Origin of the sequence: Rhizobium sp. CIAT894, from assembly GCF_000172795.2 — a bacterium.
Classification (GTDB): domain Bacteria; phylum Pseudomonadota; class Alphaproteobacteria; order Rhizobiales; family Rhizobiaceae; genus Rhizobium.
In genome coordinates this window covers 1-225,675 of record NZ_CP020951.1, presented here as the reverse complement: position 1 = coordinate 225,675, position 225,675 = coordinate 1, and the positions used below count along the sequence as shown (strand labels likewise).

At 61.9% G+C, this 225,675-nt stretch carries 208 protein-coding genes and 7 pseudogenes; 124 read left to right on the top strand and 91 right to left on the bottom strand.

The window, feature by feature from the left end; translation table 11 throughout:
- The first annotated feature begins 52 nt into the window (after positions 1-52).
- The 6 genes from RHEC894_RS27395 (at position 53) to RHEC894_RS27370 (ending at position 3,177) form a co-directional block, all read left to right on the top strand.
- Entirely contained in the window at positions 53-694 is a 642-nt protein-coding gene (locus tag RHEC894_RS27395; RefSeq protein WP_085740136.1) for a UdgX family uracil-DNA binding protein, read from the top strand.
- A gap of 144 nt (positions 695-838) precedes the next feature.
- Positions 839-1,090, top strand: coding sequence for a DUF2934 domain-containing protein (locus RHEC894_RS27390; RefSeq protein WP_085739862.1), 252 nt, complete (start codon positions 839-841; stop codon positions 1,088-1,090).
- Between the two features lie 138 nt (positions 1,091-1,228).
- Positions 1,229-1,411, top strand: a complete 183-nt coding sequence (locus RHEC894_RS33660; RefSeq protein ID WP_085739861.1) for a hypothetical protein — start codon at positions 1,229-1,231, stop codon at positions 1,409-1,411.
- A gap of 350 nt (positions 1,412-1,761) precedes the next feature.
- Complete coding sequence (locus RHEC894_RS27380) at positions 1,762-2,076, top strand: plasmid stabilization protein (RefSeq protein WP_085740135.1); 315 nt, start codon at positions 1,762-1,764, stop codon at positions 2,074-2,076.
- 78 nt (positions 2,077-2,154) lie between these two features.
- Positions 2,155-2,445, top strand: coding sequence for a DUF3175 domain-containing protein (locus RHEC894_RS27375; RefSeq protein WP_085739860.1), 291 nt, complete (start codon positions 2,155-2,157; stop codon positions 2,443-2,445).
- Positions 2,446-2,451: 6 nt separating this feature from the next.
- Positions 2,452-3,177: a glutathione S-transferase gene (locus RHEC894_RS27370; RefSeq protein WP_085739859.1), complete on the top strand. Its 726-nt coding sequence runs from the start codon at positions 2,452-2,454 to the stop codon at positions 3,175-3,177.
- A gap of 7 nt (positions 3,178-3,184) precedes the next feature.
- Here the strand turns inward: RHEC894_RS27370 and ligD are convergent, their stop codons facing one another.
- From ligD to RHEC894_RS27300, 14 genes and pseudogenes are all read right to left on the bottom strand, one after another.
- Positions 3,185-4,063: a non-homologous end-joining DNA ligase gene (ligD, locus tag RHEC894_RS27365; protein WP_085739858.1), complete on the bottom strand. Its 879-nt coding sequence runs from the start codon at positions 4,061-4,063 to the stop codon at positions 3,185-3,187.
- Entirely contained in the window at positions 4,060-5,067 is a 1,008-nt protein-coding gene (locus RHEC894_RS27360; protein WP_085739857.1) for a DNA topoisomerase IB, read from the bottom strand. The genes ligD and RHEC894_RS27360 overlap by 4 nt, the downstream gene beginning before the upstream one ends.
- 15 nt (positions 5,068-5,082) lie before the next feature.
- Positions 5,083-7,239 (bottom strand): glycogen debranching protein GlgX, encoded by a 2,157-nt coding sequence (gene glgX / locus RHEC894_RS27355; protein WP_085739856.1) that lies wholly within the window; start codon positions 7,237-7,239, stop codon positions 5,083-5,085.
- A gap of 102 nt (positions 7,240-7,341) precedes the next feature.
- Entirely contained in the window at positions 7,342-8,136 is a 795-nt protein-coding gene (locus RHEC894_RS27350) for an SDR family NAD(P)-dependent oxidoreductase (protein WP_085739855.1), read from the bottom strand.
- A 357-nt stretch (positions 8,137-8,493) separates the two neighbouring features.
- Positions 8,494-9,708: an MFS transporter gene (locus tag RHEC894_RS27345; protein WP_085739854.1), complete on the bottom strand. Its 1,215-nt coding sequence runs from the start codon at positions 9,706-9,708 to the stop codon at positions 8,494-8,496.
- Positions 9,709-9,970: 262 nt separating this feature from the next.
- Positions 9,971-10,453 (bottom strand): GNAT family N-acetyltransferase, encoded by a 483-nt coding sequence (locus RHEC894_RS27340; RefSeq protein ID WP_085739853.1) that lies wholly within the window; start codon positions 10,451-10,453, stop codon positions 9,971-9,973.
- A gap of 40 nt (positions 10,454-10,493) precedes the next feature.
- Positions 10,494-11,699, bottom strand: a complete 1,206-nt coding sequence (gene pcaF / locus RHEC894_RS27335; protein WP_085739852.1) for a 3-oxoadipyl-CoA thiolase — start codon at positions 11,697-11,699, stop codon at positions 10,494-10,496.
- A gap of 10 nt (positions 11,700-11,709) precedes the next feature.
- Positions 11,710-12,399, bottom strand: coding sequence for a CoA transferase subunit B (locus RHEC894_RS27330; protein WP_010068650.1), 690 nt, complete (start codon positions 12,397-12,399; stop codon positions 11,710-11,712).
- Complete coding sequence (locus RHEC894_RS27325; RefSeq protein WP_010068651.1) at positions 12,396-13,103, bottom strand: 3-oxoacid CoA-transferase subunit A; 708 nt, start codon at positions 13,101-13,103, stop codon at positions 12,396-12,398. The genes RHEC894_RS27330 and RHEC894_RS27325 overlap by 4 nt, the downstream gene beginning before the upstream one ends.
- Positions 13,104-13,239: 136 nt before the next feature.
- Positions 13,240-13,545, bottom strand: a pseudogene (locus RHEC894_RS33975) (hypothetical protein); the annotation flags it as partial.
- Positions 13,546-13,775: 230 nt separating this feature from the next.
- The gene (locus tag RHEC894_RS27315) at positions 13,776-14,960 is read right to left on the bottom strand and encodes a hypothetical protein (RefSeq protein ID WP_085739851.1); all 1,185 of its coding nucleotides are present in this window, start codon (positions 14,958-14,960) and stop codon (positions 13,776-13,778) included.
- Positions 14,961-15,004: 44 nt separating this feature from the next.
- Positions 15,005-15,748, bottom strand: coding sequence for a TfuA-like protein (locus tag RHEC894_RS27310; RefSeq protein ID WP_085739850.1), 744 nt, complete (start codon positions 15,746-15,748; stop codon positions 15,005-15,007).
- 9 nt (positions 15,749-15,757) lie between these two features.
- A complete protein-coding gene (locus RHEC894_RS27305) occupies positions 15,758-16,933 on the bottom strand; it encodes a YcaO-like family protein (protein WP_010069365.1) in 1,176 nt (391 codons plus the stop codon).
- Positions 16,934-16,958: 25 nt separating this feature from the next.
- Positions 16,959-20,030, bottom strand: a complete 3,072-nt coding sequence (locus RHEC894_RS27300) for an AAA family ATPase (protein WP_085739849.1) — start codon at positions 20,028-20,030, stop codon at positions 16,959-16,961.
- Between the two features lie 312 nt (positions 20,031-20,342).
- On the opposite strand from RHEC894_RS27300, the gene RHEC894_RS27295 reads away from it, so the two are divergent.
- Complete coding sequence (locus RHEC894_RS27295; RefSeq protein ID WP_085739848.1) at positions 20,343-21,101, top strand: IclR family transcriptional regulator C-terminal domain-containing protein; 759 nt, start codon at positions 20,343-20,345, stop codon at positions 21,099-21,101.
- A 53-nt stretch (positions 21,102-21,154) separates the two neighbouring features.
- Here the strand turns inward: RHEC894_RS27295 and RHEC894_RS27290 are convergent, their stop codons facing one another.
- The gene (locus RHEC894_RS27290; RefSeq protein ID WP_085739847.1) at positions 21,155-22,699 is read right to left on the bottom strand and encodes an acid phosphatase; all 1,545 of its coding nucleotides are present in this window, start codon (positions 22,697-22,699) and stop codon (positions 21,155-21,157) included.
- 194 nt (positions 22,700-22,893) lie between these two features.
- On the opposite strand from RHEC894_RS27290, the gene RHEC894_RS27285 reads away from it, so the two are divergent.
- Positions 22,894-24,186 (top strand): cytochrome-c peroxidase, encoded by a 1,293-nt coding sequence (locus RHEC894_RS27285; protein ID WP_010068326.1) that lies wholly within the window; start codon positions 22,894-22,896, stop codon positions 24,184-24,186.
- A gap of 127 nt (positions 24,187-24,313) precedes the next feature.
- Here the strand turns inward: RHEC894_RS27285 and RHEC894_RS27280 are convergent, their stop codons facing one another.
- The gene (locus RHEC894_RS27280; protein WP_085739846.1) at positions 24,314-24,781 is read right to left on the bottom strand and encodes an Imm26 family immunity protein; all 468 of its coding nucleotides are present in this window, start codon (positions 24,779-24,781) and stop codon (positions 24,314-24,316) included.
- 282 nt (positions 24,782-25,063) lie between these two features.
- Here RHEC894_RS27280 and RHEC894_RS27275 point away from each other — a divergent pair, with 282 nt between their 5' ends.
- From RHEC894_RS27275 to RHEC894_RS27245, 7 genes are all read left to right on the top strand, one after another.
- Positions 25,064-25,990, top strand: coding sequence for an ArsR family transcriptional regulator (locus tag RHEC894_RS27275; RefSeq protein WP_206427948.1), 927 nt, complete (start codon positions 25,064-25,066; stop codon positions 25,988-25,990).
- Between the two features lie 209 nt (positions 25,991-26,199).
- On the top strand, positions 26,200-27,708 hold the full coding sequence (locus RHEC894_RS27270; protein WP_085739845.1) for an alpha-N-arabinofuranosidase: 1,509 nt from the start codon (positions 26,200-26,202) through the stop codon (positions 27,706-27,708).
- 185 nt (positions 27,709-27,893) lie between these two features.
- Positions 27,894-29,798 (top strand): ABC transporter substrate-binding protein, encoded by a 1,905-nt coding sequence (locus tag RHEC894_RS27265; RefSeq protein WP_085739844.1) that lies wholly within the window; start codon positions 27,894-27,896, stop codon positions 29,796-29,798.
- 116 nt (positions 29,799-29,914) lie between these two features.
- Entirely contained in the window at positions 29,915-30,919 is a 1,005-nt protein-coding gene (locus tag RHEC894_RS27260) for an ABC transporter permease (protein WP_085739843.1), read from the top strand.
- Between the two features lie 3 nt (positions 30,920-30,922).
- A complete protein-coding gene (locus RHEC894_RS27255) occupies positions 30,923-31,780 on the top strand; it encodes an ABC transporter permease (RefSeq protein ID WP_085739842.1) in 858 nt (285 codons plus the stop codon).
- A gap of 1 nt (position 31,781) precedes the next feature.
- Positions 31,782-32,771, top strand: a complete 990-nt coding sequence (locus tag RHEC894_RS27250; RefSeq protein ID WP_085739841.1) for an ABC transporter ATP-binding protein — start codon at positions 31,782-31,784, stop codon at positions 32,769-32,771.
- 47 nt (positions 32,772-32,818) lie between these two features.
- Positions 32,819-33,577, top strand: a complete 759-nt coding sequence (locus tag RHEC894_RS27245; RefSeq protein ID WP_245339584.1) for an ATP-binding cassette domain-containing protein — start codon at positions 32,819-32,821, stop codon at positions 33,575-33,577.
- Positions 33,578-33,617: 40 nt separating this feature from the next.
- Here the strand turns inward: RHEC894_RS27245 and RHEC894_RS27240 are convergent, their stop codons facing one another.
- Both RHEC894_RS27240 and RHEC894_RS27235 read right to left on the bottom strand, forming a co-directional pair.
- Positions 33,618-34,115 carry a GNAT family N-acetyltransferase gene (locus RHEC894_RS27240; RefSeq protein WP_085739839.1) on the bottom strand — a complete coding sequence of 166 codons (498 nt, stop codon included), beginning with the start codon at positions 34,113-34,115 and terminating at the stop codon, positions 33,618-33,620.
- Positions 34,112-34,408 carry a DUF1778 domain-containing protein gene (locus RHEC894_RS27235; RefSeq protein ID WP_085739838.1) on the bottom strand — a complete coding sequence of 99 codons (297 nt, stop codon included), beginning with the start codon at positions 34,406-34,408 and terminating at the stop codon, positions 34,112-34,114. The genes RHEC894_RS27240 and RHEC894_RS27235 overlap by 4 nt, the downstream gene beginning before the upstream one ends.
- A gap of 186 nt (positions 34,409-34,594) precedes the next feature.
- Between RHEC894_RS27235 and RHEC894_RS27230 the strand changes: the two genes are divergently transcribed.
- From RHEC894_RS27230 to RHEC894_RS27180, 11 genes are all read left to right on the top strand, one after another.
- On the top strand, positions 34,595-35,251 hold the full coding sequence (locus RHEC894_RS27230) for a response regulator transcription factor (RefSeq protein ID WP_085739837.1): 657 nt from the start codon (positions 34,595-34,597) through the stop codon (positions 35,249-35,251).
- A complete protein-coding gene (locus tag RHEC894_RS27225; protein WP_085739836.1) occupies positions 35,248-36,624 on the top strand; it encodes an ATP-binding protein in 1,377 nt (458 codons plus the stop codon). The genes RHEC894_RS27230 and RHEC894_RS27225 overlap by 4 nt, the downstream gene beginning before the upstream one ends.
- Before the next feature lie 134 nt (positions 36,625-36,758).
- The gene (locus RHEC894_RS27220) at positions 36,759-37,442 is read left to right on the top strand and encodes an MtnX-like HAD-IB family phosphatase (protein WP_085739835.1); all 684 of its coding nucleotides are present in this window, start codon (positions 36,759-36,761) and stop codon (positions 37,440-37,442) included.
- A gap of 23 nt (positions 37,443-37,465) precedes the next feature.
- Positions 37,466-38,887, top strand: a complete 1,422-nt coding sequence (locus RHEC894_RS27215) for an aminotransferase class III-fold pyridoxal phosphate-dependent enzyme (RefSeq protein ID WP_085739834.1) — start codon at positions 37,466-37,468, stop codon at positions 38,885-38,887.
- A gap of 4 nt (positions 38,888-38,891) precedes the next feature.
- A complete protein-coding gene (locus RHEC894_RS27210) occupies positions 38,892-39,845 on the top strand; it encodes an arginase (RefSeq protein WP_085739833.1) in 954 nt (317 codons plus the stop codon).
- Positions 39,842-40,195, top strand: a complete 354-nt coding sequence (locus RHEC894_RS27205; protein WP_085739832.1) for a permease — start codon at positions 39,842-39,844, stop codon at positions 40,193-40,195. Before RHEC894_RS27210 ends, RHEC894_RS27205 begins: the two co-directional genes overlap by 4 nt.
- Positions 40,192-41,064: a fatty acid desaturase gene (locus RHEC894_RS27200; protein ID WP_085739831.1), complete on the top strand. Its 873-nt coding sequence runs from the start codon at positions 40,192-40,194 to the stop codon at positions 41,062-41,064. Before RHEC894_RS27205 ends, RHEC894_RS27200 begins: the two co-directional genes overlap by 4 nt.
- Positions 41,054-41,869: an alpha/beta fold hydrolase gene (locus RHEC894_RS27195; RefSeq protein WP_085739830.1), complete on the top strand. Its 816-nt coding sequence runs from the start codon at positions 41,054-41,056 to the stop codon at positions 41,867-41,869. The genes RHEC894_RS27200 and RHEC894_RS27195 overlap by 11 nt, the downstream gene beginning before the upstream one ends.
- Positions 41,850-42,992: a peptidogalycan biosysnthesis protein gene (locus tag RHEC894_RS27190; protein WP_085739829.1), complete on the top strand. Its 1,143-nt coding sequence runs from the start codon at positions 41,850-41,852 to the stop codon at positions 42,990-42,992. Before RHEC894_RS27195 ends, RHEC894_RS27190 begins: the two co-directional genes overlap by 20 nt.
- Positions 42,992-43,420 (top strand): EamA family transporter, encoded by a 429-nt coding sequence (locus RHEC894_RS27185; protein WP_085739828.1) that lies wholly within the window; start codon positions 42,992-42,994, stop codon positions 43,418-43,420. Before RHEC894_RS27190 ends, RHEC894_RS27185 begins: the two co-directional genes overlap by 1 nt.
- Entirely contained in the window at positions 43,420-44,757 is a 1,338-nt protein-coding gene (locus tag RHEC894_RS27180) for a cyclopropane-fatty-acyl-phospholipid synthase family protein (protein ID WP_085739827.1), read from the top strand. Before RHEC894_RS27185 ends, RHEC894_RS27180 begins: the two co-directional genes overlap by 1 nt.
- A 124-nt stretch (positions 44,758-44,881) precedes the next feature.
- Here RHEC894_RS27180 and RHEC894_RS27175 read toward each other — a convergent pair whose 3' ends face one another.
- Together RHEC894_RS27175 and RHEC894_RS27170 are read right to left on the bottom strand one after the other, a co-directional pair.
- Positions 44,882-46,147 (bottom strand): ATP-binding protein, encoded by a 1,266-nt coding sequence (locus RHEC894_RS27175; RefSeq protein WP_085739826.1) that lies wholly within the window; start codon positions 46,145-46,147, stop codon positions 44,882-44,884.
- Between the two features lie 50 nt (positions 46,148-46,197).
- Positions 46,198-46,854 carry a response regulator transcription factor gene (locus RHEC894_RS27170; RefSeq protein ID WP_085739825.1) on the bottom strand — a complete coding sequence of 219 codons (657 nt, stop codon included), beginning with the start codon at positions 46,852-46,854 and terminating at the stop codon, positions 46,198-46,200.
- A 135-nt stretch (positions 46,855-46,989) separates the two neighbouring features.
- Here RHEC894_RS27170 and RHEC894_RS27165 point away from each other — a divergent pair, with 135 nt between their 5' ends.
- From RHEC894_RS27165 to RHEC894_RS27130, 8 genes are all read left to right on the top strand, one after another.
- Positions 46,990-47,562, top strand: a complete 573-nt coding sequence (locus RHEC894_RS27165) for a hypothetical protein (protein WP_085739824.1) — start codon at positions 46,990-46,992, stop codon at positions 47,560-47,562.
- Positions 47,563-47,566: 4 nt separating this feature from the next.
- Positions 47,567-48,229, top strand: coding sequence for an ABC transporter ATP-binding protein (locus RHEC894_RS27160; protein ID WP_085739823.1), 663 nt, complete (start codon positions 47,567-47,569; stop codon positions 48,227-48,229).
- Complete coding sequence (locus tag RHEC894_RS27155; RefSeq protein WP_085739822.1) at positions 48,222-48,905, top strand: ABC transporter ATP-binding protein; 684 nt, start codon at positions 48,222-48,224, stop codon at positions 48,903-48,905. Before RHEC894_RS27160 ends, RHEC894_RS27155 begins: the two co-directional genes overlap by 8 nt.
- Positions 48,887-51,541, top strand: a complete 2,655-nt coding sequence (locus tag RHEC894_RS27150) for an ABC transporter permease (RefSeq protein WP_085739821.1) — start codon at positions 48,887-48,889, stop codon at positions 51,539-51,541. The genes RHEC894_RS27155 and RHEC894_RS27150 overlap by 19 nt, the downstream gene beginning before the upstream one ends.
- A gap of 82 nt (positions 51,542-51,623) precedes the next feature.
- Positions 51,624-51,875: a DUF1344 domain-containing protein gene (locus RHEC894_RS27145; protein WP_085739820.1), complete on the top strand. Its 252-nt coding sequence runs from the start codon at positions 51,624-51,626 to the stop codon at positions 51,873-51,875.
- A 216-nt stretch (positions 51,876-52,091) separates the two neighbouring features.
- The gene (locus RHEC894_RS27140) at positions 52,092-52,523 is read left to right on the top strand and encodes a hypothetical protein (protein ID WP_245339579.1); all 432 of its coding nucleotides are present in this window, start codon (positions 52,092-52,094) and stop codon (positions 52,521-52,523) included.
- 75 nt (positions 52,524-52,598) lie between these two features.
- Positions 52,599-53,408: a hypothetical protein gene (locus RHEC894_RS27135; protein ID WP_085739818.1), complete on the top strand. Its 810-nt coding sequence runs from the start codon at positions 52,599-52,601 to the stop codon at positions 53,406-53,408.
- A 293-nt stretch (positions 53,409-53,701) separates the two neighbouring features.
- Complete coding sequence (locus tag RHEC894_RS27130; RefSeq protein WP_085739817.1) at positions 53,702-54,715, top strand: ABC transporter substrate-binding protein; 1,014 nt, start codon at positions 53,702-53,704, stop codon at positions 54,713-54,715.
- A gap of 148 nt (positions 54,716-54,863) precedes the next feature.
- Here the strand turns inward: RHEC894_RS27130 and RHEC894_RS27125 are convergent, their stop codons facing one another.
- Both RHEC894_RS27125 and RHEC894_RS27120 read right to left on the bottom strand, forming a co-directional pair.
- Positions 54,864-55,688 (bottom strand): MipA/OmpV family protein, encoded by an 825-nt coding sequence (locus RHEC894_RS27125; protein ID WP_085740132.1) that lies wholly within the window; start codon positions 55,686-55,688, stop codon positions 54,864-54,866.
- A 79-nt stretch (positions 55,689-55,767) separates the two neighbouring features.
- On the bottom strand, positions 55,768-58,056 hold the full coding sequence (locus RHEC894_RS27120) for a caspase family protein (protein WP_281069175.1): 2,289 nt from the start codon (positions 58,054-58,056) through the stop codon (positions 55,768-55,770).
- Between the two features lie 489 nt (positions 58,057-58,545).
- On the opposite strand from RHEC894_RS27120, the pseudogene RHEC894_RS27115 reads away from it, so the two are divergent.
- Together RHEC894_RS27115 and RHEC894_RS27110 are read left to right on the top strand one after the other, a co-directional pair.
- Positions 58,546-58,995: pseudogene (locus RHEC894_RS27115) on the top strand (prepilin peptidase); the annotation flags it as partial.
- 118 nt (positions 58,996-59,113) lie between these two features.
- Complete coding sequence (locus RHEC894_RS27110) at positions 59,114-59,413, top strand: hypothetical protein (RefSeq protein ID WP_010068825.1); 300 nt, start codon at positions 59,114-59,116, stop codon at positions 59,411-59,413.
- 160 nt (positions 59,414-59,573) lie between these two features.
- On the opposite strand, the gene RHEC894_RS27105 is transcribed toward RHEC894_RS27110, so the two are convergent.
- Positions 59,574-60,902 (bottom strand): FAD-dependent oxidoreductase, encoded by a 1,329-nt coding sequence (locus tag RHEC894_RS27105; RefSeq protein ID WP_085739815.1) that lies wholly within the window; start codon positions 60,900-60,902, stop codon positions 59,574-59,576.
- Positions 60,903-61,038: 136 nt separating this feature from the next.
- Here RHEC894_RS27105 and RHEC894_RS27100 point away from each other — a divergent pair, with 136 nt between their 5' ends.
- The 5 genes from RHEC894_RS27100 to RHEC894_RS27080 are packed head-to-tail and all read left to right on the top strand — an operon-like array spanning position 61,039 to position 64,776.
- Positions 61,039-61,677: a sigma-70 family RNA polymerase sigma factor gene (locus RHEC894_RS27100; RefSeq protein ID WP_085739814.1), complete on the top strand. Its 639-nt coding sequence runs from the start codon at positions 61,039-61,041 to the stop codon at positions 61,675-61,677.
- Positions 61,674-62,327, top strand: coding sequence for a ChrR family anti-sigma-E factor (locus tag RHEC894_RS27095; protein ID WP_085739813.1), 654 nt, complete (start codon positions 61,674-61,676; stop codon positions 62,325-62,327). The genes RHEC894_RS27100 and RHEC894_RS27095 overlap by 4 nt, the downstream gene beginning before the upstream one ends.
- Before the next feature lie 24 nt (positions 62,328-62,351).
- On the top strand, positions 62,352-63,146 hold the full coding sequence (locus tag RHEC894_RS27090; protein WP_245339577.1) for a DUF1295 domain-containing protein: 795 nt from the start codon (positions 62,352-62,354) through the stop codon (positions 63,144-63,146).
- A complete protein-coding gene (locus RHEC894_RS27085; RefSeq protein WP_085739811.1) occupies positions 63,143-64,180 on the top strand; it encodes a cyclopropane-fatty-acyl-phospholipid synthase family protein in 1,038 nt (345 codons plus the stop codon). Before RHEC894_RS27090 ends, RHEC894_RS27085 begins: the two co-directional genes overlap by 4 nt.
- A gap of 5 nt (positions 64,181-64,185) precedes the next feature.
- A complete protein-coding gene (locus tag RHEC894_RS27080) occupies positions 64,186-64,776 on the top strand; it encodes a hypothetical protein (RefSeq protein ID WP_245339576.1) in 591 nt (196 codons plus the stop codon).
- Here the strand turns inward: RHEC894_RS27080 and RHEC894_RS27075 are convergent.
- Entirely contained in the window at positions 64,744-65,142 is a 399-nt protein-coding gene (locus RHEC894_RS27075) for a DUF2177 family protein (RefSeq protein ID WP_085740131.1), read from the bottom strand. The genes RHEC894_RS27080 and RHEC894_RS27075 overlap by 33 nt on opposite strands.
- Positions 65,143-65,158: 16 nt before the next feature.
- Between RHEC894_RS27075 and RHEC894_RS27070 the strand changes: the two genes are divergently transcribed.
- The 7 genes from RHEC894_RS27070 to RHEC894_RS27035 all read left to right on the top strand — a co-directional run bounded on the left by RHEC894_RS27070 (position 65,159) and on the right by RHEC894_RS27035 (position 72,128).
- Positions 65,159-65,641, top strand: coding sequence for a DUF2147 domain-containing protein (locus RHEC894_RS27070; RefSeq protein WP_245339575.1), 483 nt, complete (start codon positions 65,159-65,161; stop codon positions 65,639-65,641).
- Between the two features lie 22 nt (positions 65,642-65,663).
- A complete protein-coding gene (locus RHEC894_RS27065) occupies positions 65,664-66,488 on the top strand; it encodes a DUF1365 domain-containing protein (RefSeq protein WP_085739808.1) in 825 nt (274 codons plus the stop codon).
- A 184-nt stretch (positions 66,489-66,672) separates the two neighbouring features.
- The gene (locus tag RHEC894_RS27060) at positions 66,673-66,828 is read left to right on the top strand and encodes a class I SAM-dependent methyltransferase (protein WP_245339582.1); all 156 of its coding nucleotides are present in this window, start codon (positions 66,673-66,675) and stop codon (positions 66,826-66,828) included.
- 567 nt (positions 66,829-67,395) lie between these two features.
- Positions 67,396-68,565 (top strand): ABC-three component system protein, encoded by a 1,170-nt coding sequence (locus RHEC894_RS27050; RefSeq protein ID WP_125460999.1) that lies wholly within the window; start codon positions 67,396-67,398, stop codon positions 68,563-68,565.
- Positions 68,565-68,897: a three component ABC system middle component gene (locus tag RHEC894_RS27045; RefSeq protein WP_010069418.1), complete on the top strand. Its 333-nt coding sequence runs from the start codon at positions 68,565-68,567 to the stop codon at positions 68,895-68,897. Before RHEC894_RS27050 ends, RHEC894_RS27045 begins: the two co-directional genes overlap by 1 nt.
- A gap of 160 nt (positions 68,898-69,057) precedes the next feature.
- Complete coding sequence (locus RHEC894_RS27040; RefSeq protein ID WP_010069419.1) at positions 69,058-71,058, top strand: DUF3732 domain-containing protein; 2,001 nt, start codon at positions 69,058-69,060, stop codon at positions 71,056-71,058.
- A gap of 245 nt (positions 71,059-71,303) precedes the next feature.
- On the top strand, positions 71,304-72,128 hold the full coding sequence (locus RHEC894_RS27035; RefSeq protein ID WP_085739806.1) for a DUF4274 domain-containing protein: 825 nt from the start codon (positions 71,304-71,306) through the stop codon (positions 72,126-72,128).
- A gap of 86 nt (positions 72,129-72,214) precedes the next feature.
- Here RHEC894_RS27035 and RHEC894_RS27030 read toward each other — a convergent pair whose 3' ends face one another.
- The 6 genes from RHEC894_RS27030 to RHEC894_RS27005 all read right to left on the bottom strand — a co-directional run bounded on the left by RHEC894_RS27030 (position 72,215) and on the right by RHEC894_RS27005 (position 81,314).
- A complete protein-coding gene (locus tag RHEC894_RS27030; RefSeq protein WP_085739805.1) occupies positions 72,215-73,585 on the bottom strand; it encodes an alpha-glucosidase/alpha-galactosidase in 1,371 nt (456 codons plus the stop codon).
- Between the two features lie 22 nt (positions 73,586-73,607).
- Complete coding sequence (locus RHEC894_RS27025; protein ID WP_085740129.1) at positions 73,608-75,275, bottom strand: ABC transporter ATP-binding protein; 1,668 nt, start codon at positions 75,273-75,275, stop codon at positions 73,608-73,610.
- A gap of 10 nt (positions 75,276-75,285) precedes the next feature.
- Positions 75,286-76,422 (bottom strand): ABC transporter permease, encoded by a 1,137-nt coding sequence (locus tag RHEC894_RS27020; protein ID WP_085739804.1) that lies wholly within the window; start codon positions 76,420-76,422, stop codon positions 75,286-75,288.
- Position 76,423: 1 nt separating this feature from the next.
- Complete coding sequence (locus RHEC894_RS27015) at positions 76,424-77,431, bottom strand: ABC transporter permease (RefSeq protein WP_085740130.1); 1,008 nt, start codon at positions 77,429-77,431, stop codon at positions 76,424-76,426.
- A 201-nt stretch (positions 77,432-77,632) separates the two neighbouring features.
- Positions 77,633-79,720 (bottom strand): ABC transporter substrate-binding protein, encoded by a 2,088-nt coding sequence (locus tag RHEC894_RS27010; protein ID WP_085739803.1) that lies wholly within the window; start codon positions 79,718-79,720, stop codon positions 77,633-77,635.
- Positions 79,721-79,847: 127 nt separating this feature from the next.
- On the bottom strand, positions 79,848-81,314 hold the full coding sequence (locus RHEC894_RS27005; RefSeq protein WP_085740128.1) for an alpha-glucosidase/alpha-galactosidase: 1,467 nt from the start codon (positions 81,312-81,314) through the stop codon (positions 79,848-79,850).
- A gap of 245 nt (positions 81,315-81,559) precedes the next feature.
- Between RHEC894_RS27005 and RHEC894_RS27000 the strand changes: the two genes are divergently transcribed.
- Positions 81,560-82,402 (top strand): AraC family transcriptional regulator, encoded by an 843-nt coding sequence (locus tag RHEC894_RS27000; RefSeq protein ID WP_085739802.1) that lies wholly within the window; start codon positions 81,560-81,562, stop codon positions 82,400-82,402.
- Positions 82,403-82,416: 14 nt separating this feature from the next.
- Here RHEC894_RS27000 and RHEC894_RS26995 read toward each other — a convergent pair whose 3' ends face one another.
- Positions 82,417-83,478 carry a class I SAM-dependent methyltransferase gene (locus RHEC894_RS26995; protein ID WP_085739801.1) on the bottom strand — a complete coding sequence of 354 codons (1,062 nt, stop codon included), beginning with the start codon at positions 83,476-83,478 and terminating at the stop codon, positions 82,417-82,419.
- A 233-nt stretch (positions 83,479-83,711) separates the two neighbouring features.
- Here RHEC894_RS26995 and RHEC894_RS26990 point away from each other — a divergent pair, with 233 nt between their 5' ends.
- The 6 genes from RHEC894_RS26990 to RHEC894_RS26965 all read left to right on the top strand — a co-directional run bounded on the left by RHEC894_RS26990 (position 83,712) and on the right by RHEC894_RS26965 (position 88,323).
- Positions 83,712-84,032: a helix-turn-helix transcriptional regulator gene (locus tag RHEC894_RS26990; protein WP_085740127.1), complete on the top strand. Its 321-nt coding sequence runs from the start codon at positions 83,712-83,714 to the stop codon at positions 84,030-84,032.
- Positions 84,033-84,293 carry a hypothetical protein gene (locus RHEC894_RS26985; protein ID WP_010066184.1) on the top strand — a complete coding sequence of 87 codons (261 nt, stop codon included), beginning with the start codon at positions 84,033-84,035 and terminating at the stop codon, positions 84,291-84,293.
- Positions 84,294-84,302: 9 nt separating this feature from the next.
- Positions 84,303-84,542 (top strand): hypothetical protein, encoded by a 240-nt coding sequence (locus tag RHEC894_RS26980; RefSeq protein ID WP_085739800.1) that lies wholly within the window; start codon positions 84,303-84,305, stop codon positions 84,540-84,542.
- Positions 84,543-84,849: 307 nt separating this feature from the next.
- Positions 84,850-87,411, top strand: coding sequence for an FAD-dependent oxidoreductase (locus tag RHEC894_RS26975; RefSeq protein WP_085739799.1), 2,562 nt, complete (start codon positions 84,850-84,852; stop codon positions 87,409-87,411).
- A 193-nt stretch (positions 87,412-87,604) separates the two neighbouring features.
- Positions 87,605-87,988, top strand: a complete 384-nt coding sequence (locus RHEC894_RS26970; protein ID WP_085739798.1) for a type II toxin-antitoxin system RelE/ParE family toxin — start codon at positions 87,605-87,607, stop codon at positions 87,986-87,988.
- Positions 87,985-88,323 carry a helix-turn-helix transcriptional regulator gene (locus tag RHEC894_RS26965; protein ID WP_085739797.1) on the top strand — a complete coding sequence of 113 codons (339 nt, stop codon included), beginning with the start codon at positions 87,985-87,987 and terminating at the stop codon, positions 88,321-88,323. The genes RHEC894_RS26970 and RHEC894_RS26965 overlap by 4 nt, the downstream gene beginning before the upstream one ends.
- Positions 88,324-88,359: 36 nt before the next feature.
- Here the strand turns inward: RHEC894_RS26965 and RHEC894_RS26960 are convergent, their stop codons facing one another.
- Positions 88,360-89,097, bottom strand: a complete 738-nt coding sequence (locus tag RHEC894_RS26960) for a phosphatase PAP2 family protein (RefSeq protein ID WP_085739796.1) — start codon at positions 89,095-89,097, stop codon at positions 88,360-88,362.
- Between the two features lie 191 nt (positions 89,098-89,288).
- Here RHEC894_RS26960 and RHEC894_RS26955 point away from each other — a divergent pair, with 191 nt between their 5' ends.
- Positions 89,289-89,831: a hypothetical protein gene (locus tag RHEC894_RS26955; protein WP_085740126.1), complete on the top strand. Its 543-nt coding sequence runs from the start codon at positions 89,289-89,291 to the stop codon at positions 89,829-89,831.
- Between the two features lie 13 nt (positions 89,832-89,844).
- On the opposite strand, the gene hutH (RHEC894_RS26950) is transcribed toward RHEC894_RS26955, so the two are convergent.
- The 5 genes from hutH (RHEC894_RS26950) to RHEC894_RS26930 all read right to left on the bottom strand — a co-directional run bounded on the left by hutH (RHEC894_RS26950) (position 89,845) and on the right by RHEC894_RS26930 (position 94,519).
- Positions 89,845-91,338, bottom strand: coding sequence for a histidine ammonia-lyase (gene hutH, locus RHEC894_RS26950; protein ID WP_085739795.1), 1,494 nt, complete (start codon positions 91,336-91,338; stop codon positions 89,845-89,847).
- Positions 91,335-92,111, bottom strand: coding sequence for an ATP-binding cassette domain-containing protein (locus tag RHEC894_RS26945; protein WP_085739794.1), 777 nt, complete (start codon positions 92,109-92,111; stop codon positions 91,335-91,337). The genes hutH (RHEC894_RS26950) and RHEC894_RS26945 overlap by 4 nt, the downstream gene beginning before the upstream one ends.
- A gap of 27 nt (positions 92,112-92,138) precedes the next feature.
- The gene (locus RHEC894_RS26940) at positions 92,139-92,843 is read right to left on the bottom strand and encodes an ABC transporter permease subunit (RefSeq protein WP_085739793.1); all 705 of its coding nucleotides are present in this window, start codon (positions 92,841-92,843) and stop codon (positions 92,139-92,141) included.
- Between the two features lie 10 nt (positions 92,844-92,853).
- Entirely contained in the window at positions 92,854-93,579 is a 726-nt protein-coding gene (locus RHEC894_RS26935; protein WP_085739792.1) for an ABC transporter permease subunit, read from the bottom strand.
- 97 nt (positions 93,580-93,676) lie between these two features.
- The gene (locus RHEC894_RS26930; protein ID WP_085739791.1) at positions 93,677-94,519 is read right to left on the bottom strand and encodes a transporter substrate-binding domain-containing protein; all 843 of its coding nucleotides are present in this window, start codon (positions 94,517-94,519) and stop codon (positions 93,677-93,679) included.
- 194 nt (positions 94,520-94,713) lie between these two features.
- Here RHEC894_RS26930 and hutC (RHEC894_RS26925) point away from each other — a divergent pair, with 194 nt between their 5' ends.
- Positions 94,714-95,469, top strand: a complete 756-nt coding sequence (gene hutC, locus RHEC894_RS26925; protein ID WP_085739790.1) for a histidine utilization repressor — start codon at positions 94,714-94,716, stop codon at positions 95,467-95,469.
- 34 nt (positions 95,470-95,503) lie between these two features.
- Here the strand turns inward: hutC (RHEC894_RS26925) and hutC (RHEC894_RS26920) are convergent, their stop codons facing one another.
- Both hutC (RHEC894_RS26920) and RHEC894_RS26915 read right to left on the bottom strand, forming a co-directional pair.
- Positions 95,504-96,226, bottom strand: coding sequence for a histidine utilization repressor (gene hutC, locus RHEC894_RS26920; protein ID WP_085739789.1), 723 nt, complete (start codon positions 96,224-96,226; stop codon positions 95,504-95,506).
- Positions 96,227-96,287: 61 nt separating this feature from the next.
- Entirely contained in the window at positions 96,288-97,634 is a 1,347-nt protein-coding gene (locus RHEC894_RS26915; protein WP_085739788.1) for a formimidoylglutamate deiminase, read from the bottom strand.
- A gap of 122 nt (positions 97,635-97,756) precedes the next feature.
- Here RHEC894_RS26915 and hutI point away from each other — a divergent pair, with 122 nt between their 5' ends.
- The 6 genes from hutI (at position 97,757) to RHEC894_RS26880 (ending at position 104,680) form a co-directional block, all read left to right on the top strand.
- Entirely contained in the window at positions 97,757-99,019 is a 1,263-nt protein-coding gene (hutI, locus tag RHEC894_RS26910) for an imidazolonepropionase (RefSeq protein WP_085739787.1), read from the top strand.
- On the top strand, positions 99,016-100,551 hold the full coding sequence (hutH, locus tag RHEC894_RS26905; protein ID WP_085739786.1) for a histidine ammonia-lyase: 1,536 nt from the start codon (positions 99,016-99,018) through the stop codon (positions 100,549-100,551). Before hutI ends, hutH (RHEC894_RS26905) begins: the two co-directional genes overlap by 4 nt.
- Positions 100,552-100,786: 235 nt before the next feature.
- A complete protein-coding gene (hutG, locus tag RHEC894_RS26895; RefSeq protein WP_085739785.1) occupies positions 100,787-101,593 on the top strand; it encodes an N-formylglutamate deformylase in 807 nt (268 codons plus the stop codon).
- A 30-nt stretch (positions 101,594-101,623) separates the two neighbouring features.
- Positions 101,624-103,297: a urocanate hydratase gene (gene hutU, locus RHEC894_RS26890; RefSeq protein WP_085739784.1), complete on the top strand. Its 1,674-nt coding sequence runs from the start codon at positions 101,624-101,626 to the stop codon at positions 103,295-103,297.
- Between the two features lie 5 nt (positions 103,298-103,302).
- On the top strand, positions 103,303-103,878 hold the full coding sequence (locus RHEC894_RS26885; RefSeq protein WP_010069435.1) for a HutD family protein: 576 nt from the start codon (positions 103,303-103,305) through the stop codon (positions 103,876-103,878).
- A 172-nt stretch (positions 103,879-104,050) separates the two neighbouring features.
- Entirely contained in the window at positions 104,051-104,680 is a 630-nt protein-coding gene (locus RHEC894_RS26880; RefSeq protein ID WP_085739783.1) for a J domain-containing protein, read from the top strand.
- Between the two features lie 30 nt (positions 104,681-104,710).
- Here RHEC894_RS26880 and RHEC894_RS26875 read toward each other — a convergent pair whose 3' ends face one another.
- A complete protein-coding gene (locus tag RHEC894_RS26875) occupies positions 104,711-105,481 on the bottom strand; it encodes a helix-turn-helix transcriptional regulator (RefSeq protein ID WP_245339574.1) in 771 nt (256 codons plus the stop codon).
- 120 nt (positions 105,482-105,601) lie between these two features.
- Between RHEC894_RS26875 and RHEC894_RS26870 the strand changes: the two genes are divergently transcribed.
- Together RHEC894_RS26870 and RHEC894_RS26865 are read left to right on the top strand one after the other, a co-directional pair.
- Positions 105,602-106,804 (top strand): MFS transporter, encoded by a 1,203-nt coding sequence (locus RHEC894_RS26870; RefSeq protein ID WP_085740125.1) that lies wholly within the window; start codon positions 105,602-105,604, stop codon positions 106,802-106,804.
- Positions 106,801-107,361 (top strand): methylated-DNA--[protein]-cysteine S-methyltransferase, encoded by a 561-nt coding sequence (locus RHEC894_RS26865; RefSeq protein WP_010068405.1) that lies wholly within the window; start codon positions 106,801-106,803, stop codon positions 107,359-107,361. Before RHEC894_RS26870 ends, RHEC894_RS26865 begins: the two co-directional genes overlap by 4 nt.
- Positions 107,362-107,538: 177 nt before the next feature.
- Here the strand turns inward: RHEC894_RS26865 and RHEC894_RS26860 are convergent, their stop codons facing one another.
- The 5 genes from RHEC894_RS26860 to RHEC894_RS26840 all read right to left on the bottom strand — a co-directional run bounded on the left by RHEC894_RS26860 (position 107,539) and on the right by RHEC894_RS26840 (position 111,132).
- Positions 107,539-108,240: a DUF899 family protein gene (locus RHEC894_RS26860; protein ID WP_010068406.1), complete on the bottom strand. Its 702-nt coding sequence runs from the start codon at positions 108,238-108,240 to the stop codon at positions 107,539-107,541.
- A 247-nt stretch (positions 108,241-108,487) separates the two neighbouring features.
- A complete protein-coding gene (locus tag RHEC894_RS26855) occupies positions 108,488-109,390 on the bottom strand; it encodes an NADP-dependent oxidoreductase (protein WP_085739781.1) in 903 nt (300 codons plus the stop codon).
- Between the two features lie 88 nt (positions 109,391-109,478).
- Positions 109,479-109,877, bottom strand: coding sequence for a DoxX family protein (locus RHEC894_RS26850; protein WP_049733018.1), 399 nt, complete (start codon positions 109,875-109,877; stop codon positions 109,479-109,481).
- A 29-nt stretch (positions 109,878-109,906) separates the two neighbouring features.
- Positions 109,907-110,287, bottom strand: a complete 381-nt coding sequence (locus RHEC894_RS26845) for a glutathione S-transferase N-terminal domain-containing protein (protein ID WP_085739780.1) — start codon at positions 110,285-110,287, stop codon at positions 109,907-109,909.
- Positions 110,284-111,132: a class III extradiol ring-cleavage dioxygenase gene (locus tag RHEC894_RS26840; protein ID WP_089152755.1), complete on the bottom strand. Its 849-nt coding sequence runs from the start codon at positions 111,130-111,132 to the stop codon at positions 110,284-110,286. Before RHEC894_RS26840 ends, RHEC894_RS26845 begins: the two co-directional genes overlap by 4 nt.
- 129 nt (positions 111,133-111,261) lie before the next feature.
- On the opposite strand from RHEC894_RS26840, the gene RHEC894_RS26835 reads away from it, so the two are divergent.
- Entirely contained in the window at positions 111,262-112,161 is a 900-nt protein-coding gene (locus RHEC894_RS26835; protein WP_010067355.1) for a LysR family transcriptional regulator, read from the top strand.
- A 388-nt stretch (positions 112,162-112,549) separates the two neighbouring features.
- Positions 112,550-113,191 carry an alpha/beta family hydrolase gene (locus RHEC894_RS26830; RefSeq protein ID WP_010068170.1) on the top strand — a complete coding sequence of 214 codons (642 nt, stop codon included), beginning with the start codon at positions 112,550-112,552 and terminating at the stop codon, positions 113,189-113,191.
- Here RHEC894_RS26830 and RHEC894_RS26825 read toward each other — a convergent pair.
- The 3 genes from RHEC894_RS26825 to pcaQ form a co-directional block, all read right to left on the bottom strand.
- Positions 113,188-113,886 (bottom strand): RES family NAD+ phosphorylase, encoded by a 699-nt coding sequence (locus tag RHEC894_RS26825; RefSeq protein ID WP_085739778.1) that lies wholly within the window; start codon positions 113,884-113,886, stop codon positions 113,188-113,190. The two genes, RHEC894_RS26830 and RHEC894_RS26825, sit on opposite strands and share 4 nt — an antisense overlap.
- Entirely contained in the window at positions 113,883-114,404 is a 522-nt protein-coding gene (locus RHEC894_RS26820; RefSeq protein ID WP_085739777.1) for an MbcA/ParS/Xre antitoxin family protein, read from the bottom strand. The genes RHEC894_RS26825 and RHEC894_RS26820 overlap by 4 nt, the downstream gene beginning before the upstream one ends.
- Positions 114,405-114,477: 73 nt before the next feature.
- Positions 114,478-115,395 carry a pca operon transcription factor PcaQ gene (pcaQ, locus tag RHEC894_RS26815; protein ID WP_085739776.1) on the bottom strand — a complete coding sequence of 306 codons (918 nt, stop codon included), beginning with the start codon at positions 115,393-115,395 and terminating at the stop codon, positions 114,478-114,480.
- A 543-nt stretch (positions 115,396-115,938) separates the two neighbouring features.
- Between pcaQ and pcaD the strand changes: the two genes are divergently transcribed.
- From pcaD to RHEC894_RS26785, 5 genes are all read left to right on the top strand, one after another.
- A complete protein-coding gene (gene pcaD, locus RHEC894_RS26805; RefSeq protein WP_085739774.1) occupies positions 115,939-116,748 on the top strand; it encodes a 3-oxoadipate enol-lactonase in 810 nt (269 codons plus the stop codon).
- Positions 116,745-117,146 carry a 4-carboxymuconolactone decarboxylase gene (gene pcaC, locus RHEC894_RS26800; RefSeq protein ID WP_085739773.1) on the top strand — a complete coding sequence of 134 codons (402 nt, stop codon included), beginning with the start codon at positions 116,745-116,747 and terminating at the stop codon, positions 117,144-117,146. The genes pcaD and pcaC overlap by 4 nt, the downstream gene beginning before the upstream one ends.
- A 9-nt stretch (positions 117,147-117,155) precedes the next feature.
- Entirely contained in the window at positions 117,156-117,905 is a 750-nt protein-coding gene (gene pcaH / locus RHEC894_RS26795) for a protocatechuate 3,4-dioxygenase subunit beta (RefSeq protein ID WP_085739772.1), read from the top strand.
- Positions 117,906-117,907: 2 nt separating this feature from the next.
- The gene (gene pcaG, locus RHEC894_RS26790; protein ID WP_085739771.1) at positions 117,908-118,519 is read left to right on the top strand and encodes a protocatechuate 3,4-dioxygenase subunit alpha; all 612 of its coding nucleotides are present in this window, start codon (positions 117,908-117,910) and stop codon (positions 118,517-118,519) included.
- A 197-nt stretch (positions 118,520-118,716) separates the two neighbouring features.
- Positions 118,717-119,763, top strand: coding sequence for a 3-carboxy-cis,cis-muconate cycloisomerase (locus RHEC894_RS26785; RefSeq protein ID WP_085739770.1), 1,047 nt, complete (start codon positions 118,717-118,719; stop codon positions 119,761-119,763).
- Here RHEC894_RS26785 and RHEC894_RS26780 read toward each other — a convergent pair.
- From RHEC894_RS26780 to RHEC894_RS26740, 9 genes and pseudogenes are all read right to left on the bottom strand, one after another.
- Positions 119,760-120,083 carry a DNA-binding transcriptional regulator gene (locus RHEC894_RS26780; protein ID WP_010067514.1) on the bottom strand — a complete coding sequence of 108 codons (324 nt, stop codon included), beginning with the start codon at positions 120,081-120,083 and terminating at the stop codon, positions 119,760-119,762. The genes RHEC894_RS26785 and RHEC894_RS26780 overlap by 4 nt on opposite strands.
- Positions 120,067-120,433 (bottom strand): annotated as a pseudogene (locus RHEC894_RS26775) (type II toxin-antitoxin system RelE/ParE family toxin). The gene RHEC894_RS26780 and the pseudogene RHEC894_RS26775 overlap by 17 nt, the downstream one beginning before the upstream one ends.
- Positions 120,434-120,525: 92 nt before the next feature.
- Positions 120,526-121,356 carry a shikimate dehydrogenase gene (locus RHEC894_RS26770; protein ID WP_010067516.1) on the bottom strand — a complete coding sequence of 277 codons (831 nt, stop codon included), beginning with the start codon at positions 121,354-121,356 and terminating at the stop codon, positions 120,526-120,528.
- Positions 121,357-121,360: 4 nt separating this feature from the next.
- Positions 121,361-122,428 carry a Gfo/Idh/MocA family oxidoreductase gene (locus RHEC894_RS26765; RefSeq protein ID WP_085739769.1) on the bottom strand — a complete coding sequence of 356 codons (1,068 nt, stop codon included), beginning with the start codon at positions 122,426-122,428 and terminating at the stop codon, positions 121,361-121,363.
- A 42-nt stretch (positions 122,429-122,470) separates the two neighbouring features.
- Positions 122,471-123,235, bottom strand: coding sequence for an amino acid ABC transporter ATP-binding protein (locus RHEC894_RS26760; protein WP_085739768.1), 765 nt, complete (start codon positions 123,233-123,235; stop codon positions 122,471-122,473).
- Between the two features lie 55 nt (positions 123,236-123,290).
- Positions 123,291-123,932 carry an amino acid ABC transporter permease gene (locus tag RHEC894_RS26755; protein WP_071087128.1) on the bottom strand — a complete coding sequence of 214 codons (642 nt, stop codon included), beginning with the start codon at positions 123,930-123,932 and terminating at the stop codon, positions 123,291-123,293.
- Between the two features lie 10 nt (positions 123,933-123,942).
- Entirely contained in the window at positions 123,943-124,611 is a 669-nt protein-coding gene (locus RHEC894_RS26750; protein WP_085739767.1) for an amino acid ABC transporter permease, read from the bottom strand.
- Positions 124,608-125,057, bottom strand: a complete 450-nt coding sequence (locus RHEC894_RS26745; RefSeq protein ID WP_085739766.1) for a type II 3-dehydroquinate dehydratase — start codon at positions 125,055-125,057, stop codon at positions 124,608-124,610. Before RHEC894_RS26745 ends, RHEC894_RS26750 begins: the two co-directional genes overlap by 4 nt.
- Positions 125,058-125,358: 301 nt before the next feature.
- A complete protein-coding gene (locus RHEC894_RS26740; protein WP_085739765.1) occupies positions 125,359-126,189 on the bottom strand; it encodes a transporter substrate-binding domain-containing protein in 831 nt (276 codons plus the stop codon).
- Positions 126,190-126,411: 222 nt separating this feature from the next.
- Here RHEC894_RS26740 and RHEC894_RS26735 point away from each other — a divergent pair, with 222 nt between their 5' ends.
- Entirely contained in the window at positions 126,412-128,307 is a 1,896-nt protein-coding gene (locus tag RHEC894_RS26735; RefSeq protein ID WP_085739764.1) for a sugar phosphate isomerase/epimerase and 4-hydroxyphenylpyruvate domain-containing protein, read from the top strand.
- 105 nt (positions 128,308-128,412) lie between these two features.
- Here the strand turns inward: RHEC894_RS26735 and RHEC894_RS26730 are convergent, their stop codons facing one another.
- Together RHEC894_RS26730 and RHEC894_RS26725 are read right to left on the bottom strand one after the other, a co-directional pair.
- Positions 128,413-129,087 carry a GntR family transcriptional regulator gene (locus tag RHEC894_RS26730; RefSeq protein WP_010067919.1) on the bottom strand — a complete coding sequence of 225 codons (675 nt, stop codon included), beginning with the start codon at positions 129,085-129,087 and terminating at the stop codon, positions 128,413-128,415.
- 59 nt (positions 129,088-129,146) lie between these two features.
- Positions 129,147-129,815, bottom strand: coding sequence for a GntR family transcriptional regulator (locus RHEC894_RS26725; protein ID WP_049732592.1), 669 nt, complete (start codon positions 129,813-129,815; stop codon positions 129,147-129,149).
- A gap of 501 nt (positions 129,816-130,316) precedes the next feature.
- Between RHEC894_RS26725 and RHEC894_RS26720 the strand changes: the two genes are divergently transcribed.
- Both RHEC894_RS26720 and RHEC894_RS26715 read left to right on the top strand, forming a co-directional pair.
- Entirely contained in the window at positions 130,317-131,147 is an 831-nt protein-coding gene (locus RHEC894_RS26720; RefSeq protein ID WP_085739763.1) for an MBL fold metallo-hydrolase, read from the top strand.
- A gap of 111 nt (positions 131,148-131,258) precedes the next feature.
- Complete coding sequence (locus RHEC894_RS26715; protein WP_085739762.1) at positions 131,259-131,633, top strand: GFA family protein; 375 nt, start codon at positions 131,259-131,261, stop codon at positions 131,631-131,633.
- Positions 131,634-131,666: 33 nt separating this feature from the next.
- Here the strand turns inward: RHEC894_RS26715 and RHEC894_RS26710 are convergent, their stop codons facing one another.
- Positions 131,667-132,419, bottom strand: coding sequence for a polysaccharide deacetylase family protein (locus RHEC894_RS26710; RefSeq protein ID WP_085739761.1), 753 nt, complete (start codon positions 132,417-132,419; stop codon positions 131,667-131,669).
- On the bottom strand, positions 132,419-133,510 hold the full coding sequence (locus tag RHEC894_RS26705; protein ID WP_085739760.1) for a glycosyltransferase family 4 protein: 1,092 nt from the start codon (positions 133,508-133,510) through the stop codon (positions 132,419-132,421). Before RHEC894_RS26705 ends, RHEC894_RS26710 begins: the two co-directional genes overlap by 1 nt.
- A gap of 180 nt (positions 133,511-133,690) precedes the next feature.
- Here RHEC894_RS26705 and RHEC894_RS26700 point away from each other — a divergent pair, with 180 nt between their 5' ends.
- Both RHEC894_RS26700 and RHEC894_RS26695 read left to right on the top strand, forming a co-directional pair.
- Complete coding sequence (locus RHEC894_RS26700) at positions 133,691-135,409, top strand: adenylate/guanylate cyclase domain-containing protein (protein ID WP_010069481.1); 1,719 nt, start codon at positions 133,691-133,693, stop codon at positions 135,407-135,409.
- Positions 135,409-136,287, top strand: a complete 879-nt coding sequence (locus RHEC894_RS26695; RefSeq protein ID WP_085739759.1) for an FkbM family methyltransferase — start codon at positions 135,409-135,411, stop codon at positions 136,285-136,287. Before RHEC894_RS26700 ends, RHEC894_RS26695 begins: the two co-directional genes overlap by 1 nt.
- Positions 136,288-136,364: 77 nt before the next feature.
- On the opposite strand, the gene RHEC894_RS26690 is transcribed toward RHEC894_RS26695, so the two are convergent.
- A complete protein-coding gene (locus RHEC894_RS26690) occupies positions 136,365-137,276 on the bottom strand; it encodes an ankyrin repeat domain-containing protein (RefSeq protein WP_085739758.1) in 912 nt (303 codons plus the stop codon).
- Between the two features lie 284 nt (positions 137,277-137,560).
- Between RHEC894_RS26690 and RHEC894_RS26685 the strand changes: the two genes are divergently transcribed.
- Complete coding sequence (locus tag RHEC894_RS26685; RefSeq protein WP_085739757.1) at positions 137,561-139,474, top strand: adenylate/guanylate cyclase domain-containing protein; 1,914 nt, start codon at positions 137,561-137,563, stop codon at positions 139,472-139,474.
- Positions 139,475-139,575: 101 nt separating this feature from the next.
- Here RHEC894_RS26685 and RHEC894_RS26680 read toward each other — a convergent pair whose 3' ends face one another.
- The 8 genes from RHEC894_RS26680 to RHEC894_RS26645 all read right to left on the bottom strand — a co-directional run bounded on the left by RHEC894_RS26680 (position 139,576) and on the right by RHEC894_RS26645 (position 146,923).
- Positions 139,576-140,475, bottom strand: coding sequence for an RDD family protein (locus tag RHEC894_RS26680; protein WP_085739756.1), 900 nt, complete (start codon positions 140,473-140,475; stop codon positions 139,576-139,578).
- Positions 140,472-141,548: a stage II sporulation protein M gene (locus RHEC894_RS26675; RefSeq protein ID WP_085739755.1), complete on the bottom strand. Its 1,077-nt coding sequence runs from the start codon at positions 141,546-141,548 to the stop codon at positions 140,472-140,474. The genes RHEC894_RS26680 and RHEC894_RS26675 overlap by 4 nt, the downstream gene beginning before the upstream one ends.
- The gene (locus RHEC894_RS26670; protein WP_085739754.1) at positions 141,548-142,867 is read right to left on the bottom strand and encodes a DUF58 domain-containing protein; all 1,320 of its coding nucleotides are present in this window, start codon (positions 142,865-142,867) and stop codon (positions 141,548-141,550) included. Before RHEC894_RS26670 ends, RHEC894_RS26675 begins: the two co-directional genes overlap by 1 nt.
- The gene (locus tag RHEC894_RS26665) at positions 142,868-143,824 is read right to left on the bottom strand and encodes a MoxR family ATPase (protein ID WP_085739753.1); all 957 of its coding nucleotides are present in this window, start codon (positions 143,822-143,824) and stop codon (positions 142,868-142,870) included.
- Positions 143,811-145,100 carry a hypothetical protein gene (locus RHEC894_RS26660; protein ID WP_085739752.1) on the bottom strand — a complete coding sequence of 430 codons (1,290 nt, stop codon included), beginning with the start codon at positions 145,098-145,100 and terminating at the stop codon, positions 143,811-143,813. Before RHEC894_RS26660 ends, RHEC894_RS26665 begins: the two co-directional genes overlap by 14 nt.
- Positions 145,093-145,848, bottom strand: coding sequence for a hypothetical protein (locus tag RHEC894_RS26655; protein WP_085739751.1), 756 nt, complete (start codon positions 145,846-145,848; stop codon positions 145,093-145,095). The genes RHEC894_RS26660 and RHEC894_RS26655 overlap by 8 nt, the downstream gene beginning before the upstream one ends.
- Before the next feature lie 3 nt (positions 145,849-145,851).
- Positions 145,852-146,295 carry a DUF805 domain-containing protein gene (locus RHEC894_RS26650; RefSeq protein ID WP_085739750.1) on the bottom strand — a complete coding sequence of 148 codons (444 nt, stop codon included), beginning with the start codon at positions 146,293-146,295 and terminating at the stop codon, positions 145,852-145,854.
- Between the two features lie 196 nt (positions 146,296-146,491).
- Entirely contained in the window at positions 146,492-146,923 is a 432-nt protein-coding gene (locus RHEC894_RS26645) for a DUF805 domain-containing protein (RefSeq protein WP_085740124.1), read from the bottom strand.
- 514 nt (positions 146,924-147,437) lie between these two features.
- Here RHEC894_RS26645 and RHEC894_RS26640 point away from each other — a divergent pair.
- A complete protein-coding gene (locus tag RHEC894_RS26640) occupies positions 147,438-149,228 on the top strand; it encodes an ABC transporter ATP-binding protein (RefSeq protein WP_085739749.1) in 1,791 nt (596 codons plus the stop codon).
- A 33-nt stretch (positions 149,229-149,261) separates the two neighbouring features.
- On the opposite strand, the gene RHEC894_RS26635 is transcribed toward RHEC894_RS26640, so the two are convergent.
- The gene (locus RHEC894_RS26635) at positions 149,262-149,741 is read right to left on the bottom strand and encodes a class I SAM-dependent methyltransferase (RefSeq protein WP_085739748.1); all 480 of its coding nucleotides are present in this window, start codon (positions 149,739-149,741) and stop codon (positions 149,262-149,264) included.
- A gap of 123 nt (positions 149,742-149,864) precedes the next feature.
- On the opposite strand from RHEC894_RS26635, the gene RHEC894_RS26630 reads away from it, so the two are divergent.
- The gene (locus tag RHEC894_RS26630; protein ID WP_085739747.1) at positions 149,865-151,040 is read left to right on the top strand and encodes a DUF3095 domain-containing protein; all 1,176 of its coding nucleotides are present in this window, start codon (positions 149,865-149,867) and stop codon (positions 151,038-151,040) included.
- On the opposite strand, the gene RHEC894_RS26625 is transcribed toward RHEC894_RS26630, so the two are convergent.
- Positions 151,030-152,367, bottom strand: a complete 1,338-nt coding sequence (locus tag RHEC894_RS26625; RefSeq protein ID WP_085739746.1) for a nucleotide sugar dehydrogenase — start codon at positions 152,365-152,367, stop codon at positions 151,030-151,032. The genes RHEC894_RS26630 and RHEC894_RS26625 overlap by 11 nt on opposite strands.
- Positions 152,368-152,805: 438 nt before the next feature.
- Here RHEC894_RS26625 and RHEC894_RS26620 point away from each other — a divergent pair, with 438 nt between their 5' ends.
- From RHEC894_RS26620 to RHEC894_RS26580, 9 genes and pseudogenes are all read left to right on the top strand, one after another.
- The gene (locus RHEC894_RS26620) at positions 152,806-154,149 is read left to right on the top strand and encodes an adenylate/guanylate cyclase domain-containing protein (RefSeq protein ID WP_085739745.1); all 1,344 of its coding nucleotides are present in this window, start codon (positions 152,806-152,808) and stop codon (positions 154,147-154,149) included.
- 155 nt (positions 154,150-154,304) lie between these two features.
- Positions 154,305-156,200 carry an ABC transporter ATP-binding protein gene (locus RHEC894_RS26615; protein WP_085739744.1) on the top strand — a complete coding sequence of 632 codons (1,896 nt, stop codon included), beginning with the start codon at positions 154,305-154,307 and terminating at the stop codon, positions 156,198-156,200.
- Positions 156,194-158,101 (top strand): ABC transporter substrate-binding protein, encoded by a 1,908-nt coding sequence (locus RHEC894_RS26610; protein WP_085739743.1) that lies wholly within the window; start codon positions 156,194-156,196, stop codon positions 158,099-158,101. The genes RHEC894_RS26615 and RHEC894_RS26610 overlap by 7 nt, the downstream gene beginning before the upstream one ends.
- A 3-nt stretch (positions 158,102-158,104) precedes the next feature.
- Positions 158,105-159,103, top strand: coding sequence for an ABC transporter permease (locus tag RHEC894_RS26605; protein WP_085739742.1), 999 nt, complete (start codon positions 158,105-158,107; stop codon positions 159,101-159,103).
- Positions 159,103-160,277: pseudogene (locus RHEC894_RS26600) on the top strand (ABC transporter permease). The gene RHEC894_RS26605 and the pseudogene RHEC894_RS26600 overlap by 1 nt, the downstream one beginning before the upstream one ends.
- A gap of 96 nt (positions 160,278-160,373) precedes the next feature.
- Positions 160,374-161,579: a glycosyltransferase family protein gene (locus RHEC894_RS26595; protein WP_085739741.1), complete on the top strand. Its 1,206-nt coding sequence runs from the start codon at positions 160,374-160,376 to the stop codon at positions 161,577-161,579.
- A 9-nt stretch (positions 161,580-161,588) separates the two neighbouring features.
- The gene (locus RHEC894_RS26590; RefSeq protein ID WP_010066869.1) at positions 161,589-162,836 is read left to right on the top strand and encodes a glycosyltransferase; all 1,248 of its coding nucleotides are present in this window, start codon (positions 161,589-161,591) and stop codon (positions 162,834-162,836) included.
- Positions 162,833-163,981, top strand: coding sequence for a glycosyltransferase (locus RHEC894_RS26585; protein WP_085739740.1), 1,149 nt, complete (start codon positions 162,833-162,835; stop codon positions 163,979-163,981). The genes RHEC894_RS26590 and RHEC894_RS26585 overlap by 4 nt, the downstream gene beginning before the upstream one ends.
- A 110-nt stretch (positions 163,982-164,091) precedes the next feature.
- Positions 164,092-164,787 carry a YafY family protein gene (locus tag RHEC894_RS26580; protein WP_085739739.1) on the top strand — a complete coding sequence of 232 codons (696 nt, stop codon included), beginning with the start codon at positions 164,092-164,094 and terminating at the stop codon, positions 164,785-164,787.
- 146 nt (positions 164,788-164,933) lie between these two features.
- Here the strand turns inward: RHEC894_RS26580 and RHEC894_RS26575 are convergent, their stop codons facing one another.
- Positions 164,934-165,551, bottom strand: coding sequence for a TetR/AcrR family transcriptional regulator (locus RHEC894_RS26575; protein ID WP_085740123.1), 618 nt, complete (start codon positions 165,549-165,551; stop codon positions 164,934-164,936).
- A 94-nt stretch (positions 165,552-165,645) separates the two neighbouring features.
- Between RHEC894_RS26575 and RHEC894_RS26570 the strand changes: the two genes are divergently transcribed.
- From RHEC894_RS26570 to RHEC894_RS26540, 9 genes and pseudogenes are all read left to right on the top strand, one after another.
- Positions 165,646-167,064: a coniferyl aldehyde dehydrogenase gene (locus RHEC894_RS26570; protein ID WP_085739738.1), complete on the top strand. Its 1,419-nt coding sequence runs from the start codon at positions 165,646-165,648 to the stop codon at positions 167,062-167,064.
- 80 nt (positions 167,065-167,144) lie between these two features.
- Positions 167,145-167,978 carry an SDR family oxidoreductase gene (locus RHEC894_RS26565; RefSeq protein ID WP_085739737.1) on the top strand — a complete coding sequence of 278 codons (834 nt, stop codon included), beginning with the start codon at positions 167,145-167,147 and terminating at the stop codon, positions 167,976-167,978.
- Between the two features lie 71 nt (positions 167,979-168,049).
- Positions 168,050-168,964, top strand: a complete 915-nt coding sequence (locus RHEC894_RS26560; protein ID WP_085739736.1) for an NAD(P)H-binding protein — start codon at positions 168,050-168,052, stop codon at positions 168,962-168,964.
- A 254-nt stretch (positions 168,965-169,218) separates the two neighbouring features.
- A pseudogene (locus RHEC894_RS33645) lies at positions 169,219-169,422 on the top strand (short-chain dehydrogenase); the annotation flags it as partial.
- A 234-nt stretch (positions 169,423-169,656) separates the two neighbouring features.
- On the top strand, positions 169,657-170,028 hold the full coding sequence (locus RHEC894_RS26555; RefSeq protein ID WP_085739735.1) for a VOC family protein: 372 nt from the start codon (positions 169,657-169,659) through the stop codon (positions 170,026-170,028).
- A gap of 3 nt (positions 170,029-170,031) precedes the next feature.
- Positions 170,032-170,484: pseudogene (locus tag RHEC894_RS26550) on the top strand (EVE domain-containing protein).
- Positions 170,481-170,666 carry a hypothetical protein gene (locus RHEC894_RS32725; RefSeq protein WP_125460998.1) on the top strand — a complete coding sequence of 62 codons (186 nt, stop codon included), beginning with the start codon at positions 170,481-170,483 and terminating at the stop codon, positions 170,664-170,666. Before RHEC894_RS26550 ends, RHEC894_RS32725 begins: the two are co-directional and overlap by 4 nt.
- 153 nt (positions 170,667-170,819) lie before the next feature.
- Positions 170,820-173,534, top strand: a complete 2,715-nt coding sequence (locus RHEC894_RS26545) for an ABC transporter ATP-binding protein (RefSeq protein ID WP_085739734.1) — start codon at positions 170,820-170,822, stop codon at positions 173,532-173,534.
- A 99-nt stretch (positions 173,535-173,633) separates the two neighbouring features.
- Positions 173,634-174,101 (top strand): cyclic nucleotide-binding domain-containing protein, encoded by a 468-nt coding sequence (locus RHEC894_RS26540; protein ID WP_085740122.1) that lies wholly within the window; start codon positions 173,634-173,636, stop codon positions 174,099-174,101.
- 5 nt (positions 174,102-174,106) lie between these two features.
- Here the strand turns inward: RHEC894_RS26540 and RHEC894_RS26535 are convergent, their stop codons facing one another.
- Entirely contained in the window at positions 174,107-175,399 is a 1,293-nt protein-coding gene (locus RHEC894_RS26535) for an MFS transporter (protein ID WP_085739733.1), read from the bottom strand.
- A gap of 120 nt (positions 175,400-175,519) precedes the next feature.
- On the opposite strand from RHEC894_RS26535, the gene RHEC894_RS26530 reads away from it, so the two are divergent.
- Positions 175,520-175,981: an Lrp/AsnC family transcriptional regulator gene (locus RHEC894_RS26530; RefSeq protein WP_010065903.1), complete on the top strand. Its 462-nt coding sequence runs from the start codon at positions 175,520-175,522 to the stop codon at positions 175,979-175,981.
- Positions 175,982-176,050: 69 nt separating this feature from the next.
- Here RHEC894_RS26530 and RHEC894_RS26525 read toward each other — a convergent pair whose 3' ends face one another.
- From RHEC894_RS26525 to RHEC894_RS26505, 5 genes are all read right to left on the bottom strand, one after another.
- The gene (locus RHEC894_RS26525; protein WP_245339573.1) at positions 176,051-176,788 is read right to left on the bottom strand and encodes a metallophosphoesterase; all 738 of its coding nucleotides are present in this window, start codon (positions 176,786-176,788) and stop codon (positions 176,051-176,053) included.
- A 44-nt stretch (positions 176,789-176,832) separates the two neighbouring features.
- Complete coding sequence (locus RHEC894_RS26520) at positions 176,833-177,123, bottom strand: type II toxin-antitoxin system RelE/ParE family toxin (RefSeq protein WP_085739732.1); 291 nt, start codon at positions 177,121-177,123, stop codon at positions 176,833-176,835.
- Positions 177,120-177,578, bottom strand: coding sequence for a hypothetical protein (locus RHEC894_RS26515; protein ID WP_085739731.1), 459 nt, complete (start codon positions 177,576-177,578; stop codon positions 177,120-177,122). Before RHEC894_RS26515 ends, RHEC894_RS26520 begins: the two co-directional genes overlap by 4 nt.
- A 149-nt stretch (positions 177,579-177,727) precedes the next feature.
- The gene (locus tag RHEC894_RS26510) at positions 177,728-178,291 is read right to left on the bottom strand and encodes a hypothetical protein (RefSeq protein ID WP_010068751.1); all 564 of its coding nucleotides are present in this window, start codon (positions 178,289-178,291) and stop codon (positions 177,728-177,730) included.
- A 50-nt stretch (positions 178,292-178,341) separates the two neighbouring features.
- Complete coding sequence (locus RHEC894_RS26505) at positions 178,342-179,673, bottom strand: MFS transporter (protein ID WP_085740120.1); 1,332 nt, start codon at positions 179,671-179,673, stop codon at positions 178,342-178,344.
- A 372-nt stretch (positions 179,674-180,045) separates the two neighbouring features.
- On the opposite strand from RHEC894_RS26505, the gene cyoA reads away from it, so the two are divergent.
- From cyoA to RHEC894_RS26475, 6 genes are all read left to right on the top strand, one after another.
- Complete coding sequence (gene cyoA, locus RHEC894_RS26500; RefSeq protein WP_085739730.1) at positions 180,046-181,251, top strand: ubiquinol oxidase subunit II; 1,206 nt, start codon at positions 180,046-180,048, stop codon at positions 181,249-181,251.
- 42 nt (positions 181,252-181,293) lie between these two features.
- Complete coding sequence (gene cyoB, locus RHEC894_RS26495) at positions 181,294-183,297, top strand: cytochrome o ubiquinol oxidase subunit I (protein ID WP_085739729.1); 2,004 nt, start codon at positions 181,294-181,296, stop codon at positions 183,295-183,297.
- Between the two features lie 5 nt (positions 183,298-183,302).
- Positions 183,303-183,923: a cytochrome o ubiquinol oxidase subunit III gene (gene cyoC / locus RHEC894_RS26490; RefSeq protein ID WP_085740119.1), complete on the top strand. Its 621-nt coding sequence runs from the start codon at positions 183,303-183,305 to the stop codon at positions 183,921-183,923.
- Positions 183,920-184,321: a cytochrome o ubiquinol oxidase subunit IV gene (cyoD, locus tag RHEC894_RS26485; RefSeq protein ID WP_010066514.1), complete on the top strand. Its 402-nt coding sequence runs from the start codon at positions 183,920-183,922 to the stop codon at positions 184,319-184,321. Before cyoC ends, cyoD begins: the two co-directional genes overlap by 4 nt.
- Before the next feature lie 61 nt (positions 184,322-184,382).
- Positions 184,383-185,144 (top strand): SURF1 family protein, encoded by a 762-nt coding sequence (locus RHEC894_RS26480; RefSeq protein WP_085739728.1) that lies wholly within the window; start codon positions 184,383-184,385, stop codon positions 185,142-185,144.
- A 107-nt stretch (positions 185,145-185,251) separates the two neighbouring features.
- On the top strand, positions 185,252-186,427 hold the full coding sequence (locus RHEC894_RS26475; protein ID WP_085739727.1) for an acyltransferase: 1,176 nt from the start codon (positions 185,252-185,254) through the stop codon (positions 186,425-186,427).
- A gap of 65 nt (positions 186,428-186,492) precedes the next feature.
- Here the strand turns inward: RHEC894_RS26475 and RHEC894_RS26470 are convergent, their stop codons facing one another.
- From RHEC894_RS26470 to RHEC894_RS26460, 3 genes are all read right to left on the bottom strand, one after another.
- The gene (locus RHEC894_RS26470; protein ID WP_085739726.1) at positions 186,493-188,421 is read right to left on the bottom strand and encodes a PAS domain-containing sensor histidine kinase; all 1,929 of its coding nucleotides are present in this window, start codon (positions 188,419-188,421) and stop codon (positions 186,493-186,495) included.
- Positions 188,422-188,493: 72 nt separating this feature from the next.
- A complete protein-coding gene (locus tag RHEC894_RS26465) occupies positions 188,494-189,900 on the bottom strand; it encodes an FAD/NAD(P)-binding protein (RefSeq protein ID WP_085739725.1) in 1,407 nt (468 codons plus the stop codon).
- A 364-nt stretch (positions 189,901-190,264) separates the two neighbouring features.
- On the bottom strand, positions 190,265-191,176 hold the full coding sequence (locus RHEC894_RS26460) for a LysR substrate-binding domain-containing protein (protein WP_085739724.1): 912 nt from the start codon (positions 191,174-191,176) through the stop codon (positions 190,265-190,267).
- Between the two features lie 153 nt (positions 191,177-191,329).
- Between RHEC894_RS26460 and RHEC894_RS26455 the strand changes: the two genes are divergently transcribed.
- The 4 genes from RHEC894_RS26455 to RHEC894_RS26445 all read left to right on the top strand — a co-directional run bounded on the left by RHEC894_RS26455 (position 191,330) and on the right by RHEC894_RS26445 (position 196,359).
- Positions 191,330-192,010, top strand: a complete 681-nt coding sequence (locus RHEC894_RS26455) for a type 1 glutamine amidotransferase domain-containing protein (protein ID WP_085739723.1) — start codon at positions 191,330-191,332, stop codon at positions 192,008-192,010.
- Positions 192,011-192,072: 62 nt separating this feature from the next.
- Positions 192,073-192,207: a hypothetical protein gene (locus RHEC894_RS33835; protein ID WP_281069170.1), complete on the top strand. Its 135-nt coding sequence runs from the start codon at positions 192,073-192,075 to the stop codon at positions 192,205-192,207.
- Between the two features lie 283 nt (positions 192,208-192,490).
- A complete protein-coding gene (locus RHEC894_RS26450; RefSeq protein WP_085740118.1) occupies positions 192,491-194,299 on the top strand; it encodes an ABC transporter ATP-binding protein in 1,809 nt (602 codons plus the stop codon).
- 152 nt (positions 194,300-194,451) lie between these two features.
- Positions 194,452-196,359, top strand: a complete 1,908-nt coding sequence (locus tag RHEC894_RS26445) for an ABC transporter ATP-binding protein (protein ID WP_085739722.1) — start codon at positions 194,452-194,454, stop codon at positions 196,357-196,359.
- Between the two features lie 67 nt (positions 196,360-196,426).
- Here the strand turns inward: RHEC894_RS26445 and RHEC894_RS26440 are convergent, their stop codons facing one another.
- Positions 196,427-197,701, bottom strand: a complete 1,275-nt coding sequence (locus RHEC894_RS26440) for an RNA polymerase sigma factor (protein ID WP_010069606.1) — start codon at positions 197,699-197,701, stop codon at positions 196,427-196,429.
- A 31-nt stretch (positions 197,702-197,732) separates the two neighbouring features.
- On the bottom strand, positions 197,733-198,125 hold the full coding sequence (locus tag RHEC894_RS26435) for a YciI family protein (RefSeq protein WP_085739721.1): 393 nt from the start codon (positions 198,123-198,125) through the stop codon (positions 197,733-197,735).
- A gap of 362 nt (positions 198,126-198,487) precedes the next feature.
- On the opposite strand from RHEC894_RS26435, the gene RHEC894_RS26430 reads away from it, so the two are divergent.
- From RHEC894_RS26430 to RHEC894_RS26420, 3 genes are all read left to right on the top strand, one after another.
- A complete protein-coding gene (locus RHEC894_RS26430; RefSeq protein WP_010069609.1) occupies positions 198,488-198,772 on the top strand; it encodes a hypothetical protein in 285 nt (94 codons plus the stop codon).
- A 173-nt stretch (positions 198,773-198,945) separates the two neighbouring features.
- Positions 198,946-199,272, top strand: a complete 327-nt coding sequence (locus RHEC894_RS26425; protein WP_085739720.1) for a hypothetical protein — start codon at positions 198,946-198,948, stop codon at positions 199,270-199,272.
- 501 nt (positions 199,273-199,773) lie between these two features.
- Positions 199,774-200,094, top strand: coding sequence for a hypothetical protein (locus tag RHEC894_RS26420; RefSeq protein WP_085739719.1), 321 nt, complete (start codon positions 199,774-199,776; stop codon positions 200,092-200,094).
- Between the two features lie 47 nt (positions 200,095-200,141).
- Here the strand turns inward: RHEC894_RS26420 and RHEC894_RS33155 are convergent, their stop codons facing one another.
- Positions 200,142-200,354, bottom strand: coding sequence for a hypothetical protein (locus RHEC894_RS33155; RefSeq protein WP_010069612.1), 213 nt, complete (start codon positions 200,352-200,354; stop codon positions 200,142-200,144).
- Here RHEC894_RS33155 and RHEC894_RS26415 point away from each other — a divergent pair.
- Positions 200,305-201,345 carry a LacI family DNA-binding transcriptional regulator gene (locus RHEC894_RS26415; RefSeq protein ID WP_085739718.1) on the top strand — a complete coding sequence of 347 codons (1,041 nt, stop codon included), beginning with the start codon at positions 200,305-200,307 and terminating at the stop codon, positions 201,343-201,345. The genes RHEC894_RS33155 and RHEC894_RS26415 overlap by 50 nt on opposite strands.
- Positions 201,346-201,426: 81 nt before the next feature.
- A complete protein-coding gene (locus tag RHEC894_RS26410; protein WP_085739717.1) occupies positions 201,427-202,464 on the top strand; it encodes a LacI family DNA-binding transcriptional regulator in 1,038 nt (345 codons plus the stop codon).
- Between the two features lie 6 nt (positions 202,465-202,470).
- On the opposite strand, the gene RHEC894_RS26405 is transcribed toward RHEC894_RS26410, so the two are convergent.
- Both RHEC894_RS26405 and RHEC894_RS26400 read right to left on the bottom strand, forming a co-directional pair.
- The gene (locus RHEC894_RS26405; RefSeq protein ID WP_085739716.1) at positions 202,471-203,763 is read right to left on the bottom strand and encodes an MFS transporter; all 1,293 of its coding nucleotides are present in this window, start codon (positions 203,761-203,763) and stop codon (positions 202,471-202,473) included.
- 135 nt (positions 203,764-203,898) lie between these two features.
- Positions 203,899-205,098 carry a multidrug effflux MFS transporter gene (locus RHEC894_RS26400; protein ID WP_085739715.1) on the bottom strand — a complete coding sequence of 400 codons (1,200 nt, stop codon included), beginning with the start codon at positions 205,096-205,098 and terminating at the stop codon, positions 203,899-203,901.
- Between the two features lie 269 nt (positions 205,099-205,367).
- Here RHEC894_RS26400 and RHEC894_RS26395 point away from each other — a divergent pair, with 269 nt between their 5' ends.
- Positions 205,368-206,108, top strand: a complete 741-nt coding sequence (locus RHEC894_RS26395; protein WP_085739714.1) for a TetR/AcrR family transcriptional regulator — start codon at positions 205,368-205,370, stop codon at positions 206,106-206,108.
- Positions 206,109-206,121: 13 nt separating this feature from the next.
- Here the strand turns inward: RHEC894_RS26395 and RHEC894_RS26390 are convergent, their stop codons facing one another.
- A complete protein-coding gene (locus tag RHEC894_RS26390; protein WP_010067322.1) occupies positions 206,122-206,562 on the bottom strand; it encodes a response regulator in 441 nt (146 codons plus the stop codon).
- A gap of 354 nt (positions 206,563-206,916) precedes the next feature.
- Between RHEC894_RS26390 and RHEC894_RS26385 the strand changes: the two are divergent.
- Positions 206,917-207,455 (top strand): annotated as a pseudogene (locus RHEC894_RS26385) (L,D-transpeptidase family protein).
- 16 nt (positions 207,456-207,471) lie between these two features.
- Here RHEC894_RS26385 and msrA read toward each other — a convergent pair.
- On the bottom strand, positions 207,472-208,176 hold the full coding sequence (msrA, locus tag RHEC894_RS26380; RefSeq protein WP_085739713.1) for a peptide-methionine (S)-S-oxide reductase MsrA: 705 nt from the start codon (positions 208,174-208,176) through the stop codon (positions 207,472-207,474).
- A 208-nt stretch (positions 208,177-208,384) separates the two neighbouring features.
- On the opposite strand from msrA, the gene RHEC894_RS26375 reads away from it, so the two are divergent.
- The 5 genes from RHEC894_RS26375 (at position 208,385) to cueR (ending at position 221,665) form a co-directional block, all read left to right on the top strand.
- On the top strand, positions 208,385-213,853 hold the full coding sequence (locus tag RHEC894_RS26375) for an alpha-2-macroglobulin family protein (protein ID WP_085739712.1): 5,469 nt from the start codon (positions 208,385-208,387) through the stop codon (positions 213,851-213,853).
- Positions 213,853-215,934, top strand: a complete 2,082-nt coding sequence (gene pbpC / locus RHEC894_RS26370) for a penicillin-binding protein 1C (protein WP_085739711.1) — start codon at positions 213,853-213,855, stop codon at positions 215,932-215,934. The genes RHEC894_RS26375 and pbpC overlap by 1 nt, the downstream gene beginning before the upstream one ends.
- Positions 215,935-216,019: 85 nt before the next feature.
- Entirely contained in the window at positions 216,020-218,629 is a 2,610-nt protein-coding gene (gene treY / locus RHEC894_RS26365) for a malto-oligosyltrehalose synthase (protein WP_085739710.1), read from the top strand.
- A gap of 111 nt (positions 218,630-218,740) precedes the next feature.
- Complete coding sequence (locus RHEC894_RS26360; RefSeq protein WP_085739709.1) at positions 218,741-221,266, top strand: heavy metal translocating P-type ATPase; 2,526 nt, start codon at positions 218,741-218,743, stop codon at positions 221,264-221,266.
- A gap of 9 nt (positions 221,267-221,275) precedes the next feature.
- Positions 221,276-221,665 carry a Cu(I)-responsive transcriptional regulator gene (gene cueR / locus RHEC894_RS26355; RefSeq protein WP_085739708.1) on the top strand — a complete coding sequence of 130 codons (390 nt, stop codon included), beginning with the start codon at positions 221,276-221,278 and terminating at the stop codon, positions 221,663-221,665.
- 17 nt (positions 221,666-221,682) lie between these two features.
- Here cueR and RHEC894_RS26350 read toward each other — a convergent pair whose 3' ends face one another.
- Positions 221,683-221,976, bottom strand: coding sequence for a hypothetical protein (locus tag RHEC894_RS26350; RefSeq protein WP_010066872.1), 294 nt, complete (start codon positions 221,974-221,976; stop codon positions 221,683-221,685).
- 185 nt (positions 221,977-222,161) lie between these two features.
- Here RHEC894_RS26350 and RHEC894_RS26345 point away from each other — a divergent pair, with 185 nt between their 5' ends.
- Genes RHEC894_RS26345 through RHEC894_RS26335 form a run of 3 tightly spaced genes read left to right on the top strand, consistent with a single transcriptional unit; the run spans position 222,162 to position 224,186 of the window.
- Positions 222,162-222,701, top strand: coding sequence for a sigma-70 family RNA polymerase sigma factor (locus tag RHEC894_RS26345; RefSeq protein ID WP_085739707.1), 540 nt, complete (start codon positions 222,162-222,164; stop codon positions 222,699-222,701).
- Entirely contained in the window at positions 222,688-223,455 is a 768-nt protein-coding gene (locus tag RHEC894_RS26340) for an anti-sigma factor (RefSeq protein WP_085739706.1), read from the top strand. The genes RHEC894_RS26345 and RHEC894_RS26340 overlap by 14 nt, the downstream gene beginning before the upstream one ends.
- Before the next feature lie 20 nt (positions 223,456-223,475).
- A complete protein-coding gene (locus RHEC894_RS26335; protein WP_085739705.1) occupies positions 223,476-224,186 on the top strand; it encodes a Bax inhibitor-1/YccA family protein in 711 nt (236 codons plus the stop codon).
- Between the two features lie 175 nt (positions 224,187-224,361).
- Here RHEC894_RS26335 and RHEC894_RS26330 read toward each other — a convergent pair whose 3' ends face one another.
- Complete coding sequence (locus RHEC894_RS26330) at positions 224,362-225,495, bottom strand: RHE_PE00001 family protein (RefSeq protein WP_085739704.1); 1,134 nt, start codon at positions 225,493-225,495, stop codon at positions 224,362-224,364.
- Positions 225,496-225,675: the final 180 nt, after the last annotated feature.

Genomic DNA, 225,675 nt, shown 5'->3' with positions numbered 1-225,675 from the left:
GGAACAATCCCGGCACGGAACGATTGGTCCCAAGAAGATGAGGACCGCCATCATGAACATCGCCGCAAATATCGGCCCGGCCCTGGCGCTCGACATCGCGGATGCGACAAGCATTGCCGGGCTCCGGCATCAGGCCGAAGGCTGCACCCGCTGCGATCTTTACAGGAATGCCACGCAGATCGTCTTCGGCGAGGGGGCTGGGCAAGCCGAGATCGTTCTTGTCGGCGAGCAGCCGGGCGACCGGGAAGATCTGAGCGGCAAGCCCTTTGTCGGTCCCGCCGGCCGGCTGCTCGATCAGTGCCTTGAGGAGGCCGGTCTCGACCGCGAGCGCTGCTACGTCACCAATGCCGTCAAGCACTTCAAGTTCACGTCGCGCGGCAAACGGCGGCTGCATGCAAAACCCAATGCCGGCGAGATCCGGCGTTGCGCCTGGTGGCTCGGCGCCGAACTCAACATCATCAAGCCGAAACTCGTCGTCACCCTCGGCGCAAGCGCGCTTTACGCACTGCTCGGGCCGAAGGTAAAGCTGACACCGGAGCGCGGTCATATCCTGCATCCGGCAAACCGTCCGCCTGTCCTGGTCACCATCCACCCCTCCTATCTCCTGCGCATTCGCGACGAGGCCGAGCAGCGAAGATTGCGCCGGGATTTCGTGTCAGATCTGCACATGGCGGCGGAGTTTCAGCCCGGATGATTGCCGATTCTAAACCCTGGCATGCTGCAACGCGAAAATATTTACGGTTGCAGGGCGATTTCTCTTGAAACAGTCCCCCTCCTCTGGAACCATCCGGGGCAGTATCGCGTTCGAACGACGGCATCATGTGACTGGAGATCAGCGATGACAGAAACTCGGGACGAGTGGATAAAAAAACGTGCCTACGCCCTCTGGGAAGAAGAGGGCTATCCGACAGGGCGAGAATCCATCCATTGGGAACAGGCACGACACGAGCGCGAGGCGCTCGACGGTTCTGCTGCTTCCCAAGGCAAGGAAATCAAGCCCAGGGCGAAGCGCAGCGTCGCCGCCAGCAAGACGAACGGCGTCGTCACACCCGCGCCGAAACGGACTGCGAGCCGCAAGACGGCGTCCTGAATACCGCAATACCGAGCAGATCGATTGAATAAAGGGCGTCGTCTCGGCGCCCTTTGATGCTGTTTGTCATATGCCTGAATTAGTTGTGCTTTATGGAATTTCAAAGGTGGGCTTCCACGGGGGGTGAACAGAGGCCGGATGACGCAGCAAGCTTTGGAGCTTCCCAAAAAATTTGAGCCCTCGCCCGATAACCGGGAACAACGACATTCAGTGGCTGTTTGTGGCGAAACCGGGAAAGTTGCCATGAACGACGGCCATACCGATATCCTCTTCGCCCCGCTTGCCACAGCCGGCGGCCGTACGTCGACCGCGATCGTGTGAGGGATGGAGATGTCGCTCCTCGTCATCGCCGCATTGCTCTATCTTGGTCTCGCGCTCGGCTTCATCCTTGTCGTCGACAATCTCGTCGGGCTGGTTTTCCGCGATCCCCGTCAACCGGTGCAGCCGCCCTCCTTCGACATCGCCCGCGCTTTTACTGCATCGCAAAAGCTCCATCGAAAATAACAACTCTTCCGGTGGCGCCGCAGACGGCTTCACGTCGATCGCCAGTTTCCATCGGAAGCCGGTGCTGTCGGCATTGTTGCGCATCCCGCCTTTGCCGACCGATGCGTTCGCCGGAACTTTTGCGGTCGATGACGGTTCAATCCCTTTGCAAAACAGAGGAGGCGACGATGCCGAGAGGTGACAAGTCCGACTATACCGACAAGCAGAAACGCAAGGCCGAGCACATCGAAGAGGGCTACGAGGATCGCGGCGTCTCCGAGAAGGAGGCCGAACGGCGCGCCTGGGCGACCGTCAACAAGGAAAGTGGCGGCGGCAACAAATCCGGCTCCGGCCGCGGCAAGAAGGATACGCATGAATCCTCCGAAAAGGGTGGCCGCGCCGGCGGCACAGCATCCGCCGCACGCTCGAAAGCCGAACGCTCCGCCTCGGCGAAGAAGGCCGCGGCGACGCGCAAACGCAACGAACACCACAGCAACCATTAGATCGGTTAGGTTTCACAGAGGCACTGAACCGCTCTAACTTTTAGTTTTTACGCAATTCCCGGCAAAGGGATATCAGTCATGGCCAAATCGAAGAAGAAATGGTCGCAGACCGTCACCGAACACAGCGACGCGATGGACCTGAAGAAAGGTGCGTTCAAGTCGAACGATCCGAAGAAGATTGCCCGCTCCGTAAAGCACTCCGCCGAGGAAAGCGATCGGCGCAAGTCGAGCCCCTTCCGCGCGGCCATGTCGATGCTGACCTTCTACATCAACCGCGCCGGCGACCAACTGACGAAAAAGCGGCGCGGCACCCTTGAAAAAGCCAAGGACGAACTGCGAAAAGACTTCGGTCGTCAACCGAAGGGTTAAGCGGATATGCCATACGAGCTTTATTATTGGGACGGCATCCAGGGTCGGGGCGAGTTCGTCCGGTTGGCGCTGGAGGAAGCCGGCGCCGACTATATCGACATCACCCGTGAACCCGGGCGCGGCACCGGCGCCATGTTTAAGATCATGGAAAGCGAAAGCGAACCGCACATTCCCTTCGCGCCGCCCTTCCTCAGGGATGGCGACCTCATCATCCCACATGTCGCCAACATCCTGTTTTATCTCGGCCCGAAGCTCCGCCTTGCGCCTGATAATGAAGGCCTTCGCCATGTCGCCAACGGCCTGCAGCTGACCATCACCGATTTTGTCGCCGAGGTGCACGACACCCATCACCCGATCGATGTGGCGCTCTATTACGAAGACCAGAAACAGGAAGCCAAAGCCCGCTCGGCCGCCTTCATCCGCGAACGCATTCCGAAATTCCTCGGCTATTTCGAGCGTGTGCTGCGGCAGAACCCGAACGGCCCCAACCACATGGTCGGCAACGCGCTCACCTATGTCGACCTGTCGGTCTTCCAGGTGATCGAGGGCCTGAGCTATGCCTTTCCTAACGCCATGGCCAGCCGCAAGGCGGAATACCCCGCTCTGCTCGCATTGCGCGACAAGGTCGCGGAGCGCCCGAACATTGCCCGCTATCTCGCCTCCCGTCGCCGCCTTGCCTTCAACGAGGAAGGAATTTTCCGGCATTATCCCGAACTCGATAGCGCCGGATGAAGTGATCTCATTCCAGTGGCACGGCCGCATCGAAGAAATCGCCCCATGGGTCCTTCGGCCGGGTTTCCAGTTGCTGCGGCACATTGGCGAGCGTGAAAGCGGCCGGACCGGGCAGCTCGTTCAACTCCTGCCAACCGAGCGGCATCGAAACCGGAGCACCCGGTCGCGCCCGCGTCGAATAGGCCGCGACCGCCGTATTGCCGCGGCCGTTGCGGAGATAGTCGATATAGATATGGCCGCCGCGTTTGGCCTTCGTCGCGGTTGAGAGATATTTGTCCGGCATATCGGCCGACATGCCCTCGGCAAGCGAATGGGCGAAATCCTTCACCTCGGTCCAGCCGGCCTTCGGCGCAAGCGGCGTCACCACATGCAGCCCCTTGCCGCCCGACGTCTTGACGAAGGCGGCAAGGCCGCGGGCTTCCAGCCGCGCCTTCACGTCAAGTGCGGCCGCGATCACCGCATCCCAGGCCACGTCTTCGCCGGGATCGAGATCCATGGTGATCATGTCAGGTCTTTCCCAATGATCGATTGTCGTGCCCCAGGGATGGATCTCGAGCACAGCCGATTGCACCAGCGCCGCGACGCCGTTGAAATCCACGATATCAAGCAGCTTTTCGCCATCGGCATCCTGCGGGTCGGCGACCTCCTCGATGTGGGGATTCATGCCCTTCCAGGCGTGTTTCTGGAAAAACCGCTGATGGCCTTTTATTCCGTCCGGCAGGCGCAGCAGCGCCAAAGGCCGGTTGACGACATAGGGTGCCATGAAGCGCCAGACCGCAGCATAATAATCCGCGAGCGCCTGTTTGGTCACGCCCTCGTCCGGCCAATAGAGCCGGTCGGGATGGGTCAACGATACGTCTGATTTCGGCAGATTACCCGGGCTCATTCCTCGATCTCGCGTGTCAGGAAATCAAGTAGCCTGTTTTCCTCGGCCCGCAAGCCCCGCAGCGGTTCGGTGCCGCTGTCGATCAGCGGATGATCGTTGCCGGCGAGCGCAATGATCGCCGGATGGATATAGCTTGAGCGCGAAATCGCCGGCGTGTTGTGCAAGGTCTCGGCCGCCGCCTCCGACATTTCCTTCACCGTCGGCCGGCCGCCGTTCATGATCGTCTCGCGCGCCGCGCCGAACGCCGCGAGCGATCCCGCCCATGTGCGGAACGTCTTCGCCGAAATGGGAATCTCCGATATCTCGGCCAGATAGGCGTTCAGCCGGCCGGAATCGATCGGTTTCAGTACTCCGCTTTCATCCTTCCAGACGAAGAGCTGGCGGCCGGGCAGGTCGGCAATTTCCTCCAGGATCTTCTGCAGCCTCGGATGCTTGAGGCTGCGCTGGACGCGCTTGCCGCCCTTGGCGCGGAATTTCAGCTCGATCTGTCCGTCGACGATCTTCAGGTGCCGCTTGAGCAGCGTCGTTGCGCCATAGGTGCCGTTCTCCCGCACATAGGCCTGGTTGCCGACGCGCAAATGCGCTTCGTCGAGCAGCGTCGTCAAAGCCGCCAGCACACCGTTGACATCCTCCGCGCCGGTATCGAGATGGCGCAGCACGGTGCGGCGTATCCTCGGCAATGCCCGGCCGAATTCGATCAGCTGGTGGAATTTTCCGGCGCTGCGGAAGGATTGCCATTCCTTGTGGTAGCGGTATTGCTTGCGCCCGCGCGCATCATAGCCCGTCGCCTGCAGGTGACCGTTTTCATAGAGGCAGATCCAGACATTCTCATAGGCCGGCGGCAGGCCGAGCGCGCCGATGCGCGCCCGCTGCAATTCATCGGCCAGCGTCCGGCCGTCCGGCATCACGTAGCTGAAACCCTTGCCCTTCCTTCGCCTGCGGATGCCCGGTTCGGTATCGCTGACATAGACAAGGCCAAGTTCGGTGATGGCTTCGGCATTCATGCTCTGATCGACCTGCTATTTGTTGCGGCGGCCGAACTGGAACCAGCGGCGGCGCTGGGCCTTGGTCGCGCCCTCCGGCGGCTGGGTCTGCCCTGTCGGCGCAAAGACGGCCGCGCTCTGGGTATAGACGATGACGGGATTGTCTTGGTCGTACACCTCGAAGGCGCCGGTCTCCGCCCCTGTGTCGAAAACCCGCGACCATTGCGTCAGCCCGTTCACCTCGGGCAGGTGGACCTCGCAATCGCCACCGGCGTTGAAGACAAGGAAGAGATCGTCCATCGTTTCGGTATCCGGCGCCTGCGCGCTTTTCGAGATATAGACGCCGAGCACCTGTAATCCGTCGTCGTTCCAGGCACCGTCATCCATGAAGCTGCCATCGGGCTTGTACCAGGCGATCTCGATGCGCCCGTCCTCGCTGGTCTCGCCGGTCAGGAACCGCTCCTGCCTGAGGACCGGATGAGCCTTGCGGAAGGCGACGGCCTGCCGGCAGAAATCGAGGAAGGGATCGTCGAGCCCATCCCAACTCGTCCAGCCGATTTCATTGTCCTGGCAATAGGCATTGTTGTTGCCGCCCTGGCTGTTGCCGAGCTCGTCGCCGGCCAGGATCATCGGCACGCCCTGGGACAGCATCAGCGTCGCCATCATGTTGCGCCGCCGCCGGGCGCGGGCCGCATTGATACCGGCATCGTCGGTGGCGCCCTCGGCGCCCATATTGTCGGAATGATTGTCCGAATGGCCGTCCCTGTTGTCCTCGCCGTTCGCCTCGTTGTGCTTGCCGTCGAAAGAAACCGTATCCGTCAGCGTGAAACCGTCATGGGCCGACAGAAGATTGATCGAGGACGTCGCGCCCCGGTCTGAATGGTTGAACTGCGGCGCCGAGCCGGTGACGCGGGCGGCCACCTCCGACACCATGCCGCCATCACCCTTCCAGAAACGGCGCACATCGTCGCGGAACTTGTCGTTCCATTCGCGGAAGGGGTACGGGAAGCCGCCGACCTGATAACCGCCCTCGCCGATATCCCATGGTTCGGCGATCAGCTTGACGCCTGCAAGGATCGGATCCTGGCGGATCGCCCCGAAGAACAGGCCCTGACGGTCGAACTCCAGATCCTGCCGCCCGAGCGTGCTGGCGAGATCGAAGCGGAAGCCGTCGATATGCATGACGCCCACCCAGTAGCGCAGGCTGTCGAGCACCATGCGCATCACCATCGGGTTGGCGACATTCAGCGTATTGCCGGTGCCCGTCGTATCGAAGGTGTGGCGGGGATCGTCGGGCGAGAGGATGTAATAGCTCGCATTGTCGAGCCCGCGGAAGGAGAGCGTCGGCCCCTTCTCGCTGCCCTCGGCCGTGTGGTTATAGACCACGTCCATGAAGACCTCGATGCCGGCGGCATGGAACTTCCGCACCATGGTCTTGATCTCAGTGATCTTGTCGCTCGACATGTAGCGCGATTGCGGCGCGAAGAAACCGAGCGTCTGGTAGCCCCAGTAGTTCGTCAGGTTCTTTTCCAGAAGATAACGATCGTCGAGGAAATACTGGATCGGCAGAAGCTCGATCGCCGAGATGCCGAGCTTGACGAGATGATCGATGATCGGATCGCTGCACATGCCGAGAAAGGTGCCGCGCAGCCGGTCGGGCACCTTCGGATGCGTCATCGTCAGGCCGCGTACATGCGCCTCATAGATGATGGTGTCGGGCCAGGGGCGGCGGATCGCCTCTTCACCCGCCCAGTCGAAGTCCGGATCCTGCACCACGCCCTTGACCGTGAAAGGCGCGCTGTCGCGGTCGTCAAAGGAAAGGTCGTCCTCGCCGATCCGATAACCGAACAGCGCGTCGTCCCACTGCAGCGCCCCCGTCACCTGTTTGGCATAGGGATCGAGCAGAAGCTTGTTTGCGTTGAAGCGATGGCCGGCGTTGGGGTCGTAAGGCCCATGGGCGCGATAACCGTAAACGGTGCCCGGTCCGACGCCGGCGATATAGCCCGACCAGATGTCACCCTCGCGCTTCGGCAGCGGCAGCCTGGCGATTTCGTTTTTTCCGTCGGGTGAGAAGAGGCAGAGCTCTATCTGTTCCGCATGCGCCGAGAACACAGCGAAATGCGTCCCGGAACCCGTATACTCCGCCCCCAGCTCCGGCTTGAGGAAGTCGAGTTCCGAAAATGAAAAGCTCATGATGCCCCGCTTGGTGATGTGGCCAAGCAGGAAACGTTACGGCGGTTCGAAAGTTCCGTCCTTGACGGGAAAAGCGAACGATGCGGCTCGCCGGGGCAGCCGCTACGGCATCAGTTGGCCGCCATTGACCTCGATGATCTGGCCGGTGATGTAACCCGACAAGGTCGGCGAGGCGAGGAAGAGATAGGCGCCGACGCAATCCTCGGAGGTGCCGACGAAGCCCATCGGGATCGACTTGCGCTGCAGTTCCATCTGCTCGTCATTGGTATAACGCTCGTGGAAGGGCGTGGCGATGACCCCGGGCGCCACCGCATTGACGCGGATCCTGTCGCCGACGAATTCCTTGGCATGGCCGCGGGTGATCGTCGAGACGAAGCCCTTGGACGCCGCATAAAGGATCGCGCCGTTGCCGCCGCCGTTGCGGGCGGCAATCGAGGTGGTGTTGATGATGAAACCGCCCTGCTTCTTCAGCCAGGGGTGGGCTGCGCGCGTTGCCGCCAGCACCGAGCGGGCATTGAGGTCCATGACAGCGGCATAATGCGCATCGGTATATTCCGAAGTCGGCTTGCGCCCCAGCATGCCGCCGGCATTGTTGATGAGGCCGTCGAGATGGCCGAAGGTCTTGGCCGTCTCCTCGACGACCCGCTCGGTCTCCCCTTCCCTCGAGACGTCGCCCTGGATCAGATGCACGGTGCCGCCGGCCGCCCGGATCTCCTCGGCGAGCGCCTCCGCCGGCTCGCGGCTGGCATTGTAATGCACGCCGACCTTTGCCCCCTGCGCCGCAAAGGCGCGGGCAAGCGCCGCCCCGATCCCGGTCGAGGCGCCGGTGATCAGCACCGCCTTGCCTGAGAGATCCGGAAGTTTGATGGATGCAAGCAATTGCGCAAGTTCTGCCATGGCTGAGATAGCCTCCAAAATCACGGACATAGGTGATGAAACAGACAGGGGAAGTCTATCAGCCGAAATCGGCGAAGGGCAATGCACGAAAAGGCGAGAATTGAATTGGGGGAAATGCCGTGGCTGGCCGTCGGACAACAAAAGACCCCTCCCCAACCCCTCCCCACAAGGGGGAGGGACTAAGCTGTGGTGTCCGGCGGCGACCAAAAGCAGAGGTCTTGCTGGCTGTTACCGTTCGACGGATTGATACGATAGAGTCTATGTGAAGCGGTGCGGCATCTTAGCCCCTCCCCCTTGTGGGGAGGGGTTGGGGAGGGGTTTTCCTTCGCATGCCTCCTCGATCGAAGGGGAGCCTCATCACGAAGACACGCCGAAAGCAGGCTGCGGCTTCTGGCGAGCCAGCGGCGGAAAGGCCAGCGCGATCGCCGCGGCCCCGAGCCCGACCATCGCCGAGCCGATGAACAGCCAGGAATAATTGGCGAACCTATCGAAGATCCAGCCGCCGATCAGCGGTCCGAAGGCCATGCCGATGCTCGACAGCATCGTCGCCGCGCCGAAGACCGTGCCGATGATGCGCGGCCCGAAATATTCCCGCGCCAGCACCGCATAGAGCGGCATCACGCCGCCATAGGCGCTGCCGAAGACGATGGCGAGCGCATAGAATTCGCCGAGTTGGCTGACGAAGAGATAGGTCGCGAGTGCGCCCGCCTGCACCAGCAGGCCGGCGACCAGCACCGGCTTCACGCCGATCCTGTCGGCAAGGCTGCCATAGAGCAGACGGCCGCCGAGGCCCGCCAGCCCCTCGACGCTGTAGATGCTGACGGCCGCCATCGGGGCGACGCCGCAGATCGTCGCATAGTTCACCATGTGGAAGATCGGCCCGGAATGCGCCGCGCAACAGGCAAAGAAGGTCAGGCCCAGCACGATGAATTGCGGCGATCGAAAGACTTTCGACAGCTGCGGCCGGGCACCGTCGACTGCAAAGCCGGTTCCGGTTTCCGCGGCCGCGGCGGGCGGACGCCTGACCAGCAGAACGGCCGGCACGAGCAGCAGCCAGGTAGCAATGCCGATCATCAGCATGGCCGGCCGCCACTCATAGGCCGAGATCAGCCAGCGTGCGAAGGGCGAGATCGTCATCGGCGCCACACCCATGCCGGCGGAGACGAGCGACACCGCAAGGCCGCGGTTTTCGTCGAACCAGGCGGTCGTTACGGCAATCATCGGCGCGAAGAAGGTGCTGGCGGCCAAGCCGACGAGGATGCCGTAGGTCAGCTGGAACTGCCTGAGCGTCTCGGCCCGGCTTGCGAGCACCAGTGCCAGCCCGAGCAGCACGGAGCCGATCAGCACGACGATGCGCGGGCCGAAGCGGTCGCTGGCCGCACCCCAGAGGAAGCCGCCGAAACCCATGACGATGAAATTCAGCGTCATCGCGCTGGCGATGCCGACATGCGACCAGCCGGTGGCGGTGGCAATCGGCTCCTGAAAAATCGCCAGCGAGAACATCGCGCCGAGCGCAACGCACGTCATCAAGGCGCCCGCAGCGACGATGACCCAACGATAGGAAACACTCATGGCTTCATACCTCCATGCCGACAGAGTGATCGCGACGCCTGCGGCTCCCCGCCGCACTCCACGCCTCGCCACCTAAAGACGTTCGGACCGCTGCGATTTCGACAGCATGCTCACATCATTTTTCGCTGTACAGTCTAAAGCGCGTCGCGATCTTTCAGATTCGCTCGTCGCGCTTTAGGTCTTTGTTTTACGCATGTCGTTGCGGCAAAAGCGCTTCGCGCTTTGCCTGGCAAAACCGCTGCACACTTTTGCGCGACATGCTTTAGAGAGCCCTGAACATCACCAATGCGTCGACATAACCCTCGCTGGGATGGAGGAAGACGCCGGGAAGGCGTCCGACAATTTCGAAGCCGAGGGATTGCCAGAGCGCGACCGCGCGCCGGTTGCTGCTGACGACGAAGTTGAACTGCATCGCCCGAAAGCCTCGCAAGCGGGCATGCTCCAGCGAATGTTCGTGCATTCGGCGGGCAACGCCGCGGCCGGCCGCAGCAGCATCGGTCATGTAGCCGCAATTGCAGACATGCCGCCCGCCGCCGGCCTGATTGGCCTTGATGTAATAGGTGCCGAGGATGACGCCATCGTCTTCGGCGACGAAGGTCTCGCGATCCGGCCCCATCCAGTAGGCAAGCGCATCGGCTTGCGAGAGATCGCGGTCGAGCGCATAGGTCTCACCGGCGCGGATCGTTGGGGCGATGATCCTCCAGATGGCGTTTCGGTCGTCATGGTCTGCGGGTCGGATCAACATGCCCGATTTCTACAGAAGCCGGGCACCGGGTGCAACGCTCTCAGACCCTTTCGAGCGCGATCGCAATCCCCTGCCCGACGCCGATGCACATGGTCGACAGCGAATATTTCCCGCCGGTCCCGGCAAGCTCCAGCGCCGCCGTGCCGGTGATGCGGGCACCCGACATGCCGAGCGGATGGCCGAGCGCGATTGCGCCGCCGTTGCGGTTCACCCGTTGATCGTCATCGGCAATGCCGAGGGCGCGCAGCACCGCCAGCCCCTGGCTGGCGAAGGCCTCGTTGAGCTCGATGACGTCGAACTGGTCCTCAGTCATGCCGAGCCGGGCCATCAGCTTGCGTGAGGCCGGGATCGGACCCACGCCCATTATCCTTGGCGGCACGGCGGCGGCGGCACCGCCGAGGATGCGGGCGATCGGGGTCAGCCCATATTTCCGCGCCGCCGCTTCGGACGCGACGATCAGCGCCGCCGCCCCGTCGTTGACGCCGGAGGCATTGCCTGCCGTCACCGTGCCGCCCTCCTTTTTGAAGGGCGTGGCGAGTTTCGCCAGCGCCTCGATCGTCGTCGCGCGCGGATGCTCGTCCTTATCGACGACGACAGGATCGCCCTTGCGCTGCGAGATGGTCACCGGAGTAATTTCCTTCGCCAGTCGCCCGTTCCCCTGGGCGGCGGCGGCCTTCGCCTGGCTGCGCACCGCAAAGGCATCCTGGTCTTCGCGGCTGACGTGATAATCCTCGGCGACGTTCTCGCCGGTCTCCGGCATGGAATCGACGCCGTACTGCTTTTTCATCAGCGGATTGACGAAACGCCAGCCGATCGTCGTGTCGTGAATTTCGGCGGCCCGTGAAAAGGCCGTCTCGGCCTTCGGCATGACGAAGGGCGCGCGCGACATGCTTTCGACGCCGCCCGCGATCATCAGCTCGGCTTCGCCGGCGCGGATGGCGCGGGCCGCGGTGATGACCGCATCCATGCCGGAACCGCAAAGGCGGTTGATCGTCGTGCCCGGCACCGCGATCGGCAGGCCGGCCAAGAGCGCCGACATGCGCGCGACATTGCGGTTGTCCTCACCCGCCTGGTTGGCGCAGCCGAAGATCACGTCGTCGACGGCTTCCCAATCGACGCCGCCGTTGCGCTCCACCAGCGCCTTCAGCGGGATGGCACCGAGATCGTCGGCGCGCACCTGCGAAAGCGAGCCTGCGAAGCGGCCGATCGGCGTCCTGATATAGTCGCAGATAAAGGCTTCGGTCATGGCTTTTCCTTTAGAGTTTCGGGACGACGAGGTCGGCAACCGGCCCCTCGACATGGAGGGCCGCGCCGGTCATGGCCTGCAATTCCTCCAGCGACATCGCAGCCAGCTTCTCGCGCAGAACGAAGCGCCCGTCGACGATGTCGATGACGGCATGGCTGGTATAGATGCGGGTGATACAGGCGACACCGGTCAGCGGGAAAGTGCATTTCTCCACCAGCTTCGGCTCGCCTGTCTTGGTGACATGCTCGGTGATGACGCAGACCTGCTTGGCGCCGTGCACCAGATCCATGGCGCCGCCGACAGCCGGCACGCCCTTGCTGCCGACCCGCCAGTTGGCGAGATCGCCGCTCTGGGCGACCTGATAGGCGCCGAGGATCGCGACATCGAGATGGCCGCCGCGCACCATGGCGAAGCTGTCGGCATGGTGGAAGAAGGCCGCCCCAGGCTTCAGCGTCACCGCCTTCTTGCCGGCATTGATCAGGTCCCAGTCCTCTTCGCCGGCAGCCGGCGGCTCGCCGAAATTGAGAATGCCGTTTTCCGTGTGGAAGATCGCCTGACGGCCGGGCGGCTGATAGCGGGCGACCATTTCGGGAAAGCCGATGCCGAGGTTCACATAGGCGCCGTCGGCAATGTCCTGCGCGGCGCGCCAGGCGATCTGCGCATTGGTGAGCTTGATGTCTTCACGGGTGTTGACGGTCATATGTAGGCTACTCCGGCTCGGATGAGCTCTTCTTCCTGCTGGGGATTGGGAACGGCGACGACGCGGTCGACGAAGATGCCGGGGGTGACCACATGTTCGGGATCGATGTCGCCGGCCGGCACGATGGATGAGACCTGAGCGATGGTCTTGTCCGCCGCCATGCACATCAGCGGATTGAAGTTGCGGCCGGCCTTGTTGTAGGTGAGGTTGCCCTTGATATCGCCGATCTGCGCTTTGACGATCGCGAAATCGGCCTTTAGCCAACGCTCCTGCACATAATGGCGGCCATCGAATTCGGCGATGACCTTGCCCTCGGCCAGCTCGGTGCCGTAGCCGGTCGGCGTATAAAAGGCCGGAATGCCGGCGCCGCCGGCGCGGATGCGCTCGGCGAGCGTGCCCTGCGGCACCAGTTCCAGTTCGATTTCGCCGGCCAGATATTTATCGGTGAAGGCGCGCGGATCCGAGGACCGCGGAAAAGAGCAGATCATCTTTCGGACCAGGCCGGCATCGATCATCGCGGCGATGCCGATGCGGCCGTTGCCGGCATTGTTGTTGATCACTGTCAGGTTCTTCGAACCCTTGTCGATCAAGGCATGAATCAGCTCGATCGGCGCACCCGAGCCGCCGAAACCACCGATCATGACGGTCGCGCCGTCACCGATCTCGGAGACGGCCTCGGCCGTGCTCCCGACTGTCTTATCCATGCGGGAATTCTCCTTGGCTGTGCGGAAAGACCTGCCGGTCCCATCCTCCAGCGTCAGAGATAAAGCTTAGGCAGGGCAGAGGGCAAGGTAATTTGTGCGATATATGATATTTGTTCATATATCGCACAAAATAAGGTCAATCGCGAAGCCGCTGCGGTGCCAGCAATTGTGTTTGCGCATAGGCCAGCGGCGACCGGTTGCCGGGCAGGTTTTCGTCGAGCACCAGCGTCTTGAGGTCGTCGGCGCGGAGGTCGAGGGCGATTACCCGTTCGAGCTTGTCCAAGGACCAGACCGAATAGCCGAGCTCCCGCGAGTAGCCGCAATCGCACCCGCAGCCGTCTCCGAGTATCTCCGTGGCCTCGACGGGAAGACACATGATCTTCGGCTTCGGCAGCTTGTAACAGTGGCCCTCATAGGCGTAGCCATAGATCACGCCGATACTGATGATCCCGACATTGCCGGGATCGATCGGAATGTAGCAGTTGCCGACCTTGAGCCTGATTTTGTCGGAACCCGCTTCGGGATCGCCATCTCGCAACGGCTTTGCGTCCTTGCCGGGACAAAATTCCTTTCGCCCGTAGAGACGGACCTCGCTGGGATTGAATGGCACTTTACCTGTTCCAATGAACGGATTTTCAGAGCAGCAACTCATTTCCCCTCTCCTTTTCCGGCTCACCGCGAGCCGATGATTTCACGCCATACAAAGTTTTCCTCTAATTGCGCCGCAGTCTGTAGATCCGCGGCAGAGATGATTGCCAGCGCGGCGTCCCCAAGCCGCATCGTGTCCGGGTCCAGCCTGTGAAGCGCTGCGCCGATCGCCGCGCCGACGGAATCCCTTGCCTTGGTCAAGGCCAGCTTGAAGAAGAGCGGCCGGTCCCGGCAGGCCGCCGCCGTCGATTGCCGGAACCAGTCGAACTCGTCCTGCGCCAGATCGCGAAGATTGACGGAGAGAAGACGGCGATCGGCGCAGCCGCTGGCGACCAGCTCCCGGTGGTAGAGCTCGACGATCGTATCGAAGATCGCACCGAGAAAAGGCAGCGAGCGGTCGTGAACCTCGCTTGTGACCTCCGACATGCGCCGGAAATTGGTCGCAAGGCGGATCTGCGTCTCCGGGCTCGTCTCGGCAAAACGGTTGAGCTCGTTATAGAGCAGGAGATTGCCCTTGGTCCGGCGCAGCAGACGGTCGATGGCGGAATCGAAATGCAGGAACGAGATCAGGGATATGCTGTCCGAGATCGCTTCGGAGAAGGGAAAGAAGTCCGCGTCACGGGAAAGCGAGCCGGGAACCCCCGTCTGCGACAGCGTGATGAGGTGACCGATCTCATGCGCGATCGTATCGAAATTCAGCGCATAGGGCCATTGCTGACCACCTGCGTCCGAGTAACCGAGTTCGAGGAAACCGAAGCCCGCCTGCGCGTTGTCCCACCGGACGAAGGGAACGATTTCGAGCCGCGGGTAGAAATCGGAAAAGAACCAATGCATCGGCCGCGCAACATAGTTGCGCCAGGCCTCCAGAACGAAATGAATGCAAGCATAGGCATGGACGCCGAGATAGTCGCGCGATCTTGGGTCGAGACTATCGAAATTGCCGTCCGGTCCGGGCCGCACGGAACGCCGCCGGGGGCCGCGAAACGGCGGCAAGTCCCTGAAACCATAAGGCTCCTTGTCGTACAGCGGATCGGCGACATACATCGATACGTCGCTGGGGCCATCAGCGATCTCGTCAGGCAATATCGGCAGCAAAACGCGATCCGGCTGCTCATATCCAAGGATAAAGGGCGGCTGGGGAAATATCCAGAATCGAGTCCCAAGTCCCGGCTGGGTCATTTTAAGTGATATGTCAGGAGGTAATTCCATAGCTCAACTACTCAATTAGATGAGTTATATGGCAACAACTTAAATTAGTACTTGCTAACTAAACTGATGTCAATAGATCCGGCTTCCAGATCACGCAGAAAGGTATTGGTTACCATAAAAGATTGCCCCGCAGGCTGGTACTTCGACAAGGCGGGAGCCAGCCGAAGCGCAAGACGCGCATCGGCCTTCTTCTGCGCGATCCAATGGCTGCGCAGCAAGGCCGACTTCTCCGCTGGCCATTGCGCTGCGGCGAGCACCTTTCGCAGGGACCGGTCGCGGAAATTAAGCCGCCGGGCGGCGGTGATGCCGGCCTCCATCTCGGCTTTGGCAATCAGGCCACGACGAAAGAGCGCCGTAAAACTGCGCTGCAGATCGACCAGAGCCTCGGTCAAGGCCGTGAAGCCGAGTTCCGCAGGGCCGCATTGGACCGCGACGGCATCTTCCGCCGTCAGCGGCCAACGCCGGTACCATCGATAGATCAAACCGACGCCGATCATTCCGAATGGATGCAGCTCGGCAGCCCGGAGCGCCCCCATGCTTGCGGCCCCGATCACCACGATACCCTGCGACAGCGCCCAGAGAATCTCCTTGTGGCGCACGGCCGGCCTGTCCTCGAACAGACCGTCGATCAAGACCATCGCTTTCGGGCGAAATGCGTGGGCGGCAAGAATGATATCTCCCTGCGAAACCGGCTGCAGATAGACGGCGTCCAGAATGCGCTGCGCCTGCGGCAAGCCAAGCGTCGGACCGAGAAAGACGAGTATGGGGCCGTCCGCTTTCTGATCCATCCCGCACCCTCACCGCTCGACTGCAAAAGGGCGCATGCCCGCCAGCACCGTGCGCACGCAATGAATGCCCGGATCGTTTTCAGACGCGACTGGAACGGCGAGCACCGGCCCCAGGCCAGCTGCAACGATCCTTTCCAGGAGATCGGCAAGCTCGGTAACCGCAGGCAAAATCTCCACCTCGATCGTTAGAGCGCCTTCACCGAGAATGAGATCCCGGGCGTCGGCAAACATGGCCCTGCTTGGCCTCGCATAATGTTTGCGCGTCTGGTCGTCGCGCGCGCCGGATATCGCCCCGGCCCGGGCCGCCAATGCTTCCAGCAAGGCGCCGAACGCCGCGCCGTGAAGATCGAGACCGGCACAATACCCCTCCGTCGGGAGGGCCAGTACCGCTTCGCCTTCGCCGGCTTCGATCGTCTGGCACCAGACGACCGGAATCCCCGTCGGCGAAGGGGCTCGCCAGAAGGCAGCCGATATTCCAAACCCGGCGACATGTGAGAGAACATCCTGAACCGCCGTGCCCAACTCCGGCAACGGCAGTCTCATCCGGTCCATGAAACCATGCGTTTCGAAGGCCCGGGCAATCGCATCCCTTTCGATGCATTCCAGCAGTCCATGCCGCAAGGCGCCGAAGTCTGAGCTGTGGCAAGCAAGGCCTGTCGTGGTGCGCATGAAAACGCCATCATGGGGCGGAGGCGGATCGGTATAGATCGTGTGCACAAGTTCGAACGGGATCGGCGAGCGACTGCCGGTCGCCATATCGACACCCATCATCCAGCCGATCTGGCATTCGCGCCAATTCGTCCGGCAAGCCGGAAGGCAGAAACCGTCGAAAGATCCCGCGCCGATCCCCAGGCTTTCTGCGGTCGACAGGAAGACGCGGGAGGCGGGGATCGCCTCGGCGTAAAATCGCTCGAGCGATTCCATGACCGCTCCGATTGCGGCAGACGTTCTGGACATTCCACGGCCGAGCGAGGTGACCTCAGACAATGCCGCCGGTCGTATGGTCTGGACGACCGGAAGTCCGATCCGATCGAGACCGGTGAGATCGGCGATGCGGGTGATCCGGGCTCGACGGCAGAACGGCAGCAAGGAGCGGAAATAAGCCTCGGCGTTCCCGGGGTCCGGCTCCGCCGCTGCGAGAGGCATGTTTGCATCGATGATGCCGGCATAAAATGCCGAGAGCATTTCTCTCCCGTCGGCGGAGCAAAGGTCAGAGATCGCCGGCAAGGCCGAGCTCCTTCGCCGATCGGTGCGCCCGATGCAGCAAGGCAACCGCGCCCTGCTCTTTGGCGATGACGAGCGCCGTCCTCAGATCCGCAAGCAGAGCCTCCTCCCCTGCCTTGGCGTTCGACAGCAGCAGCGCGCGACGGCGGTGAAGCTCGGCGAGCCAATAACGGTGGCCTGTCGCCTTCGCCTCGCCGATAGCATCGGTGACGACCTCGATCGCCGCCTGATATTTCCGCGCCTGGCCGAGCATGGTCGCATGCATGTAGAGATAGATCGGCAGATCGGCGACGGTTCCGAGCTCCCTTAGGAGCGCCAGGCCTTGATGGAAAATCTCCTGACCGCGGGACAGATTTTCAACATGCGCGGTCGACCATCCGCGAAAGACCATCGCCAGTGCCGACAGGGATTGCAGTTCGTGCCTTTTCGCAAAATCGCCCATCCTGGCCGAAATCTCCATCAGGCGGGCGTGATCGTTGCGATAGAAGGCCGATACCGCCTCGGTATCCAGCGAGTGCGACTTGCTCGGCATATGCGCGATGCGATCGGCAAAAGCGACCATGTCGGCGAGCACCCTGCTGGATTCCTCGGCCTGCCCCGTCAACCAGAGCGACAGCGCCAGCTGTCCGAGACCGCAAACCTTGGCGTCGTGGCCGAAGACATTGCGGCTCGCCTTCGCCGCCTCTTCGTCGTAAAGCGCAAGCCCCGCCTGTATGGCTTTTTGAGCCTCCTGGTGCCTTCCGACGTTGAACTCTATCGCCCAGATCGAATGGTTGACCTGCAACTCGATCTCGCGATCGGCTATCCCGGAAAGCATGGCCTGAACTTCTCGGGCGCGGCTGTGCATTTCCGTGAAATTCTGCCCGGTCAGCCACCAGCCCCAATAGAGCGGAAACCACTTGGGCTGATCTTCCTTCGGCTGGCGGCGTGCGATCTCGACGCCTTTTTCGTAAAGCCTCCGCGCCGGCGCCGAGTTGGGTCCGACCGTCGCCGTCAGCAGCGGTCCAAGCACCATCAACACCGACAGGCGCAATTCATCCGAAACAGCGTCGGGCACGGTCTCGCAAAGCGCCAAAGCATGTTCGAAATGGTGGCGCGCCTCCACCATCGCCGATCGGCCGGCGTGCTCTTTTCCGGCCTGCGTGAACAGCGAAACCGCCTGCGGCAGAAGGCCGGCGGATTCTGCATGTTCGGCAAGCGCACCCTTATCCAGCCAGTTCGCGATCGCCGGATTGCTGTTGGCCGCCATGAACAGGCGGCGGTGGAGAAGCTGGCGCTGCGTTTTCAGGAGGCCGTTGTAGATGGTTTCCTGGATCAGCGCATGGCGAAAGCCGTAGGCGACGCCGCCATGGGCACGCAGCCGGGTCAGGAATCCGGTCTCGCACAGCGTTTCGGCGGCATGCAGGAGAGATTTCCGGCTTGTATCCGGCAGCAATGGGCGAAGCAGCGAGACGGTAAAACGATCGCCGGCGACGGCCCCGGCACGCGCCACATCCCGCGCGGAACCCAAATGTTCGAGCCGCGAATTCAAGATGCCCTCGAAGACCGAAACATGATTGCGGGACGGATTTTCCGGTACGTCCATCGCGTCTTCAGCCGCCGCATCGAACGCCCATTGGCATATTTCCTCGATGAAAAGCGGAACGCCGCCGGAGATGCGTTCGCTCGCCTCGAGCAGCTGCGGCAATGCCTCCCGGCGATGCTTCGGCCAGCGTGCGGCGATCGCCAACCGGGTTTCGTCGCGGTCGAGCGGACCGAGCGAAATATGCTCCGGCTCGTCGCCGTCGAACATACCGGCGGGGAGCCCCCGCCGGCTGGTGACGATCAGCAGGGCGGGCAGTATAGGTACGAGCCGCGCCGCTTCGCGAAGCAGATGCTCGGACGTCGGGTCGATCCAATGAATGTCCTCGACGACAATGACCAGCGGCGCCTGCTCGCATATGACGCTCAATGCTTTCGACAGCGCCTGCCGTGCGCGTTTCTGTATCGTCTTGGGAGAACTGTCGGAGAGAGTTTCATTGCGCCCATCTGCGCCGAGCAGATGCGAGAATATGCCGATAACGTCGGAATCCCGGATGCCGTGGCGCGCGAACTGGGCGGCGACCGCATCGACCGTCAGCGGCCCGCCACCTGCAGCGTGGGAGCGGCGCTGGGGAAAGCTGTTCAGCAGCGGGTGAAGCGTCGAGCGAAACCCTCCCGGCAGGCATTGAAAGAACAGCGATCGTGCCGGTTGCGCATGGATCATGTGGCGGGCTTGCCGAAGCAGGCGCGACTTGCCGATACCGGCCTCACCGGTGATTGCAAGGACCTTGCCCCTGCCTCTGACGGCAGCGTTCCAGGCCTTTTCTATCCGGCCGAGCTCGGCGACGCGGCCAACGAAGGTGCCGTCCAGCCTTCCGAACGCGTGGAACCGATCGAGCTCCCGCTTCCGGCCGATCGCTCTCCAGACATTTTCGGGTTCGGAAAAACCTTTCAACATGCGTGCGCCTTCCGGAACGAAGGCATGCGAGCGGCCGGCGAGATTGCGGGTCTCCTCCGAAACCAGCACGCTGTCGGATCCGGCGGCGGCCTCAAGCCTTGTCGCAAGCGCAAGCGCCGCGCCCGTGACCGGCTCATGTATCCAGTTCTGCAGCTGCGCATCCCGGATCAGGGCAACCGAGGTCGCCACCCCGACACGCACGTGCAGATCGTCCCGAATGAGATCGCCGGCGAGCCGCTGACATGCTTTGACGATTCCGAGGCCCGCGCGGATCGCCGCCGAGGCGGCATCGCGGGGCCCAAGCTCGATCGGGAAAAGTGCCACGCCGCCATCGCCGGCTTCGACGCGGACAACGCCGGAATGCGCCGTGATCGCCTGCCGCGCCGCCTGCTGAAAAGCGGCGATCATATCCTGATAGTCCTCGATATCCATCAGATTGAAGAGATTGGTGGAGCCGATCAGATCATAACACAGCGCGGTCACGACCCGCCGCTCGCCGCCATGTTGGGAAGGACGGCCATCGCCAGTCGAAACGTCGGTAGATTGCCCCTGCTTGTCGATCGGCGTGTCGCGACTCATACAGGCCTCCTGCCTTCCGAGTGTCGATAACCACGCTACTTCGGCGATCATATCACGACTTATCCGGGTTGTCGGCTGGGAATGTGGCGGCCTTCCTCCAATCGAAGTCGTCTATGCTGCAGCGTCCGGATCAAATAAGGATCGGTTCCAAGGGCGCAGAAAAACTGTCCGTAGAGCGCGGACGGTCTTTTCAGACGCGCGACGCCATATCACTTTGAAACTGCGCATAATCCTTTCCGATTCCGATCTCCGGGCTTATGCGCTAGAAAATTGCTCAAGCGTCGAACCACGAGAGCGTCCATAACCCGAACCATGCGCGAAACGGATTTCGTCAGCGGTTTTGCCCGCGGCCTGAAAGTCATCGAAGCCTTCGGCGAAACGCGCCCGCGGCTTTCCATTGCCGAGGCCGCCAAGCTGACGGCGCTGGATCGCGCCACCGTGCGCCGTTCGCTGCTGACGCTCGCCGAGCTCGGTTATGCCGATTACGACGGCAAGTTCTTCACCCTGACGCCGAAAATCCTGCGGCTGGGCCATGCCTATCTCCAGGCCACACCGCTGCCGGCGCTGCTGCAGCCGCATCTCGATCATCTCTCCGAACAGGCCGGCCAGAGCGCCTCGGCCTCGGTGCTCGACGGCACCGACATCGTCTATATCGCCCGCGCCGCCCAGCGCCGGGTCATGTCGATCAACCTCACCCCCGGCAGCCGCCTGCCCGCCTATTGCGCCTCGATGGGCCGGGTGCTGCTCGCAGCCCTTTCCGAGAACGAGGCCCGCGCCATCCTCGCCCGCAGCGAGCTGAAGCAGAACACCGCAAAAACCAGGACCGACCCGGAGGAACTGATCGAAGAATTCCGCCGCGTGCGCGCCGAGGGCTACGCCATCATCGATCAGGAGCTGGAGATCGGCCTCTGCTCGATCGCCGTACCAATCGAAAACGACCGCGGCGAAACGGTCGCGGCGATCAATATCGGCGCGCCGGCCGCCCTCGTTCCGGCCGCCGAGATGAAAGCGCGTTATCTCAAGCTGCTGAAGGAAACGCAGGCCGCCTTGCGGCCGCTGCTGCGCCGGTGAAGAAAAGCCTGAAGGCGGCGCGGCCCCAGTTAAAACCGGGGCCGCGCGCAAGATCAATGCGTCAGGTCGAGCGCGGCTGTGAGGTCGCCCATCGGCGGCTGGCCGTTGGCGCGCAGCGCCGTGTCGCGGGCGACGATGCCAGGTAGAACCGGCAGATCGTAGCGCGCGGTAATCAGGCGGATGATCGAGGTCGTGTCGTACTGGGTGTGATCGACCGTGCCGGCCTTGGCGAAGGGCGAGATGACGAAGGCCGGAATGCGGTTGCCCGGGCCCCAGCGGTCGGCCTTCGGCGGCGCGACGTGATCCCAGAAACCGCCATTCTCGTCATAGGTGACGATGACCAGCATATGGCCCCATTGCGGGCTCTTCTCGAGATGCGAGACGAGATCGGCAAGATGCTGGTCGCCGCTCGAAACATCGGCATAGCCGCCATGTTCGTTGAGGTTGCCCTGCGGCTTGTAGAAGGACACCGCCGGCAGTTTGCCGTCGTCGATATCTTTCAGGAAGGCCTGGCCGGCCAGGCCGCCATCCTTCAGATGTTCTGCACGCGCGGAGGTGCCGGGGGCGAAATTGGCGAAATAGTTGAAGGGTTGGTGGTGGAACTGGAAGTTCGGCACCGGCGTGGCGTTCTTGCCGTCGAGGGCCGCCTGCCAGGCGCCGCCATACCAGGCCCAGCTGACGCCCTTCAGTGACAGGAGGTCGCCGATGGTGGTCTCATGCTGCGGCGGCAGGGTCGTCGCCGCATTGGGATCGGCATAGGCCGGATCGCCGTCCTTGGCCGGCGGATTGGCGCTCGGTTCATAGGGCGGCTGCATGGTGTTGACGGCATAGAAATCCGGCGTCAGCGTGCCGTCGGAGACGAATTTAGGCGCCCCCTCCAGCGCTGATTTCGGGGCGTTGTCCGCCACGACAAGCGAGGTGCCGTCGGCATCGACCTTGGCGATCACAGGCTTGGCCGGGCTCTTGTCGGCATCTGGATAATAGGGCGCACAGGCGCAGACCAGCGCGAAATGGTTGAGGAAGGAGCCACCGAAAGCGCCCTGGAAGAAGTTGTCGGCGAGCACGTATTTCTTGGCGACCTGCCACATCGGCAGGATCGAGCCGTCATAATGGCCCATGACCAGGCTGCCGGAATCGGCCCAGGCGACGAACTTGTCGTTCTTGCCGCCGTCGATCTGCATCTGCTCCTGATAGAAACGATGCCAGAGATCGCGGGTGATCACCGTCGGCGCCTGCGCAAAACCCTTGGGATCGTCGATCGCGAAGCTGGCATTGGCAAGATGGGCCGACTGCGCCTCGGTGATGGCGGGGGTGACGCCCTTGGCGGTCAGGCCGCCCCAGGCCGGCGGCAGTTCGGCGAGCGGCTTGCCGTCGCGGTCGAGCTGGCGGGCCTGATCGGGGCTGACATTGGAAAGACCGTTGGCGCCGGGAAAGCTGCCATAGAGATTATCGAAGCTGCGGTTTTCCGCGTAGATGACGACGATATTGCCGATCTTGTCGTAACCGGCCGGTGCGGCATGGGCTGATGCCGCGAACGCGAGCGGCACGAAGGCCGATCCGGCGAGGCAGATGGAATTCAGAAGCTTCAGTCTTTTCACGGGGTGTGACCTCATGGCTGGGGGCGTTGGCTAGAGGGAGCGGGGAACGCTCGGGGGCAATCCGACGCTAGACCCGCCATCTATCAACTTTGTGACATGGCTCTGTCACGAAGCGGCAGGACAACCACCGTCATCAATTTGTTGCAGCAAGGTTCGATGATGATGGAAAACAGTCCTAAGCACTTGGAATCCTTATGATGATGAAGACGATTTTCCGGTTTTCGCGATCCCGGCTGGCGATCGGCGTGGCCGGTGCAGCACTCTGTCTGGCCATTCTGCCGCTGCGGCAAAGCAGCGCGGCGGAGGCGTCCGGCGTGCATCCCGGCCCGATGTCGCGCGCCGAGGCCTTCGCCCGGGCCGAGACGCTGACCGCACTCGGCCGCAAACTTTTCTCGGATATGTCGCTGTCGGCCTCCGGGCTGCAGGCCTGCGCCTCCTGCCATGACCCGGCGCATGGTTTCGGCCCGGCATCGGCCGCGCCGGTCGAAATGGGCGGCGAACATATGGACCGGCCGGGCCTGCGCACCGTTCCGACGCTGCGTTACCTGCAGGCGGTGCCCGACTTCACCGAGCATTATTACGATTCCGAGGACGAGGGCGACGAAAGCGTCGACAATGGCCCGACCGGCGGCCTGACCTGGGACGGCCGGGTCGATCGCGGCGCCGATCAGGCGAAGATCCCGCTGCTCTCTCCCTTCGAGATGGGCAACAAGGATGCGGCCGAGGTCGCCGCCAAATTGCGCAAGGCGCCCTACGCCGCCGACATCAGGGCGGCCTTCGGCGAGACCGTCTTCGACAATCCTGATGACACCTTCGACGCCGCCGCCGAGGCGCTCGCCACCTTCGAACAGAGCGGCCCCGATTTCTACCCCTATTCCAGCCGCTACGACGCCTTCCTCGCCGGCAAGGCGACGCTGACGGCGCAGGAATTGCACGGGCGGCAGCTGTTCGAGGATCCCGCAAAGGGCAATTGTTCGAGCTGCCATCTCAGCGAACCCGCCAATGACGGCGAGCCGCCGCTCTTTTCCGATTTCGGCTTCCTCGGCCTTGCAACCCCCCGCAACATGGCGATCCCGGCCAACAGCGACCCCGGCTATCACGACCTCGGCCTTTGCGGCCCTCAGCGCACAGACCTTGCCGGTCACAGCGAATACTGCGGCCTGTTCCGCACGCCGACGCTGCGCAATGTCGCTTTGAAGAAGAGCTTCTTCCACAACGGCTATTTCCACACGCTGCGCGACGTCGTCTCCTTCTACGCGACCCGCGACAGCGACCCCGGCCGCTGGTATTCGAAAAATACCGACGGCACGGTTCGCCGCTATGACGACCTGCCGCAAGCCTATTGGGACAATCTCAACCAGGACCCGCCCTTCGGCCGGAAACCCGGCGACGCGCCGGCGCTGACCGATCCCGAGATTGACGACATCGTCGCCTTCCTCGGGACGCTGACGGATGCCGATCTGCAGCCCGAGGTGGGTGGGCATTAGTCTTATTCTGCCTACTATGACGGTCCAACGTTGGGGTGGATCAGGGAGCAGCAATTGCTGCCGAGTGAGAACTCCTGGCAGATCGATGAGTGGCATCTCGGCACGATCGGCGCAGAGCATCCTCAGATCATTTCCTGATCCCAGATACCCCGCCCATGACATTTTTTAAAGATTCAAGCCACTTATTGGGTCTCGCGTCAAAATGATCCCTGAGACGATCGATAACATGGTTCCCGCTCCACACGGCGGCCGGTTCCATCTGTGCGGCGTCACTAATTGTGATAGGTACTTCGACGCCGTCCCTATATGCTCTTACCGCGCCAGAAATGACATCAGTCTTTACGAAAGCTATATTTTCCCAATCCGGATTTGGCTCGAAGACACCGATGCTTCGCCAGCCGGTTCCGCGGAATGCGCTATCCATGACCCAGCACTTGAAGGCAACCGGCATGTCCGTGTTCGGTGCAATTTCGCCCCCTGAAATCACGTCGAAAAAAACGACCAGTGGATGTTTTAAAGCCATCGCGGCGGTGTAGCGACCATCGCCAAGATCGATCTCAAACAGCTCTCCGCGTCGCAGGGCCTTCCGCGCCATTTTACTCTCCAAATTCTATCTCGATTCGCTCGGGTCGTACTCTCTTCGTTTTTTTCCGCGAAATACAATTTTTCATGGCACCGCGGCAGACCAATCAGTCTATTGCTCAGCAGAACCCAAATGCCAGAGTCGCTGGCATTTCCCGCTCGAGAAAGTGTGGCCTCGGGAGTTATACCCGCGAGGCCGGAACCACGCAGCCTCATTCCTGCAATTGTTTAAATACACCCACTTGATGTATCATACTTTCCGATATACATCATTTCTCTGGGAATTCTTGGGGGAATGATGGAACGTTCGTTTTTGACGATTGCCGCGGGCGAGAATCATGAGGCGATACGGGCGCTTTCGGCGCCGGCGCGGATCGAGATTCTGAAGCTGCTGTGCGCCAAGGGGCCGCTTAACATCAACGATATCGCCCAAGCGCTTTCCCTCCCCCAATCCACCGTAGCGACCGGCATTCAGATCCTGGAAGATGCCGGGCTGGTGGATTCGCGGCTGGCGAAGGCCCGCAAGGGAAACCAGAAAATCTGCTCGGCGACCTATAGCGAAATCCTGATCAGCTTCGAGGAAAGTGCGGCGCAGCGGGCCAACAATATCATCGAAGTCGAGATGCCGGTCGGGCTCTACACCAGCTGCGACGTGCATGCGCCCTGCGGTCTTTGCTCCAGCGAAAGCGTCATCGGCCCCCTCGATGTTCCGGACTATTTCCTGGATCCGCAGCGTATGCAGGCCGGGCTGGTGTGGTTCGGCAGGGGTTATGTCGAGTACAAATTCCCTAACAATGCCAAGGTGTTGAACAAGGATATCCGCGCCATCGAATTTTCGCTGGAGCTGTCCTCCGAGGTGCCCGGCACCAATCCGGACTGGCCCTCCGACATCACGCTCTGGGTCAACGGCATGGCGATCGGCACCTGGACATCGCCCGGCGACTACGGCGACAAGCGCGGCGCCTTCACGCCGGCATGGTGGAAGCTCGAGGGCTCGCAATACGGGATGATGAAGACCTGGCGGATCTCGACGCGCGGCACCTTCATCGACGGCGTCGCCGCCTCCAATGTGACGCTCGGCGATCTGGCGCTTGCCCAGCATTCGTCCATTCGCCTTAGGGTCGGCATCGCCGAAAATGCCGGCCATACCGGCGGCGTCAATATTTTCGGCCGCGGCTTTGGAAATCACGGCCGCGACATCACCATGCGGCTGCATGTCTGAAAATCATTATCGGAAATCCTGATTTAAAAATCGTGCTTATTTTGAGTTTCAGCAGTCGCTTAATCATTTCAATTTATTGTAATTAAACGACTTTTTCAAATTATCGCATTAGTATGATTAAATATGCGACTCGATTGACAGAACGACATTCCTGATATCAAGTTAGGGGCAAGAAAACAAAATTCCTGATACACAAACGGGAGGATCCGTTGAAGACGAATGTCGTTGCCCACCGCGATTTCCGCATCGCGACCATTGACGCCAGGCTCTACAGCTCGTTTCTCGAGCATCTCGGCAGAGCGATCTACGGCGGTATTTACGAGCCCGGACATCCGACAGCCGATGAAGACGGCTTCCGCCGCGACGTGCTCGATCTCGTCCGTGATCTCGATACGCCCTACTGCCGTTATCCCGGCGGCAATTTCGTCTCGGCCTATAATTGGGAAGACGGCGTCGGCCCGCGTTCGGAGCGGCCGGTGCGGCTCGACCTGGCCTGGCGCACCCGCGAAGCCAACCAGATCGGCGTCAACGAATTCGTCGACTGGTGCAAGAAGGCCAATACCAAGCCGATGCTTGCCGTCAACCTCGGCTCGCGCGGCCTCGACGCCGCCCGCAATTTCCTGGAATATTGCAACCATCCCGGCGGCACCTACTGGTCGGATCTGCGCCGCAAACACGGCTGGTCCAATCCGCACGATGTCAAATTGTGGTGCCTCGGCAACGAGATGGACGGCCCCTGGCAGGTCGGTCATAAGTCGGCCTATGAATATGGCCGGCTGGCGGATGAGACGGCAAAGGCGATGCGCGGCTTCGACAAGTCGCTCGAACTCGTGGTCTGCGGCTCATCCAATTCCGACATGAAGACCTATCCCGATTGGGAGGCCCAAGTCCTCGAGCAGTGCTATGACAGCGCCGATTACATCTCGCTGCATATGTATTTCGCCAACCGCGAGAAGAATACGCTCAACTATCTCTCCCGCGCCACCAAGCTCGACCGCTACATCACCACGATCGGCGGCGTCATCGATTACATCAAGGCGAAGAAGCGCTCGAAGAAGACGATCGGCATTTCCTTCGACGAATGGAACGTCTGGTATCATTCCAACCAGCAGGACAAGGAGATCCTGGCGCGCGATGAGTGGCCGGACGCGCCGCATCTGCTGGAAGATATCTATAATTTCGAGGACGTGCTGCAGGTCGGCGGCATCCTCAACACCTTCATTCGCCGCTCCGACCGGGTGCGCATAGCCTGCATCGCCCAACTCGTCAACGTCATCGCCCCGATCATGACCGAAGACGGCGGTGCGGCCTGGCGCCAGACGATCTATTACCCCTTCTACTACGCCTCCCGATATGGCCGCGGCACGGCGCTGCAGCTCGTCGTCGACGGCCCGACCTATGACAGCGACGAGGAGAACGAAGTTCCCTATCTCGATGTTTCGGCGGTTCATTCCGAGGACGGCAGGACGCTGACCTTCTTTGCCGTCAACCGTCATCCGGATAGTGCGCTCGATCTCGATGTGCGGCTGGAAGGTTTCGGCGGCGCCCGCCTGATCGAGCAGGTGGAAATGACCCATGGCGATCTCGAAGCCGTCAATACGGCGCAGCGTCCGCAAACGGTCGCTCCGGTCACCGTCGAGAGCGCCAAGATCGAGGACGGACGGGTGCGGGCGGCGCTGAAACCGCTGTCCTACAACGTCATCCGGCTGTCGGTATGACAGCTGCGCCGGGCGCCGACCGGCCCCGGCTGAGGTATTCGGCTCCCCTGCGAGGAGGCAGGCGGGCCGGAGAGATGGTTCACTGAGGCCAGGGCTCGAAGCCCTGGTGGCTGCGAACCGACAACCGCGACATGCCCATGCGTGCCTCAGCGGCCGCCGTATCGTCGCTTTCTAGGGAGGAGTTCATGCAACAGTGGAAGAGGTTTGCATTCGGCTTCGTGCTGGCCACGCTCGGCCTGGCGGCGACGGCGAGGGCCGATGACTACACCTCCTTGCCGCGCAAGGAGACGCTTATCGTCGAAAATCCGGAAGGGACGATCAAGAATCCCGGCTGGTTCAACATCTGGGTCAATGGCGGCGGCGGTGTCTCCACCGGCCTGCAGCAGCTGACCATGGATACGCTCTGGTATATCGACCCCGAACAGGGGCTTGGCGGCGCGGCCTGGGACAATTCGCTCGCCGCCGACAAGCCGCAATATAATGCCGACTTCACCGAGATGACCGTGAAACTGCGCAAGGGGCTCTACTGGAGCGACGGCGTCGAATTCACGGCCGATGACGTCGTCTATACCGTCAAGACGCAGATGGACCATCCCGGCATGGTCTGGAGTGCGGCCTTCTCGGTGCAGGTGGCAAGTGTGGAGGCGACCGATCCGCAGACCGTGGTATTCAAGCTGAAGAAGCCGAATTCGCGCTTCCATGCGATCTTCACCGTGCGCTGGAACGGCGCCTGGATCATGCCGAAGCATGTGTTCGAGAAAGTCGAAGATCCGCTTCGTTATGACTTCGCCAATCCCGTCTCGCTCGGCGCCTACAAGCTGAAGGCCTATGACCCGCAGGGCAAGTGGTATACCTGGGAGAAGCGCGACGACTGGCAGCGCACCTCGCTTGCCCGCTTCGGCGAGCCGGCCCCGAAATATGTGACCTATACCGATCCCGGCCCGCCGGATAAGCGCACCATCGCGCAGCTCGAGCACAATCTCGATATCATCCACGACAACACGCCGGAGGGCATGTTCACCCTCAAGGAGAAGTCGAAGACGATCGATACCTGGTTCCCGGGCTTCCCCTTCGCCCATCCGGATCCGACGCTGCCGGCCGTGATCTTCAACACCCAGGAAGCGCCCTTCGACAATGCCGATGTGCGCTGGGCGCTGGCCCTGCTGATCGACATCAAGGCCGTCGACATGGCGAGCTACCGAGGGGCGGCGACGCTTTCCGCACTCGGCGTGCCGCCGACGGCGGCGACGATGAAAGACTATCAGGCGCCGATGCAGGACTGGCTGAAGGATTTCGAGATCGATACTGGCAAGAGCAAGATCAAGCCGTATGACCCGACAGTCGGACAGCAGATCGCCGATATCCTGCGCAAGCAGCCAAAGTTCAAGGACCAGATCCCGACCGACCCGCAGGCGATCAGCGGTGCCTTCGGCTATGGCTGGTGGAAACCGGACCCGAAAGCGGCCGGCGAACTTCTGGAAAAGGCCGGCTTCAAAAAGTCAGGTGGCAAATGGCTGACCCCTGATGGACAGCCCTTCAAGATCCGCATGACGGTGGAAGGCGACACCCGCTCGGTCTTCACCCGCGCCGGCACGCTGATTGCGCAGCAATGGGCGGCCTTCGGCATCGACGCCAAGGCGGTGCCGGCAGCGAAGCTTTGGCAGACGGCGCTGCAGCCCGGCGATTTCCAGGTGGCGATCGCATGGAGTGTCGAAACCTGGGGCGGCGATCCCGACCTTTCCTTCTTCCTCGACAGCTGGCACTCGCAGTTCGTCGCCAAGAAGGGTGAGGTTCAGCCGCCGCGCAACTGGCAGCGCTGGTCCAATCCGGAGCTCGACAAGATCATCGAGAGCATCCGTGGTATCAGTGCCGACGATCCGAAGGGCATGGAACTCGGCAAGGATTATCTGAAGCTGGTCGCCCGCGAAATGCCGACGATCCCGCTGATGTCCTATAACGTCTTCACCTCGATGGATACGACCTACTGGACCGGCTATCCCACCATCAAGGACCCCTATACCGATCCGGTGCCGAACTGGGCGAATTCGAGGCTGATGATGGTCAAGCTGAAGCCGGCTCAACCGAAATAAATCCTCCCAACGCCGGCGCGTAGCCATCGCGCCGGCCCCCTGTCGACGGGCATGGGGCCCAACCACCCGTGCTCGTCGATCCTTTCCAGAGGGAACCAGAGAGGAACCACCGCCTTATGACGCCCTATCTGATCTTTGTGCTGAAGCGGTTCGGTCAGTTTCTGCTTGTCGTCTTTCTCGGCGTGACGATCACCTTCTTCGTCACCCACCTGACCCCGATCGATCCGGTAGAAGAAAGCATAGGCGCCATCACCCAGATGGGCCAATCCGATCCGAACGCGATCGAGCTGATGCGCCAGTCGCTGCGCGAGCTGTACGGCATGCAGGGCTCGATCTGGGAGCAATATCTGCATTTCTGGCTGCGGCTTGCGACCGGCGATCTCGGCCCCTCGCTCTCGGCCTTTCCGACCCCCGTCTCCACCATCATCCTGCGCTCCCTGCCCTGGACGATCGGGCTGATGACGGTCTCGACACTGATCACCTTCGTGCTCGGCAATGCGATCGGCGCGCTCGCCGGCTATTACCGCAAGGACATGGTGCTGAAGGCCGTCAGCCTCGTCTTCATCGCGATGCTGCCAATTCCCTATTATATCCTTGCCTTCGTGCTGCTCATCGTCTTCGGCTTCATCTGGCCGGTGCTGCCGATCAATGGCGGCTATGAGATGAACGCCAATCTCGACCTCTCCTTTGCCCTGGTCGTCGATATCCTCAAACACTCCATCCTGCCGGCTTTGTCGCTGATCCTGGTCGGCGCCGGCAGCTGGCTGATCGGCATGCGGGCGCTGGTGTCCAACATCATCACCGACGATTATGTCGTCTTCGCCGAGCTCGGCGGCGTGCCGAAGCGGAAGATCCTGCGCTCCTACATCGCCCGCAACGCCATGGTGCCGCAATTTACCGGGCTTGCCATGTCGCTCGGCGCGATCTTCAACGGCACCGTCATCACCGAAATCGTCTTCGGCTATCCCGGCATCGGCAATCTGCTCATCGAAGCGGTGCATGCCGGCGACTACAGCCTGGTGCTCGGCCTCAGCGCGCTGTCGATCGTCGGCGTCGCCGCCGCCGTCTTCATCATCGACGTGCTGAGCCCGCTGATCGATCCGCGCATCAAGGTGGAATAGACCATGTTTACCATCATCCGCGACCTCGCCCGCCAGAACATGGAATTCCTCTGTGGCCTGCTGCTCTTTGCCGTCATCGTCGGCCTCGTCATCCTGTCGTATTTCTCGCCCTATGGCGCGACCGACATCTATCTCCTGCCGCCCGACATGCCGCCGGACGGCGACTATTGGCTCGGCACCACTTCGCGCGGCCAGGACGTTTTCTGGCAGCTGACGACCGGCCTTCGCAACACGCTCTATTTCGGCATCGGCGTCGCCTTTCTCTCGCGCATCATCTCGCTGGTTGTCGGGCTGGTCGCCGGTTATGCCGGCGGCGCGGTCGACCGGGTGCTGATGGCGATCAACGACAGCGTCATGGTCATCCCGCAATTCCCACTGCTGATCCTTTTCTATTTCGTGCTGAAGGACAGCATGACCTGGACGGTGCTGATCGTCATCATGGCCTCGCTCGGCTGGTCCTATGATGCGCGCCTCATCCGCTCGGTGGCGATCGGCCTGAAGAGCCGGCCCTTCACCACCCAGAGCGTCTATTCCGGCATGACGATGCGCAAGATCCTCGTCGAGGAGCACCTGCCCTATGTGCTGCCGATCGTCTTTGCCACGACGATGAACAACATGATCTGGTCGATCGGCATGGAGATCACGCTGTCGGTGCTCGGTTTCACCGATATCGAGACGCCGACCATGGGCATGATGATCTACTGGGCCAATGCGCATTCGGCGCTGATCTCGGGCATCTGGTGGTGGGTGGCCGCCCCCGTCGCCGTCATCGTCATTCTGTTCCTGGCGCTGTTCCTGCTCTCCATGTCGATGAACGAATACAATGATCCGCGCAGCCGGCTGAACCGGATGGGAAGTTAGCATGGAGAATTTGGTCGAAATCCAGAATCTGAAAGCCTATTACCGCGCCTTCCTTTACGGCGTCGATCGCGAGGTGCGCGCCGTCGACGATATCAGCCTGACGATCGGCCGCGGCGAGGTCTACGGCGTTGCCGGCGAATCGAGCAGCGGCAAGACGACGCTGATCAAGACCATCGCCGGCGCCATCCGCCCGCCGCTCCGGGTGGTCTCGGGCAACGTCAAATTCCACTTCGGCGGCGGCACCCAGGATATCTATGCGATGACGCCGGAGGAGCGCACGGCGCTGCGCTGGAAGCATCTCTCCTATATCATGCAGGGCTCGATGAATGTGCTCAATCCGGTGCGCCGGATCCGCCATTCCTTCACCGATTTCGCCTTCCGCCACATGAAGGTCAGCAAATCGGTCTTCTTCGAAAAGGTCGCCGCCCATCTGCAGCGGCTGAAGCTCGATCCGCATCTGCTCGACGCCTATCCGCACGAACTCTCCGGCGGCATGCGCCAGCGCATGACCATTGCGCTCGCCACCATCCTGACGCCGGAATTCATCATTGCCGATGAACCGACGACCGCGCTCGACGTGATCGTGCAGCGCGACGTGCTGTCGATGATCCGCGACATCCAGCGCGAGATGGGCTCGTCCTTCCTGTTCGTTACCCATGATATGGGCGTGCATGCGACCGTCTCCGACCGCATCGGCATCGTCTATGCCGGCCGGCTCGTCGAGGAGGCGCCGACGGCCAAGCTCTTCAGCATGCCGCTCCACCCCTATACGCAGCACCTCGTCGGCAGCCTGCCGAAGATCGGCGACCCCACGACGCGGCCCTCGCTGGAGGGGCGGCCACCGAACCTCGCCATGCCGCCGGAAGGCTGCCGGTTTCACCCGCGCTGTCCCAAGCGCATGGAGATTTGCTCGCAAAAGGTTCCGCCCATGGTCACCGTCGCGCCGGAGCGGCGGGTGGCATGTTTTGCGGTGACGGGGGATCAGGTTTGACGCTGCTTAGGCTCTCGCATGTGACGAAAATCTACCGCCAGGGCGGCATGCTCGGCCGGCGGCTGATCACCGCCGTCAACGATGTCAGCTTCGAGATCGGCGACGAGCCGGAGATCCTCTCGATCGTCGGCGAATCCGGCTCGGGCAAATCGACGGTGGCGGCAATGATCCTCGGCCAGACCGAGCCGACGCAAGGCGAGCTGCAATTTGCCGGCAAGACCGTCGCCATCCACAACAGGGCCGAACGCAAGGCCTTCATGAAGCAGGTGCAGCCGGTGCTGCAAAACCCCTTCGAAGCCTTTAACCCGCTGAAGCGCGTCGACCGCTATCTCTTCGAAACCGCCCGCAATTTTTCCGCTGACGGAAAACGGCCGGACCGGCAACAGGCCGAAAAGATGGCCGACGCCGCCCTCCACCACGTCGGCCTGACGCTCGAAGAGGTGAAGGGCCGCTTCCCCCACGAACTCTCCGGCGGCCAGCTCCAGCGCGTCGCCATCGCCCGCGCGCTGATCCCTGAGCCGCGCCTGCTGGTGGCCGACGAACCGGTCTCCATGGTCGACGCCTCGCTGCGCATGGCCATCGTCAACCTCTTCGGCCGGCTGAAAAACGAACTCGGGCTCTCGATCATCTACATCACGCATGATCTGGCGACGGCTTATTACGTCAGCGACAATATTATCATCATGCGCAAGGGTGAGATCGTTGAGCGAGGACGGGCGCGGGCGGTGCTGGATGATCCGCAGCATGAATATTCAAGGGCGCTGAAGGATGCGGTGTTGGCGGCGGATTTTGGTGCGGCAATGTAGAAGCTGTGAGAAGTGCGTGAGCAGAAGCTGACAAGCATGGTCACGAGTTCAGCGCGCTATCAAGGTCATGCAATCCGACCATCAGCATCATGGGGTCGGATGGCGAGGGCAGAAAGCCGACCGCTTCGTAGAAGGCTCGCGCATCGTCGGAAATCGCATGCACCAGCACGCCGCGGATGCCGAGGATTTCTGCAGCATTGAGCAGCCGCAGGCCCGCATCGCGCACCAATGCCCTGCCGATGCCCCGACCCTGGTAAGATTGATCGATAGCGAGGCGGCCAAGTACGGCAACCGGAATCGGATCAGGCATGTTCCGCCGAAAACGGCCGGGCGCTTCCGGCTGCTTTACCGCGCCTGAAGCAAGCGCATAATAGGCAATGACTTGGTTTCCCTCGCACACGACAAAGGTACGCGATGCGCCGCCTGCCTGATTGGCGCGGGCACGGCGACGCAGCCAATTATCCAGTTCAGGCACGCCGGAACTGAATTCGGCCAGTTCGTGATGATCGGCCAGGGGTGCCGGCGGGCTGAGGGTCACGCCTCATCCCATGGCGCTTTGGTCGACATGGTCCGTTTCAGGCGCGCATTCGGCTGTGTGGGCGCATCCAGGCGGGCAAGGTATTCGGCATGGATTTCGGGGCTGACCGTGAATATGGTACGGTTGAGCAGCACTTCCTCGGCGCGGCGCTCGGAAGCCTCCAGCATAAAATCCGTGCGGGTCTTTCCCAGCAACTCGGCGGCGCGATCGATCAAGTTGCGGGTCGCAGGCTTAATGCGCATATTCAGCGGCACGCTTGCGTCCGGACTTTTGTTTGTCGGTGAGGCGGGCATGGGAACTCCTGTCAGTACGATATAGCGTAACGACATCATCTTTACAAGCGGCGTAAAGATAGCGTCGTTACGCGCAACTCTACGCGGGCGCAGCAATTCAGCCGCTTCTATCGCAGCCTGCCACAACAAAGCTTCAAATCGCGTTTCTCATCGACAGTGTCCGCCTACCGCAGGAATGAAACGACCGTGCGCATTCTACTTGTCGAAGACGACAGCATTCTCGGCTCATCCCTGAAGAAGGCACTGGAGAAGCACGCCTATGGCGTTGACTGGATGCGTGACGGCCAGTCCGGTCTCGAAGCGACGGAGCATTCGGATTTTGCAGCCCTTGTCCTCGACATCAACCTGCCGCTTCTCAGCGGCATCGAGGTCCTGAAGGGTATAAGACGTAAGGGCAACACCGTCCCCATCCTGCTTTTGACGGCGCTCGACAACGTCCGGCGCAAGGTCGAGGGTCTCGACGAGGGAGCCGACGACTATCTGGTCAAACCCTTCGATCTCGACGAATTGCTGGCCCGCCTGCGTGCGCTGATCCGGCGACGCGACGGCCGGACGGAAAGCCTGCTTCGGTGCGGCGATGTCGAAGTGGATCCGTCGGCAATGGTCGCGCGCAAAGGCAATATACAGGTGCACACGACGGCAAAGGAATTCCATCTGCTCAAGCTCCTGATGGAGCGCAGCGGTCGCTACGTGACGAAGAACGATATCGAATACGCGCTTTACGATGCCTATAGCAGCGTCGAAAGCAATGCCATCGAGGTGACGATCTACAATCTGCGCAAGAAACTCGGCACCGAATTCATCAAATCGATCCGCGGCATCGGCTACATGATCGAACGATGAGCCCATCAACCCTTACGCGCAAGCTCTACCTGCGGATCGCCCCTGTCGTCGTGGTGACGATCCTGGTGATCGGCGCCTTCGCCTTCAACAGCGCCACGCGCGAGATCAACAATATCTACGACGCGCAGCTCATCAACGATGCGAACGTCTTGTGGGGACTGCTGCACAACCGGTTGCGGCACTCGCCGGAGCGGACGCCGCAACAGGTCGACGACATCGACTTCAACATGGACAATCAGCTCGCCTTCAACGAGGACGCAGACGACTATGCCGATGCGCATATGTTCCGCGCCTGGGTGGACGGCAAGATCATGTTCTATTCCAGCACGGCCTTTCTCTCCGACGTGCCGTACCAGAAGGCGGGCTTCACCGACCTCTCTTACCGCGGCGAGAACTGGCGGGTTTATTCGCTGCCGATCCCGGCTTCGGGAATCGTCATGGAAGTCGGCGAGAAGATCTCCCTGCGCCAGACGCTGGTTTCCAACATCCTTCTGAACCTGTTCTTTCCGCTGCTCGTGCTGGTGCCGATGATCGGCTTTCTGATCTGGCTCGGGATCCACAATGGCCTGCGGACCATCCACGGGCTCGTGCACCAGATCCGCACCCGTTCGCCGGACGATCTTTCAGCCATTGCGGTCGAGGATATCCCGAGGGACCTTCTGCCTCTCGGCCGGTCGATCAACCAGCTTCTCGACAAGCTCAGCCGATCGCTGACCCTTGAACGGCGCTTTTCCGATCTGGCGGCCCACCAGTTGCGCACGCCGCAGGCAAGCGTCAAGCTGCTGCTGCAGATGCTGGCCAGCACCGATGACCAGCAGGAACAGAAGGCAATCATCTCGGATCTGGTGACCAGCAACAACAGAGCCACCCATCTCATCGAGCAATTGCTGCGCCTTGCCAGGGTCAGCCACCATCCGCTCAATCCGATGCCGGTGCCGCTCTATCACATGATCGCGTCGACGCTCGCGGACTTCGGCAACATCATCAACAGCCGCAATCTCGACGTCTCGCTGGAAGGGCCTGAAACGGCCGAGATCAGGACGGATGAATCGCTGCTGCAGATGATGATCAGCAACCTCCTGGACAATGCGATCAAATATACGCCGGTCGGCGGCATGATCGAGGTCATCCTCTCCTCCGAAGACGAGTTCTGGCTGATATCGATCAACGACAACGGACCGGGCATACCGCCCGAAGAGCGGGAGGCCGTGTTCAACCGCTTCTATCGCCTCGACACGCTGAATGCCGAAGGGGCGGGCCTCGGGCTTGCAATCGTTGCCGACACCGCGGAACGGCTTGCCGCTTCCGTGAAACTTTCCACACCCTCCTGGGGCAGTGGCCTGCGGGTCGAACTGCGACTGTCGGGGAATTGAGGCGGCACCGACCGCCGCGATCCCGATCCGCGACAACGGCTCTGTCGGTTTTCATCTTCGCATCATTTTCCTCTCAGGTCTGCCTCATCGGCTGTCGGTAAACACGACCGCAAGGCAGATCGAAGGGCTATTTGATGCAGGTATTTTCTGATTTCGACGGCACGATTTCCGTTCAGGACGTGACGGATGTCGTGCTGTCCTGTTTTGCCGAGCCCGAGTGGGAAGACATCGAGCAGCAATGGAAGGACGGCCTGATCGGATCGGCGGAGTGCATGCGCCGCCAGATCGCCCTCATCCGGGCAAGCCGCCGCGAACTCGATGCGATCCTCGGCAGCGTGGCCATCGACCCCGGCTTCCCAGCATTCCGCAACTACTGCCGCGTCAACGGCCTGCCCCTGACGATCGTCAGCGACGGCGTCGATTATTTCATCCGCCATGTGCTGAGGCAGAACGGCATCACCGATCTGCCCGTCGTCGCCAATCTGCTTCACTGCAGCATCGTCAACGGCCTTGAGAGCTACACCCTGGCACCCGCTCCAAATTCGGCCGGTTGTTCGTCCGGCTCGGGCGTATGCAAATGCCGGGTCGTCTCCGGCATGGAGCCGCAAATCTATATCGGCGACGGACGGAGCGATTTCTGCGTCGCCGGCAGAGCCGACCTCGTCTTCGCCAAGGACAAGCTCGCCGATTACTGCAGCGACAAGAACATCCCCTTCATCGCCTTCGATGATTTCGCCGACCTGCTTTCCAGAATGAAAGCCGTCATTCCGAGCATCCCGCGTCAGCGCCGCGCCGAGCTGCAATCGAAAATCGCCTGAACCAGAACACCGAGAGGCCCCTTATGAACATTGTGAACGCTGAAACCTTCAACGAAAAGACGCCGCTCTCCGACCTGTCGGAAGCCGAGCTGCGCCTGCTGGAGGAGACCTACTGCTCTCACGGCGATACGGTCCACTATTCGGCGGAGCCGAAATTCTTCGAGGAATGCGAAGGTTCCTACGTCTATGACGCCAAGGGAACGCCGTTTCTCGATCTGCAGATGTGGTATTCCGCCGTCAATTTCGGCTATCGCAACGAAAGACTGAATGCCGCCGTCCACCGCCAGCTGGACCGGCTGCCGCAGGTCGCCTCGCAATATCTGCATCGCGAGAAGGTCGAACTGGCCGCCATGATCGCGCAGGACGCCGAACGCAAATTCGGCCGCAAGGGACGCGTTCATTTCAATGTCGGCGGATCGCAGGCGATCGAGGATTCGCTGAAGCTGGTGCGCAACTATACCGGCGGCAAAAGCCTGATGTTCGCCTTCGAAGGCGGCTATCACGGCCGCACGCTGGGCGCCTCGGCGATCACGTCAAGCTATCGCTACCGCCGCCGCTTCGGCCATTTCGGCGAAAGGGCGCAATTCGTCGAGTTTCCCTACCATTTCCGCGGCCCGAAGGGCATGACGAAGGAGGAATACGGCGAGCATTGCGTGCGCAAATTCGCCCGCCTCTTCGAAAGCGAATATAATGGCGTCTGGGATCCGAAGGTCGGCAGCGCGGAATATGCCGCCTTTTATGTCGAGCCGATCCAGGGCACCGGCGGCTACGTCATTCCGCCGATGAACTTCTTCACCGAACTCAAGAAGGTTCTCGATCAGCACGGCATCCTGCTCGTCGTCGACGAGATCCAGATGGGTGTCTACCGGACCGGCAAACTCTGGTCGATCGAACATTTCGGCGTCTCGCCTGATGTTCTCGTCTTCGGCAAGGCGATCACCAATGGGCTCAACCCGCTGTCGGGCGTCTGGGCCAGGGAAGAAATGATCAATCCGACGGTCTTCCCGCCCGGTTCCACCCATTCCACCTTCGCCAGCAACCCGATGGGCACGGCCGTCGCGCTCGAAACCATGAAGATGCTGGAAGAGGAGGATTTCGGCGCCGCGATCATGGCCAAGGGCGCGTATTTCCTCGATGGCCTGAAACAGCTCCAGAAACGCCATGCGATCGTCGGCGATGTCGACGGGCTCGGATTGGCGCTGAGATGCGAGATCTGCAAGGAAGACGGTTTCACGCCTGACAAGGCGACGATGGACTGGCTCTGCGACGAGGGCATGAAGGGCGATCTCACGGTCGGCAACAAGACCTATGGTCTCGTTCTCGACGTCGGAGGCTACCATAAAAACGTCATCACGCTGGCGCCGAACCTGCTGATTTCTCGCGAAGAGATCGATCTGGCGCTGACGCTGCTCGACCAGCTCTTCACGCGCGCGGCCCGGAGGTAGGATAGTGCAGCTTCTCCTCCTTCATCTCGACGATGCTTTGGAGTTGCAGCCGGACTTCGTGCGCGCCTGCACGCTTGCGGGCGCGTGCCACCATGTCGACAAGTTGAGCGGCAAGGCGATCAGACTGTGGGGCAGGCAGAAGATGCTTGCCGAACTCAGCCGGGACATAGCCAGATCGCTGCCGCCGCGCAGCAGAGGACCGCAGCTTGCCTTCATGGGCTCGGGCGATTTCCACCATGTGACCGCCCTGCTGCTCGATGCCGCTCTCGAACGATGCCCGGTTTCGACCACGCTCGTCCATTTCGACAATCACCCCGACTGGGTGAATTTCGAGGGCGGAATGCATTGCGGCTCATGGGTCAACAGCGCGCTTTCAAACCCCAATATCGAGAGGGTCGTCACCATCGGAGTCTGCAGCCACGACCTGCGCAATCCCGAGCGCAAGGGCGCCAATCTCGGCTGGCTGCAGCAAGGCAAGCTCGAACTTTATCCTTACGAACATCCGCCGAGCCGCGTGAAAGCCGATTATGGCAACGGCCCGAGCTACCGCCAGGACAAGGGCGCCTTGCACTGGAATTCCATCTCCGCGATCGGCGAGGACAATTTCATCGACCGGATCCTCAGCCGCATCGGCACCGAAGCAGTCTATGTCACAGTCGACAAGGACGTACTCGCCGCCGATGACGCCGTGACCAACTGGGATCAGGGGCGCATGCGGCTGCCCTACCTGATGGCGCTGATCAGCGAGATCGGCAGCCGCCATCGCATCATCGGCGCCGATGTCATCGGCGACTATTCGGTGCCGAGCTATGCCGGCGGCTTCACGACCCGCCTGCTGAAGCAGGCCGAAATCTTCATCGATCAACCACGTCTGCGGCAGGCGGCCGATGCCGTGCGAAACATCAACAGCGCTGCAAATCACGCATTGCTGGAAGTCCTGGCGGAATCGATGGGATGAACGGCAGCCTCCGATTGCCGATGCTCGGCCTGATCCTTTTCTGCGTGCTGGCGGAAACGGCGCGCGAGGTCTGCTTCAAGCAGGCTGCCAGCGACAGCCCCGTGCTGGCGACGCTCACCAAACCGCTGACCTGGCTCGGCATCGTCTTCTGGGCCATCGAACTGCTTGCCTGGACGGCCGTGCTTGCCAGCGTGCCGCTCACCATCGCCTTCCCGCTGATGGCGCTGAGCTATGTGGCGACCGTCGTCGCCGGCGCCGTCATCTTCAGGGAAAATATCAACCTTCGTCACGCGACGGGCGTGTTTCTTGTTACCGCCGGCGTGGCCTGTGTCGGAGCAACCGGACTATGAAAATCTTTGCTCATACCAGGTGGGATGCCGCCCCCGTGCTTGCCGCCGTGGCGCATCTCGTTTTCGACGTCTACCTGATCGTCGGCTTCCAGAGCCGGCCGCTCTGGGCCTCGTTGATCCTCGGCTGCCTCTATGCCGTGTCGATATCCTGGAACATCAACAGCATCTCGCATAATTTCATCCACACCCCCTATTTCAAGCCGCACTGGATGAATTACGCCTTCAGCCTGCTGGAGTCGGTGGCGATCGGCTTTTCCCAGACCTATTACCACTGGGTGCATATGCGCCATCACTCCGGCAACAGTGACCGGCCGGACGAGAAGGGCGAGACGATCGATCTTCTGTCGATCTATCGCCATGGCCGGAACGGCGAGCCGGAAAACGTCTGGTCCTATACGCTGAAGAGCTTCTTCCGCGACAGTCTCGGCGATATCCACCAGGCCATTGCCAAGCGGCGTCCCTTCGATGCCGCCTGGGGCCGTTTCGAGCTGCTGGCCTTTCTCGGCCTGGCGGCGATTGCGCTGATCTACGACTGGAAGGCCGTCCTGTTCTTCGTTCCCTTCTATTATGCCGGCAACTGCCTGTCGTCGCTCAACGGCTATTACGAGCATCTTCACGGCGATCCGGACGAACCGATTGCCTGGGGCGTGAGCAGCCACAAGCCCTTCTATAACTGGCTGTGGTTCGGCAATGGCTATCATGCCGAACATCATTACCGGCCGCGCACCCACTGGACGAAACTCTCGGCCCTGCACGAGCAGATCAAGGACGAGCAGGAAAGGGCTGGCACGCACGTGATCAGCACCTGCCATGCGTTCGGCTTCATGGCCCCGGAAAACCGCGAAGCGGAGCTTCGGCATGAGGTCTGAGGAATTGAGTTTCTTCCTGGAAGGCACGAATGGCAAAGGTGTGCTGCTGATCCATGGTCTGACCGGAGCGCCGGCCGAGATGAAGCTTGTCGCCCGCCAGCTGAACCGTCGCGGCTACAGCGTTCATGCGCCACTGCTGGCCGGTCATGGAGAGGATATCAGGACATTGCGCCGGACGCATTGGGAGGACTGGCTGAAAAGCGTGCTGCAGGCCTGCGAATTCCTGGCCGAGCGAACGCAGGAGATATTTGCGGCCGGCATCTGCGTTGGCGGCAAGCTGTCACTGCTGGCGGCCGAGCAGCGGCCGGATCTGATCAAGGCGGTCGCCATCTATTCGCCCTGCTTCCACTATGACGGCTGGGATGTTCCCAGGCACTATACGCTGCTGTCGCCGCATATCGGATGGTTGTCGCGCATCCCTTTCCTCGATCGTCTCAATTTCAGGGAGAATGACTCCCTCGGCATCAAGGACGAGCGGATGCGGCGCATGGTCGAAGGCATGGCAGGCGAAGGCATGCTCGAGAAATTCCCCGGCCGCGGCATCGTCGAAATGCACCGGCTCGGCAAGGCGCTTCGCGGAACCCTGCCGCAGATCCAGACACCGACGCTGATCCTGCATGCGGAAGAAGACGATCTGAGCAATCCCAGACATGCCCTCTACATCTCAGAGCATATTGGCGGGCCGCATGAACTCAGATGGATCAAGGACAGCTACCACATGATCCATCTCGATCGCCAGCATCGGCAGGTCGCGGCTTTCACGGCGGATTTTTTCGAGGCAAGCCATGCTGCAATTCGCGCATAAACGTCCCTTTCCCCGCGCCGATCCCGTCACGCAAGTCTACGACACGATCCGCGCCATCGGCCGCGAGGCGTGGAATGCCTGCTTCCGCGGCCATGTCGAGGACTATGATTGCCTGCTGGCGATAGAAGACGCCGGCATCGGCGACTTCGAGTGGCGCTACCTCACGATCGTGGAAGACGGAAAAATCAGCGCCGCCATGCCGGCGTTCCTGTGCCCTTATCCATTGGATACCACGCTGGAAGAGGGCATGCCGCGCCGGCTGATACGGCGCGTGCGGCAGCATGCATCGGGCTTTCTCGTTCTGCGGCTTGCCTGCCTTGGTTCGCCCTGCACCGAAACCGGCGCGATAGGCTTTCATGCCGACGTGCCGGAGGAGCGCCGCGAGGCGCTGTTTGGACAATTGCTCACGGCCTTCGAGACGCTTGCGGCCGAAGAGGGCTGCACGCTGATGGGGATCAAGGACATTCCGGCACCGGTTGTCGCCGAATTCGGCGCGCTGTTTTCAAAACGCCGTTATGCCGCCATCGGCGGCCTGCCGTCCGCCTGGCTCGATATCGATTTCGAGACCATCGACGACTATATGGCCCGGCTGTCGGCAGGCACCCGAAAGGACATGCGGCGCAAGCTGAAATCCTTCGACGCCGTCAGGGTCGAAATCAGAACAGAGATCGGCGATCTGCTTCCCCGGGTGATGGCGCTCTATCACGACACGCGCAATCGCAGCGAATGGCAGTTCGAGGAGCTGACCCCGGCCTATTTTGAAGGCATCCTCACCCATATGGCGGGCCGCTCGTTCTGCGCGCTTTATTTCGTCGGCGACGAGCTGCTCGCCGCCAACCTGATCGTCCACGACGAGCAGCTTGCGATCGACAAGTTCTTCTGCATGGACGGCGAGCGAGGACGGCCCTACAACCTCTATTTCCTCAGCTGGTTCACCAATCTGCGCTATTGCCTCGATCATGGCCTTCGCCGCTACCAGAGCGGCCAGGCCTATTATGAAAACAAGGTCCGGCTCGGCAGTCAGCTTACGGCAAACACCATGTTCTTCCGCCACCGCAATCGGCTGCTGCAGGCGCTGTTGCGGCTGGTCTCCCCGCTCTTTTCGCAGGACGAGGCCAAGTGATGACGTCGATGCGCCTGACATGGCTTGCCGTGCCTGTCCTCAACACGCTGTTCCAGATCTTCACCAAGCTTGGCGCGACGCAGCTCGGCAATGCCGAGGGGACGACCTGGCTTAAAGATGCGCTGATCTCGCACTGGATCCTGGCAGCCGTCGTCGTCGAGATCGTCTGCTTCTTCATCTGGATGACGGTGCTCGCCGAACTCGACCTCAGCAAGGCCTTTCCGCTTTCCGGCATCAGCTACGTGCTGATCATTGCCACCGGCTGGTTCGCTTTCGGCGAACCGATCGTCAGCCTTCAGATCGTCGGCAGCGGTCTGATCCTCGCCGGTGTCTGGCTGATCGCCGGCGCATCGGAAAAAACGGGCTCCGTCACCGGCAATGATGTTGGACCGATCCTGCCGCACGCCCATGTCAGCAAGGATCGGTGATGCAGCCAACCCAGAATTTCATCCTCCGTCATGCGAAGGGCACTGCATCGGCGTTCAGCAATCGGGTTCTGGAGCGTGCGCTCGCGCGCATCGTCACCCGCGGCTATCTCAACGTCACAACATCCAATGGGCAGCAGCTCTCCTTCGGCGACGGGTCCGGAGAGCAGATACATGTCAGCTTTGCCGATCTTGCGGCGCAATGGGCATTCCTCATCGATGCCGATCTGCGGCTCGGCGAACTCTATATGGATCGCCGCTTTCTCATCGAACGGGGCTCGCTCCACGACTTTCTGGCGATGATGCTGCGTGAGGCGCAGAACGCCAAGCATCCGCTCATCGCCAGGGTGATCGATCGTGCCCGCACATGGCTGCGCATCTTCCGCCATCGCAATCTTCCGGCCCGCTCCAAAGCCAATGTCGCCCACCATTACGATCTCGATGGCCGGCTCTACGAACTCTTCCTCGACGCGGACCGGCAATATTCCTGCGCCTATTTCGAGAGCCCCGACCAATCGCTCGATGCGGCGCAACACGCCAAGAAGCGGCATCTCGCCGCGAAATTGCAGCTTGGGCCCGGCAAGAGCGTGCTCGACATCGGTTGCGGCTGGGGTGGGCTCGCTCTGCACATGGCGAGGCATGTGCAGGGCGGGCATGTGCTCGGCATCACCCTGTCGCAGGAGCAGCATGGTTACGCCCAGAAGCGGCTTGCCGAACAAGAGCGGGTGGAGGCGGGCATCCAGTTTGCCCTGCAGGATTATCGCAGCCTGAGCGGACGGTTCGACCGGATCGTGTCGGTCGGCATGTTCGAGCATGTCGGCCTCGCATCCTACCGCGCCTTCTTCGAGAAATGTGCGGACCTGCTGGAAGATGACGGCATCATGGTTTTGCACACGATCGGCTGTTCGGCGACACCCGGCTTCACCACGCCTTGGCTCGACAAATATATCTTTCCCGGCGGCTACATTCCCGCGCTGTCGGAAATCCTTCCCGAAATTGAAAAAGCCGGTCTTGCGGTTGCCGATATCGAGGTCCTGCGCCTGCACTATGCCTGGACGCTGGCACATTGGCGGAAGCGCTTCCTGGCGCGCCGGCAGGAGGCTGCCGCCCTTTACGACGAACGCTTCTGCCGCATGTGGGAATTCTACCTTGCCAGCGCCGAAGCCGCCTTCCGCTACGAAGATCTGGTGGTTTTCCAGATCCAGCTCAGCAAGCGCAACGACGTCATTCCCGTGACGCGGGACTATATCGGCCAACATGAGAAAGCGGCGGCGCAAAGTTCAAAAGCCGATCTGGAAGGAGCGGTTGAGCGTGATGCCGATGACGTTCTGGTCGGCTGAGCCAAGCCTTGAGGTGATCGGGCTGTCGGCGGCATCGCCCACCACGTCCAAGTTCCACTGGACCGAATGCAAACCCTGCAGTTCGGAACCGTCGAATGCCGACCGCCCTGCTCTCAGGAGGCCCTCAGGCAGTTCGCACCATGACACTGGCGACAAGGCCCGGCCCGTCGTCGCGCATGGCGAGTGTGAGCCGCACACCTTGCCTTTCGGCTGCCGCCTTTGCGATCGCCAACCCCAAGCCGCTCCCCTCGCTATCCTCACGCCTTGCCCTGAAGAAGCGTTCAAAGACGCGTGGCATCTCTTCCTCAGCGATACCGGGGCCGGTGTCGCGGATTTCGATTCGTGTTTCTTGCCCAGCGACGACCACCGCAACGTCGACGGTTCCACCCGGTGGAGTGTACCGCACGGCGTTCTCGACGAGATTGTCAAGGATGATCTCCAAATCGGCCAGCGCACCGATCATGATAGCCTTGTCCCGGCGCGTGATGCCGAGGTCAATCTCCCGGCTCTCGGCGAGCGGGGTCAGCCGCGCAACAGTGTCGAGCGCAAGCTGGACGAGGTCGACCGGCTGCGGCGCGGGCGCGGTCTCGTAAGCGTCGTAGCGCGCGAGGCGCAAGAGCTTGCTCACGAGGCTGGTGGCTCTGCCGATTCCAGCTTCAAGCTCAGTCAAACGGTTGGAAAATCGGCCATCCCGATCGTCGTGCCGAAGGTTGTCGATTTGAATTTGCAGCGCCGAGAGCGGTGTGCGCAATTCGTGGGCCGCGTCAGAAATAAACCGCCGCTGTCTCTCCAGCAGTGCGCGGAGCCGGGCGAGCAACAGATTGATCGAATTTACGAAGGGAATGACTTCGGCGGGCACGTCGTCGGTCGGAACGGGGCTGTCCACCGTCGTGTCTCGCGAGGCGACCGCGACGGCCAGGCGATTGAGTCGAGCCATGATCCGATCGATGATCCAACTCAGTGTCAGCAATGACAACGGAATCAGAACGATGATGGGAAGCGCCGCCTGGAGCGCCGCATTGGCCGCCAGTTCCTGCCGGACGCTCATATCTTGGGAAACCTGAACAGTTCGATCCGGCGCTGCCAGCGTGTAGACGCGCCAATTGTCACTGCCGGTCGAAACGTCGGTAAAACCGGTCGCTGATTGGCGGGGGATACCGACGGCGGGATGCGATTGTCGCAACGTCCGACCGGCCGCATCCCAGACCTGGATGACGAAGTCGTCTTCGGGATCGTGCGGTGCACCGTTATCTGCACTTGTTTCTGGCGATGAACGCGCATCCCCGACATAAACTGCGATCTGCCGCAGCTGATTGTCGAGGAAGTCCGATGCCTCGTTCTGAACGAGGAAATATGATGTTGTCGCCGCAATGACGCCGATGGTTGCCATCAAGCCGGCGAGCCATAAGAAAGCCGTGCGTCGGATCGAAGTTGTACCTCTCACTTGGGGACCATCCAACCTGCCCCTCGGACGTTGCGTACAATATCCTTGTCGAACTTGCGTCGCACGTAGTGGATCAGCACGTCGATAGCGTTGCTTTCCACCTCCTCACCCCAGCCATAGAGCCTTTCCTCGAGTTGGGTGCGCGAAAGAATGGTTCCGGGACGCTCCAGCAATGCCTGAAGCAGTGCAAATTCGCGCGCTGGCAATACTTCGCCGCACCCCCGATATTTCACCTCATGGCTAGATAGATCGAGCTCGATTTCGCTCGTGTAGAGGATCGAAACCGCCTGACCTCCATGCCGGCGCAAGACCGCACGCATGCGTGCAAGCAGTTCTTTGACCTCGAACGGCTTCACCAGATAATCGTCTGCCCCGAGGTCGAGCCCCGTGACGCGATCGTCGAGCTCGTCACGAGCGGTGATCACCAGGATTGGCCTCTTGTCGCCGGCTGCCCGCAGCGAGCTAAGAATCTCAAGGCCGGAGCGGCCGGGCAAGCCAAGGTCGAGCAACACAAGACCATGCCCGCCAACCGCGACGGCTTCGTTCCCGAGGTGCCCGTCCCGCACCCAGTCTACCGACATGCCGGCATCGTCGAGGGCTTGTACGAGGGCCCGGCCAAGCATGACATCATCTTCGATCACAAGAACACGCATGCTTCAAAGTAGCCTAAACGCGTCCAACTGCACAGATTTTGGTGCAGGCTGACTGCACTACGGCTGATCATCTAAGACCCTCCTAATTCTGCTGGCGTCACATGCCTGCTCAAGTCCGCAGAGGAGCGCTAAATCATGACTGTCCGCTATCGAATATCCGCCGCAATAGCCTTGCTGCTCATGGTGTCATCCGGCGCGTTTCCTCCCGCTGTGGCCCAGGAGAAACTCGTCGCGCCTGAGACGAACCCGCCGGGTGACATTCCGGATAATCAAGTCTTCGTCACCTACACCTCTCCAGACGGATTTGCTCTGAAGGTGCCAGAAGGATGGTCACGCATCGAGATCGACCATGGCGTTCGGTTCTTCGATAAATACGATGAACTAGTTGCTAGTCTTGGCGCCGCGAGTGCTGCACCAACGGCGTCCTCAGCCAAGGCCCACGAAATCCCGGACCTCAAAACGGCCGGACACGCCGTCAAAGTCACCGTTGTCAAGGATGTAAAGCTCGCAGCCGGGCCAGCCGTTCGCATCAGTTATGTGTCGAATTCCGCGCCAAATCCGGTGACGAACAAGCAGGTCAGGCTCGAGCACGAGCGCTTCATTCTGTTCAAGGGTGGCAGGACGCTCACACTCGATCTTGCCGCACCGGCCGGTGCAGACAATGTCGACCAGTGGCAATTGATCTCCAACTCTTTGCAGTGGAGATGAGCACATGCGTGTACTGGAGGCGACCGAGCTTTATCGCTTCTATCATGCAGGCGACGACGAAGTCGTGGCTTTACGCGGGGTTGCCATCGCGCTCGATGCTGGAGAATTCACCGCTTTGAGGGGGCCGTCGGGCAGCGGGAAATCGACGCTGCTTGCCTGCCTTGCCGGGCTCGATGAGCCGGACGGGGGCGTAGTGTCTGTCCTGGGCGAACGCATGACGCGACGCCCCGAGCCGGAGCGGGCTCGGCTTAGGGCACGTCATTTTGGCATGCTCATGCAATCCGGCAATCTGTTCGAGCATCTGACGGTGCGAGCCAACATCCGTCTCCAGATGGAGATTTCCGGCCATGGGCGACCAGGCGAAATTGATGATCTTGTCGGCAGTCTGGGCCTCGATGGCCTCGCCGACGTATTACCTGCCCACCTTTCAGGGGGGGAGGCAGCACGCGCTGGCCTAGCCGTCGCGCTGGCCGCAAAACCACAGATTCTGCTCTGCGATGAACCCACTGCCGAAGTCGACGCAGCAACGGAACAGCTCGTCATCGATCGCCTCGTCGAAGTTTGTCGCAGCGGGACTGCCGTCCTGGTCGTCACGCACAGCCTTGCCCTCGCTGCACGAGCCGATCGCATGATCGACATCCGCGATGGAGGCATCGTGCATGACTAGAACCCTTGTTGAGGCCGCCGATCTTTGGCGCAGCTTCCAGCGTGAACGTGGCGTCGTGGCAGCCGTTCAAGGATGCTCCTTCAAGATTAAAGCGAGGGAAACCATTGCAATCGTGGGGCCGTCGGGCTGCGGAAAGACGACGCTTTTAAACCTGATCGCAGGACTGGACGTCCCAAGCTCAGGACGAGTGGAATGGCCTGGGCTTGGTTCGCCCGACACACTGCGCCCGGAGCGAATTGGCGTCGTCTTCCAATCTGCGAACCTGATGCCCGCACTCACCGCCCTTGAGAATGTCGAGCTACCGATCCTTCTCGGTGACGGCTCCGAAGCCGAGGCGCGCGCCCTGGCAGCGCTTGCCACTTTCAGCGTCGAAGCGCTCGCGGGAAAGTTGCCAGAGCAGCTCTCCGGCGGCCAGGCTGAGCGGATCGCCGTAGCCCGTGCCATTGTCACCAATCCGAAATTGATCGTCGCTGACGAGCCGACAGGCCAACTCGATCAGGCTGGCGCTGCGATACTGGTCGACCGGCTCCTTGCTTGGGGACAACAGACTGGAAGCGCCATCATCATCGCCACGCATGATGAGCGCGTAGCAGCAAAGATGAACCGCGTCTGGCGGATGCGCCATGGCAAATTTGAAAGAATGGACGAGAGGCTCACATGTACAGGCACTGGCTGACAGGACTTGTGCGAACCCGTTCCGGCCGCCTCGTCGGCACCATCGGCGGTGTAGCGCTGACGGTCGCCTTCATCGCGTGCCTGAGCGCCTTTTTGCAATCCAGCGCGGCGGAGATGGCGGCACGGTCGGTCGCCCAAGTGCCCGTCGACTGGCAGGTCCAGGCTCTGCCGGGAGCAGATCATAGTGCAGTCGAGGCTGCGATCCGCTCAGCCGCGCCGGTTACCGGCTCGCAGCAGATCAACTATGCCGACGTACCAGGCTTTGAAGCGAGCACGGGAGGCACCGTGCAGACCACGGGTGGCGGAACGGCGCTTGGCATCGGACCGGGCTATTTCGACCAATTCCCGGCACAGGTTCGACGGCTGGTAGGATCGGCCGACGGCGTCCTCATAGCGCAGCAGACTGCCGCCAACCTGCATGTCACAGTGGGGGATCAGGTCATCATCCACCGCCGCCAAGCACCTGATGTCAGCGTGACGATCGCCGGCATCGTCGATTTGCCGAACGCCGATGCGATGTTTCAGGCGATCGGCGTCCCGGCTGGCGCCGCACCACAAGCCCCGCCGGACAACGTTCTGCTGTTGCCGATATCGCAGTGGCAGCAGGTGTTCGAGCAGCAAGACGCCAGGCGGCCCGATACCATTCGGACCGAGTTTCACGTCAAGCTCGATCATCATGATCTTCCCTCCGACCCAGTCGCTGGGAGCACCTGGGCATCTGAGCGCGGCCACAATTTCGAGGCTCGCGTCGCTGGAACCGCGCTGCTTGCAAACAACCTGGCGGCCCGATTGGAGGCGGTGCGCGAGGATGCCCTCTATGCGCGGCTGGTTTTCCTGTTCCTTGGCGCCCCCGGCGCTATCCTCGCCATCCTGCTGACCCTTGCCGTAGCCGGAGCGGGACGGGACAAACGTCGCCGCGATCAGGCGTTGCTGCGCTTGCGGGGGGCAACGGTCGATACGGTTCTTCGCTTGGCTGCCGCTGAAGCGGCAGTTGCGGGTGTCGGCGGTGCGATCCTCGGTATTCTCCTTGCTGCTCCTGCTGCACATTTCATTCTCGGGGTGGCGCTCTTGCGGGGCGCAGCTGTTCCTTTGCTCAGCGCTGTGGCGGTGGCCGGGATCGCGCTTTCGCTCGCAGCAATCCTGATCCCCGCCTGGCGCGACGCCCGCGGCTCGACCGTTGCGGACGCGCGGCGGCCAATCGGCAATGACCAGGCACCGCTTTGGGCCCGCTTCCATCTTGACCTTGGGCTGCTGGCGCTCGCTGCGGCGCTCTACTGGCGTTCGGCAGCGAGCGGATACCAAGTCGTTCTTGCGCCGGAAGGCGTGGCAGCGGCGGCGGTCGACTACTCCGCCTTCCTCGCCCCTTTGTTGCTCTGGACTGGCATGGCGCTATCGGCGATGCGACTGGTCGGGGCCGGGTTGCGGCAAGGTCGGCCGGTGATCGCCAGAGGCTTGCGACCCGTCTCCGGTCGTCTCGCGAATGTGGTGGCCGCAACATTGGGACGGCAAAGTCCGCGACTGAGTGCGGGCATCGGCCTGGCTGCGCTGGCCTTCGCCTTCGCCGCATCGACCGCGATTTTCAACGCAACCTATCAGGCTCAGACACGGATCGACGCGGAACTCACCAACGGGGCCGACATCACCGTCACGGGTACATCCGCCGTGCCTGCATCCCAGGCGCTCGAGCGCCTTTCCAAGCTGCCGGGTATAGTGGCTTCCGAGCCCATGCAACATCGATACGCTTACGTCGGAACCGACCTTCAGGATCTATACGGCATCGATCCGGTGCGCATCGGGACAGCCACGGCGATGTCCGATGCCTATTTCGCCAATGGCGACGCCAGGGCGACACTCACCGAGCTTACACAAACGCCCGACGGCGTGCTCGTATCGCAGGAAACCGTCAACGACTATCAGCTCAGTCGCGGCGACAGCATCAATCTTCGCCTGCAAAACGCGGCAGACCACCAATACCATGTCGTGCCCTTCCACATTGTGGGCGTGGTGCGCGAATTCCCGACTGCACCCAAGGATTCGTTTCTGGTTGCCAACGCCGCTTACGTTGCGCAGCAGACAGGTTCTGCCGAAAGCGAGATCGTTCTCATCCGGTCGAACGGCGATCCGGCCCGCATCGCGCGGGCCGCCCAACGCGCGGCTGCAGGTCTTCCGGGGCTCAAAGTCAGTCAGATCGGTGATGCGGTCGCCTTGATCGGATCGAGCCTCACCGCAGTTGATCTCGCCGGTTTGACGCGGCTTGAGCTGATCTTCGCGCTGGTCATGCTGGCCGCCTCGGGCGGGCTGGTGCTTGGGCTGGGCTTTGCCGACCGCGAGCGCTCCTTCGCAGTTCTTGTCGCGCTCGGAGCCAGACCAAGACAACTCGGCGCGTTCGTTTGGAGCGAAGCCGCACTGGTCATCGGTGGCGGCATGGTTCTGGGTCTCCTGGCTGGCGCCCTGGTTGCCTATGTACTCGTCAAGCTGCTGACTGGCGTGTTCGACCCGCCGCCCGATGTGCTTTCCGTGCCCTGGTTCTATATCGCTGCCCTTGTCATCACCGCCGCCGGCACCGCTTTGCTGGCCGCGACGGGCGAGACGATGCGTAGCCGTATACACGTCACAGAGAAGCTCAGAGGTGAATGAGAACGGGCGTTGTTTAGCAAGACCATGCTGCCGTTGTGAAAGTTTGCAGAGATGGGGCGGAAACCGTGAAAGGAGAACGAGAATGAAAACGCAAATGCTTATGGCCGCGATGCTGGTGCTGGCGCCGATCAGTGCAGCATTCGCTGCCCAGACATCCGGCACGATCACTGCGATCAGCAAGAATGCCGATACGATCACGCTGTCGAACGGCAAGACTTACGTCCTGCCCGAAGGGATCGAAGACACCAAACTCCGCGTCGGTGAGAAGGTCCAGTTAACTTATGCGGACAAGGGCGGCAAGGCGGTTGTCTCCCATCTGGTTTCGCAGAAATAAAGGTTGCGGCGGCCGGTGCCACTACCGGCCGCCGCATTCGCGCGCCATTGGCACACGGTTGATTGCTATCGGTTGCTACGCCGACATCCGCTCTAATTCTCAGCTAATTAAACCCGCGTACTCACAGCAGGCCGGCCAAACGCCGCTGGCAAAAGAGCGAACGTACCGCGCTGCCACAGCAGGCGCACCATTCAACCGGCGAGGGGCGACACTAACGTGACGCCTTCCTTGCAGTGCCAGTATTCAGGGAATCCACTGATGAGACAGATCTTTCTTGTCATCGCGCTCATTGCCGCTCCGGTGGCGGCCTTCACGAGTTTTGAACTCTACGCCAACAAGGCGCCCGCCAAAACGGCGGGTCTCGGCGATCTATCATCGTTCAAAACCATCGTCGCCGACGTTCAGAGCCTCGCCTCCAAGGGCGACCTCGGCGGCGCCGCAAAGCGTATCACCGACTATGAAACGGCCTGGGACCAGGCCGAGACCGCGATCCGTCCGCTAAACCCGAACGACTGGAACAACATTGACGCCGCCTCCGACGCGGCGCTGAAGGCGCTGCGTCAATCCGCTCCGTCCGCTGACAAAGTCAATAAAACGCTCACCGCTCTCATGGCGGTTCTCAACAACCCGTCGCAGCTTGCTCAATAGGCGGGCGGCGAACCGCGTCACCCCATGCCAGAATTACCCCGCGAGACTTTCAACGCTCGTTCAAGGAGACTCGTTATGTTTGCACCGGCTGCCAAAGCTGTCGTTTATAATCGTGTTCCCCGCGTCACGACCGATTTCTGGCTCATCAAACTGATGGCCGTTACCATGGGTGAAACGGCCGCCGACTATCTCAACGTGCAAATGGGTTTGGGGCTGACGGCAACATCGCTGATCATGTCCGCTATTCTGGCCGTCGCATTGGTATGGCAGTTTGCGCAGAAGAAATATGGTCCCGCCGCCTATTGGCTTTCCGTGGTGCTGATCAGCATCGTTGGTACGTTGATTACCGACAATCTGGTCGATAACTTCCGAGTGCCACTGATGGATACGACCATTGCATTCTCTATCGCCCTGGCGCTGACTTTCCTGCTGTGGTTCCAGACGGAGCGGACACTTTCAATCCACTCCATATTCACTGGGCGGCGCGAAGCTTTCTACTGGCTCGCTATCCTGTTCACCTTCGCGCTCGGCACGGCAGCGGGCGATCTGGTGGCTGAGAAATTCGCGCTGGGATATTTGGCTGCCGGTGTCCTGTTCGGCATGATCATCATCTCGCTCGCCATCGGCTACTTCTTCTTGGATCTCGATCCGATACTTGGTTTCTGGCTGGTCTACATTCTGACAAGGCCTCTGGGTGCTTCGTTCGGCGACCTGATGTCTCAGCCCGCACAATATGGCGGCCTCGGCCTCGGCACAATCGTAACGAGTGCGGTCTTCCTCGCCGCGATCGTTACGATCGTAGCGTTCATGAGCTTGCGGCATGAAGGGGAGGAATTCATTGAGGTCAGGGAGGATGGCGAACTGGTTGCGGCCAACGAAAACTAAGGCTTGGCTGCCGCCAAAAGGGACTGACGCGGCATTCGCAAGATCGCCTCATTGCCAAGGTCGGCGGCACGCCCTCTGACCCAAACATCCAATGGCCCCTACGCTGCGGCCTGAGCCGGCACCTACGTCCATGGGAAGGGATGGTTTTTATAACGATCGCCGCTTTCTGGGTTGTCTTGTCTTTAGATTGAAAGCTCGCTGAAAGCTTGGGGCCGTTACGCTCGAATGTGGATCTCGTAGAGGACGCCGTGAGGAGCGCGGCGGGCGACATCCAGTTTCAGGAGGAGACTTCCATGCATCCATCACGCGTTTTCATCTATTCTGCGGGCCTGGCCCTAGCCATGACAGCCAGTTCGCTTGGTGCCACGGCAGCCCAAGCTGCCGAGAAGATCTCCATCATGGTGGGCGGCTACGAAAAACAGATTTACCTGCCGGCAAAACTTGCGGAAGCGCTCGGCTACTTCAAAGACGAAGATCTCGACGTTGAGCTTCTTAACGAGCCGGCCGGGGTGGACGCGGAAAACGAGATGCTCTCCGGCGCCGTTCAGGGTGTGGTCGGCTTCTACGATCATTGCATCGACCTGCAGGGTAAGGGCAAATTCGTCGAATCCGTTGTGCAATTCAGCCAGGCGCCGGGCGAAGTCGAACTGGTGTCCAGCAAACATCAGGAAATCAAATCGCCCGCCGATTTCAAGGGTAAGAACCTTGGCGTCACCGGGCTTGGTTCGTCCACGAATTTCCTGACGCAGTATCTGGCGGTCAAGAATGGCTTAAAGCTCGGCGATTTCACCTCAGTTCCTGTCGGTGCCGGCCAAACCTTCATCGCCGCCATCCAGCAGGATGCCATTCAAGCCGGCATGACTACTGAGCCGACGATCTCCCGCATGCTCAAAACCGGCGAGGCAAAAGTTCTGATCGACATGCGGACGATGGCAGGAACCAAGGCCGTCCTTGGTGGCACTTATCCGGCCGCGTCTCTTTATATGGACGCCGCCTGGGTCGATGCACATAAGGAAGAGGTGCAGAAGCTTGCAAATGCTTTCGTTAAGACGCTGCATTTCATCAATACGCACTCCGCGTCCGAGATCGCGGACAAGATGCCGAGCGACTTTTACGTCGGCGACAAGGAGGGCTACGTGAAAGCCCTGGAAAATGGCAAAGCCATGTTTACGCCCGATGGTGTAATGCCGGAAGACGGACCGAAAACGGTTCTTGCCGTTCTCTCTGAATTTTCGAAAAACGTTCAGGGCAAGTCGATCGACTTGTCAAAGACCTACACGACTGAATTTGTCATGAATGCCAAGTAAGCCTGCATCGCGCCGCCTCCGGCGCTCGGAGGCGGCCTGACGTTTTAAGGCAGGAGGCTGCCGCCCTTTACGACGAACGCTTCTGCCGCACGTCATTCCCGTGACGCGGGACTATATCGGCCAGCATGAGACAGCGGCAGCGCAAAGTTCAAAAGCCGATCTGGAAGGAGCGGCTGAGCGTGATACCGATGACGTTCTGGTCGGCTGAGCCGAGCCTTGAGGTGATCGGGCTGTCGGCGGCATCGCCCACCAGGCGGTTATATTTGTCGTAGATCTGCACGCTCCAGGCCGGTGAGAACGTATAGGTGGCGGCCACCGTGAAACCGACGGATTTGAGACCGCCATTCGCGTCGAACGCCGCGACGCGACCACTCTTGGCAGCTTCCTCGGCGGAAACCGCGAAATTGTTGCGCATATAGGCGCCGTTTGCCAGAGACATGCGCGGACCGGCAGACAACAGCCAGCGATCGCCGACCGGCTGGAACCAATCGAGAGAGAGATCGGCAAGCAGACCGTCGCCGCCCCACAGCGCCTGACGTGTTTCCGCCCGCACACGCAGGCGATCCTCTATCGGCCAATATTGCGCAAAGACGCCGGCGTCCAAGTTCCACTGGACCGAATGCAAACCCTGCAGTTCGGAATCGTCGAATGCCGACCGCCCTCCTCTCAAGCCGACGACAGGGCCGATGTCGACACCGCCGATATCGAACAGCCCGTAGTCGATATTATCGTCCGGCGCGCCGTATTCAGGCGCTTCGCCGAACCGTCGAAAATCGAAAGACGGCATACCACTGAAGGAAAGGTGCTTGGATCCTTCATAGGAAGGACCGTATTCGACGGATCCGCCAAGGGTTATGATCCACTGGTTATCGGAGGATTTTGCTTCCTGGCTCAAGGCCGAATGGGACCCCAGGAATATCAGCGGCAACGATAGCGCCGCCGCCCGGAATAATGGCCTGTCCGATGAGACCATATGCGCCCTGCTCCGCGCCTCGAACGTCAGCAAATGATCCCCCTCTCCAAAGGCAATTTTCTCCTCTATGCCAATTGCCTCAGGGGCATGCGGGTTGATCCGGAGCGCCGCACTTCTTCTTTTTTGCGGCCGGCGGTCGCTTCGCCTGCTGCTCGACGATTGCCGGCTTGGGTTCGGGCTTGGGCTCAGCCTGGGGTTTGGGTTCGGCCTGTATCTTCGGTTCGACCTTTAGTTTGGGTTCGGCCGGTGGTTTTGGAACAGGTACCTGCGCGGGCGCTGCAACATGCGGCCCCCTCGGCAAGGATGGCGGCGCGGCGGCCTCTCGAGACGGCGACGCAACAACATGGCGCTGATTGCCGGGCTGCGGCTCGCGGTTGTTGGGAACGCCGGGTTTTGCTGGCGTATTGTCCATAATTGCCGGCGCCGCAGGCTTTGTCGGCAGCCTGTGAGCGTCGGGGTTCGGGGCTGCGGCACCTGCTTTCGGCTTCGCATTCGGTGCTGCCGTTGGTGCCGGAGTCTTGGCGACCTGGCTTTGACCTTTGACGGCAGGCGCATTGGCCTCGGGCAACTGCGGCTGGCCCTTTGAACCGGGAAGCGCATGCGCGTCGGGATTTGCGCCCTGAAGCGGCGGTTGCGCGACCGTCGTCGGTTTCTGCGCCGTGCTGGGCTCGGCCTTGAGCGGCTGCGTTTTTTCTGCCGGAGCCGCCGGCGGCTCATTTGCCAGCTTGCCGGCGGGCGGCAGCGGCTGGCCGTTGGCGCCGGGAAGCGCGTGAGTAGCAGGGGGCTGCGGCTGTTGCGCCTGTATCTTTGTCTGTGCCTGGGGCTGGACCGAAGGGACGGGCGCCGGCGCCAAACCGGCTGCAGCTGTCGGTTTCTCGGCTGCGGCCGGGACCTGCCTTTGCAAAACCGCAGCCTTTTTCTGTACCGAGGGCGGCAAGGCAACGTGGAGTGCTGCTGCGCCCGCGCCGGCGATGACGGCCGCGCCGGCGAGCTTTTCTCCCGTCGTCAATCCAGGCGCAGCCGGTGCGGCCTCGTTCTCGTTGACAACCGTATTGTTGACGACCGTATTGTGAATATTGTTGAAAATGATGTTGTTTTCGGGCGGCGCGATATCACGCGGGGGGTCCACCCATTCGGGGACCGGAACGAAGACCGGCGCCGGCAGCACGTAGAGATCGACCGATCGTCTGGGCGGCGCAAGCGTGACGAAATCCGGTGGCGGCGGTGCCAGGAAGACGACGGGCGGCGGCGGCGCATAACCGAAGTCGGCGTCATCGAAATACAGGACGGGCCGATCGACATAGACGATTTCCGGCGGCGGCGGCGGCGGCACGTCATACTCGATCACCGAAAATGACGGGGGCGGCTCGAGCGCTGCCTCGAAATGTTCCAGACGACGGCGGGCATCCCAGACATGGGGACCACGCGGATAACGTCTCAGATAGGACCAATAGGCCTCCGGCGTATCCGCATTCCAGCTTTCGCGCCAGGTGATCGCTTCGCGGCGCGCTGCAATGATCGCACGCACCCGCCTTGCCATGGAATCGTTCGGATAGGCTGCCAGGAAATCCTCGTAACCGCGCATCGTGTCGCGATCGAGCGCCGCGAAATAGGCATCCCGCTCGTCGAAATCGCCGATCGGCTTCGTCCGGATCGCAGCATTGTCGTAGCTGGACACCTGGGCGGCAGGCGGATTGGGACCGCGATCGAAAAAGGTGAAGGCGCTCTTGAATTTGGAAGCATTCCAGGAAATCTGCGCGCCCTTGGTCAGATCGCTGACCCGCAACCGCGTCCGGTCAAATACATCATCGAGCGGCAGCCCGCCGATGCGGATCATTTCCGCCAGGGCATGGGCATAGGAACCATAGGGGCCGGCTTCCTGCGCGGCGACAGTCCCCGGCGCCGCATTGAAAGCGATCAGCTGATTGGCGTCCGGGTCGACGAGCGCCAGACCGCCGGCCAGCGGCTGATTGGACTGCACGAATGGATTGGCTCTTGCCGCATCGAGCACGACGATGCTGCCGCCATTGTTGATGCCGGCCAGCGATCTGGTGAAATCGGTTATGCGCAGCGCTTCGACCGGCACATCCGTGGCATTGGCGATCTGGGCGTCGACCGGCACGAAATAGTTATCGCCCTGATATTGCACACCATAGCCCGCCAGATAAACGAAGACGACGGTATCGGGTCCCGATGCATTCGCTTTCGTCAGAAAGTCCCGCATCGCGTCGCGCAATCCGTTCTGGTCGAGGTCGCGCGCGCCGATCACATCGAAGCCGGCCGCCTGCAGCGTTTGCGCAATCAGCCCGGCATCGTTGGCCGGCGTCGGCAAGGCGCCTGCCTTGTAGGCGGCGTTGCCCACGACCAACGCTATTCTCCTTTCGGGGGAAGCTTGCGCCTCGACCGGATTGACAGAAGCGATACCGGCCAGAACCAGCACAACGGCAAAGAATATCCAGATCGCCTTTCTGGACGACGGTCCTATTGTCCGCAGAGGAGAAGGCATACAGGTTTCTTCCAATCGACATGTGATGCAGTTCACTGTGAGCCCCGCAAAGTCGGAGCCAGCGGCATGAGCTTTCGCCAGAGACGGCTGGCGAGCTTTGCATTGCTTTTTAGCAATCGTTTATGAGCGCTGGATTAGGCGTAACTGAAGCGAAACTGAAGACGGCTCCTGCCCTCCGCAAAGCCGGCCGCCGAGATTCTAGCGGAAGGCCACGAGACTCCGGCCGATTGTTATTGACCGGGCCGGCTCGGCCTTTTTATCACGCCGATCGTATCCGCTTGATGATGCTGAAATGGCAGCGATGCAAGCCAGAAGCACGGATAGAAAAAGCACGATCCCAAGCGGTGGAGGAAGATCCCCAACACGGTCGTTCTTGCGCTCGTAACACTCTATGTATTGCGCGCGGTGGCTGTGATTCTCAGCTCCGAAGATGTCGGCGCCGCGCTGTTTGCTTCGAGCGGAATTGGCAGCGACGTCGGGGTCGGCCTGCTGATGTTCTTGCTTAGGGCGGTGCTCTGGGCACTCCGGCTGTTCGGCGCAGGAGATGCCAAGCTTTTCCTGCCGATCGGCCTTTTTGTCGGATGGCACGGAATGCTGCCGTTTTCGTTTTTCCTCCTTGTCCTCGGCATTCTGACGCTCCTGGCTCTGCGGCTGCCGGTGCCGTTGCCCGTCGCACATCTCGCTTTTTTCATGCGCATCGCGGAAATCCGGGCGAGCCGGAAGGTGCCTTATGGCGTCGTCATGGTTTTCGCCGTGCTCCTGACCCTGGCTTTGCCCATGATCCGACAGCAGCTGCGGTGACCGGCATCGACCATCGTCGTACGCGCAGCGCGCTGCATCGGATCGGTCGTCAAAGTTTGAGTTGACCGTTTTCGATGGCGAGGCGACACTCGCCTGCAGCGAGGCAGGAGGAAAGACGATGGACGACCAAGACCGCTGGCGCCAGATGGCAAGCGCTCCGAAAGACGGCAGCCGGATCCTGGTGACGATCCGCGCGTCCGAACAGGGCCCGGCGGAAGTCGACCTCGCCTATTGGTCGCATGGCGATCAGTTCGGCGCAGAAGGCTGGCGCGCCTCCGATTCCTCGCCCGGCCACATCATCGAATATGCCGAGCCGGAGCTGAAGTGCTGGATGCCGATGCCCTCCGCCAATCGCACCTCGATGCCCTCCCCCTGGGAAGGCGACGACGCCCAGCAGCTCGACGGCTCGGGGATTTGAGGGCCGACGCCCGAGCGGCCCAGTATCTAAGCAATGAGTGCGGCCGGCAACGATTACTTCATCAGTTCCCTTAGCAATGGCACATCGGACTTGGTCGAGAGCGAAGAACAGGCTCTCGCCGAGCTTTGCTCCCGCATCCGAGGAAATTCTCAGTTGCAGGTCATTCGTGCACCATTTTAAAAATTCGATCCGATTCTCCTTCAACGGACCATGGCCTCGCCACGCCACCAAGGCTTTCACCAACGGCAATGCCGGCTTGGATCGCGTCCTCGTGGAAGCCGGAGCCGAAGTAGGAGCCGCAGAACCAGGTATTGGCATGGCCCTGCAACGACCAGAGCTGTTTTTGCGCTGAGAGCGTCGTCGCGTTGAAAAGAGGATGCTTATAAAGGCCTCGCCAGAAGACCTTGTCTTCGGCCGGCGCGTGCAACGGGCTCAGCGTCACGAAGTATGGGCGGGGATCAGCTATGCCCTGCAGGCGGTTCATCCAGTAGGTAACGCAGGGTTTGCGCGCAACAGCGCCATCGCTTCCAGAACTGGCCAGATAGTTCCAGCTCGCCCAAACACGCCTGCGGCGTGGCATCAGGCTCTCGTCCCCGTGCAGCACCGTCTCGTTCTCGCCATAGGTGAAAGCGCTCAACAGCTCAATCTCTCGCCCCGACCGATCCGCAAGCATAGCGAGCGCCTCATCGGCATGAGTACCGATCACGACATGGTCGAACCACTCAGGCTCGGACCCCGGCACGGAAATCTCCACCGCGCCATTTAGGCGACGGATTGCCGTTACCGGTGCCTTCGTTCGGATGCGGTCGCGGAAGGGCGCAGTCAGCCGCTCGACATAGGCGCGGCTACCGCCGTCGACCGTGCGCCAGACCGGACGCCGCACGAATTTCAGGAGACCATGATTCTCGCAAAAGCGTACGAAGGATAGCGCCGGATAATTCCCAATCTCCAGCGCCGGTGTGGACCAAATTGCAGCCGCCATCGGATAGAGATGATCTTCTCGAAACGCTCGGCCGAAGCCTGCGCCATCAAGATAATCGTTGAGGCTTGCGGACGGATCGAGATTTCGAACTCCACTCGGCGCCTGCCGATAGAAGCGCACGAGGTCTCGCAGCATCGACCAGAAGCGAGGGCTTGCAAGGTTGCTTCGCTGGGCAAAAAGACCGGCCAGATTGGTTCCCGCATATTCGAGTTGTCCCGCGTTCATCGAGACAGCAAAGGACATGTCCGAGGCCTTCGTAGAGACTTCGAGATGTGCAAACAGCGCCGTAAGGTTGGGATAGGTCGCTTCGTTGTAGACGATAAAGCCGGTGTCAACTGGAGTTCCACCCGCAACGACGGTGTGAGAATGGCCGCCGATGCGGTTCTGCGCCTCAAAAACTACAACCTCATGGCGTTGCGACAAAAGCCAAGCAGCAGAAAGACCGGCAATCCCCGTACCGACGACCGCGATCTTCAGGGGCCGGTCCGATTGAGGAAAATGGCGCATCACGATCCTTCTGCGGCGGTAAGACTCATAATAAACATTCAAAGACCTTTACGAGGGCAGGCTTCTGGCGGATCACCGCGCAAGACCTATTTCGGTCCGTGTGATCCGCTTCGGACAACACCGCGTAGAAAGACGCATGAATGAAGTTTCGAGCCGTGTTGAGATCGATCGTCAGCAAGGTGTGCCGACCGGCCGGCGGCTCGCCATGGTGAATTCACTGGAAGCACAACAGGCGCCCTCTCCCGATCAGCTTGTCGGAATGATGGTGCAGATCGCTCGAGAGCGGGATCGGCAGGCGTTCGCACTGCTGTTTCGTTATTTCGGACCGCGTCTTAAATCCTTCTTCCTGCGCTGGACGATCTCCTCCGGTGTGGCGGAAGATCTGGTGCAGGAGACGATGCTGAACGTCTGGCGCAAGGCCTCCTATTTTGATCCTGAGCGGGCGGGTGTCGCGACATGGATTTTCACGGTCGCGCGCAACATCCGCATTGACCACCTGCGCCGGCAGCGTGATCCGGCGACTCTGCCGCCCGATGCCGAAACCGTACCGGAGACGGTCGAGGACGGACTACTTGAGTCCGAGCGGGACGCGCAGGTGCGCCATGCGCTGACCGCACTCTCGCCGGAGCAACAGACGATTATCCGGCTCTCCTACTTCAGTGAGAAATCGCAGACCGAAATCGCCGATGAACTGGGCATCCCGCTCGGCACCGTGAAATCTAGGACACGCCTGGCAATCAACCGCCTGCGCGCGCTGCTGGAAGACCAACCATGATGACAACACATCACGCAACCGACGAGACCTTGATGCGATTTGCAGCTGGCACTCTTGCCGCAGCGCCGGCCATCGTCGTCGAGGCGCACCTGGCTAGCTGCCCGGCCTGCTGCGCCCGCGTCGGCGAATATGAAGCGCTTGGCGGCGCCCTTCTCGAGGAGATTGAACCCACGCCTCTTTCGGCAACGGCGCTGAACAACCTGCTGTCGATACTCGATGACGAAAATGACGCGGCACCCCTCGAGCCCGCACCGCCCGCATGGCTGGAGATCGAGGGCGTCCGCCTGCCGGAAGCCTTGCGGGGCTGTGACATCGGCCGCTGGCGCTGGATCGGTCCAGGCATGAAGATGAGCCGGATTGGCGTACCAAAGGATCCGGATGCCAACCTCATTCTGCTCAAGGTCGGCCCCGGTCGGGCTCTTCCCGATCACGGTCATGTGGGCACGGAGTTCACCTATATCGTGTCTGGCTCGTTCTCCGACCGATTCGGTACGTTCCGACCGGGTGATCTGGCGGAAATGGACGAGGACGTTGAACACCAGCCTGTTGTCGACAAGAATGGTGAGTGTATCTGCCTCGCAGCCATGGAGGGCAAGATGCGTTTCAAGAGCGTTATCGGCCGCATGCTCCAGCCGCTCTTTGGTATGTGAGCGATGACACCGGCGACGCTTTTCATGCTCCTGGCAGCCGCTCTTTCACTCGCCATGGCCGGTGTGTCGCTTGCCGTCTTCAAGGGCGCGACATCTGGCTGGATAGACGCGATCTGGTCGTTGCTTGTTGGCGCTGCCGGCATTTTCGCGTCGCTCATCCCCGTCGATGGCTGGGAGGCAGACTGGCGGCGTCAACTGCTGGTCGGTGCCATCGCGGGGCTCTGGTCCTGCAGGCTCGGCATTCACATCCTGCGGCGCACGGTGCAGGGCGCAGAGGATCCACGCTACGCCAAACTGCGTGAGGAATGGGGCGAAAGCTGGCGGTCACGCCTGTTCCTCTTCCTGCAGATACAGGCAGCCGCCGCGCTTCTTCTTGCCGCCGCGATTTTCCTGGCCGCACGCAACCCCACAATCGGCGTTCGATGGAGCGATGTCGTCGGTGTTGCGATTCTTGTCATAGCTGTGATTGGCGAAGGCGCTGCCGATGCGCAGTTGGCACGGTTCCGCAGCCAATTCGCAAACAGAAAAAAGGTATGTGACGAAGGCCTGTGGAGTCTTTCGCGCCATCCCAACTACTTCTTTCAATGGCTCGGATGGACCGGCTACGCGATCATCGCGATCGGGCCGGCAGGCGCCTGGAGCTGGGGCTGGCTGGCACTCGCCGGTCCAGTGTTCATGTACTGGCTGCTCGTGCATGTGTCGGGAATTCCACCGCTTGAAGCGCATATGATGCGCTCGCGGGGCACCGCCTTTGCTTCCTATGCCAATCGCGTCAATGCCTTCTGGCCCGGCCCGCAAAACAGGGAAAAGCCGACATGAATCTATCGGTTACCGCCATTACGGCCGCCGAACGGCTGCCACTTCCCGATTATGCCCTGCGCTTCGGCATCAGCCGGCTGGTCGGCCGCACGCGCCGGCTGCTGGTGGACGGAAGCGGCCCGACGGATCGTGAGTTTGCGCGATCGATGGACAAATGGCCAATCGCCGTTCACACCGATGCAGCCAACGAGCAGCATTACGAGCTGCCGGCGGCGTTTTTTGCGCTGACGCTCGGTCCGCGCCGCAAATATTCCTCCTGCCTATATGCCTCATCCGGCACCACGCTGGCCGAAGCCGAGGTTGCGGCCCTGGAGGAAACCTGCACCCATGCAGACCTTGCGGACGGCCAGGACATTCTGGAACTCGGTTGTGGCTGGGGCTCCCTTTGCCTGTTCATGGCCGAGCGTTACCCTGCTGCGCGCATCGTCTCCGTGTCGAATTCGTCGTCCCAACGCGCTTATCTGGAGGCCGAAACCAGACGGCGCGGCCTCCGGAACGTGACGATCATCACCGCCGACATGAACGCCTTTGCTCCCGAGGGGACTTTCGACCGGATCGTTTCGGTCGAAATGTTCGAGCATATGTCCAATTGGCAGGCGTTGCTCCAGCGGGCACGCTGCTGGATCCGCCCGGATGGTCGGCTCTTCATGCATGTCTTCTCCCATCACAAGTCCGCCTATCGCTTCGACCACGCCGACAAGGCGGATTGGATCGCTCGGCATTTCTTCACCGGCGGCGTGATGCCGAGCCACGGTCTGGTGCGGGAGTTCGGCGACAGCTTCATCGTCGAAAAGGACTGGCGTTGGAGCGGCAAGCATTACGAACGAACGGCGCTCGACTGGCTCGATAACTTCGACCGGAATCGGGATGCGATCCGCCCCATTTTCACGGCCACCTACGGGCGGGATGCGGCTCTTTGGATGCGGCGCTGGCGGCTGTTCTTTCTTGCCACGGCAGGGCTCTTCGGACACGCCGATGGCAGGGATTGGGGTGTCAGCCACTATCGGCTGCGCCCTGCCGGACCAGGAGATTGACCTCTTTGCGCGACACCCTTGTTGCAGGCGTACGGGCCTATGCTCGCAATGACGACTCGCGTGTGGGCGCAGCGAATGTCATCGCTCTGCTGGTCGCCTCCAACCAGCCATTCTATCCGCTTTATCTTTTCTCGCTGGTCAGCGCCGACATCAAACCCGCCTTGTTCACTTTCCTTTCAACGCCGCTCTTCCTTGCCGTGCCTGCTGTTGCGCGCTGGAACGGCCTCGCCGGGCGGGCGCTCTTGCCGATGGCGGGGATCGGCAACACGGTGCTCTCCGCCTGGCTGTTCGGCACGGCCTCGGCAGTCGAAATATTCCTTATTCCCTGCGGGGTGATCGCCCTCTTGCTGTTTCGCCCGGGCGAACGCGTTGTCGGGCTCGCTCTCACCGCCCTGGCTGTCGCCGCCTTCCTGGTGCTCCACGATGCCTACAGCCTGCCGCTGGCGAGGTACAGCGCAACCGAATATGCCGCGCTGGCGCGGCTTAACCTCATCAGCGCCAGCACGCTGACCGCTTTTGTCGCCATCCTGTTCTCGAACATCCTTGCGGAAGCCGAACGATCATCAGACGCGACTGGCGACCATAAAACCGGCTGACGCGCCGAGGGCTGTCACAAAGGCCCCCCACGGAATGTCGGCGAGCGTGATGGCAAGCGGCCAGTCTTTCAAGGTCGCCTGGTTGGTCAGGTCGTATGTCGTATAGGCGACAAGGCCGAGCACCGCGCCATTCAGTGCCGCCTTGGCAAGACCACCGCTTTCAAGAGCCGGCAGAACGGCGAAGAACACGATACCGGCGACATAGATGAGGTAGAAGCAAATTGCCGGCGCCACCAGAAACTGTGGCTCGAGCTTGTCGCCCAGAAGCGGTCTGTAGAGCAGATCGGCCATCGTCGTCAGCCAGATGGCATCGACAATCAGGAAGGCGATGCCGGTCGCCAGATAGGCTGTGATGACAGTTTTCATATCGGTGCCTTCCACGATGCTCTCGACATTCTCTACGACGGCACCGTCTCGCCGGATCATTTCAGTGAACCAATTGGCCGGCCTGTGCGTATTGCAGAAAAGCAAGGAGGACGGACCGATGAGGATAGCGGTTCTGATTGCATGTACAGCCGCGATATCGAACGCCGCCGCGTCTCAGCCGCAGCAAGCGGTCGATCCGAGCGGGATCTGGCTGCGTGACGACGGAAACGCACGGGTGCGCATCGCGCCCTGCGGCACCAACATCTGCGCGACCAATCTGTGGATCGGCGATACCAGCAAGGGCGAAGAAGCCGGCGATCGCCTGGTCATGTCACTTCAGCCGAAATCGCCAGACACACTGGCAGGCACTGCTTATGACGCAAAACGCGACCGTACCTATTCGATCACCGTTCAGGTCCTGGAAAAATCACTTGTCACCCGTGGCTGCATTCTGGGTGGCCTTTTGTGCAAGAACGTCCATTGGCAGCCTGCCCAATAAGGGTCTCGGCAAGGGGTAAGACATGAGGGCAGATCGTATCACCACCATGGCCAGCAACGGCCCCCCGCCCGCGGCACCTGGCACACTCTACTGCGGCAGGGTCATGCACCAGCGGCTCCAGCCCTTCGGCCACCGCTTCAACTACAGCGTCTTCTCGTTGCTGGTTGATATCGACGGCCTGGACGCACTTGCGGAACTCTCCCGTCTACTCTCGGTCAACCGCCCCGGAATCCTTTCCTTCCATGAGTGCGATCATGTTGAAGAGAGCGGCGAGACGCTGCGCCAGTTCGCCGACCGGCTGCTATCGCTTGCCGGGCTCGAGGGGCCGGCCGCGCGCATTCTCCTGCTCGCCTTCCCGCGGATGTTCGGCTATGCCTTCAATCCGCTCTCGACCTACTTCGCCTATGACAGGGAAGACCGGCTGATTGCGATAATCTATGCCGTGCGCAATACCTTCGGCGAACGGCACAGCTACGTGGCACCGGTCCTTCCGGGGGAGGAAAGTCCCGCCGGAATCCGCCAGATGCGGACGAAGATATTTCACGTTTCGCCCTTCATGGACATGGGGCTGCGCTACCATTTCCGGATCCTGCCGCCTGGCAAGACCGTGCGCCTGCGCATTCATGAGACCGCCGGCAAGGAACCAATGCTTGCCGCCACCTTGAACGCGGATGCCGCACCACTGACCGACGCCAACCTCGCGCGCTACCTGCTACGTTTCCCCTTCATGACGCTCAAGGTGTTGGCCGGCATCCACTGGGAGGCGCTCAAGCTCTGGCTGAAGGGCGCGCGCTTCCGCACCAGCCCACCCCCGCCCGAAACAGCAAGCTACCGTGCCGCCGCCTGACCTCATTGAGCGGGCAGAGTTCCAGGCACCCAGGCTCGCGCACTGTGACAACCATTGAATTTTTTCGGGAAGATACAATGGCAGCCCTGACGGGAATGTTTGGCGGCATGCTGCCGACAAAAACATCATCGAGGGACAGGCAGCGCGCGCAGGTCTTCCATTGGCGCATTCCGAATATTTCGGCATGGATTATGCGCGCACGCTTCTCGAATGGCGAAGGCGATTTCTCGCTGCCCGGCCCAACATCAAGGCAATGGGCTACTCCGACCAGTTTTTCCGTCTATGGGACTATTACCCGTGTTACTGCGCGGCAGGCTTCAAGGCAAAAACCATTGTCTAAAACCGCAATTCGCTGAATTGCCCCGAAATATATACGGCATCATTGAACAGTGCCTTCGCAGAGATCCGGCAACTAGGCCGACGGCTGATGAGCAGGTTAAACTCTGTAAAGAGCTTTGCTATTCAGTCAAAGAGCGACGGATAGGCGTTGCTGGCATATGCCTTACCCTACAAACGGCTTTATCGGCTCACCCGGGAAACAGGATGTATTCTTCCACAACGACTCCGTCCCAGTCGGCCGCGTTTGGTGATCGCGTTTGAATCACTACATTTTCCGGGGTACCTAGAGAGCGCGCATTTCCGGTTATTCCTTTGAAGGCAATCAGACCGTCAAGGCGAGCCAGAAGCGTAAATATGCTTTTCTGACTTGTCTCAAACGGAAAGGTTGAGCGTCCCGCGCTGAAATGGTTTTACACCCGTAGGATCGTCAGCCAAATGGGTATTTGCAAGCATAATGGAGTTTTTGTTGTGAACAGCTGGCAAAATCGTACGAAGAATAACACAAATCTTTGAACTCAAGCTGGCTTTTGGTCATACTACCTAAGCGCTAAGTTGTGCTGGGGGGAAGGTGGAAGCAGGGCAGAAAAAAGATCATACAGCGGGTCCACAGGCATCAGGCTACATCCTGCAGCTCGAGCGAGCCCTGTACCATCTCAGTCGTGCCAACCATGACGTAACGGTGGCGGTTGAATATTACGACGATATTACTCAAATCAAAGCCGGCGTTCCGATCGTCCAAGAGCAAGATAAAAACAGCGTCCGCGTGGATGCAGATTTGCTCGGCGATCGAAGTAAAGCCATTTGGCGAACGCTTCAAATATGGTTGCAACAACATCGATCTACAGGAACGTTCTGCGAACGGTATCTAATTGTTACGAACACGCCTGTGACTGCGGGTGTCGCATTAATGCTCAAGACAATGCGAGACTCCGCTGGCTCCTCGGTAGAGAGCATTGTCGTGGCCTTGCGAACTATAGGAAAGCAGCGATCTAAGGCTAAGATTGTCGAAACGATGAGGGATGTGTTGTCGGCGGACGACAAAATCCTTGGCCAACTCATTAGTCGCATTGAGGTGGTTGACGGCTTTGTGCTTTCACTTGCGCACGACGAGATCGCGAATGGCTTCGCACTTCACCCAGGTCTGGAGCAGCAGCAGGTTCTCGATTTCCTGTTGGGGTGGCTGACTCGAGTTCTTAAAGAGTCATGGGATGCCAGTCTCCCTGGCATGATTTCGCGACAGGCATGCATTCGACAATGTCGAGAAATCGAAACCTCACTGGCACGACAAAGGTTTCTGCCCCGAGCCGCCCGAGACGTAGAGATCGCAGCAAGCGACCGTGACCGAGCTCTAGCTCGGCCATTCGCAGAACATCTGCGCCGGATTGAAGCGGACGACGACGATCTCCTGCAAGCTGTGGAACACTTCATACAGTTCAATGTCGAAAAGCATAGACTTAGCGCAGATGGAGACGTTGCCGATCGCGAATGGCAGGATCGAGGTGGTCGCTTAATTGCCCGCTGGCGCAACATAATGCGAAATGAAAAACGTGTGCATCGGGATCGTCAGCCAGCGGAAGTGGGGCAACGAGTGCTTTCCGAAACAACATACTTTCACTGCGAGCCACTCGGCGGCCAACACTGCAGCGAATTGTATATGACCTCTGGCCACTACCACCGACTTGCCGATGACGATGAGGTTTGGTGGCATCCAAACTTTCGGACCGCCGGAGAAAAATAATGCGCGCTAATCACGAAGAGCTGGTACTTCGAAACCCTATGCTCGGGGCCTGCATATTTTGGCAGTTTGCAAAAACCTTCGCCGAATACGGCGAGGATGACGCTCCGACGCTTCCCCTTTTCTTTGTCGTGTCCGCAATGGTGTTCCACAAGCCCACCGTTGATAAAGCTTATCGGATGAACTTCGAGAGCGGTATTCTCAAGGCTGTGTCGGAGAAGCCGGATATAATTGCAGGCTTACAGTCCCGGATGGAGGATTTCTCCGGATCGACCTTACTTGCACTGCAAGTTGCGAATAGCGCTGACCTCTTGTCTCGCGAGACGCTTAAGTGACTTCCCGCCTTCAGGGCAAATGTAGGCGAGTTGCCTAAGTCGCTTCGGAAGTCCGAAAGCCCTGTAACCGAGATGCTCGCCGCTTCCAAACGGCTAGGAGCCTGGTTTGCTACAGAGTCACTCCTAACCATCCAGCGCCACCTTATGATCGAGTTTTGAGATGAAGCTGTTTATCAAGCAGGTAATCATTTGGCCGATGGACCCAAAGCATGAGCCGCGCGTCGTGACGTTTGATACTGAGAAAATCAGTGTTGTGAGCGGGTGGAGCTCCACTGGTAAGTCTTCGATAATATCGATTATTGATTACGTTCTTGGTGGTAAACATTGCACGATCCCGGTCGGAGAAATCAGAGATCACGCGTCATGGTACGGTCTGCTCATCGAAACGAATGCCGGCCTCATGAGGATTGCTCGTAAGAAACCGGATGGGCGGCAAGTCGACAACTCTTACTGGATCCAAGAAGGGCCGGAAGCTGAAAGTCCCCTCCCCATTCTGCCAGTAGCAACAACGAACGCGGATCGCTTTCGCGCGATGATGGACGCGCTCTCTGGTCTGTCTGACCTCCGACTTGATCCTGAACAGTCTCGCGGCTTCAACGAGCGCGCTTCATTCAGGGACATGGCGGCATTCAATTTTCTTCCACAACACATCGTAGCTAACCCGTACACGTTGTTCTTTAAAGCGGACTCCAGTGAACACCGCGAGAAGCTTCGAAACGTCCTTCCCTTAGCTTTAGGGGTTGTCACCAACGCCGATATCGAACGGTTCCATCGAATGCAAATGTTGCGGGAGGAACTGCGCAAGCAGGAGGCGGACCTGCGTACTCGTCGTACCGGTATCGAAAACTGGCGGGCCAACGCAACCGGAGCATTCTTCCGCGCGCAAGAGCTAAGCCTTTTGCCAGCCGGGGACCCGCCGGCCGATTTGAGAGAGATCGTCGAAATACTTAAAAGGGTGGTGGGCAATGCTGGCGCTATCGTCCCTGCATCCGGCCGTGTTTCTGCATCCGTCGAGAGGTTGGAAGAAATTCGGAGCCAAGAAAAGGCGCTCGATGCAACAATCTCATCCCAACGTCGCCGGCTTCGTCGACTAAAGAGCTTGAGGCGATCGGTTTCTGACTACACTGCCGTTCTGGAGGACCAACAGGCTCGGGTGAAGGGGGCCGGTTGGTTCCTCGAACACGTCTCCTCAAGCGAGTGTGTTTTATGTGGTTCTCAGACGCATGAAGCTCGCACCCATCTCCAACAATTGGCCGTGCCGATAAGGGAACTTACCGAGCTGTCGGCTGGGACGGCGTCCACGACCCCAATGGTCGATAGCGAAATAATCGGAATCCAAAAAAGCCTGCTCGCCGATGAGCGAAGCATGCTTCAGCTTCGAAGAACCCGCGAAGCTTTCGAAGCCACCCTTGAGGCCGAACAAGGACACGCACAAAGCCTTGAGGGAGTGTACCGGTTTCTTGGCAACACCGAACAAGCTTTGAAAATCTTGGGTGACGTTGAAGGTGAAGAGGGGCTAGTAAAGAAGATTGCGGATCTAGAAAAAGAACTCGAGGATCTCCGGAAGCAATCGGACGAGAAGTCGCGAAGGGAGAAAGAGGCCTCTGTTCGAGCTGCGATCTCGGATTACATTGTTCGTTTCGTCAGGGCGTTGGCCGTAACCGGGGCAACCGGCACGCCGCTTCTCGATGAGAAAGAACTCAACGTAAAGTTCGTACGAGATGGAGCCAACCGGCCTGATTTTTTATGGGAGATCGGAAGCGGTGAGAATTGGATGGCTTACCACTTAGCAGCCCTGCTTGGCCTCCACGGTATCTTCTTGAGACGAAAAGGTGACAACCCAGTCCCTACTTTCTTGATTATCGATCAACCGAGCCAAGTGTACTTCCCAAGTGACACCTTTGAACAGGTCGTGGAAGGGAGACCGGATGTTAGCGCTGCTTCCCAGCGCCGCCCCCGCCGCCACCTCGATGATCTTGAAAGTACGCGGCGTATCTTCAGCGCGCTTGCACGAGCGCAACAAAGCTTCAAGGGTCGACTGCAGATTATAGTTTTGGACCACGCCGACGAAAAGGCTTGGGGGCAACATCACAATGTCTTTGAAGCAGGAAACTGGCGGGGTGATGAAGATTTCCTAATACCGATTGCGTGGTTGACCTAGTCCAATCGTCTCATCTCGCCACTTGCAAAGCGCCACCCCCAAAAAGCCCCCGCAGTCTTTGCCACACCGTGGGCCTCCTCGATGCCCAACCCGTAAGAAAAGACGTCCAGCCGGGCTTCCAAAATTCCTTCGGCAAGCGCACCGCACGGTATATTCCCTATTTGAGCAGGCCGACCATTCAAGCCGCTCATTGCTGAGAGTTGCTTTGAAGGGTAGTAGGCGATTGACCATTCCGAGGGAGAGCGATGGACGGCAAATTTGAAAGCTATGATGCCGAACAACGGGCCATGATCGATTGGTTGACCGGCCGGTCTCCCGATGCTCGCCATGCCATTGCAGAAGATCTGAACTTCGACTTCGCCGAAGATGTGTTCGAGTGGATCCTGACGCAGCCGGACTGCGATCTGGCAACGGCCGCAAGCTACTTTTGGCGCGCGGGGCCTTTAGAGCGCCTCGAACATCCCGACACCTTCGAAGAAGACAATTTGACGCTCAAGAGGCTGGTAGACCGCGTCAATGCGGGCTTTTACAGCCGGTCGGAAATTTACTATGGGGGCCAAGAGCTGTGGGAAGGCGAAGATGTGTGCAGCTGGACAGTTGCAGAAGCCGAAGGCCTGAGAGAGTTCGCCCGCGCCCATGGGGCCTCCAATCTTCCCTGGACTTTACCTGAGGCGCTGGTTCCGCCGTTCGGGCACCGCGCGGCTCGCATCTCAGATGAAGAAGATCCCCTCAAATCAGAAGAACTCCGAAAGCTCTTTGCCGGGCTCGGGACAGGTTCCGAACTAATTCCAGCAAGCCTGAAGGCAGATCAGCCTCCGAAAGGTATGCCGCAGCCGGCGCAGCAACTCACCGTCGGAAAAAGAATTGCGCGGTTGAGCAATTCGGCTTTCAGGCCGCTGTACCTTTATCTCGCATTCGTTGCGGCGGGATGGGGACTGATCTACGTCTTTGACGCTCCCAGGCTCGCTTATCCGGTGATGATCATATGTTGCTTGCGCTTCGGGCGCATGACGTTCGGGATGGTGCGCTCTGGAATGAACCGGAAGGCTGAGAACCGAGCAGCCCGTTAATTGCAAAGCGCCCCATCCCACACGCAAAAGCCCCGCGGTCGTTGCCACACCGCGGGGCTCTTTGACGCCTGATCCGGGAGAGGGGATCAGGCGGCCTTGATTTTGCTGGATGTGCGAGCCCATTCCGGCAGCCAGTTGCCGTGGGTGGCGAGCAGGTCGTCGACCAGCGACCAGATCTGGTCGAGGTCGAGTTCGGCGGCCGTGTGCGGGTCCATCATCGCGGCGTGGTAGATGTGCTCGCGATTTTCGGTCATCAGCGCCTGCACCGTCAGTTCCTGGACGTTGATGTTGGTGCGCATCAGCGCCGTCAGCTGCGGCGGCAGGTCGCCGATGAAGGTCGGTTGGATGCCGGAGGCGTCGACCAGGCAGGGCACTTCGGCGGCGCAATTTTCCGGCAGCGAGGTGATGCAGCCGTTGTTACGGACATTGCCGTAAATGACGGAGGGTTCGCCGGTCCAGACCGAATTGATGATCGACGAGGCGTATTCCTTCGACGGCGTGACCTCGATCTTGTCGGCGCTGCGATAGGCTTCGGCCTGGCCCTTCCAGCGCTCGATCTGCTCGATGCAGCGTTTCGGATATTCATCGAGCGGGATGCCGAATTTCTCGATCAGGTCCTCGCGGCCCTCCTTGATGAAATAGGGCGTGTATTCGGCGAAATGCTCCGAGCTTTCGGTGACGAAATAGCCGAGCCGCGTCAGCATCTCGTAGCGCACCTTGTTGGGGCAGCGCGGGTTCCAGCCGGGCTTCGGCGCCCTGCCCTCGCGGTAGCCGCGCACCAGATCCGGATAGAGGTTGCGGTAGGAACCGTCGGCCTGGCGATGCTCGAATTTGAGATAGAAGGCCATGTGGTTGATGCCGGCCGCACGGTAGCGGATTTCCTCGTAGGGAATGTCGAGGTCGTGCGCCAGTTCCATTGCCGTGCCCTGCACCGAGTGGCAGAGGCCGACCTGGCGAATGGTCGGGTATTTCTCCGCGATCGCCCAGGTGTTGATTGCCATCGGGTTGACATATTGCAGCATGATCGCCTCGGGGCAGACGGCGAGCATGTCCTCGCAGACCTTCCAGAGATGCGGCACGGTGCGAAGCCCGCGCATGATGCCGCCGACGCCGAGCGTATCGGCGATCGTCTGGCGCAGGCCGTATTTCTTCGGCACCTCGAAATCGGTGACCGTGCAGGGCTCGTAGCCGCCGATCTGGAAGGCGACGACGACGAAATCAGCGCCGGCAAGCGCCTTGCGCTGGTCGGAATAGGTTTCGGCCTTCGCCGCCACACCGAGCGTCGAGATCAGCTTGTTGACGACGATGGCGCTTTCTTCCAGCCGCTGCGGATTGAGATCCATCAGGGCGATCGTCGCCCCTGAGAGGGCCGGACGCTGCAAGACGTCGCCGATGATGTTCTTCATGAAGACGGTGGAGCCTGCTCCGATGAAGGTGATTTTGGGATTTCCTGCCATTATAGCCTCCGGCATTCGATAATCATGCTACCTCGAAAGCGGCCCTGACGAGCCGTTCGGTGTAGGCGGTCTTGGGATGGGTGAGAACTTCGTTGACGGGCCCCTCTTCGACGATCTTGCCATGCTGCATGACGATGACACGATGGCAAAGCGCCCGGACGACCTTGAGGTCGTGGGAGATGAAGAGGTAGCTCAAGCCCCGCTCGTCCTGCAGCTTGCGCAGGAGTTCGATGATCTGCGCCTGGACGGACAAGTCGAGCGCGGATGTCGGCTCGTCGAGTAGGATGAATTCCGGCTCCAGCGCGATGGCGCGGGCAATGGCGATGCGCTGGCGCTGGCCGCCGGAAAATTCATGCGGGAAGCGCGAGAGGATATTGCCGGGCATGCCGGCGGCAACAAGCGCCTCGCTCACCCGGTCCTGGCGCTCGGCCCTCGTGGCGCCGAGCCTGTTGACGACGAGGCCCTCCTCGATGATCTGGCCGACCGTCATGCGCGGGTTGAGCGATGAGAACGGGTCCTGGAACACCACCTGCATGCGGGCGCGCAAGGGCCGCATCTCGGCTCTGGAAAGCCCGTGGATCGGCTGATGGTCGAAATGGATCTCGCCGGCTTGGGGGCTGTTCAGCCGCAGGATCGCCTGGCCGAAAGTGGTCTTGCCGGAACCGGATTCGCCGACGATGCCGAGCGTCTCGTGACGGCGCAGCGTCAGGTCGAGGCTGTCGACGGCGACCAGTTCGCGCATCGCCGGCTTCAGGAAGGTGCCGTGGCGCAGCATGAAGGCGACGCGCACGCCCTTGGCATCGAGAATGACGTCCGATCCCTCCGGCAGCGGATTGGCTTGCCCGCGCGGTTCGGAGCCGAGCAGGTGCCTTGTATAGGCGTGCTGCGGATTGGCGAAGAGCGCTTCGGTGGTGTTGTGCTCGCGCACCTCGCCGTGCTGCATCACGTAGACGTAGTCGGAGAACTGCCGCACCACCGTCAGGTCGTGGGTAATGAGGATGACGGCCATCCCCATTTCCTTCTGCAGGTTGCGGATCAGGTTGAGGATCTGCGCCTGCACGGTGACGTCGAGCGCCGTCGTCGGCTCGTCGGCGATCAGCACGTCGGGATCGTTGGCAAGCGCCATGGCGATCATCACGCGCTGGCGCTGGCCGCCGGAAAGCTGATGCGGATATTGCTTCAGCCGCGCGGCGGGATCGGGGATCTGCACATGTTCGAGCAGTTCCAGCGCCCGCTTTTCCGCATCGCGTTTGCTGATCCGGCGATGCACGCGGATCGCCTCGACGATCTGGCTGCCGATCGTATAGATCGGGTTCAGCGAGCTCATCGGCTCCTGGAAGATCATCGAGATGCGGTCGCCGCGCAGCTTGCGGCGCGCCCGCTCGGAGAATTTCAGGATGTTGCTGCCGTCGTAGGAAACGGTCGATTTGTCGGAGACGACGGCGCGCTTCGACAAGAGCCCCATCACCGTTCGCGCCGTTACCGATTTGCCGGAGCCGGATTCGCCGACGATCGCGATCGTTTCGCCGCGATAGAGCTGGAAGGAGACATCCTTGACGGCTTCGACCATGCCGTTCTCGACCTTGAAATTCACCGCGACGTTGCGGGCGTCGATCACAGGCGTGTCCGAGCGGCCGTCGTGGTCGTGACGGACGGGCGGGGCGAAGGAGTTGACCAGTGCAAGAGCCATATCGATCACCTCAATAAGGATCGACTGCATCGCGCAGTCCATCGCCCAGCGCATTGAAGGCGAAGACGGTGACGAGCACGAAGCCGACGGGGGAAAGAATCCAGGGATAGGAGCCGATGACCGAATAGGTCGCGGTATCCTGCAGCATCAGCCCCCAGGAAATCAGCGGCGGCTTGACGGCAAAGCCGAGGAAGCCGAGGAAGGATTCCAAGAGCACGACGCTCGGTATGGCGAGCGTCACCGCGACGATGACGTGGCTCATCACATTCGGGAAGATATGCTGCAGGATGATGCGGGTGTCGGTGGCGCCGACCGCCATCGCCGCCCTCACATAATCGATGCGGGCGAGCGCCAGGGTCTTGCCGCGCACCTCGCGCGACATCTGCGCCCAACCGAGCGCCGACATCACGCCGATGACGAAAGCGAGGAAGACGTTGGTCGGCGCCGTCACCGGGATCAGCGAGGTCAGCGCCAGATAGAGCGGCAGCTGCGGGAAGGCGAGCACCAGTTCGACGAAGCGCTGCAGCCAGACATCGAAGCTGCCGCCGAAATAACCCGAAACCATGCCGACCGTCGTACCGATGACGGTGACGATGGTGACCACGGTCAGCGCAATCATCAGCGAGATGCGCGAGCCGATGATGGCGCGCGACAGCACGTCACGGCCGAACTTGTCGGTGCCGAGGAAATGCACCGGCTGGCCGTCGGTCGAGCCGAAGAAATGCCGGCTGGCCGGGATCAGGCCGAAAAGTCGGTATTCGGCGCCCTTGACGAAGAAGCCGAGCAGGCGCGGATTGTCGTAATCGACGCCGACGATCGGCTGGAAGGTGACGGGGTCGAGCTCCTCGGAATCCGACAGCGCATAGACGCGCGGCTGGAAGACGAAATTGCCGTCCTTGTCGTGGAAGCTCATCACCTGCGGCGGCGCGAAGCCGACATCGGTGGCCTTCGGATCCATCGGTGCGAAGAAATCGGCAAAGACCGCCATGAAGAGCAGCAGCCCGACCAGCACCAGCCCGGCCATGCCGGTCCAGGAGCGCCGCAGCCGGCGCCAGACGAGCGCCAGATAGCTCTCGCCGCCGTGCGAAGGCTTCTTGACCGCGGGTTCGGTTGTCGGCGGGGTGTCGGAAGAATCGAAAGCAAGCATGTCAGGCTCCTCCGAACTGGCGGACGCGCGGATCGAGCAAGGCGAGCAGCATGTCGGCGATGATATTGCCGACGATCAGCGTCGCCGACAGCACCATCATGAAGGTGGCGGTGACATAGACGTCGCCGACCGCCATCGAGCCGACGATGGCCGGGCCGACGGTCGGCAGGGCGAAGATGATCGCCGTTTCGATCTCGCCGGTCAGCATGTAGGGCAGCACGACGCCCTGATACATCACCAGCGGATGCAGCGCGTTCGGCACCGCATGGCGCATCACCACCGCGCCGCCGGAAAGCCCCTTGGCCTTGGCCGTCTCGACATATTGGGCATTCAGCGTATCGAGCAGATTGCCGCGCATCACGCGCATATTGTAGGCGAGCCCGCCGAAGGTGGCGATCGCCACCACAGGCCAGACATGGTGGACGAGATCGACGAATTTCGCCCAGGACCAGGGCGCCCCGCCATATTGCGGCGAGAAGAAGCTGCCGATCTCGGACACGTTGAACTGGAAGACCAGGAGGTAGACGATGATCAGCGCCATCAGGAAGCGCGGCACCGTCATGCCGAGGAAGGAAATTCCCGAAAGCAGGCTGTCGATCCAGCTGTATTGCCGCGTCGCCGCCCAGATGCCGAAGCCGATGCCGAGCACCGAGGCGAAGATGTGGCAGACGAGCGCCAGGAGCAGCGTGCGCGGCAGCCGCTCGGCGACCACATCGGCCACCGGCTTGTTGTAGAACATGCTGTAGCCGAAATCGCCGCGCGTCACGATGCCGCCGATCCAGTTGACGTACTGGACGACCAGCGGCTTGTCGAGGCCGTGTTCGGCCCGGTAGGCCTGCGCCTGCGCTTCGGCCTGGGCGTAGGAAGCGCCACCCTGGTTGATCAGCTGTGATCTTATATAATCGGCATAATCGCCGGGCGGTGCCTGGATGATCGCGAAAGTCACCACGCTCAGAATGAAGAGAACGGGGATCGCGGAGGCTATGCGCACGAGCAGGAATCGCAACATCGAACGGTTCGCTTCGCTTTGCCGCCAGTCGCTCCTTGTCGGCGCGGCCGGCTCGTTGGTCATATCAGGCCGCGCGCCACGCGCGGCCTGAAACTCACTTCAGCTGGGAGGGAACTCTCCAGCGCCGCATCACCTGCGGCGCGCTTTAGCTCTTTGCCCTGATGACAAGCATCAGTGATCGGGCATCAGTTGATCGGGCCTTTAGTTGATCGGACCCTTGTCGCCGGGCTTGCCGGGCAGCTGTTCGGGGAACAGTTCATACTTGCCCTGCTTGTCGGCGGCCACCCACAGGCGTTCGCGGATGATCGAGTCTTCAGCCCAGTTGAACATGAAGATCGGCGTCCCCTGCGGCACGTTGGAGAAGCGCTTGTTGATGATCAGCGCGCCCGGATATTCCGTCAGGCCGACGGTGTTGACGTGCTCGGTCGAGATCTTCTGATACTGTTTCATCAAATCGACGCGCTCGTCGTTGCTCTGGCTGGTGGTGAACTTGTTGACGACGTCGACAAGCTCCTGTTCGAACGGCATCAGATCGAGCTTGTCGTCCTTGCCGGCACGATGGTTCCAGCTGGTGCGCGGACCGACCGGGGCGAGCTGCTCGGTATTCTGCACCACCGACGAGAGTTCCGTGGTGTTGCGCTGGATCAGCCAGTCGAAGCGGCCGGAATAATGGGCTTCGTCACGCTTCGCCCCGTCGAGCCCATTGATGATAACCTTCAGCCCGAGCTTTTCCATCTGGCCGACGACACCTTCGCCGAGGCTCTTGTCGGTCGTATAGTCGTTGTTGACGAGCAGAACGATTTCGACATTCTTGCCGCCGGCCGTACCGGCCGGGAAGTTCACGATGCCGTCGCCATCCGTATCCTTGAGGCCGGCCTTGGCAAGTTCGGCCTTGGCGCCCTTGAGATCGAAGGGATAGTAGACGGTCGAGTTGCGGTCGTAGAAGCTGGTGCCGGAGGAAAGCCCGCCCGGATAGATCGCGGTGAACGGCCCCTTGACCAGCGAGTCGCCGATCGCCTTGCGGTCGAGCGCCATGGTGACGGCCTTGCGGAAGTCCTCGTTGCGGTTCAGATCGCGGATCGCCTGGCCGCGCTCGTCCGGGTTGCCCCAGCCATTGGCGGAGAAGTTCATCCGCAGATTATAGCCGATCAGGCGCGGTCCGAAGGCAAGCCGGGCGGGCGCGGTCTTTTCCGCGGCGCGCTTCAGCGAGGCGACGAAATTTTCCGGCTGCTCGAGATTGGAGATGTCGGCCGATCCTGCCACCGCCTGCACGTCGCGGTCGGCCCAGGTCGACAGCTTGTAGTGCAGCTCGTTGAGATAAGGCAGCTGATTGCCCTTCTCGTCGACCTTCCAGTAATAGGGGTTGCGGCGCAGCACGATGATGTCGTCGGAGCGATATTCCACCGGCACCCAGGCGCCCATCACAGGCATGTTCATGTATTCCGGCGGGAAGGCGTTCTTGAACTGGTCGTAGGTGTTCTTCGAATATTTCGGATGCTGGGGTTTGAGGATATGCGACGGACCCGGGCAGAAATTCGGGTAGGACATCGTGTAGAGATATTGCTTCGGGAAGGCCTCCTTGAAGGTCCACTCGACGGTGTAGTCGTCGATCTTCTTCAGCGTCGTGCCGACGCCGAAAGCCTCAGGCGAGGCGCCGCCGCCGAGCGGCGACACGTTCGGATCGACGACTTCGTCGTCCCAGTAGAACATGATGTCGTCGGCGTTGAACGGCGCACCATCAGACCATTTTGCGCCTTCGACCAGGTGCATGGTCAGCTTGTGGCCGTCGGCGGACCAATCCCAGCTCTTGGCCAGATTCGGTAGCGGCTCGGTATCCTTGGCTTCCACCTGGAACAGCGGCGCGGTGCGCGTCAGGCATTCGGAAAGGCCGATATCGATGCCGCCCCAACCCTGCGTCTGGCCGGCGCCGTAGTTCCAGCCTTCCGGCCGGCCGCCGATGACATGGCGCATCGTATCGCCGTAGACGCCGGTGCCGTCGGGCATATTGCCCGTCTTGAAGACCAGCGGCTCCTTCGGCAGGCGGTCCTTGACCGCCGGCAGCTTGCCGGTGGCGACGAAACTCTTCGTGACCCAGTCGGGCTCGTGATATTCGGGCAGCGCCTTGAACTCCAGGATGGAGTCGCGCGCCACATATTTGATCTTGCCTTCGGCCGGAAAGTCCGCCGGCGCCGGCGGAACGGTGGCTTCGGAAGCATAGGCATTCAGCGCCAGCACCGAGACGCCGAGCGCCAAGCCGGCCAGAATGCCTGTTTTGCGGATATTCATCATCGTTCTCCCTCTTGTTCCGGAGCGCGGGTGATCACACGGGCTCCTTTTTCCTCGCACGATGTGATGGCGGGCCTGATGTCATGGATTTTCCTCCCGGAAACCCATGACGACCCATCCGTCACGAAATTCAGACGGCCTGTTTGAGCGCCGCCTTTTCGGCGCGCAGTTCCTCGATCGAGCGGACGGTGCGGCGCGCAGCCCCCGCCCAGTCGCGGGTCTGCACCTTCGATTTCGACAACCGCTCCTTGGCGGCCGGCACGGCATCGGCATATTGCGGCAGCCAGCGCGCCTGGGCAACGACCATCTCGTCGACCATCTGCCAGACCTCCTCGGGCGTCGAGACGGCGCCGACAAGCGGATCGTGCAGCACGGCAAGCTTCAACAGGTCGATATCGCCTGAGATCGCGGCATGCACCGACATGCGCTGGACGTTGATCGAGGCAATGCAGGTCGCCGCACAGGCTTCCGGCAGGGTGACGCCGGAGACCATGTTGATGCCGAAGCGATCGACGAAGCCGGGCGATTCGATGATCGCATCGGACGGCAGGTTGGTGATGACGCCATTGTTCTTGACGTTGAAATGACCGCGATAGACCCGGTTGGTCTCCAGCGCCTCGAGGATGTGGCTGGCATGTTCGTTCGAGCGCCTGGCCGGGTCGATCGGCTTCGAAGCGGATTCCAGGAATTGCGGAAATTCGGTCTCGAACCAGTTGCGCGTTTCGGTGGAGTGGCGGAGATAACCGCCGGTCTCGCCGTGGATCCAGTCGGACATGTCGATCCAGCGGGTGATTTCCTCCGGCCGCTTGCGATACCAGGGCAGGTATTCCGAGAGATGGCCGTTGCTTTCGGTGGAATAGACGCCGAACCGCTTCAGCACGTCGATGCGCAGTTTTTCCTGCTGCGAATAGACCGGATGCGCCTCGAAGGCGGCGATCAGCTCGTCCTTGCCGATCCTGCGGCCGTTGAGGCGCAGGTCGATGAACCAGGTCTGGTGATTGATGCCGGAGCAGATGTAATCGAGCTCACCCAGCGACTTGGCGCCGAGCACCTCGGCGATCTGTTCTGCGCCGTGCTGGACGCCATGGCAGAGGCCGACGGTGTCGACCTTGCCGTATTCGATCGCCGCCCAGGTGTTCATCGCCATCGGGTTGGCATAGTTGAGGAACTTGGCGCCGGGCTCGGCGACCTCCCTGATATCCTTGCAGAAGTCGAGGATGACGGGGATGTTGCGCTGGCCGTAGAGAATGCCACCGGCGCAGATCGTATCGCCGACACACTGGTCGATGCCGTATTTCAGCGGAATTCTAATGTCGTCGGCATAGGCTTCGAGGCCGCCGACCCTGACGCAGCTGATGATGTAACGGGCGCCTGCGAGCGCCTCTCGGCGATTGGTCGTCGCCGTCACCTTGGTCGGCAGCCCGTTGGCCTCGACGATACGGTCGAGGATCGCCTTGATCATTTCGAGATTATGCTCGCTGAGATCGGTCAGCGCGAATTCGACGTCGCGGAACTCCGGCACGCACAAGATGTCGGTGAACAGCTTCTTGGTGAAACCGACGCTGCCCGCACCGATGATAGCGATTTTGAAACTCATGATCTTCACCTCGACCCAATGGAATGCTAGAGAAAAGATTGATATGGAGGAACAGGCCGCATGCCGGCGCATGGGGTTGAAAAAGCCGTAAAACTGCCTGTTTTCCTCCCGGCCGCTCGATCGGCCGTGGTTCTCTTCTGTGTTGTCGAGCGGGATTATGCCCGAAATCGGCGGGCCGACCAGAGAAGGATTATGCTTTCAGGGGTAATTTTGTGCTGCAGGATTTAATCGCCAACGGACAGTCGATGAGAACGGTTTCGCTGCCCCGCGGCCGGCAGCGGCTGCATGCCATGCCGACCAGCACCGGCTATGAAGTGCGCGAGAACGAAACCTATGACTGGGACGGCAGAAGGCGTGGCCAGACGCCCTTCACCGTGCTGCAGCACACGATCAGCGGCTCGGGCCGGCTGCGCTACCAGAACCGCAACTATCGCCTTCAGGGCGGGGACACGCTGCTGGTGCTCGTCCCGCACAATCACCGCTACTGGCTGGAGAAGGGCGAGCGCTGGGAATATTTCTGGATCTCGATGAATGGCGAGGAAACGCTGCGCATCCACCAGCTGGTGCTGTCGACCGCCGGTCCGGTGCTGAAGCTGCAGCGCTCGACCATCGATCATCTCGCCGATTGCAGCCTGCGCCTCGTCAAGGGCGCGACGTCGCCGGGAGCAGCCTCGGCGGTTGCCTATGAGGCGGCGATGGCGCTCTACGACGACGTCTTCGGCTCTTCGGCCTTTGCCGCCGAAGCGAGCCTGATGCAGCCGGTGATCGACCATATCAATGCCAATCTCGAAAAACCGCTGCCGGTCAGTGAGCTTGCCGGCATCGTCGGCCTCAGCCGCGCGCATTTCTCACGCAGCTTTGCCGAGAGCGAGGGCGTGCCGCCGGCCGAATTCGTGCTGCAGCAGCGCCTGCAGCGCGCCGTTAAGCTTCTGACCAAGGCCGACTTCCTGCCGGTCAAGGAAGTGGCCATCATGTGCGGCTTCGAGGACGCCAACTATTTCTCAAAAGTCTTCCGCCGCGTTTACGGCACCAACCCGACGGAATTCCGCACGACCGGCATGTATGCCAGCATCGGCAAGCTGAAATAGTTTCCCCGGCTTCTTCAGGCCCGAACCTCGAACACCATGTTGAACGGGGTTTCCGTGGCGCGGCGGAAATGCTTGAAGCCGGCGTCGAGCGCGACCTTGCGGAGCTTCATTTCCCCCGCCTGGGCGCCGAGCCCGAGCCCGACTTCCTGGGAGAGCGATGCCGGCGTGCAGATCATCGTCGAGGCGCCGTAATAGACGCGTCCCACCGGATTGAGATTGTCCTTCAAATGGTCGTGGGCGAAGGGCTCGACGATCAGCCAGGTGCCGTTCGGGGCAAGCGTTTCCCTGACATGCCGACCGGCGCCGACCGGATCGCCCATGTCGTGCAGGCAGTCGAACATGGCGACCATATCATAGCCGCGCCCGGGAAATTCCGCCGCCTTGCCCTGCTCGAAGGTGACACGGTCGGCAACGCCGGCTTCTTTGGCGGCAGCCTTTGCTCTTTCGATCGAGGGCCCGTGATAATCGAAGCCGGTAAAATGCGAGGCGGGATAGGCCTGCGCCATCAGGATGGTCGACGCGCCGTGGCCGCAGCCGACATCGGCGACGCTGGCGCCAGCCTTGAGCTTTTCGTCCATGCCGGCCAGTGCCGGAATCCATTCGTTGACCAGATGGCTGTTATAACCCGGGCGGAAGAACCGCTCGGTGCCGCGGAAGAGGCAGGTGCTGTGCTCATGCCAGCCGAGCCCCTTGCCGGTGCGGAAGGCTTCAGCGATCTTCGGCTCGTCCATCCACATGGACTGCACCACCTCGAAGGCGCCGACGAAGAAGGCCGGGCTGTTTTCCTCGGCAAAGACCATGGCCTGTTCCGCCGTCAGGCTGAAACGATCGGTTTTTTCATCGTAAACGACATAGTCGGCGGCCGCCTGGGCACTCAGCCATTCCCTGAGGTAACGCTCCTTCACCCCCGTTTTCGCGGCAAGCTGCTCGACGGTCAACGGCGTGCCGTCGGCCATCGCCTTGAACAGCCCCACCTTGTCGCCAAGCACGACCAAGGCACCGGACATGGCGGCGCCGACATCGCCGACGAGACGACCGACCAGCGCATCGAGTTTCTGCATATCTGGCTCACGCATTGTTACCTCCCGGCGTGACAAAGGCGATTAGATTAGGCCTTGATAATATTCCGTCAATCAACCTCCCCATCGCCCAATCAGGGTAGATCAGCAGGCCCTATTCCGCTCCGGCAAGACACGCGCTTGCCTTCTTCTCCGGCGGTCACATCTTTCATAGTGCTGATCGAGAGCAGGCCGTGAATTCCGGAGCGACGGCGATGCTCCATCCCTTTCTTCGACATCAGGTGGTTATTTTGTCCCTATCTCCAGCTCAGTGCCGGGCCGCGCGTGCTCTCGTCGGATGGTCCGAAGACGACTTGTCTTCAGCCGCGAAAATCGCCAAAAAGACGATTGCCGATTTCGAGGCCGGGACGCTTTCCCCGTCTGCGCGAATCCTGCAGGATGTGAAACGTAGCTTGGAGGATGCGGGCGTGCTTTTCATTCCGGAGAATGGTGGCGGCGCCGGCGTTCGCCTTGCGAAAGGCGCGAATGCCTCGATCGACACGAACGAAACCGAGACGGTTCAATACGAAGAACATCTCAAAAACGACGCCCCTCCCGGCGCTGGCGGCTGAATGGCAAAGAAACAAAAGCTTGAGCACTCCGAACTGGCGGGGGAATTTTCCGATGACGGGATTACCGTGCTCGTCGATATCTTCCGCACCTCCGGCAGCAACGAAGACTGGACGATGGAAGTCGTCACGCAAGCCGAGGATCTGATCCGCTGGGACGAACCCTTTGCCACCGACCGGGAAGCCTTCGACGAATTCCTGGCCGTGGTGGCGCGCGACGGCATTCGCTCCTTTCTCGAAGACGAAGAACCGTCCGTGCATTGAGGACCATTCGTGAAAAGCATCAACGATCTCATCGCCTCGGCGAAAACCGTCTGCGACCGATACCGGGCCGGGCGGATGGAACGCGAAACCGTGCGCGAATGGGTCCTCGGCCTTGGCGCCTATCCGGCGCCGCACGGAGATCGTGTGCGCGAAGCAGCCGAATGGTTCCGCCTGCACAATCGCGAGCCTGTTTCGGAAGAGATCGTGCTGGCGGACATCGACCGGCTCAAGGCGATTTCTGCGCCGTGAACCCGGCCGTGCGAGCGCACAGGCGCGAGCGGTTTGTCCATGCCGTCGTCGCCGATCAGCGCCTGGCCGTTCGATCCGGGCTGACGCAATTACGCCGTTACTCGACGGCGTAGGACCAATGACGATTGTGAGCCTTATGCATAATAGCCTCTTCGCAGCTTCCATGCTGAGAGGTCTAGGGGTTCCGCAGCTTCGGCAAATGTGACAAACCCTTACGAGGCTGACATGGCGCTGCATCTGACGCGCATAGCGGAAGTCACGCGCGGCCAGGCATCTTTAATTCGTCGATAAGTAAAAGGAACAGCACGTGGCAGCATTTCCGGAAAAGGCAAAGGTCGTCATCATCGGCCTCGGCGGCATCGTCGGCGCCTCCATCGCGCATCATCTCGTCGAGCGCGGATGGGACGATATTGTCGGTATCGACAAGTCGGGCATACCGACCGATATCGGCTCGACAGCCCATGCCTCGGACTTCTGTTACACCACGAGCCACGACTACCTCTCGGTCTGGACCACGCAATATTCGATCGATTTCTACGAGAAGATGGGCCATTACGCCCGCATCGGCGGTCTCGAAGTGGCGCGCACCGGCGACGATGCCTGGATGGAGGAAATCAAGCGCAAGCTTTCCTCGGCCCGCGCCTTCGGCACCCGCGCCCATTATGTCAGCCCTGCCGAGATCAAGGAGAAGTTCCCGCTGATCGAGGAAGATCAGGTGATGGGCGGCCTTTTCGATCCGGATGCCGGCCTCGTCATTCCGCGCTCGCAGACCGTTGCCGGCAAGCTGGTCGATGCCGCCGAAAAGGCCGGCAAGCTGCAGGTCTTCGGCAACACGCCGGCAAAATCGCTGATCGTCGAAGGCGGCCGCATCAAGGGCGTCGTCACCCATCGCGGCACCATCATGGCCGACCATGTCATCGTCTGCGCCGGCCTCTGGGGCCGACTGATCGCGGAAATGGTCGGCGAAGACCTGCCTGTCATGCCGGTCGACCACCCGCTCACCTTCTTCGGTCCCTATAATGAGTTCGAAGGCACCGGCAAGGAGATCGGCTTCCCGCTGCTGCGCGACCAGGGCAACTCCGCCTATATGCGCGATACCGGCGACCCGTCGACGACCGAGGGCGGCCAGATCGAGTGGGGCTATTACGAAGCCACCAATCCGCGCATGTGCCATCCGCGCGATCTTCTCGAAAAACACGAAGCGCGCCTTTCGCCCTCGCAGCGCGACCTCGAGATGGAACAGATCATCGAACCGCTCGAGCGCGCCATGGAACTGACGCCGATCCTCGGCGAACTCGGTTATAACGAAGGTCACTCCTTCAACGGCCTGCTGCAGGTTTCCGCCGGCGGCGGCGCATCCTGCGGCGAGAGCCAGAAGGTCAGGGGTCTCTGGTATTGCGTCGCCATCTGGGTCAAGGACGGCCCGGGCTACGGCAAGCTGATCGCCGACTGGATGACCGACGGCCGGACCGAAATCGATCACAACAGCATCGATTATGCCCGCTTCTATCCGCATCAGCTGACGGAAGAATTCATCGAGGGCCGCTGCTTCGAAGCTGCCCAGAAGATCTATTTCCCGGCCGTTCACACCCGCGAACCCTATGCCTCCGGCCGCAACGTCAAGCGCTCGCCGTTCTACGAGCGCGAAAAGGAACTCGGCGGCTACTTCATGGAGCTTGGCGGCTGGGAGCGTGCGCACGGCTACGCCGCCAACGAGCACCTTCTGGAGAAATACGCCGACCGCGTTCCGGTGCGCGAGAACGAATGGGACAGCCGCCATTTCTGGCGCGTCTCGAATGCCGAGCATCTGGCGATGAGCGAGGATTGCGGTATCGTCAATCTCAGCCACTTCCACATGGTCGATATCGAAGGGCCCGACCATGTCGAGCTGATGGAATGGCTGTGCGCCGCCAAGGTCGGCGGCGATGCCAACATCGGCAAGGGCGTTTACACCCACTTCCTCGACGACGAGGGCATGGTGCGCGCCGACTTCACCGTCTTCCGCATGGCCGACCGCTGCCGCCTCGTCAACGGCGCCGATGCCGGCCCGCGCGACCTGCACTATATGAAGCGCGTCGCCCAAGACCGCGGCCTTGACGTGACCGTCACCGACGTCTCGGAAAAATTCGTGACGATCGGCATCTGGGGGCCGAACGCGCGCGACACGCTGAAGAAGGTCGTGGCCGATCCGGCCGGGCTCGATCAGGAAAACTTCGCCTTTGCGGCGATCAAGCCGATCGAAATATCAGGCAAATCAGTCACCGCTTTCCGCATCTCCTATGTCGGCGAGCAAGGCTGGGAACTGCACATGAAGTACGAAGACGGCCTCGCCGTCTGGGATGCGCTGCGCTCGACCGGTGTGATGGCCTTCGGCGTCGAGACCTATGCAAACTCGCGCCGCATGGAAAAGAGCCTGCGCCTGCAGAACGCCGACCTCCTGACCCAGTACAACCTGATCGAAGCCGATCTCGCCCGTCCGAAGGTCAAGGAAGCCGATTTCCGCGGCAAGGAAAAGCATCTGGAATACAAGGCGCGCGAACACCAGCCCGCCATGCTCTGCACGCTTGTGGTGACCGAGAATACCGACAAATCGGGCGTCAAGCGTTATCCCCTCGGCAACCTGCCGGTTGTCGATCCCGCCACGGGAGAAGTCCTGGTCGACGAGCTTGGCCGCCGGTCCTACACGACCTCGATCGCCTACGGCCCGACGGTCGGCAAGAACATTGCTCTGGCCTATCTGCCCTGGTCGCATTGCCAGGTCGGACGCAAACTCAATATCGAGTATTTTGCCGAGACCTATCCGGTGGAGGTTGTCGGCGTCGGCTACAAGCCGATCTACGACCCCGAAAACCTGAAGCCGCGCACTTAAGCGGTCTTTTGTGGCGCCGCAGGCATGCGGCGCCACAACATTGAGCCGCTTGGCGGAAAACAAAGAAAAATTTCCGAGTTGGTTTTCCTTAAATGAAAGCGGTGTCGAAGAGGCGACAGAGCTCCCACGCTTACTGTCCTGCCAGGGAATGCCAGCTTGACAAATTATGAGTCTTTACTCATAATTGCGACAGATGGAAAATCTGCCCCGCCCTACCCGACCGCTCCTTTGGATAGCGTCGAGCCGCAAAGATTATGCGGAGTTTCCGCCCAAAGTGCAGGAAGCTTTTGGCTTTGAGCTGTTTCTGGCACAGACGGGGCAACACCCTCCATCGGCAAAGATGCTCAAGGGACTCGGCAATGGTATAGTGGAGCTGGTCGAAGACCATGACAGCGATACCTACCGCGCCGTTTATACCGTCCGTTTTGATAGAGCCGTTTATGTGCTGCACTGCTTCAAGAAGAAGTCCAAGCGCGGCATCAGAACCCCTCAGAGCGATATCGAGCTGATCAAGCACCGTTTCCGCGACGCGGAAGCCCATTATGCAGCCAAACAAAATGAGGAGCGCAAGCGATGAAAACCGAACATGTCGAGGTTCATGCCGGCCACCCCAACATCTTTGCGGAGCTGGGGCTACCGGACGCCGAAAACCACTTCTTGAAAGCGCAGATTGTGGCGGCCCTGCACCGCCTCGTCAAAGAGCGCAAACTCAACCAGGCGAAGGCCGGAGCCCTTATGGGGATCACTCAACCGGAAGTGTCCCGCCTCTTCCGGGGGCATTTCCGGGAATACTCCGTTGAACGCCTCATGAGCTTCCTGACAGCTTTCAACCAGGACGTTGAAATTGTCGTAAGACCTCATGCCAAGGCCGGAGAAACCGGCCACATAACCTTCAACGCCGTCATGATTTAACGAGATCGCCCGCCAGTTGCACAGAATGTGGAAGCGCTACAGCCTGTCGCCATTTCCGGCTTCAGCGGCATCATCGGGGGCTCGGCTTGGAATGAAGCGTTTCGAGATCAGCCAGCAGCCGAGCGCCCAGAGCGCACCGGCACACCATCCGGCGAAGACATCCGTCGGGTAGTGGACGCCGAGATAGATCCGGCTCAGGCCGATGATGACGGCCAGGAAAACGCCGGCGAACATGACGAAAATTCGCGTCGACCGATAACGCTGCGTGCGCGCCAGCAGTGCCCCCAGCGTCAGATAAGTCACTGCCGAGACCATGGCGTGGCCAGAGGGAAAGCTGAGATCGCTGACCTCGACGAGATGCGGGACGACGTCTGGACGCGGCCTGGCGACGAGAATCTTCAGCAGTGTGCTTGCCAACCAGCCGGTCAGTACCGAGGAAAAGACGAAGATCGCGATCGGCCAGCGCCGCTCAAGCAGGAGATAGACTGTGACGAGAACGGTCATCAGCGAGAGAACGGTGATGCCACCGAGACTGGTGATGTCGCCGACGGCATGCGTCAGCCAGCCGGGGCCGATCGGCACGCCAAGCTCACCCGGCCGTCGCAACGCCAGGAGGATCGTTTCGTCGAAACGGAACGTCTCACCTTCGAGCACCTCGCTCGTCAGCCGCTGCAGCACGAACAGCCCGCCGGCGATTGATGCCATGGTGATCAATGTCAGCGGCTCATATGCGCCGAGTCTCGCCCAAAATCCGCGTCGTTGAACCTCGCTCATACCTCGCGTCGAACTCCCGTCTGATCATGTCCTTCCCCGCCAGATCGGCAAGGTGAGCCGCAAATTCAAGACCTTGCGACATTTGAGGCGTCTTCATAAAGGCATCCGCCGCCCATTCCGGCGGTTCGGTAGCAAAAGCTCAACCTTCTTTTGTTATGGCTGGAGCGATTGTCCTGGAGATGGTTTCGGCGATGAAAATTCTGACCGCGATGGTTCTGATGGCAGCCGTGCTGCAGCCGGTCGCAGCCCTTGGCGAGACCGAATGGATGGGCGACGCAAGACAATGGTCAGTCGGCTATGCGAACGAGAGCCCTCCTTATTGCCGGCTGCTGTGGGACAGCGAGATCGGCAAGACCGTGGAATTCCGCCAGAGCGCCACCGAAACCTTCTGGCTGGTGGCAAAGAACACCTGGGACATTCCGGCCGGCACCACGACCGAGGTGACGCTGACCGATCGCAATCTGACGAAAATCGTTGCCGCCGAATTCTTCGACAAGACCACGCTTCGCCTCTGGCCGCCTGCGAGCAAGGGAAGCGGCGGGCTGAAGAAGATCATAAAGAATTCCTTTTCAGGAACCCCCGACGTGCAACTGACCTTTGCCGGCGACGAAGGCGACTGGACGCTGCCGCTCTCGCGGGTGGACCAGCTCTATCCCACGTACGCCCAATGCCTCAAACGCCTCGAAGCCGGCGGAAGACCGAAGCAGGATTCCGAAACAAGCAAGCCGTTCTGACGGCCTGCCCGATTCAATCCATCGGCGGCGGGGCAGTCTCGCGGATCAGGCTGCGCACGGCCTCGATATCGCCGTTGAGCGGCCGCTCGTCGCCATAATGGGAGACACGCTCCCGCACGACCTGATAGACAAGATCCGTGCCCGCCGCCCGCGGCGCCGTCGCCGCCAGGAAATCATGCGCTTGGGCGGCAGCCATCAGCTCGATCGCCATGATATATTCGGCATTGTCGATGACCGCGAGCAGCTTGCCGGCGGCGGCTGTCGGATGGGCGAGGAAATCCTCCTGCAGGCCGGAGGTCAGGCCGCCATCCATGGCCGCGGGCGCGGCAAGGCGGCGGTTCTCGTTGCTGAGCGCCGCTGCGGTATATTGCGCGATCATGAAGCCGGAATGGCTGCCGGCATCGCTCGCCAGAAACGGCGGCAGGCCGCTGACCAGCGGATTGACCAGCCGGTCCATGCGCCGTTCGCTGATCGCGCCGATCTGTGCCAGCGCAATGGCGAGGCTATCGGCCGCCTGCCCGAGCGCCGGGGCCACAGCATGCGCCTCGGAGGAGACGATCGGCTGCTCCGGCGTGCCTGACACAGCCGGATTGTCCGTCACCGAAGCAAGTTCCTGATCGGCGATGCGGGCGGAATTGTCGAAAACATCGCGGGCAGCGCCATGGGCATGCGGCACGGAGCGAAGGCTGAGCGCGTCCTGGGTACGCCGGCCGAAGGCGGCGGCGACAAGGCCGCTGCCCTGGAGGCGGGCGCGCAGCGTCGCTCCGACCTTTTCGATGCCGGCGGATGGGCGCAGCTTCAGCACCGCCGCGTCGAAGGCGGCGATCTGGCAGCCCGCCGCTTCCAGCGTCAGCGCCGCGACCGCATCGGCCCAGTCGAGCAGCCGTTCGGCGCGCAAAAGTGCGGTGGCGGTCAAACCGGTGGCGCAGGCCGTACCGTTGACGAGACTCAACCCCTCCTTGGCGCCGAGCACCAGCGGTTCGAGGCCGATCGCGACAAGCGCTTGGCGGCCGCTCAGGCGTTGGCCGCCCAACGTGGCGCTGCCTTCGCCGATCAGCACGAGCGCCGTATGGGCATTGTGGGTGAGATAACCGGCCGAGCCTTTCGACGGCACGTCGGGAATGCAATCATGCTCCAGCAAGGCTGTGAGATGCTGGACGATCTCACGCCGCACACCGGAATGGCCATGGGCGAAATTGGCGATCTGAGCGGCGATGATGGCGCGCACCGCGCGGGCATCGAGTAACGGGCCGACGCCGCAGGCGTGGCTCAGCACGATGCTGCGCGACAACAGGCTCTGCGAGGCGCGATCGACCACGGTATCGGCGAGCGCCCCGACGCCGGTGTTGACGCCATAGGCGCGCACGCCTGTTTCGACGATGCTGGCGACGATGCGGCTTGCCTGCTCGACCCGCTCCCAGGCGGCCGGCGACAGCGCAAGCGCTTCCCCTGCCCCGACGCGCGCGACGTCGCGCCAGGTCAGCACTTGATCGATCGTGATCGTCATTGGCCGCTTCCGAAATGGCCGATGAACTGGCGGAAGGCGGGGGTCGCGCCTGTCGTGAACATCTCGTCCGGCTTGCCGCTGCTTTCGATCAGCCCCTCGCGCATGAAGACGACGCGGTTCGAGACGTTGCGGGCAAAGCTCATCTCATGGGTGACGACGAGCATGGTCATGCCTTCCTCGGCAAGCGCGCGCATGACGCGCAGCACTTCGCCGACGAGCTCCGGATCGAGCGCCGAGGTCGGCTCGTCGAAGAGCATGACCTTCGGCTTCATCGCCAGCGCGCGGGCGATTGCGGCGCGCTGCTGCTGGCCGCCGGAGAGATGGGCGGGATAGGCATGGCGCTTGTCTGCGATGCCGACCTTTTCGAGCAGCGCCTCGGCCTCGGCGATGCAATCGGCGCGCGGCCGCTTCAGCACGTGAACGGGACCTTCGATGACGTTCTGCAGGATCGTCATATGGGACCAGAGATTGAAGGACTGGAACACCATGCCGAGCTCGGAGCGGATATGATCCACCTGCTTCTGGCTGGCCGGCTTTGTCTTGCCGTTCTTGTGAACCATTTCAATATGCTCGCCGTCGACCCAGATCTCGCCGTCGCTGGCGGTTTCCAGCATGTTGATGCAGCGCAGGAACGTCGATTTGCCGGAGCCGGAGGCGCCGAGCAGCGAGATCACATCGCCGTCCTCGGCATCGAGGGAAATGCCGCGCAGGACCTCGTGCGTGCCGAAGCTCTTGCGGATATTGCGGACCGAAAGTCGGGTAACGCCTGGCATGATTGCTCCAATCGGTTCAAGAACTACCTATGCCTTCAGCGGCTGCGGGGCCGCGCGGCGGTGTCGGGACAGCGAATATTCGAGCAGGGCCATGCCCTGCAGGATGATGAAGTTGAGCACGAGATAGATGATCGCCGCGCAGAGGAAGACCTCCATCGTGCGGTAGGTCTGCGAGATCAGCCGCTGGGCGACACCGGTGACCTCCCACACGGTGACGAGGCTTGCGAGCGCCGTCGACTTCATCATCAGCACGATCTCGGTGGAATAGGCCGGCAGGGCGTGGCGGAAAGCGATCGGCGCCAGGATGCGGCGCACCAGCAGGAAGCCGGACATGCCGATCGAGCGCGCCGCCTCGATCTCCTTCGGCGACACGGCGCGGATGCCGCCGCGAAAGATCTCCGCCGTGTAACCGGCGGTGCAGAGCGCCAGCGACAGGATGGCGCAGACCATCGGCTCACGCAGGAACGGCCAGAGGAAGGAATAGCGGATGACGCCGAACTGGCCGAGGCCGTAGAACACCAGGAACATCTGGATCAGCAGCGGCGAGCCGCGGAAGACGAAGATATAGCCCTTGGCGAAACCCGAAAGCACTCTGTTGCCGCTGACCCGCATCGAGACGATGACGAGGGCGAGCAGACCGCCGAAGAAGATCGACAGCGAAAACAGGATCAGCGTCGTCGGCACCGCCTTCAGCAGCGTCACCATGGTCGAAGCGAGAAAGGTGAAATCCATCGTCGCCTCCTTACGCCTGGCCCATGGCCGATGCCGGCATGCTGCGGTTGGCGCGGCGTTCGGCGCCGTTGAAGATGCGGTCGGAAAGGCTGGTCAGGATCAGATAGAGGCAGCCGCCGGCGATGAAGAACAGGAAATACTGCCGGGTCGAGCCTGCCGCCACCTGGCTGGTGCGCATCAGTTCGGCAAGGCCGGTCACGGAGATCAGCGCCGAATCCTTGAGGCTGAGCTGCCAGACATTGCCGAGGCCGGGAATGGCCAGCCGCAGCACTTGCGGCATGATGATGCGGCGAAAGCGCAGGCCGCGATGCATGCCGATCGCCGAGGCCGCCTCGAGTTCGCCCTTGGAGATGGCGAGGAAAGCGCCGCGGAACACCTCCGCCTGATAGGAGCCGGAAATGATGCCGACCGCAAGCGCGCCGGCGGCAAAGGAAGGCAGCCCGAGGAAGCCCTCATAACCCATCGCCTTGCCGATCGAGGTGACGGCCGAGGAGCCGCCGAAATAGATGAGATAGATGATCAGCAGTTCCGGCACGCCGCGAAACACGGTCGTATAGATATTGCCGAAGGCGGCGAGGAAAGGGTTGCCGGAGAGTTTTGCCGCCGCGACGATTGCGCCGAGCACCGCGCCGATCGCCAGCGCCGTCGCCGTGACGGCGAGCGTCATCAAGGTGGCGAGAATGAGCAGCGCGCCCCATCCGGTCGAGCCGAAGCCAAGCAGTTCCAAACTTGCCATATCGTCCGTTCCCCGTCCGCGGCAGTGTTTTGTGGATTGACAATAACATGCTGTCTCCGGCCATAAAGCCGGAGGCAGGCGTTTGCGGCCGAACCGCTTATTGCTGCGGGCTGACGTCGACCTTGAACCACTTCATCGAGAGGCTCTTGACGGTGCCGTCGGCGAGCGCCGACTTGATCGCCTCGTTGAACTTGTCGCGCAGATCCGTATCGGCCTGGCGGATGCCGAGGCCCTCGCCCTCGCCCCAGATCGAGCCGACGATCTCCGGACCGGTGAAATCAAGCGTATCGTTGGCGGACTTGAATGCGTTGGCGAAATAGACGGCATCGTCGAAGCCGAGGTCGATGCGGCCGTTCTGCAGGTCGAGGTCGCGGTCAGCGCCGGTCTTGTATTCGCGGATCTCGGCAATGTCGCCGAAATTGTCATAGACGAACTTGGCGTAGACGGTCGCGGCCTGGATGCCGATTGTCTTGCCCTTGAAGGCTGCCTTCAGGGCATCGATTTCCTTCACGCCGGTCTGGCCGGGCGTCATCTTGATCGTGGCGCCGGTGCCGGCGGCCTTGGCCAGCGGGCTGTCCTTGGCGGTGGCGAAGGCGGCAGGGGTGGCGGCATAGGGAATGGTGAAGCCGATCACCTGCTTGCGCTCGTCGGTGATGGACAGCGCATCCATGATGACATCGAACTTGCCGGCGTTGAGCGCCGGGATCATGCCGTCCCAATCGGAGGCAACGAGCGTGCATTCGATCTTGGCGCGTTCGCACAGCACCTTGGCAAGCTCCGGCTCGAAGCCGCCGAGTGTACCGTCGGCATTGGTGAGGTTCCACGGCGCATAGGCGCCTTCGAGCGTTATGGTCGCCTTCGTCCAGTCCTTGGCGAATGCGGGTGCCGCGAAGGCGGAAAGAGCGGCGACGCCGCAAAACAGGATTGTGCTGAATTTCATTGATGAATTCTCCTCTGGAGTTGAAACAGACCTTGCGGCACCACGCCGATCTTCGCCGGCTTGCCCTTTCCATCCTATTTTTGCGTCCAGGACCGATTGGGGGGTTGTATATGGTACCATATGAGATATTTTGTGATATGCAAGAGGAAAGTCGGTTTATGCGGCGAATTCCATTCGTGCAAAAGGAATAGGCAATGAAGCGTTCCGGGGAGATGAAGCGTGAGCTGGCGGAAAATGATAGCACGCCGCTTTACGCCGGCGTCAAGCAGGTGATCCTCGACCGCATCCACAGCGGCGAATGGCCGCCGAAATACCGCGTGCCGTCGGAAAACGAACTGGTCGTCGAACTCGGCGTCAGCAAGATGACCGCCAACCGGGCGCTGCGCGAACTTGCCAATGAAGGCGAACTCGTCCGCATCCAGGGCGTCGGCTCCTTCGTCGCCGAGCGCAAGGGCTATTCGGCGCTGTTCGAGGTGCGCAACATCGCCGAGGAAATCGCCGAACGCGGCCATGTCCATGAGGCGTCCGTCGTCGTGCTCGCCCGGGAAACCGCCTCTCCCGAGATCGCCGACGCGCTCGAACTGGAAATCGGCGCGGCGGTCTTCCACTCGCTGATCGTGCATAGCGAAAACGGCGTTCCGGTGCAGATCGAGGACCGTTTTGTCCATCCGGAGGCCGCGCCCGAATATCTCGACCAGGATTTCACCACCCTGACGCCGAACGCCTATCTGACGGCCGCCGCCCCGCTCAGCGGCTCGGAACACGTCGTCGAGGCGGCGATGCCGCAGGCCTGGGAATGCAAGCTGCTGACCATTCTGAAGACCGAACCGTGCCTGACGATCCGCCGCCGCACGTGGTCGGCGAAACAGGTGGTGTCCACCGCCCGCCTCGTCTATCCCGGCTATCGCTACCGGCTCGAAGCGCGCAGCGGCAAGATGTTCGAGGAATGAAACCAGTGGCCATGTTGTATATGGAACATGGCCATTATTGCGATGCCGGCGTGAAACGCGCCACCAGCGCGTGGCGGTCGCCGGGATAGGTGAAGCGCACATGGGTCACCGGGCCGGCGCCGCTCCAGGTACGGCGTTCGACCACAAGGCAGGCGGTGTTGCGCGCAATGTCGAGGGCCGCGGCCAGTTCGGCATTGGCGGAAACGGCATGGATCCGGTGTTCGGCCGTGCTCCACGGCACCTGATTGAGCAGCCACGGTCCCGGCGCCACCGTCAGAAAATCGGCATCGGCGGCCTCAGGCACGGTTTCAAGGCTGATCAGCCGCTCCTCCAGGCAGAAGGGCCGCGCCCCGGCATTGTGGATGCAGACCACCTCGACGACCGAGGACGCCACCGGCAGTTCCAGCCGGCTTCTGTCTTCCGCCCTGGCCTTGCGGCTCGCCTTCTTGGAAACGGCGTAGGAATAGGGCAGGTTCAGCGACTGCACCTCGGCCTTGATGTCGTGGATTTCGAGAACGGCCGATTGCGCCTGCGGCTGGGTGACGAAGCTGCCGGATTTCTTGCGGCGCTCGATCAGGCCGGCCTTGGCGAGCTGGGTCAGCACCTTGTTCACCGTCATCCGCGAGCAGTCATACTGCGTGGCGAGATCGACCTCGAAGGGAATACGATGCCCCGGCGGCCATTCGCCCGAGACGATACGGCCCTCGATCTCGCCGAGGATGCGCTGGTGCAAGGTGATATCCCTGCTTTGGTTCATCGCCACGTTCCGATTGGTCTTCCCGCTCTAATTCGAATAGCTTGACAGCGAAAGCTCTTTTTCAGGCCGCAAGCAATTCGCCCATCGCGGCGAGGAAACGCCGGTCGATGGCGTCGCGCTCGCGATGGCGGCCGCCTTCCACCCGCTTGCGGCCGCGTGCCCAGACGCAATCGACGGAGATGCCGCCGGCAAACAGCCAGTGATCGAGGATCTGGTCGCCCGAGAGATAGGGAACGGCTGAAGCATCGAGCGAAACGAGATCGGCGTGATGGCCCTCTGCAAGACCGGCCGGGGCTTTCAGCGCAGCACCACCACCGGCAAGCGCGTGGGTGAACAGCGACAGCGCCGTCGAACCGCCGGGGGCGGCCACGACATTGCGGGCGCGCAGCGCCAGGCGCTGAGAATATTCGAGCTGGCGCAGTTCCTCCGGTACCGAGATCAGCACGTTGGAGTCCGAACCGATACCGTAACGTCCGCCCTCTTCGAGGAAGAGCGGCGCGGCAAAGGCGCCGTCGCCGAGATTGGCCTCGGTGATCGGGCAGAGGCCGGCAATCGCCCCGCTCTTCGCCATCCGCCGCGTCTCGTCGTCGGTCATGTGCGTTGCATGGATCAGGCACCAGCGCTCATCCACCGGCATATGATCGAGCAGCCATTGCACCGGCCGCGCACCCGACCAGGCGACGCAGTCCTCGACCTCCTTCATCTGCTCGGCGACATGGATATGGATGGGGCCGTCGCCCGCCAACGGCACGACCCTAGCCAGTTCCTCCGGGGTTGCAGCGCGCAGGCTGTGCGGCGCCAGTCCGAGTTCGGCGCCGTCGAGCCGGCCGGTCACTCCACGGCATCCCTCCATCAGCCTTTCGAAGCTTTCGAGCGAATTGATGAAACGCCGCTGGCCGTCGATCGGCTGAGCGCCGCCGAAGCCGGAATGGGCATAGAAGACCGGCAGCAGCGTCAGGCCGATACCGGTCTGTGTGCTCGCGGCACCGATGCGTTCGGCAAGCTCGGCGATATTAGCGTAAGCGCCGCCGTCCCTGTCGTGATGGAGATAGTGGAATTCGCCGACGCGGGAAAAGCCCGCTTCCAGCATTTCCGCATAGAGCTTGGCCGCGACCGCCTCGACATGCTCCGGCGTCATCGCCAAAGCGAATTTGTACATGACCGTGCGCCAGCTCCAGAAGCTGTCGTTTGCCGGGCCGCGCACTTCGGCAAGACCGGCCATCGCCCGCTGGAAGGCATGGCTGTGCAGGTTGCCCATGGCCGGGACGATCAGGGCATGGCGCTCATCGCCGGACGCGGCGGCAACGCCCACCTCGACCCGGGCGATGCGCCCGGCTTCGAGCGTCAGCCGCACGTCCTTCTGCCAGCCTTGCGGCGTCAGCGCAGTCCTCGCGTGAAGTATGGTCATGGCCTTTTCTCCCCTTCTGCCGCGCCGCCGATCTTTCTTTTCCAGAAGAGCGCGCAAAATTTCTCTTGTCACCTGCTTATTATGTATATACATGTTTCAGCATAAGGAAAGGCGCAAAGCTGATGACCGGGAACAATTTTTCAGACGAAGCCCCATCTGCAGACGTCAGGCCGGCGCTGTGGCGCAATGCGCGCCTGGCGACGCTCGCGTCTGACAGAGGCGGGCTCGGCATCATCGAAAAGGGCGCCGTTCTGATCGAAAACGGCCGCATCGCCTTTGCCGGCGCCGAAAGGGAGCTGCCGGCGGCCGCCATTGAACGGTCCGAGATCGTCGATCTCGAAGGCCGCTGGGTCACCCCCGGCCTCGTCGACTGCCACACCCATATCGTTCACGGCGGCAACCGCGCCCGCGAATTCGAGATGCGCCTTGCCGGCGCCACCTATGAAGAGATTGCGCGGGCCGGCGGCGGCATCGTTTCCTCTGTCAAGGCAACCAATGCCCTGTCGGTCGAAGAACTGGTCGCCGAGGCGCTGCCGCGGCTCGATACGCTGCTTGCCGAAGGCGTCACGACGATCGAAGTGAAGTCCGGTTACGGGCTGAACCGGGCCGGCGAAGTGAAGATGCTGCAGAGCGCTCGCCTGCTCGGCCATGTCAGGCCGGTGCGCGTCGCCACCAGCTATCTCGGCGCGCATGCGACGCCTATCGACTATAAGGGCCGCAACGGCGACTATCTCGACGATGTCGTGCTGCCCGGCCTCTACGACATGTATAATCTCGGCCTTGCCGATGCCGTCGACGGCTTCTGCGAAGGCATCGCCTTTTCCACGGCCGAGATCGCCCGCGTCTTCGACAAGGCCAAAACGCTCGGCCTGCCGGTCAAGCTGCATGCGGAGCAGCTCTCCAATCTCGGCGGCGCCAAGCTGGCGGCCGCCTATGGCGCCCTTTCCGCCGATCATCTCGAATATCTCGACGAGGAAGGCGTTGCGGCAATGGCCGCCGCCGGCACCGTCGCCGTGCTCCTGCCCGGCGCCTTCTACGCGATCCATGAAAAGCAGAAACCGCCGGTGGAGGCACTGCGCCGGGCCGGCGTTCCGATCGCGATCGCCACCGATTGCAATCCTGGCACCTCGCCGCTCACCTCGATGCTGCTCACCATGAACATGTCGGCGACGCTGTTCGGCCTCACCGTCGAGGAATGCATCGCCGGCGCTACCCGCGAAGGTGCCCGCGCACTCGGCCTCATCGGCGAGACCGGAACGCTCGAAGCCGGCAAGTCCGCCGATCTCGCCGTCTGGAATATCGAGAGCCTCGCCGAGCTCGTCTACCGCATCGGCTTCAACCCACTTCACGCGCGCCTCTTCAAGGGCGAAAGGAACGGTCGATGACCATTACGCTCCACCCGGGCTCCGTCTCGCTCAAGGATCTGGAAATCATCTATTGGACGGGTGTGCCGGCAAGGCTCGACCCCGCCTTCGATGCCGGCATAAACAAGGCGGCCGCCCGCATCGCCGAGATCGCCGCCGGCAACGCGCCGGTCTATGGCATCAATACCGGTTTCGGCAAACTCGCCTCGATCAAGATCGACAGCGCCGACGTCGCCACCCTGCAGCGCAATCTCATCCTGTCGCATTGCTGCGGCGTCGGCGCGCCGCTGCCCGACAATATCGTGCGGCTGATCATGGCGCTGAAGCTGGTCTCGCTCGGCCGCGGCGCCTCCGGCGTGCGGCTGGAACTGGTGCGGCTGATCGAAGGCATGCTCGATAGGGGGGTCATCCCGCTGATCCCGGAAAAGGGCTCGGTCGGCGCCTCCGGCGATCTTGCGCCGCTTGCTCATATGGCGGCGGTGATGATGGGCGAAGCCGAAGCCTTCTTCGCCGGTGAACGTCTCTCAGGTGCCGAAGCCCTCGAACGCGCCGGCCTGAAACCGGTCGTGCTCGCCGCCAAGGAAGGTCTGGCGCTGATCAACGGCACCCAGACCTCCACGGCCTTGGCGCTCGCCGGCCTCTTCCGCGCCCATCGCGCCGCCCAGGCGGCCCTGATCACCGGCGCCATGTCCACCGATGCCGCCATGGGTTCATCGGCGCCCTTCCATCCGGATATCCACACGTTGCGCGGCCATAAGGGACAGATCGATACCGCAGCCGCGCTTCGCGGCCTGCTCGAAAGCTCCGTCATTCGCCAGAGCCATATCGAGGGCGACGAGCGTGTGCAGGATCCCTATTGCATCCGCTGCCAGCCGCAGGTCGACGGCGCCTGCCTCGACCTCCTGCGTTCGGTCGCCCGCACGCTGGAGATCGAAGCCAACGCGGTCACCGATAATCCGCTGGTGCTCTCGGACAATTCCGTCGTCTCAGGCGGCAATTTCCACGCCGAACCCGTCGCCTTTGCCGCCGACCAGATCGCGCTCGCCGTCTGCGAAATCGGCGCCATCTCGCAACGCCGCATCGCGCTGCTGGTCGATCCCACCCTCTCCTACGGCCTGCCGGCCTTCCTCGCCAAGAAGCCGGGCCTGAATTCCGGCCTGATGATCGCCGAGGTCACCTCGGCGGCGCTGATGTCCGAGAATAAGCAGATGTCGCATCCGGCCTCGGTCGATTCGACCCCGACCTCGGCCAACCAGGAAGACCATGTCTCGATGGCCTGCCACGGCGCCCGCCGCCTGCTCGGCATGACCGAAAACCTGTTTGCCATCATCGGCATCGAGGCGCTGACCGCCGCCCAAGGCGTCGAACTGCGCGCGCCGCTGTCGACGAGCCCGGAGCTTGGCAAGGCGATCGCCGCGATCCGCAGCAAGGTGCCGAGCCTCGACATCGATCGCTACATGGCAAACGACCTCGCCGCCGCGGCTGAACTGGTGGCGACGGGGGCGCTGAATGCTTCGGTTTCCTCGGGCATTCTGCCGGTTTTGGAGGATTGATCGTGATGAATGTGCACTTGGCACCCCCCTCTGCCCTGCCGGGCATCTCCCCCACAGGTGGGGAGATCGGCTGGGCGGACCCGCTCGCTCCAACATCGATTGTTTGGGGAGGTCTCATCTACTTGCCGATCTCCCCCCTTGTGGGGGTCCGAAGGACGGGTCGAGACCCGCGGCTCGACCCCGGGTCCGGCAGGACAGAGGGGGGTAATGCCCCCAGCGCCGGAGGGCTTTGCCCATGAGCACCCCCGTCTTCGAAATCCGTCGGGGCACCTCCCCCGTCATCCTCGCCTTCCCCCACACCGGCACCGACGTGCCGCCGGCGATTGCCGACCGCCTCAACGACAATGGCCGGATCCTCGCCGATACCGACTGGCACATCCACGAGCTCTATGACGGGCTGCTGTCCGACGCCACGACGGTGCGCGCCACCTTCCACCGCTATGTGATCGACGCCAACCGCGATCCGGCCGGCGTCAGCCTCTATCCCGGCCAGAACACCACCGGCCTCGTTCCGGAAACCGACTTCGACGGCAAGGCGATCTGGAAGGATGGGCAGGCGCCTGACGAGGCCGATATCGCGGCGCGGCTCAAGGATTTTCATGCGCCTTATCACGCCGCCCTTGCCGCCGAGATCGAGCGGGTCAGGGCAATACACGGTGTCGCGATCCTTTACGATTGCCACTCGATCCGCTCGCATATTCCCTTCCTCTTCGAAGGCAAATTGCCGGATTTCAATATCGGCACCGATATGGGCAAGACCTGCGACGGCGCCATCGAGCAGGCGACCCTCACCGTCGTCGAGGCCGCCGAAGGTTACGACAGCGTGCTCAACGGCCGCTTCAAGGGCGGCTGGACGACCCGCCATTACGGCCGGCCCGAGACCGGCGTGCACGCCATCCAGATGGAGCTCGCGCAATCGACGCATCTGCAGACCGAGACGCCGCCCTTTGCCTATGACACCGCTAGGGCGGACCGGCTTCGCATCCATCTCAAAGACATTCTGGTGCGCATCGAACAGATCGCACCGGGCCTGAAACGCTGAAGATTGAAACCTGAGAACAGGGGAACCGTCATGACCAATCCACGCCATAACATCCGCGAAATCCGCGCGCCCCGCGGCAACGAGCTCAATGCCAAGAGCTGGATGACCGAAGCGCCGCTGCGCATGCTGATGAACAATCTCGACCCCGATGTCGCGGAAAATCCGAACGAACTCGTCGTTTACGGCGGCATCGGCCGTGCCGCCCGCACCTGGGAAGATTTCGACCGTATCGTCGCCACACTGAAGACGCTGACGGAAGAGGAAACCCTGCTCGTCCAATCCGGCAAGCCGGTCGGTGTCTTCCGCACCCATAAGGATGCGCCGCGGGTGCTGATTGCCAATTCCAACCTGGTGCCGCATTGGGCGACCTGGGATCATTTCAACGAGCTGGATAAGAAGGGCCTTGCCATGTACGGCCAGATGACGGCCGGCTCGTGGATCTATATCGGCACACAGGGCATCGTGCAGGGCACCTACGAGACCTTCGTCGAGGCCGGCCGCCAGCACTACGGCGGCAATCTCAAGGGCAAATGGATCCTGACCGGCGGCCTCGGCGGCATGGGCGGCGCCCAGCCGCTCGCCGCCGTCATGGCCGGCGCCTGCTGCCTCGCGGTCGAATGCAATCCCGACTCGATCGATTTCCGCCTGCGCACCCGCTATCTCGACGCCAAGGCCGAGACGCTCGACGAAGCGCTTGAAATGATCGACCGCTGGACCAAGGCGGGCGAAGCCAAATCCGTCGGCCTGCTCGGCAATGCTGCCGAAATCCTGCCGGAAATGGTCCGCCGCGGCATCCGCCCCGACATGGTCACCGACCAGACCTCGGCGCATGACCCGATCAACGGCTACCTGCCGAAGGGCTGGACGATGGCCGAATGGAAGGCCAAGCGCGAGAGCGATCCGAAGGCGGTGGAAAAAGCCGCACGCGCCTCGATGCGCGAGCATGTCGAAGCGATGATCGCTTTCTGGAACGCCGGCATCCCGACCCTCGACTACGGCAACAACATCCGCCAGGTCGCCAAGGAAGAAGGCTTGGAAAACGCCTTCGCCTTCCCCGGCTTCGTACCGGCCTATATAAGACCGCTGTTCTGCCGCGGCATCGGCCCCTTCCGCTGGGCCGCCCTGTCAGGCGACCCGGAGGATATCTACAAGACCGATGCCAAGGTGCGGGAGCTGACCCCTGGCAATACCCACCTGCACAACTGGCTCGACATGGCCAGGGAGCGCATCGCCTTCCAGGGCCTGCCGGCGCGTATCTGCTGGGTCGGTCTCGGCGACCGTCACCGCCTGGCGCTGGCCTTCAATGAAATGGTCAAGAACGGCGAGCTTTCGGCTCCGATCGTCATCGGCCGCGATCACCTCGACTCGGGCTCCGTCGCCTCGCCGAACCGCGAGACGGAAGCCATGAAGGACGGCTCGGACGCCGTCTCCGACTGGCCGCTGCTGAACGCTTTGCTCAATACCGCCTCGGGCGCCACCTGGGTGTCGCTGCATCATGGCGGCGGCGTCGGCATGGGCTTCTCCCAGCATTCGGGCGTCGTCATCTGCGCCGATGGCACCGACGATGCGGCCAAGCGCCTCGAGCGGGTGCTCTGGAACGACCCGGCGACCGGCGTCATGCGCCACGCCGATGCCGGCTACGACATCGCCCTCGACTGCGCGAGGGACAAGGGCCTGCGCCTGCCCGGCATTCTCGGGAACTGAGACCGGTGAGGATCCTGCGCGCCGGCGATCACAAGCGCATGCCGTGGAAAAACGGCGGCGGCGAAACGGTGGAGATCGCCGTTTTGCCTGAAGATGCCGGCCTTGCCGGCTTCGACTGGCGCGTCAGCATGGCGACCGTCGCAGCCGACGGGCCGTTCTCGATCTTTCCCGGCATCGACCGCACGCTGGCGATTCTCGACGGCAACGGCATGGTGCTCGACATCGAAGGTAGGGCACCGGTGCTGCTGACGGCGGAGAGCGATCCGCTGGCCTTCCCGGCCGATATCCCGGTCGCGGCCAGACTCCCGGACGGCGCGATCACCGATCTCAATGTCATGACCCGCCGCGCGGGGCTTGCCCACAGGCTGGTCCGCATCGAAATCGATGGCGGCAGGATCGTGCCGCTGACGTCGTCGACAAGCCTGCTGCTCTGCCACCGCGGCACCCTGTCGTTCCGGCAGGGCGACGAGACCGGCACGCTTGCATCAGGCGATGCACTGCTGATGACGGATGCGGCCGGAACCGAACTCAAAATCGATGGTGACGCAACATGTTATCTTGCTTTGATCGCCGCCAGCTGATCTTGTTCAACAGCTTGAAAAAATTGGACAATCGAAAAACGGCCCGGGCATTCGTGTGAACCGTTGCTATTTCGGGCCATGGACGTCATTCCTGCTTTCGGTCTAAACTTCGCCTTTCTGATGCAGGAGAAGACCTAGACTGCCCGCCACGTTGGGTAGCAAGGGAGCAGGCGTGACGGATCCATACGAAATTCTCGGCGTTGACCGCGATGCGGACGAGGCAAAGCTGAAGGCCGCCTATCGGCGTCTGGCCAAGGTCGCCCACCCCGATTCGGGCGGAGATACAGACGCTTTCGACAAGTTGCAGAAAGCCTATGGGCTGCTTCTCGATCCCGTCCGCCGCAAGGTTTATGACGATACCGGCTATGACGTCGAACTCGCCGACGCCGCCGAGTTGCAGGCGCTCGTCATGATCGAGAAGCTCGTCACCGACGCAGTGCTCGACGAGCGCGTGCCCGGAAGTTTCGATCCCGTCGCCGTCATGCAGGAAAGCCTTTCCGAGGAACTGCGCAAGGCGCGGTTCAGCAAGAGCGAACTGGAACGCCACGCCTCGCGCATCGGCCTGCATCTGGAACGGCTCGAAAAACAGTCCGGCCGCGATGTGCTCGCCCACATGTTCCGCGCCCGCATCGAAGCGATCGGCAAGGCGGTCGCGGAAACCGAGGCGAAGATCAAGGCAGCGGAACGCGCCGCCGACATGCTCGCCGGCTATGTCTACGACGTCGATCCATCACCGCTGCCGGAGGCGTCGGTCGCCAATCTCGAATGGATCGAAACGTCGAGAAACCGATCCACCGGCTGAAGGAGCAATCTGGCCGGGGGTGACCGGAAATCAGCGCAACCCAAGGTATGCCAATGGCGGCTTGCCGAACGCACGTTTAAACATGATCGTAAACGCGGCCGGGTTCTCGTATCCCAATTCCATCGCCACTGAGGTCACAGATTGACCGGCGGAGAGCTGTGGCAAAGCTGAAAGAAGACAGGCCTGCTGCCGCCACCCGACAAAACTCAACCCGGTCTGCTGTCGGAACATGCGTGTGAAGGCACGCCGGCTCATCCCAAGCTCCCTGCTCCAGTCATCGGTCGTCTGATGAATGTTTGGCTGTCCCACGAACTCCCGGCACTTTTTGGCGAAGCGTTCGTCCGATGGAAACGGCAGTGACAAAGGCAGACTCGGCAGCCGTTCCATCTCGTATAGCGTTAAATCCATCAGTGCCTGACTGCGACCGTCGACTTCCGTATCGAGAGAAAGCCCCACCACTTCGCCTATCAGACTCCGCATGAACGTAGTGATCTCAAGAACCTGGCAGTGGACTGGCATGGCTTCTGCGCGGTCGGTTTCGACATAAAGGCTTTGCATTCGAACCAGGCCCCCCGCGCGAACGCTATGTCGCACGCCCGCTGGGATCCACATACCGCGATGCGGCGGCATCACCCATTTTCCTTCCGGTGTGGTCAGGACAATGAGGCCTGAGGTTGCGTTCATAAGCTGGCCGCGTCGGTGTTCGTGGGGCTCTATCAAAAATCCGTCGGCGTAATCGTGGCCCAGCCCGATTACCGGCCGGGGAAGGTGATCAACCTTATCGATACGAGGACTGCGCATGCCGTGGCCCACTTTCGTAATATTACGGCCCAACATCGGTGGATGGGTAGAGAACCGAGCCTTAATCTGGCATGCACGATGGGGCAACCCGCTCCACTTTTCCGCATTGAGGTTGTTGAAATGTCGATTGCTACATCACCGGCCATTAAAACCGAAACGGCAGTTTTCTCGGTTCTGGGCGCAGCCAGCTTATGTCATTTTCTAAACGACATGATGCAGGCCCTGCTGCCTGCGGTTTACCCGATCTTGCAAAGCAATTTTACGCTTTCGTTCGCGCAAATCGGAATTCTGACCCTCATTTACAACGTGACAGCGTCAATTCTGCAGCCGTTCATTGGGGCATATACGGATCGGCGGCCTCTGCCATATTCACTCCCGGTCGGGATGGCATCTTCCATGTTAGGCCTCATCACCCTTGCCTATGCCCCGAGCTACGAGGTGCTGCTTGCGGGTGGGGTGTTGCTGGGGCTTGGCTCATCGATCTTTCATCCGGAAACCTCGCGGATAGCGCGTCTGGCTTCAGGTGGTTCGCACGGCCTGGCACAATCCCTGTTTCAAGTCGGCGGCAATTTCGGGTCAGCTGTCGGCCCGCTCGCGGCGGCCTTCATCATCCTTCCGCGCGGGCAAGACGGCCTTGCGTGGTTCGCTCTGGCCGCGTTGGCAGGCATGATTATCCTGACGGCTCTGGGACGTTGGTACAAACAGAATGGCCACGCGGAACGCCGGAAAGCTGGCGCTATGGTTCGACACTCGACCCTTTCTCGAAAAAAGGTGTTGGCCGTCATGGCGGTGCTGATCGCTCTGCTGTTTTCGAAATACATCTACCTCGCCGCCTTCACGAGCTACTACATCTTCTATCTGATGGAAAAATTCGGCTTGAGCACTCGGGACGCACAGCTTTACCAGTTTGTGTTCTTCGGTGCGGTTGCCGCCGGCACGATCGCTGGCGGGCCGATCGGCGACAGGCTCGGCCGGAAACTGGTGATCTGGGTTTCCATTCTAGGGGTTCTTCCCTTTACCCTGGTTCTTCCGCACGTGGGTCTTGTCCCGACAGTTGCCTTGAGCGCCATCATAGGTTTCGTCCTCGCTTCCGCGTTTCCGGCGATCGTTGTCTATGGGCAGGAGCTGATGCCAGGCCGGGTTGGAATGGTTTCCGGGCTGTTCTTCGGATTCATTTTCGGGATCGGTGGTATCGGCGCGGCGATGCTTGGCGCATTGGCTGACTGGAAGGGCATAGTTTTCGTATTCGATATCTGCGCCTTCCTTCCGGCGATCGGCATCCTCGCCATTTTCCTCCCGAATGTGCGGGAAATCAAAGCATGACGCCGGCGAACTCCCATGGCGGCACGGTGAAAAAGGTAACACTTCTCACCGAGCATCTGAGCACACCGATCGGAACCCTCTTCCTTTTCAGCGAGGAAGACGGGACACTTCGTCTGGCGGATTGGGAAGATCTGTCGGAGCGGATGAACAAGCTTTTGACCCGCCATTTCGGCATCGACGGCTTGATAAACCGTGTCAGCAACCAGCGAAGCCCGTCCCACGAAGCCCTAGAGGCCTATTTTGATGGTGACCTCAACACCCTTGCAAACATACGCGTGAAAACCAGCGGAACCCCGTTTCAGATCAAGGTGTGGCAGCAGCTTTGTCTGATTCCGCCTGGTTCAACGATCAGCTACGCAGAGCTTGCCCGCCGCGTCGGGAGCCCGGCCGGTACCCGTGCAGTGGGCGCGGCGAATGGAGCGAACTTCATAAACATCGTCGTCCCCTGCCATAGGGTGATCGGATCCGATGCCTCTTTGACGGGGTATGGGAGCGGCCTTTCGCGCAAACGATGGCTCCTCGATCATGAAAACGGAGCAAAGCATCTCTTCGTTTGAACAGAGCGGTTCAGCGGAAATGTTCCTGACAGCCTATTTGATCCCGGGGAGACACTCCATTCTCCCCCCAATTGGGGAGCGCCACCGGTGCTCCCCTTTTTTCTTGAGTGAAAATACCGCCTTGCTGGGAAGACACAGCTGTCCCTCGCCGGCTCCTGTCCATGGGTCCGTCGGAACTCAATAGGACAGCTTCGGATACCAGTCCGGCGCCCGGCCTTCCGGCGTCGTGTCGATCAGGGTCCAGAGCGGCATCAGGTCGGGCGCGCCGCGCGGGTCCTCGCCGGGATCGGAAGTGACGTCGCCCATTTCCTGGCTCCAGAAGTGGCGGATGGTCCCGTCGCGCCGCGTGAAGACGTTGAAGGCAGCGCCATCGCCGCCGTCCCTGCCGACCGCGTGATAATCACGGCTGTATTCATCGGTCAGGTCGGAATAGAGCGGCAGGTGATGCCAGCCGCGCTCCTTCTTGAAGGCGAGCAGCCTTCCGATCGGCGAGCGGGCAACGACCGCAAGGGCGGCGCGCTGCTGGATGTCGGGCACTTCGCCGTCCCAGGCCGACAGCAGCGAGGTGCACATCGGGCACGGGCGCTCGCGCTGGGGGCCGTACATGTAGCTGTAGACGATCAGCGTCTGCTTATCCGCGAAGAGTTCGGTGAGCGAGATCGGCCCGCCGGCGCCTTCGAAGCGATAATCCTTCTTGACTTCGCCGCCCGGCGGCAGCGCCCGCCGCTGCCTCGCGACACGCTCGATGTGCCGGCGCAATTCGATCTCTTCGGCGAGCAGCGCGTCGCGGGCGCTACGATATTCCTCGGTCTCATTGGGAAACCGGACGCCATTCTTTGCCGCAAGCACGGCTGCAGGGACCAGATGCTGGTTATCCATGACATGTCCTCCTTCTGTTGCCGCGCGTCTCTGACGCGCCCAAGGACGCGCTGAAGCCGCAAAGGGAATTCTAGCGCATCGTTGGCATGACGATCGGAGGATGCGAAAATCGACAAGGGCGACGGGAAAAATCCGCCTTTGAGGAGCAGCGGAACAGAAAAACTGCACAAGCGGCCGAGACGGCCGGCATGAAGAACCTCATGCCGGTCGATGGGGTGTACGCGGCACGGGGCCGCGTCTCTGTCTTTCAGTGTTTGAGAACGACCTTCCCGGGAGCACCTGCCGCAACCGCGTTCTGGGCAAGGCCGATCTGCTCCAGGGTGAAGGTGTGGGAAATCGGGATCACCAGCTCACCGCTGGCGGCGGACGCCAGAATAGCGTCGAGCATGGCCGCGTCGGTGCGATGGTAGAGTTCACGGACGATAACACGGCCTGCGGCATTGGCGCCTTCCGGCACCGGAACGATGCTCGCAATCGCGCCACCGTCGCGGACATGACCGATGAGGTTGCCGGCCACCGGGCCGGCCGTGCTGATCGCATAGTCGAAGCTCGGGCTTACGGCGGCAACCGTGATGTCGAGCGCTTCGCCCGCCAGCGCCCGGCCTTCGTTCAGGCGCTCGGGCCGGACGCCGGCAACCGGCTGGGCGCCGATCTGCTTGAGGTATTGAATGGCGGACCGTCCGACCGTGCCGAGGCCGCCGGAAACCAGAACCCGGTCGCCGGCCTTGACGCCGAGCGCTTCGACGGTCTGCCGGCCGGTAAGACCTGCCTTGACCAGCGAGGCGCCCTGCTCGAAGCCGAGTGCGGCGGGCAGCCTTGCGATGGATGTCGAGGGAACCACACCATACTCTGCATGGGCGCCTTTGCCGTTTGCGGCAAAATCGGCGACGACCCGCTCGCCGACCGTAAAACCGGTCACGCCTTCGCCGAGTGCCGAGATGGTGCCGGCGGCGTCACCGCCGAGCACGGCCGGCAGCGGAAGCGGGATATACTGGGCCATGAAGCCCTGGCGGAGAATGAGATCGAAAGGGTTGACGGCGGATGCCTCGATCTTGATCAGGACTTCGCCCGGTCCGGGCTTCGGCGCCGGAAGGTCCGCGATTTCGAACTGGTCGACATCACCGTAGGATTTGAGAAGTGCCGCTTTCATGGCGTCTCCAGAATTTCAGCGTTTCGTTGCGCCTATGCCCAACTGCCGCCCGGCAGCCGGGCATAGGCGATTTCCGGATGGCGCGGTCTCAGGCCGTGGCGGGACGACGCGTGTTGTCGAGCGTCCAGGCTCCGCCGCCGGCAAAGGCGATGTAGAGGAAGATGAAGCAGAACAGGATGGCGCCTTCGCCCATGTTCAGCGCCGGCCAGAAGCCATACGGCATATGGCCCATGAAATAGGCGGCAGCCATTTCGCCCGAAGCGATGAATGCTGCGATGCGCGTTTGAAATCCGACGAGCATCAGAGCAGAGGTGATCACCTCGATTGCGCCTGCAACCAGCAGGAGGGCGGGCAGCGGATAGGGTACGCCTTGAATCGGACCCGGAAACTGCAGAAACTTCATGGTGGCATGTTCGAGGAAGAGCAGGGCCGCCATGATGCGCAGAAGTGCGAGGACGTATGGCGTCCATTTGCCGGTATTGATCATCGAGTTTCTCCAAAGAGGTTGATGGGAGGTCAGGCGGCGGAGGCCGCCTTCTTCAGTTCCTGGTTTTCTTTCCAGAGCTTCATCGACATGGCGAAGACCCCATCGACATAGTTCCGGTAAACCGTCATGCCCGCCGGATCGCGGCCGGCCTTCGCTGCGAAAAATGCAATGATATCGTCGGATTCGGTGACGTAGCGGCCGAGCTCGAGCTGCGCCGAAGGAAAGCTCACTCTGTCGAGATGCGGCGACAGCTCCGCCCGGATCTTCTCTTCCTGCTCGGTTCCGGGAACGAAGTCGCGGCTTTCCACGTCCGATCCCAGACCCGATTCCAGAAGGAAGAGGCGAACCTTGAGGCAGAAGGGGCAGTTTTCCTTGAGGTAGACGATCGGCTTGAAGGTTTCGCTGGTCATTGCGCATCTCCATGTGATTGAGGGGTCGAGGGCACGCGGCCGAAACGGAAGCTCGATGCGGTGAGCCCGCCGGCGAAGTCCTTCTGGTGATAGGTGGTGGCGCCGGCTTCGTTCTCGGCGGCGCCGACCACCACCATCAGCGGGATGAGATGGTCTTCGCGCGGATGCGCCGCCCGCGCAGCCGGCGCCTGCTGCCATTCGAGCAGCCGCTCGGTGCGCTTGTCGCAGGCCGTGTGAGCCAGCGTTTCCTGAAGCCAGGCGTCGAAGCGGCGGGACGGCTCATATCCGCCCGTGCCGCGCATGGCCGAAAGGTTGTGATAGCTGAGACCGCTGCCGATGATCAGGACGCCCTCGTCGCGCAACGGCGCAAGTGCCCGGCCGACGCTGATGTGCAGCGCCGGATCGTAACCCGCATCCAGCGAAAGCTGCACGACGGGGATGTTCTCTTCCGGATAGAGCGGCTTCATGATGCTGAAAGTGCCGTGATCGTAACCGCGGGTCGGATCGAGCGCCGCTTCGATGCCGCTCGCCCGCAGCAGATGCTGCACGCGGTTTGCGAGATCGGGCGAACCGGGAGCATTGTAGGTGATGTGATAGAGGTGTTCGGGAAACCCGTAATAATCGTAGACCATGCCCGGCTTGACGCCCGACGATATGGCAAAACCATCCTCTTCCCAGTGACCCGAGACCACGAGGATCGCCTTCGGCGCATCACCGAGTTCGGCGCGCATGTCGACCAGCGACTGTTCGAGCACATCGAAATTGCGGCGGAATTCACCCGTCATATAGGGCCAGGGGCCGCCGCCATGGCTGACAAAATAGGTCGGGAGTCTGGAATTTGTCACCGGAATTGTCCTTCGCATCATTGCCACGAGCATGGGGGCGGCGCTTCGATGGGAAAGATTTTGATTTTTTCTCCATTATTGATCAATGTGGCGAATATTGAAGAACCATTTCCTGGATGTTGATGATCAATGGATACGTTGACGAGCCTGCGGGTGTTCTGCACCGTTGCCGAACTGAAAAGCTTCACCGCTGCCGCCGATCGCCTTGGCGTCTCACCTGCAATGGCGAGCAAGCATGTGATGCAGCTCGAGAACCGGCTGGGGACGCGGCTGCTCAACCGAACCAGCCGCCATGTCAGCCTGACGGAGACCGGGCGGCTTTATTTCAACCAGACCAGGGAGATGCTCGAACGGCTGGACGAGGTGGAAGACGCCATCGGCAATGTGACGGTGGCGCCCCGCGGTACCCTGAAATTGAGTGCGCCGGTTTGGGCGGCAACCGGCTATTTTACAGACATGCTGGCAGCCTATAACCGGCGCTACCCCGATGTCTGCCTGGACTTGGATCTCAGCGGCCGGCTGGTGAACCTGGTTGACGAAGGTTTCGATCTTGCGCTGCGGGCAACGTCGCAGGACCGGCTCGATCCCGGTCTCGTCGCCCGCCCACTGACGAATGTGCAGTTTCGTCTCATGGCCTCGCCGGATTACCTCGCGCGAACCGGGCGACCTCAAAACGTCGCCGAACTCAACGGCCATGCATTGCTTCGCTACTCCGGCGTCAACCTCGGGGAAAGCATGTCGCTGGAAGGTCCGGACGGGCCACACAAGATCACCTTCCGCACCGTGATGCTCAGCGACAATGAGACAATTATGCATCTCGCGGCCCTGCGCGGCATGGGCCTCGCCTTCCTGCCGGCATGGATGGCCGAGCAGGATATCGAAGCCGGCCGCCTGGAAATCGTGCTTCCCGCCATCACGCTCGGTTTCAACAGCACACTTTACGCCGTCTATCCGAGCCGCAAATATCTCTCCGCCAAGGTCCGCACCTTCATCGACTTTCTGACGGCGAGCACCCGGGAGATGGGATAATCCTGCTCAGCGAAAAACGACGGGGCGAAAAAAATCCCACTTCGGAATCCCGAAATCCCCCCGCTTCGGGATTCCGAAATCCGACGCGTTTTCAGCGCCGTCGCCGCAGGAAAATATACAGTGATTTCAACGGCGCAGCCAATTTCGGGATTCCGAAGTGCTATATAGAGTATGGTGGGAGTTGATCCCCATCGCACCAGCATGAACTCAAGGCCGTCACTCCAGCCGATATCCGAAAAGCAAAAAGGGCGCTCGACCCTTGCGGGGAGCGCCCTTATCCTGTCGGACAGCGAACAGTTCGACGACGTCGATACCGCGCGCATCCATTTTTCAGGCAGGAGCCGTATATGGACCCTTCCGGCCTGACTTTCAAGGGACAGTTTTGCCGATGTCTGACAGGTTTCTGCTTCAAGGCCCCCGTGATGCCCGCTTCACCATTCTGCTGGCGCATGGCGCCGGCGCGCCGATGGATTCGGCATCGATGACATCGGCGGCGGAGGCGCTCGCCACGGTTGGTTTCCGTGTGGCCCGTTTCGAATTCGCCTATATGGCGGCGCGGCGCACGGCGGAGGGCCGCAAGCCGCCGCCGCGGGCCGAAACGCTCAATCCCGAATATGAGGCGGCGATAACCGCGCTCGGTGCCGGTGGCCCGCTGATCATCGGCGGCAAGTCGATGGGCGGCCGGGTCGCCAGCATGATCGCCGACGATCTCTATCGCAGGGAAAAAATCGCTGGGCTGCTCTGCCTCGGCTATCCCTTCCATCCGCCCGGCCAGCCGGAGAAGCTGCGCACCGGCCATCTCACCGGGCTCACGACGCCGGCACTGATCTGCCAGGGGACCCGCGATGAATTCGGCACCCGCGACGAGGTGCCGGGCTATGATCTCTCCGACAGGATCGAGATCCTCTGGCTCGAGGACGGCGACCACGACCTCAAGCCGCGCAAGACGATCTCCGGCTTCTCCACTGCCGATCACCTCGCCACGATGGCCAAGGCGGCAAAGGCCTGGGCCGAAGGTCTGCCGGTTTAAGCGCTATCTCTGGGCTGTCGTCGTCGGGTTGCAAGCTTCCTGACATCGATGCGCCGCTCGGTGGCAGAAACGGTGATTTCGAAATGATCGGCCTGCAGCACGTCGCGGATGTTCCTCGGCCGGTGCGCGGCGATGTTGACGCCGCCTCGCAGCCGGACACTGTTATAGAGGATGCCGGCGCCGCCGCTTGAGCGCACCTGTTCGCCCAGCACCTGCGACGCCCTATAGCTTTTGCCGTCATAGACGTCGGGCCGCAGCGCCTGTTCGCCGCGAATGTCGAGGTAATCGCCGATCAGGATGGCCGAATAGCTTCGATAGGTACGCGCCATCGTCGCTACCCCGCGCGCGACAGCCTCGCGCCGGAGATGATGGCCGACCTCGGCGGCGGCTGTCTTCAGATTGTCGGCGGCATACCAGGCACCGAGATCGGGGCCGTTGAAACGCATGCCGCCGGGGGCGACATGCAGGAAGGCCGCCATGACGATGCTGGCGTTTGCAGTGCCGTAAACCCACTCATCCCTGGGAAGCCGTTGGATGCGGTCGGCAACGAGACGGTCGTTGGTCCAGCCGACCAGTTCCATCACCGCTTCGAGATCGGCCGCCCTCGCCACCGTCTCGAAAAGCCCGATCGGCGGAAATTGCGATGGGATCAGCCGGTAGGAGGGACGCGGCGCCTCGGCAAAGCGCTCACTCACCGGAAGACGATGTCCGCATCTTCGTAAACCGCAAAAGCTTCGTCGAGCTTGTTCGGCTGCATATAGACGCCGCCTCGGGCGCCATCGAGGAAGCGGCGCACGGTCATCAGCCCGTCCTGGGTTCCGTTGGTGACGATATCAAGCGGCGGATGGCCGCCGAACACCGGCGCCTGATGCGGCACGCGCAGCCAGGCAACGCCGGCCCGTTCGTCGGCAAACAGTACGCCGAGCGCCTGATGGATGCCGAGCACGGCGGAAATCCGGGTCAGCGTATCGACATCGAGGGTGAAAGCCCCGTGCTCGCGCGCTTGCTTGGCCCAACTGTGATAGGTCGACCGCGAGGGATACCCGAGCACCAGCAGGCGCTGTTCTTCGCTCAAGCCCCAGAGATCGGCAATCGCCAGGAAGGTTCGCAAGGCCGGTGCACTCAGCCTTTTGCGATTTGCCGGCGCAAACCTGTCCGTCTCAAGCCGCTGCGGCCCCTGGCTTTCCCGCTCGCTGCGTCGTGCATGCTGCATAATAGCCTCCTGTCTTGAATTAGACATAGTCCAAATCTGGGCAAGCGACAAGCAGATTTAAGGGGCTGAGCCGTTAGGAAAGCTCCCCGGCCGCCTCGCGGATCGTCTGCATCAGGATCGATTGCGGCACCGAAGGCACGGCATCGGCGCGCATCGTCAGGCCGACCGGGCCTCTGGTCTCGCCGGTATCGACCGGCAGCAGCGCCAGCCGCCCGTCGGCGACGTCGCCGGCCACCACGCCGTTGGAAATGATCCAGATCGCGTCGCTCGAGCGCAGGAAGGCGCGGCCGAAGGAATCCGAGACCGTCTCGATCTGGTTCGGCAGGCTGGAGACGCCGTTGGCGATGAGGAAATTTTCGACCACCGGCCGGATGATCGAACCCCGCGTCGGCATCAGCACGGTGTAATCACCGAAACCCGAGAAGGGCGATTGGCCGCCCTTGAGAAGCGGATGGCCGGGGCGCACGGCAAAGACCACCTGCTCGGAATAGAGATGCTCGAAGGAAAAGCCCGCCATCTTCTCCGCCCCGGCCAGGCGTCCGACGACGGCGTCGAGATCGCCGACGCGAAGCTGCTCCAGCAGCACGGCATTCTCGCCGGTGACGATCTTCACCCGGCTCCAGGTCCGCTCCTTGAGGAAGAGCTCCATCGCCCGCGGCATGATGCGCGACGACACCGTCGGCAGCGCGCCGATGCGGATCGCCGGCGCATCGGCGAACTGCTCCTGCGAGACGGAATCGAGCCCCTGGCGCAGCGCCGTCAGCGCCGCCCCGGCGTGACGCAGGAAGACCTCGCCGTAACGGGTGATCTTGATGCCGCGGCCATCACGCTCGAAGACGGCAACACCCAGCGCCTGTTCCAGCTCGCGGATCGTCTTCGTCACCGCCGGCTGGCTGACATGCAGCAATTCGGCCGCCTTCATGACGCTCTTCTGCCGCGCCACTTCGACAAAGGTCTGCAGATGACGAAACTTGACGCGGCTGTCGATCATTCCATAACTCCGGGGTTATCGAAATGCCTGAAAATATCATTTTACTTAACCGGATCAACCGGTCAGTTTTGCGATTAGGAGTGTGTGCCGTTGGATGGGCCTTCTATGCCGGGACGAGTTTGGCGAAGAGCCTCCCCCACTCTCCGTCATCCTCGGGCTTGACCCGAGGATCCATGCCGCGGCGCTGGTGGGTGCCTCGTGGATGCTCGGGTCAAGCCCGAGCATGACGGAGAATTGGGGGGACGGACGGAGCCATTGCGGCGTTGACGACCGTGTCGGAAACGCACTTGCCGGCGGAACTGACTTGATGAGGGAGTGACGTGCAATTTGTGAGGGCCAACCAACCCCACTCTCCGTCATCCTCGGGCTTGACCCGAGGATCCATACCGCGGCTGCTGGCGGGTGCCGCGTGGATGCTCGGGTCAAGCCCGAGCATGACGGAGAAATGGGGGACGGACAGAGCCATCGCGGCGTTGTCGCGCCCCGCCAGCGGAACCAAACAATGCCGGCCTCTCGGCCGAGCCAACCTGATGAGGACGTGACGTGCAATTCGCCCGCATAAACGACGTGACGATCCATTATCAGGTGATCGGCGCGCCTGCCGACCGGCCGGTGATCGTCTTCATCAATTCGCTCGGGACGGATTTCCGCATCTGGCGCGATGTCGTGGTGCGGCTTGCCGGTGACTACGCCATCGTGCTTTACGACAAGCGCGGCCACGGCCTGTCCGATGTCGGCCAGCTCCCCGCGTCGATCGAAGACCATGCGACCGATCTCGCCGGGCTGCTCGATCTGCTGTCGGTGAAAAATGCCGTCATCTGCGGTCTGTCCGTCGGCGGCCTGATCGCCCAGTCGCTCTATCAGCGCCGGCCGGATCTGGTCGGCGCCCTGATCCTCAGCGACACAGCCCACAAGATCGGCACGGCCGAGAGCTGGAATGCCCGCATCGCCGCCGTTGAGAAAAACGGCATCGCCAGCATCGTCGACGCCATCATGGAGCGCTGGTTCACCCCGGCCTTCCGCCGGCCCGAAAACACCGCCTATTCGGGCTATTGCAACATGCTGACGCGCCAGCCGGTCGAGGGTTATATCGCCGCCTGCGAAGCCATCCGCGATGCCGATTTCACCGAAGCGGCCAAGACGATCGCTGTGCCGACGGTCTGCATCGTCGGCGACCAGGACGGTTCGACGCCGCCCGATCTCGTGCTCTCGACGGCGCGGCTGATCCCGGGCGCCCGTTACGAGGTGATCGCCGACTGCGCCCATATTCCCTGCGTCGAGCAGCCGGAGGCGCTGACGGCGATCATCCGCGCCTTCCTCACATCCATTCCACCTGGAGACACCAACCGATGAACGAGACCGCCTCCTCCGAGCGTTACCGGCAGGGCATGGCGACCCGCCGCGCCGTGCTCGGCGACGCCCATGTCGAGCGCGCCACAGCGGCAACGACCGAGTTCGACCGCCCCTTCCAGGAGCTGATCACCGAAGCCGCCTGGGGCCATGTCTGGTCGCGCCCGGCGCTGAGCAAGCGTGAGCGTTCGATCGTCACCATCGCCCTGCTGGCCGCACTTGGCCAGGATGACGAAGTCGCCATGCATGTGCGCGCCACTGCCAATACGGGAGCAAGCCGCGAGGATATCTGCGAGGCGCTCTTGCATGTGGCGATCTATGCCGGCGTCCCCGCCGCCAACCACGCGATCAAGATTGCCAAGCAGGCCTTTGCACAAATGGACGCCGAGAAGGCGGCCTGAAGGAGAGAGATGTCCGAACGACCCAACCAAAAGCCGGAGACCGGCGCCTTCTTCGCCCGCGACCGCGCCTGGCATGCGCCGGCCCTGACCCCCGGCTACAAAACCTCGGTGCTGCGCGCACCGCAACGCGCGCTGCTGTCGCTCGACGGCACGATTTCCGAAACGACAGGCCCGGTCTTCGGCCATTCGATCATCGGCGAACTGGACAACGACCTGATCCTCAACTATGCGCGGCCGGGCGAAAGCGCCATCGGCGAACGCATCATCGTCCATGGCCGGGTGCTCGACGAGCGCGCCAGGCCGGTTGCCGGTGCGCTGGTCGAGTTCTGGCAGGCCAATGCCGGCGGTCGCTACCGCCACAAGAAGGAAAGTTATCTCGCAGCGATCGACCCGAATTTCGGCGGCTGCGGCCGCGCCATCACCGATGAGGAAGGCCGCTACCATTTCCGCACGGTGCGGCCCGGCGCCTATCCCTGGCCGAACGGCGTCAACGACTGGCGCCCCGCCCATATCCATTTCTCGATCTTCGGCCACGGCTTTGCCCAGCGGCTGATCACCCAGATGTATTTCGAAGGCGATCCGATGATCTGGAAATGTCCGATCGTCGGCACCATCCCCGACAAGGCGGCGATCGAGCAGCTGATCGCGCCGCTCGACTGGGGCAATACCATCCCGATGGATTCACGCGCCTATAAATTCGATATCGTGCTGCGCGGCCGCCGCTCGACGATGTTCGAAAACAGGCTGGAGGGCAATTGACCATGCAGCAGCTCGGTTATCTCAAGGAAACCCCGTCGCAGACGGCAGGCCCCTATGTCCATATCGGCCTGACGCCGAATTTCTGCGACATAACGGGCGTCTACGACAGCGATCTCGGCACGGCGATGGTCAACGACAAGACGCTCGGCGAGCGCATCACCGTGACCGGCCGCGTCCTGGACGGCGCCGGCGCCCTGGTGCGCGATGCCGTTGTCGAGATCTGGCAGGCCGACAGCGCCGGCCTCTACAACAGCCCCTCGGAATTGCGCGGCGCCGCCGACCCGAATTTCACCGGCTGGGGCCGCTGCCCGACACGAGCCGAAGACGGCGTCTACAGCTTCGAGACCATCAAGCCGGGCCGCGTCCCCTTCAAGGACGGCCGCAGACAGGCCCCGCATATCACCCTCTGGATCGTCGCCCGCGGCATCAATGTCGGCCTGCATACGCGCATGTATTTCCCGGAGGAGGCCGAGGCCAATGCCGGCGACCCGCTGCTTGCCCGCATCGAACATCGCGAGCGCGTCGCAACGATGATCGCCACCCGCGACGGCGCGACCTGCCATTTCGACATCCATCTGCAGGGTGCCAACGAGACGGTGTTTCTGGATATTTGAGGGGGCTGGCCAGCGGCTTGTCCTTGAGGTTCAGTGCAAGGAGCCCCCTCACCCTGCCCTCTCCCCGAGGGGAGAGGGGATGTGCCAGACGAGATGACATGCCCATAGGCGCCGGCGCTGCCTCCAAACCCCTTCTCCCCTCGGGGAGAAGGTGGCGGCAGCCGGATGAGGGGGCCACCACCACAAACGAGCAATCCATGACCGCATCGCCCTTCGACCACCCCTTCCTCTCCGGCCTGCTCGGCGACGATGAAATCGCGCCCTATTTCTCCGCCGAGGCCGATCTTCGCGCCATGCTCTCCTTCGAGGCAGCACTTGCCAAAGCCGAGGCCGCCCATGGCCTCATCCCTGCCGAAGCTGCAAGGCGGATCGCCGAGGCCTGCGCCGGCTTTTCCCCCGATCTCGCCAGCCTGCGATCGGCAACGGCAAGGGACGGCGTCGTCGTCCCCGATCTCGTCAAGCAACTGCGCACCGAAGTCGGCGAGGAAGCGGCCAAAAGCCTGCATCTGGGCGCCACCAGCCAGGATGTGATCGACACCAGCCTGATGATCCGCATGAAGGCCATCACCTTCCTGTTTGCCGGCCGGCTTTCCACGATTGCCGGAGCGCTCGATGGTCTCGATCGCCAGTTTGGCCGTAGCCGGCTGATGGCTCACACCCGAATGCAGGCGGCGATCCCGATCAGCGTCTCCGACCGACTTGACGCCTGGCGCGCACCGCTGATCACCTATCGCGACCGCCTGACCGAGCAGAGTTTTCCCGTCCAGTTCGGGGGCGCCGCCGGCACGCTCGACAAGCTCGGGGCACATGGCCCGGCAATCCGCGCCTCGCTCGCCCAAGAACTCGGCCTCACCGATATCAGGCAATGGCAGAGCGGGCGTCTGCCGATCGCCGATATCGCCGGCCTGTTTGCCTCGATCTCCGGCAGCCTCGGCAAGATCGGCCAGGATATCGCCCTGCTTGCCCAGGCAGGCCAGGAGATCGAAATCGCAGGCGGCGGCACCTCGTCGGCGATGGCCCACAAGCAGAACCCGGTCGCCGCCGAAACCCTGGTCACGCTCGCCCGCTTCAACGCGACGGCGCTGTCCGGCGTCCACCAGTCCCTCGTCCACGAACAGGAACGCTCGGGTGCTGCCTGGACGCTCGAATGGCTGCTGCTGCCGCAAATGGCGATGGCAACGGCCGCTTCGCTGCGGCTGGCCGAGGAGCTAGCAGGAAATATCAGGCGGCTTGGAGCGGTTTAGCTCAGAACCTGAAGGCCGTGCTTCTGTACGATCGAAAGCAGCTTCAGCGCGATTCCGCTCGGCCGCTTGGCGCCGCTTTCCCACTTCTGCACCGTGGATTCGCTGGTATTGAGATATCGTGCGAATACCGGTTGGCTGACGTGATTGGTTTCCCGTAACGCCTTAATCTCTTCAGGATCGAGTACGCTGGGCGAAACGAGGCAAGTTTCATCGAAGGAGCGCATTGTTTCCTTGTCGACCGTGCCGGCACTGTACATTGCTTCGACTGAACTGTGGATCGCCTCGAAAGCATCGCTTTTGAATTTACGCTTCGTCTTCATTATCTACCTCCACGAGCGCGCCCGCTCGAAGTTCGGTTTCGATATCGGAGGCCGTTTTCTTGCGGTACAAACCAGCAAGCACCTTAAAAGCCGCCAGTTCCGCGTCATCGATATTCGCGCGATCTTTCTTGGCGAAAAGATAGGCGAACACCCAAAAATCGCCCGGCATTCGCCAGAACGATCGAACGATGCCGGTTGTCTTTTAGACGCTTTTTGAAAACACCGCCGCCCAGATCGTCGGCCTTACCCTCCGCCACTTGCATGATAGCTTCGCGCAATTCGGAATCGGATATATGTGCCTTGCGCGCCGCTTTGGTAAACCAACCTGTCTTGTATATGCGTGCGGCCATGATGTTATGTAGCACTAGGTGCTATACTTATCAAGGTCAGGCGTGACCTGGATCTCAAAGCGGGAAACGCCGGCCAACTCCAGCTCCAGTCATCAACCGAGCTTGGCGATTGCCCGCAGATTGTCGGCCGTCGTTGTCGGGAAATCGAAGAATTCGAGATAGGCGGGGATCTGTTCGAACAGCATATCCGTGCCGACCTGAAAGGTGCAGCCCCGCGCCCGGGCGGCCTCCAGGAAAGGGGTGATCTCCTTGCTCAACACCACCTCGCCCACGAAAGTCGAGGGGGAGATGCGGTCGACGTCGATCGGCAAAGGGTCGCCCCGCCGCATTCCAAGCGGTGTCGCGTTGACGACGATGTCGAAACCGGCCGGATCGAGTGAGCCGATCGTCACCCGCAAATGCGGATAATGTGTCTTCAGCCGGTCGAACAGCGCGGTCGCGGTCGTCTCGTTGGCGTCGAAGAGCGCGAGATGGGCGACACCCGCCTTCGCCAGGGATGCCGCGATCGCCGAGCCGACGCCGCCGGCGCCAATAACCAGCGCATTTGCGCCTTCGACCTTTTTACCCTTGCGCAGAACGCCCCGCACAAAGCCTTCCCCATCGAACATGTCGCCGATCAGCCTGCCGTTCGAATCGAGGCGCACCGCATTGCACGAGCCTGCGACTTTGGCGTTGGTCGAGGTTTCGTCGAGCAGCGCCATCGTCGCAATCTTGTGCGGCATGGTGATGAGCGCGCCGTGAATATTGGAGAGCCGGAAGACGAGCTTCAAAAACACCGGATAATCCTCCGGCCTGCAGCCCATCGGCACAACGACCGCGTCGATGCCGTTCTTCTCGAAATACGGATTGTAGATCAGCGGCGCCTTGAAGGACTCGGTGGGGTAGCCGAGATGGGCAATGAGTTTGGTCGTGCCGGTGATCATGTGGCTAGACTTTCTCAGGATCGGCAGAGGCGCCGGCGTCAGAGAGGTGGATCATCTGCCCCGAGCGCGCCGACCGCTTGATCGCTTCGACGACCCTGAGGGTGGCAAGGCCCTCCCGCCCGCTCACGAGAGGCGGGGCATCGCCACGGATAACATCGCAAAAATGGCTGAGCTGACGGCAAAGCGGATCGGCGGTTTCGCAGGCGACGCGCTCCTCGGCAAGCGGCGCCAGCCAATCCGGCTCGGCCGTGCTCGTCCAAAGCGTCAGATCGGGAATGCCGAGCGACCCCTTCGTGCCACCGATCTGATAGCAATGTCCGGCATAGCGGGGAAATGCAGGGTTCTCGCCGGTGGTCGCCTCCCAGCTCCAGGGTGCGGCCACCGCGTCGCTGCCGGTCAGCGTGGCAAGAACGCCGTTTGCAAACCGCAACGAGACGACTGAAGTATCCTCGACGGCGTGGTGGCGCACGGCGTGCGATTCCATCGCATGCACGGCCTCGACCTCGCCGAACAGAAATCGGAACAGGTCGACATCATGGATCAGGTTGACGAAGATCGGGCCGGCGCCGGCTTCCCGCCGCCAGGGGATGTCGAAATAGTCGTCGGGCTTGGCGACCCAGAAGGTGCCGTGCACCGTGACGATCCGGCCAAGCCTGCCGCCGTCGACGATCTGTTTGGCCGTCTGGATCATCGGGTTGTGGCGCCGGTGATGGCCGACGAGCAGCGGTATCCCTGCTTTCTCCCCGGCGGCAACGAGCGCTGCGGCAGCGTCGACGTCGTCGGCGATCGGTTTCTCGATCAGAACAGGAATACCGGCGGCGATAAGCTCCATGGCATTCTCGACGTGAAGCTGGTTCGGCGTTGCCACGATGACGCCGTCGGGCCTGTCCTCGCCGGGGATGGCCTGGAACGACGGGTAGCATCGGATGCCGGCATTGCGGGCAAAGTCGCGGCCGGCCGCAGACGGATCGATCACGGCGGAGAGAATGGTTCCGGGCTCGGATATGACCCGCTCGGCATGGCGTCTGCCGATCAGGCCGGCTCCCATGACTGCAATCTTCAATGGCTTCATGATCGGCTCCGGAATTTGACGAGATATCGGCCTTGAGACCGCTTATTTCCGCAGGATTTCTCCGAGAAACTTCCGGGTCCGCTCGTGCTGTGGGTTGGTGAAGAATTCGGCGGGCGGGGCTTCCTCGACGATCGCGCCGCTGGCCATGAAGATCACCCGATCGGCGACCTGGCGGGCAAAGCCCATTTCGTGGGTGACGCAGATCATCGTCATGCCCTCGTCGGCCAGCGCGATCATCGTATCCAGCACTTCCTTGACCATCTCCGGGTCGAGCGCCGAGGTCGGCTCGTCGAACAGCATCACTTTCGGCCGCATGCAGAGCGCGCGGGCAATGGCGACGCGCTGCTGCTGGCCGCCGGAAAGCTGGACCGGGTATTTGTCGGCCTGCTCCAGGATCTTGACCCGCTCGAGCAGCCCGCGTGCGCGTTCCTCGGCTTCCGCCTTGCCGACGCCGATCGCCTTCATCGGCGCCAGCATGCAGTTCTGCAGCACGGTCAGATGCGGAAACAGATTGAACTGCTGGAAGACCATGCCGACCTCACGGCGGATCGCATCGATGGTTTTGGCCTGGTCGCTGAGAAGGATGCCGCCGACCCGGATCTGACCTTTCTGGTAGGTCTCGAGATGGTTGATACAGCGAATGAGCGTCGACTTTCCGCTGCCGGAAGGGCCGCACAGGACGATCCTCTCGCCGCTGCGAACGGTCATGTTGATATCGTGAAGGGCTTGAAACGAGCCGTACCACTTTTCCACGTGCGCCATGGTGATCATGGCTTCCGCGCGTTGGGGGGGAACGGGTCTGGTCATCGGTAGAACTCCAGGATTGGCGGTCAAGGCCGCATCGAAGAAAAAAGGCTGCGGATCAGCGCGCCGAGGCGGCGAATTTCCGCTCGAGGCGCGCGCCGAGAATCGTCAGCGGGCAGCACATCAGGAAGTACAGGATGCCGACGACGCCGAAGACCGTCAGCGGCTGGAAGATCTGGTTGGAGATGATGTTGCCGGCCCGCGTCAGCTCAGTGAAGCCGACGATCGAAGCAAGAGAGGTGCCTTTGATCAGCTGCACGAGGAAGCCGATCGTGGCAGGCAGCGAGATGCGCAGCGCCTGCGGCAGAATGACGTCCCTCATGCGGGAGACGTATCTGAGGCTGAGCGCCTTTGCCGCTTCCGTCTGGCCGCGCGGCACCGCTTCGATCGATCCGCGCCAGATCTCGCCGAGATAGGCGCTGGCATGCAGCGTCAGCCCGATGGCGACGGCCACCCAGGCATCGAGCATCAGCCCGAGCAGAGCCAGGCCGTAATAGACCACGAAAAGCTGCATCAGCAGCGGCGTTCCCTGGAAGACGGCGATATAGCCGGCGGTCAGGCGTTCCAAGAGCGGGTTGCCCGAGACGCGGGCAAGAGCGACGCCGAGCCCGGCAATACAGCCGCAGACGAAGCCGACGGCGGACAGGACCACCGTCCATTTCAGGCCGATCAGGAGGAAGACGAATTCGTCGTGACCCATGGAATTCCTCCTACTTGACGGGGTATTTGAAGTAGCGGGCCGAAAACAGCGCAAACAGGCGCATCATCACCCAGGAAATCACGAAATAGAAAAGCGTGACGGTGAAGTAGACCTCGAAGCTGCGGAAGCTCTCCGACTCGATGCGCTGGGACACCGAGGTCAGCTCATAGGCCGAGATCGCCGAGGCAATGCTGGTGGTCAACGTCAACAGCACGAATTGGCTGGTCAGAGACGGATAGATTGCCCGCAATGCCGGCTTGAGGATGATCAGCCGGAAGACCTGCGCCTTGTGCAGACCAAGGGCGAGACCCGCTTCCATCTGCCCCTTGGCAATCGACTGAACGCCGCCGCGAATGATCTCGATGGCGTAGGCGCCGCCGTTGATCCCAAGCGCGATGATCGCCGTCGGCGTCGGATCCAGCCGGATGCCGGCGAGCGGCAGCGCGAAGTAGATGAAGAAGATCTGCACCAGGAACGGCGTGTTGCGGATCAGTTCGACGAAGGCGATGACCAGCCAGCGCGCCGGCTTGAAAGCGGAGTCGCGCAAGGCAACCCCGCCAATTCCGATGACGATCGCCAGCAGCATCCCGCAAATGGCAAGCAGGAATGTCCCGAGGCAGCCGAGCAGGAGGCTCGGCAGGCCATCGATAACGGGCGTGAAATCCAGCGTATAATTCATGCCTTCGCTGCTCCCAGCATGCCGGCCATCGCTTCGATGGCGAGTTCATAACCGCGGGGGCCAAAACCGATCATGATGGCGGTGGCGACCCGCGAGACGAGGGATTTGTGATAGATCTCCTCGCGGGCATGCACGTTGGAAATATGCAGCTCGATCTTCGGCGGATCGAAGGTTTTCAGCGCATCGAGCAGGGCGATCGAGGTGAAGGTATAGCCGGCCGGATTGATGATGATGCCGCAAGCCTCCTTGCGGGCCTGATGCACGCTTTCCACCAACTCGCCCTCGAAATTGGTCTGGCGGAAGTCGATGGCAAAGCCAAGGCTCTCCGCCCTTGCGAGGCACTTGTCCCTGATATCGCCCAGCGTCGCCGAGCCGTAGATCGCCGGCTCGCGCTCACCGAGCAGGTTCAGGTTCGGTCCGTTGAGCACAAAGATGGTTCTGGTCATGTCGCGCACCTCAGGGCCCTGGGCATGGCGGTTGCGTTGACGGGCATTGGTCTGCCCGCCTTCATTTTGGTCTTTCTCTGGTGTCAAAATCCCGCGCCGGGAGATCGCCGCCGCCCCTCATCCGGCTGCCGCCACCTTCTCCCCGTAAACGGGGAGAAGGGGATGTGCCGTGACCTCTCCGTCCCCATGACCCTTCGCAGGGCAAGTCCCCTCTCCCCGTCCTTACGGGGAGAGGGCTAGGGTGAGGGGCAGTCGGCAGCCACCAACGCGAACCGGACGGCAGCCACCCTTTACCGCTCACTCACTTCGCCGCGAACGGAATGCCTTCCAGCGTTTCCGGGAATTCCGGCACCGGAACCTTCATCCACTTGTCGTAGACGGCCTTGAGATCGCCGTTTGTCTTGATCTTGTCGATGAAGGTGTTGAGCGCCGCATTGATTTCCTTCTCGCCGAGACGCGTGCAGGCGCCGTTGTAGAGCTTCTGGAACTCAAGCTTGTTTTCGAATTCGCCCGGACGCGCCTTGTTCACCCGGTCCATGTAGAAGATGTTGCCGCCCAGCGTATCGACCTGGCCGGACACCAGGGCCTGAACGCTCGCGGCGTCTCCGTCATAGCGGCGGATCGTCGTGCCTTCAGGCGCGTTCTTCGTCACCTGCGTGTCCTGCGCAGCGCCTTTGGCGACGCCGACCGTGAACTTGGCCATGTCGGCATTCGTCTTGATCTCCGCCGATTTGGGGCCGATCAGCACGATGGCGTTGGCAACATAGGGCTTGCTGAACTGCACCGCCTTGGCGCGATCCGGCAGCATGGCCATGGTCGCAAACAGAACGTCGACGCGCCCCGCCGTCAGCGCCGGAATGCGGTTGTTGACTTCGAGCGGCACGAATTCGACGGAAACACCCAGTTCCTTGGCGAACAGCGTTGCGATGTCGGCGTCGAGACCGTCCTGCTTGCCGCCGCTGGTCACAAAGCCCCAAGGCGGATTGTCACCCTGGATTCCGACGATGATCTTGCCGCGAGCCTTGATTTCGTCAGGCGTGATGGCGGCGGCCGGTTGCGCCAAGGTGACGGCAGCCACCAGGGCCGCGGCTCCGAGCATGGCGTTTCGCCGCGTCAGCATAGATTTAAACATGATGTTTCCTCCTCTTTGGCGGTCGTTCGACCGGACAGCCACCTCACCTTTTGACTGTGGGAGGAATGATTGCCAGAGACGGACGCGCAAATCAACATAGTTTTTCAAAATCATATGAGATTTTATAATGCCTCAAGCTATTTGAATTCCTCACGAGATTTGCAATAATAGGTGAGAGCGATTTTCCCCGCATGCGGTTCGGATACCGAAAGGGCTTTGATAATGAAGACCTCGATTGCGACTGTGACGATCAGCGGCGAACTGCCGGAAAAGCTGGAGGCGATCGCCCGAGCGGGCTTCGACGGCGTCGAGATCTTCGAAAACGATTTCCTGGCATTCGACGGCAGTCCGACCGATGTCGGAAAACTCGTGCGCGACCATGGCCTTGAGATCACCCTGTTTCAGCCGTTCCGGGATTTCGAGGGCATGCCGGAGCCGCTTAGAAGCCGCACCTTCGATCGCGCCGAACGAAAATTCGACGTGATGCAGCAACTCGGAACGGATCTGGTGCTCGTCTGCTCGAATGTCTCGCCGGCAGCCTTGGGCGGCATCGATCGGGCGGCCGAGGATTTCCGGGAACTCGGCGAACGCGCCGCCCGGCGCGGACTGCGCGTGGGCTACGAGGCGCTCGCCTGGGGCCGCCATATCAGCGACCACCGCGACGCCTGGGAGATCGTGCGGCGCGCCGATCATCCGAATGTCGGCCTTATCCTCGACAGCTTCCATACCTTGTCGCGCAAGATCGACGTCAATTCCATCCGCTCGGTTCCCAAGGAGAAGATCTTCATCGTCCAGCTTGCCGATGCGCCTGATATCGACATGGACCTGCTCTACTGGAGCCGCCACTTCCGCAACATGCCTGGAGAAGGCGACCTTCCCGTCACCGCGTTCACCGAAGCCGTCGCCGCCACAGGTTACGACGGGTATTTCTCCCTGGAGATCTTCAACGACCAGTTTCGAGGCGGCCTGTCGCGTGCGATCGCCGCCGATGGCCACCGCTCGCTGATCTATCTCGGCGACCAGGTGCGGCGCCATCTCGGCACCGGCAGCTTGACCGGGGCGGCGATGCCGGAAAGAGCGGCCGTTCAAGGCGTCGGCTTCGTGGAGTTTGCCACGGACGAACAGGATGAAGTCGAGCTGGTGGCCTTGCTGCGCACCCTCGGCTTCAGACAGACCGCCGTCCACCGCACCAAGAAGGTCTCCCTGTTCGAGCAGGGCGAGATCCGTATTCTCGTCAATGTCGATCAGGCGGGTTTCGCCAATGCGGCCTATGCCGTGCATGGCACGTTTGCCTATGCCATGGCCCTGGTCGTCGACGATGCCGCAAAGGCATATGCGCGTGCGCTTGCTCTCGATGCCGAGCCCTTCGCCCAGCCTGTGGTGGAGGGTGAACTCGAGCTGCCCGCCATTCGGGGCGTCGGCGGCGGCATCGTCTATCTGATCGACGACAAGAGCGCTCTCGGCCGCTTTTCCGAAATCGACTTCCACCCGGTCTCCGACGACACCGGCACGGCGTCTGCCGGCCTTCTCCGCGTCGATCACGTCGCCCAGACGGTCGGCTATGATGAAATGCTCACCTGGCTTCTGTTCTACACGTCGATCTTCGAAACCCATAAAACCCCGATGGTCGACATCATCGATCCAGCCGGGGTGGTGCGCAGCCAGGTCGTCGAAAACCAGTCAGGCGCGCTGCGCATTACCATGAACGGAGCCGAAAACCGCCGCACCCTGGCCGGACATTTCATTGCCGAGAAGTTCGGGTCCGGCATCCAGCACCTGGCGTTTTCGACCGACGACATCTTTGCAACCGCCGAAAAACTTCGCAGCTGCGGTTTCAGATCCCTGCATATTTCGCCGAACTATTACGACGATGTCGAGGCCCGCTTCGGGCTCGATCCCGTCATGACCGAGCGGCTGAAAGCGGAGAACATCCTCTATGACCGGGACGAGCACGGCGAGTATTTCCAGCTCTACAGCGGCACCTATGGCGAGGGCTTCTTTTTCGAGATCGTCGAGCGCCGCGGCTATCGCGGCTATGGCGCCCCGAACGCAATTTTCCGCATCGCCGCGCTGAAAAGACAAATGCGCCCGGAAGGAATTCCGAAAGACGCCTACTAAAGCGCGGCTCGATCTTTCAGATACGCTCCTCGCGCTTTAGCTCTTTGGTTTTGCGCATGTCGTTGCCGCAAAACCGCTGCACACTTTTGCGCGACATGCTTTAAATCAGAGAATGCGGCCGCTCTTCAGCACATGCGCGACGCCGCTTTGAACGTGCCGTCTGACCACTTCGGTCGCGCCGGCGACGTCACGTTGAATGGACAGTTCGAACAACAGCCGGTGGTCATCGACGACAGGCTTGCCGCGGAAGCTTTCGGCCAGCATATGATAACGAAGGAAGCGGTCGAAGACGGAGGAAAGGGTCGCCATCAGCGTCTCTGAATTGCAGGCCGAGACGATCGCCTGATGGAACTCCCAATCGTAGCGGACCCAGTCGACCGTGCGCGACATATCGCCGGCCAGCAGCTTGCGCTCGGCGGCGGCCAGCCGGTGATGGGCAGCGACGATGCGCCCTTCCCATTCGAGATTTCCCGCAGCGAATGCAAGGCCGATCGCGTGCGTTTCAAGAACGATCCTGAGGTCGGCGAGCTCCAGCAGTTCCCGCCGCGAAGCCGGGCTGACTTCGAAACCACGCTGTCCTTCGGCGACGACGAGATTCTCCGTGGTCAGGCGGCTCAGAATTTCGCGCAGCGACGAAATGCCGATGGAGTAGCGCTCCTTGGCCTGCTCCAGCTTGATCTTGGCCCCCGGCGGCAATACCCCCGATATGATATCCTCGCGGATCTGCCGGAAAACGACATCGCTTACGGTTTCGGCCGGGTCATGGACTTGCTTGAGCATGGCTTTTCCTGGTTTGCCGAGAGGTGTGATGGCCCTGAACCTCGAAGAGGCGTCCGTTGCTATTTCAGCGTCCCTTTGGCGAGCGCATGTTCCACCCCGCCTTCGATATGAAACGCAAGCACCCGCTTCGCCGTCTCCGCATCCCGCCGCAAGGCCGCATCCAGAAGCTGCTGGTGTTCTTCCGCGGCAACGTCGCCCCGGTAGGACAGGGCGACCATCTGATATCGCAGATATTTGTCGAAGATCACCGAGTGGGTCTGCATTAGCAGTTTCGACCCGCAGGCGGAAATCAGCGCCTGGTGGAACTCCCAGTCGTAACGCTTCCAGTCCTCGGCCCTGCTGGTGTCGCCTGACGCCATGACCTTCTCCATTCGCGCCAATTTGTAATGGGCCGCGACCAGCGGCGCTTCCCATTCCACGTCTCCACGCGCGAACGACTGCTCCAGGGCATGGCTCTCGAGGAGCAGCCGCATGGCCGCCGTCTCCCTGAGGTCGGAAACCGACACCGGAGACACTTCGAACCCCTTCTGTCCCTCGGCGACAACAAGCCCCTCGGAGGAGAGCCGGTTCAGCACCTCCCGCAACGTGCTGATGCTGGTCTCGTAGGATTCCTTCAGGCTTTCCAGCTTCAGCTTTTGGGCAGGCGCCAGCCGCCCGAAAATGATGTCGGCCCGAATGCGCCGGTAGCTGCTCTCGGCAATGGTCTCGTTTACGACAGGTTGCAGCATCACCGAGTCTCTTATATTTCTATTATCATCGGATATATCGCTTTTCGGCGACGACGATCAAGAAAACATTCGCGCGGAAGCGAAGACAATTTTCTCAGAGGATGCTGTTTTCTGCCGACATGGAATGCGGATGAGAAATCGGCTCACGCCGCACCGGCGCATGCAGCGACGTTCAGGCTGCCGCAGAGACTTTTAGCGCGAATGGCTCGACACTGCATTCGGGCCTGGAGCGGCGGCAATTGTTTTTTCAATCGCGCGCAACCATCTAATAGGCGTGTGTTACGGGAAAATTGTCCCGCCCCAGCAGCCCGTTTACCGAAAACCAACCATACTGGGTTGCTTTCCGACGCGAAAGCCGATTGCTTAGGAAAATCTACTCCTTCTTCCGCTAGCGGTGAGGAGAATGAAAGGGGGCACAGGCAAACCCGTGGAATTCTGCTGCTTCGCATCGGGATGAACTATGATTACGATGGCGATGCGGGAAGGCCGGTTTGAAGAAAGATGACGACAGAACTGTTTCAGGTAAAATTTTGGGGCGTCCGCGGCAGTATTCCCGTATCCGGCCCCGAGTTCGACCGCTACGGCGGTAACACGTCCTGCATCGAAATTCGCTGCGGAAAACATCGGATGATCTTCGACGCCGGCTCCGGCCTGCGCGAGGCGGGGCTGTCGTTGCTTGCCGACGGCGTCAGCGATGTCGACCTGTTCTTCAGCCACTGCCACTACGACCACATCATTGGCCTGCCCTTCTTCAAGGCGATCTATTATCCCTCGATCAACGTCAACATCTGGTCGGGCCATCTCGACGGCAAGATGAGCACGCGGGAAATGGTCGAGCAGTTCATCAGCCCGCCCTGGTTTCCCGTCAAAACCGATATCTGCCAGGCGACGATGAATTTCAGCGACTTCCACCCCGGCCAGGTGCTGACGCCCCACAAGGGCGTCACGATCAAGACCTTCATGCTGAACCATCCGGGCGGCGCCATCGGCTATCGCATCGAGTGGCAGGGCCGTTCGGTCGCGCTGATCTACGACATCGAGCATATTCCCGGCAGCCACGACCCGGTCTCGCTGGAGATGATGCAGGACGCCGATCTCGTCGTTTACGACTGCACTTACAATGAAGACGAGATGCAGCGTTTCAAGGGCTTCGGCCATTCGACCTGGGAGCATGGCACCGAGCTGGCAAGGATGGCGGGCGCCAAGCGCTTCGCCCTGTTCCATCACGCCCCCTCGCGCACCGACGAACAGCTGGCGGAGATGGAAGCCCAGGCGCAGGCCGCCTTCCCCGAATCCTTCGCCGCCCGCGACAACCAGACCGTTGTGATCTAAAGCGCGTCGCGATCTTTCGTAGTGTCGCACAGTTTTGCGCGACATGCTCTGCGGAACGGATGCCGAACCAGACCGTTTCCCCCGCGCGAGATCAATGAAACGGGGACAGCCATGACCGTGTTTTCCGGACAATGCCTTTGCGGCCAGGTGCGGCTTTCCGTTCGGGGCGAACCTTTGCGCGTCGGGATCTGTCATTGCACCGACTGCAGGAAGGACAGCGGTTCGGCCTTTACCTTCTATGGGATCTGGCCCGCCGGCCAATTCGAGCACACGGGGGAAACCGGCGCGTTCCAAGGCCGGCATTTCTGCACCCGCTGCGGCTCGCGGCTGTTTTCCGCCGACGCCGAAGAGGCGGAGATCAAGCTCGGCATTCTCTCCGAAGCCCCGACGCCGCTCGTGCCGCGCTACGAACTCTGGATCAAGCGCCGCGAGCCCTGGCTGCGGCCGGTCGAGGGCGCCGAGCAGTTTGAGGAAGACCGACGATGAGTGGGGACATCGGCGACCTTCCGATGGCAAGCCTCACGGCTTGAGAAGTGCCGATGCCGCCGACCAGTGGACGGCAGGATGCCGGCCGGTCACAGCAAACAAGGCCGACAGGAAGTCCCAGGCGGCCGCGTCATGCACCAGATGGTGGGTGAGCACGCCGATCGGCTCGTCATTGCCGGCAAAGCGGTCGCGCAATTCCGCCACCAGCTCGGCCACCAGTTCCGCCTCGCCGCGCCCGCCGCGCGTGCCGTGCCAGTCGATGATGTCGATATGGGTGTTGAGCAGTGGCATCGGACGATCCTGCCTTGCCCGCCCATAGACCGACAGCGCTGCAAAACCAAGCCCCGGCAATGCCGGGACAAGAGCCGCGGCGATGCGGTTCCACGGCGGCACCAGCAGCGGCTGGAAGCGGGCCGGATGCAGCCGCTCCAGCAGCCGCAACCCTTCGCGCAACTCGCCGAGCACGACGTCTGCCGGCCGCTCGCCGCCGAGTTCCTGCTTCTTGCCCTCCGGCCCGGCATGGTTCGTGTGCGACCAGCCATGCACGGCGACAGTGACGCCTGCCTCCGCCGCCAGTCGCGCCGCCAGAGCCTGGCCGGTCAGGCCGGGAATGACGGCAAGCGTCAGCGGAACCTCGCTTTCACCCGCCAGCGCCAGCAGCGTTTCAAGCGCCGGCGTCGGCTCGACGGCATCGTCGTCCCGCAGCCAGAGCCGCGCCACCCGGCCGGCGGCCTGCCAGCGGTCGAGTTCGCGGCGCAGCGGCTCCCAGTCCATCCGATCGGTCATCACCTCACTCCTGTTCCCGCATGGTCCCGCAAAATTCCGTCCAGTCGTTCCGCCGCCATCGCCAGCGAGCGCTCATCGAGCACGAAGCGCCGCGCCGCCTGCCCCATGAGCTCTCGCCGCTCTCCATCATCAAGCAGGGCAGCCACGGCACCGGCATAGGCGGCCACATCGCCATCCCGGGTCAGCAGGCCGGTCACCTCGGCCTCGACCACGGCAGGCACGCCCGCCGTTTCCTGCGCCACGACGGGCAGGCCGGCGGCCTGGGCTTCCAGATAGGCAAGACCGTAAGCCTCGCCGCAGCCGGGCCAGACATAGACGCCGCCGCGCCCGAGCAGGCCGGCGATCTCCGCCCCATCCCGCTCGCCCAGCCACTCGATGCGGTCTGCGGGAAGGTCGGCAAACAGCGCCTGCACCTCCTGGCGCATGGGGCCGTCACCGATGACGGCAAGCGTCCAGGGCCGGTCTTCGATCAGCCGCAATGCCTTTGCCAGCATCGCATAACTCTTCATCTTGTCGCCGGCCCGCATCATCGCCACCGTCATCAGCCGGTGCGGATCCGGCGCCGGCGATACCGCCTCGAACAGTGCCGTGTCGATGAAGGGTGGCAGGCGGCCAAGCCGGGCCTGCGGAAAGGCGGTGGAAAGCCCTGCCCGGTCACGCTCGGTGAAGCTGATATTGACCGCCGCCTGCAGGATCGCTTCTGCGACGCGCTGCTGCTGGGCGGCCCAGCCGGTGCTGTCGCGTTTGGCCGCATAGGAGGCTTCCGCCGTCACATAGGGAATGGCCAATTCAGCCGATATCGCCGGCCCGAAAGGATCGGGCGATTTGTAATAGGGGTGGTAGCAGAACCAGAGTTCGGGGCGCGGCCCGGAGGCCCATTTTTCCCGCAGCCGCTGCAATTCGATACGGATGGCCGGTTCGAGCGCCGCTGCCGCCTCCGGGCTCGCGGCATAGGCGCGGAATTCGGACACGATCTCGACCTCGTGGCCGGCACGCTCCAGCGCCCGGATCAACAGCCGCGCCATCAGCCGGTCACCCGACGGCACCGGATGATTCGGCGATTTCATCGGCGCGTAGAAAGCCACCCGCATCCATAACCCTCATCTAGAGACACACTGTTTCCACCCGGCATGCCCGCCGGCGCAACTCCGCTATTGTCCATTTCCCGAAAACTTGCGCATAAGCATATGGAATGTGATCGCGATCGAAACAATTCCGCCTTTTTGCCAATCTCTATGGGCGCGCGATTGCATCGACAAGAACGGGAATGAATGACGACGGCCTCAGTCACAGGGATTTTTTCGGAGCGCTCGATCAGAAGGGCAAGACTTGGTTCCGGCCTCGTCATTTTCGTCTTCGTCCTGCTGCATTTGTCGAACCATGCGATCGGCCTGATTTCGGTCTCCGCCGCCGATAAGGCCGCCCGCCTTTTCCTGGCGATCTGGCGCAATCCGGTCGGGACGGCCATCTTCTATTCGTCGATTCTGACCCACATCGCGCTGGTGCTGCGCGCCATCTATATGCGCCGCAGCCTGGTCATGCCGAAGGGCGAAATGGCGCAGATCGTGCTCGGCTTGCTGATCCCGCTGCTTCTCATGGATCATGTCATCGGCACGCGCATTGCCCACGAGCTCTACGGTTATATCGACGACTACGAGACGGTCGTGACTATGCTGTGGATCAGGAACCCGACAAACGGCCTGCGCCAGGGGCTCGGTGTCATCGCCGTCTGGATCCACGGCTGCATCGGCATTCATTTCTGGCTGCGCTACCGCCCCTGGTACCCGAGCTTCGCGCCATTGTTGCTGGCGCTGGCGATCCTCGTGCCGGTCCTGTCGCTGCTCGGCTTCGTCGAAATGGGCCGCACGCTCGCCGACCCCTCCTACCAGCAGGCCATCGCCAACAGCCCTTACAAGGCGACCGTCAACAGCTATTTCGCCTCGAACCCCGGGATTCACCGTGAAGTCTCTGAGATCCGAGCCGTGCTTTACGGCGCTTTCTCGCTCTCCCTGCTCGTCGTCGTCATCGCCCGCGCCCGGCGCAAGCTGAAGGAGCGCCTCGACCAGGTGGCCGTGCATTATCCGGGCGGCGAAGTGATCCGTGTGCCGCGTGGCTTCTCGGTGCTGGAAGCAAGCCGGCTCGGCGGCCTGCCGCATTATTCCGTCTGCGGCGGCAAGGGCCAGTGCTCCACCTGCCGCGTGCAGATCCTCGGCGATTACGAAGCCCTGCCGGCCCCCGACAAGATGGAACAGACGACGCTGCGGCGCATCAATGCCGGGCCGGATGTCCGGCTTGCCTGCCAGCTTCGCCCCGACCGCGACCTCGCGGTCGCGCCGCTGCTTGTGCCGGCGCTCGAAGGCGCCCTTCCCGCCAACAGCCAGGAAACCAGCCCCGGCCGCGAGCGCGAGATCGCCGTGCTCTTCGTCGATATCCGCCATTTCACCACGCTGACGGAAACCCGCCTGCCCTTCGATGTCGTCTTCCTGCTGAACCGCTATTTCGCCATCATCGGCAAGGCGGTGGAGCAGGCGGGCGGACGGCTCGACAAGTTCATCGGCGACGGCGCCATGGCTCTCTTCGGCCTCAACACCGCGCCGGAGCAAGCCTGCCGCCAGGCGCTCACGGCGGCTGCGGCAATCGTTGCCGAGATCGAGAAACTCGCCGCCGAACTCGCCGAGGAACTGGCGCTGCCGCTGCGCATCGCGATCGGCATTCACACCGGCCCCGCCGTCGTCGGCACGATGGGCTACGGGCGGGTGCGCAGCATGACGGCGATCGGCGATACCGTCAACGTCGCGAGCCGGCTGGAAAGTGCCGCCAAGGAGTTCGAGGCGGCAATCGTCATCTCCGAACCGGTGGCAACCCTCTCCGGCGCCGATCTTTCCGGCATCGAAAGCCGCGACATCAGCGTGCGCGGCCGCGCCCTGCCCTTGAAAGTCTATGTCATTCCGCCAGAGAAAGCGGCAAAACCGCTCGAAGGAAAAGACTGATGCCCGGCAAACCCTGGCTCACCGCCCGCTATTGGAGCCGCCGCCTGCGCAAGGCGCGCAATCGAGCCGTCTCGCGCTTCTTCGACACCCGCTTCGGCCGCCGCCTGCTGATCGAGAATATCGGCCCGCGCGTTACCTCGATGACGGTCGACGCGGGCGACCATCTGATGACCTTCTCACCCGGCGACTATATCGGCCGCAAGGTCTTCCGGAAGGGCCATTTCGAGCGTCAGGCCGTCGACCGGCTGATCGTCATCCTGCGCGAGCGTGGCCTGCTGCGAAAGGATGCCACGCTGCTGGAGATCGGCGGCAATATCGGCACCCAGACCGTCTACTTCGCGCTGAGCAACACCTATGCCCATATCGTCAGCATCGAGCCCGATCCGCGCAATTTCCCGCTGCTTGAACTCAACATCCGCCAGAACCGGCTGGAGGAAAAGGTCCACCTTATCAATTGCGCTGCCGGCGAGTTCGCCGGCGAGATCGACTTTTTCCTCAACCTCAACAATCACGGCAAGAGCAGCGCCATCCGCCAGAGCCCGACCGACAGGAAGATCAGCGTGCCGGTGAAGCCGGTATCCGAGATCCTCGCCGGCCTTGCGATCGACCCCGCCTCGATCGGCTTGGTGTGGATGGATATCGAAGGCTACGAGCCGGTCGCCTGCCGCTCGATGCAGCCGCTGCTTGCCCGCCGCGTGCCGCTGCATATGGAATTCACGCCGCTGTTCTACGGCGCCGAGGGCACGAAGGCCTTCATATCGATGCTGTCGGGATTTTACGAGGATTGCCTCGTGCTGTTCGAGGACCGCGAAGTGGAGATGAAGGTGAGGGATCTGCCGGGCGAGTTCGACCAGTATAATGTGTTGTTTTTGCCGTAGGCTTACATCGCAGCTGATGGTTGCCGCCGTGCCGCACGGCACGCCCTCTCAAGTCTCGAGCCTCGCGCGCCGGCTCCTCAAGGCAGCGGAGCCGGTGTGTCGGCAAGCGTTCTGAGATAGGCGATCACATCAAGCCGATCGGCTTCATCCGGCGCGGCGCGGATTTCCATGTCTACGCCAGGTGTCGTCAGCGTCGGACCGGCAAGAAAGATATTGAGATCCTCGTAGGTCCAGGACCCCTCCCATGCCGACAGCGTTTTGGAGTAGCCGCCAAACTTGGTCGAGGCCTTGTCGCGTCCGACGACGTTCCACAAGTTCGGCCCCCGGGTGGGTCCACCCTGGGCACGGGTGGCATGACAGGAGGAGCAGTTGGGGGCAAAGAAGGCCGCGCCTTTGGCCGGGTCGCCCTGTGCCAGCTTCGCGGCAATCGGCTCGGGTTTCAGAATGGTGACGCCATGCGCCAGCAGGTAGGCGGCGATCTCGGCCTGATCATTATGCTTGGCAAGGTGATAGGGCGTGATAATGGCCGGCAGACGGGCGGGGTCACCCCGGGTCCAGACGGCGTTGACGTCTGCGCCGGCTTCGACGAGCACCTTGACGCAGTCGAGACAGCCGTTCGCGACCGCGAAATGCAGCATGCGCTCGCCCCTCGATGCGGCGTTCGGATCGGCGCCGTGCGCCAGCAGCAGCCGCATGAGGTCGGCGGAGTTCTGCAGAACGGCGCCGGTGAGCGGCAGGCCGAGCGCCGATGGGTTGTTTACGCCCGCTCCGCGCTCGATCAGCAATTCGACGGCTTCGGGATGGCCGCTGCGAACCGCCAGGAAGAGCGGCGTGACCCCCTTCTCCTGCTCTTCGATGTCGGCGCCGGCATCGAGGGCCGCCGCGATGGCCGTCAGGTCGCCGCTCTTGACCGCCTCGTGAAGTGGACCGCATTGGGCGGCTGTGAGAGCACCCAAATAGATGAGCGCGCTTCCGATCAGTTCACGCATCCGGCTCTCCCTCCGCCAACACGGTGACCGACAATTATATACCCGAGCGCCCCTGCCGGCCAGCTTGGCGTGCGCCCGGACCTCCCCGCGTCTGCCGTCAATATTCGCCAGAACCAGTTGGAGGAGAAGGTCCCGGCTTGTTGCGCCGCCGCCAAAGACCGGATCTTGTGCAAGCCCGGAAAAAGCGGTTAGCTGCCGTCATTGGGGACGCTCTTCATGCACGGTTAGACGAGCCTTGGGGCGACAGCTGCGCTGAGAGGTGTCCGCATTTCGAGGGAAATCTCGTGCGCTGGTCCAAACCGCTTAGAGTGCATCTCGGCGTCCTGGTCGTCGCATCGCTGCTTTGCACGTCGATGCCGATCATCTGGATGGCATTCAGGCAGGGAAGCGATGCTGCGGTGAATGCCGGCGTGCAGCAGATGCGCGGGATGAGCCTGCGGCTGATCGAGGGATACCGCAGCACGCTGGAGGGAGGCACCGAGGCGATCGCGCTGGCATCGACCCTGCCGCAGCTCGCCTCCCCGCCGCCTCGGGATATCGCGGCAAAACAGGAACTCTTTCTGGAAGTCCTGAGAAACGTCCCCGAAGCGACGAGCATCTATACCGGATATCCCGACGGCTCGTACCTGCAGGTCATCAATGCCGCAAGGAGGGATGTTCGCCAGACACTCGCGGCGCCTGACGATGCGGCCTTCGCGATCAGAACGATCGCGGAGCGGCAAAGCGCGGACGTCCTGTCGACGTTCCGCTTTCTCGACAGCACGGCAAGACCGATCGGCGAGCGGCACGTCGAAGATGCGTCTTTCGATCCTCGGCAACGCCCCTGGTATCAATCCGCCGTTCAGGACGGGGTTCCGGTCTCCGTCGGACCCTATGTGACCGGAACGCTCAAGGTTCCGACGCTGACGATCGCGGCGCCGATGAAGGGCGACGGCCGGGTGGTCGTCGGCATCAACATTCACCTGCAGACCATCAGCCGCCTGCTGGATGCGCAGGGGATTTCGCCGCATGCCCGCGCGTACATCATCGATGGCGGCGGTCAGCTCGTTGCCCATTCCGACCCCGATATCATGAGCAGGATCATCGCAATATGGTCGAGAACATCAGGCGCCTTCGCCATGACGACAAACGGTTTCGACACCAGTCTTGAAACGGTCATCAGGCTGCGGCGGGATCCCGCTTTTGCAAACGGCGGCGTGGCGCGGCTCGATCTCGATGGGGAAAGTTATCTCGTGCAGATCGCTCCCGTCAGCATATCCGGTCTGTTCAAGGGAAGCACCGCCGCAATCGTCGTGCCGCTGGAAGACCTTGTGGCTGAGGCCAACCGGCTGCTCGTGCGCAATCTCCTGATTGCCGGCGCCTTCGTGCTTGCCGGTGTCGCTGCATCGGTGGTTCTCTCACGCATGGTCAGCCGCTCTCTCTATCGGCTCGCCGACGAGGCGCGCAGGATCGGCGATCTCGATGTCGGCGAGAAAGCCCTGTCGCATTCGTGGATCAGCGAGATCAACACGTTGGCGAGCGCGCTCTCGGCAAGCCGCCACGCCATCGGCCAGTTCGCCCTCTATGTCCCGCGTGAAGTCGTGCGGCGGATCGTCAGCCCGGAAGGGCGAGCGGTCGTCAAGGCGAAGCGGCAGGATGTGAGCGTGTTGTTCACCGATATCAGAGACTTCACGACCATATCCGAGCTCAACTCGCCCGAAGATGTGGTCGATACGCTGTCGGCCTATTTCGAACTGCTGAACACCATCGCCGAGAGCCATGGCGGGACAGTCGTCCAATATCTCGGCGACTCCATTTTCGTCATGTGGAACGCCCCGGTCCCGGATGTAAGGCATGCCGAAAACGGCTGTCGATGCGCACTTGCCATGAAAGCGGCAGTCGACGGCCTGAACGCGGAAAACGGCAAGAACGGCCGTCCTGCGCTGGTCACGCGATTTGGATTGCACACCGGCCCCGCGGTCGTCGGCAGCTTCGGCGCGATTTCGCGGCAGCAATACACGGCCATGGGCGATACGATCAACGTCGCCTCACGGCTGGAAGGATTGAACAAGGAATACCACACCTCGATCCTGGTCAGTGCCGCCATCCATGACGCCGTTGGCGATCGCTTCGAATTTCGGCCGCTGGGTCTGGTGCAGGTGAAGGGGCGGGCCGAGAAGGTTGATCTGTGGGAGCTTGTTCGGGAGAGCGGTTGTTAGATCAAGCCTTTTGCCATGCGTCAGACACGCTATGTCCGATATAGCCCGATCAGCAAAGCTGACATTCGATAATCGAGATTCACCCGCGCACTCGCCCCGCCTCAAATCAACTTCTTCGCCTCTGTTTTCGTATGCTCGTGATACTTATTCTCGCGTAGCGTCCCAAACAGCTTCAGGCTCTCCAGATGCTCGCGCTGGGCGCGGTAGAACTCGTTGAGGAAAACCAGCTCCTGGCTGGGCTTCACGGCGTCCGAATAGCGGATTCGCCGTGTGATGGTGCGCACGATCTGTTCGATCTCCTTGTAGTTGGACGTCTTCGTCGAGTCGCGAAGCACGTCCTCCAGCGTCTGCAGCTCATATTTGCCGTAGACATCGAGATGTTCCGGCAGAAATTCGAATTCCGCTTGCGACGATGCGGCGGCAAACGCAGGCAGTGCGAGGTCGGAGAGCAGCACGGAACGCGGATTGTCGACCACCAGGGTGCCGGCGATGATGTCGCCGAGCCGTTGCCGGCGCCGATTGGCCAAGGGAACGATCACGACCACCAGAAGCCAGGCGCACGTCAAACCGTTTTCCCACGCCGATTGATATTCTATCGACGCCAGAAGGGTGATGGGAGCGAAGATCTCCACCTCTTTCATCAGGTTGCGCGCGGTCACCTGGTGTGGTGTCAGCCGCCGTCCGTTGACGTTGATGACGCGGATGCCGGTTATCTTTTTTCCGAGCGTGCGGCCGTTCCAGATGAGCTCCGAGAGAATGTAATAGGGGGTCCGCACCAGAAAACCCAGCAGGATGACCAGCATCGTCTCGGCACTCGGAGGCAGGAGCCCTGTGAAGCCGATAACGAACGCACAGACGAAGATGAACAGAGTAGTGAAGAGAATGTCGAGGAATTGCGCGCCGAAGCGGGTTCCGAGCGCGCCGATCGCGAAACTGATCGGAACGCCCTCCGGCGGGATGAACTGTTCGACGCGTTTGCCGTCCGTGACTGGCTGGTTCATCGCGCGGGCCCACGCGAAACGTTGCTGTCGCGGCCGCCGAGCAGCAGCCAGCATATCCAAAAGAGACCCATTCCCCAGCCGATGGCGAGGCGCCAGACCGGATCCTGGATCAGCTGACGCAAAAATCCCTCGATCAAGGCTGCCACAACAAGCATCACTGCCGCGAGGATCGCGAGCTTGACGGCATCATGCCCCTGATGGCGCAACGCTTCCTTTCGCGTTCGCGCGCCCGGCAGAAGAACGGCAAGTCCGAGCCTCGCGCCGCCCGCACAGGCAATGGCGATGGCCGCAAGCTCGGTCACGCCGTGGATCGAGAGCCAGGCGAACACGTCGTAACCCAGCCCCCTCCGCGCAAACATCGCAAAGAACGCGCCGAGGATAAGGCCATTGTAAAAGGTCAGAACGAAGCTCGGCAGCGATACGAAAACACCGAGTGTGAAGATCAGGACGACGATGCTGGTGTTGTGGGAAAACAGAAAGGTAGAAAATGCGGCCAGCCGGTCGCTGTCATGCCGTTCGTCGCCATAGATCGTCGAGCGGAGATAATCGACCGATGCATCGGGCGTGCGCTGATCGGCCATCTCCGGAGGCACGAAGGTATAGAACCAGCTTGGGTCGTTTTGGTAGAGCCTGTATCCGGCGACGGCCCCCAGAATGAGTGCGAGAAAGCCGATGAACAGCGGCAGGGCCGATCGGCGCACCGCCTGCGGAATGCCATGCAGCAGCAAACGGGTCGCAAGGCCGCCCAGGCTTTCCTGCGGCGCGTAGACGACCAGATAGGCCCGGGCGCAGAGGCTTTCCAGATAGGCGATCAGGGCACGATCGAGCGAGATGTCGCGCGCGACACTCAGCGAATTCATCGCCTGCCTGTAGCCGGCGGCAAGATTGCGGACTTCATCATAACCGAGCGCGGCTACGCCGCCTTTTTCGGCGCGCGTCACCAACTCGTCCAGTTGACGCCAATGCGCCTCGCGCTCCACCCGGAAGCGCGCCGAGCGAAGCATATCGGTCTGGCCGGCGCCGGCATCCGCCGTCGGGGGCCTGTCTATCCTGCCATCGATACCGATATCCATCATATCATCTCACGGGATTTGATTTCGATGTAGCGCGCAATCAGGTCCGAGGTCAGCGCCTCCGGGGTGCTGTCGAGGCAAAGCACGCCGAGGCGCCCGAGCTTTTCCATGACGGCCCGCCTCTCCTGCAGGATCTGGCGCGCTGCGACGGAGCGGGCGACGGCGTCCATGCTGATCTCCTCGGGTTCGACAAGCTTCTGCAGCATGGGATCGCGCAAGGCGACATAGACGATGAAATGATGCCGGGCGAGCACCTGTATATTCTCGATCATCAGTTCCGCCGTGATGCTGTCGACGAAATCGGAGAATATCACGATCAGCGAACGCCGCTTCAGGCGTCCCGACAGATGGGTCAGCCCCAGCGTATGATTGCTTTCCTGGGTTTCATAGCGCAGCCCGGCGCAAACCGTCTGCAATCTGGGAAAGGCCGATCGCCCCGGCAGGGCCGGCACGAACAGGCGCGGACGGCTGTCGAAGCTGTAGAAGCCGACGAGATCGCCGGCGAGCCCCGCCCCCCAGCACATGGCAAGCGCCGCATTGATGGCGCGGTCGAGCTTGGTGAAGCCGCCAAGCTGCTCGGCCATCAGCCGCCCGGAATCGACGCACAGGATGATCTGGTGGTTTCGTTCGGCCCGCATCTCGCGCACGACGAGACTGCGCATGCGCGCCGACCGCTTCCAATCGATGCTGCGCGGATCCATGCCGTTGGCAAATTCGCGCAGCTGATGGAATTCCGATCCCTCGCCACGCAGGCGCAGATCTTTCTGGCCGGCTTCCAGCGGCAGGATCTGGGTCCTGATCGCCCCAGACAGCACCGGCGATATGTCGGGCAGAACGGCGATCTCCTGTCCGACCGGCATGCGTGCGATGATGTCGAGCAGCTTGAGCCGCGATGGCCATTTCAGCCACAGGTCATGGACCGCGTATTGCCCGCGCCGCGTCAGGCGAAGATCGAGAACGGCCTTGGCCTGTTTTTCGCCGGCGTCTTCAGGTGCGCCCGGCAATCGGCTTTCGCCGACGACAAGCTCGGGAGCGAGATCGAGGCGGATCTCGATATTCCCGGGCAACGCGCCCTTTTGCGGGCTTATGCCGATCGTCAACGCCGCGGTGTGGCCGACAAAGCCCTGCCGCGGCAGGTCGAATTCGATCGCCATCCGGCTCGACACGGTCGATATCACCAGATCGGCAGCCGTCAATGCGGCAAGCGCCGCCCATAGACCGAGCAGGGGATAATTCATGTCGCGCCACCAGACGCTGACGAAGACCGTCACCGCAGCCAAAATCAGAACAAGCGCGATCAGATACCGGGATGGCCGCATTTAACGGGGCGCATCCACGCGGTTTATGATGTTCCGCAACACCTCGTCCGGCGTGCGGCCATCGATTTCCGCCGAGGGCGACAGAATGATGCGATGGCGCAATGCCGGCACCAGCAACGCCTGAACATCGTCCGGCAAGCCGTAATCCCGGCCCTCGAAGGCTGCGCGCACGCGCACGGCCGAGGCAAGAGCATCTGCCGCGCGCGTCGATGCGCCGTAGAGAATATCGGCATCGGAGCGGGTGGCGCGCACGAGATCGACGATATAGGTCAGGATCGTCTCGTCCAGGCGGATCGCATCGATCAGCGCACGTCCCTCGGCGAGCGCGGTGCTGGTGACGAGCGGACGGATGCCGGCATTGCGCAGATCCGATTTCAGCGCCTGGCTGGCGTGCCTGGACAGGATGGCGATCTCGGTGTCGCGGTTGGGAAAATCGACGACAAGCTTGAACAGGAAGCGATCGAGCTGTGCTTCCGGCAAGGGATAGGTGCCCTGTTGCTCGATCGGGTTCTGCGTCGCCAGCACGAAGAAATCCGAGCCCAGGGAGTAATCGGCCCCGTCAAGCGTGACCATCCGCTCGTTCATCGCCTGCAGCAGAGCCGATTGCGTCTTCGGCGGGGCGCGATTGATCTCATCGGCGAGCAGGATGTCGGTAAAGACCGGGCCCTTGGTCAGGTGGAACTGATTTGTCTGGAAGTTGAAAAGATTGACCCCCAGCACATCGCCGGGCATCAGGTCGGGCGTGAACTGGATGCGACGATAGTCCAGCGCCATGGCGGCGGAGACCGAGCGGGCAAGCAGGGTTTTGGCCGTGCCGGGAGGACCTTCGACGAGGCAGTGCCCGCCGGCAAAGATCGAAATCAGGACGAGATCGACAATGGCGTCCTGCCCCTGCACTACCTTGCCGATTTCGCCACGAACCGCAGCGATGAGATTGCGAAATTCACCTAGATCCAAGCTCAAAGCTCCCTAACATTTTCCTGAATGTCTCAAGATTGCGATGCAGATCCGAGCGCGTCATGACATGTCCGCGTTCGATCAGCGCCTCGGCTGCGGCGTGCAATGCCTGCGCGCCTGCCTTATCCTGGCGCGCCAGGCGCTGAAACAGGCGCGCTATGCCGGCCTGATTTCCGGCGCCCGATCCGAACAGCAACTGCGCTTTATCGGCAAGCACATGCAGCACGAACTGGCCGGCCATCCGCCCGTCATTGCCCGACAGGCGCAAGAGCCGCGCCGTGGCGTCGATCGCTGCGGTCTTCGACAGTTCGATGTTGCCGGACGTATCGCTCAACGGCGGCCCGAAGCGATAGGCGCCGCGCCAGAAGCAGATCGCTGCGACAACGAGAAGCGTTCCCCAGATGACCGACAAGGGATAGGCGAAAAACCGCTTCAGATCGGTGGCCGAACGCTCATAGGACTTACCCTCGTCCACCGGTTTTTCGCGGTCTAGAGGTTCGCCTGCCGTATCCAGATAGATCGGCCGCGTCTCGTCGGCGCCGCGAAGCAGCGTGACGAGCGACACGGCGAAGGAGGCGTTATCGGCCAGGGCCATTCCGTGATTATTCAACAGGTCGGGATCCGACAGAAGATAGACGTCAGGGTGATCATCGCAAGCCACGATCAGCGCGCCAGACGGCATGCCGGCGAGTTCTTTGCAGCCGCCCGGCAGGCTCGACCGGACGAAGGTTTGTGCCTGATACAAGGCGATCCTGGTTGACTGGGCCGGTGCCAAGCCTGACTGTGCGTCCTCAAAACCTGGCCCGTGCCGACCGAGGCGCAAATCAGAGAGCTCGATCTTGCCGAGTTCGCCGTGGAGGTCGCTGAGATCAACGAGGTCCGATTGCCTGGCAATACCATCCTTCGACACGCTGCCACGCCATTTCGGCATGATGATCAGCGTCGGCAGCTCGTAGGAATCTGCCTCATAGATCCAATCCTCAAGACCACTGGCCTCAAGACCACCGGCATTCGATTCCCCGCCTGCCCGCGGTGCGGCAGCCTCGCTTTGGGATATGGGCAAGGGAAGAATGCGCAATGAGACATCGGACCGCGATCGGGCGACATGGGCATCGGATCGGACAACGGCTATGCCCTTGGCTTGCAGCCACACTTCCAATCCCTTGTTGCCGAGGGGTGAGCGGTCGTACTCGCTGCCCCGCGGCAGCACAAAAAATACCAGCGCTGCCAGCCCAAGTAAGAGAACCAGGATGAAAGCGGGGGCCGCGTTACGCATTGGCCAACCTGCCCATCGACAGCAGGCCACGCGCCGTCGCGAGAAGGGTGTTGAAATGATTTTCCGCAACGGCGCGGCCGCCGTAATGCACGAGTTCCACCGCAGTGAGGAAATTTGCAAGACGCTCGCGGTCGGGTATGTTTTTCGGCAGGCGGGCGAAAACGGCGCGTTCCGTGTCCGAGCGGAAAAGACGGGTTCCCGTCATATCAGCCGCATGCAGCAGACAATGCCTGAGCAGCAGGACAACGGCCTGCCGTCGATCCGCCATGGCGGCAATACGCTGCAGGAAGTCGTTCGGCGCTTCCTCGGCCGCACCCTGTGAGGTGCGCCAGCTTTCCGGCGCCTCGCCCTGCCGCTTCATTTCGCGGGGAGCCGATGCGAGCAAGACACCACCGTTTCCGAAGCGTATCCACAAGCCGATCACCGCGATGAGACCGACAAGCACCACGGCAACCGCCAGCGGGCCGCTGACGGCGGTCTCGCGCGGGACGATCAGCGGCTGGCGTTGTGGCGACGATGTCGCCGTATTCGACGTCGGCCCGGCTTTTGCCGAGACGTCGCCATAGACGAGCGTACAGCGCAATCCGTTCTGCGAGCACTGCGCGGCATATTCGGCTGCGGCGGCGCTCTTCTGATGATCGCCGCCCTCAACCTGCTGATTGTCGCCGTCCTGCGCCTGTGCGGGCGGAAACTGGGCCGAGGTGGCGAGCAACAGAGCCACCAGCAGGCCGACTTTGCGGATGATCATGCTCTAGGCGAAGACCTCAGCTCTTATCTCCGGACGCAGCGGATCCGCCCCGAACTTGTTTGGGCCTTCAGTACCCGGAAGCACATCGATAATGAAAATCGCAAGACCCGTACCGAAACCGACATAGGGAATAAAGCCCAGAATGACCAGCGCGAGATACCACCAACCGGAAATGTTCCGATCATGGAAGCGGCGAACCTGCAGAGCTGTTAGCGGCAAAAGTATCGCGAGGATGAACAATCCGCAAATAACTACAGCGTAGCTAGCAGGTGACACAGCTCCGCCGCCACTGGTAGCGAAGGCGAGCACACCGCCCAGAAACCCAAGTACGACCATCGCCAGAAAATAAAACAGCATGAACCACCAATATTCCGACCGGGAAGCCCTGCCGGAAAAGGTTGCGTATTTCTTCTTCAGCACAGTCCGAACAGCTTCAGTAAACCCCATTTGAAAATGCCCCCATTTCTGCTTGCAATCGCCGTGACCAGCAGATTCACCATCGGCTTGCCACAGTAGTAATATCAGATGAAAAACAGCTACAATTCAAACGCAGAAATTGCAATAAGTCGGTTGTTTCAAACACGCGCCGCCTGATGCGAAATTGCGCCCAGCGGAACAGAGCCACAGCAGCCGACCAGATGCCCTAGGCAAAGACTTCTGCTCTTAGTTCCGGTCGCAGCGGATCCGGCCCGAACTTGTTTGAGTCCGTGGTGCCCGGAAGCATCGAAATAACAACAATCACTAAGACTGCGACGAGGCCCAAATAGGGAATAAACTTGCAGATAACCAGCGCGAGATACCACCAGCCGGAAATGTTGCGATCATGGGAGCGACGAACTTGCAGGGACATCAGCGGCAAAAGAATTGTGAGTACGAACAATCCACCAATGACCACGAAAGCTTCAGCCGGTGTCGCGGCTCCGCTCATAATGATCGCACCTGCCAGGGTTCCAATTGCGAGCAGCACCAGCAAACAGAACAGCATGAACCACCAATATTCCGAGCGGGTGGCCCTGCCGGAAAAGGTCGCATATTTTTGCGTCAAGACTGTTCGAACAGCCTCAGAAAAACTCATTTCAATGCCCATTGCTGCTTGCTATGAGCGCGATGGCCCAAAGACATATCGACGTCTTGCTTGATAGTCGTTTCGGATAAAGCAGCTACAATTCAAACGTATAAATTGCAATAAGCGGGTCACCTGACTGCCGATCCAGCGTCAGGCCGCTAGCGATGCAGTTGTGGGCAAGCCATTGGCCCGCAACCGCAAAAGGTGTGTCGTTTCCGCATCACTTTCCATCAGGTTGCAAATATCCGCTTGGCAACAGCGAATTGGTTCGGTAGAAAACGCTCACCGCTCAATCGAACAAGGGAGGCGTTGAATGACATCAGCAATCATCGAAACCTTCCCATGTGGCATGTCCCGACGCTAGGTCATTGCCATTCGCGGCCCGCCTCGGGTGCGCCACATGCGGTCTTCTCTTCCTTCATAGCCCGATTGATCTGACGGGATCGTTTTATCTCCCGCTTGGGCTGTGCGCCTTTTAACTCTCGCTTTGAGGACCGGCGTCGACATGGGCCGGGCTGGTTAAATGACTCGCAAGAAGCTCGATTTCCGCGCCGATGCCTATCGCAACGTGCTCGGCTTTGTTTTTCATCATTGGCGCCATCGGCTTGGCCTGGTGGGCATTATCGTCGTGCTGGTGATATCAAGCACGCTCGCCGAAGTCATGGTGCCGGTGTTCTCGGGCCGGATCGTCGATGCCATTGCCGGCGGCAATGTGGCGGATGGGGCGCTCCGTGCCTTCGTCGTCGTCGTGGCTCTGGGCATGACCAGCGTGGCGCTGCGCTGGTTCATCTTCAACGGCATCATCCGGCTGACGCTGCGCATCATGGCGGATGTCGTCAATAACGGCTTCCACAAGGTACAGCGGTTCTCGACCGACTGGCATGCCAACAGTTTTGCCGGTTCGACGGTGCGCAAGATCACTCGCGGCATGTGGGCGCTCGATTCGCTCAACGACCTGTTGCTGGTCGCCCTCTTGCCGTCGATCGTCATGCTCGTCGGCGCCAGTCTCGTGCTCGGCAGCTACTGGCCGGTCATGGGCCTGATCGTGGCCCTGGGATCGTTGATCTATATCGGCGTGACCGTGGCGCTTTCCATGGGCTTCGTATCGCCGGCGGCAAGGCTTGCCAATGCCTGGGACACCAAGCTGGGTGGGGCGCTGGCGGATGCGATCAGCTGCAATGCGGTGGTCAAAGCCTTCGGCGCCGAAAACCGCGAAGAGGCACGCTTGCGGCATGTGCTCGCCAAATGGGACAGCCGCACGCGGCGGACATGGAAGCGCGGCACATCGAGCGGCACGATCCAGGGCTTCATGATGGTGTCCATGCAGGCCGGCATTCTGGGCACGGGCCTGGTCATGTGGCGGCAGGGGCTGGCAACGCCTGGCGACATCACCTTCGTGCTGGCGATGTTCTTCGTTCTGCAGGGCTATCTCCGCAATGTCGGCCAGGACATCCGCAATCTGCAGCGGGCCGTCAACGACATGGAAGAATTGGTGCTGCTCGACAAGATGCCGCTCGGCATCGAGGACAGGCCGAACGCCACGCCTATTGCGATTGGCGAGGGCGAGATCGTCTTCGATCGCGTCACCTTCCAATATGGCGCGCATCCCACGCCGCTTTACGAGGACTTTTCGGTCACCATCAAGCCGGGCGAGCGCGTGGGACTGGTGGGGCATTCGGGCTCGGGCAAGACGACTTTCGTCAAGCTCATCCAGCGTCTCCACGACGTGACGTCGGGCACAATCCGCATCGACGGGCAGGATATCTCAGGCGTCAGGCAGTCGAGCCTGCGCGGCCAGATTGCCATCGTGCAGCAGGAGCCCATCCTGTTCCATCGCACGCTGGCCGAGAACATCGCCTATGGCAGGCCGAACGCGTCGCGCCGCGAGATCGAGCAGGCGGCCAAACAGGCAAGCGCCCACGACTTCATCATGGGCCTTCCCAAGGGCTATGAGACCATGGTGGGAGAGCGCGGCGTCAAACTGTCGGGCGGCGAGCGGCAGCGTGTCGCCATTGCCCGTGCGTTCCTCGCCGATGCGCCGGTGCTGATCCTCGACGAGGCGACGTCGAGCCTCGACAGCGAAAGCGAAGTCCAGATCCAGCAGGCGATGGAACGCCTGATGAACGGCCGCACCACGCTTGTCATCGCCCACCGGCTCTCGACGGTGCGGGCGCTGGACCGGCTGCTGGTCTTCGACAAGGGCAACATCGTCGAGGAAGGCGACCACCAGGCGCTGATCCGGCTGAACAACGGCATTTATCGCCGGCTGTTCGAGCGGCAGGCGCTGGAACTGACCAAAGGTCTGGTGGCGTGAACCGGAATACGCCAGGGCTGATGCTCTGGCGTATTACCTCTTGCGATAGAGGAAATAACGGCCTTCCTTGATGCCCTCGGGCAGCGGCAGCGCCGCCAGGGTGGGATGGTCCAGCGGCAGGCCGCTGACGGCGATGCCGTTTGGGGCGAGCACGCCGGCCATCAGCTGCGGCAGCCAGGTCAGCGTCACCGCGTCGATCTCGTCATGGCCAGTGCCGATATCGGCATGGGCAAGGGCGGCGCCGATGCCGAGGAAGGCCTGGCCGGATTCGCGGATATTGCCGGTGACCATGTCCTGCGGCTCCGGTGTCGAGGCCGAATAGGAGCGGACCTCCCAGTCGAAGGCGACGATGCGGCGGCCAGGAAAGCACTCCCGCAGGTGATCATAGGTGCGGCCGTTGCCGAGGCCGAACTCCAGCACCGGACCCTCGATTTCGCCCACCAGACCGATGATCGCGTTCAGAATATCGCGTTGAGCCGTCAACCGGCGAATGAAGCTGTCGAGGCGGCTCATCTATTCCGTATCCGTCATGAAAATCATGGATGCGTGCTAACACATGAAACCTTGCCAAGTCGATTGCCGTAAATGGGAATTGGCGTTGCAGTGGCAATATGGGTCTGTGCTAAGGTCGAGGACATGGAAACCGTAACCGACGAAGATTTCTTTGCCGCCGTGCCGCTCTTCAGCGCCTTCGAGGGCGTGACCGATGCCGCCAATTATCGGCCGCTGCCCGAGGGATGGGTTCTGGCGGTCGCCGACATCGTCGGCTCGACGCAGGCGATCGCCGGCGGCCGTTACAAGGACGTCAACATGGCGGGCGCCAGCGTCATATCGGCAGTGCTGAATGCCGTCGGCAAGGGCGATTATCCCTTCGTCTTCGGCGGCGACGGCGCGCTGATTGCGCTTCCGGGCTCGCTGGAACAGGCGGCGCGCGATGCTCTCGCCGCCGTGCAGGTCTGGGTGGAGGAGGATCTCAGCCTGATGCTGCGCATCGCCATCGTTCCGGTCGCCGACACCCGTGCGGAGGGCTTGGACGTCCGTGTCGCGCGATATTCCGCCAGCCCGCACGTCACCTATGCGATGTTCTGGGGCGGCGGCACCAGTTGGGCCGAACGACAAATGAAGCTCGGCCGTTATGGCGTCGAGCGCGCCGCCGCCGGAACCCGCCCGGATCTGACCGGCCTCTCCTGCCGCTGGAGCCCGATCGAAGCCGAGAACGGCGAAATCGTCTCGATCATCGCCGTGCCCGGCGAAGGCCGACCGGGCGAAGAGTTCCGCGCCCTCGTCAACGGCATTGTCGCCATCACCGCCGAGCAGAACCGCGGCAGCCATCCGGTGCCGGCCGACGGGCCGAAATTCGCCTTCTCGCTGAAGGGCATCAATCGCGAGGCCAAGGCCACCGCGCCGGCCGGAAGGCGGCTGCGGCAGAAGCTCATCATCTTCCTGCAGCTTGCCATCACCGTGGCATGCTACAAGCTCGGCATCCCGCTCGGCCGCTTCGATGCGCGCCGCTACAAGAGCGACGTCGCCGGCAATTCCGATTTCCGCAAATTCGACGACGGGCTGAAGATGACCGTCGACGTCGATGCCGAGCACCTGAAACGGATCGAGACGCTGCTGGAAGCGGCGCAGGCCAGGGGCATTGCCCGCTACGGCCTGCATCGGCAGGCCTCGGCGCTGATGACCTGCTTCGTGCCGACGCCGATTTCGCGCGACCACATGCATTTCATCGATGGCGCATCAGGCGGTTATGCGGTGGCCGCCAGCCGGATGACCGGCAAGGCGCTTTCGGCTGTTTCCGTCACGCCTTGATAACGTGGTCGGCCGAAAGGCCAAGCCGGTTGAAGACGTTGCGCGTGTCGATGATCAGCGCAGCGCTTTTTGCAAGCGTCGCATAGTCGACGCTGTCATGGTCTGTCGCGACCAGCACCGCATCGTAGCCGGCAATAGCTTCCGGCGTCAGCGCCACCGATCTGCGGCCCTTCAGCGCCTGGTATTCGCGCGTCGGCGGGATCTCGGCAACGAAGGGGTCGTGATAGTCTGCCCGGCCGCCGCGCTCCTCGATGATCTCGATCAGCCGCAGCGACGGGCTTTCTCTGATATCGGCGACGTTCTTCTTGTAGGCAAGCCCGAGCACCAGCACCCGGCTGCGGCTCAGCGCCTTGCCGGCGTGGATGTCGAGCGCTTCGGCGAGCTTGCCGACGACATAACGCGGCATCGCCGAATTGATCTCGCCGGCCAGTTCGATGAAGCGGGTCGGCAGCTCGTACTCGCGCGATTTCCAGGTGAGGTAGAAGGGATCGATCGGGATGCAATGACCGCCGAGGCCGGGGCCGGGATAGAAGGGCATGTAACCGAAGGGCTTGGTCTTGGCCGCGTCGATCACTTCCCAGATATCGATGCCCATCGCCGCATAGACGGTCTTCAGCTCGTTGACGAGGGCGATATTGACCGAGCGGAAGATGTTTTCCGTAAGCTTCACCGCCTCGGCCGTCGCGTTCGAGGAGACTGGAACGACGGTGGAGACCGCGGCACCATAAAAGGCCTTCATCAGCGCCAGCGCTTCAACGCCGTCGCCGGCGACGACCTTCGGGATGGTGGCGGTATGATAATGCTGGTTGCCGGGATCCTCGCGCTCTGGGGAGAAACCGACGAAGAAGTCCGCGCCGGATTTCAGCCCGGTGCCTTCGAGGATGACCTTGACGATATCGTCGGTGGTGCCGGGATAGGTGGTCGATTCCAGCACGACGAGCTGGCCGGCGCGCAAATGCGCGGCGATCGAGCGCGACGTCGCCTCGACGAAGGAAAGGTCGGGATCGCGATGCTTGGTCAGCGGCGTCGGCACGCAGATGATGATGACGTCGCAGGCGGCAAGACCGGCGAAATCGGTCGTTGCCTGGAAGCGCCCCGCCTCGATCTCGGCGGCAAGCGCCTCGTTGCTGACGGCGTCGATATAGGAGCGGCGCGCATCGAGCGCCACCATCTTGGAAGGGTCGATGTCGAAGCCGGTCACCGCAAAACCGCTGCGCGCCACCGCGATCGCCAGCGGCAGGCCGACATAGCCGAGCCCGATGACGCCGGCACGCGCCGCGCGGGTTTCGATCTTCTGCAAAAGCGTGTCGAAGGTGGAGGTGGCCAAGGCGGGATCTCTCAAACGGGAAAATCAGGAAGCTGATCTAATGCATGATCGCGGTGAATTAAACCCGATGTCAGATCTTCCTCTTCTCCTCGGCGGCAATACCATCGGTTTGCGACCAAGACCCCTCCCCAGGTGTGGCCGAAATGCCCCGGCACAATCCTTTGTTGCAACTTGAGCGCACAAAAAAATCCCGATCCCATTGTTTCGCATTTGCAGCATCCCTATTTTGACTTTTGACAGTGAACCGCCATGAAAGGACTGCCCGTCCGATCTCCGACCGGGGAGCAGAGGGGTGCCGCTGCCGGGCTCTCGGCAGATCGTTGACAAATAATACCGCTCGTACATCCTGACTTCCTTTTGACCTGCGCATGAAAATGTGCCGGCCGGGGGATTTTTGGCTCTTGGGGATGGACGTGCCTGATGAGGATCATACCGAGAATGAGCACGATCGAATCCAGCGTGTCCTCCATCCTGTTGGATCGGGTCGCTGAATGGCTGACGAACTCTTCGCTGGCCGGAGACGAGCTTGAAAACATCGTGCGCGGCTTCTGTGAGAGGCTCGCCGCCGCCGGCCTGCCGATCGCGCGTGTGCATCTGACCTTTTCGATGCTGCATCCGCTCTATGACGCGCTGAGCTTTACCTGGCGGCGCGCCAGCGGCGTCACCATCGAGGGCTTCCGCATGCCGGCCGGGCAGAAGCCGGACCGCTTTCTGCAGAGCCCCTATTATTACCTGCTCGACAACAATCTGCAGCACATCCGCCGCCGGCTGATGCAGGAAGGGCCGGCTGAATTCCCGATCTTCGAGGACCTGCGCAAGGACGCCATCACCGATTACCTTGCCTTCGTGCAGCCCTTCGGCGACGGCTCGGTGCAGGGCATGATGGGCTCCTGGTCGACCGACCATCATAACGGCTTTTCCGACGATATGATCGATGCGCTCATCAGGATGCAGAACCATCTGGCGGTCGCCGCCAAGATGGCGGTGCTCGGCAAGCTCGCCAACAATATGCTGACCACCTATCTCGGCGGCGATGCCGGCAAACGAGTGCTGAACGGCCAGATCCGCCGCGGCGACGGCGAGACGATCCGCGCCGCCCTCGTCATGGGCGACATGCGCGAATCCACCATGTATGCCGAAAAAGAGGGCCGTCAGGCCTATATCGACACGCTGAACCAGTTCTTCGACGCGATCGCCGCTCCCTTCAACCGCAACGGCGGCGAGATCCTGAGCTTCCTCGGCGACGGCTTCCTGGCCGTCTATCCCTGCGGGCGCCACAAGGATCCGTCCAAAATCGCCTGCGAGGCAGCCCTTTCGGCCGTCCATCAGGCGCAGGCGCGGGTCGCCGAACTCAACAGGGACCGCGAGCAGAAAGGCCTCAGCAAGGTCGGCTACGGCATCGGCCTGCATGTCGGCAACGTCATGTTCGGCAATGTCGGCCTCAAGGACCGGCTGACCTTCTCCGCCTTCGGCTCGGCGGTCAACGAGGTGCAGCGGCTGCAGATCCTCACCAAGAAATATAGCCGCGAGGTCGTCGCCAGCCAGGCTTTCGCCGGTTATTGCGGCGGCGAATGGACGAGGCTCGGCGAAGAGAAGCTGCGCGGCATCCGCCAGAAGGTCACGGTGCTGCAGCCGCGCGCCCCGGCCCCCGAGATCAATGTCGACGACAGCTTCCGCGAGGCGGTGCAGAACGGGCTGTCGGAAGCCGAGCAGGTCATCCTCCTGCATCGCGACGCCAAGAAACAGGTCAAGCAGACGAGCATGGAGAAATTCATCCAGTAAAACGCCAAGACTCCGTCCTCAATCTGCGTGCTTCGCCTAAGGGAACTTTGGCGGAACGCGACAGTTTTCCCTCAATTGTCATCTGCTAGACACCCCGTTTGCGGTACGATAGTGTGCCTTAACGGGAACACAGAAGACTGGGGAATTTCATTGGTATGGCGTCTGCAGCGGATTTGTTGCGTATTGAAAATCTCGACGTCTCCTTCTCGGTTTTCGGCGACCGGCTGCGTGTCGTAAAAGAAGCCAATCTTCGCATCCTTCCGGGCAAGGTCACTGCGCTCGTCGGCGAGTCCGGTTCCGGCAAATCGGTGATCAGCCAGTCGGTCATGGGCATCCTGCCCAACCCGGCCAAGGCGTCGGGCCGCATCCTCTTTACCGATCCGCTCGACGGCAGCACGACCGATATCCTGTCGCTGCCGCGCGACAGCGAAGAGATGCGCGATCTGCGCGGCAAGCGCATGGCGACGATCTTCCAGGAGCCGATGACCTCGCTGTCGCCGCTTCACACCGTCGGCAACCAGATCAGCGAAGTGCTGTTGATCCATACCGACGTCGACAAGCAGGAAGCACGCGCCAGGACCGAGGAGATGCTCGGCCTCGTCGGCTTCTCCAATCCGCACCGCACCTACGACATGTACCCGTTCGAACTATCGGGCGGCATGCGCCAGCGCGCCATGATCGCCATGGCGCTGATCTGCAAGCCGGCGCTGCTGATCGCCGACGAGCCGACGACGGCGCTCGACGTGACGATCCAGGCACAGATCCTCGAGCTCCTGCGCGATCTGCAGGCCAAGCTCGGCATGGCGATGCTGCTCATCACTCACGATCTCGGCATCGTCGCCAACATGGCCGACGAAGTGGTCGTCATCTATCACGGCGAGATCATGGAGGCCGGGCCGGTCGAGGCGATCTTCCGCAACCCGCAGCATGCCTATCTCAAGGCGCTGATGGCCGCCGTTCCGCATTTCGACATGAAACCCGGCGAACGGCTGAAGGCGCTGCGCGACGTGCCGGTCAACCTCGAAACCCTCGTCGGCAAGAAGAAGCCGCTGCAGGCCGAAGCGCCGGGCACATTGCTTTCGGTCGCCAATCTCTCGAAGACCTACAGGACGCGCAAACGCAGTTTCCTCGGCAAGCAGGAAGCCGCCGTCGTGCACGCCGTCGACGACGTCAGCTTCGACATCCGCCGTGGCGAATGTCTCGGCCTCGTCGGCGAATCCGGCTGCGGCAAGACGACGCTCAGCAAGATCCTGATGCGTGCCGTCACGCCCGACGGCGGCGCTGTCGTGTTCAACGACGGCAAGGAAATCATCGACGTACTGTCCGTCAAAGGCACTGAGCTGCAGGAACTGCGCACCAAGATCCAGATGGTGTTCCAGGATCCGGTCTCCTCGCTTTCGCCGCGCATGACGGTGCGCAATATCCTCAGCGAACCGCTTGAAATTCACGACCGCGGCGACAGCGACGAGCGCAAGCGCAAGGTCGAAGGCTTGATGGCGGCGATCGGCCTCGACAAGCGTTATCTCAGCCGCTACCCGCACAGTTTTTCCGGCGGCCAGCGCCAGCGCATCGGCATCGCCCGCGCTCTGGCGCTCGGGCCCAAGCTCGTCATCCTCGACGAGCCGGTCTCGGCGCTCGACGTCTCCGTCCAGGCGCAGATCCTCAACCTGTTGAAGGACCTGCAGAAGGAGCTGGGGCTGACCTATCTGTTCATCTCGCACAATCTCGCCGTCGTCGACTATATGGCCGACCGCATCGCCGTCATGTGCAAGGGCCGCATCGTCGAGATCGCGCCGCGCGAGATCATCCTGCGCGATCCGGTGCACCCCTATACGAAATCGCTGCTCGCCGCAGTCCCCTTCCCCGATCTCGACCGGCCGCTCGATTTCAAGGCGCTCCGGGAAAACGGCGCCGCCGACAAACAGAACTGGGGGGCGACCTTCACCGCCGAGCATGACGACGCCTCCGAGCTTGCCTATGCCGATCTCGGCGACGGCCATCTGGTGCGCGCCCGCAAGGGCGCCGATGCCAAGGAGTTGCGCTCATGGTGACGCGTCGCATTTTTCTGGGCGGCCTCGTCGGTGCGGCGATCGCGCCTTCGGTGCTTCGGGCGCAACAGGCCGGTGAGCCGGAATTCCTGAAGGAGCGGCTGGCCTCGGGCAGCCTGCCTGGCATGGCCGAGCGCCTTCCTGCCCGCCCGCGCATCGTCAATCTGAAGGAAATGGGGCTCGAACCCGGCAGCTACGGCGGCACGGTGCGCACCATCATCGGCAGCCAGCGCGACATCCGCTTCATGACGATCTACGGCTATGCCCGCCTGGTCGGCTACGACAAGCATCTGCAGTTCCAGCCTGACATTCTCGCCGATTTCCAATCGGAAGACGACACGGTCTTCACCTTCACGCTGCGCGAAGGCCATAAATGGTCCGACGGCCAGCCGTTCACCGCCGACGATTTCCGCTACTGGTGGGAAGACGTGATCCTGAACGACAAGCTGACGCCGGGCGGCGGCGCGCTGGAGCTTCGCCCGCATGGCAGCCTGCCGCGCTTCGAGATGCTCGATGCGCTGACCGTGCGCTACACCTGGGAAAAACCCAACCCGATGTTCCTGCCGACCCTGGCAGGGCCCATACCGCTCGTCATCGTCGGGCCGGCGCACTACCTCAAGCAGTTCCACAAGAAGTATCAGCCCGACCAGGCGAAGATGGAACAGATGATGCAGGCCAACCGCGCCAAGAAATGGCAGGACCTGCACATCAAGATGGCCAGGTCCTACCGGCCGGAAAATCCCGACCTGCCGACGCTCGATCCCTGGCACAACAGGACGCCATTGCCGGCCGAGCAGTTCGTCTTCGAGCGCAATCCGTTCTTCCACCGGGTCGACGAGACCGGCAGGCAGCTTCCCTATCTCGACCGCTTCATCCTCAACGTCTCCTCATCGTCGATCATCGCCGCCAAGGCAGGGGCCGGCGAAGCCGACCTGCAGGCGACCGGCATCGATTTCAACGACTACACCTTCCTGAAAGAAGCTGAGAAGCGTTTCCCGGTGAAGGTCGATCTCTGGAAGGTCGCGCGCGGCTCGCGCATCACACTCCTGCCGAACCTCAACTGCGCCGACGAGGTGTGGCGCGGCCTGTTCCGCGACGTGCGCCTGCGCCGGGCGCTGTCGCTGGCGATCGACCGGCACGAGATCAACATGGTCGCCTTCTACGGTCTGGGCACGCCGAGCGCCGATACCGTCCTGCCCGACAGCCCGCTGTTCAAGCAGGAATATGCCGATGCCTTCGTCAAGTTCGATCCCGACGAGGCCAACCGCCTGCTCGACGAACTCGGCCTGACCAAACGCGGCGATGACGGCATCCGCCTGCTGCCGGACGGGCGGCGCGCCGAGATCACCGTCGAGACCGCCGGCGAGAGCAATCTCGATACCGACGTGCTCGAGCTGGTGCACGATCACTGGGCCAATATCGGCCTGGCCCTCTATACCCGCACCTCGCAGCGCGATGTCTTCCGCAACCGCGCCATGAGCGGCACGATCATGATGTCGATCTGGTACGGCCTCGACAATGGCGTTCCCACAGCCGACATGTCGCCCTCGGGGCTGGCGCCGACGCTCGACGATCAGCTGCAATGGCCGCTCTGGGGCATGCATTACCTCTCGGCCGGTCAGGAGGGCGCAGCACCCGACCTGCCGGAAGCGGCCGAACTGGTCGATCTGCTCGGCCAATGGGGCTCGACGGCAAAATTCGAGGAGCGCCAGGTGATCTGGCACAAGATGCTGTCGCTCTATACGCAGCAGGTGTTCTCGATCGGCCTGATCAACAGCACGCTGCAGCCGATCCTTCGCGCCGCCAAGCTGCAGAACATGCCGGCGAAAGCCCTCTACGGCTTCGATCCCACCTCCTATCTCGGCATCTACATGCCGGATACATTCTGGTACAAGGAGGCCTGAGGCGTGCTCAGATATATTCTCTGGCGTATCGCCGCCATGGTGCCGACACTCTTCGTCATTTCGGCGCTGGTTTTCACCATCATCGAGCTGCCGCCGGGCGATTTCTTCGAGAGCCAGATCGCCGAGCTGCGCGCCTCCGGCGAAACCGCCAACCTCCAGGAAATCGAGGAGATGCGCCAGCAATACGGCTTCGACAAGCCGGAGATCGTGCGCTATTTCTACTGGGTCGGCGGCATGCTGCACGGCGATTTCGGCTATTCCTTCGAATACCAGCTGCCGGTCTCCGACGTGGTCGGCGATCGCCTCTGGCTGACGATCCTCGTCTCCTTCACCACCATCCTGCTCACCTGGCTGATCGCCTTTCCGATCGGCATCTATTCGGCCACGCACCAGTACAGCTGGGGCGATTACGGGCTGACCTTCCTCGGCCTGCTCGGCATCGCCATTCCGAACTTCATGCTGGCTCTGATCCTGATGTATTTCGCCAATATCTGGTTCGGCATCTCGATCGGTCATCTGATGGACCAGCAATATATCTCGGCGCCGATGAGCTGGGAGAAGGCGCGGTCGATCCTCTCTCATCTATGGATCCCGGTGATCATCGTCGGCACCGCCGGCACGGCCGGCATGATCAGGCGACTGCGCGCCAATCTGCTCGACGAGATGCAGAAGCAGTATGTGACGACTGCCCGCGCCAAGGGCCTGCATCCGATGCGGGCGCTGCTCAAATATCCGCTGCGCATGGCGCTCAACTTCTTCGTCGCCGATATCGGCTCGATCCTGCCGTCGATCATCTCGGGCGCCGAGATCGTCGCCATCGTGCTGTCGCTGGAAACGACGGGACCGATGCTGATCAAGGCGCTGCAGAGCCAGGACATGTATCTGGCCGGCTCCTTCCTGATGTTTTTGGCCTTCCTCAACGTCATCGGCGTGCTGATCTCCGACATCGCGCTCGGCTTCCTCGATCCCCGCATCCGTCTGCAAGGCAGGAGCACCAAATAATGTCGCCCCTTCCCGCACCCGGCGCGCCGCTTCCCCATTACGTCTCGACGGCGCCTTTCGATCCGCATGCGACCGAAACCATGACGGCGGCGCAATCGCGCATCCATCTCGCCTCGCAGAAGCAGCTGATGTGGTGGAAGTTCAAGCAGCACCGGCTGGCCTTGATCTCCGGCATCTTTCTCGCCGCCGTCTACCTGATGATCCTGATCGTCGAGTTCCTGGCGCCCTACGGGGCCTGCACACGCGCAATGTCGATTTCATCCATGCGCCGCCGCAAAGCGTCCATTTCTTCAACAAGGGTGAATTCGTCGGACCCTTTGTCTACGGCCGCAGCATGACGCTCGATCTCGACACGCTGCACCGCGTCTATACCGACAGGCCGAACGACGTGCAGCCGATCCGCTTCTTCTGCCGCGGCGACGCCTATAAATTCTGGGGCCTCGTCGCTTCGAACTATCATCTGGTCTGCCCGGCGATCGGCGGCCAGATGTTCCTGCTCGGCACCGACCGGCTCGGCCGCGACGTGCTCTCGCGCATCCTCTACGGCGCGCGGATCTCGCTGACGATCGGTCTGATCGGCATTTCGATCAGCTTCGTGCTCGGCATCGTCATCGGCGGCCTCGCCGGCTACTGGGGCGGTATTTTCGATCTCATCGTCCAGCGCCTGATCGAAGTGCTGCAGTCGCTGCCGAGCCTGCCGCTGTGGATGGCGCTGGCCGCCATCATGCCGGTGACCTGGAGCCCGATCGTCATTTATTTCGGCATCACCGTCATCCTCGGCATCATCGACTGGACCGGGCTGGCGCGTGCCGTGCGCTCCAAGCTTTTGGCGCTGCGCGAGGAAGATTACGTGCAGGCGGCACAGCTGATGGGCGCCAGCACGCCGCGCATCATCGGCCGGCATCTGGTGCCGGGTTTCATGTCGCATCTCATTGCGTCGGCGACGATTTCGATCCCCGGCATGATCCTCGGCGAGACCGCGCTCTCCTTCCTCGGCCTCGGCCTTCGCCCGCCGATCACCAGCTGGGGTATTCTGCTGACCGAGGCGAAAAGCGTCAGCGTCATCGCCTTTTATCCTTGGCTGCTCTATCCGATCATTCCTGTTGTTCTTGTCATTTTGGCGTTCAACTTTCTGGGAGACGGCTTGCGTGATGCGGCAGATCCCTACAAATAGCAGAAAACCCGGCGGTGCCTCACGGCATCGCTCCCGCCTCATGGCCTCCGGACGGTGGGGGTGCTAAACATGTTGCTCGCCCCAGAGGAAACGCCCATGGCCAGACGTCTCGAAGATGCACGCATCCTCATGTACAGCCACGACACCTTCGGTCTCGGCCACCTGCGCCGCTGTCGCACCATCGCCCATGCGCTGGTCGAGGATTATCGCGGCCTCAACATCCTGATCATTTCGGGCGCCACGATCGCCGGCGCCTTCGACTACCGCGCCCGTGTCGATTTCGTGAAGATCCCGAGCGTCATCAAGCTGCGCAACGGCGAATATACGTCGCTCGCCAGCCATATCGACCTGCACGAGACGCTGAAGATGCGCGAATCGAGCATCCGCCACACGGCCGAAACCTTCCAGCCCGATATCTTCATCGTCGACAAGGAGCCGATGGGGCTGAAGGGCGAGGTCGAGGATACGCTCGCCTATCTCAAGGCCCGCGGCTCTGTGCTGGTGCTCGGCCTGCGCGAGATCATGGACGCGCCGCATCTGCTCGAGGCCGAGTGGAAGAAGAACGGCATCATGCAGAAGATCGACCAATATTACGACAGCGTCTGGGTCTATGGTCCGCCTGATTTTTACGATCCGCTTGTCGGCCTCGACGTCCCGGCCAGCCTGCGCCGGAAGATGGATTTCGTCGGCTTCCTGCAGCGCAGCGTCTCCAAGGGCAAGACCTCGATCAACGCCCGCAAGGACAATTACATCCTCGTCACCACAGGCGGCGGCGGCGACGGCTCCGATCTCGTCCATGACGTGATGAACGCCTATGAGGCCGATCCGACGCTGACGCAGAAGGCGCTCGTCGTGCTCGGGCCCTATATGCCGGCCGCCGAGCGCGCCAAGCTGGTGCAGAAGGGCGAAGCCATTCCCTATATCGAGGTGATCGAGTTCGACAACCACATGGAAGAGCTGATCGACGGCGCCATCGGCGTCGTCGCCATGGGCGGCTACAACACCTATTGCGAGATCCTCTCCTTCGACAAGCCGGCCCTCATCGTGCCGCGGGTCAAGCCGCGCGAGGAACAGCTGCTTCGTGCCCAGCGGGCAAGCGCGCTCGGCCTCGTCGATATGCTGCTGCCGGACCAATCGGCCGATCCCACCATCATGTCCGAGGCGCTGAAGCGTCTGCCTTCCCGCCTGCCGCCGTCGAAGAGCGGCAGCAATATGCACCTCGAAGGGCTCGATCATATTTCGCAGACCGTCGGCCGATGGATCGACGGCCGCGCCAGCCACCTTGCCCTCGTCGCAGAATAGGGCACAGCCTTGCCGCCACGCCGCAAGATCCTCGTCGTTCTGAAAGGCTATCCCCGCCTTTCGGAAACCTTCATCGCCCAGGAGCTGCTCGGCTTGGAAAAGGCCGGCTTCGACCTGACGCTGATTTCGATGCGCCGGCCGACCGACAAGAAGCGCCACCCCGTCCATGACGAGATCCGAGCGCGCGTCGTCTACCTGCCGGAATATCTGCATGAGGAGCCGATCCGCGTGCTGAAGGGCCTCGTCGCCGGTTTTTCGAAACCCGGCTTCAAGGCGCTGATCAAACGTTTCCTCGCCGACCTCAAGCGCGACATCTCGCGCAACCGCTTCCGCCGTCTCGGCCAGGCGCTGGTGCTGGCGCGCGAATGGCCTGACGGCGGGCAATGGCTGCATGCCCATTTCATCCACACGCCGGCGTCGGTGACGGAATATGCGAGCATCCTCACCGGCACGCCCTGGACCTGCTCGGCACACGCCAAGGACATCTGGACGTCGCCGGACTGGGAGCTCAACGAGAAGCTCGGCAGCGCCCGCTGGGCGGTCACCTGCACCAGGACAGGCTACGAGCACATGCGGGGCCTGACATCCCGCAAGGATGCGGTGCACCTAAGCTATCACGGCCTCGATCTCGCCCGTTTCGGCCATTTTGCCGGCGCGCGTTCGGACCGTACCGGCACCAACCCCGACGACCCGGCCTTCATCCTCAGCGTCGGCCGAGCCGTCGAGAAGAAGGGCTACGACGTGCTGCTGCGGGCGCTGGCGCTGCTGCCCGCTGACCTGCACTGGCGCATGGACCACATCGGCGGCGGCGAGGAGCTTGCGAAACTGAAGGCGCTGGCCGACGAACTCGGCCTCTCCGGTCGCATCGTCTGGAAGGGCGCCCTGGCGCAGGAAGACGTGCTCGATCATTACCGCCGCGCCGATCTCTTTGCGCTGGCCTGCCGGGTCGCCGCCAATGGCGACCGCGACGGCCTGCCGAACGTCCTTGTGGAAGCATCGAGCCAGCGGCTCGTCTGCGTCTCGACCGAAGTATCCGGCGTGCCGGAACTCCTGAAGAACGGTGAAAACGGTCTCGTTGTGCCGCCGGAGGATCCGGCGCTGCTTGCGAGAGCCCTGGAAGCGGCGATCCGCGACCCGGCGCTGCGCCAGCGCCTGGGCGATGCCGCCGAAAGCCGGGTGCGCGAAGATTTCGACTATCACTCCAGCATCAGACAGCTTACCGGCCTGTTCGAGGCCGAATGGCAGAAGGCCTCATGACGGCACCGCGTATCTTCTTCTACGTCCAGCACCTGCTCGGCATCGGCCATATCGCCCGCGCCAGCCGCATCGCCAACGCGCTGGTCAAGGACGGCTTCGACGTCACCGTCGTCACCGGCGGCCTGCCGGTGCCGGGTTTTCCCGGTGAGGGCGTCAAGACCGTGGCGCTGCCGGCGGTCGTTGCCAGCAATGCCGGCTTTTCCGGCCTCGCCGATGCCGATGGCAGCCCGGTCGGCGAGGATTTCCTTGGCACCCGCCGCGAGCTGCTGCTCGAGGCCTTTCATGCCGCCACGCCCGATGTCGTCATCATCGAAGCCTTCCCCTTCGGCCGGCGGCAGATGCGCTTCGAACTGCTGCCCTTGCTCGCGGCAATCGAAAAGGCCGAGCCGCGGCCGAAACTCCTGAGCTCGGTGCGCGACATCCTGCAGGAAAACCGCAAGGCCGGCCGCGACGCGGAGACCGCAGCCCTGGTCAAGGAGCATTTCGACGCCGTGCTCGTCCACGGCGATCCCGATTTCGTCAGGCTAGAGGACACTTTCCCGCTGACGGCAGAGATTGCCGACAGGCTGCGTTATACCGGCCTTGTCGCAGCCCCGCCGGCGCCGGAACCGACTGAAACCTTCGACATAATCGCCTCGGCGGGCGGCGGCGCGGTCGGCGCCGAGTTGATCGGCGCGGCGAAGGCGGCGGCGGCCCTGCTGCCGGCCGATCTGCGCTGGCTGCTGATCGCAGGCCCGAACCTGCCGGAAGCCGATTTCGCCACGCTGTCGCAGGACGCCGCCCCAAACGTGACGCTGGTGCGCTTCCGCAAGGATTTTCCCTCGCTGCTGCGCGGCGCCAAAGTGTCGATCTCGCAGGCAGGCTACAACACGGTCTGCGACCTCCTGCGCACCGAATGCCGGGCGATCCTCATCCCCTTCGTCGCCGGCGGCGAGACCGAGCAGACGGTGCGCGCCGAACGGCTGCGGGCGCTTGGTCTCGCCGACATCCTGCCGGAAACGGGACTGACGCCGGACCATGTGAAAGAGGCGGTCGAAAAGGCGCTCGCCGCACCGCGCCGCCGGACGGTCTCGCTCGATCTCGACGGCGCGGAGAAAACCGCCGGCATCATTCGCTCCATGCTGGACGGCAATTCGAAGATTTGACGATATCAATGAGCTTAGGCGGCTAAAGAAATGGCGCACGGTGTCGTGCAAAACCGGGCAAATCTCATCCTGCCAGTATCTGGCAGCAGCAAGCCTGTATAAGCTTACTCATGTCCCGTTCCGAACGCCTCCTCGACCTTCTCCAGGTATTGCGCCGACACCGCCGGCCGGTCAGTGGCGGGGTGCTGGCCGATGAGATCGGCGTCAGCATCCGCACCCTATACCGGGATATCGCTAGCCTTCAGGCCCAAGGTGCGGCGATCGAAGGCGAACCGGGCGTCGGTTATGTCCTGAAACCGGGATTTCTGCTGCCGCCGCTGATGTTTCCGCCTGAGGAAATCGAAGCGCTCGTGCTCGGCTCCCGATGGGTGGCGGACAGAGGGGACGATCACTTACGCGATGCGGCGCGCAATGCGCTGGCGCGGATCGCCGCCGTGCTGCCGCCCGAATTGCGCGACGCGCTGGATGCCTCCGCCCTTCTGGTGGGGCCTGGCGTCAAAATCCCCGTCGACTCGGTCGATCCGGCACTGCTGCGCAAGGCGATCCGCACCGAACGCAAGCTTTCGCTGTCCTATAGCGACGGCGCCGGCGTGGCGTCGGAGCGTGTGGTCTGGCCCTTCGCGCTCGCCTTTTTCGACCAGGTGCGCCTCCTCCTTGGCTGGTGCGAACTCCGCCAGGATTTCCGCTCGTTTCGCACGGATCGAATCGTTCATGCGCAAGTGCTCGACGCACGTTATCCCAAGCGCCGGCAGGCGCTGCTGAAACAATGGCGGCAGATCCAGGGAATATCGACCCCTGAACATTAAAAGAGCACAGATATACGGCAGGCTTTCGCCTCTGTTTAGCTCCGCGGTCGTTGTCTTGCGCAAGTCCTCGTCGTTGATCCAATCGAGGGTGAACAGTGTCCGCTCGCGAGCCGGCCCATCTGCCGGAGCGCCTGGGCAAGACCGCTCTAGGTGTTCGGTTGCGGGATTGCCAGCCCTTCCACCAGAGTTGCAATGGCTGCGTCCACTGGCGCCGATCCGACCTTTTCTGGCACCAGAAGGCCATCGATCGCGAGCAAGGTGATGCCGTGAACAAGCGCCCATGCGGCGGTCGCCTGTCCCCTGACTGGCCGCTTACGAATGGTGCCAGCAGCCTGACCGCGTCCGAGCATGTCCAGCACGACGTCGAATACAGCGAGCGCCCTTTGATCGAGATGCATTCCTACGGAGCGTCCCTCCTCCGCGCTGAACATCAGGCGATATAAGGCCGGGTTATCGGTTCCGAACGCGACATATGCCAGAGATATCGGCATGAATTCTTCGAGCAGAGATTGGGGGGCTTGGGGTTTCGCCCCCGCTAGTGCTTCGCGTAGTCGATCAAATCCAATCATGGCGAGTTCGACGAGCAGAGCTGCTTTGTCCGGAAAGTGTTTGTAGGGCGCAGCGTGGCTGACCCCAGCCCGCCGAGCCACCTCGCGCAGCGTAAATTGCCAGTTCTTGTCATCTCGGAGCATGTCCAGCGCCGTTTCGATAATCGTGCGGCGGAGATCTCCGTGATGATAGGGGCGATTTTGGACGTTTGTCATGGCGATAAAGTTTCTCATGGATACATTGTTGACAGTGGTAACATTGCGGCTTATATAAAGCTCAATGTTTCGTTTGTCTACATCGGAGTGCGCCATGAACGCCATAGCAAAAATCACCGACGCCGATCATATGGACAGCCTTCTCACTCGCCAACGCGCCGCGTTCCTGCGCGACGGAGCGCCATCACTCGCTCATCGTCGCGCCGATCTCGCTAAACTGAAGCAGGCGCTGATCGGTCACCGCGCGGCCCTTGAGGCGGCTGTCGCTTGTGACTTTGGGCATCGTGCGCAGCACGAGACAGCGATCATGGAAATCTTCGGTGTGGCCGCTGGCATCGACTACCTCAGCAAGAACCTGCGCCGCTTCATGCGGCCTGAGCGCCGTCATGTCTCACTCCTGATGCAATTCGGCCGGGCCTGGATCGAGTATCAGCCCGTTGGCGTCGTTGGCGTCATCGCGCCTTGGAACTACCCCATCCACCTCTCACTGATGCCGCTGGTTACCGCGATCGCTGCGGGAAACCGCGTCATGCTTAAGCCCTCCAAGCTCACACCGGCGACCAATGACGTGCTCGCCTCGATGCTTGGCGAACTCTTCACGGAAGAACAGGTTGCCCTTGTCAACGGTGACGGTTCCGCATTCTCAGCACTGCCATTCGATCATCTTGTCTTCACCGGTAGCACCGCCGTGGGACGCGCGGTTATGAAAGCAGCGAGCGAAAACCTCGTTCCCGTTACGCTCGAACTTGGCGGCAAGTCTCCGACCATTGTCGCCAAGGGCGGTGTTCAGGACCGCACCGTGTCTGACATCGTCTGGGGGAAGCTCCTCAGCGGCGGGCAGACCTGCATCGCTCCCGACTACGCCTTGGTGCATGAATCTGAAATCAACGCGTTCGTTGACAGCTATGACAGGCTGGTCAAGGCCGCCTACCCAGACGGCCCAACCAGCGAGGATTACACGTCGATCGTCAACGACCGTCAGTATGGAACCCTGATAGACCTGATCGAGGATGCGCGTGGACACGGAGCGCAGATCATCGAGGTCGGGCACCGGCCCGGTGACGCCGCCCGCCGTCCGCATACGCTCGCGCCGACGGTAGTGCTGGGCGTCACCGATGAGATGAAAATCGCCCACCAGGAGATATTCGGTCCGATCCTGCCGATTTTTCCCTATCGAGACATCGATGAAGTGATCGCCTATGTGAATGCCCGGCCGCGACCACTCGCACTCTACTATTTCGGCGGAGACGATGCGGACCGACGCAAGGTGCTCGACCGCACGACATCGGGCAACGTCACGGTCAACGGTACCATCATGCATGTCGCGCAGGACGACTTGCCTTTCGGCGGCGTCGGCGCCAGCGGGATTGGCGCCTATCACGGCGTTGAGGGCTTCAGGCGACTGAGCCATGCCAAGGGCATCTATGAGCAGGGACGGTGGAACGCCGTCAAACTGTTCCACCCCCCATACGGAAAGCTGACCGAGCGCATCCTGAACGTCATGCTCCGGTGAAGATTCAACTTTGCAGGGGCGAACCAGCACGACCTCGTGTCAGCTCCTCCGAAATATCCATGCAATTGAAAGGAAAACCAATGCAAAATGTTGTTAACGCGGAAACGCAAACGTCCCTCGTAGGAAAACCGAATGGTGCCGCAGCGAAGCGGGCCCTGATCACCGGTGCGTCCAGCGGCATGGGTCTCGAATATGCCGAACTCTTGGCAGCGCAGAAGGTAAATCTTGTGCTCGCCGCCCGGCGCAGGGAGCCGATGGAGAAGCTCGCCACAGAGCTTCGACAGAAATATGGTGTCGAGATCGTGGTCGAACCGATCGATCTTGCAGCCCCTGGTGCTGCGGCCCGCTTGAAAAGCAGTCTGGACGACAAGTCGCTGCAGATCGATATTCTGGTGAACAATGCCGGGTACGGGCTGCATGGGGACTTTTTGGACACCCCACTGGAGCGCACGACCGATATGATGCAGCTCAACATCACGGCGGTGACGGAACTGAGCTTTATCTTCGGGCAGGATATGGCAGCCCGTGGGGCCGGACAGATTCTCCTCATTGCGAGCATTCTGTCATTCCAGCCTGTTCCCGGGTTTGCCGCCTATGCCGCTACGAAGTCTTACGTCCTTTCTTTTGGAGAAGCTTTGCACGACGAGCTGCGCCCTCGCGGCGTAACTGTCACCTGCCTTTGCCCAGGCCACACCGAAACAGGATTCGATGCAGCGGCCAGCGCGCCTGTGTCACCGTTGCTGCGTTTTCTGACGATGAAGCCTCGTCCGGTCGCCAAAACCGGTCTGCGGGCGCTTGCGAAAGGAAAAGCATCCGTCCTCCCAGGGTTCATGAACAAGATCATTATATTTTCAAATCGCCTGACACCGCGTTCGATGCAGCGAGCCGTCATGAAAAACGTTACGGGAGCTTAGCTCTGCAATCGGCCGGCAACAGACGGAATCGAGCCTCGCACTCCGATCCCGACAGACACAGTGAGGAATGAATGGACAAGAAAGATGACCGCCCTATCCTTGTGACAGGCGCCGCGGGCGCCGTTGGGGCAATCGGCCGCAATGTAACGACCACCCTCCTGGCCAGAGGATTTTACGTCCGCGCCCTGGTGCGGCGGGAGGATGACCGCTCGGCAGCGTTGCGCGATCTCGGCGCTGAAGTCGTCGTCGCCGACCTGACAGACCTCCCCTCCATGCATCGCGCCATAGAAGGTGTTTCACGAATCTATTTCGGCATGTCCGTGTCGCCATCCTATCTCGAAGCAACCGTCAACACCGCGGCTATCGCTCGCCATCATGGGGTTGAGGTATTTGTGAACATGTCGCAGATGACGGTCTCGCAAATGAGCATCACCGAAACGACCGATAGCCCGCAGCAAAAGCAGCACTGGCTGGCCGAGCAGGCGCTCCAATGGTCGGGCCTGCCGGTGGTCACTGTACGGCCAACGGTCTTCATGGAAGGGTTTTTCCTGTTCTTCGCCGCCGCCGGGGTTCGGGAGAATGACGAGCTGATCCTGCCGCTTGGCAACAGCATCACCTCACCAATCTCCTCCATCGACATAGCCGACGCCGTCTCAACGATACTGGCCGAACCGACCCCGTACATCGGTCGCATCTACAATCTGACAGGTCAGGTCACCGCTGATCTGCACCACTACGCGAAAAACTTCTCCGACGCGCTTGGGCGGACCATCCGGTATCGGGACGTGCCGATCGCGGCCTGGGCCGACAAATTGCGCGAACGGGGAGTGCCGGCCCATGTCATCAGCCATTTGGCCACGATGGCCAAACTTCATCAGCAGGGTCGATACAATCGACTGACCGATGATTTCGCGGAGCTCGTTGGGAGGGAGCCGACGAGTATGCACCAGTTCGTCAAGCTTCACGCAAAGGAGTTCTCCCGATAAGATGTTGCTGCCTGACATGGGAGGAGCCCCACGCATGATATACGAACGGCGGGGACGTTCGTGGATGCCACGCGCGACGCTGTGTTACAGCCGCAGCAACTGCAGTTTGACGATGCATGTCCCACACGTCCCCGACCAACATGCACTGTCGATGAAAACCAGGCCTCATCCGTGACGGAGCTTAGTCCTGCAAATCCGCCGGCGACAGACGCCTCTGTCGCCGGCCTGTTGATGTTGGTAACTTGTGTGCCTTTTCAGCAGCCAGCGCGCCTGTGTCACCGTTGCTGCGTTTTCTAACGATGAAGCCTCATCCGACCGCCGAAACCGGTCTGCGGGCGCTTGCGAAAGGAAAAGCATCCGTCCTCCCAGGGTTCATGAACAAGATCATCATATTTTCAAATCGCCTGACACCGCGTTCGATGCAGCGAGCCGTCATGAAAAACGTTACGGGGGGATGAACCGCAGTCGGCCGGCGACCGACCGTCCGTTGCCCGTCTGTTGATCTTGGCAGCCAGTGTGCATTTTCGGGAAGGTCGTACCGCAATGGCAAACGCCGCCCGCATCACCATACCGTATATCTGTGCCACTTCAATGTTCGGGGGCCAATATCGCATCGAGACGGATGATACTGCCAGAATTTGGCAGTGTCGGGTCATAAACTTCTGCTGTCCAACGAACAACAGGAGATCCTTATGACCGCCAGCAACAGCATTCTTCTCTACGTGACCGACGCGCCGGCGAGCGCCCGTTTCTACGCCAATCTGCTCGGGAAGGAGCCCGTCGAAGCGAGCGAGACCTTCGCCATGTTCATCTTGCCCTCCGGCCTGGGGCTCGGTCTCTGGGGCAAGGCGGGCGTCGAGCCCGCGCCGGCAGCGGCGGGCGGCGGCTCTGAAATTGGGTTCAAGGTCGCCGTCACCGACATGGTCGATGCGACTCACGCCGATTGGCAGGCCAAGGGCGCGAATATCGTCATGGCGCCGACCGATCTCGATTTCGGCCGAAGCTTCGTCGCCGCCGATCCCGATGGGCACCGCCTGCGCGTCTACACCGTGACGGAGGTTTGAGCCATGGCCAAGGCCTGGATCGCCGTCGCTTCGGCAGAGCATGTCCGCATCGGCCGTCGAGCCGGCTTCATGCAGGTCTGTCACGGCAAGGCGTCACCCCTCAGGCGGATCACGCCTGGGGATCGTGTGATCTATTATTCGCCCAGCGTCGCCTTTGGCGGTAACGACCGCCTGCAGGCTTTCACCGCGATCGGCGTGGCCCGCGACAGCGCGCCTTATCAGGTGGAGATGGAAAGCGGTTTCAGGCCCTGGCGGCGGGATGTCGACTGGTAGCCTGCGCAGGAAACCTCGATCCGGTCGCTGCTCGGCCGGCTCGCCTTCACGAGGGTCGGCCCCAATTGGGGCTATCAGCTCCGCTTCGGTTTGTTCGGCATCGGCGATGAGGATGCCGATATGATCGCGGAAGCGATGAGCCATGCCGATTCAAATACCATGCTTCGCGACGTCGCGGCATGAACCTGACCGCCCGGACCAATGACCGGCCCCCGGATTTTTCCGGGGGTTTCTTTGCTCGCAGCGCCGATCCCGGCATGATTACGGACCTGTTCGGGGATAAAATTATCCAGCAATTGCAAGCCCTACAGCCTCCTTTGGGCGTCTTTTCAGACGCGCGGCGCTGTAATCCGAAATTCCTGTGATATAAGCAATATTCCGGCGAGAATCGGCACGTCTGCAGCCGGTCGCTTCGCCTTGTTTTTATTGCGATATCGGCGGTCCGGCTGCATGGTCCTGTTCTTAAGAATCCTCCTCATCCCGGCCCCCGGAATTTCCCAGCAAGCTGACGGTTAGCCATGGAAAAAAGCCTCGCCCGCTACATCTGGAAGAACACGCGGCTGCAGCAGCTGTGGATTCTGGCTGTCGTCGCCGCCTCGATGATCCCCTACTTCCTGTCCTTCGATCTGCCGAAGCAGATCGTCAACGGACCGATCCAGGGCGACGGTTTCGAAGGCCCGGGCGCCAGGCAGACCTTCATGCACATCGCCTACGACATTCCGCTGATCGGCCATGTCGAATTCTTTCAAGGCCTGCAGCTCAACCGCTTCCAGATGCTGATGGCCCTCAGCCTGGTGTTTCTGGCGCTGGTGGTGCTGAACGGCCTCTTCAAGTTCTACATCAACACCTATAAGGGCCGGCTCGGCGAGCGCATGCTGCGCCGCATTCGCTTCGAGCTGATCGACCGGGTGCTGCGGTTCCCGCCCGCCCATTTCAAGCGGGTGAAATCGGCCGAAATCGCCACCATGATCAAGGACGAGGTGGAGCCGATGGGCGGCTTCACCGGCGATGCCTTCGTTTCGCCTGCCCTTCTCGGCGGCCAGGCGATCACGGCGCTCGCCTTCATCATCGTGCAGAATTTCTGGCTCGGCATGATCGCCGCCGGTATCGTCGGCGTCCAGGCTGTCGTCATTCCCCGCATGCGCAAGCGCCTGCTGGATCTCGGCCGCCAGCGACAGCTGACGGCGCGCGAACTGTCCGGCCGCGTCGGCGAAATCGTCGACGGCATCGGCACGATCCACGGCAACGACACATCCAACCTCGAACGCGCCGACATCGCCTCGCGGCTTGGCCGGATCTTCTCGATCCGCTACGACCTTTACCAGTGGAAATTCCTGGTGAAGTTCATCAACAATTTCCTCGCCCAGGTCACGCCTTTCCTGTTTTACGCGATCGGCGGCTACCTGGCGCTGCAGGGCCGGCTCGATATCGGCCAGCTCGTCGCCGTCATCTCGGCCTATAAGGACCTGCCCGGGCCGCTCAAGGAACTGATCGACTGGGATCAGATGCGCCAGGACGTGCAGGTGAAATACCAGCAGGTCTATGAGCAGTTCAACGTCGAGCCGCTGATCGACAGCCGCATCCAGGAACTCGCGATCGCCCCCGTCGGCGCCCTGACGAGCGCGCTCGTCGTCACCAACCTCTCGCTCTCCGACGACAGCGGCGCCCGCCTGGTCGATCACGTTTCCGTCGAGATCAAGCCGAACGAGACGGTGGCGATCGTCGGCCCGAACGGCAGCGGCGCGGAGGCCTTTGCCGAAGCGCTCGGACGCATGATATGGCCGGATTCCGGCCGCATCACCATCGACGGCCGTGACCTGCTGGAATTACCGGAATCGATCACCGGCCGGCGTATTTCCTATGCCTCGGCCGATACGTTCTTCTTCCACGGCTCGCTCGCCAGCAATCTGCTCTATGGCCTCAAGCATGCGCCGATGACCGATGCCGTCTATGACGAGAAGGAGGCGCAGGAATATAAATGGCACTCCATCGAGGCGGTGAAGGCCGGCAATCCGACGCTCGACCTCAACAGCGACTGGGTGGATTACAAGGCGGCCGGCGCCAACGGGCCCGAGGACCTGTTGAAAGCGATCCGGCCGGTGCTCGACGCGGTGCTGATCTCGCAGGATATCCTTGACCTGGCGCTGCGCTCGAACGTCAATACCGACGTGCATGTGGCGGTCAGCGATCATGTCGTGGCGCTGCGCGCCTCGCTCAGAGACCGGCTGCGCGACGAGGGTCTCGACGGCATCGTCGTGCCTTTCGATTTCGACGCCTATAACGCCCAGGCAACGGTTGGCGAAAACCTGCTCTTCGGCACGATGAAGCGGCCGCTGATGACCAATCGCAGACTGGCCGCCCATCCCTATTTCCAGCAGCTGTTCCGCGAAACGGGCCTGAGCACCGATCTCTACGCCATGGGCCTCGAAATCGCCGAGAATGCGGTGGAACTCTTCCATGATCTGCCGCCGGACCATCCCTTCTTCCAGCAGCTGACCTTCATGACGGCGGACGACATTCCGACCTATCAGGCGCTGCTGCAGAAGCTGCAAAGCCGCCGCTTCGAGGACGCCACGCCCGAGGAACGGTCGGCCATTATCCGGCTGAGCTTTGCCTATATCGAGCCGCGCCACCGCTTCGGCCTGCTGACCGACGAGCTGATGGCCAAGATCGTCAGCGCCCGCAAGCAGTTCCACGAGCATATTCCGGCCGATCTCGCCGAGCTGATCGAGCGTTACGACGCCGAGCGCTTCACCCCGTCGGCAAGCCTGATGGACAATGTGCTCTTCGGCCGTATCGCCTATCAGCAGGCCGACGCCTCCGATCGCATCCGCGCCATCATGGGCGAACTCTTCGACGCGCTCGACCTTTATGACGACGTGCTGGCGATCGGGCTCGAATTCGACGTCGGCTCCGGCGGCAAGCGGCTGACCATGGTGCAGCGGCAGAAGCTCAACCTTGCCCGCGCGCTGCTGAAACGCTCGGACTATTTCATCTTCAACCGGCCGCTGTCGGCGCTCGACCAGCGCGTTCAGGATCAGATCACCCGCAACATCGTCGAAGACCTGCATAAGGAAGGCGAGCGCCCGGCGATCATCTGGGTGCTCTCCAATGCGCGCCTCGCCGAGCTGTTCGACCGAATCCTGCTCTTCGACCGCGGCGGGCTGGCGGAAGCCGGAAACTATCCGGAACTTTCCGAGAAAAACGGTATGTTCAAGGAACTGTTATCGTAATATTCTATTGGGGCGGCGATGGTAGGCGTTCCCGGGGGAATGCCCGGAATTTGAAGACGCCTGGTTCCAAGAACCATGCGGCAGGGGATTGAAACGCTCATGCTGTTGAGAGACGAAGTGGAAATGCTGCGCCGGGTGCCGATCTTTTCAAGGATTGCGCCAGCAAAGCTCAAGCTTTTGGCCTTCACCTCCGACCGCATGACCTACAAAGCCGGGCAGGACCTCTTCCATCAGGGCGATGTCGGCGACGCCGCCTATGTCATCCTTTCCGGCAGCGCCGATATCATCGTCGCCTCGCCGGCCGGCGAGATCAAGGTCGCCGATGTCGAACTCAATTCCATCGTCGGCGAAATCGCCATCCTCTGCGATGTCTCGCGCACGGCAACGGTGCGCGCCACCTCGCCGCTCGAGGTGCTGCGCATCAGCAAGGAGCATTTCCTGAAGCTGCTGAGCGACTTTCCGGAGATGGCCGTGGAAATCATGCGCGTGCTCGCCGACCGCCTGAACCACACCACCGCGGAACTGACCGCGGCGCGGGCGGCAAAGCAGCCGCAGATGGCGCAGTAGGGTTTTCAAGCGGGGATTTTAGCGGCGCCGCGATGAGGGCAACACACGCCTTCGTCGACAGGCGATGAAACCCTGCGTCCGTCCCCCAGAGACCGCGCCTTCCGCAATTGCGGAAACAAATGCCACCACAAAGCCGACACCCCGATCGTCGCCGCGCCGCCGATAATCACTGCCGGCACGGCGCCGAAAGCTGAGGCCGAGATGCCGGCGCGGAATTCGCCGAGTTCGTTCGAGGCGCCTGTGAAAACCATGTTCACCGCATTGACGCGCCCACGCAAGGCGTCGGGTGTGCGGAGCTGGATCAGCGTCTCGCGCACGAAGACGCTCACCATATCCAAACCACCCATCAGGCCGAGCGCCAGCACCGACAACCAGACCTCGGTCGAGGCGCCGAACACGATGATGAAGACACCGACCAGGGCGACGCAGACGAACATGATCACGCCGGCATGGTCTTTGACGGGATGGCGCAGCAGCAAGGCTGCCACCAGGATCGAGCCGATGCCGGGTGCGGCGCGCAGAAGGCCGAGCCCCCATGGACCGACAGTGAGAATGTCGCGCGCATAGACGGGTAGCAACGCCGAGGCGCCGCCGAGCAGCATCGCGAAAAGATCGAAGGAGATGGCGCCAAGCACGATCTTTTCCTTCCAGATGTAGCGGAATCCGGCGACCACCGTCTCCAGGCTCGGTCTTTCCGCGGCGACATGCGCCTGCACCGGAACGCGAAGGGCCAGCGCGGCCGCGACGGCAAGCAATACGAAGGAACTGATATAGGCCGCTTCCGGCGAGATGCCGTAAAGCAGGCCACCGGCGACCGGCCCGAACACGGTGGCGATCTGCCAAGAGGACGTGCCCCAGGCGATGGCACTGGCGAGATCTTCCGCCGGCACGAGATTGGGCATCAGGGATTGCAGTGCCGGCCCGAAGAAAGCCCGCAGCGTGCCGAGCAGGGCGAGGGTACAGAAGATCGGCACCACACTGTGCTCTCCTGTCACGGTGAACATCAGCAAGGCCAGCGCGCACAACCCCTCGCCGGCGATACAGCCCGTCATGATCAGCACGCGGTTGAAGCGGTCGGCGACGGCGCCGGTCACCAGCACGAGCAGGAAGGCGGGCAGGAACAGCGTCAGGCCCACCATGCCGAGATCGAAGGGGTCGCGGGTGATGTCATAGACCTGCCAGCCGACCGACACACCCATGATCTGAGCGGAGAAGCAGCCGAGGAAACGGGCAATCCAATAGTGGCGAAAGCCGGCATGGCAAAAAGCGCTGGCGCGCGGCGAAATACGTGCAGACATAGGGGTGAACCGTGAAAATGGATTTTGTCACGGAGAGATGGTATTGATTTAATGCGCGGGAAAGCCGCGCCATTGTATAATTTACGGCGGATTTTCCGCGTATGAAATTGGATTTACGCTGTGGATGACATTGATCGAACCATTCTTTCGATCCTCCAGGAAAATGCCGATATTCCCGGCAAGATCATCGCCGACACCGTCAATCTTTCTAGCTCGGCCGTCGAACGCCGAATCAACAGACTGAAGCAGGACGGGATGATCGAGAAGATCGTGGCGGTGGTCAGTCCGAAGGCCGTCGATCGCACCTTGTCCATTCTGGTCGAGCTCGAAATCCAGAACGAACACCGCCATACGCTGGATCAATTCCAGCGGTGGCTGGAGCGGGCGCCTGAAGTGCAATCCTGCTGGTATGTCACCGGCGATGTCGACTTTGTCCTGCTGGTGGCCGTCCGCAATCTCGAGGAATACAATGAATTCGTCGACCGGCTCATGAATGAGCAGCAGGCGCTTGTGCGAAAATACAAGAGCCTGATCGCGCTTAAAACGGTCAAGCACGGCTTGGAGCTTTCCGTCCGCGAGTGACGGCTTCTTCGCCGCCGCTCGGCCGCGGGCGGCACAGCAGCCGCGCGTTGGAGCTGACGGCGGCAGACCTCAATGACTGGTCTGCAAGAGCTTCATTCGACCGCCATGGATGAGAAGCGCGCTCAAAACACCTGTTTCGCAAGCCCCGGTATCCAGGTTGATCCTGTGCGGGTTGCTGAGAACGACCTCTGTGATGGGCGTGTGACCATGTATGACAGCCAAGCCATTTTCATATGGCCCCTTGGAAGAAAGCCAAGGCTCGCGAATCCACGCAAGCGTTTCTGCGGTCTGACGATCGATCGGAACCTCTACGTCGATGCCTGCATGGACGAAAAGCAGTTTTCCGAGCTGCAACTTCAGCGGCAACGAATGCAGCCACTCAATCATATCGCCACCCAGAAGCTCCGACACCCTCTCTTCCCATCGGCCGCGAGGGTCAACGCCGAGTTCCTCAAAGAATTCGGTACCGCCATTCGCCAGCCAACGATCCATCATCTTGGCGTCAGGTGCGCAAAGCAACTGAAGCAATCGATGTTCATGATTTCCAATGAGGGTGCAGTTGGTCGCGCCGGGAATGCCCTGCATGGCTAAACTCAGCGCCCGCAAGCTTTCCGGCCCCCGGTCGATCAGATCGCCTAGATGGATGCAATGAGCAGCACCCGGAGAAATGAGGTGAAATTCGTGCGCAATACCGAGATGCATCTCTCTCAGAAGATCAGCGCGTCCATGAACGTCGCCGATCGCGCAAATGGCCGTCTCTTCATCGATTTCGCGGATGGAGGGCATCCACTCTGAACGAACTATCACTATGCAGCTTCCCAGGAGTTTCTTGCTTTCGGGCACGTATCAAATCAAGGTTTGGGCGGCCATTTTTGCGCGCCGTGGACGAGGCGCAAAATTTCCACCTGTTTGGCTTTTTGGCGGACGCGATAGATCACGATGAAAGATGTGCGTGAAATGACCAGTTCGCGCGTTCCATCGATTCGTCCGGGCCGGCCGATCTCCGGCTGATCGATGAGCAAATCGGTCTGACGCTCGATCTCATCAAGTTGGCTTATCGCGGCGCCGACATTCTGGTCGGCGATAAACTGAATGGCTCTTTTGCGATCGGATGCAGCTTTCGCACGCCAGACGAGCTTCACTTGCTCTCGCCCTTAAGCCGCGCCAGCAGTTCCGCCCGTTCGCGCGCCATCTCTTCCTTGACGACTTCGTGCGGGATCCAGACCGCGTTCGGATCATCGGCTTCCCGGATCGCCTCCTCGACCTGTTCGCGGAACCATTTGTCGTATTCCGCCGCCTCATGGGTCCGACGCAGCGCCGCGGCCCGATCCGGCCGCAATGCCGTCTCGGAGACATAATCGGCCGCATCGACATCGAACTGCGAGATGCCGATATCCTTGAGATAGGACACGAGGGTATCCATGCGCTTGAACAGGCGCACCTGCCGGCTGCGCTGGGCGGCGAGCGTGCGCTCTGATTTGCCGTAGCGGATGACGACGGACCAGCCGCCGGTTTTGCCGACGACATGCGCGGCATCGACCGCGCCGGCTTCGACAAGGCTGGAAAGCGTCGAATGATCGATGGTTTCCGTGATCATGGCATATCCTCGTTGCGGTCGACAGGATATGCATTTAATAATAGATTGCAATGCGTTCAACAATTGAGCTTGCAGCCGAAAACGAAAGCCTGCACGTTCGCAAGACCCTGGTGTCTGGCCGGCACCGGCCGAAGCGCCACAAATATGCGCTATGCAAAGAGGAAACGGCCTTCGGTGAACGCGACGATATCGGCCCGTAGCGGCGATTCGCATGCAAGCGTGTCGATGCGGTAAAAATCGTGCTGTTTGCCAGCGTAGGTTTTCCAATGCTGGGCAACAGCGTGGTTCCAGCTTTCAGGTGGCCGATATGGATCGAGCTCTCCCCAGACTACCATTGTGGGGATATTCAATGGAGACGTTTCGAAGCGCAATCTGGTTGACGACACGCAGATCAGGGCCTGGAGCTCCAGACCCTCTTTGACCGCATGCCACAAAGCGGTTCCACCGGCGCTGAAACCAACCCCCAAGCACCTGCGTCCGTCAACCTCGCGAAGTGCCCGAATCGCATGCCGCATGCCGTCTTCGTTGAAGAGATGGTGGTGAAGTTCGTCTGCACGCAGACCGGGCCGACCACTGAGCTCGGCCAGGCCCAGCAGGCTGTGTTTGGAGCACCCGACATCCGATAGTTCGGCAAAGGTTTCGGGAAACCCGTGGATATCGCTAACGACCAATAAGTCTTGCATCAATTCGGCAATGCCGCTCTTCGATACCATTGAGGATGAAGCAGCGCGCCGGACTCCCCCGGCGTGCTGCTGCGTTTACACTATTCCCGCTGTTCCAGCGCCCTGCTGAAGGCGAGTGCGGCCAGCGTGCAGATGGCGCCGGAGAGCAGGTAGTAGCCGACGAAGGTCAGGCCGAAGCGGCTGGAGAGGCTGAGCGCCACCAGCGGTGCGAAGCCGGCGCCGATCAGCCAGGCGAGATCCGAGGTGAAGGCGGCGCCAGTATAACGATAGCCGCGGCCGAAGCGCGACGAGATCGAGCCGGTCGCCTGGCCGAAGGAGAGGCCGAGCACGCCGAAGCCTATGATGACGAAGGCGTCATGGCCATTATTGCCGGAAGCGATCAGGATCGGCCCGACGAAGCTGAAGACGGCGATGATGACGGCGCAGATGGCAAGCTGGGCGCGCCGGCCGATGCGGTCGGCGATCAGCCCCGAGGCGATGATGGCGACTATGCCGACCATGGCGCCGACCACCTGCACCACCATGAAGGCACCGATCGGCTGGTTGCCGTAAAGGCTCATCCAGCCGAGCGGGAAGATGGTGACGAGGTGGAACATGGCGAAGCTGGCGAGCGGCACGAAGGCGCCGATCAGGATGTCGCGGCCGTGAACGCGCAGCACCTCAAGGATCGGCGCGGCTTCCAGCTCGTGCTGTTCGAGCAGCGTGCCGAATTCCTTGGTCATGACCAGGCGCAGACGCGCAAACAGCGCCACGACATTGATCGCGAAGGCGACGAAGAAGGGATAGCGCCAGCCCCAGGAGAGGAAATCCTCACTGGAAAGATTGGCGACGAAATAGCCGAACAGCGTGCTGGCCAGCGCAAAGCCGATCGGCGCGCCGAGCTGCGGGATCATCGCATACCAGCCGCGGTGGTTGGCCGGCGCGTTGAGCGCCAGCAGCGAAGCAAGCCCGTCCCAGGCGCCGCCGAGCGCAAAACCCTGGCCGAGGCGGAAGAGCGCCAAGAGCGCGATCGACCAGACGCCGATCTCCTCGTAACCCGGCAGGAAGGCGATCGAGGCGGTGGAGCCGCCGAGCAGGAAGAGCGCGATCGTCAGCTTGGTGCCGCGCCCGTACATCCGGTCGATCGTCATGAACACGACGGAGCCGACCGGGCGGGCCAGGAAGGCGAGCGAGAAGATGGCGAAGGAATAGAGTGTCGCCGTCAGCCTGTCCGGCGCAAAGGGGAAGACCAGTTGCGGAAAGACCAGGACGGAGGCAAGGCCGTAGACGAAGAAATCGAAGAATTCCGACATGCGGCCGATCACCACGCCGATGGCGATGCTGCCCGGGGAAACCGGCTTGTCGTCGTGAATGCGCCGCGCGTCGCGTTCGAGCGACGCCGACGACGGTCCGTAATGCGATGTTGTAGCCATGAAAAACGCCTCCTCGTTAAGGCGCTTCCGGCAAAGCGCCTCAAGCCTGATCTTGATCAAACCGGCAGGCTTATCAAGTGCGTCAGACGTAAATAGTTCATCAGTGCGGTTGAGCGCGGATGGAAAAAATTGGCGTGATCCGGACAGTAATTTGTCATGGGAGCGCTGGCCTGACCGATTCTTGCGGATATATTGACCGAAACACGCGCTGGCGAAAAATCCTTCTTGATTTCATCAGGATTTCAAAGCACTAGCGCACAAGATTTGTGCCGCAGTGCGGCACGCTTGCTGCACTGCGACCAAAGGCCTCATGTCGCGATCTGGTTCAGTGCTTTAGTCGCGGAACAAACGAAACAACAAGAGCTTAGAGACGTGCCAAAACTCGTGAAGTTTTCCCGCCTTCTATCCGTCTTGCCGCTGCTTTTCCTGGCAGGATGCAACATGGTGGTCATGGCGCCATCCGGCGACATCGCCGTGCAACAGCGCGATCTCATCGTCATCTCGACGGTGCTGATGCTTCTGATCATCATCCCGGTGATCTTCCTGACGCTGCTCTTCGCCTGGCGCTACCGCCACTCCAACACGGCCGCAACCTATGCGCCGGAATGGCACCATTCGACCCGCCTCGAAATCATCATCTGGGCAGCACCGCTGGCGATCATCATCGCGCTCGGCGCCGTGACCTGGATTTCCACCCATAAGCTCGATCCCTACCGCCCGCTCGACCGCCTCGATGCCGAGCGCGCCATCCCGGCCGATACCAAGCCGCTGACCGTCGAGGTCGTGGCACTCGACTGGAAGTGGCTGTTCTTCTATCCCGAACTCGGCATCGCCACCGTCAACGAGCTTGCTGCCCCGGTGGACACGCCGATCAATTTCAAGATCACCGCATCCTCGGTGATGAACTCCTTCTATATCCCTGCGCTTGCCGGCCAGATCTACGCCATGCCCGGCATGGAGACCAAGCTGCACGCCGTCATCAACCGGGAAGGCGAATATGAAGGCTTTTCCGCCAATTACAGCGGCGCCGGTTTCTCGCACATGCGCTTCAAGTTCCATGGCCTCAACCGCGAGGGCTTCGACGCCTGGATGGCCAAGGTCAAGCAGCAGGGAACGATGCTCAACCGCGACGCCTATCTGAAGCTCGAAAAGCCGAGCGAGAAGGAACCGGTGCGCTATTATGCCGGCGCCGACGCCGACCTCTACGACGCCATCCTCAACATGTGCGCCACTCCCGGCAAGATGTGCATGAACGAGATGATGCACATCGACATGATGGGCGGCGGCGGCAAGGAAAGCGCCGAGAATCGCGAGAAGCTGCAATATGACCATCGCCATGCAGAGGAAGGCATCGTGGCGCCGGCCGCCACCGTGCCGGCAACGGGTGCTCCGGCACGCAGCGAACCGGCCGGCAGCACCGATGGCAATAGCGACGACAGCAGCATACAGCACGACATGCCCGGCATGCCCGGCATGGACAGCACGCCCGGCACGGGCATGCAGCATGAAGGCCATTCCATGCCCGGCATGAGCAATGGCGCCGATCCGGCGCCGGCGCAGCTCAACAACAACAATTAACCTGGCGCTTTGCGTCGCAAGACATAATGAACGGGTTGTTCCATGTTTTCCAATCCTGACCTCCTGAAGTTCGTCTTCGGCCGGTTGACCCTCGATGCGATCCCCTATCACGAGCCGATCCTGGTCGTGACCTTCATCGGCGTCGTCATCGGCGGTCTCGCGGTGCTCGGCGCCATCACCTATTTCAAGTTCTGGGGTCCGCTCTGGCGCGACTGGATCTGCAGCGTCGATCACAAGAAGATCGGCATCATGTATGTGATCCTCGCCGTCATCATGCTGTTGCGCGGCTTCTCCGACGCCATCCTGATGCGCATCCAGCAGGCGATCGCCTTCAACGGCTCGGAAGGCTACCTGCCGCCGCACCATTACGACCAGGTCTTCACCGCCCACGGCGTCATCATGATCTTCTTCGTGGCGATGCCCTTCGTCACCGGCCTGATGAATTTCGTGGTGCCGCTGCAGATCGGCGCGCGCGACGTCTCCTTTCCCTTCCTGAACAATTTCTCCTTCTGGATGACCACCGCCGGCGCGGTCATCATCATGCTGTCGCTGTTCATCGGCGAATTCGCCCAGACCGGCTGGCTCGCCTATCCGCCGCTGTCGGGCGCGGCCTACAGTCCGGGCGTCGGCGTCGACTATTATATCTGGGGCCTGCAGGTGGCCGGCGTCGGAACGACGCTTTCGGGCATCAACCTGATCGCCACCATCGTCAAGATGCGCGCGCCGGGCATGACCTTCATGAAAATGCCGGTCTTTACCTGGACGGCGCTCTGCACCAACGTGCTGATCGTCGCCTCTTTCCCGATCCTGACGGCAACACTCGCGCTGCTGTCGCTCGACCGCTATGCCGGGACGAACTTCTTCACCAACGACCTCGGCGGCAACCCGATGATGTACATCAACCTCATCTGGATCTGGGGCCATCCGGAGGTCTACATTCTGGTGCTGCCGGCCTTCGGCATCTTCTCCGAAGTCGTCGCCACCTTCTCGGGAAAACGCCTGTTCGGCTACGCCTCGATGGTCTACGCTACCTGCGTGATCATGATCCTGTCCTACATCGTCTGGCTGCACCATTTCTTCACCATGGGCTCGGGTGCCTCAGTCAACTCCTTCTTCGGCATCACCACGATGATCATCTCCATCCCGACAGGGGCGAAGATCTTCAACTGGCTCTTCACCATGTATCGCGGCCGTATCCGCTATGAAGTGCCGATGCTGTGGACGGTCGGCTTCATGGTGACCTTCGTCATCGGCGGCATGACCGGCGTCATGCTCGCCGTGCCGCCGGCCGACTTCGTGCTGCACAATTCGCTGTTCCTCATCGCCCACTTCCACAACGTCATCATCGGCGGCGTTCTCTTCGGCATGTTCGCCGGCGTGAACTACTGGTTCCCGAAGGCCTTCGGCTTCAAGCTCGATCCCTTCTGGGGTAAGCTGAGCTTCTGGTTCTGGCAGATCGGCTTCTGGTTCGCCTTCATGCCGCTCTATGTGCTCGGCCTGATGGGCGTCACCCGCCGCATGAGCCAGTTCGAGGACCCGTCGCTGCAGATCTGGTTCATCGTCGCCGCCTTCGGCGTCGGCCTGATCGCGCTCGGCATCGCCGCCTTCCTGATCCAGATCGTCGTCAGCTTCATGAAGCGCGAGGAACTGCGCGACGACAGCGGCGATCCCTGGGATGGCCGCACGCTGGAATGGTCGACGGCCTCGCCGCCGCCGGATTACAACTTCGCCTTCACGCCCGTCGTGCACGACCATGACAGCTGGTACGACATGAAGAACCGCGGCTATGCCCGTCCGCTCGAAGGTTTCCGGCCGATCCATATGCCGAAGAACACCGGCACCGGCGCGATCCTTTCGGCCATCAGCGTCGCGCTGGCCTTCGGCCTGATCTGGTACATGTGGTGGCTGGTGGTCGTCTCCTTCGTCGCCATGCTCGTCGTGGCGATCGGCCATACCTTCAACTACCGGCGCGATTTCTACATCCCCGCCGACGCGGTGACCGAAACGGAAGGCAAGCGCACCGCGCTGCTTGCCGAGCAGGTGTGATGACCATGAGCGATCAGACTATCGACACGGCCGAAAAGCCTGAATTCTACCTGACGGAAGACCATCATCCGGAGGGCAGCACCAATCTCGGCTTCTGGCTCTACCTGATGAGCGACTGCCTGATTTTCGCAGTGCTGTTTGCCACGCACGGCGTGCTCGGCCGCAATTATGCCGCCGGCCCGTCGCCGGCCGATCTCTTCGATCTGCCGATCGTCGCCCTCAACACCTCGATGCTGCTGTTCTCTTCGATCACCTACGGCTTCGCCATGCTGCAGATGGAGCGCAACGCCAAGGCGGAAACGCTGTTCTGGCTCGGCGTGACCGGCCTGTTCGGCGCAGCCTTCATCGGGCTCGAACTCTACGAGTTCATCCACCTGATCCATGAAGGCGCCGGGCCGACGCGCAGCGCCTTCCTCTCCTCCTTCTTCACCCTGGTCGGCACGCACGGCCTGCACGTCACCTTCGGCATCATCTGGCTGATCACGCTGATGGTGCAGGTGTCGATGCACGGGCTGATCGAGGCCAACCGCCGCCGCCTGATGTGCCTGTCGATGTTCTGGCACTTCCTCGACGTCGTCTGGATCGGCGTCTTTTCCTTCGTCTATCTGCTCGGAGTTCTCGGATGAGTTCGCAAGCACCCGCCCATGAGGATGCCCACGAGGCGCATCACGGCCACAGCCACGGTCACCAGGCCGGCCACGGCACGTTCAAGAGCTATATGGCGGGCTTCGTGCTCTCCGTCATTCTCACCGCCATTCCCTTCTGGCTTGTGATGTCGGGCGTGATCGCCAGCCCGGCGCTGACGGCGGTGCTGGTGATGGGCCTCGGCGCCGTCCAGATCGTCGTCCATATGATCTTCTTCCTTCATATGAACACCAGGAGCGAGGGCGGCTGGACGATCATGGCGCTGATCTTCACCCTCATCATCGTCGCCATCGCCCTCTCCGGCTCGCTCTGGGTCATGCATCATCTCAACACGAATATGATGCCGATGAACCCCGAGATGATGAAGAACATGCCGTGATCCCTCGGCACGGGCGGCGGCAGCGCCGCCCGCAGCGGTTCAGGCCCGATATAGTTTGGATATGAGCGAGGCTTCCTCGGAACAATCGGAAACACGGCATTCCCGGGCGAAACGCGCGGTCTTCGCCGTCTGCCTGGCATTGCTCGCCGCGGCGCTGGCCGCCCTCGGCACCTGGCAGGTCGAGCGCCTGGCCTGGAAACGCGACCTCATCGCCCGCGTCGATCAGCGCGTGCATGCGCCACCCGCGCCGGCGCCGGCCACGCCCGCCGACTGGAGCAGGGTCAATACCACAGACGACGAATATCGGCGCGTGACCGCAGTGGGGATGCTGGCAAACGACAAGGAAACGCTGGTCTATGCGTCCACGATACTTGGCCCGGGTTACTGGGTGATGACGCCGCTGATGCTTGCCGACGGCACATCGATCCTCGTCAATCGCGGCTTCGTTCCCACCGACAGGCGCGACCCGGCCTCGCGCCGCGAGGGCCAACCATCAGAGCCAGTGGAAATCACCGGGCTGATACGGATGACCGAGCCGAAGGGATCGCTGCTCAAATCCAACGATGTCGCCGCCGACCGCTGGTATTCGCGCGACGTCGCGGCAATCGCGCAAAAACGTGGGCTCAGTGCCGTCGCCCCCTATTTCATCGACGCCGATGCCACGCCCAATCCGGGTGGCCTGCCGGTCGGCGGCCTCACAATCATCCGATTCCCCAACAACCATCTCGTCTATGCCATCACCTGGTACGGGCTCTCGGCAATGGCGCTGGCATTGCTGGTTTTCATCCTGCGCGCCGAGATCGGCAGAGGCCGCCGGGAATAGCACGCACAATCGCTTTGCACGGATACGAGCCCGAGCGCACCGCATTAATCTCTCGTAAAGCGATGTCCGATACTGCTTGCCTGAAGAGAATATTTAAAAAGCTGCACATGAGCCGGCCGGATTACATCCCCAGTCTCGATGGCCTGCGCGGCATTGCCGCGCTTCTGGTCGTTCAAGCCCATATCGGACTTGTCTTTCCCGGCACAGCCCAGCATTTCATGACGATGGGCAGCGAAGCCGTCGGCCTGTTCTTTGCGCTCAGCGGCTTTCTGATGGCCCATCTCTATGGCTCGCGGCCGGTGACCAAAGAAACCGTGCTGGATTTTCTGGTGAGCCGCTTTGCCCGCATCTATCCCGTCTATCTGGCTGCCGTCGTGCTCGTGGCGATCCTGTCCGGCATGCAGAATCTAGACTTCGTTCAGCCGATCGTCGGCACCACGGACTTTCTGCGCCATGTCTTTCTTCTGGGCTCGAGCGGCGTTTTCTGGTCAATTCCACCGGAAATCCAATTCTATCTGCTCTTCCCGATCCTGTGGCTTTGCCTGGCCCGCCCGCACCGCCATAGCGGCCTGATCGTCGGCTTTGCAATGGTCGTCGTCATCGACGGCCTGCTGGAATTGCCGGGGCCTGGAATAGTGCTGGTTTCCAAGCTCCCATACTTTCTTTTCGGCGCCCTTGCCGGGGCGCTGCATTCCTACTGGGATCGATGGGCGCCCTCGGCCCTCACCGGAATTTTCACGCTGTTCCTGCTGGCGGCGCTCTTCACCTACCGGCATGTCGTGCCGAGTTTTTCCCCTGAATTCTGGGGCCTGCAAAGCGCGGTCGCGGCAGCCGTCATTGTCGCGCTCGTCGCTCGGCAGCCGCCCATCGCAGCCTATGTACTGGCAGCCGCACCCATGAGGTTCCTGGGCACGATCAGCTTCTCGCTCTATCTTTTCCATGTCCCCATCATGTTCCTCGCACGCCGGACTTTTGAGGGCCTGATGCCCGAACCGGTGCTGATCGGGGCGGCGCTTGCCGTTGCGGCAGGCGGAGCATGGTTCATTCACGAGACGATCGAAGTCCCGAGCCGCCGGCTGCTCGTCGGCATGTGGCAGCAGCATCGCTGGCGCATAGCCGCACGCGCAACGCCGGCTGAAGGCATTGAACGCGCGATCCTCGACCTCAAGGAGACCGAAAAACGCCTCCTGAGCGGCACAGCGTCAGCCGCAGCGGACGAACTGCGGGAGGAAGCCTCCCGCACGGGCACCCAGGACAATGGCGACGAGAAGATTCGCGCCTAAAGCGCGTCGCGATCTTTCAAATTCGCTCTTCGCGCTTTAGGTCTTTGTTTTCCGCATCACGCTCCTCAAGAAGCGACCCGGCTGATCGCCTCGGCGAGCTGCGCCTGCGAGAAAGGCTTGCCGAGACGGGGCAGGTTGGCGATGACAGTTCCTTCGGGGAGCTCGGCGTAACCGGTTGCGAGAATGATCGGCATTTCGGGCCATTCGTCGCGGATCGCCTTGGCGAGCTGCGCACCGGTCATGCGCGGCATGGCATGGTCGCAAATCACCAGATCGACCGGCTGCCTGCGCAGGATTTCGAGCGCCTCGGGACCGGCCATCGCCTCGAACACGGTGTGACCGAGATCCTCCAGCATCAGCGTCGTATTCATCAGCACCAGGCCATCATCATCGACGGCGACGACGCGCAAGCCGTGCGGTGCATTTTCCGCCCGTTGCGGCGGGGCGACAGCGAACTCGGTCACCTGCTCGGCGGCGACGACCGGGAACCATAATTCGGCCGTCGTGCCTTCGCCGAGGCTGCTCTTCAGCATCAGGCGGCCGCCGGATTGGGAGGCAAGGCCCTGCACCATGGAAAGGCCGAGGCCGGTGCCCTTGCCGACACCCTTGGTGGTGAAGAACGGCGTGATTGCCTGCTCCATCGTCTTTTCGTCCATGCCCTCGCCTTCATCGATCACCGCGATCCTGATATAACGCCCGGGCGGCAGCGCACGCTTGCCCGGTGACACGGTTTCCTCGGAAGCGCGAAGCATGATCCGGCCGCCGGACGGCATGGCGTCGCGGGCGTTGACCACGAGGTTCAGGATCGCCATCTCCAGCTGGTTCGGATCGGTCCGGATGGTCGCCAGCCTGACCGGGAAAGACGTCTCGATCACGGTCAGCGGACCGAGCGACCGGCTCAGCATATCCATCATGCCACGGACCAGGCCGGAGACGTCGATCGGCTCCATGTGCAGTTCCTGCCGGCGGGAAAAGGCCAGCATGCGCTGCGTCAGCGCGGCACCCCGCTGGGCGCCCTGCATGGCATTATCGACAAGCGATGTCAGCGACAGATCCTGCGGCATGCGTTTCTTCAGGATTTCGAGACTGCCGAGCACGGCCATCAGCAAATTGTTGAAATCATGGGCGATCCCGCCGGTGAGTTGACCGATCGCCTCCATCTTCTGCGACTGGAAGAGTTCTTCGCGCGCCTGCTCCAGGGCGCGCTGGGTCTCCATCTTTTCGGTGATATCGCGGGTGATCTTGGCGAAACCGAGCACATCGCCTTCCTCGTCGCGAATGGCATCGATGACGATGCTGGCCCAGAAGCGGGTGCCGTCCTTGCGCACCCGCCAGCCTTCCCGCTCGAACCGGCCTTCGGCACGCGCGACGCGGAGCGCCGTCTCCGGCACGCCGGCGGCGCGGTCCTCAGGCGTATAGAAGGTCGAGAAATGCCGGCCGATGATTTCATCAGGCCGGTAGCCTTTGATCCGCTCGGCGCCGAAGTTCCAGCTGCTGACATTGCCGTCAGGATCGAGCATGTAGATGGCATAGTCAGAGACGCCTTGGACCAGCCGGCGGAACTGTTCCTCGCTCTGGCGGATCGCCTTTTCGGCGGCCCTGCGTTCGGTGAGGTCGCGGGTGATCTTGGCATAGCCGATGAGCTCGCCGGAGGGACGCCGAATGGGATCGATGATCACATGCGCCCAGAAGCGGCTGCCGTCCTTGCGCTGGCGCCAGCCTTCCCCCTCGAACCGGCCATGCTCCTTGGCGGTCGCAAGCGTACGCTCCGGAATTCCCGCGATGCGATCCTCCTCCAGATAGAAGCGGGAAAAATGCTCGCCGAGAACTTCGGATGGCTTGTAACCTTTTAGACGCTGCGCGCCGGTATTCCAGCTGGTGACGATGCCTTCGGGGCTCAGCATATAGATGGCATAGTCGGTGATGGCATCGACCAGGAGGCGAAAGCGTCCCTCTTCCTCGAGAGACGTATCATGTCGATTCAGCGCTTCCATCGTCCCCTCGGTGTCACCAGCGCTTTATAACGCCGAGGCAGGCGGATGGTTCCGAAATTTAGCCTCGAATTTTCAGACTGCCTTGACCTGCGGATAGAAGCGCTCGCCGACCCGTTCGGCAGCCGCATAGGCCTGCGAGACGATCTCCGGCACCAGATCGATATCGGGCAGGCTGCCGAGGCCGAGCGGGCCGACGGCAAAAAGCCCGGCGACCGTCGAACCGTCCTCGAGGAACGGCTCGCCGCGCGCATTGACCGCGAGCCCCAGCGACAGCTCGTCCGGCATGGCAAGGCCGGCGGAAAACAGGCTCTGCATCAGCGGCGCGGAAAGATCGGGCGCCTGACAGCGGCAGTCGATAATGCGCTCGGCATGGATGATCTCCTCGGTCGAGGAACCGGCCGGCGTGAAGAACAGGCCGCTCAGGCCCCGGCGGCCGGCCCGGCCACGGCGCAGCACCGTGCGGCCTTCGGCAAGCTCGCGTTTCAGGCGCAGATGCATGGCCTCTGGCAGGCGGTTGCGATGGCTGTCGTAGATGGCCCGCAGATGCCGGTTGAACTGGTGCTTGTCGCCGGCCGGCAGCGAACGCCACAGCGACCGGGCATGCCTGCGCAGCCCGTTCATCACCGATTGCCAGCTTCGGCCCTCGTCCTCGGCCTCGCGACAGGCCTGGCGGATGAACCGCACGATGTCGGGCAGGCTTTGAGGCAGCGCTTCGGCCGGGAAGACCGGGTCGGCGGAATTGGGGGTATGGCTCTGGGGCAGGAAACCGCGCCGGGAAATGATCGTTACCTGGCCGGCATAACCGGAATCGCGCAGCTGCAGCAACTGGTCGACGACCCGGATGCCGCTGCCGAGCAGCACCGCATGCGGTCGCGCGACGAGGCGCTGGGCCCGGACAGGAGAAGCCTCCCGCTCGCCGGCATCCTGATCGCCGAGGCCGTAGCCGGTGGCCAGGATCACCGTATCGAACAGCGGATTGGCGGGGTTGGCGCTTTCGAGCAGGAAACGGTGGCCGTGGCTGCGGCGGATCGCCACGACCGGATCGTTGCAGACCTGAACGGTGATGTCCCGGCGGGCGGCGAGAGCTTCGGAAAAGCGCTGATAGACATAATCGCTGAAGATCTCCTTCGGCACGAAGATCTGCCGGAAACCCGGGATGGCGGCCGGCACGGCGGCGCGGAAGGCGGCGTTGCTGCAGAGCCAGTCGTTGAAATCGTCATTGTCGCCGAGCGAAACCGAGAGATCGCGCACGCGGGTGTTGAGGATCGTCGAGGCGCGGACGGAGGCCAGCGCCTGCCCGCCGCTGACCGACGAATTCGGGTCGAACAGTTGCAGGTGGAAGGGCGCCCGCACCGTCTTCATCAGAGCGATCGCCGTCATCATGCCGGAAAAGCCGCGCCCGACGATGGCTATGCGCGGCACGGCGGATATCTGCGCCGCCGCATTGGCGCGCGCCGAAAAAAGTCCCTGAACCGTCATCGCAACTCCTCTGCGGCTCGGCCGCACCACGTGCAAATAGGTTCAACGCATAAAAGCGGGTCATGCGTTGATGAGGTTCATGCGGCCATTCACAAACATCTGCCGCAGCATCGGGGTCCGGACGAGCGGCCCCGCAACAGCATCAGGCGGGCGATCACGCCCGCCCATAGTCTATTAAACTAGTCGTGTATCAAAGCGCTAAAAACCGCAGGTGGCAAGAGCTTTGTTGCCGCGGCATCGTAAACTGTTGGAGAAAAACACATTTTTCGGCCGGCTCCACCACATGGCAACGGTTGGATCGGGACTTCACAGACGGCAAAGTGCCCACTTGGCCTGTACGAATCCGAGTATGAACAATTCGATTTCAAGTTTCTTTTGCGGTCATTTCTCTTGCCAATTCGCCGATCATCGAACGCAACCACCTGTGGGCCGGGTCGTGACGGTAGCGAACATGCCAAGCCATCTGCACCGGGAAACTACCAAGATCGACGGGCGGCGGCAGCACCTTCAGGCGCGGATCCCGCTCCAGAGACCGACAGATCAGGCGCGGCAGCGTTGCGCAATAATCGGTTGCGACGAGCATCTCGGGCACCGCAAGGAAGTGCGTGACAGACACGGCAACCTCTCGCTTCAGATTTTGCTGCCCCAATGCCTGGAAGAGGCCCGCGCGCAGCCGGCCCGGCGGGAGCACGTTCACGTGCTTGAGGCTCTCAAACTGTTCCCGGGATATATGGCCTCCAATCTCGGGATGATCGGCGCGCACCACGCAGGCAAGCCCATCGTCCATAAGATGCTGGACGACGAGGTTATCAGGCGGATCGACGATCCGGCCAAACACCATGGCTGTCGTGCCGGAAGTAACGCCGGTCTCGGCGAGATCATTGCCGAACGGCATCATGCGAAGCTTGATGCCCGGCGCCAACTGCCGCATTCTCGCTGCCAGTGCCGGCATCAACACAAGTTCCGCGTAGCTGTTGGGGGCGAGCGTGAACAGGCGCTCGGCCTGTGCCGGCTGAAACTCCTGCTGGTTCGAAACGAGATCGTCGAGCTGCGCCAGCGCTACTTCGATCGTTGGGGCGATCTCTTCCGCCAGTTCCGTCGGTTTTATGCCGTACCTTTCCCGGATGAACAGCGGATCATGCAGGGTTTCGCGCAGGCGGTTCAGCGAATTGGACAGCGCCGGCTGGGTGATGCCCAGCCGCACTGCGGCCCGCGTCACGCTCCGCTCTTCCATCAGGGCCAGGAAAACCGGAAGCAGGTTCAGATCGTATCTCATTTAGATATAATCCCATTTGAATATCTAAAATCAAAGAAGTAAATTTCTGAAATATGTCGACAGATGCCATTGTGACGACATCGAAACGCCGCAGCGGCTGATCGAGCTCCAATCCACCGGCTGCCACGGCGCCATCTGACGGAAGGATCCACAATGAAAGTCCTCATCGTACTCACCTCGCACGACACGCTCGGAGACACCGGCAGGAAGACCGGTTTCTGGCTCGAGGAGCTGGCGGCACCCTATTATGTCTTCAAGGATGCCGGCGCCGAGATCACCCTCGCTTCGCCGAAGGGCGGCCAGCCGCCTCTCGACCCGAAGAGCGGCGAACCTATGTTCCAGACCGACCTGACGCGGCGTTTTAGCGCCGATGAGGCGGCCAAGGCGCAGCTTGCAGAGACTGTGCGCCTGGACAGCGTCGACCAGAAAGATTTCGATACCGTCTTCTACCCCGGCGGCCACGGCCCGTTGTGGGATCTGGCCGAAGACCGGAACTCGATCGGGCTGATCGAATCCTTCGTCGGGGCCGGCAAGCCGATCGCCCTCGTCTGCCATGCGCCGGGCGTCCTGCGCCACGTCACGAACCCCGACGGCACCCCCTTCGTCCAGGGACGCTCCCTCACCGGCTTCACCAATTCCGAGGAAGAGGCCGTGGGGCTCACGAAGGTCGTGCCGTTCCTCGTCGAGGACGAGCTGATCGGTCTCGGTGCGGTCTTCTCCAAGATCAAGGATTGGGGCGTGCATACGGTGGTCGACGGCCAGCTCATCACGGGTCAGAATCCGGCTTCGTCCAGTGAGGCGGCCGAAGCACTCATCGCTGTTCTCGCGCGCTGAAATATCGTGATCTGCCGTCGGCCAGTGCGGCGGCAGATCGCCTTCAGAAACCGGAGTTTATGATGTCCACCACGGTTCCAGTACTGTTGCTGTCGGACGCGCGACCCGGAATTGCCGTCGCCGGAGCTTTGGTTGCCGGCTTTATCAAGAAGAATCGCCCGCGCCACGCGGCGCTGTTCATGGGGATCTATGCCTGAGCGATCGGGCTCGGCAGCACGATATCGGCGGCGCTCAGCGAACCTCTGGCCGAAGCAAGCGGCGGCCGATTGTTCCCGCGGGGCATGCGGGGCGACCTCACGTAAAAATAACCAGTTGGTGAATTCTTTACTTGAACCCCCAAATGGAATCGGCAAAAGTGACGAAGCAACCAATCCCTTCATGGATTTGCCGTCTTTTCGGGCCAGCGTCCGACCACACATCATTTGGAAAAATACCGTGAGCAGCGATGCGTTAAGACGCGCGACGAAGCCTTCGGCTTCGATGGCGCTTGCAACTGCGGCAGGCTGGGGCCGAGGCCTCTATACCTTGGTGCGCATCACCATGATGGCCTTCCGCCACCCCTGGCAATCCGGCTTTGCGATCGGCGCCACGCTCGTCGCTTCCACCTTCCAGCTGATGATCCCCCGCCTTCTCGGCCAGGCGGTCGACCACACGCAGACGGCGATGAGCGGCGGCGCGGCAGGCCAGGCGGCCCAGGACGCGCTTCTGACCACGGCGCTGCTGCTGCTCGGCGCGGCCGTGTTGCGCGGCCTCTTCACCATGGTGCAGAACTATTATAGCGAAGCCGTCGGCCATCACATCGGCTACGAATTGCGGCTGGCCTGCTACGAGAAGATCCAGCGGCTGTCCTTCAGCTTTCACGACACCGTTCATTCCGGCGACCTGATCACCATCGGCCTGCTCGATCTCGAAGGCGTGCGCATGTATTTTTCCACCGCGCTCGTCCGGATGATCCTGCTGTCGATCCTGATCGGCATCGGCGCCTATATGCTGCTGTCGACCGATGTCGTGCTTGGCCTTCTGGCGCTCTCCTTCGTGCCCTTCGTCGGCTGGCGCTCCTCGGTGACGCAGCTCAGGCTGCGCGCCACCTGGCTCGACCTGCAGGAGCGGCTGTCGGTACTGACCCGCATCATGGAAGAGAATCTCGGCGGCATCCGCGTCGTGCGCGCCTTTGCCGCACAGGACCACGAAATGTCGAAATTCGAGGCGGCCTCGAAGAACGCCCTGGCGCTTGCGCATCAGCGCGTCGGCATCCGCGTCGTCAACACCAGCGCCATGACCTTCTCCTTTTTCGCGGCCATGGGCCTCGTGCTGTGGGTCGGCGGCGGCAAGGTGATGTCGGGCGAGATCACCGTCGGCACGCTCGCCTCGTTCCTGACCTTCATGACCATTTTGCAGATGCCGGTGCGCCAGCTCGGCCTGATGGTCAACGCCTTTGCCCGCGCCTCGACCTGCGGCACGCGGCTTTTCAATCTTCTCGACCTCGACATATCGATCAAGGATGCGCCGGATGCGCGGCAACTGAACCTTACCGATGGCGTGCTGCGCTTCGAAAATGTCAGCTTCGCCTATCCCGGTTCGGAAAAACGCACCGTGCTCCACGATGTCTCCTTCGAAGCCAGGCGCGGCCAGACGATCGGCATCGTCGGGCCGCCCGGCAGCGGCAAGTCGACGATCGCCCATCTGATTCCCCGCTTCTACGACGTCAGCGGCGGCAAGATCACCCTCGACGGCCAGGATATCCGCAAGGCGACGCTGCAATCGCTCCGCCGGGCGATTGCCGTCGTGCAGCAGGATTCCTTCCTGTTCACCACGACGATCGAAAACAACATCGCCTATGGCGACCCGTGGGCGAAGGAAGGCCGCATCGAACGCGCCAGCGAAAGCGCCCAGCTGCACAATTACGTGCTCGGCCTGCCCACCGGCTACGGCACCGTCGTCGGCGAACGCGGCGTTTCGCTGTCCGGCGGCCAGCGGCAGCGTCTTTCGATCGCCCGCGCCCTGATGCTGAAGCCGGCGGTGATGGTGTTCGACGATTCGACGGCGGCAATCGACGCCGCCACCGAGCAGCGCATCCGCAGCGCCATGCGCCGCTACGCCGCCGACCGCGTGACGATCATCGTCGCCCATCGCCTGAGCTCGCTGATGCATGCCGACCAGATCCTGTTCGTCGAAGACGGAAGGATCGTCGAGCGCGGCACGCATGAGGCGCTGCTGTCGCTCGGCGGGCGCTACAAAGCGCTCTACGAGCTGCAGGTGCGGCCGGGCGATGAAGTGTTGAGCGCATGACTTCCTCTTCTCCCCATCGGGAGCGAGAGGCAAATAAGGGCGTGCCGTGCGGCCCCCTCATCCGCCCTCCGGGCACCTTCTCCCCGCTGGGGAGAAGGGGAAAAGCAATGAGATGCAGGCCACCCGACGTCATGGCCGCAGGAGGAACGACGATGGCCGAGGAACTGGAAACCGAGCGTCCCGACGTTCGCGAGGATGGACGCCGCCCGCCGCGGGCGGTGGTCGGTTCGCATCGTGTCGAGGAGGAGATGTTCGGCAAGGCCTTCGACGGCAATATCATCAAGCGCATCTGGGCTTTCGTTCATCCCTATCGCCGCCAGGTCGCCTGGGCGGTCGTCGCCGTCCTTACCTTCACGACGATGCAATTGCTGATCCCGCTGATCATCCGCTATGCCATCGACCACGGCATGTCGCCGGGCGGCAATCCTTCGGCGCTGATCTGGGCGATCGCCGCCTTCGCCGTCGCCATATCAATCAATTATGCGGCAAGCTACGCCCAGGAGACACTGGTCGGCGGCGTGGCGGAAGACGTGCTCTTCGATATCCGCAGGGCGATGTTTTCGCATCTCCAGCGCGTCTCACTGTCCTTCATGGACAAGACCGAAGTGGGACGGCTGATGTCGCGCCTGCAGGGCGACGTCAACTCGATGCAGGAATTCCTCGAAACCTCGGTGCTCTCGGTCGGCGACATCGTGCTGCTCTTCGGCATCGTTTTCGTGATGCTCTATCTCGATTTCAAGCTGGGGCTGCTGACGCTTTCGGTGCTGCCGGTGCTCTTCGTCGTCCGGCTGTTCTGGCTGCCGCTCGCCCGTAAGTCCTTCATGGCCGCGCACGAAACCAACTCGGTCGCCAACGGCGCGCTCGCCGAAGCCATCCACGGCGTGCGCGCCGTCCAGAGCATGGACCGGCAGGGCGTCAACTTCACGCTCTACGACGACAAGGCGCGGGCCAACCTGCTGACGCATCTGACGGCGGCGCGTTATGCCCAAGTGATGGTGCCGATCGTCGACAGCCTGACCGGCGTCGCAATGGCGCTCGTCATCGTCGTCGGCGGCGCCCGCGTTCTCAACCAAGCGCTCGATGTCGGCGTGCTCGTCGCTTTCCTGTTCTACATCCAGCGCTTCTTCGACCCGATCCGTTCGCTGACCCTGCAATATTCGGTGATGCAGCGCGCCATGGCGTCCGGCCAGCGGCTGACCGAAGTGCTCGACGTGCCGGTCGACATCAAGGACGCGCCTGATGCCAAGGTCCTGTCGCGCGACATGGACGGCTCGGTCGAATTCAAGGACGTCGTCTTCGGCTACAATCCGAAGCATCCGGTGCTGAAACATGTGAGCTTCAAGGTCAATCCCGGCGAGACGGTGGCGCTGGTCGGGCCGACGGGGTCGGGCAAATCGAGCTGCATGTCGCTGATCCACCGTTTCTACGACGTGCAGCAGGGCCAGGTGCTGGTCGGCGGCCACGATGTGCGCGCCCTGACGCAGGATTCGCTCGGTGCGGAGATCGCCATGGTGCTGCAGGAACCCTTCCTGTTCACCGGAACCGTCTTCGAAAACATCCGCTACCACAAGCTGGAGGCGACGCGCGAGCAGGTGATCGAGGCGGCGAAAGCCGTCGGCGCGCATGATTTCGTCATGCGCCTGCCCGATGGCTATGACAGCGTTCTCGGCGAACGCGGCGGCAATCTCTCGCTCGGCCAGCGCCAGCTTCTGAGCTTTGCCCGCGCCCTCGTCGCCGACGCGAAGATCCTGGTGCTCGACGAGGCGACCGCCAATATCGACAGCTATACCGAGATGCTGATCCAGAAGGCTCTGGTAAAACTGCTCGAAAACCGCACCGGCCTCGTCATCGCCCACCGGCTGGCGACGATTCGCGAGGCGGACCGCATCATCGTGCTGCAGAACGGCGAAATCATCGAAAGCGGCAACCACCGGCAATTGATGAAGAACGGCAAGCTCTATTCCAGGCTCTATAACCTCAACTACGCCTCCTTCGACGATATTCCCGAAGATGTGTTGGACGCCGCTGGGTATGACCTAAAACATACGGGTATGACCTAAACCAGGCGGTCAACCCTAGGAAGACCGATGTAGGGCGAGCCACCTCAGCCACGAAGACGGAGATACGTTACGAACAACCCTTCTCTGCGGCAGCTTCACCAGCACGGCGCATGAGGAAATCGTGCTCCCTCTTATTTTCGGCAAGCGCTGCTGCCGCTTCAAAGGCTCGCCGCGCTTCGTCGAATCGGCCAAGCTTATAAAGAAGATCGCCGCGAACGCTGGGCAGAAGATGATAGTCCTTTAGTGCGGGCTCGTCGCGCAGGCTTTCGATGATGTCCAGTGCCGCCTCGGGGCCTTCGACCATGCCGATGGCCACCGCTCGATTGAGTTCGATGATCGGCGAAGGCAGAAGCCCGGCAAGCTCCGCATAGAGACCGGCGATCCGCCCCCAATCGGTTTCATCGGCGCTCATCGCTTTTGCGTGACATGCGATGATCGCGGCCTGCAGGGCATAGATCCCGCCCGCGCCGTCAAGCTCCTCGGCCCTCGTCAGCGCCTTCAACCCGCGCTGAATCTGTAACCGATCCCAGCGGCCGCGATTTTGTTCGAGAAGCAGGATCGGATCGCCGGCAGCATCCGTCCGCGCCGCAGTACGGGAGGCGTTCAGTTCCATCAAAGCCAGCAACGCATGCGCCTCCGGCTCCAGCGGCGCCACTGATGTCAAGACCCGGCCCAGCCGCAGCGCCTCATTGCACAATTGCAGCCGAAACCAGTTGTCGCCGCGGGCGGCCGTGTAACCCTCATTGAAGATCAGGTAGACGACCTCCAGCACCGAGGCGAGACGTTGCGACAGTTCCTCGCCATGCGGCGTCTCATAGGCCAGCCCCGAATCCGACAATGTCTTCTTGGCGCGGAGGATGCGTTGGGCGATCGTTGCTTCCGACACCAGGTATGCCCTGGCGATTTCTTGTGTCGTCAGGCCGCAGATCATCCGTAAGGCCAGAGCTACGCGCGCCTCGCGCGAGATCAGCGGATGGCACGCCGTAAATATCAGGCGCAGCATTTCATCGCCGATATCATCATCCAGAGGGGTGTCTAGATCGGGCATGATCTGCTCTTCCTCCTCCATCTCCCGGACGATCATCTGGTGCTTCTGATCCAGCATCCGGCGCCGACGCAGATGATCGAACGCTCGACGCTTGGCAGTTGTCATAAGCCATGCGCCGGGCCGTTCGGGGATTCCCGTCTTCGGCCATCGTTCCAGGGCGACAGTGAGCGCTTCCTGTGTCAGATCCTCGGCAAGCGGCACGTCGCGCAGCAATCGTGCCAGGCTGGTGATAAGCCGCGGCTGTTCGATCCGCCAGACGGCCAGGATCGTTTGATGGGTGTCGGCGGCCGTCACGGCCGCCCGCCCAGATTGTGGGTCGAAAGGTTCATGCCCTTGCTTCGGCGAGCGGGTCGCAGATCCCTTCCGCACCCGGTTCAAAATAGGCGCGCACTTCACACGTGCCTTCCCAACCGGGCATGAGATCCTTGTGCAACTGCATGAACTCGACCGCCAGCGCCACGGCCTCCTCTTTGCTCTGCAGTTCGAAGATAGCATAACCGCCGACCACCTCCTTCGCCTCGACGAAAGGGCCATCGATAACGCTCAACTTGCCGTCCCGGATCGTGACACGGGCACCGGTCGCCAGCGGCATCAGCCCCGCCGTATCGAGCATGCGGCCGGCCTTGATTTCCCGATCAGCAAGCTTGCCTATCGCCTCGATGAGCTCGGGCGTCGGATGCATCGAATCGGTGGACGTGACGATGGACATGAAACGCATGGGAATTTCCCTCCAGGAGCGAGACGCCGGCACCATTGCCGCTAAACAAGCCCGCTCATATTGACAACGAAGCAGCCGTTCGCAAATCGACAATGATCTCGAAAAAATTTGGATCGAAGCAGAGCACCAGCAGATCCTGCTGGCCGGCCTTATTCGCAATAGTCGCCGGCACAACAACGGAGCGACGAATAGTCGTTGAACACTCTGCTAACCCTGAACGGTCGCCTCACAGGGTGAAGGAGTCGGCGCCGAGGTATGTTCAAACGGCGGCATTCACCTTTTGGCGGTGGAACCAATCCCTTTTGCCGGATGGGCGCGTCGGGACTTTTGCATCAATCTCGCCATACGACCGGAGGGACGAAATGGCGAGCAATTACCGTTTGGAAGCGAGGGATACCACCTGGGCCATAATCGACATAGCAACTGATGCACCGGCCCGACTGGATGGCATACCACTCGTAACAATGGAGGCTGCGGAAGCCCGATACATGCTTCGTATACTTTATGGCATCGATCGGATCCGAACCAATTCGAAGTGGTGGGCGAAGCTCGCCAAAAAGCGGGCAAAGATGATAACCTCCTCGGACGATGTGCCGGCGGTGGAATTCGAGCCGCTGCGGCCGTTTGGTTCAAGCAATTGGACTTGAGACAATGAATCGCATCGCTAAAAGCGTGCCGCGGGCGCTCGCCTCCACACTGATATGCCCCCACACTGATATGCCCCCACACTGATATGAATGTCCGAGATAAGCCTTTTGGATAAATATTCGCCATGCTCCAACGCGGTTACAATCTTCGTTTCAGGAGAAGGGAGTGAACGATGAAAGCGATCACGGTTTCTGGCCTCATTCTGCTAGCCTTCGCATCTGCCGCATATGCCGCAACCATGACGGCGGAGCAGATGAAAAGTGAGTTGGTAGGCCACCCAATTCACTGGAAGTCAAAGACTCAATCGGGCGTCACAACTTATAAACCGGACGGAACGATCGAAGCGACTGTCGAGGGGGACAAGACCACCTACAAGGGCACATGGAGCATCAAAGACAACAAGATGTGCGAGAAGTTCGACAAGGAAAAATGCGCAACGATCACTTCGCTTGGAGGTAAGAAATACTCCAAAGGGGCCGGAACGTTTACGGTGGAATAGCGATGCGCCAGGTCCGCTCCCAAACCGGCACAACACCTTTCCATGCACCCTAATCAGCCCCGCCGGGAACAAGAGGCCGCGCTGATCGTAAGAATCGCGGGCCGGGCGGGTGTGCGGCCCGCTTCACTCAAGACCCGACTAAACCGCAAGAGCATGATGCCGAAAAGTGTGAGCGGTTTTCTCATGACATCATGCTCTAACTCTTTAATTTTGAACAGGATTGAGATTTAAGGCCGACCCGGCCTTAAATCATCCTGTTCTAAGGCGGCTTCCTTTATGGAAGTGGTTCATCAGCTAATTTTCAGCCAGTGTCTCGGGTCACTCACGGCCCCGTCGCTTCTATAGGTAACAATGGCCTATGACGACCGCTGCGGAATCGGCGACCTGATATGGTGTTTAGCGATGACATGCGTTAATGCATGTCGCAAAGTTTGAACGAACAAACGACTTGCTGCCGCATTTCTCTTTTATCCGGGGCGAGTGCCATGTCAGGAGAACGTCATGAAGAGAGTTATTAGCAGCCTGTTGATCGCCACGGCCCTTGTCGGAGCGGCCATCCAGCCTGCTGCCGCACGCGACCACCATCATCACAATAACACCGGCCGCATCATCGCCGGCGGCGTCGCCGCAGGTGTCGTCGGCGGCCTGATCGGCGGCGCCCTCGTCAATGGCGGCGGCCCGCGTTACGTCGACGAAGGTCCGCGTTATGTGGAGAGCCCCCGCTATGTCGAGCCTCAGCCGAGATGCTGGTATGAGGACCGCGACGTGCGCAACCGCTACGACGGCGGCTACCACGCCGAGACCGTAAGGGTCTGCGAATAGTCCCTGGATTGTTGCGGCGGCACTGGTTTTAACGCCGCCGTTTGCCTTCAGCCGAGGTTGCCTCCCGCAGCCTCGGTGTTTTTTTGTTCCATATCGGCGACATCCCTCAAGGGATGAGCCTTCATCCGGCTGCCAACACCTTCGCAAAAATTCCATCCTCCCCCGCCGCCTGTCATCCTGATGTCAGAGACGCGCAATAGCTGAGAGCCGATGAATGATGGTCCCGTGAACGGCGGCAGGATGCCGAAAAAAGAGCGCATGCGTTTCGTCAGCGCCGAGCAGGTGGCGCAGCTGGCGGGCGTTTCGCGTTCCGCCGTGTCGCGCACCTTCACGCCGGGCGCAAGCGTGGCGCCTGCGACACGCGAAAAGGTGCTGCGGGCCGCTGAAGAGCTCGGCTATCACGTCAACGATCTCGCGCGCGGCGTGCTTGCCAATCAGAGCCGCCTCGTCGGCATCGTCGCGACCCGGCCGGAAGTGGGTTTTCGTGCGCATCTGGCGGCCGCGCTTGCCAAATCGCTGATCCGGCGCGGCAGCATCCCGATCCTCGTCAACACCGGCCAGACGGAAGAGGAACTGCTTGCCGCCCAGAAGATGCTGATCGGCCACCGCGCCGAGGCGATCATCATCCTGTCCGGCTCGCCGCCGGCAAGTTTCCTCGAACTCGCGCAGCGAAACGGTCAGCCGCTCGTCGTCATCGGCCGTTCGGAGCCCGACGCCGACCATGTGCGCGCCGGCAATTCCGAAGCCTCGCGCAGGGCGGCGACGGCCTTTTACGAAAGCGGCAGGCGGCGGCTGGCGGTGATCGGCTCCAACTCGGGAACGCCTGCGATCGTCGAACGCGAAAGCGCCTTCCTGTCGGCGGCCGAATCACTCGGCGCGTCCGTCATGGTCGCACGCGGCGACGATTCCGATTATCAGGGCGGCGTCACCGCCGGCCGCGCGCTCTTTACGGAAAAAATAAAGCCCGACGCCGTCTTCTGCGCCAACGACTTGATCGCCTTCGGATTGATGGATATCGCGCGCCAGGAAGCGCGGCTGCGCCTTCCGGAAGATCTCGCCGTCATCGGCTTCGACGACGTGCCGGAATCCGCCTGGCTGAGCTACCAGCTCACCACCTTCCGGCAGGACCCGCTTGTTATGGCGCAACGCGCCGTCGCGCTGATGGAGCGGCGGCTTGAAAACCCGGACGCTCCGCCGGCTTCCGAACGCGTCATTCCGGAACTCGTCATCCGGCAGAGCTTCAGGCCATAATCCCTCCCCCGACTTTTCGCAGGCGCCATCCTGTGGCAAGAAAGGAAAAATGCGATCCGATCGGGAGGAAAATCGTCGGAGATGAAGGGAATTCGCCAGCTCGCCGAGCATCTCGACATTTCGATCGGGACCGTGTCCCGGGCGCTGAACGGCAAGCCTGACGTTAATGAAGACACGCGCCGGCGGGTGCTTGCCGCCGCCGAGGAGCTCGGCTACGTCGCCAATCAATCGGGCCGCAGCCTTCGCCAGGGCATGACCAACGTCATCGGGCTGATGCTCGAGGTCAGCCGCGAGACCGTCGAAAACAGCGACGACTTCTTCCTCGGCGTCACCGACGGGCTGCAGAGCGTCTTTTCCCGTCACAAGCTCGACCTGGTCATGCTGCCCTGCCCCGACGACGAGGATTCGCACGAATATCTGAAGCGCATGGTGGCCCGCCGCCTCGTCGACGCGATGATCATCTCGGCGACACGCCGCACCGACCGGCGTATCGAGCTTCTGGAAAAGGCCCGCATCCCCTTCGTGGCGCTCGGCCGCAGCGCGTCAGGCGGCAGCTATACCTGGATGGACCTCGATTTCGAGGGCGTGGCGGCGCGCGGCGTCGAGCGGCTGGTCGCCAAGGGCCATAGGCGGATCGCGGTCGCCGCTCCCTCATCCGACATCAATCTCGGCTATATCTTCCTCGACAGCTATCGCCAGGCGCTGAAACGCCACGATATCGCCTTCGACCCGGCGCTGGTGATCCGCGTCAAGTCGAGCGAACAGGGCGGCTATCAGGCCGGCCACGAACTGCTGATGATCGAGGAGCGGCCAACGGCGATCATCCTGATCCACGAGCTGATGGCGATCGGGCTTTACCGCAGGCTGGCAGAGGCCGGCATCGTGCCCGGCCGCGACCTTGCCGTCGTCGGTTTCCGCGAGGAGCCGCGCACGCATTTCCTGCAGCCGACGCTGACCTCCTTCCGCATGTCGCTGCGCGATCTCGGCGCCCAGCTCGGCGAAACCCTGCTCGCCACCATGCCGGCCTATGCCGAGCACTATCCGCAGGGCGCCCGCAACCGCATCTGGCCGTTGGAACTCGTTCCGGGTGAAAGCGACGCTTTCACGCTGACGGTCTGACGCGTTTCAGATCCGGCTCGGCGCTGCCGGGGGCTCCCGGCTCGCCAACAGCCGGGTGACGAAGAACACCAGCAGGGCGCCGGCCGCAAGGCAGGCGGCGAGGAAGACCATCGGCGCGATCGTGCTGCCGCTCTCATCCTTGATCCAGGGCACGACGTTCTGGGCGACGAAGCCGCCGAGATTTCCGACCGAATTGATGGCGGCAAGGCCGGCCGCGGCCCCCGCCCCTTTCAGGAAACGCGAGGGCAGGCTCCAGAATACCGGCTGCGGCGCGAAGATCCCGGCGGCGGCGACGCAGAGGAAGGCGAATTGCAGCGTATGGTTCGGGATCAGCGCCGACAACAGCAGGCAGGCCGCACCGATGAAGGCGGGGATGACGATATAGGGCGTCTTCGATTGCGCCTTGTCGGCCATGGCAGGCACGACATAGAGGGCGACCGCCACCAAAAGCCAGGGAATGATGTTGAGGAAACCGTTCACCGTATTGCTGACGCCGAAGGCCTTGACGATGGTCGGCAGCCAATAGCTCAGCCCATAGGCCGACAGCGGAAAGGCGATATAGCAGAGCGCCATCAGCAGCACACGCGGGTCGATCAGCGCCTTGAAGCCGTTTCCGGCATTCTCGCCCATGCCGGCATTTTCCGAGGCGAGCCGGCGTTCGAGCCAGGCCTTCTCCTCGCCGCTCAGGAAACTTGCATTTTCCGGCCGGCCGGGAAGATAGAAGAAGGTGACGATGCCGGCGAAAACAGCCGGGATACCGGTCGCCAGGAACACCCATTCCCAGCCGGCAAAACCGTAGAGACCGTCGAGGTCGAGCAGCACGCCGCCGAGCGACGCACCGACGGCATTGGCGATGGCGCTGAAGATCATGAACAGCCCGACCATCCGGCCGCGATAGGCCGCGGGAAACCAGAGCGTCAGCAGATAGAGCACACCCGGAAAGAAGCCGGCTTCGCACACACCGAGCAGAAAACGCAGGATATAGAACATCGTGGCGTTCTGCGTGAAGGCGAGCGCCACGGTGACGAGGCCCCAGGAAACCAGGATACGGGCGAACCAGACGCGGGCGCCGAGCCTGTCGAGGAAGAGATTGCTCGGCACCTCGAAGAGAAAATAGCCGATGAAGAACAGCGAAGCGCCGAGGCCGTAGGCATATTCGCTCATTCCCAGCGCATCGACCATCTGCAGCTTGGCGAAGCTGACATTCTGCCGGTCGATATAGGCGATGAGGTAGAGGATGCCGAGAAAGGGCATCAGCTTCCAGGTAATTTTCGAGATCAGCCGCCGCTCTTCGATCATGCGTATTCTCCGGAATGACAATGCTTCGTCAGGCCTAGATAGCGCGGCACACCGATAATCAATTGCGCGTTGCATTTTCTCTGCGGCACCGATCTTGGCGGCCGCATCCGGAAACCGGGTGCGGCCTGTCATCGATCATTCGGCGGCGGCAACCGCGGCGCGGCGGCCGATCGTCAGTTGGGTCAGCACGAAGGCTGCGAAGGCGCAGACGGCGATGCCGGCGGCCATCGGGACGGCCGTGCCGTCGAAGAACAGGCTCGATATCACCATGGCGACGGCGGCGATGACGAAGTGAAGCGTGCCCATCAGCGACGAGGCCGTGCCGGCGATGGCGCCGTGATCCTCGAGCGCCAGCACGGCGCTTGTCGGAATGACGAGGCCGAGAAAGCCGTAGCCGATGAACAGGAAGCCAGCCATGACGGGCAGCTGGTTGAAGCCTGCCGCCATCACCACCGCCATGGCCACCATCGCCAGCGCGAAGGCGCTGACCGCAATGCGCATGACGCGCACCAGGCCGAACCGTTCGCCGAGCCAGCCGGTCGCCTGCGACACCGCGAAGAAGGAGACGGCATTGATCGAGAAGGCGAAGCTGTATTGCGTCGGCGTCAGCCCGTAATGCTGGATCAGCACGAAGGGCGAGTTGGCGAGATAGACGAGGAAGCTCGAAATGCCGAGACCGCCGATGAAGGTCAGCGTCAGGAAATTGCGGTCGGAAAGCAGCAGCCGGTAGGCCGCCATGGCGCTGCCGAGGCCGCTGCCGCCCCGCTCCTTGGCCGGGCGGGTTTCCTCGAGCTGGGTGGAAAGCAGGACGAGACCGATTGCGGCAGCGATGGTCACGGCCCAGAAGACGCCGCGCCAGCCATAGAATTCGATGACGGCGCTGCCGGTCAGCGGCGCCAGGATCGGCGAGATCGAGAAGACCAGCATCAGCAGCGACATCAGGCGCGCGGCCTGCACGCCGGTATGCATGTCGCGGACAATGGCGCGGGGGATGACCATGCCGGCCGCACCGCCGATGCCCTGGACGAAACGGAAGGCGATCAGCGTTTCGATATCGGTCGAAAGCGCGCAGCCGATCGAGGCGCCGGCGAAAAGGCCGATGCCGAGATAGAGCGGCAGCTTGCGCCCCCACATATCCGACAGCGGGCCGTAGACGAGCTGGGCGAGCGCAAAGGAGATGAAGAAGGCGAGAAGGGTCAGCTGGGTGACGCTGTTATCCGCATGCAGATCCTGGCCGATGGATGGCAGCGCGGGCAGATACATGTCGATGGCGAAAGGCCCGATGGCCGAGAGCAGGCCGAGAATGAGGGCAATGCGAAAGAAGGAAGCCGTCATAAGGGTGATCTTTCATAAAAGCGCAGCGGAGGCGCCGGGTCGTCGCTCCGCCGCATTGCTCTTGGAGCGGTGCGTCCTCTCGGACGCACAAGGGACGCTCTAACTCTTTGGGTCGACGCGTCGGGCTTTCCTAAATCGATTCCGATTTCGGGCCGATGCGCGAGGGTCAATGATGATCGTTCGCGCGAAGACGAAGTTGGGAGCTCATATCTCCAGCGGCGAACCAAGCGTGTCAATAATTTTGGACACGGATGTAAAATTAGACTCCATTGTCTAAATCGTCAAGACGCCTTATCCTCGCTCTCATGAACGATCGCATGACACCGGCAGTCAGGATGGCGGGACATACCCAGCGCGGCCAATGCGCCAAGCGCCTGTCGATCCTCGATGCCGCCGCCGACGTCTTCTGCCGCCAGGGTTTTGCCGGCGCCAGCATCGATGAGATCGCCGCCGTTGCCTGCGTCTCCCGCCAGACGATCTACAATCACTACCGCGAAAAAGAGACGCTGTTCGTTGCCGTCGTCGAGGACGTCATGAACCGCGCCAACGCCATGCTCTTCTCGGTGCTGTCGAGCTTTCCCGAAAACGCCGACAATCTGGAGCACGACCTCACGGGTTTTGCCGTGCGCCTCAACAAGAACTGCATCTGCAATCACGACGGCAAATTCCTGCGCAAGCTGGTGCAGACCGAAGGCGAACGCTATCCGCATCTTTTCGAAAGCTGGCGCCGGCAGGGGCCGGGCAAGCTGACCACCGCCCTTTCGGCGGTTCTCGCCCGGCTTGCCCACGGCCGAGCGCTCGTCATCGACGATTTCGATGTCGCCGCCCGCCAGTTCGTGGCGCTCTGCAGTGCCGATCTGCAGATGATGACGCTTTTCGGCGAAACACCCAGTGATGAACAGCTGGAAAAGGCGGCGCGCAATGCCGTGCGCACCTTTCTCAGGGCCTATGGCGCCCCGCAGGCGGACAAGGCCGGCCCCAGGGCGCAGCTTGCCGCCCTGCCCGGCTGATTGCGCCTTCCGATCACGCAAACACCGTCATCTGAGCCGGCACGACCGCGAACATGCCGACCCGGCGCGCGGCAAGATATTTCACCAACTGTTCGACCAGCGTCGGCATGACCGGTTTTTGCACCACACCGACAGCACCCTTGACGCCGTCGGCGACCATTTCGGGATTGCCGGTCATGAAGACCACCGCGATGCCGTGTTCCTGCGCCAGCCGCCGGCCGATCTCGGGCCCGGTCGGACCGTCGGCGAGATTGACGTCGACGAAGGCGATATCGGCAAGCGGCGCCAGCCGCAGCGCCTGCTCGCAATCATTGGCAAGGCCGGCGACCTGCATCCCCATGCCTTCGACCGTCGCCCCGATATCCAGGGCGATCAGGAATTCATCTTCGACGATCAATACTCTCTGCTTCATGAGATCATCTCGTTGCCAGCGCCGCACGACATTGGTGGCCATGATATATCCCCGTGTTACGCACATACTTCGAAAGAGGGATCCGCTTCGGCAGCTGTCCCTGCACGAAACTCGTGAGCCGTAACGGGCAACTCGACCATATGTTCCACCGCGAAACGCGTTTTCCCCAATTTAAGATATTGTTAATGTTGATGAATTCTTAACGGCGGGAAACGAGGCTAAAAAGGGCGGCGCTGTGGCGGCCGGCGAGGACTGCACGCGGTCGACCTGACGGACGTCATTTCAAATGGGCAGAAGGCAAGCACGATCAAGACGGCTTTTGCAGCCATCCGCCTTCTGGATGAGCGCGCAACGAGGCGATATAGTCGTGCCATCAGCGCGAAGACGAGTATCCCCGTGAGAAGCAAATTCATCCTTTTGGCCATCCTGATCGCCAGCCTGTTCGCTTACACGAAATTGATGGCCAGAATCGGCTCGGGCTCCCCGCCTGCCGATGCACCGCTCGCGCAACAGGCCGACCTCATCCGCGTTTACAAATCCGAACGCCGCATGGTGCTTCTCAAAGCGGACGTTCCGATCGCGACATACCGGATTTCTCTGGGGCAGGCTGCCGATGGCGGGGCCAAGCAGCGGGAAGCGACGAAAAAACACCGGAAGGACGTTATGAAATCGACTGGCGAAATCCCAAGTCGATGGCGCATCTCAGCCTGCATATTTCCTATCCGAACCCGGAGGATCGGCGCAACGCCGAAGCCAACGGCTTTCCACCCGGCGGCAATATCATGATCCACGGGCTTCCCAATGGCTGGGGCCTGTTCGGGGAAAGCCATCGGCTGTGGGATTGGACGGATGGCTGCATCGCCGTCACCAATGCCGAGATGCGCGACATCTGGGCTCGCGTCCCCAACCATACGCCGATCGACATCATGCCCTGAAGCATCGGTGACGCGATCAGCCCTTGGCCTTCCTGACGAGGACCGGCTGGCTGCGGTAGTCGGCCGGAAATAGCGACTTCAGGTTCTCGATTTTCGGCAGGTCGTTGTAGACGATATAGGGATAGGTCGGATTGAGCGTCAGGAAATCCTGATGATAGGCTTCGGCCGGATAGAAGCCGGTGGTGTCGGCCACCTTGGTGACGATCGGCTCGGCGAAGACATGCGCCTTGTCGAGCTGGTCGATATAGTGCTCGGCAACCTTGCGCTGCTCTGGCCCGGCGACGAACAGTGCCGAGCGGTATTGCGTTCCCCGATCCGGCCCCTGGAAATTCAGCTGCGTCGGATTGTGCGCCACCGAGAAGAAAATCTGCAGCAACTTGCCGTAGCTCACCTCTTTCGGATCGAATGTCACCTCGACGGATTCGGCATGACCGGTCGCGCCGGTGCTGACGGTTTCGTACTGCGCCGTCGCCGCCTTCCCGCCGGCATAACCGGAGACGGCGCTCTTGACGCCCTTGACGTGCTGGAAGACGCCCTGGACGCCCCAGAAACAGCCGCCGGCGAAAATGGCGGTCTCGGTCCCTGCCCCGGCGGCCTCGTCGACGGCAGGCGGCGGGATGACGACGGCGTCTTCAGCCGCGCCTGCGGCACTCGCACCGATTGAAAGAAGAGTGGCGGCAAGGAGCGCGGCTAAGCTCCTGCGGCGGGACGACGTGAACATGGCGCTACCTCCGGCGATCGCAGAAATCCTTGCTCATGTCAGTCGAAGCCGCAAATCACAAGGCGATCACTCACGCCGATGTGACAGCCGGACGAAAGCGCCTGTGCGAAGTTGAAACAGCGCGCGAGTGAGATTGACAATTTCCCGTAGAGTGAGGAGAGTGCCGGCCGGTCAGAGCCTGCATCGCCTGTATCCTTGGGGGGAATCTATGTCCGTGCGCTCGTTCTTTGCTTTCGCCACCATCGCATTCTTTTCCACGATCGCCATCAGCTTTCCCGCCGCCGCTGCGGACACCAAGCGCGACATTCAGACGATCAAGGACGCCGATTTCTTCGGCTTCGACCTTCGCACCGAGCAGAACGTCTCGCTCGACCAATGCAAGACCTCCTGCATCGGCGACAAGAGCTGCAAGGCCTTCACCTACAATCCCAAGGTGAAATGGTGTTTCCTGAAGTCGGACTTCAAGACGATGAACGCCTTCCCCGGCGCCATCGCCGGCAAGATCGTCGAGACCTCAGGCAAGCAGGAGCCGGATCTCGGCGCCGCGCCGCGCCTGACCTTCCTGAGCAACGACCTCATCCAGCAGGCCCGCGACTTCAAGGATAATCTGGCGCTTGCCGACGACCAGCAGGGCCAGGGCGCCGACAGCCTGACGGCCAATGCCCGCATCGACCTCACCGGCAACAATCTGGCCGACGCGCTGAAGTCCTTCCATGGCGCGCTGTCGATCACCCCCGACGACGCCGATCTCTGGCTCGAAACCGCCCGCGCCGCCACTTCGCTCGGCAGCGCCGAGACCAATACATCAGGCCAGGCCGTGCTCGACGCGCTGAACGGCTACGAGCTGACGCGCACCAAGCCCAAGCGCGCCGAGGCGCTTGCCGTGCTGGCCGACGCCCTGGACCGAAACGCCAATTACCGCCCGGCGCTCGACGCCTACAAGGCGAGCCTGGCGCTTGTCGCCTCCGAGGATGTGCAGGCGGCCTATCTGCAGCTGAAATCGACGCAGGGCTTCCGCATCACCGAACACACGGTCGATGCCGACAGCGCCACGCCGCGCGCCTGCGTCACCTTCTCCGAGGCGCTGATCAAGACCACCGACTACACGCCCTTCGTGACGCTGAACGGGGCCGCCCCCAAGGCGCTGGAAACCAAGGACAAGCAGATCTGCGTCGAGGGGCTGACGCATGGCGAGACCTACAAGATCGCCTTCCGCACCGGCCTGCCGTCATCGGTCGACGAGGCGCTCGAAGCCCCGGTCAGCATTGACGTCTATATCAAGGACCGCAGCCAGATGGTGCGTTTCACCGGCGACAGCTTCGTGCTGCCCTCGACGGCGCGCCGCGGCATCCCGCTCGTCTCGGTCAACCTGGCGTCGGCCAACCTCAAGCTCTACCGCATCGGCGACCGCGCCATCGCGCCGCTCCTGACCAACTCGCAATTCCTCACCCAGCTCGACGGTTACAGCGCCCAGAACATTCAGGACCAGAACGGCGAACTCGTCTGGCAGGGCTCGATCGACATCGCCAACGAGCTCAACAAGGACATCGTCACCAGCTTCCCGGTCGACGAAGCGCTGCCGGAGCGCAAGCCCGGCATCTACGTATTGACGGCAACCGGCCCGAACGGCCCGGCGCAGGAGTGGGATTCGCAGGCGACGCAATGGTTCCTCGTCTCCGATATCGGCATCACCACCTATGCCGGCACGGACGGGCTCAACGTCTTCACCCGGTCGCTGGCCTCGGCCAAGCCGATCGCAGGCGTCGAGCTGCAGCTGCTGGCCAAGAACAATGAAGTGCTCGGCACCGCGACCACAGACGAAAACGGCCGCGCCACCTTCACCGCCGGCCTGATCCGCGGCACGGCGGCGCTGACGCCCGCCGTCATTACCGCCAAGAACGGCGCGTCGGACTACGTCTTCCTCGACATGACGCGCGCCGGCTTCGACCTTTCCGACCGCGGCGTCACCGGCCGTGCCGCACCCGGCGCGATCGATGTGCTGACCTTCACCGAACGCGGTATCTACCGCGCCGGCGAAACGGTGCACGCGCAGGCGCTCGCCCGCGACACCGACGGCAACGCCATCGAGAACCTGCCGCTCACCTTCATCTTCAGCCGCCCGGATGGCGTCGAAGACCGGCGGATCGTCAGCCAGACCAGCAATCTCGGCGGTTACAGCGTCGATTTCGCCACCCAGGAAAACGCCATGCGCGGCACCTGGACGATGAATATCTATACCGACCCCAAGGGCAGCGCGATCGCCAGCAAGAGCTTCCTGGTCGACGATTTCGTGCCCGATCGCACCGACATGGAGATCAAGACCGAGGCCAAGGAAATCGGCCCGGATACGCCGGCGCATATCACCATTTCCGGCAAGTATCTCTATGGCGCCCCGGCCGCCGGCCTGACGCTCGAAGGCGACGTCGTCGTCAAGCCGACGCGCGAGAGTGCAGCCTATAACGGCTTCCTGTTCGGTCTTGCCGACGAGGAGGCAAGCGAGGATTCGCGCCTGCCGATCGACGGGCTGCCCGAGCTCGACGAGAACGGCGAAGCTACGACCGATCTGACCGTCGGCGACCTGCCGGCAACGACGCAGCTGCTCAATGCCACCGTCTATGTGAGAATGCAGGAAGCGGGCGGACGCGCCATCGAGCGCTCGCTGGTGCTTCCGGTGAAGAGCGACCGCGCCGCGATCGGCATCAAGCCGGAATTTTCCGACGACCTGCCGGAGAACTCGATCGCCAACTTCACGGTGATCGGCGTCGATGCCAACGGACAGAAGCAGGAGACCAAGGGCCTGCGCTGGAAATTCTACAGCCTCAACCGCGAGTACCAATGGTATCGCGAGGGAACGGCGTGGAAATACGAGCCGGTCTATACCGCCGAGCAGGTTGCCAACGGCAGCGTCGACGCGACGATGGACGGCGGCAAGATCTCCGTGCCGGTGAAATGGGGCCGCTATCGCCTCGAAGTGGAAAGCCCGGATGCCGACGGCCCGACCTCCAGCGTCGAATTCGACGCCGGCTGGTTCGTCACCTCGACCTCGACCGAAACACCGGACGGGCTTGAGATCGCCCTCGACAAGGACAGCTACAAGATCGGCGACACCGCCAAGCTGAAAGTCACCTCGCGTTACGGCGGCGAGCTGATGGTGACATCAGGAACCGAAAAGCTGGTCGCCGTGCAGAATGCAACGATGGGCGAGACCGGCGGCGAAGTCGACATCCCCGTCACTGCGGATTGGGGTGCCGGCGCTTATGTCACCGCCACGCTCTTCCGCCCCGGCGATGCCCAGGACAGCCACATGCCGATGCGCTCGATCGGCATCAAATGGCTGAAGGTCGATCCAGAGCAGCGCGCGCTGCAGGTCAAGCTCGACACGCCGGAAAAGATGCTGCCGCGCGGACCGCTCGAGATCGGCCTGCAGGTGGCGGGCGCCGGCGCCGATGAGGACGCCTATGTCACGGTCGCCGCCGTCGATGTCGGCATTCTCAACCTGACACGCTACGAACCTCCGAATCCGGAGGACTGGTATTTCGGCCAGCGCCAGCTCGGCCTTGAAATCCGCGACCTCTATGGCCGGCTGATCGACGGCTCGCTGGGTGCGACCGGCAAACTCAGGACCGGCGGCGACGGCGGCGCGGTGGCGCTGCAGGCAAGCCCGCCGACCCAGAAGCTCGTCGCCTTCTTCTCCGGGCCGGTGAAGCTCGACGCCGAAGGCAAGGCGCATGTCTCCTTCGACATTCCGCAATTCAACGGCACGGCGCGCGTCATGGCTGTGGCATGGTCGAAATCCGGTGTCGGCCATGGCGTCAAGGATGTGATCATCCGCGATCCCGTCGTCGTGACCGCCAGCCTGCCGAAGTTCCTCGCCCCCGGCGACAAGACCAATCTGCGCCTCGACATCGCCAATACCGATGCGCCGGCCGGCGATTACAAGCTGCAGCTGACCGGCAACGACGCGGTCGGCATCGAACAGGTTTCCGCTGCCCAGACGATCCGCCTGGAAGCCGGGGCGAAATCCGAGTTGACGCTGTCGCTGATCGGCAAGCAGCCGGGCGCCGGCAGCGTCTCGATCAACCTCTCCGACGCTTCCGGCCTTTCGCTCGACCAGACCGTCGACGTGCCGGTACGCCCGGCATCACTGCCGATCACCGAACGGCGGGTGCTGGCGCTGAAGCCCGGGGCAAAACTCACCGTCGACAAGAACCTGCTTGCCGACAGCGTGCTGCCCGGCGCCTCGATCAGCGTCAACGTCACGCGGTCGGCCGCCTTCGACATTCCCGCCTTGCTGATGACGCTCGACCGCTATCCCTTCGGTTGCGCCGAGCAGACCACCAGCCGGGCACTGCCGCTGCTCTACCTCGCGGAAGTCGCGAAGCAGGCCGGCATGACAAATGACGACGACGTGCACAAGCGTGTGCAGGATGCGATCTACCGCGTGCTCTCCTACCAGGCCTCGGCCGGCAGTTTCGGCCTCTGGGGACCGGATTCGGGCGACGTCTGGCTGGATTCCTACGTCACCGATTTCCTGACGCGGGCCCGCGAAATGAAATATGACGTGCCGGAAAAAGCCTTCGTGCAGGCCCTCGAAAACCTGCAGAACACGCTGTCCTACACCACCGACATCAAGGGCCAGGGCGACCAGATCGCCTATGCCGTCTATGTGCTTGCCCGCAACAAGAAGGCGGCGATCAGCGATTTGCGCTACTACGCCGATACGATGATCAACGACTTCCCGACGCCGCTCGCCAAGGCGCATATCGCCGCCGCGCTGGCGCTCTACGGCGATGCGCAGCGTTCGAAGAACATCTTCCTCGACGCGCTGCAAATGTCACAGCAGTCGATGGTCTCGCGCGTGAACGTCTCACGCACCGATTACGGCACGATCCTGCGCGACGGTGCTGCGATCCTGGCACTTGCCGCCGAAAGCCGGCCGGTGCCGCCGGTCATTCCGGAACTCTCCAAGGCCGTCGCCAAGGAATGGGGACGCAGCAAATACAAGAGCACCCAGGAAGAGACCTGGATGCTGCTTGCCGCGCGCGCCATCCAGGGCGGCGACGACGACCTGAAAATCGATGTCAACGGCGCCGCGCACACCGGCGCCTATATGGCCAGCATGAGCGGCGAGGCGCTCGCCGACCATCCGCTGACGCTGACCAACCAGACGAGTGACGCGGTCTCGGCCGTCGTCACCACCGTTGCCGCCCCAACTGCGCCGCTGCCGGCCGGCGGCGACGGCTTCCTGATCGAGCGCAGCTATTACACGCTCGACGGCGAGGAGGCGAATGTCAGCGAAGCGAAACAGAACGAGCGCTACGTCGTCGTCCTCCATGTGCGCGAAACCAACGACTGGCCGTCGCGCATCGTCATCACCGATCTGCTGCCGGCCGGCTTCGAGATCGACAATCCCAACCTCGTCGACAGCGCCCAGATGACGAATTTCGACTGGATCGGCGAAATCTCCGCCGCCCATACCGAATTCCGCTACGATCGCTTCGTCGCCGCCTTCAACCGCGCTCAGGGCGATGAGCGCGAATTCAACGTCGCCTATGTCGTGCGCGCCGTCACCCCCGGCACCTACGACCATCCGGCCGCCAGCGTCGAAGACATGTACCGTCCCGAGCTTTCGGCCCGCACGGCGACCGGCAAGATGGAGGTCGTGGCGGCGCAATAATGAGGCTGTGGCACAAGTTTGCGATCGGATCCGTCGCCGGCATTGTTCTTGCCGGCGCGGCACTCTTTGCGCTCGACGCCGCCGACAAGGCCTTTCCGCCGCCGCTTGACAAAGCGGATCTGGTTTCCGCCGAGGTGCTGGATGCCGACGGACAATTGCTGCGCGCCTTTGCGACCTCGCAAGGCCGCTGGCGGCTGAAGACTGTGGTCGCCGACGTCGATCCGCAATTCCTGCGCATGCTTGTTGCCTATGAGGACCAGCGTTTCTACGAACATGGCGGCATCGATGCCTGGGCGCTCGGGCGGGCGGCGACGCAATTCATCCGCAACGGCCGCATCGTTTCCGGCGCCTCGACGCTATCGATGCAGGTGGCGCGGCTGATCGAGCCACGCGCCGGACGCTCGCTTTCGGCCAAACTCCTGCAGCTCGCCCGCGCCGTGCAGATCGAGCGGCGGCTGTCGAAAGAGCAGATCCTCGATCTCTACCTCACGCATGCGCCCTATGGCGGCAATCTGGAAGGCGTGCGCGCCGCAAGCCTTGCCTATTTCGGCAAGGAGCCGCGGCGCCTGACGGTCGCCGAAGCCGCCCTGCTCGTCGCCCTGCCGCAATTGCCGGAACGGCGACGGCCGGACCGCAATCTTAAGGCGGCGCAGGAGGCGCGCAAGCGCGTGCTCGAGCGGGCCGCCGTGGCCGAAGCCATCGGCGACGGCGAGGCGGAGCGGGCCGAGGGTGTCGCCATCCCGCCGCGGCGCATGCAACTGCCGGCGCTCGCCGCCCATGTCGGCGAAGCCGCACTGCGCAAGGAGCCTGCTGTCCTCAAGCACCAGACGACCTTGAAGAAGCAGGTGCAGCAGGGGCTGGAATCGGTCGCGCGGGCCGCGGCGATGAAACTCGGGCCGAAGCTTTCGCTCGCCATGGTGATGGCGGATGCCCAGACCGGCGCCATCGTCGGCGAGGTCGGCTCGGCCGATTATTTCGACGCCAGCCGCTCCGGCTGGATCGACATGACCCGCGTCAACCGTTCGCCCGGCTCGACGCTGAAGCCCTTCATCTACGGGCTCGCCTTCGAGCAGGGCCTCGTCTCCCAGGAGACGATCATCGAGGACCGGCCGGCGGATTTCTTCGGCTACCGGCCGCGCAATTTCGACATGAGCTACCAGGGCGACGTCACCGTGCGCGAGGCCTTGCAGCTTTCGCTGAACGTGCCGGCCGTCAAGCTGCTCGACGCCGTCGGCCCGTCGCGGCTGATGGTGCGCTTCCGCCGCGCCGAGGTGCGCCCGGTCCTGCCGCCGGACGAGACGCCGGGGCTGGCGATCGGTCTCGGCGGCGTCGGCATTACGCTCAAGGATCTGGTGCAGCTCTATACGGCGCTCGCCAATCGCGGCCAGCCGGCAAGGCTCGGCGACGGCATCACCGGCACGCCCGGCAAGCTCGACGGCGAACCGCTGCTGGAGCCGGTCGCGGTCTGGAACGTCGCCGATATTCTCTCCGGCGTCATTCCGCCTGCCGGCGCGCCGCAGCGCGGCATCGCCTACAAGACCGGCACGAGCTACGGTTATCGCGACGCCTGGTCAGTCGGTTATGACGGGCGTTATGTGCTCGGCGTCTGGGTCGGACGGCCCGATAACAGCGCCGTTCCGGGTTTGACCGGCTACGGCACCGCCGCACCCATCCTGTTCGAGGGCTTCGCCAAATCGGGCATATCAACGACCCCGCTGCCCCGCCCGCCGGCAGGTGCGGTGCGCATTGCCCAGTCCGAGCTGCCGATCAGCCAGCGGCGTTTTGCGCTGAATGCCAGCGGCCTGCTCGTCGCCTCCGGCCGCGAGCCGGCGCCTCAGATCGTCTATCCCCCCGAGGGCGCCCATATCGATCTCGGTGCCGGAGCCGGCGACCTGTCGCCGCTGATGCTGAAGCTGCAAGGCGGCCGCGCCCCCTTCCGCTGGCTTGCCAACGGCAAGCCGCTGCCCGATCTCTCCCGCCGGCGCACCCAGCAATGGCTGCCCGACGGCGGCGGCTATTCGAAACTGACCGTCATCGATTCAGCCGGACGCGCCGCCAGTGTCGGCGTTTTCATCGACTGAACGGGTAAGACACGCGGCATCGTGAGGGAACAAAAACCCTGACACAACCGTTGAGAAGAGTTTCCTTCCAACGTCAGACGGCCTCATGACACTTCCGACAGCGACCTACCGGATACAATTCCGCAACGGCATGACCTTTGATCATGCCTGCGGCCTCGTTCCCTACCTCAAGAGGCTCGGCATCAGCCACCTTTACGCCTCGCCGATCTTCACCGCCGTCAGCGGCTCGACCCACGGCTATGACGTCATCGATGCCAACGAGATCGATCCGGCGCTCGGCGGCCGGGCGGGGTTCGACCGGCTGACGGAAAGCCTTGCCGCGGCGGGCATGGGCCTGATCCTGGATATCGTTCCGAACCACATGGCCGCCTCGCCTGAGAACGGCTGGTGGCGCGACGTGCTGGCCTTCGGCCGGCAGAGCGCCTATGCCGGCCACTTCGACATCGATTGGAGCGAGCCGCTGACCCTGCCGCAACTCGGCCAGGATTTCGAGGCGGCGCTCGCCGCCGGCGAGCTGCGCATCGCGCTCGACGAAACCCACGGCAATTTCGCATTCGCCTATTTCGATACGCTGCTGCCATTGAACCCCAGCAGTTACGGCGCGCTCGCAAACCGGCTCGACGACCCGGTGGCAACGAGAATGGCGGAGGCTGCGGCCGTGACGTCAGGCGAGGACTTCGCCCGGGCGATGCGCGACATTCTTTTCGAAGGCGGCGATGGGGCGCTGCTCCGGCAAAAACTCGAGGACGTCTCGGCCGACCGCGATTTCCTCCAAAGCCTGCATGAGGCACAGCACTGGCGGCTCACTTATTGGAAGGAAGCGGCGCGGCATCTGAGCTATCGCCGTTTTTTCGAAGTGACCGGGCTGGCCGGCACCCGCGTCGAAGATCCCCTCGTGTTCGATGACCTCCACCGGCTGACGATCGAGCTGGTGCGCCATGGCAAGGTGCAGGGCCTGCGCATCGATCATGTCGACGGGCTCGCCGAACCCAAGGCCTATCTCGACAGGCTGAGGGCAGCGGTCGGACCGGACGCCTATATCGTCGTCGAGAAAATCCTCGGACCGGCCGAGGTGCTGCCGGAGAGCTGGCCGGTCGCCGGCACCACCGGATATGAATTCATCGCGGCCCTCGGCGAGCTGTTTATCGACGGGGGCGGTTTGCGCATCCTGGACGAGGCCTATCGCGGCGTCGCGGCAGAGGCGGGCGATCTCGAAGAGAGCCGGCGGATTGCCAAGCGGCTGATGGTGGAGCGCAATTTCGCCGGCGAGACCGGCCGGCTGATCTCGATCGCCGCAGGCATCTTTCCCGAACTAAAGAGAGAAGAGATCGCCACCGCGATCAGCGAGCTGCTGATCGCCTTTCCCGTCTATCGCACCTATGGCGACGGCGGCCCGCTTACCTGGCAGGATTCGGCCGTCCTCGCCGCGACGGCATCGCAAGTCATGCCGCGGCTCGATGACCGGCGTGCCCTCGATCATGTGCTGAAGCTCCTCGAAGGCAAGGTCGAAGGGCAAGCAGCTCACGCGTTCCGCCTCCGTTTCCAGCAATTGAGCGGACCGGTCATGGCGAAGGCGACGGAGGATACGCTGTTCTACCGCCATGCCAGGCTGCTTGCCGCAAACGAAGTGGGCGGCGAACCGGGAAAGGCGCCCGATGGCCCGGAGGGATTCCATCGCCGCATGGCCGAGCGGGCGCGGCTGCAGCCGCATGGGCTTTCGGCCAGCGCCACCCACGACACCAAGCGCGGCGAGGATGCCCGCGCCAGGCTCTATGCGTTGAGCGAGGGGGCGGATGTCTTCGTGCAGGCGGTGGCGCGCTGGCGCGAGATGAACCGGTCCCGGCTCAGCGATTTACCGGATGGCCCGGCACCGGAGCTGAATGTCGAATGGATGCTCTATCAGGCGCTCGCCGGCCTCTGGCCGGAGGATTTCGACCGCGGGCAGACGGCTGAGCTTGCCGAGCGCTTCACCGGCTATGCGCTCAAGGCGGTGCGCGAGGCCAAACTGCGCAGCGACTGGACGGACCAGGACGCCGCTTACGAGGAAGCGGTCATGGCCTATGCGGCAGGGTTGATCTCGCCTGACAATGACGCCTTCCTCGAGGATTTCGCAAGCGTGCTGCAGCCCTTCATCGCCGCGGGTTACCTCAACAGCCTGTCGCAGACCCTCCTCAAGCTGACGGCGCCGGGCATTCCCGATATCTACCAGGGCGCGGAGGGCTTCGATTTCAGTCTTGTCGATCCCGACAACCGCCGGCCGGTCGATCACCAACGGCTGGCGGCCTGGCTTGGTGAAGCCGGGCCGATCGCCAAGCTTCAGGCGGCGGCCTTGAAGCAGCGCATCGTCGCAATCGGCCTGCAGCTGCGCCAAAGACAGCCGGTTCTCTTTGCCAAGGGCGACTACCTGCCGCTGAAGGTGACGGGCAGCCGGCGCGATCACGTCCTGGCGTTTGCCCGCGTCCACCATGGTGAGTTCGCGATCGTCGCCGCGCCTCGGCTGATGTTCGGCTGGCTCGACCCGGGCGTGCTCTTTGCCGGACCGGAATTCTGGGAGGATACGGCAATCGCCGTCCCCTCGCCTCTTCACGGGCTGAAAGCGGATCTGGTGACCGGGAAAACCATCGAGCCCGGAGGCAGCCTTTCGGTCGCCGCCCTGCTCGGGAGCCAGCCGATCGGCCTGATCAGCCCTATCTGAGGACCGTCGGCGGTCTTCGAAAAATTCCGCCTCTCAAAATCAGCGCTTGACCTTCCAGTTGCTGGAAGGTGGATAACCTCTCCATCTGCCCCTGCGGCATAGGAGATCGATATGAATATCAAAAACGATCACGACCATCATCACGATCACATCCATAGCGACGATGACAGGTGTTGCGGCCATGGCTCGGAAAAAGCCGCATACGCAGTCATTCGCGATCCCGTCTGCGGCATGACCGTCGATCCGCAGGCCGGCAAGCCCTCCTTCGATCATGCCGGCCGCAGCTATCATTTCTGCTCGGAGGGCTGCCGGACAAAGTTTGCGGCGGCACCTGATTACTATCTGACCACGAAAGACCCCGTTTGCGGCATGGTAGTGGATCGCTCGACGGCCAAACATTTCCTGAAAGCCGAGGGAGAAAAATTCTACTTCTGCTCGGACGCCTGCCAGGCGAAGTTCGAAGCCGATCCCTCAGCCTATCGCGGCGGCAAGCGCCCGCCGGCCAAGCCGGCGCCGAAGGGCACGCTCTATACCTGCCCGATGCATCCGGAGGTCGTCAGCGACCGCCCCGGCGACTGCCCGAAATGCGGCATGGCGCTGGAACCGATGGGCATTCCTCCTGATGACGAAGGTCAGAACCCGGAACTTGCGGATTTCACCAGACGGCTTTGGGTCAGCGCCATCCTTGCGATGCCGCTGCTGGCGCTCGGCATGGGGCCGATGCTCGGCCTGCCGTTCAGGGAAACGATCGGCGAGCCGCAGGCGACCTATATCGAACTGCTGCTGGCAACGCCTGTGGTGCTCTGGGCGGCCCTGCCGTTTTTCCGCCGCGCATGGGCGTCTCTCGTCAATCGCAGCCCGAATATGTGGACGCTGATCGGTCTCGGCGTCGGCACCGCCTATCTCTACAGCCTCGTCGCCACGCTGGCGCCCGGCATCTTCCCGATGAGCTTTCGCGGCCACGGCGCAGCCGTGCCGGTCTATTTCGAGGCGGCAGCCGTCATCGTCGCGCTCGTTTTCGTCGGCCAGGTGCTGGAATTGAAGGCACGCGAGCGTACCGGTTCGGCGATCCGCGCTCTGCTCGATCTCGCGCCGAAGACGGCGCGGCGCATCAATGCCGACGATAGCGAGAGCGATGTTGAGGTGGACGAGATCCAGACCGGCGACAGATTGCGCGTGCGCCCCGGCGAGCGGGTGCCGGTGGACGGCTCCGTTCTCGAGGGCCAGTCGACCGTCGACGAATCGATGATATCGGGCGAGCCTCTGCCGATCGAGAAGTCCAAGGGCGATGCATTGACCGGCGGCACGATGAACAAGAACGGCTCCCTCGTCATGGCCGCCGAGAAGGTGGGCGCGGATACGGTGCTGTCGCGCATCGTCGACATGGTCGCCAAGGCGCAGCGCTCGCGCGCACCGATCCAGGGTGCGGTCGACCGGGTGTCGGCGGTGTTCGTGCCGGCCGTCGTCGCCGTCGCCATCCTGGCCTTCCTCGTCTGGGCCGCGATCGGGCCGGAGCCGAGCCTGGCCAATGCGCTGCTTGCCGCCGTTGCCGTTCTGATCATTGCCTGCCCCTGCGCGCTCGGCCTGGCGACGCCGATGTCGATCATGATCGCCACCGGCCGCGGTGCGCAGGCAGGCGTACTGATCAAGGACGCGGAAGCGCTGGAGCGTTTCTCCAAGGTCGACACGCTGATCATCGACAAGACGGGCACACTGACCGAGGGTAAACCGAAGCTTACCGACATCGTCACCCTCGGCGGCGTCGGGGAAAGCCGGCTGCTGTCGCTGGCGGCAAGCCTGGAGCGCGGTTCCGAACATCCGTTGGCCGAAGCGATCGTTTCCGGTGCCGAAGAGCGCGGCGTCGCCCTCGTGGAAGTCACCGGCTTCGAGGCGAAGACCGGCAAGGGTGTGCAGGGTCTTGCCGGCGGCGCGAGGGTGGCACTCGGCAATGCGGCCATGCTCGCCGATCTCGGTATCGATCCGGCGGCGCTTTCCGATAAGACCGAAGCTTTGCGCGGCGACGGCAAGACGGTGATGTTCGTCGTGTTCGACGGCGCGCTTGCCGGTCTCGTCGCCGTTGCCGACCGGATCAAGCCGACGACATCAGCCGCCATCAAGGCGCTGCACGAAAACGGGCTGAAGATCGTCATGGCGACGGGCGACAACAAGCGCACGGCAGATGCGGTGGCCAAAAGCCTCGGCATCGATGAGGTGCGCGCCGACATGCTGCCGGAAGGCAAGAAGGCGCTGATCGACGAGTTGCGGGCCAAAGGCGCCATCATCGCCATGGCCGGTGACGGCATCAACGACGCACCGGCGCTCGCCGCAGCCGATGTCGGCATCGCCATGGGCACCGGCGCCGATGTTGCGATGGAAAGCGCCGGTATCACCCTGGTGAAAGGCGATCTCACCGGCATCGTCAGGGCGCGGCGACTGGCCGAAGTGACGATGCGCAACATCCGTCAGAATCTCGGCTTCGCCTTCGGCTACAATGCGCTCGGCGTTCCGGTGGCCGCCGGCGTGCTCTATCCCGTCTTCGGGCTGCTGCTGTCGCCGATGATCGCGGCGGCGGCCATGAGCCTCTCGTCCGTCTCGGTGATCGCCAATGCGCTGAGACTGCGTTTTGCAAAACTATAGGAGACGGCAATGAACATTGGCGAAGCATCGCAGCGGTCGGGCCTGCCGTCGAAGACCATCCGCTATTACGAGGATATCGGCCTCATCCGCCCCGAACGGGGCGGAAACGGCTATCGCGATTATGCCGCCGCCGACGTTCATAAGCTGCGCTTCCTGCAGCGCTCGCGCGGCCTCGGCTTTTCCGTCGAGGAGTGCCGGCAGTTGCTGGCGCTCTATGAGGATAAAAGCCGGGCAAGCGCCGACGTCAAGGATATCGCCGAGACCAAGCTTGCCGAGATCGACCGCAAGATCCGCGATCTTTCGGAACTGCGCCGCACGCTGGAGCAGCTCGTGCATGCCTGCCACGGCAATGACAGGCCAGACTGCCCGATCCTCGAAGAGCTTTCGGACGGTAGCTGACCATTGAGGCGGCTGGATCAGGAAAACTGAGGCGTTTTCTGGTTGGCCGCCTGCGAGGATTGAAGCTGCTCGTCGGCCTCGTCGTCTTCGCCTTCATCCAGCCGATGCTTGATCGCCAGCGCATAGATCACATCGAGAATATTGCGGTCTTTCAGATGAGGATCGGTCAGCGCGAGAAGCGAGGCCCGGACGATCTTCTTGCTGGTGGCATTCGGGCAACGTGCCTTGACGAAGTCATAAAGCGCCTGATCCGTCAGCCCTTCCATGGCGCCGTCCACGAGAGCTTCGTAGACCCGCTTCTTCTCCTTCATTCTTTATTTCCCCTCAAATCAGCGGCGTCATGATCTGTCATGTAATTGTCATAAACAATCGCCGATTTAACGTGCACATCCGCTGGAGAGGGAAATTTTGATTATTTTTGAGGCGGCGATCTTCGGCCCGGACGATTTTTTGCGTCCGCCGGAATAAAATACGTCGCACTTCCGTATACTCAATCATGGACCGTAAAGAACGCCCCTTCGATGTCATCGGACAACTCGCAGCGCTGCGGCGCTACGCTCGCTCGCTGGTGCGCAATGCCGATGAGGCGGAAGATCTGGTGCATGATGCGCTGGTACGCGCCCTCGAGAAGAAAAAGAGCTTCCGCAGCGGCGGCAATCTGCGCACCTGGCTGCTCTCCATCCTGCACAATGCCCATATCGACCGCCTGCGCCAGAACCGGTCGCTGACGCGCCGCCATGACGAAGCGGCTGTCGAAGCCGAGCAGTCGCTGCCGGCCGGGCAGGAACATGCGGTGCGCCTGCAGCAGGTGCGAGACGTCTTCTTCGGCCTGCCGGAGGAACAGCGCGAGGCGCTGCATCTCGTGGCGATCGAGGATCTCTCCTATCAGGAAGCCGCCCATGCACTCGGCATTCCGATCGGCACATTGATGTCGCGCATCTCGCGTGCGCGCGCCCAGCTGCGCGAATTCGAGGAGAAGACGCCGCGCGTTTCGCATCTGAGATTAATCGGAGGAGATGGCAATGAAAGCAATTGATCCGATCCTCGATGCCGATCTCGACGCCTATGTGGATGGCGAACTCGATGTCACCCGCCGCATCCAGGTGGAATCCTATCTTTCCGACCACCCGGCAATTGCCGCCAAGGTCATGGCCGACCTCAGCGTGAAGGGCGAATTGCGCCTGGCGCTTGCCGGCGAAAGTACCTTCGGCCGCCCAGAGACCCGCGATGCCGCCCGCCGGCTGGAACGCGGCCTCTCCTATGGCCGCATTTTCCATTCCCTGCAGCGCATCGCCGCTGTCGGTATTCTGATCACTGCCGGCTGGGTGGCGCACAACTCCTTCGGCGCCTTCTCGGCCACCGAGGTATCGGCGTCGGTGCCCGCACCCGCCTATGTCGAGGACGCCGTCCGCGCCTATCAGACCGCGGCGTTGCGCCAATCGATGCCGCCGCAAACGCCGGCCACCTACAGCGCCGACGATATTCGCGCCGCCACCGCCATCGTCATCCCCGAACTGCCTGGGGATTGGAAAGTCGCCGACGTGCAGATCTTCCCGTCCGAATTCGGCCCCAGCGTCGAAATGGCGATCGAGCAGTCGGATGGAAAGCGGCTATCGCTTTTCGCCGTCCGCCCGGGGGCCTTCGAGGTCAAGCCGGTCAGTCATCTCACGCTGGAAAAAGCAGAAGCCGCCTATTGGCAGATCGGCGAGGTCGCCTATGCGCTGATCGCCGACGATAGCGGTCTCAATCTCGACCAGGCGGCCGAACGGCTCGCCCGCTCGCTCTATTAGTTCAAACCGAGGAGATCAGCATGAACCCGATCAATTCCCGCTACGGTGCTGCGGCCGGCACCCAGGCCCTGTTCGACGAGGGCCTGCGCCAGCATATGCTGCGCGTCTACAACTATATGGCTCTCGGCCTCGTCATCACAGGCCTCGTCGCCTTCGTCGTCGGCTCGACGCCGGCCCTCTACGTCCCGATCTTCGGCTCGCCGCTGAAGTGGGTCGTGATGCTGGCGCCGCTCGCCTTCGTCTTCTTCTTTTCGTTCAAAATCCAGACGATGTCGGCCAGCACCGCCCAGATCACCTTCTGGGCCTTCTGCGCCGTGATGGGCCTGTCGCTCGCTTCCGTCTTCCTGGTCTTCACCAAGACGAGCATCGCGCAGACCTTCTTCATCACCGCCGCGATGTTCGGTTCCATCAGCCTCTACGGCTACACGACCAAGCGTGACCTGTCGAAGATGGGCTCGTTCCTGATGATGGGCCTGTTCGGCATCATCATCGCCGGCATCGTCAACATCTTCCTGGGTTCGAGCGCGCTGCAGTTCGCGATCTCGGTGATCGGCATCGTCGTCTTCGTCGGCCTCACCGCCTACGACACGCAGAACATCAAGGAACAATATTCGGAAAACTACGATCAGGAATCGAACCAGAAGCTCGCCGTCTTCGGTGCGCTCTCGCTCTACCTGAACTTCGTCAACATCTTCCAGCTTCTGCTCAACTTCACAGGCGAGCGGGAATAGGGACCGCGCTTCCGGGGGCAATGGAAGCGCAAGAACGCCCGGTCTGCCGTCCGTGACAGGATGGTGGATCGGGTGTTCACCTTTAAGCATGTCGCCCGGCCGTGTGTCGGTTTTCCGGGATGACGAAACAAGAATCAAAGGAGATGGCCGGGCGCAATGCCCGGCTGTTTTCGTTTCAGATGATACCCCAGGCGCGATAGCGGCCGCGGCCGGTGATTTCACGAATGCCGATCTCGTTGACGAGGTTCAGCGCGCCGCGCGGCGTGATACGCAGATGGCGGGCGATCATCGCCGCCGAGACCATCGGCCGCGACAGAATGAAATCGGCAAGTTCGGGCAGGCTGCTGTTCGAACGGCGGCCGCGAAAACGCAGCTCCATCTGCGTGCGCGCCAGCGTCAGCCGGTCGAGTTCCTTGAGCCCGGCCGTGGCTCCCAGATGCATCGCCTCCAGGAAGGCTTGCAGCCGCGTTGCCCGGTCCCGCGCCCGGCGACGCTCATGGCGCACCAGCTTCAGCCCGCCGTAAAAAGAAAAGAGATGCGAGGCGACCTTGCCGCGGGCGCGCAGATGGCCGGCGACCAGAAGACCGCCGAGCCAGTGCTGACGCCGTAGCGGCTCGATCCTCTCCCAGGCTTCGAAGAGGATGACGGCGCCGAGAACCGGCGGCAGGCTGTCGGCCAGCGGCAGCACGCTCCGCCACTCCGCCAGCCGCTGCTCCTCGTCCCATTCGTCATCGCCGAGCAGGCCCAGAGGATCTTCATTTCGCCTCGCCGCCGGGACGGCGGCCTGTTCACTTGCCGGCGCCTTTCCCGTGTGGATATCGATGAGCTTCTGCGAGCGCGCGAGGATGGCGTCGATCTCCGCCATTTCGGCGGCGAGCGGCCCGTCTTCATCCTCGCCCTCCTCGTCGGCCTCGCCGGGAGCTTCGGGACGCTTCGGCTCCCGCGCATCCCCCTCCCCTTCCCCGAGCGTTGCCGTCAGCGCTGCAAGCCCCGGCGCTCCCAGCGCCCAGGACGGTTCGCCGGTCCAGATGCGCCGGCGTGTGCGCAGCACCGAATGGGCGATCGTCAGTTCGTGGCTGGGGGCGCGGCTGTCCATATGCGCATCATGCAAAACCAGATCCTCGACATGCACGAGTTCGCCGGCCACCCACAGCGCGCCGGCGGCATCGAAGAAATGGCTGCGTTCGGCAAAGCCCTCACCGACCGGCGAACGCAACACCCGCTCGTCCAGCCGCGCCACCGCATCCTCCGCCGCAGCAAGGGCGGGAAGCAGGGCCTGAAGCATGACACCGTCAATATCGTAGCGCATTGTTAAGCTTTACGGTTTCTCACAAATGGAAGCAAAACGCATGTTTTCTTCCGTCATGTATGACATGGTTAACGGCGTATTTCAACAAAGGGACTGGGGAGGAATCGGCTGAGATGGCTGGTCGACCGGCCGCATATTCGTCTAACCGGCGCAGCTGGCGCGAAGCTTTTTCACAGCCGT

What these genes read in the sequence shown, in the direction of transcription:
- RHEC894_RS27395 (WP_085740136.1), top strand. Translation starts at nt 53, where the DNA reads ATGAACATCGCCGCAAATATCGGCCCGGCCCTGGCGCTCGACATCGCG.
- RHEC894_RS27390 (WP_085739862.1), top strand. Translation starts at nt 839, where the DNA reads ATGACAGAAACTCGGGACGAGTGGATAAAAAAACGTGCCTACGCCCTC.
- RHEC894_RS33660 (WP_085739861.1), top strand. Translation starts at nt 1,229, where the DNA reads ATGACGCAGCAAGCTTTGGAGCTTCCCAAAAAATTTGAGCCCTCGCCC.
- RHEC894_RS27380 (WP_085740135.1), top strand. Translation starts at nt 1,762, where the DNA reads ATGCCGAGAGGTGACAAGTCCGACTATACCGACAAGCAGAAACGCAAG.
- RHEC894_RS27375 (WP_085739860.1), top strand. Translation starts at nt 2,155, where the DNA reads ATGGCCAAATCGAAGAAGAAATGGTCGCAGACCGTCACCGAACACAGC.
- RHEC894_RS27370 (WP_085739859.1), top strand. Translation starts at nt 2,452, where the DNA reads ATGCCATACGAGCTTTATTATTGGGACGGCATCCAGGGTCGGGGCGAG.
- ligD (WP_085739858.1), bottom strand. Translation starts at nt 4,063, where the DNA reads ATGAGCCCGGGTAATCTGCCGAAATCAGACGTATCGTTGACCCATCCC.
- RHEC894_RS27360 (WP_085739857.1), bottom strand. Translation starts at nt 5,067, where the DNA reads ATGAATGCCGAAGCCATCACCGAACTTGGCCTTGTCTATGTCAGCGAT.
- glgX (WP_085739856.1), bottom strand. Translation starts at nt 7,239, where the DNA reads ATGAGCTTTTCATTTTCGGAACTCGACTTCCTCAAGCCGGAGCTGGGG.
- RHEC894_RS27350 (WP_085739855.1), bottom strand. Translation starts at nt 8,136, where the DNA reads ATGGCAGAACTTGCGCAATTGCTTGCATCCATCAAACTTCCGGATCTC.
- RHEC894_RS27345 (WP_085739854.1), bottom strand. Translation starts at nt 9,708, where the DNA reads ATGAGTGTTTCCTATCGTTGGGTCATCGTCGCTGCGGGCGCCTTGATG.
- RHEC894_RS27340 (WP_085739853.1), bottom strand. Translation starts at nt 10,453, where the DNA reads ATGTTGATCCGACCCGCAGACCATGACGACCGAAACGCCATCTGGAGG.
- pcaF (WP_085739852.1), bottom strand. Translation starts at nt 11,699, where the DNA reads ATGACCGAAGCCTTTATCTGCGACTATATCAGGACGCCGATCGGCCGC.
- RHEC894_RS27330 (WP_010068650.1), bottom strand. Translation starts at nt 12,399, where the DNA reads ATGACCGTCAACACCCGTGAAGACATCAAGCTCACCAATGCGCAGATC.
- RHEC894_RS27325 (WP_010068651.1), bottom strand. Translation starts at nt 13,103, where the DNA reads ATGGATAAGACAGTCGGGAGCACGGCCGAGGCCGTCTCCGAGATCGGT.
- RHEC894_RS27315 (WP_085739851.1), bottom strand. Translation starts at nt 14,960, where the DNA reads ATGGAATTACCTCCTGACATATCACTTAAAATGACCCAGCCGGGACTT.
- RHEC894_RS27310 (WP_085739850.1), bottom strand. Translation starts at nt 15,748, where the DNA reads ATGGATCAGAAAGCGGACGGCCCCATACTCGTCTTTCTCGGTCCGACG.
- RHEC894_RS27305 (WP_010069365.1), bottom strand. Translation starts at nt 16,933, where the DNA reads ATGCTCTCGGCATTTTATGCCGGCATCATCGATGCAAACATGCCTCTC.
- RHEC894_RS27300 (WP_085739849.1), bottom strand. Translation starts at nt 20,030, where the DNA reads ATGAGTCGCGACACGCCGATCGACAAGCAGGGGCAATCTACCGACGTT.
- RHEC894_RS27295 (WP_085739848.1), top strand. Translation starts at nt 20,343, where the DNA reads ATGCGCGAAACGGATTTCGTCAGCGGTTTTGCCCGCGGCCTGAAAGTC.
- RHEC894_RS27285 (WP_010068326.1), top strand. Translation starts at nt 22,894, where the DNA reads ATGATGATGAAGACGATTTTCCGGTTTTCGCGATCCCGGCTGGCGATC.
- RHEC894_RS27280 (WP_085739846.1), bottom strand. Translation starts at nt 24,781, where the DNA reads ATGGCGCGGAAGGCCCTGCGACGCGGAGAGCTGTTTGAGATCGATCTT.
- RHEC894_RS27275 (WP_206427948.1), top strand. Translation starts at nt 25,064, where the DNA reads ATGATGGAACGTTCGTTTTTGACGATTGCCGCGGGCGAGAATCATGAG.
- RHEC894_RS27265 (WP_085739844.1), top strand. Translation starts at nt 27,894, where the DNA reads ATGCAACAGTGGAAGAGGTTTGCATTCGGCTTCGTGCTGGCCACGCTC.
- RHEC894_RS27260 (WP_085739843.1), top strand. Translation starts at nt 29,915, where the DNA reads ATGACGCCCTATCTGATCTTTGTGCTGAAGCGGTTCGGTCAGTTTCTG.
- RHEC894_RS27255 (WP_085739842.1), top strand. Translation starts at nt 30,923, where the DNA reads ATGTTTACCATCATCCGCGACCTCGCCCGCCAGAACATGGAATTCCTC.
- RHEC894_RS27250 (WP_085739841.1), top strand. Translation starts at nt 31,782, where the DNA reads ATGGAGAATTTGGTCGAAATCCAGAATCTGAAAGCCTATTACCGCGCC.
- RHEC894_RS27245 (WP_245339584.1), top strand. Translation starts at nt 32,819, where the DNA reads ATGCTCGGCCGGCGGCTGATCACCGCCGTCAACGATGTCAGCTTCGAG.
- RHEC894_RS27235 (WP_085739838.1), bottom strand. Translation starts at nt 34,408, where the DNA reads ATGCCCGCCTCACCGACAAACAAAAGTCCGGACGCAAGCGTGCCGCTG.
- RHEC894_RS27225 (WP_085739836.1), top strand. Translation starts at nt 35,248, where the DNA reads ATGAGCCCATCAACCCTTACGCGCAAGCTCTACCTGCGGATCGCCCCT.
- RHEC894_RS27220 (WP_085739835.1), top strand. Translation starts at nt 36,759, where the DNA reads ATGCAGGTATTTTCTGATTTCGACGGCACGATTTCCGTTCAGGACGTG.
- RHEC894_RS27215 (WP_085739834.1), top strand. Translation starts at nt 37,466, where the DNA reads ATGAACATTGTGAACGCTGAAACCTTCAACGAAAAGACGCCGCTCTCC.
- RHEC894_RS27205 (WP_085739832.1), top strand. Translation starts at nt 39,842, where the DNA reads ATGAACGGCAGCCTCCGATTGCCGATGCTCGGCCTGATCCTTTTCTGC.
- RHEC894_RS27200 (WP_085739831.1), top strand. Translation starts at nt 40,192, where the DNA reads ATGAAAATCTTTGCTCATACCAGGTGGGATGCCGCCCCCGTGCTTGCC.
- RHEC894_RS27195 (WP_085739830.1), top strand. Translation starts at nt 41,054, where the DNA reads ATGAGGTCTGAGGAATTGAGTTTCTTCCTGGAAGGCACGAATGGCAAA.
- RHEC894_RS27190 (WP_085739829.1), top strand. Translation starts at nt 41,850, where the DNA reads ATGCTGCAATTCGCGCATAAACGTCCCTTTCCCCGCGCCGATCCCGTC.
- RHEC894_RS27185 (WP_085739828.1), top strand. Translation starts at nt 42,992, where the DNA reads ATGACGTCGATGCGCCTGACATGGCTTGCCGTGCCTGTCCTCAACACG.
- RHEC894_RS27180 (WP_085739827.1), top strand. Translation starts at nt 43,420, where the DNA reads ATGCAGCCAACCCAGAATTTCATCCTCCGTCATGCGAAGGGCACTGCA.
- RHEC894_RS27175 (WP_085739826.1), bottom strand. Translation starts at nt 46,147, where the DNA reads ATGGCAACCATCGGCGTCATTGCGGCGACAACATCATATTTCCTCGTT.
- RHEC894_RS27170 (WP_085739825.1), bottom strand. Translation starts at nt 46,854, where the DNA reads ATGCGTGTTCTTGTGATCGAAGATGATGTCATGCTTGGCCGGGCCCTC.
- RHEC894_RS27165 (WP_085739824.1), top strand. Translation starts at nt 46,990, where the DNA reads ATGACTGTCCGCTATCGAATATCCGCCGCAATAGCCTTGCTGCTCATG.
- RHEC894_RS27160 (WP_085739823.1), top strand. Translation starts at nt 47,567, where the DNA reads ATGCGTGTACTGGAGGCGACCGAGCTTTATCGCTTCTATCATGCAGGC.
- RHEC894_RS27155 (WP_085739822.1), top strand. Translation starts at nt 48,222, where the DNA reads ATGACTAGAACCCTTGTTGAGGCCGCCGATCTTTGGCGCAGCTTCCAG.
- RHEC894_RS27150 (WP_085739821.1), top strand. Translation starts at nt 48,887, where the DNA reads ATGTACAGGCACTGGCTGACAGGACTTGTGCGAACCCGTTCCGGCCGC.
- RHEC894_RS27145 (WP_085739820.1), top strand. Translation starts at nt 51,624, where the DNA reads ATGAAAACGCAAATGCTTATGGCCGCGATGCTGGTGCTGGCGCCGATC.
- RHEC894_RS27135 (WP_085739818.1), top strand. Translation starts at nt 52,599, where the DNA reads ATGTTTGCACCGGCTGCCAAAGCTGTCGTTTATAATCGTGTTCCCCGC.
- RHEC894_RS27130 (WP_085739817.1), top strand. Translation starts at nt 53,702, where the DNA reads ATGCATCCATCACGCGTTTTCATCTATTCTGCGGGCCTGGCCCTAGCC.
- RHEC894_RS27125 (WP_085740132.1), bottom strand. Translation starts at nt 55,688, where the DNA reads ATGGTCTCATCGGACAGGCCATTATTCCGGGCGGCGGCGCTATCGTTG.
- RHEC894_RS27110 (WP_010068825.1), top strand. Translation starts at nt 59,114, where the DNA reads ATGGACGACCAAGACCGCTGGCGCCAGATGGCAAGCGCTCCGAAAGAC.
- RHEC894_RS27105 (WP_085739815.1), bottom strand. Translation starts at nt 60,902, where the DNA reads ATGCGCCATTTTCCTCAATCGGACCGGCCCCTGAAGATCGCGGTCGTC.
- RHEC894_RS27100 (WP_085739814.1), top strand. Translation starts at nt 61,039, where the DNA reads ATGAATGAAGTTTCGAGCCGTGTTGAGATCGATCGTCAGCAAGGTGTG.
- RHEC894_RS27095 (WP_085739813.1), top strand. Translation starts at nt 61,674, where the DNA reads ATGATGACAACACATCACGCAACCGACGAGACCTTGATGCGATTTGCA.
- RHEC894_RS27090 (WP_245339577.1), top strand. Translation starts at nt 62,352, where the DNA reads ATGCTCCTGGCAGCCGCTCTTTCACTCGCCATGGCCGGTGTGTCGCTT.
- RHEC894_RS27085 (WP_085739811.1), top strand. Translation starts at nt 63,143, where the DNA reads ATGAATCTATCGGTTACCGCCATTACGGCCGCCGAACGGCTGCCACTT.
- RHEC894_RS27075 (WP_085740131.1), bottom strand. Translation starts at nt 65,142, where the DNA reads ATGAAAACTGTCATCACAGCCTATCTGGCGACCGGCATCGCCTTCCTG.
- RHEC894_RS27070 (WP_245339575.1), top strand. Translation starts at nt 65,159, where the DNA reads ATGCTCTCGACATTCTCTACGACGGCACCGTCTCGCCGGATCATTTCA.
- RHEC894_RS27065 (WP_085739808.1), top strand. Translation starts at nt 65,664, where the DNA reads ATGAGGGCAGATCGTATCACCACCATGGCCAGCAACGGCCCCCCGCCC.
- RHEC894_RS27060 (WP_245339582.1), top strand. Translation starts at nt 66,673, where the DNA reads ATGGATTATGCGCGCACGCTTCTCGAATGGCGAAGGCGATTTCTCGCT.
- RHEC894_RS27045 (WP_010069418.1), top strand. Translation starts at nt 68,565, where the DNA reads ATGCGCGCTAATCACGAAGAGCTGGTACTTCGAAACCCTATGCTCGGG.
- RHEC894_RS27040 (WP_010069419.1), top strand. Translation starts at nt 69,058, where the DNA reads ATGAAGCTGTTTATCAAGCAGGTAATCATTTGGCCGATGGACCCAAAG.
- RHEC894_RS27035 (WP_085739806.1), top strand. Translation starts at nt 71,304, where the DNA reads ATGGACGGCAAATTTGAAAGCTATGATGCCGAACAACGGGCCATGATC.
- RHEC894_RS27030 (WP_085739805.1), bottom strand. Translation starts at nt 73,585, where the DNA reads ATGGCAGGAAATCCCAAAATCACCTTCATCGGAGCAGGCTCCACCGTC.
- RHEC894_RS27025 (WP_085740129.1), bottom strand. Translation starts at nt 75,275, where the DNA reads ATGGCTCTTGCACTGGTCAACTCCTTCGCCCCGCCCGTCCGTCACGAC.
- RHEC894_RS27020 (WP_085739804.1), bottom strand. Translation starts at nt 76,422, where the DNA reads ATGCTTGCTTTCGATTCTTCCGACACCCCGCCGACAACCGAACCCGCG.
- RHEC894_RS27015 (WP_085740130.1), bottom strand. Translation starts at nt 77,431, where the DNA reads ATGTTGCGATTCCTGCTCGTGCGCATAGCCTCCGCGATCCCCGTTCTC.
- RHEC894_RS27010 (WP_085739803.1), bottom strand. Translation starts at nt 79,720, where the DNA reads ATGATGAATATCCGCAAAACAGGCATTCTGGCCGGCTTGGCGCTCGGC.
- RHEC894_RS27005 (WP_085740128.1), bottom strand. Translation starts at nt 81,314, where the DNA reads ATGAGTTTCAAAATCGCTATCATCGGTGCGGGCAGCGTCGGTTTCACC.
- RHEC894_RS27000 (WP_085739802.1), top strand. Translation starts at nt 81,560, where the DNA reads ATGAGAACGGTTTCGCTGCCCCGCGGCCGGCAGCGGCTGCATGCCATG.
- RHEC894_RS26995 (WP_085739801.1), bottom strand. Translation starts at nt 83,478, where the DNA reads ATGCGTGAGCCAGATATGCAGAAACTCGATGCGCTGGTCGGTCGTCTC.
- RHEC894_RS26985 (WP_010066184.1), top strand. Translation starts at nt 84,033, where the DNA reads ATGGCAAAGAAACAAAAGCTTGAGCACTCCGAACTGGCGGGGGAATTT.
- RHEC894_RS26970 (WP_085739798.1), top strand. Translation starts at nt 87,605, where the DNA reads ATGGAAAATCTGCCCCGCCCTACCCGACCGCTCCTTTGGATAGCGTCG.
- RHEC894_RS26965 (WP_085739797.1), top strand. Translation starts at nt 87,985, where the DNA reads ATGAAAACCGAACATGTCGAGGTTCATGCCGGCCACCCCAACATCTTT.
- RHEC894_RS26960 (WP_085739796.1), bottom strand. Translation starts at nt 89,097, where the DNA reads ATGAGCGAGGTTCAACGACGCGGATTTTGGGCGAGACTCGGCGCATAT.
- RHEC894_RS26955 (WP_085740126.1), top strand. Translation starts at nt 89,289, where the DNA reads ATGAAAATTCTGACCGCGATGGTTCTGATGGCAGCCGTGCTGCAGCCG.
- hutH (WP_085739795.1), bottom strand. Translation starts at nt 91,338, where the DNA reads ATGACGATCACGATCGATCAAGTGCTGACCTGGCGCGACGTCGCGCGC.
- RHEC894_RS26945 (WP_085739794.1), bottom strand. Translation starts at nt 92,111, where the DNA reads ATGCCAGGCGTTACCCGACTTTCGGTCCGCAATATCCGCAAGAGCTTC.
- RHEC894_RS26940 (WP_085739793.1), bottom strand. Translation starts at nt 92,843, where the DNA reads ATGGATTTCACCTTTCTCGCTTCGACCATGGTGACGCTGCTGAAGGCG.
- RHEC894_RS26935 (WP_085739792.1), bottom strand. Translation starts at nt 93,579, where the DNA reads ATGGCAAGTTTGGAACTGCTTGGCTTCGGCTCGACCGGATGGGGCGCG.
- RHEC894_RS26930 (WP_085739791.1), bottom strand. Translation starts at nt 94,519, where the DNA reads ATGAAATTCAGCACAATCCTGTTTTGCGGCGTCGCCGCTCTTTCCGCC.
- hutC (WP_085739790.1), top strand. Translation starts at nt 94,714, where the DNA reads ATGAAGCGTTCCGGGGAGATGAAGCGTGAGCTGGCGGAAAATGATAGC.
- hutC (WP_085739789.1), bottom strand. Translation starts at nt 96,226, where the DNA reads ATGAACCAAAGCAGGGATATCACCTTGCACCAGCGCATCCTCGGCGAG.
- RHEC894_RS26915 (WP_085739788.1), bottom strand. Translation starts at nt 97,634, where the DNA reads ATGACCATACTTCACGCGAGGACTGCGCTGACGCCGCAAGGCTGGCAG.
- hutI (WP_085739787.1), top strand. Translation starts at nt 97,757, where the DNA reads ATGACCGGGAACAATTTTTCAGACGAAGCCCCATCTGCAGACGTCAGG.
- hutH (WP_085739786.1), top strand. Translation starts at nt 99,016, where the DNA reads ATGACCATTACGCTCCACCCGGGCTCCGTCTCGCTCAAGGATCTGGAA.
- hutG (WP_085739785.1), top strand. Translation starts at nt 100,787, where the DNA reads ATGAGCACCCCCGTCTTCGAAATCCGTCGGGGCACCTCCCCCGTCATC.
- hutU (WP_085739784.1), top strand. Translation starts at nt 101,624, where the DNA reads ATGACCAATCCACGCCATAACATCCGCGAAATCCGCGCGCCCCGCGGC.
- RHEC894_RS26875 (WP_245339574.1), bottom strand. Translation starts at nt 105,481, where the DNA reads ATGCGCAGTCCTCGTATCGATAAGGTTGATCACCTTCCCCGGCCGGTA.
- RHEC894_RS26870 (WP_085740125.1), top strand. Translation starts at nt 105,602, where the DNA reads ATGTCGATTGCTACATCACCGGCCATTAAAACCGAAACGGCAGTTTTC.
- RHEC894_RS26865 (WP_010068405.1), top strand. Translation starts at nt 106,801, where the DNA reads ATGACGCCGGCGAACTCCCATGGCGGCACGGTGAAAAAGGTAACACTT.
- RHEC894_RS26860 (WP_010068406.1), bottom strand. Translation starts at nt 108,240, where the DNA reads ATGGATAACCAGCATCTGGTCCCTGCAGCCGTGCTTGCGGCAAAGAAT.
- RHEC894_RS26855 (WP_085739781.1), bottom strand. Translation starts at nt 109,390, where the DNA reads ATGAAAGCGGCACTTCTCAAATCCTACGGTGATGTCGACCAGTTCGAA.
- RHEC894_RS26850 (WP_049733018.1), bottom strand. Translation starts at nt 109,877, where the DNA reads ATGATCAATACCGGCAAATGGACGCCATACGTCCTCGCACTTCTGCGC.
- RHEC894_RS26845 (WP_085739780.1), bottom strand. Translation starts at nt 110,287, where the DNA reads ATGACCAGCGAAACCTTCAAGCCGATCGTCTACCTCAAGGAAAACTGC.
- RHEC894_RS26835 (WP_010067355.1), top strand. Translation starts at nt 111,262, where the DNA reads ATGGATACGTTGACGAGCCTGCGGGTGTTCTGCACCGTTGCCGAACTG.
- RHEC894_RS26830 (WP_010068170.1), top strand. Translation starts at nt 112,550, where the DNA reads ATGTCTGACAGGTTTCTGCTTCAAGGCCCCCGTGATGCCCGCTTCACC.
- RHEC894_RS26820 (WP_085739777.1), bottom strand. Translation starts at nt 114,404, where the DNA reads ATGCAGCATGCACGACGCAGCGAGCGGGAAAGCCAGGGGCCGCAGCGG.
- pcaQ (WP_085739776.1), bottom strand. Translation starts at nt 115,395, where the DNA reads ATGATCGACAGCCGCGTCAAGTTTCGTCATCTGCAGACCTTTGTCGAA.
- pcaC (WP_085739773.1), top strand. Translation starts at nt 116,745, where the DNA reads ATGAACGAGACCGCCTCCTCCGAGCGTTACCGGCAGGGCATGGCGACC.
- pcaH (WP_085739772.1), top strand. Translation starts at nt 117,156, where the DNA reads ATGTCCGAACGACCCAACCAAAAGCCGGAGACCGGCGCCTTCTTCGCC.
- pcaG (WP_085739771.1), top strand. Translation starts at nt 117,908, where the DNA reads ATGCAGCAGCTCGGTTATCTCAAGGAAACCCCGTCGCAGACGGCAGGC.
- RHEC894_RS26785 (WP_085739770.1), top strand. Translation starts at nt 118,717, where the DNA reads ATGACCGCATCGCCCTTCGACCACCCCTTCCTCTCCGGCCTGCTCGGC.
- RHEC894_RS26780 (WP_010067514.1), bottom strand. Translation starts at nt 120,083, where the DNA reads ATGAAGACGAAGCGTAAATTCAAAAGCGATGCTTTCGAGGCGATCCAC.
- RHEC894_RS26770 (WP_010067516.1), bottom strand. Translation starts at nt 121,356, where the DNA reads ATGATCACCGGCACGACCAAACTCATTGCCCATCTCGGCTACCCCACC.
- RHEC894_RS26765 (WP_085739769.1), bottom strand. Translation starts at nt 122,428, where the DNA reads ATGAAGCCATTGAAGATTGCAGTCATGGGAGCCGGCCTGATCGGCAGA.
- RHEC894_RS26760 (WP_085739768.1), bottom strand. Translation starts at nt 123,235, where the DNA reads ATGACCAGACCCGTTCCCCCCCAACGCGCGGAAGCCATGATCACCATG.
- RHEC894_RS26755 (WP_071087128.1), bottom strand. Translation starts at nt 123,932, where the DNA reads ATGGGTCACGACGAATTCGTCTTCCTCCTGATCGGCCTGAAATGGACG.
- RHEC894_RS26750 (WP_085739767.1), bottom strand. Translation starts at nt 124,611, where the DNA reads ATGAATTATACGCTGGATTTCACGCCCGTTATCGATGGCCTGCCGAGC.
- RHEC894_RS26745 (WP_085739766.1), bottom strand. Translation starts at nt 125,057, where the DNA reads ATGACCAGAACCATCTTTGTGCTCAACGGACCGAACCTGAACCTGCTC.
- RHEC894_RS26740 (WP_085739765.1), bottom strand. Translation starts at nt 126,189, where the DNA reads ATGTTTAAATCTATGCTGACGCGGCGAAACGCCATGCTCGGAGCCGCG.
- RHEC894_RS26735 (WP_085739764.1), top strand. Translation starts at nt 126,412, where the DNA reads ATGAAGACCTCGATTGCGACTGTGACGATCAGCGGCGAACTGCCGGAA.
- RHEC894_RS26730 (WP_010067919.1), bottom strand. Translation starts at nt 129,087, where the DNA reads ATGCTCAAGCAAGTCCATGACCCGGCCGAAACCGTAAGCGATGTCGTT.
- RHEC894_RS26725 (WP_049732592.1), bottom strand. Translation starts at nt 129,815, where the DNA reads ATGCTGCAACCTGTCGTAAACGAGACCATTGCCGAGAGCAGCTACCGG.
- RHEC894_RS26720 (WP_085739763.1), top strand. Translation starts at nt 130,317, where the DNA reads ATGACGACAGAACTGTTTCAGGTAAAATTTTGGGGCGTCCGCGGCAGT.
- RHEC894_RS26715 (WP_085739762.1), top strand. Translation starts at nt 131,259, where the DNA reads ATGACCGTGTTTTCCGGACAATGCCTTTGCGGCCAGGTGCGGCTTTCC.
- RHEC894_RS26710 (WP_085739761.1), bottom strand. Translation starts at nt 132,419, where the DNA reads ATGACCGATCGGATGGACTGGGAGCCGCTGCGCCGCGAACTCGACCGC.
- RHEC894_RS26705 (WP_085739760.1), bottom strand. Translation starts at nt 133,510, where the DNA reads ATGCGGGTGGCTTTCTACGCGCCGATGAAATCGCCGAATCATCCGGTG.
- RHEC894_RS26700 (WP_010069481.1), top strand. Translation starts at nt 133,691, where the DNA reads ATGACGACGGCCTCAGTCACAGGGATTTTTTCGGAGCGCTCGATCAGA.
- RHEC894_RS26695 (WP_085739759.1), top strand. Translation starts at nt 135,409, where the DNA reads ATGCCCGGCAAACCCTGGCTCACCGCCCGCTATTGGAGCCGCCGCCTG.
- RHEC894_RS26690 (WP_085739758.1), bottom strand. Translation starts at nt 137,276, where the DNA reads ATGCGTGAACTGATCGGAAGCGCGCTCATCTATTTGGGTGCTCTCACA.
- RHEC894_RS26680 (WP_085739756.1), bottom strand. Translation starts at nt 140,475, where the DNA reads ATGAACCAGCCAGTCACGGACGGCAAACGCGTCGAACAGTTCATCCCG.
- RHEC894_RS26675 (WP_085739755.1), bottom strand. Translation starts at nt 141,548, where the DNA reads ATGGATATCGGTATCGATGGCAGGATAGACAGGCCCCCGACGGCGGAT.
- RHEC894_RS26670 (WP_085739754.1), bottom strand. Translation starts at nt 142,867, where the DNA reads ATGCGGCCATCCCGGTATCTGATCGCGCTTGTTCTGATTTTGGCTGCG.
- RHEC894_RS26660 (WP_085739752.1), bottom strand. Translation starts at nt 145,100, where the DNA reads ATGCGTAACGCGGCCCCCGCTTTCATCCTGGTTCTCTTACTTGGGCTG.
- RHEC894_RS26655 (WP_085739751.1), bottom strand. Translation starts at nt 145,848, where the DNA reads ATGATCATCCGCAAAGTCGGCCTGCTGGTGGCTCTGTTGCTCGCCACC.
- RHEC894_RS26650 (WP_085739750.1), bottom strand. Translation starts at nt 146,295, where the DNA reads ATGGGGTTTACTGAAGCTGTTCGGACTGTGCTGAAGAAGAAATACGCA.
- RHEC894_RS26645 (WP_085740124.1), bottom strand. Translation starts at nt 146,923, where the DNA reads ATGAGTTTTTCTGAGGCTGTTCGAACAGTCTTGACGCAAAAATATGCG.
- RHEC894_RS26640 (WP_085739749.1), top strand. Translation starts at nt 147,438, where the DNA reads ATGACTCGCAAGAAGCTCGATTTCCGCGCCGATGCCTATCGCAACGTG.
- RHEC894_RS26635 (WP_085739748.1), bottom strand. Translation starts at nt 149,741, where the DNA reads ATGAGCCGCCTCGACAGCTTCATTCGCCGGTTGACGGCTCAACGCGAT.
- RHEC894_RS26630 (WP_085739747.1), top strand. Translation starts at nt 149,865, where the DNA reads ATGGAAACCGTAACCGACGAAGATTTCTTTGCCGCCGTGCCGCTCTTC.
- RHEC894_RS26620 (WP_085739745.1), top strand. Translation starts at nt 152,806, where the DNA reads ATGAGCACGATCGAATCCAGCGTGTCCTCCATCCTGTTGGATCGGGTC.
- RHEC894_RS26615 (WP_085739744.1), top strand. Translation starts at nt 154,305, where the DNA reads ATGGCGTCTGCAGCGGATTTGTTGCGTATTGAAAATCTCGACGTCTCC.
- RHEC894_RS26610 (WP_085739743.1), top strand. Translation starts at nt 156,194, where the DNA reads ATGGTGACGCGTCGCATTTTTCTGGGCGGCCTCGTCGGTGCGGCGATC.
- RHEC894_RS26595 (WP_085739741.1), top strand. Translation starts at nt 160,374, where the DNA reads ATGGCCAGACGTCTCGAAGATGCACGCATCCTCATGTACAGCCACGAC.
- RHEC894_RS26585 (WP_085739740.1), top strand. Translation starts at nt 162,833, where the DNA reads ATGACGGCACCGCGTATCTTCTTCTACGTCCAGCACCTGCTCGGCATC.
- RHEC894_RS26580 (WP_085739739.1), top strand. Translation starts at nt 164,092, where the DNA reads ATGTCCCGTTCCGAACGCCTCCTCGACCTTCTCCAGGTATTGCGCCGA.
- RHEC894_RS26575 (WP_085740123.1), bottom strand. Translation starts at nt 165,551, where the DNA reads ATGACAAACGTCCAAAATCGCCCCTATCATCACGGAGATCTCCGCCGC.
- RHEC894_RS26570 (WP_085739738.1), top strand. Translation starts at nt 165,646, where the DNA reads ATGAACGCCATAGCAAAAATCACCGACGCCGATCATATGGACAGCCTT.
- RHEC894_RS26565 (WP_085739737.1), top strand. Translation starts at nt 167,145, where the DNA reads ATGCAAAATGTTGTTAACGCGGAAACGCAAACGTCCCTCGTAGGAAAA.
- RHEC894_RS26560 (WP_085739736.1), top strand. Translation starts at nt 168,050, where the DNA reads ATGGACAAGAAAGATGACCGCCCTATCCTTGTGACAGGCGCCGCGGGC.
- RHEC894_RS26555 (WP_085739735.1), top strand. Translation starts at nt 169,657, where the DNA reads ATGACCGCCAGCAACAGCATTCTTCTCTACGTGACCGACGCGCCGGCG.
- RHEC894_RS32725 (WP_125460998.1), top strand. Translation starts at nt 170,481, where the DNA reads ATGAACCTGACCGCCCGGACCAATGACCGGCCCCCGGATTTTTCCGGG.
- RHEC894_RS26545 (WP_085739734.1), top strand. Translation starts at nt 170,820, where the DNA reads ATGGAAAAAAGCCTCGCCCGCTACATCTGGAAGAACACGCGGCTGCAG.
- RHEC894_RS26540 (WP_085740122.1), top strand. Translation starts at nt 173,634, where the DNA reads ATGCTGTTGAGAGACGAAGTGGAAATGCTGCGCCGGGTGCCGATCTTT.
- RHEC894_RS26535 (WP_085739733.1), bottom strand. Translation starts at nt 175,399, where the DNA reads ATGTCTGCACGTATTTCGCCGCGCGCCAGCGCTTTTTGCCATGCCGGC.
- RHEC894_RS26515 (WP_085739731.1), bottom strand. Translation starts at nt 177,578, where the DNA reads ATGATCACGGAAACCATCGATCATTCGACGCTTTCCAGCCTTGTCGAA.
- RHEC894_RS26510 (WP_010068751.1), bottom strand. Translation starts at nt 178,291, where the DNA reads ATGGTATCGAAGAGCGGCATTGCCGAATTGATGCAAGACTTATTGGTC.
- RHEC894_RS26505 (WP_085740120.1), bottom strand. Translation starts at nt 179,673, where the DNA reads ATGGCTACAACATCGCATTACGGACCGTCGTCGGCGTCGCTCGAACGC.
- cyoB (WP_085739729.1), top strand. Translation starts at nt 181,294, where the DNA reads ATGTTTTCCAATCCTGACCTCCTGAAGTTCGTCTTCGGCCGGTTGACC.
- cyoC (WP_085740119.1), top strand. Translation starts at nt 183,303, where the DNA reads ATGAGCGATCAGACTATCGACACGGCCGAAAAGCCTGAATTCTACCTG.
- cyoD (WP_010066514.1), top strand. Translation starts at nt 183,920, where the DNA reads ATGAGTTCGCAAGCACCCGCCCATGAGGATGCCCACGAGGCGCATCAC.
- RHEC894_RS26480 (WP_085739728.1), top strand. Translation starts at nt 184,383, where the DNA reads ATGAGCGAGGCTTCCTCGGAACAATCGGAAACACGGCATTCCCGGGCG.
- RHEC894_RS26475 (WP_085739727.1), top strand. Translation starts at nt 185,252, where the DNA reads ATGAGCCGGCCGGATTACATCCCCAGTCTCGATGGCCTGCGCGGCATT.
- RHEC894_RS26470 (WP_085739726.1), bottom strand. Translation starts at nt 188,421, where the DNA reads ATGGAAGCGCTGAATCGACATGATACGTCTCTCGAGGAAGAGGGACGC.
- RHEC894_RS26465 (WP_085739725.1), bottom strand. Translation starts at nt 189,900, where the DNA reads ATGACGGTTCAGGGACTTTTTTCGGCGCGCGCCAATGCGGCGGCGCAG.
- RHEC894_RS26460 (WP_085739724.1), bottom strand. Translation starts at nt 191,176, where the DNA reads ATGAGATACGATCTGAACCTGCTTCCGGTTTTCCTGGCCCTGATGGAA.
- RHEC894_RS26455 (WP_085739723.1), top strand. Translation starts at nt 191,330, where the DNA reads ATGAAAGTCCTCATCGTACTCACCTCGCACGACACGCTCGGAGACACC.
- RHEC894_RS33835 (WP_281069170.1), top strand. Translation starts at nt 192,073, where the DNA reads ATGTCCACCACGGTTCCAGTACTGTTGCTGTCGGACGCGCGACCCGGA.
- RHEC894_RS26450 (WP_085740118.1), top strand. Translation starts at nt 192,491, where the DNA reads ATGGCGCTTGCAACTGCGGCAGGCTGGGGCCGAGGCCTCTATACCTTG.
- RHEC894_RS26445 (WP_085739722.1), top strand. Translation starts at nt 194,452, where the DNA reads ATGGCCGAGGAACTGGAAACCGAGCGTCCCGACGTTCGCGAGGATGGA.
- RHEC894_RS26435 (WP_085739721.1), bottom strand. Translation starts at nt 198,125, where the DNA reads ATGCGTTTCATGTCCATCGTCACGTCCACCGATTCGATGCATCCGACG.
- RHEC894_RS26430 (WP_010069609.1), top strand. Translation starts at nt 198,488, where the DNA reads ATGGCGAGCAATTACCGTTTGGAAGCGAGGGATACCACCTGGGCCATA.
- RHEC894_RS26425 (WP_085739720.1), top strand. Translation starts at nt 198,946, where the DNA reads ATGAAAGCGATCACGGTTTCTGGCCTCATTCTGCTAGCCTTCGCATCT.
- RHEC894_RS26420 (WP_085739719.1), top strand. Translation starts at nt 199,774, where the DNA reads ATGAAGAGAGTTATTAGCAGCCTGTTGATCGCCACGGCCCTTGTCGGA.
- RHEC894_RS26415 (WP_085739718.1), top strand. Translation starts at nt 200,305, where the DNA reads ATGAATGATGGTCCCGTGAACGGCGGCAGGATGCCGAAAAAAGAGCGC.
- RHEC894_RS33155 (WP_010069612.1), bottom strand. Translation starts at nt 200,354, where the DNA reads ATGCGCTCTTTTTTCGGCATCCTGCCGCCGTTCACGGGACCATCATTC.
- RHEC894_RS26410 (WP_085739717.1), top strand. Translation starts at nt 201,427, where the DNA reads ATGAAGGGAATTCGCCAGCTCGCCGAGCATCTCGACATTTCGATCGGG.
- RHEC894_RS26405 (WP_085739716.1), bottom strand. Translation starts at nt 203,763, where the DNA reads ATGATCGAAGAGCGGCGGCTGATCTCGAAAATTACCTGGAAGCTGATG.
- RHEC894_RS26400 (WP_085739715.1), bottom strand. Translation starts at nt 205,098, where the DNA reads ATGACGGCTTCCTTCTTTCGCATTGCCCTCATTCTCGGCCTGCTCTCG.
- RHEC894_RS26390 (WP_010067322.1), bottom strand. Translation starts at nt 206,562, where the DNA reads ATGGCCACCAATGTCGTGCGGCGCTGGCAACGAGATGATCTCATGAAG.
- msrA (WP_085739713.1), bottom strand. Translation starts at nt 208,176, where the DNA reads ATGTTCACGTCGTCCCGCCGCAGGAGCTTAGCCGCGCTCCTTGCCGCC.
- RHEC894_RS26375 (WP_085739712.1), top strand. Translation starts at nt 208,385, where the DNA reads ATGTCCGTGCGCTCGTTCTTTGCTTTCGCCACCATCGCATTCTTTTCC.
- pbpC (WP_085739711.1), top strand. Translation starts at nt 213,853, where the DNA reads ATGAGGCTGTGGCACAAGTTTGCGATCGGATCCGTCGCCGGCATTGTT.
- treY (WP_085739710.1), top strand. Translation starts at nt 216,020, where the DNA reads ATGACACTTCCGACAGCGACCTACCGGATACAATTCCGCAACGGCATG.
- RHEC894_RS26360 (WP_085739709.1), top strand. Translation starts at nt 218,741, where the DNA reads ATGAATATCAAAAACGATCACGACCATCATCACGATCACATCCATAGC.
- cueR (WP_085739708.1), top strand. Translation starts at nt 221,276, where the DNA reads ATGAACATTGGCGAAGCATCGCAGCGGTCGGGCCTGCCGTCGAAGACC.
- RHEC894_RS26350 (WP_010066872.1), bottom strand. Translation starts at nt 221,976, where the DNA reads ATGAAGGAGAAGAAGCGGGTCTACGAAGCTCTCGTGGACGGCGCCATG.
- RHEC894_RS26345 (WP_085739707.1), top strand. Translation starts at nt 222,162, where the DNA reads ATGGACCGTAAAGAACGCCCCTTCGATGTCATCGGACAACTCGCAGCG.
- RHEC894_RS26340 (WP_085739706.1), top strand. Translation starts at nt 222,688, where the DNA reads ATGAAAGCAATTGATCCGATCCTCGATGCCGATCTCGACGCCTATGTG.
- RHEC894_RS26335 (WP_085739705.1), top strand. Translation starts at nt 223,476, where the DNA reads ATGAACCCGATCAATTCCCGCTACGGTGCTGCGGCCGGCACCCAGGCC.
- RHEC894_RS26330 (WP_085739704.1), bottom strand. Translation starts at nt 225,495, where the DNA reads ATGCGCTACGATATTGACGGTGTCATGCTTCAGGCCCTGCTTCCCGCC.